At 68.0% G+C, this 227,929-nt stretch carries 206 protein-coding genes, 1 tRNA gene, 1 pseudogene and 1 riboswitch (2 of these 209 cut by a window edge); of the genes and pseudogenes, 135 read left to right on the forward strand and 73 right to left on the reverse strand.

Features of this window, described 5'->3' with window-relative positions; genetic code table 11:
- The 3 genes from QQA13_RS03180 to QQA13_RS03190 form a co-directional block, all read left to right on the forward strand.
- Positions 1–782: the 3' portion of a DUF4197 domain-containing protein gene (locus QQA13_RS03180; RefSeq protein ID WP_108472689.1), read on the forward strand. The gene continues 28 nt to the left of window position 1, outside the view; the window shows 782 of its 810 coding nt (coding positions 29–810); its start codon lies off the left edge, out of view; the stop codon is at positions 780–782.
- A gap of 71 nt (positions 783–853) precedes the next feature.
- Positions 854–1,408 (forward strand): peptide deformylase, encoded by a 555-nt coding sequence (gene def / locus QQA13_RS03185; RefSeq protein WP_108472690.1) that lies wholly within the window; start codon positions 854–856, stop codon positions 1,406–1,408.
- Between the two features lie 4 nt (positions 1,409–1,412).
- Positions 1,413–1,670 (forward strand): DUF427 domain-containing protein, encoded by a 258-nt coding sequence (locus QQA13_RS03190; RefSeq protein ID WP_234411380.1) that lies wholly within the window; start codon positions 1,413–1,415, stop codon positions 1,668–1,670.
- Between the two features lie 95 nt (positions 1,671–1,765).
- Here the strand turns inward: QQA13_RS03190 and QQA13_RS03195 are convergent, their stop codons facing one another.
- Positions 1,766–2,497: a hypothetical protein gene (locus tag QQA13_RS03195; protein ID WP_108472692.1), complete on the reverse strand. Its 732-nt coding sequence runs from the start codon at positions 2,495–2,497 to the stop codon at positions 1,766–1,768.
- A gap of 207 nt (positions 2,498–2,704) precedes the next feature.
- On the opposite strand from QQA13_RS03195, the gene QQA13_RS03200 reads away from it, so the two are divergent.
- Positions 2,705–2,938 carry a hypothetical protein gene (locus tag QQA13_RS03200; RefSeq protein WP_108472693.1) on the forward strand — a complete coding sequence of 78 codons (234 nt, stop codon included), beginning with the start codon at positions 2,705–2,707 and terminating at the stop codon, positions 2,936–2,938.
- A 24-nt stretch (positions 2,939–2,962) separates the two neighbouring features.
- Here QQA13_RS03200 and pyrF read toward each other — a convergent pair whose 3' ends face one another.
- Positions 2,963–3,781, reverse strand: a complete 819-nt coding sequence (pyrF, locus tag QQA13_RS03205) for an orotidine-5'-phosphate decarboxylase (protein WP_108472807.1) — start codon at positions 3,779–3,781, stop codon at positions 2,963–2,965.
- Positions 3,782–3,937: 156 nt separating this feature from the next.
- Complete coding sequence (ettA, locus tag QQA13_RS03210) at positions 3,938–5,605, reverse strand: energy-dependent translational throttle protein EttA (protein ID WP_108472694.1); 1,668 nt, start codon at positions 5,603–5,605, stop codon at positions 3,938–3,940.
- Positions 5,606–5,793: 188 nt separating this feature from the next.
- Here ettA and glyA point away from each other — a divergent pair, with 188 nt between their 5' ends.
- The 12 genes from glyA (at position 5,794) to QQA13_RS03270 (ending at position 16,270) form a co-directional block, all read left to right on the forward strand.
- Positions 5,794–7,047: a serine hydroxymethyltransferase gene (glyA, locus tag QQA13_RS03215; protein ID WP_108472695.1), complete on the forward strand. Its 1,254-nt coding sequence runs from the start codon at positions 5,794–5,796 to the stop codon at positions 7,045–7,047.
- Between the two features lie 99 nt (positions 7,048–7,146).
- The gene (gene nrdR / locus QQA13_RS03220) at positions 7,147–7,659 is read left to right on the forward strand and encodes a transcriptional regulator NrdR (RefSeq protein WP_108472696.1); all 513 of its coding nucleotides are present in this window, start codon (positions 7,147–7,149) and stop codon (positions 7,657–7,659) included.
- A 55-nt stretch (positions 7,660–7,714) separates the two neighbouring features.
- Positions 7,715–8,776: a bifunctional diaminohydroxyphosphoribosylaminopyrimidine deaminase/5-amino-6-(5-phosphoribosylamino)uracil reductase RibD gene (ribD, locus tag QQA13_RS03225; protein ID WP_108472697.1), complete on the forward strand. Its 1,062-nt coding sequence runs from the start codon at positions 7,715–7,717 to the stop codon at positions 8,774–8,776.
- Positions 8,777–8,885: 109 nt separating this feature from the next.
- Positions 8,886–9,066: riboswitch (FMN riboswitch) on the forward strand.
- A gap of 128 nt (positions 9,067–9,194) precedes the next feature.
- Positions 9,195–9,836 (forward strand): riboflavin synthase, encoded by a 642-nt coding sequence (locus QQA13_RS03230; RefSeq protein WP_108472698.1) that lies wholly within the window; start codon positions 9,195–9,197, stop codon positions 9,834–9,836.
- A 138-nt stretch (positions 9,837–9,974) separates the two neighbouring features.
- Entirely contained in the window at positions 9,975–11,066 is a 1,092-nt protein-coding gene (gene ribBA / locus QQA13_RS03235) for a bifunctional 3,4-dihydroxy-2-butanone-4-phosphate synthase/GTP cyclohydrolase II (protein ID WP_108472699.1), read from the forward strand.
- Between the two features lie 155 nt (positions 11,067–11,221).
- A complete protein-coding gene (gene ldcA / locus QQA13_RS03240; protein WP_108472700.1) occupies positions 11,222–12,166 on the forward strand; it encodes a muramoyltetrapeptide carboxypeptidase in 945 nt (314 codons plus the stop codon).
- 106 nt (positions 12,167–12,272) lie between these two features.
- Positions 12,273–12,734, forward strand: a complete 462-nt coding sequence (ribH, locus tag QQA13_RS03245; protein WP_108472701.1) for a 6,7-dimethyl-8-ribityllumazine synthase — start codon at positions 12,273–12,275, stop codon at positions 12,732–12,734.
- Positions 12,734–13,180, forward strand: a complete 447-nt coding sequence (gene nusB, locus QQA13_RS03250; protein ID WP_108472702.1) for a transcription antitermination factor NusB — start codon at positions 12,734–12,736, stop codon at positions 13,178–13,180. Before ribH ends, nusB begins: the two co-directional genes overlap by 1 nt.
- Positions 13,180–13,716 carry a GNAT family N-acetyltransferase gene (locus QQA13_RS03255; RefSeq protein ID WP_108472703.1) on the forward strand — a complete coding sequence of 179 codons (537 nt, stop codon included), beginning with the start codon at positions 13,180–13,182 and terminating at the stop codon, positions 13,714–13,716. Before nusB ends, QQA13_RS03255 begins: the two co-directional genes overlap by 1 nt.
- A gap of 10 nt (positions 13,717–13,726) precedes the next feature.
- Positions 13,727–14,695 (forward strand): thiamine-phosphate kinase, encoded by a 969-nt coding sequence (gene thiL / locus QQA13_RS03260; RefSeq protein WP_108472704.1) that lies wholly within the window; start codon positions 13,727–13,729, stop codon positions 14,693–14,695.
- Positions 14,692–15,204, forward strand: a complete 513-nt coding sequence (locus QQA13_RS03265) for a phosphatidylglycerophosphatase A family protein (RefSeq protein ID WP_108472705.1) — start codon at positions 14,692–14,694, stop codon at positions 15,202–15,204. The genes thiL and QQA13_RS03265 overlap by 4 nt, the downstream gene beginning before the upstream one ends.
- 274 nt (positions 15,205–15,478) lie before the next feature.
- A complete protein-coding gene (locus tag QQA13_RS03270; protein WP_108472706.1) occupies positions 15,479–16,270 on the forward strand; it encodes a hypothetical protein in 792 nt (263 codons plus the stop codon).
- A gap of 248 nt (positions 16,271–16,518) precedes the next feature.
- On the opposite strand, the gene ahr is transcribed toward QQA13_RS03270, so the two are convergent.
- The gene (ahr, locus tag QQA13_RS03275) at positions 16,519–17,532 is read right to left on the reverse strand and encodes an NADPH-dependent aldehyde reductase Ahr (RefSeq protein WP_108472707.1); all 1,014 of its coding nucleotides are present in this window, start codon (positions 17,530–17,532) and stop codon (positions 16,519–16,521) included.
- Positions 17,533–17,630: 98 nt separating this feature from the next.
- On the opposite strand from ahr, the gene QQA13_RS03280 reads away from it, so the two are divergent.
- From QQA13_RS03280 to QQA13_RS03370, 19 genes are all read left to right on the forward strand, one after another.
- Positions 17,631–18,605 (forward strand): potassium channel beta subunit family protein, encoded by a 975-nt coding sequence (locus tag QQA13_RS03280; RefSeq protein ID WP_108472708.1) that lies wholly within the window; start codon positions 17,631–17,633, stop codon positions 18,603–18,605.
- 282 nt (positions 18,606–18,887) lie between these two features.
- Positions 18,888–20,159 carry an efflux RND transporter periplasmic adaptor subunit gene (locus tag QQA13_RS03285; RefSeq protein ID WP_108472709.1) on the forward strand — a complete coding sequence of 424 codons (1,272 nt, stop codon included), beginning with the start codon at positions 18,888–18,890 and terminating at the stop codon, positions 20,157–20,159.
- Positions 20,160–20,310: 151 nt separating this feature from the next.
- A complete protein-coding gene (locus tag QQA13_RS03290) occupies positions 20,311–21,033 on the forward strand; it encodes an ABC transporter ATP-binding protein (RefSeq protein ID WP_108472710.1) in 723 nt (240 codons plus the stop codon).
- A gap of 119 nt (positions 21,034–21,152) precedes the next feature.
- The gene (locus QQA13_RS03295) at positions 21,153–22,463 is read left to right on the forward strand and encodes an ABC transporter permease (RefSeq protein ID WP_108472711.1); all 1,311 of its coding nucleotides are present in this window, start codon (positions 21,153–21,155) and stop codon (positions 22,461–22,463) included.
- 10 nt (positions 22,464–22,473) lie between these two features.
- Positions 22,474–23,712: an ABC transporter permease gene (locus QQA13_RS03300; RefSeq protein WP_108472712.1), complete on the forward strand. Its 1,239-nt coding sequence runs from the start codon at positions 22,474–22,476 to the stop codon at positions 23,710–23,712.
- 155 nt (positions 23,713–23,867) lie between these two features.
- A complete protein-coding gene (locus QQA13_RS03305) occupies positions 23,868–25,184 on the forward strand; it encodes an ABC transporter permease (protein WP_108472713.1) in 1,317 nt (438 codons plus the stop codon).
- An 87-nt stretch (positions 25,185–25,271) separates the two neighbouring features.
- A complete protein-coding gene (locus QQA13_RS03310) occupies positions 25,272–26,525 on the forward strand; it encodes an ABC transporter permease (protein WP_108472714.1) in 1,254 nt (417 codons plus the stop codon).
- 159 nt (positions 26,526–26,684) lie between these two features.
- Positions 26,685–27,992: an ABC transporter permease gene (locus tag QQA13_RS03315; RefSeq protein ID WP_108472715.1), complete on the forward strand. Its 1,308-nt coding sequence runs from the start codon at positions 26,685–26,687 to the stop codon at positions 27,990–27,992.
- 86 nt (positions 27,993–28,078) lie between these two features.
- Positions 28,079–29,314, forward strand: coding sequence for an ABC transporter permease (locus tag QQA13_RS03320; RefSeq protein ID WP_108472716.1), 1,236 nt, complete (start codon positions 28,079–28,081; stop codon positions 29,312–29,314).
- 88 nt (positions 29,315–29,402) lie between these two features.
- Positions 29,403–30,725 carry an ABC transporter permease gene (locus QQA13_RS03325; protein WP_108472717.1) on the forward strand — a complete coding sequence of 441 codons (1,323 nt, stop codon included), beginning with the start codon at positions 29,403–29,405 and terminating at the stop codon, positions 30,723–30,725.
- Between the two features lie 66 nt (positions 30,726–30,791).
- Positions 30,792–32,006: an ABC transporter permease gene (locus QQA13_RS03330; protein WP_108472808.1), complete on the forward strand. Its 1,215-nt coding sequence runs from the start codon at positions 30,792–30,794 to the stop codon at positions 32,004–32,006.
- A 124-nt stretch (positions 32,007–32,130) separates the two neighbouring features.
- The gene (locus tag QQA13_RS03335; protein WP_108472718.1) at positions 32,131–33,432 is read left to right on the forward strand and encodes an ABC transporter permease; all 1,302 of its coding nucleotides are present in this window, start codon (positions 32,131–32,133) and stop codon (positions 33,430–33,432) included.
- A gap of 9 nt (positions 33,433–33,441) precedes the next feature.
- A complete protein-coding gene (locus QQA13_RS03340) occupies positions 33,442–34,650 on the forward strand; it encodes an ABC transporter permease (protein WP_108472719.1) in 1,209 nt (402 codons plus the stop codon).
- A gap of 85 nt (positions 34,651–34,735) precedes the next feature.
- On the forward strand, positions 34,736–36,082 hold the full coding sequence (locus tag QQA13_RS03345) for a sigma-54-dependent transcriptional regulator (RefSeq protein WP_108472720.1): 1,347 nt from the start codon (positions 34,736–34,738) through the stop codon (positions 36,080–36,082).
- A 78-nt stretch (positions 36,083–36,160) separates the two neighbouring features.
- Positions 36,161–36,487, forward strand: coding sequence for a hypothetical protein (locus tag QQA13_RS03350; RefSeq protein WP_199909872.1), 327 nt, complete (start codon positions 36,161–36,163; stop codon positions 36,485–36,487).
- A 31-nt stretch (positions 36,488–36,518) separates the two neighbouring features.
- Positions 36,519–37,898 carry a sensor histidine kinase gene (locus tag QQA13_RS03355; protein WP_108472721.1) on the forward strand — a complete coding sequence of 460 codons (1,380 nt, stop codon included), beginning with the start codon at positions 36,519–36,521 and terminating at the stop codon, positions 37,896–37,898.
- A gap of 49 nt (positions 37,899–37,947) precedes the next feature.
- Positions 37,948–38,892 carry an SPFH domain-containing protein gene (locus QQA13_RS03360; RefSeq protein WP_108472722.1) on the forward strand — a complete coding sequence of 315 codons (945 nt, stop codon included), beginning with the start codon at positions 37,948–37,950 and terminating at the stop codon, positions 38,890–38,892.
- Between the two features lie 10 nt (positions 38,893–38,902).
- Positions 38,903–39,349, forward strand: coding sequence for an NfeD family protein (locus QQA13_RS03365; RefSeq protein WP_108472723.1), 447 nt, complete (start codon positions 38,903–38,905; stop codon positions 39,347–39,349).
- Entirely contained in the window at positions 39,346–40,626 is a 1,281-nt protein-coding gene (locus tag QQA13_RS03370) for a threonine/serine ThrE exporter family protein (protein ID WP_108472724.1), read from the forward strand. Before QQA13_RS03365 ends, QQA13_RS03370 begins: the two co-directional genes overlap by 4 nt.
- Positions 40,627–40,899: 273 nt before the next feature.
- Here QQA13_RS03370 and QQA13_RS03375 read toward each other — a convergent pair whose 3' ends face one another.
- The 3 genes from QQA13_RS03375 to QQA13_RS03385 all read right to left on the reverse strand — a co-directional run bounded on the left by QQA13_RS03375 (position 40,900) and on the right by QQA13_RS03385 (position 43,698).
- Positions 40,900–41,223 carry an H-NS family nucleoid-associated regulatory protein gene (locus QQA13_RS03375; RefSeq protein WP_108472725.1) on the reverse strand — a complete coding sequence of 108 codons (324 nt, stop codon included), beginning with the start codon at positions 41,221–41,223 and terminating at the stop codon, positions 40,900–40,902.
- A gap of 267 nt (positions 41,224–41,490) precedes the next feature.
- Complete coding sequence (locus tag QQA13_RS03380; RefSeq protein ID WP_108472726.1) at positions 41,491–43,188, reverse strand: proline--tRNA ligase; 1,698 nt, start codon at positions 43,186–43,188, stop codon at positions 41,491–41,493.
- Between the two features lie 93 nt (positions 43,189–43,281).
- Entirely contained in the window at positions 43,282–43,698 is a 417-nt protein-coding gene (locus tag QQA13_RS03385) for a DUF4124 domain-containing protein (RefSeq protein WP_234411381.1), read from the reverse strand.
- A gap of 111 nt (positions 43,699–43,809) precedes the next feature.
- On the opposite strand from QQA13_RS03385, the gene QQA13_RS03390 reads away from it, so the two are divergent.
- From QQA13_RS03390 to rimI, 3 genes are read left to right on the forward strand one after another with little or no spacing between them, the layout of a single operon-like run.
- Positions 43,810–44,592, forward strand: coding sequence for a CDP-alcohol phosphatidyltransferase family protein (locus QQA13_RS03390; protein WP_108472728.1), 783 nt, complete (start codon positions 43,810–43,812; stop codon positions 44,590–44,592).
- Complete coding sequence (locus QQA13_RS03395) at positions 44,589–45,068, forward strand: hypothetical protein (protein WP_108472811.1); 480 nt, start codon at positions 44,589–44,591, stop codon at positions 45,066–45,068. The genes QQA13_RS03390 and QQA13_RS03395 overlap by 4 nt, the downstream gene beginning before the upstream one ends.
- A 5-nt stretch (positions 45,069–45,073) precedes the next feature.
- Entirely contained in the window at positions 45,074–45,556 is a 483-nt protein-coding gene (gene rimI, locus QQA13_RS03400) for a ribosomal protein S18-alanine N-acetyltransferase (RefSeq protein ID WP_108472810.1), read from the forward strand.
- Positions 45,557–45,641: 85 nt separating this feature from the next.
- On the opposite strand, the gene QQA13_RS03405 is transcribed toward rimI, so the two are convergent.
- The 6 genes from QQA13_RS03405 to QQA13_RS03430 all read right to left on the reverse strand — a co-directional run bounded on the left by QQA13_RS03405 (position 45,642) and on the right by QQA13_RS03430 (position 52,032).
- Complete coding sequence (locus QQA13_RS03405; protein WP_108472729.1) at positions 45,642–48,473, reverse strand: valine--tRNA ligase; 2,832 nt, start codon at positions 48,471–48,473, stop codon at positions 45,642–45,644.
- A 100-nt stretch (positions 48,474–48,573) separates the two neighbouring features.
- A complete protein-coding gene (locus tag QQA13_RS03410; RefSeq protein WP_108472730.1) occupies positions 48,574–48,927 on the reverse strand; it encodes a DUF3147 family protein in 354 nt (117 codons plus the stop codon).
- A gap of 16 nt (positions 48,928–48,943) precedes the next feature.
- The gene (gene hemE / locus QQA13_RS03415; RefSeq protein ID WP_108472731.1) at positions 48,944–50,014 is read right to left on the reverse strand and encodes a uroporphyrinogen decarboxylase; all 1,071 of its coding nucleotides are present in this window, start codon (positions 50,012–50,014) and stop codon (positions 48,944–48,946) included.
- A 5-nt stretch (positions 50,015–50,019) separates the two neighbouring features.
- Positions 50,020–50,280 (reverse strand): WGR domain-containing protein, encoded by a 261-nt coding sequence (locus tag QQA13_RS03420; protein ID WP_108472732.1) that lies wholly within the window; start codon positions 50,278–50,280, stop codon positions 50,020–50,022.
- Between the two features lie 109 nt (positions 50,281–50,389).
- Positions 50,390–51,481, reverse strand: coding sequence for a 3-dehydroquinate synthase (gene aroB, locus QQA13_RS03425; RefSeq protein WP_108472733.1), 1,092 nt, complete (start codon positions 51,479–51,481; stop codon positions 50,390–50,392).
- On the reverse strand, positions 51,478–52,032 hold the full coding sequence (locus tag QQA13_RS03430; protein ID WP_108472734.1) for a shikimate kinase: 555 nt from the start codon (positions 52,030–52,032) through the stop codon (positions 51,478–51,480). The genes aroB and QQA13_RS03430 overlap by 4 nt, the downstream gene beginning before the upstream one ends.
- A gap of 53 nt (positions 52,033–52,085) precedes the next feature.
- Here QQA13_RS03430 and QQA13_RS03435 point away from each other — a divergent pair, with 53 nt between their 5' ends.
- From QQA13_RS03435 to QQA13_RS03445, 3 genes are all read left to right on the forward strand, one after another.
- A complete protein-coding gene (locus QQA13_RS03435) occupies positions 52,086–52,919 on the forward strand; it encodes an SDR family oxidoreductase (protein ID WP_108472812.1) in 834 nt (277 codons plus the stop codon).
- Positions 52,920–52,943: 24 nt separating this feature from the next.
- A complete protein-coding gene (locus QQA13_RS03440) occupies positions 52,944–53,288 on the forward strand; it encodes a YbjQ family protein (protein WP_108472735.1) in 345 nt (114 codons plus the stop codon).
- A 110-nt stretch (positions 53,289–53,398) separates the two neighbouring features.
- Complete coding sequence (locus tag QQA13_RS03445) at positions 53,399–53,602, forward strand: dodecin family protein (RefSeq protein ID WP_108472736.1); 204 nt, start codon at positions 53,399–53,401, stop codon at positions 53,600–53,602.
- A 52-nt stretch (positions 53,603–53,654) separates the two neighbouring features.
- On the opposite strand, the gene QQA13_RS03450 is transcribed toward QQA13_RS03445, so the two are convergent.
- The gene (locus QQA13_RS03450; protein WP_108472737.1) at positions 53,655–54,485 is read right to left on the reverse strand and encodes a kinase; all 831 of its coding nucleotides are present in this window, start codon (positions 54,483–54,485) and stop codon (positions 53,655–53,657) included.
- 233 nt (positions 54,486–54,718) lie between these two features.
- Here QQA13_RS03450 and pdxH point away from each other — a divergent pair, with 233 nt between their 5' ends.
- Genes pdxH through QQA13_RS03465 form a run of 3 tightly spaced genes read left to right on the forward strand, consistent with a single transcriptional unit; the run spans position 54,719 to position 56,572 of the window.
- The gene (gene pdxH, locus QQA13_RS03455; protein WP_108472738.1) at positions 54,719–55,306 is read left to right on the forward strand and encodes a pyridoxamine 5'-phosphate oxidase; all 588 of its coding nucleotides are present in this window, start codon (positions 54,719–54,721) and stop codon (positions 55,304–55,306) included.
- Positions 55,303–55,743 carry a secondary thiamine-phosphate synthase enzyme YjbQ gene (locus tag QQA13_RS03460; RefSeq protein WP_108472739.1) on the forward strand — a complete coding sequence of 147 codons (441 nt, stop codon included), beginning with the start codon at positions 55,303–55,305 and terminating at the stop codon, positions 55,741–55,743. Before pdxH ends, QQA13_RS03460 begins: the two co-directional genes overlap by 4 nt.
- A gap of 4 nt (positions 55,744–55,747) precedes the next feature.
- Positions 55,748–56,572 carry an ABC transporter substrate-binding protein gene (locus QQA13_RS03465; protein ID WP_108472740.1) on the forward strand — a complete coding sequence of 275 codons (825 nt, stop codon included), beginning with the start codon at positions 55,748–55,750 and terminating at the stop codon, positions 56,570–56,572.
- A 126-nt stretch (positions 56,573–56,698) separates the two neighbouring features.
- Here QQA13_RS03465 and QQA13_RS03470 read toward each other — a convergent pair whose 3' ends face one another.
- Complete coding sequence (locus QQA13_RS03470) at positions 56,699–57,712, reverse strand: NADP-dependent oxidoreductase (RefSeq protein WP_108472741.1); 1,014 nt, start codon at positions 57,710–57,712, stop codon at positions 56,699–56,701.
- A 196-nt stretch (positions 57,713–57,908) separates the two neighbouring features.
- Here QQA13_RS03470 and QQA13_RS03475 point away from each other — a divergent pair, with 196 nt between their 5' ends.
- Entirely contained in the window at positions 57,909–62,072 is a 4,164-nt protein-coding gene (locus QQA13_RS03475; protein ID WP_108472742.1) for a hypothetical protein, read from the forward strand.
- Positions 62,065–62,889: a peptide chain release factor N(5)-glutamine methyltransferase gene (prmC, locus tag QQA13_RS03480; RefSeq protein ID WP_108472743.1), complete on the forward strand. Its 825-nt coding sequence runs from the start codon at positions 62,065–62,067 to the stop codon at positions 62,887–62,889. Before QQA13_RS03475 ends, prmC begins: the two co-directional genes overlap by 8 nt.
- A gap of 46 nt (positions 62,890–62,935) precedes the next feature.
- Here prmC and dxs read toward each other — a convergent pair whose 3' ends face one another.
- Positions 62,936–64,828, reverse strand: a complete 1,893-nt coding sequence (gene dxs, locus QQA13_RS03485) for a 1-deoxy-D-xylulose-5-phosphate synthase (RefSeq protein WP_108472744.1) — start codon at positions 64,826–64,828, stop codon at positions 62,936–62,938.
- A gap of 165 nt (positions 64,829–64,993) precedes the next feature.
- Complete coding sequence (locus QQA13_RS03490; RefSeq protein ID WP_108472745.1) at positions 64,994–65,611, reverse strand: HNH endonuclease; 618 nt, start codon at positions 65,609–65,611, stop codon at positions 64,994–64,996.
- Positions 65,612–65,852: 241 nt separating this feature from the next.
- Here QQA13_RS03490 and QQA13_RS03495 point away from each other — a divergent pair, with 241 nt between their 5' ends.
- The gene (locus tag QQA13_RS03495) at positions 65,853–66,635 is read left to right on the forward strand and encodes a SapC family protein (protein WP_234411382.1); all 783 of its coding nucleotides are present in this window, start codon (positions 65,853–65,855) and stop codon (positions 66,633–66,635) included.
- A 63-nt stretch (positions 66,636–66,698) separates the two neighbouring features.
- On the opposite strand, the gene QQA13_RS03500 is transcribed toward QQA13_RS03495, so the two are convergent.
- On the reverse strand, positions 66,699–67,175 hold the full coding sequence (locus QQA13_RS03500; protein WP_108472747.1) for a GNAT family N-acetyltransferase: 477 nt from the start codon (positions 67,173–67,175) through the stop codon (positions 66,699–66,701).
- Positions 67,176–67,335: 160 nt separating this feature from the next.
- Here QQA13_RS03500 and QQA13_RS03505 point away from each other — a divergent pair, with 160 nt between their 5' ends.
- The 3 genes from QQA13_RS03505 to QQA13_RS03515 all read left to right on the forward strand — a co-directional run bounded on the left by QQA13_RS03505 (position 67,336) and on the right by QQA13_RS03515 (position 70,561).
- Positions 67,336–68,775: an RNB domain-containing ribonuclease gene (locus QQA13_RS03505; protein ID WP_108472748.1), complete on the forward strand. Its 1,440-nt coding sequence runs from the start codon at positions 67,336–67,338 to the stop codon at positions 68,773–68,775.
- A 196-nt stretch (positions 68,776–68,971) separates the two neighbouring features.
- Positions 68,972–69,442: a hypothetical protein gene (locus tag QQA13_RS03510; protein ID WP_199909873.1), complete on the forward strand. Its 471-nt coding sequence runs from the start codon at positions 68,972–68,974 to the stop codon at positions 69,440–69,442.
- A gap of 84 nt (positions 69,443–69,526) precedes the next feature.
- Positions 69,527–70,561, forward strand: a complete 1,035-nt coding sequence (locus tag QQA13_RS03515; protein WP_159082215.1) for an alpha/beta fold hydrolase — start codon at positions 69,527–69,529, stop codon at positions 70,559–70,561.
- Between the two features lie 50 nt (positions 70,562–70,611).
- Here the strand turns inward: QQA13_RS03515 and QQA13_RS03520 are convergent, their stop codons facing one another.
- Entirely contained in the window at positions 70,612–72,573 is a 1,962-nt protein-coding gene (locus QQA13_RS03520; RefSeq protein WP_108472750.1) for a CocE/NonD family hydrolase, read from the reverse strand.
- A gap of 95 nt (positions 72,574–72,668) precedes the next feature.
- On the opposite strand from QQA13_RS03520, the gene QQA13_RS03525 reads away from it, so the two are divergent.
- The gene (locus tag QQA13_RS03525) at positions 72,669–72,893 is read left to right on the forward strand and encodes a hypothetical protein (RefSeq protein WP_108472751.1); all 225 of its coding nucleotides are present in this window, start codon (positions 72,669–72,671) and stop codon (positions 72,891–72,893) included.
- A gap of 332 nt (positions 72,894–73,225) precedes the next feature.
- Here the strand turns inward: QQA13_RS03525 and QQA13_RS03530 are convergent, their stop codons facing one another.
- Both QQA13_RS03530 and QQA13_RS03535 read right to left on the reverse strand, forming a co-directional pair.
- Positions 73,226–75,016, reverse strand: coding sequence for an acyl-CoA dehydrogenase C-terminal domain-containing protein (locus QQA13_RS03530; protein ID WP_108472752.1), 1,791 nt, complete (start codon positions 75,014–75,016; stop codon positions 73,226–73,228).
- A 25-nt stretch (positions 75,017–75,041) separates the two neighbouring features.
- Positions 75,042–75,518 carry a hypothetical protein gene (locus tag QQA13_RS03535; RefSeq protein ID WP_108472753.1) on the reverse strand — a complete coding sequence of 159 codons (477 nt, stop codon included), beginning with the start codon at positions 75,516–75,518 and terminating at the stop codon, positions 75,042–75,044.
- A 243-nt stretch (positions 75,519–75,761) separates the two neighbouring features.
- Here QQA13_RS03535 and QQA13_RS03540 point away from each other — a divergent pair, with 243 nt between their 5' ends.
- Positions 75,762–76,229: an SET domain-containing protein gene (locus tag QQA13_RS03540; RefSeq protein ID WP_108472754.1), complete on the forward strand. Its 468-nt coding sequence runs from the start codon at positions 75,762–75,764 to the stop codon at positions 76,227–76,229.
- 18 nt (positions 76,230–76,247) lie between these two features.
- Here the strand turns inward: QQA13_RS03540 and fusA are convergent, their stop codons facing one another.
- Positions 76,248–78,287, reverse strand: coding sequence for an elongation factor G (gene fusA, locus QQA13_RS03545; RefSeq protein ID WP_108472755.1), 2,040 nt, complete (start codon positions 78,285–78,287; stop codon positions 76,248–76,250).
- Between the two features lie 255 nt (positions 78,288–78,542).
- Here fusA and QQA13_RS03550 point away from each other — a divergent pair, with 255 nt between their 5' ends.
- The 3 genes from QQA13_RS03550 to QQA13_RS03560 all read left to right on the forward strand — a co-directional run bounded on the left by QQA13_RS03550 (position 78,543) and on the right by QQA13_RS03560 (position 84,109).
- Positions 78,543–79,598, forward strand: coding sequence for a hypothetical protein (locus QQA13_RS03550; protein ID WP_234411383.1), 1,056 nt, complete (start codon positions 78,543–78,545; stop codon positions 79,596–79,598).
- A gap of 41 nt (positions 79,599–79,639) precedes the next feature.
- Positions 79,640–81,604 carry a hypothetical protein gene (locus tag QQA13_RS03555; RefSeq protein WP_234411384.1) on the forward strand — a complete coding sequence of 655 codons (1,965 nt, stop codon included), beginning with the start codon at positions 79,640–79,642 and terminating at the stop codon, positions 81,602–81,604.
- A gap of 906 nt (positions 81,605–82,510) precedes the next feature.
- Complete coding sequence (locus tag QQA13_RS03560) at positions 82,511–84,109, forward strand: hypothetical protein (protein WP_108472758.1); 1,599 nt, start codon at positions 82,511–82,513, stop codon at positions 84,107–84,109.
- Between the two features lie 134 nt (positions 84,110–84,243).
- On the opposite strand, the gene QQA13_RS03565 is transcribed toward QQA13_RS03560, so the two are convergent.
- The 4 genes and pseudogenes from QQA13_RS03565 to QQA13_RS03580 all read right to left on the reverse strand — a co-directional run bounded on the left by QQA13_RS03565 (position 84,244) and on the right by QQA13_RS03580 (position 89,337).
- Positions 84,244–86,505: a xanthine dehydrogenase family protein molybdopterin-binding subunit gene (locus QQA13_RS03565; protein ID WP_108472814.1), complete on the reverse strand. Its 2,262-nt coding sequence runs from the start codon at positions 86,503–86,505 to the stop codon at positions 84,244–84,246.
- Positions 86,502–87,038 (reverse strand): (2Fe-2S)-binding protein, encoded by a 537-nt coding sequence (locus QQA13_RS03570; protein ID WP_108472759.1) that lies wholly within the window; start codon positions 87,036–87,038, stop codon positions 86,502–86,504. Before QQA13_RS03570 ends, QQA13_RS03565 begins: the two co-directional genes overlap by 4 nt.
- A 51-nt stretch (positions 87,039–87,089) precedes the next feature.
- Positions 87,090–88,392: pseudogene (locus tag QQA13_RS03575) on the reverse strand (APC family permease).
- A gap of 63 nt (positions 88,393–88,455) precedes the next feature.
- Entirely contained in the window at positions 88,456–89,337 is an 882-nt protein-coding gene (locus tag QQA13_RS03580; RefSeq protein WP_108472760.1) for a PhzF family phenazine biosynthesis protein, read from the reverse strand.
- 447 nt (positions 89,338–89,784) lie between these two features.
- Between QQA13_RS03580 and QQA13_RS03585 the strand changes: the two genes are divergently transcribed.
- From QQA13_RS03585 to QQA13_RS03605, 5 genes are all read left to right on the forward strand, one after another.
- Entirely contained in the window at positions 89,785–91,302 is a 1,518-nt protein-coding gene (locus tag QQA13_RS03585; RefSeq protein WP_108472761.1) for a fumarate hydratase, read from the forward strand.
- Between the two features lie 594 nt (positions 91,303–91,896).
- The gene (locus QQA13_RS03590) at positions 91,897–94,461 is read left to right on the forward strand and encodes a bifunctional aspartate kinase/diaminopimelate decarboxylase (protein ID WP_108472815.1); all 2,565 of its coding nucleotides are present in this window, start codon (positions 91,897–91,899) and stop codon (positions 94,459–94,461) included.
- 156 nt (positions 94,462–94,617) lie between these two features.
- Positions 94,618–95,988 carry a UDP-N-acetyl-alpha-D-muramoyl-L-alanyl-L-glutamate epimerase gene (murL, locus tag QQA13_RS03595; RefSeq protein WP_108472816.1) on the forward strand — a complete coding sequence of 457 codons (1,371 nt, stop codon included), beginning with the start codon at positions 94,618–94,620 and terminating at the stop codon, positions 95,986–95,988.
- Positions 95,988–97,361 (forward strand): UDP-N-acetylmuramoyl-L-alanine--D-glutamate ligase, encoded by a 1,374-nt coding sequence (murD, locus tag QQA13_RS03600; protein ID WP_108472762.1) that lies wholly within the window; start codon positions 95,988–95,990, stop codon positions 97,359–97,361. The genes murL and murD overlap by 1 nt, the downstream gene beginning before the upstream one ends.
- Positions 97,362–97,518: 157 nt before the next feature.
- Positions 97,519–98,457, forward strand: coding sequence for an alpha/beta hydrolase (locus QQA13_RS03605; RefSeq protein WP_108472763.1), 939 nt, complete (start codon positions 97,519–97,521; stop codon positions 98,455–98,457).
- Positions 98,458–98,494: 37 nt separating this feature from the next.
- Here the strand turns inward: QQA13_RS03605 and QQA13_RS03610 are convergent, their stop codons facing one another.
- Together QQA13_RS03610 and QQA13_RS03615 are read right to left on the reverse strand one after the other, a co-directional pair.
- Complete coding sequence (locus QQA13_RS03610; protein WP_108472817.1) at positions 98,495–98,923, reverse strand: type II toxin-antitoxin system death-on-curing family toxin; 429 nt, start codon at positions 98,921–98,923, stop codon at positions 98,495–98,497.
- A 10-nt stretch (positions 98,924–98,933) separates the two neighbouring features.
- Positions 98,934–99,155, reverse strand: coding sequence for an AbrB/MazE/SpoVT family DNA-binding domain-containing protein (locus tag QQA13_RS03615; RefSeq protein ID WP_027493385.1), 222 nt, complete (start codon positions 99,153–99,155; stop codon positions 98,934–98,936).
- A gap of 127 nt (positions 99,156–99,282) precedes the next feature.
- On the opposite strand from QQA13_RS03615, the gene QQA13_RS03620 reads away from it, so the two are divergent.
- Positions 99,283–99,714 carry a DUF1801 domain-containing protein gene (locus tag QQA13_RS03620; RefSeq protein WP_108472818.1) on the forward strand — a complete coding sequence of 144 codons (432 nt, stop codon included), beginning with the start codon at positions 99,283–99,285 and terminating at the stop codon, positions 99,712–99,714.
- Between the two features lie 114 nt (positions 99,715–99,828).
- Here the strand turns inward: QQA13_RS03620 and QQA13_RS03625 are convergent, their stop codons facing one another.
- From QQA13_RS03625 to QQA13_RS03645, 5 genes are all read right to left on the reverse strand, one after another.
- Positions 99,829–101,880 (reverse strand): M13 family metallopeptidase, encoded by a 2,052-nt coding sequence (locus QQA13_RS03625; RefSeq protein WP_108472764.1) that lies wholly within the window; start codon positions 101,878–101,880, stop codon positions 99,829–99,831.
- 102 nt (positions 101,881–101,982) lie between these two features.
- On the reverse strand, positions 101,983–105,732 hold the full coding sequence (locus QQA13_RS03630) for a translocation/assembly module TamB domain-containing protein (protein WP_108472819.1): 3,750 nt from the start codon (positions 105,730–105,732) through the stop codon (positions 101,983–101,985).
- A 144-nt stretch (positions 105,733–105,876) separates the two neighbouring features.
- Positions 105,877–107,646 carry an autotransporter assembly complex protein TamA gene (locus QQA13_RS03635; protein ID WP_108472765.1) on the reverse strand — a complete coding sequence of 590 codons (1,770 nt, stop codon included), beginning with the start codon at positions 107,644–107,646 and terminating at the stop codon, positions 105,877–105,879.
- A gap of 142 nt (positions 107,647–107,788) precedes the next feature.
- A complete protein-coding gene (locus tag QQA13_RS03640) occupies positions 107,789–110,389 on the reverse strand; it encodes a glycosyltransferase family 2 protein (protein WP_108472766.1) in 2,601 nt (866 codons plus the stop codon).
- A gap of 206 nt (positions 110,390–110,595) precedes the next feature.
- Positions 110,596–111,063 (reverse strand): Dps family protein, encoded by a 468-nt coding sequence (locus tag QQA13_RS03645; RefSeq protein WP_108472767.1) that lies wholly within the window; start codon positions 111,061–111,063, stop codon positions 110,596–110,598.
- Between the two features lie 135 nt (positions 111,064–111,198).
- On the opposite strand from QQA13_RS03645, the gene hrpA reads away from it, so the two are divergent.
- The gene (gene hrpA / locus QQA13_RS03650) at positions 111,199–115,290 is read left to right on the forward strand and encodes an ATP-dependent RNA helicase HrpA (protein WP_108472768.1); all 4,092 of its coding nucleotides are present in this window, start codon (positions 111,199–111,201) and stop codon (positions 115,288–115,290) included.
- Between the two features lie 9 nt (positions 115,291–115,299).
- Here the strand turns inward: hrpA and QQA13_RS03655 are convergent, their stop codons facing one another.
- Positions 115,300–115,779, reverse strand: coding sequence for a hypothetical protein (locus tag QQA13_RS03655; protein WP_108472769.1), 480 nt, complete (start codon positions 115,777–115,779; stop codon positions 115,300–115,302).
- Positions 115,780–115,929: 150 nt separating this feature from the next.
- Between QQA13_RS03655 and QQA13_RS03660 the strand changes: the two genes are divergently transcribed.
- The 5 genes from QQA13_RS03660 (at position 115,930) to QQA13_RS03680 (ending at position 123,663) form a co-directional block, all read left to right on the forward strand.
- Positions 115,930–118,062: a RelA/SpoT family protein gene (locus QQA13_RS03660; RefSeq protein WP_108472770.1), complete on the forward strand. Its 2,133-nt coding sequence runs from the start codon at positions 115,930–115,932 to the stop codon at positions 118,060–118,062.
- 86 nt (positions 118,063–118,148) lie between these two features.
- The gene (locus tag QQA13_RS03665; RefSeq protein WP_108472771.1) at positions 118,149–119,831 is read left to right on the forward strand and encodes a tetratricopeptide repeat protein; all 1,683 of its coding nucleotides are present in this window, start codon (positions 118,149–118,151) and stop codon (positions 119,829–119,831) included.
- A 7-nt stretch (positions 119,832–119,838) separates the two neighbouring features.
- Positions 119,839–120,678: an SDR family oxidoreductase gene (locus QQA13_RS03670; RefSeq protein WP_108472772.1), complete on the forward strand. Its 840-nt coding sequence runs from the start codon at positions 119,839–119,841 to the stop codon at positions 120,676–120,678.
- A 109-nt stretch (positions 120,679–120,787) separates the two neighbouring features.
- Positions 120,788–123,124 (forward strand): penicillin-binding protein 1B, encoded by a 2,337-nt coding sequence (mrcB, locus tag QQA13_RS03675; protein ID WP_108472773.1) that lies wholly within the window; start codon positions 120,788–120,790, stop codon positions 123,122–123,124.
- A 2-nt stretch (positions 123,125–123,126) separates the two neighbouring features.
- Positions 123,127–123,663: a tetratricopeptide repeat protein gene (locus QQA13_RS03680; protein WP_108472774.1), complete on the forward strand. Its 537-nt coding sequence runs from the start codon at positions 123,127–123,129 to the stop codon at positions 123,661–123,663.
- A 60-nt stretch (positions 123,664–123,723) separates the two neighbouring features.
- Here the strand turns inward: QQA13_RS03680 and QQA13_RS03685 are convergent, their stop codons facing one another.
- Together QQA13_RS03685 and QQA13_RS03690 are read right to left on the reverse strand one after the other, a co-directional pair.
- Positions 123,724–124,113, reverse strand: coding sequence for an MAPEG family protein (locus QQA13_RS03685; protein ID WP_108472775.1), 390 nt, complete (start codon positions 124,111–124,113; stop codon positions 123,724–123,726).
- Positions 124,114–124,186: 73 nt separating this feature from the next.
- Entirely contained in the window at positions 124,187–124,735 is a 549-nt protein-coding gene (locus QQA13_RS03690; RefSeq protein ID WP_108472776.1) for a redoxin domain-containing protein, read from the reverse strand.
- Between the two features lie 111 nt (positions 124,736–124,846).
- On the opposite strand from QQA13_RS03690, the gene QQA13_RS03695 reads away from it, so the two are divergent.
- The 3 genes from QQA13_RS03695 to QQA13_RS03705 all read left to right on the forward strand — a co-directional run bounded on the left by QQA13_RS03695 (position 124,847) and on the right by QQA13_RS03705 (position 128,534).
- Positions 124,847–126,784, forward strand: coding sequence for an ATP-dependent DNA helicase (locus QQA13_RS03695; protein ID WP_108472777.1), 1,938 nt, complete (start codon positions 124,847–124,849; stop codon positions 126,782–126,784).
- Between the two features lie 130 nt (positions 126,785–126,914).
- Complete coding sequence (locus tag QQA13_RS03700) at positions 126,915–127,331, forward strand: hypothetical protein (RefSeq protein ID WP_199909874.1); 417 nt, start codon at positions 126,915–126,917, stop codon at positions 127,329–127,331.
- Positions 127,332–127,415: 84 nt separating this feature from the next.
- Entirely contained in the window at positions 127,416–128,534 is a 1,119-nt protein-coding gene (locus tag QQA13_RS03705; RefSeq protein ID WP_108472820.1) for an alpha/beta hydrolase family protein, read from the forward strand.
- 242 nt (positions 128,535–128,776) lie between these two features.
- On the opposite strand, the gene dmeF is transcribed toward QQA13_RS03705, so the two are convergent.
- Positions 128,777–129,724, reverse strand: a complete 948-nt coding sequence (gene dmeF / locus QQA13_RS03710) for a CDF family Co(II)/Ni(II) efflux transporter DmeF (protein WP_108472778.1) — start codon at positions 129,722–129,724, stop codon at positions 128,777–128,779.
- 55 nt (positions 129,725–129,779) lie between these two features.
- Here dmeF and QQA13_RS03715 point away from each other — a divergent pair, with 55 nt between their 5' ends.
- The 3 genes from QQA13_RS03715 to QQA13_RS03725 all read left to right on the forward strand — a co-directional run bounded on the left by QQA13_RS03715 (position 129,780) and on the right by QQA13_RS03725 (position 132,943).
- Positions 129,780–130,049, forward strand: coding sequence for a metal/formaldehyde-sensitive transcriptional repressor (locus QQA13_RS03715; protein WP_108472779.1), 270 nt, complete (start codon positions 129,780–129,782; stop codon positions 130,047–130,049).
- Between the two features lie 361 nt (positions 130,050–130,410).
- A complete protein-coding gene (locus QQA13_RS03720; protein WP_325051472.1) occupies positions 130,411–131,682 on the forward strand; it encodes an ABC transporter permease in 1,272 nt (423 codons plus the stop codon).
- A gap of 31 nt (positions 131,683–131,713) precedes the next feature.
- Entirely contained in the window at positions 131,714–132,943 is a 1,230-nt protein-coding gene (locus tag QQA13_RS03725; protein ID WP_108472781.1) for an ABC transporter permease, read from the forward strand.
- A gap of 102 nt (positions 132,944–133,045) precedes the next feature.
- Here the strand turns inward: QQA13_RS03725 and QQA13_RS03730 are convergent, their stop codons facing one another.
- Positions 133,046–133,954, reverse strand: a complete 909-nt coding sequence (locus QQA13_RS03730) for a LysR family transcriptional regulator (RefSeq protein ID WP_108472782.1) — start codon at positions 133,952–133,954, stop codon at positions 133,046–133,048.
- Positions 133,955–134,080: 126 nt separating this feature from the next.
- On the opposite strand from QQA13_RS03730, the gene QQA13_RS03735 reads away from it, so the two are divergent.
- The 6 genes from QQA13_RS03735 to tsaB all read left to right on the forward strand — a co-directional run bounded on the left by QQA13_RS03735 (position 134,081) and on the right by tsaB (position 138,924).
- The gene (locus tag QQA13_RS03735; protein WP_108472783.1) at positions 134,081–134,713 is read left to right on the forward strand and encodes an NADPH-dependent F420 reductase; all 633 of its coding nucleotides are present in this window, start codon (positions 134,081–134,083) and stop codon (positions 134,711–134,713) included.
- 42 nt (positions 134,714–134,755) lie between these two features.
- Positions 134,756–135,145 (forward strand): DoxX family protein, encoded by a 390-nt coding sequence (locus QQA13_RS03740; RefSeq protein WP_108472784.1) that lies wholly within the window; start codon positions 134,756–134,758, stop codon positions 135,143–135,145.
- A 63-nt stretch (positions 135,146–135,208) separates the two neighbouring features.
- Positions 135,209–136,033, forward strand: coding sequence for a dioxygenase family protein (locus QQA13_RS03745; protein WP_108472785.1), 825 nt, complete (start codon positions 135,209–135,211; stop codon positions 136,031–136,033).
- Complete coding sequence (locus QQA13_RS03750; protein WP_108472786.1) at positions 136,030–136,710, forward strand: alpha/beta hydrolase; 681 nt, start codon at positions 136,030–136,032, stop codon at positions 136,708–136,710. The genes QQA13_RS03745 and QQA13_RS03750 overlap by 4 nt, the downstream gene beginning before the upstream one ends.
- Before the next feature lie 175 nt (positions 136,711–136,885).
- Positions 136,886–138,235 carry a cell envelope integrity protein CreD gene (gene creD, locus QQA13_RS03755; RefSeq protein WP_108472787.1) on the forward strand — a complete coding sequence of 450 codons (1,350 nt, stop codon included), beginning with the start codon at positions 136,886–136,888 and terminating at the stop codon, positions 138,233–138,235.
- The gene (gene tsaB / locus QQA13_RS03760) at positions 138,232–138,924 is read left to right on the forward strand and encodes a tRNA (adenosine(37)-N6)-threonylcarbamoyltransferase complex dimerization subunit type 1 TsaB (RefSeq protein WP_108472788.1); all 693 of its coding nucleotides are present in this window, start codon (positions 138,232–138,234) and stop codon (positions 138,922–138,924) included. Before creD ends, tsaB begins: the two co-directional genes overlap by 4 nt.
- 105 nt (positions 138,925–139,029) lie before the next feature.
- Here tsaB and QQA13_RS03765 read toward each other — a convergent pair whose 3' ends face one another.
- Complete coding sequence (locus QQA13_RS03765; protein ID WP_108472789.1) at positions 139,030–140,070, reverse strand: YeiH family protein; 1,041 nt, start codon at positions 140,068–140,070, stop codon at positions 139,030–139,032.
- 100 nt (positions 140,071–140,170) lie between these two features.
- On the opposite strand from QQA13_RS03765, the gene QQA13_RS03770 reads away from it, so the two are divergent.
- Positions 140,171–141,067: a LysR family transcriptional regulator gene (locus QQA13_RS03770; RefSeq protein ID WP_108472790.1), complete on the forward strand. Its 897-nt coding sequence runs from the start codon at positions 140,171–140,173 to the stop codon at positions 141,065–141,067.
- Positions 141,068–141,115: 48 nt separating this feature from the next.
- Here the strand turns inward: QQA13_RS03770 and ptsP are convergent, their stop codons facing one another.
- From ptsP to QQA13_RS03830, 12 genes are all read right to left on the reverse strand, one after another.
- Positions 141,116–142,861, reverse strand: coding sequence for a phosphoenolpyruvate--protein phosphotransferase (gene ptsP / locus QQA13_RS03775; protein WP_108472791.1), 1,746 nt, complete (start codon positions 142,859–142,861; stop codon positions 141,116–141,118).
- 132 nt (positions 142,862–142,993) lie between these two features.
- Positions 142,994–143,263, reverse strand: coding sequence for an HPr family phosphocarrier protein (locus QQA13_RS03780; RefSeq protein ID WP_108472792.1), 270 nt, complete (start codon positions 143,261–143,263; stop codon positions 142,994–142,996).
- Positions 143,256–143,648 carry a PTS sugar transporter subunit IIA gene (locus QQA13_RS03785; protein WP_108472793.1) on the reverse strand — a complete coding sequence of 131 codons (393 nt, stop codon included), beginning with the start codon at positions 143,646–143,648 and terminating at the stop codon, positions 143,256–143,258. The genes QQA13_RS03780 and QQA13_RS03785 overlap by 8 nt, the downstream gene beginning before the upstream one ends.
- Before the next feature lie 43 nt (positions 143,649–143,691).
- Complete coding sequence (gene rapZ, locus QQA13_RS03790; RefSeq protein WP_108472794.1) at positions 143,692–144,597, reverse strand: RNase adapter RapZ; 906 nt, start codon at positions 144,595–144,597, stop codon at positions 143,692–143,694.
- Between the two features lie 4 nt (positions 144,598–144,601).
- Positions 144,602–145,519: an HPr(Ser) kinase/phosphatase gene (gene hprK, locus QQA13_RS03795; RefSeq protein WP_234411385.1), complete on the reverse strand. Its 918-nt coding sequence runs from the start codon at positions 145,517–145,519 to the stop codon at positions 144,602–144,604.
- 196 nt (positions 145,520–145,715) lie between these two features.
- Positions 145,716–146,039 (reverse strand): ribosome hibernation-promoting factor, HPF/YfiA family, encoded by a 324-nt coding sequence (hpf, locus tag QQA13_RS03800; protein WP_108472796.1) that lies wholly within the window; start codon positions 146,037–146,039, stop codon positions 145,716–145,718.
- A gap of 150 nt (positions 146,040–146,189) precedes the next feature.
- Positions 146,190–147,647, reverse strand: a complete 1,458-nt coding sequence (locus QQA13_RS03805; RefSeq protein ID WP_108472797.1) for an RNA polymerase factor sigma-54 — start codon at positions 147,645–147,647, stop codon at positions 146,190–146,192.
- A 97-nt stretch (positions 147,648–147,744) separates the two neighbouring features.
- Positions 147,745–148,464 (reverse strand): LPS export ABC transporter ATP-binding protein, encoded by a 720-nt coding sequence (gene lptB, locus QQA13_RS03810; protein ID WP_108472798.1) that lies wholly within the window; start codon positions 148,462–148,464, stop codon positions 147,745–147,747.
- 3 nt (positions 148,465–148,467) lie between these two features.
- On the reverse strand, positions 148,468–149,028 hold the full coding sequence (gene lptA / locus QQA13_RS03815) for a lipopolysaccharide transport periplasmic protein LptA (protein ID WP_108472799.1): 561 nt from the start codon (positions 149,026–149,028) through the stop codon (positions 148,468–148,470).
- Positions 148,991–149,587, reverse strand: a complete 597-nt coding sequence (gene lptC / locus QQA13_RS03820) for an LPS export ABC transporter periplasmic protein LptC (protein ID WP_108472800.1) — start codon at positions 149,585–149,587, stop codon at positions 148,991–148,993. The genes lptA and lptC overlap by 38 nt, the downstream gene beginning before the upstream one ends.
- Positions 149,584–150,132, reverse strand: coding sequence for a KdsC family phosphatase (locus QQA13_RS03825; protein WP_108472801.1), 549 nt, complete (start codon positions 150,130–150,132; stop codon positions 149,584–149,586). The genes lptC and QQA13_RS03825 overlap by 4 nt, the downstream gene beginning before the upstream one ends.
- Positions 150,133–150,198: 66 nt before the next feature.
- A complete protein-coding gene (locus QQA13_RS03830) occupies positions 150,199–151,209 on the reverse strand; it encodes a KpsF/GutQ family sugar-phosphate isomerase (RefSeq protein ID WP_108472802.1) in 1,011 nt (336 codons plus the stop codon).
- A 207-nt stretch (positions 151,210–151,416) separates the two neighbouring features.
- On the opposite strand from QQA13_RS03830, the gene QQA13_RS03835 reads away from it, so the two are divergent.
- A complete protein-coding gene (locus QQA13_RS03835; RefSeq protein WP_108472803.1) occupies positions 151,417–151,656 on the forward strand; it encodes a BolA family protein in 240 nt (79 codons plus the stop codon).
- A gap of 80 nt (positions 151,657–151,736) precedes the next feature.
- Positions 151,737–152,996 carry a UDP-N-acetylglucosamine 1-carboxyvinyltransferase gene (gene murA / locus QQA13_RS03840; RefSeq protein WP_108472804.1) on the forward strand — a complete coding sequence of 420 codons (1,260 nt, stop codon included), beginning with the start codon at positions 151,737–151,739 and terminating at the stop codon, positions 152,994–152,996.
- Between the two features lie 154 nt (positions 152,997–153,150).
- Here the strand turns inward: murA and QQA13_RS03845 are convergent, their stop codons facing one another.
- From QQA13_RS03845 to purM, 3 genes are read right to left on the reverse strand one after another with little or no spacing between them, the layout of a single operon-like run.
- Entirely contained in the window at positions 153,151–153,858 is a 708-nt protein-coding gene (locus QQA13_RS03845; RefSeq protein ID WP_108470980.1) for a DUF3108 domain-containing protein, read from the reverse strand.
- A gap of 34 nt (positions 153,859–153,892) precedes the next feature.
- On the reverse strand, positions 153,893–154,555 hold the full coding sequence (gene purN, locus QQA13_RS03850) for a phosphoribosylglycinamide formyltransferase (protein ID WP_108470981.1): 663 nt from the start codon (positions 154,553–154,555) through the stop codon (positions 153,893–153,895).
- Between the two features lie 8 nt (positions 154,556–154,563).
- Positions 154,564–155,598 carry a phosphoribosylformylglycinamidine cyclo-ligase gene (gene purM, locus QQA13_RS03855; protein WP_108470982.1) on the reverse strand — a complete coding sequence of 345 codons (1,035 nt, stop codon included), beginning with the start codon at positions 155,596–155,598 and terminating at the stop codon, positions 154,564–154,566.
- 152 nt (positions 155,599–155,750) lie between these two features.
- On the opposite strand from purM, the gene QQA13_RS03860 reads away from it, so the two are divergent.
- From QQA13_RS03860 to hda, 3 genes are read left to right on the forward strand one after another with little or no spacing between them, the layout of a single operon-like run.
- Positions 155,751–156,731 (forward strand): DUF2066 domain-containing protein, encoded by a 981-nt coding sequence (locus tag QQA13_RS03860; RefSeq protein ID WP_108470983.1) that lies wholly within the window; start codon positions 155,751–155,753, stop codon positions 156,729–156,731.
- Between the two features lie 4 nt (positions 156,732–156,735).
- The gene (locus tag QQA13_RS03865; RefSeq protein WP_108470984.1) at positions 156,736–157,911 is read left to right on the forward strand and encodes an AI-2E family transporter; all 1,176 of its coding nucleotides are present in this window, start codon (positions 156,736–156,738) and stop codon (positions 157,909–157,911) included.
- Positions 157,908–158,606, forward strand: coding sequence for a DnaA regulatory inactivator Hda (gene hda, locus QQA13_RS03870; protein WP_108470985.1), 699 nt, complete (start codon positions 157,908–157,910; stop codon positions 158,604–158,606). Before QQA13_RS03865 ends, hda begins: the two co-directional genes overlap by 4 nt.
- A gap of 51 nt (positions 158,607–158,657) precedes the next feature.
- Here the strand turns inward: hda and QQA13_RS03875 are convergent, their stop codons facing one another.
- The gene (locus tag QQA13_RS03875; RefSeq protein ID WP_108470986.1) at positions 158,658–159,461 is read right to left on the reverse strand and encodes an inositol monophosphatase family protein; all 804 of its coding nucleotides are present in this window, start codon (positions 159,459–159,461) and stop codon (positions 158,658–158,660) included.
- A gap of 182 nt (positions 159,462–159,643) precedes the next feature.
- On the opposite strand from QQA13_RS03875, the gene QQA13_RS03880 reads away from it, so the two are divergent.
- Positions 159,644–160,201, forward strand: coding sequence for a hypothetical protein (locus tag QQA13_RS03880; protein WP_108470987.1), 558 nt, complete (start codon positions 159,644–159,646; stop codon positions 160,199–160,201).
- An 85-nt stretch (positions 160,202–160,286) separates the two neighbouring features.
- A complete protein-coding gene (locus QQA13_RS03885; protein ID WP_108470988.1) occupies positions 160,287–161,045 on the forward strand; it encodes an RNA methyltransferase in 759 nt (252 codons plus the stop codon).
- Between the two features lie 102 nt (positions 161,046–161,147).
- Here the strand turns inward: QQA13_RS03885 and QQA13_RS03890 are convergent, their stop codons facing one another.
- On the reverse strand, positions 161,148–162,470 hold the full coding sequence (locus QQA13_RS03890) for a hemolysin family protein (RefSeq protein WP_108470989.1): 1,323 nt from the start codon (positions 162,468–162,470) through the stop codon (positions 161,148–161,150).
- Between the two features lie 146 nt (positions 162,471–162,616).
- Here QQA13_RS03890 and QQA13_RS03895 point away from each other — a divergent pair, with 146 nt between their 5' ends.
- Both QQA13_RS03895 and QQA13_RS03900 read left to right on the forward strand, forming a co-directional pair.
- Positions 162,617–163,246: a DUF47 domain-containing protein gene (locus tag QQA13_RS03895; protein WP_108471173.1), complete on the forward strand. Its 630-nt coding sequence runs from the start codon at positions 162,617–162,619 to the stop codon at positions 163,244–163,246.
- Between the two features lie 84 nt (positions 163,247–163,330).
- On the forward strand, positions 163,331–164,443 hold the full coding sequence (locus QQA13_RS03900) for an inorganic phosphate transporter (protein WP_108470990.1): 1,113 nt from the start codon (positions 163,331–163,333) through the stop codon (positions 164,441–164,443).
- Positions 164,444–164,458: 15 nt separating this feature from the next.
- Here QQA13_RS03900 and QQA13_RS03905 read toward each other — a convergent pair whose 3' ends face one another.
- Positions 164,459–164,863, reverse strand: coding sequence for a hypothetical protein (locus tag QQA13_RS03905; protein ID WP_108470991.1), 405 nt, complete (start codon positions 164,861–164,863; stop codon positions 164,459–164,461).
- 68 nt (positions 164,864–164,931) lie between these two features.
- Here QQA13_RS03905 and QQA13_RS03910 point away from each other — a divergent pair, with 68 nt between their 5' ends.
- From QQA13_RS03910 to QQA13_RS03920, 3 genes are all read left to right on the forward strand, one after another.
- Entirely contained in the window at positions 164,932–165,273 is a 342-nt protein-coding gene (locus tag QQA13_RS03910) for an MGMT family protein (RefSeq protein WP_108470992.1), read from the forward strand.
- 74 nt (positions 165,274–165,347) lie between these two features.
- On the forward strand, positions 165,348–167,165 hold the full coding sequence (recQ, locus tag QQA13_RS03915) for a DNA helicase RecQ (protein WP_108470993.1): 1,818 nt from the start codon (positions 165,348–165,350) through the stop codon (positions 167,163–167,165).
- Positions 167,166–167,279: 114 nt separating this feature from the next.
- A complete protein-coding gene (locus tag QQA13_RS03920; protein WP_108470994.1) occupies positions 167,280–168,704 on the forward strand; it encodes a sugar porter family MFS transporter in 1,425 nt (474 codons plus the stop codon).
- A gap of 70 nt (positions 168,705–168,774) precedes the next feature.
- Here QQA13_RS03920 and QQA13_RS03925 read toward each other — a convergent pair whose 3' ends face one another.
- The 3 genes from QQA13_RS03925 to QQA13_RS03935 form a co-directional block, all read right to left on the reverse strand.
- Entirely contained in the window at positions 168,775–169,614 is an 840-nt protein-coding gene (locus QQA13_RS03925; protein WP_108470995.1) for an HlyC/CorC family transporter, read from the reverse strand.
- A 126-nt stretch (positions 169,615–169,740) separates the two neighbouring features.
- A complete protein-coding gene (gene ybeY, locus QQA13_RS03930) occupies positions 169,741–170,202 on the reverse strand; it encodes an rRNA maturation RNase YbeY (protein ID WP_108470996.1) in 462 nt (153 codons plus the stop codon).
- On the reverse strand, positions 170,199–171,179 hold the full coding sequence (locus QQA13_RS03935) for a PhoH family protein (RefSeq protein ID WP_108470997.1): 981 nt from the start codon (positions 171,177–171,179) through the stop codon (positions 170,199–170,201). The genes ybeY and QQA13_RS03935 overlap by 4 nt, the downstream gene beginning before the upstream one ends.
- 100 nt (positions 171,180–171,279) lie before the next feature.
- On the opposite strand from QQA13_RS03935, the gene QQA13_RS03940 reads away from it, so the two are divergent.
- From QQA13_RS03940 to QQA13_RS03955, 4 genes are read left to right on the forward strand one after another with little or no spacing between them, the layout of a single operon-like run.
- Positions 171,280–171,954, forward strand: a complete 675-nt coding sequence (locus QQA13_RS03940) for a TetR/AcrR family transcriptional regulator (RefSeq protein WP_108470998.1) — start codon at positions 171,280–171,282, stop codon at positions 171,952–171,954.
- Positions 171,951–172,919 (forward strand): HlyD family secretion protein, encoded by a 969-nt coding sequence (locus tag QQA13_RS03945; RefSeq protein WP_108470999.1) that lies wholly within the window; start codon positions 171,951–171,953, stop codon positions 172,917–172,919. Before QQA13_RS03940 ends, QQA13_RS03945 begins: the two co-directional genes overlap by 4 nt.
- Positions 172,916–173,860, forward strand: coding sequence for an ABC transporter ATP-binding protein (locus QQA13_RS03950; RefSeq protein ID WP_108471000.1), 945 nt, complete (start codon positions 172,916–172,918; stop codon positions 173,858–173,860). The genes QQA13_RS03945 and QQA13_RS03950 overlap by 4 nt, the downstream gene beginning before the upstream one ends.
- Positions 173,857–174,966, forward strand: a complete 1,110-nt coding sequence (locus tag QQA13_RS03955) for an ABC transporter permease (RefSeq protein ID WP_108471001.1) — start codon at positions 173,857–173,859, stop codon at positions 174,964–174,966. The genes QQA13_RS03950 and QQA13_RS03955 overlap by 4 nt, the downstream gene beginning before the upstream one ends.
- A 97-nt stretch (positions 174,967–175,063) precedes the next feature.
- On the opposite strand, the gene miaB is transcribed toward QQA13_RS03955, so the two are convergent.
- A complete protein-coding gene (miaB, locus tag QQA13_RS03960) occupies positions 175,064–176,407 on the reverse strand; it encodes a tRNA (N6-isopentenyl adenosine(37)-C2)-methylthiotransferase MiaB (protein WP_108471002.1) in 1,344 nt (447 codons plus the stop codon).
- A 237-nt stretch (positions 176,408–176,644) separates the two neighbouring features.
- Here miaB and QQA13_RS03965 point away from each other — a divergent pair, with 237 nt between their 5' ends.
- Positions 176,645–177,781, forward strand: coding sequence for a lytic transglycosylase domain-containing protein (locus QQA13_RS03965; RefSeq protein ID WP_108471003.1), 1,137 nt, complete (start codon positions 176,645–176,647; stop codon positions 177,779–177,781).
- A 4-nt stretch (positions 177,782–177,785) separates the two neighbouring features.
- Here the strand turns inward: QQA13_RS03965 and QQA13_RS03970 are convergent, their stop codons facing one another.
- Positions 177,786–178,967, reverse strand: coding sequence for a S1C family serine protease (locus tag QQA13_RS03970; protein ID WP_108471004.1), 1,182 nt, complete (start codon positions 178,965–178,967; stop codon positions 177,786–177,788).
- Between the two features lie 161 nt (positions 178,968–179,128).
- On the opposite strand from QQA13_RS03970, the gene petA reads away from it, so the two are divergent.
- The 5 genes from petA (at position 179,129) to QQA13_RS03995 (ending at position 182,937) form a co-directional block, all read left to right on the forward strand.
- On the forward strand, positions 179,129–179,734 hold the full coding sequence (gene petA / locus QQA13_RS03975) for a ubiquinol-cytochrome c reductase iron-sulfur subunit (RefSeq protein WP_108471005.1): 606 nt from the start codon (positions 179,129–179,131) through the stop codon (positions 179,732–179,734).
- Positions 179,734–181,035, forward strand: coding sequence for a cytochrome b (locus QQA13_RS03980; RefSeq protein ID WP_108471006.1), 1,302 nt, complete (start codon positions 179,734–179,736; stop codon positions 181,033–181,035). Before petA ends, QQA13_RS03980 begins: the two co-directional genes overlap by 1 nt.
- A 13-nt stretch (positions 181,036–181,048) precedes the next feature.
- Positions 181,049–181,789: a cytochrome c1 gene (locus tag QQA13_RS03985; protein ID WP_108471007.1), complete on the forward strand. Its 741-nt coding sequence runs from the start codon at positions 181,049–181,051 to the stop codon at positions 181,787–181,789.
- Positions 181,790–181,862: 73 nt separating this feature from the next.
- Complete coding sequence (locus QQA13_RS03990) at positions 181,863–182,501, forward strand: glutathione S-transferase N-terminal domain-containing protein (RefSeq protein WP_108471008.1); 639 nt, start codon at positions 181,863–181,865, stop codon at positions 182,499–182,501.
- Positions 182,502–182,511: 10 nt separating this feature from the next.
- Entirely contained in the window at positions 182,512–182,937 is a 426-nt protein-coding gene (locus QQA13_RS03995; protein WP_428992321.1) for a ClpXP protease specificity-enhancing factor, read from the forward strand.
- Between the two features lie 45 nt (positions 182,938–182,982).
- Here QQA13_RS03995 and QQA13_RS04000 read toward each other — a convergent pair whose 3' ends face one another.
- From QQA13_RS04000 to QQA13_RS04015, 4 genes are all read right to left on the reverse strand, one after another.
- Entirely contained in the window at positions 182,983–183,390 is a 408-nt protein-coding gene (locus QQA13_RS04000) for a DUF3301 domain-containing protein (RefSeq protein ID WP_108471010.1), read from the reverse strand.
- Positions 183,391–183,433: 43 nt separating this feature from the next.
- The gene (nadC, locus tag QQA13_RS04005; protein ID WP_108471011.1) at positions 183,434–184,291 is read right to left on the reverse strand and encodes a carboxylating nicotinate-nucleotide diphosphorylase; all 858 of its coding nucleotides are present in this window, start codon (positions 184,289–184,291) and stop codon (positions 183,434–183,436) included.
- Complete coding sequence (locus QQA13_RS04010) at positions 184,288–186,543, reverse strand: DUF1631 domain-containing protein (RefSeq protein ID WP_108471012.1); 2,256 nt, start codon at positions 186,541–186,543, stop codon at positions 184,288–184,290. Before QQA13_RS04010 ends, nadC begins: the two co-directional genes overlap by 4 nt.
- Before the next feature lie 125 nt (positions 186,544–186,668).
- Positions 186,669–186,938, reverse strand: a complete 270-nt coding sequence (locus QQA13_RS04015; protein WP_108471013.1) for a Trm112 family protein — start codon at positions 186,936–186,938, stop codon at positions 186,669–186,671.
- 67 nt (positions 186,939–187,005) lie between these two features.
- Here QQA13_RS04015 and purE point away from each other — a divergent pair, with 67 nt between their 5' ends.
- On the forward strand, positions 187,006–187,509 hold the full coding sequence (gene purE / locus QQA13_RS04020) for a 5-(carboxyamino)imidazole ribonucleotide mutase (protein ID WP_108471014.1): 504 nt from the start codon (positions 187,006–187,008) through the stop codon (positions 187,507–187,509).
- On the forward strand, positions 187,506–188,660 hold the full coding sequence (locus tag QQA13_RS04025; RefSeq protein ID WP_108471015.1) for a 5-(carboxyamino)imidazole ribonucleotide synthase: 1,155 nt from the start codon (positions 187,506–187,508) through the stop codon (positions 188,658–188,660). The genes purE and QQA13_RS04025 overlap by 4 nt, the downstream gene beginning before the upstream one ends.
- Positions 188,661–188,730: 70 nt before the next feature.
- Here QQA13_RS04025 and QQA13_RS04030 read toward each other — a convergent pair whose 3' ends face one another.
- A complete protein-coding gene (locus tag QQA13_RS04030; protein ID WP_108471016.1) occupies positions 188,731–189,309 on the reverse strand; it encodes a superoxide dismutase in 579 nt (192 codons plus the stop codon).
- 113 nt (positions 189,310–189,422) lie between these two features.
- Between QQA13_RS04030 and grxD the strand changes: the two genes are divergently transcribed.
- From grxD to QQA13_RS04145, 23 genes are all read left to right on the forward strand, one after another.
- On the forward strand, positions 189,423–189,746 hold the full coding sequence (gene grxD, locus QQA13_RS04035) for a Grx4 family monothiol glutaredoxin (protein ID WP_108471017.1): 324 nt from the start codon (positions 189,423–189,425) through the stop codon (positions 189,744–189,746).
- Positions 189,743–190,513, forward strand: a complete 771-nt coding sequence (locus QQA13_RS04040; RefSeq protein ID WP_108471018.1) for an SDR family NAD(P)-dependent oxidoreductase — start codon at positions 189,743–189,745, stop codon at positions 190,511–190,513. Before grxD ends, QQA13_RS04040 begins: the two co-directional genes overlap by 4 nt.
- A 62-nt stretch (positions 190,514–190,575) precedes the next feature.
- Positions 190,576–191,175, forward strand: coding sequence for a YhgN family NAAT transporter (locus QQA13_RS04045; protein WP_108471174.1), 600 nt, complete (start codon positions 190,576–190,578; stop codon positions 191,173–191,175).
- Between the two features lie 98 nt (positions 191,176–191,273).
- Positions 191,274–192,986: a lysophospholipid acyltransferase family protein gene (locus QQA13_RS04050; protein WP_108471019.1), complete on the forward strand. Its 1,713-nt coding sequence runs from the start codon at positions 191,274–191,276 to the stop codon at positions 192,984–192,986.
- A 362-nt stretch (positions 192,987–193,348) separates the two neighbouring features.
- Complete coding sequence (locus tag QQA13_RS04055) at positions 193,349–196,663, forward strand: TonB-dependent receptor (protein ID WP_108471020.1); 3,315 nt, start codon at positions 193,349–193,351, stop codon at positions 196,661–196,663.
- Positions 196,664–196,814: 151 nt separating this feature from the next.
- On the forward strand, positions 196,815–198,215 hold the full coding sequence (ppnN, locus tag QQA13_RS04060) for a nucleotide 5'-monophosphate nucleosidase PpnN (protein WP_108471021.1): 1,401 nt from the start codon (positions 196,815–196,817) through the stop codon (positions 198,213–198,215).
- Between the two features lie 70 nt (positions 198,216–198,285).
- Positions 198,286–198,362 (forward strand) — tRNA-Asn (locus tag QQA13_RS04065).
- Positions 198,363–198,582: 220 nt separating this feature from the next.
- Positions 198,583–199,344, forward strand: coding sequence for a helix-turn-helix domain-containing protein (locus QQA13_RS04070; RefSeq protein WP_108471022.1), 762 nt, complete (start codon positions 198,583–198,585; stop codon positions 199,342–199,344).
- Between the two features lie 126 nt (positions 199,345–199,470).
- On the forward strand, positions 199,471–200,988 hold the full coding sequence (gene nirK / locus QQA13_RS04075) for a copper-containing nitrite reductase (RefSeq protein ID WP_108471023.1): 1,518 nt from the start codon (positions 199,471–199,473) through the stop codon (positions 200,986–200,988).
- Positions 200,989–201,206: 218 nt separating this feature from the next.
- A complete protein-coding gene (locus QQA13_RS04080; RefSeq protein ID WP_108471024.1) occupies positions 201,207–202,463 on the forward strand; it encodes an alginate export family protein in 1,257 nt (418 codons plus the stop codon).
- 74 nt (positions 202,464–202,537) lie between these two features.
- The gene (locus QQA13_RS04085; RefSeq protein WP_108471025.1) at positions 202,538–202,819 is read left to right on the forward strand and encodes a DUF2249 domain-containing protein; all 282 of its coding nucleotides are present in this window, start codon (positions 202,538–202,540) and stop codon (positions 202,817–202,819) included.
- Positions 202,800–204,053, forward strand: a complete 1,254-nt coding sequence (locus QQA13_RS04090; RefSeq protein WP_108471026.1) for a hypothetical protein — start codon at positions 202,800–202,802, stop codon at positions 204,051–204,053. The genes QQA13_RS04085 and QQA13_RS04090 overlap by 20 nt, the downstream gene beginning before the upstream one ends.
- Complete coding sequence (locus QQA13_RS04095; RefSeq protein WP_108471027.1) at positions 204,050–204,433, forward strand: putative zinc-binding protein; 384 nt, start codon at positions 204,050–204,052, stop codon at positions 204,431–204,433. Before QQA13_RS04090 ends, QQA13_RS04095 begins: the two co-directional genes overlap by 4 nt.
- 198 nt (positions 204,434–204,631) lie before the next feature.
- Entirely contained in the window at positions 204,632–205,657 is a 1,026-nt protein-coding gene (nadA, locus tag QQA13_RS04100) for a quinolinate synthase NadA (RefSeq protein WP_108471028.1), read from the forward strand.
- Complete coding sequence (locus QQA13_RS04105) at positions 205,654–207,102, forward strand: L-aspartate oxidase (protein ID WP_108471029.1); 1,449 nt, start codon at positions 205,654–205,656, stop codon at positions 207,100–207,102. The genes nadA and QQA13_RS04105 overlap by 4 nt, the downstream gene beginning before the upstream one ends.
- Positions 207,103–207,229: 127 nt before the next feature.
- On the forward strand, positions 207,230–207,745 hold the full coding sequence (gene fabA / locus QQA13_RS04110; protein ID WP_008439404.1) for a 3-hydroxyacyl-[acyl-carrier-protein] dehydratase FabA: 516 nt from the start codon (positions 207,230–207,232) through the stop codon (positions 207,743–207,745).
- A 1-nt stretch (position 207,746) separates the two neighbouring features.
- Positions 207,747–208,955, forward strand: a complete 1,209-nt coding sequence (gene fabB / locus QQA13_RS04115; protein ID WP_108471030.1) for a beta-ketoacyl-ACP synthase I — start codon at positions 207,747–207,749, stop codon at positions 208,953–208,955.
- A gap of 35 nt (positions 208,956–208,990) precedes the next feature.
- Complete coding sequence (gene trhA / locus QQA13_RS04120; RefSeq protein WP_108471031.1) at positions 208,991–209,650, forward strand: PAQR family membrane homeostasis protein TrhA; 660 nt, start codon at positions 208,991–208,993, stop codon at positions 209,648–209,650.
- 76 nt (positions 209,651–209,726) lie between these two features.
- Positions 209,727–210,470 (forward strand): deoxyribose-phosphate aldolase, encoded by a 744-nt coding sequence (gene deoC, locus QQA13_RS04125; protein ID WP_108471032.1) that lies wholly within the window; start codon positions 209,727–209,729, stop codon positions 210,468–210,470.
- Positions 210,467–211,801, forward strand: coding sequence for a thymidine phosphorylase (locus QQA13_RS04130; RefSeq protein WP_108471175.1), 1,335 nt, complete (start codon positions 210,467–210,469; stop codon positions 211,799–211,801). The genes deoC and QQA13_RS04130 overlap by 4 nt, the downstream gene beginning before the upstream one ends.
- Positions 211,798–213,006, forward strand: a complete 1,209-nt coding sequence (locus tag QQA13_RS04135; RefSeq protein ID WP_108471033.1) for a phosphopentomutase — start codon at positions 211,798–211,800, stop codon at positions 213,004–213,006. The genes QQA13_RS04130 and QQA13_RS04135 overlap by 4 nt, the downstream gene beginning before the upstream one ends.
- A gap of 10 nt (positions 213,007–213,016) precedes the next feature.
- Complete coding sequence (deoD, locus tag QQA13_RS04140; protein WP_108471034.1) at positions 213,017–213,733, forward strand: purine-nucleoside phosphorylase; 717 nt, start codon at positions 213,017–213,019, stop codon at positions 213,731–213,733.
- 283 nt (positions 213,734–214,016) lie between these two features.
- Positions 214,017–214,628, forward strand: a complete 612-nt coding sequence (locus tag QQA13_RS04145) for an HD-GYP domain-containing protein (RefSeq protein ID WP_199909810.1) — start codon at positions 214,017–214,019, stop codon at positions 214,626–214,628.
- A 264-nt stretch (positions 214,629–214,892) separates the two neighbouring features.
- On the opposite strand, the gene QQA13_RS04150 is transcribed toward QQA13_RS04145, so the two are convergent.
- The gene (locus QQA13_RS04150; protein WP_108471177.1) at positions 214,893–215,246 is read right to left on the reverse strand and encodes an ArsR/SmtB family transcription factor; all 354 of its coding nucleotides are present in this window, start codon (positions 215,244–215,246) and stop codon (positions 214,893–214,895) included.
- Positions 215,247–215,444: 198 nt separating this feature from the next.
- On the opposite strand from QQA13_RS04150, the gene QQA13_RS04155 reads away from it, so the two are divergent.
- The 8 genes from QQA13_RS04155 to QQA13_RS04190 all read left to right on the forward strand — a co-directional run bounded on the left by QQA13_RS04155 (position 215,445) and on the right by QQA13_RS04190 (position 223,357).
- Positions 215,445–215,651: a YgaP family membrane protein gene (locus QQA13_RS04155; protein WP_108471035.1), complete on the forward strand. Its 207-nt coding sequence runs from the start codon at positions 215,445–215,447 to the stop codon at positions 215,649–215,651.
- 28 nt (positions 215,652–215,679) lie between these two features.
- Positions 215,680–216,063, forward strand: coding sequence for a DUF302 domain-containing protein (locus tag QQA13_RS04160; protein WP_108471036.1), 384 nt, complete (start codon positions 215,680–215,682; stop codon positions 216,061–216,063).
- Positions 216,064–216,209: 146 nt separating this feature from the next.
- Positions 216,210–217,505, forward strand: a complete 1,296-nt coding sequence (locus QQA13_RS04165; RefSeq protein ID WP_108471037.1) for an NAD(P)/FAD-dependent oxidoreductase — start codon at positions 216,210–216,212, stop codon at positions 217,503–217,505.
- A gap of 106 nt (positions 217,506–217,611) precedes the next feature.
- On the forward strand, positions 217,612–218,703 hold the full coding sequence (locus QQA13_RS04170; protein WP_108471038.1) for an efflux RND transporter periplasmic adaptor subunit: 1,092 nt from the start codon (positions 217,612–217,614) through the stop codon (positions 218,701–218,703).
- Positions 218,700–221,957 (forward strand): efflux RND transporter permease subunit, encoded by a 3,258-nt coding sequence (locus tag QQA13_RS04175; RefSeq protein ID WP_108471039.1) that lies wholly within the window; start codon positions 218,700–218,702, stop codon positions 221,955–221,957. The genes QQA13_RS04170 and QQA13_RS04175 overlap by 4 nt, the downstream gene beginning before the upstream one ends.
- 2 nt (positions 221,958–221,959) lie before the next feature.
- Positions 221,960–222,427 (forward strand): OsmC family protein, encoded by a 468-nt coding sequence (locus QQA13_RS04180; protein ID WP_108471040.1) that lies wholly within the window; start codon positions 221,960–221,962, stop codon positions 222,425–222,427.
- Between the two features lie 112 nt (positions 222,428–222,539).
- Positions 222,540–223,037, forward strand: coding sequence for a DnrO protein (locus QQA13_RS04185; protein ID WP_108471041.1), 498 nt, complete (start codon positions 222,540–222,542; stop codon positions 223,035–223,037).
- 14 nt (positions 223,038–223,051) lie between these two features.
- Positions 223,052–223,357, forward strand: a complete 306-nt coding sequence (locus QQA13_RS04190) for a hypothetical protein (protein WP_108471042.1) — start codon at positions 223,052–223,054, stop codon at positions 223,355–223,357.
- 34 nt (positions 223,358–223,391) lie between these two features.
- Here QQA13_RS04190 and QQA13_RS04195 read toward each other — a convergent pair whose 3' ends face one another.
- The 5 genes from QQA13_RS04195 to QQA13_RS04215 all read right to left on the reverse strand — a co-directional run.
- A complete protein-coding gene (locus QQA13_RS04195) occupies positions 223,392–224,198 on the reverse strand; it encodes a prephenate dehydrogenase/arogenate dehydrogenase family protein (RefSeq protein ID WP_108471178.1) in 807 nt (268 codons plus the stop codon).
- Positions 224,195–225,301, reverse strand: a complete 1,107-nt coding sequence (locus QQA13_RS04200; protein ID WP_108471179.1) for a PLP-dependent cysteine synthase family protein — start codon at positions 225,299–225,301, stop codon at positions 224,195–224,197. The genes QQA13_RS04195 and QQA13_RS04200 overlap by 4 nt, the downstream gene beginning before the upstream one ends.
- A 14-nt stretch (positions 225,302–225,315) precedes the next feature.
- Complete coding sequence (locus QQA13_RS04205) at positions 225,316–227,271, reverse strand: pyridoxal phosphate-dependent decarboxylase family protein (protein ID WP_108471043.1); 1,956 nt, start codon at positions 227,269–227,271, stop codon at positions 225,316–225,318.
- Positions 227,268–227,672, reverse strand: a complete 405-nt coding sequence (locus QQA13_RS04210) for a SirB2 family protein (RefSeq protein ID WP_108471044.1) — start codon at positions 227,670–227,672, stop codon at positions 227,268–227,270. Before QQA13_RS04210 ends, QQA13_RS04205 begins: the two co-directional genes overlap by 4 nt.
- Positions 227,673–227,757: 85 nt before the next feature.
- Positions 227,758–227,929, reverse strand: partial view of a nitric-oxide reductase large subunit gene (locus QQA13_RS04215; protein ID WP_108471045.1) — the end only. It continues 2,111 nt past the right edge of the window; 172 of the gene's 2,283 nt are visible here — the last part of the coding sequence; the start codon falls outside the window, past its right edge; its stop codon occupies positions 227,758–227,760.

Raw genomic sequence — 227,929 nt, forward strand, 5'->3', positions numbered from 1 at the left:
TGAGCCTCGCCCTCACGGTCGCCGCGCTGCCGCTGACGGCCACCGGTTCCGGTCAGTTCAAGGACCTGCTGAACAAGGTCAAGCAGTCGACGCATGCGTCCAGTTCATCTCAGCTCGGCAGCAACCTGCCGACCAGCGACATCGCCGCCGGCCTCAAGGAGGCACTGGCCAAGGGCACCACCAACGCGATCAACAGCCTCGGTCGCGACGGCGGCTTCTGGAACAACAGCAAGGTACGCATCCCGCTGCCGGGCAAGCTCGAACAGGCCGGCAAGCTGGCGCGTGAGCTGGGCCAGGGCGCCAGGGTCGATGCGTTCGAGCTGAGCATGAACCGCGCGGCCGAGAAGGCGGTGCCGCAGGTGGCCGAGATCTTCGGCGACGCGATCCGCAAGATGACCCTGGATGACGCGCGCGGCATCCTCACCGGCGGCGACCACGCGGCCACCGACTTCTTCCGCCGCGTCGCCGGCGACGCACTGACCGCGCGCATCCATCCGATCGTGGCCAGGGCCACCGACAGCGTCGGCGTCACCCAGAAGTACAAGGCGTTCACCTCCGGCAGCGGCGGCGGTGTTCTGGGCGGTGCCTTGGGCTCGCTGAGTGCGCTGGGTGGAAAATCCGCCAGCAAGACGTCGGGCAGCCCGTTGAACCTGGACGACTACGTGACGGCGAAGACCCTGGACGGCCTGTTCACCACCATTGGCGAGCAGGAACAGTCGATCCGCCACAACCCGGGCGCGCGCACCACCGACCTGCTGAAGAAGGTGTTCGGCAGCCGCTGAGCGGGCGGCCGGCGTTCACGCAGGAGCGGGCACCATCGCAGGCCGTGACCTTCCCGACGACGAGGCAGCGCATGATCCGTGAAATCCTCAAGATGGGCGATCCGCGTCTGCTGCGCATCGCGCCGCTGGTGCCCACCGCGATGTTGGGCAGCGCCGAGCTCGACGCGCTGATCGCCGACATGTTCGAGACCATGCAGGCCGCCGGCGGCGTCGGCCTGGCCGCGCCGCAGATCGGCGTCGACCTGCAACTGGTGATCTTCGGCTTCGAGCATTCCGAACGCTACCCCGACGCCCCCGAAGTGCCGCGCACGATCCTGCTCAACCCGGTGATCACGCCGCTGTCGCAGGACATGGAGGAAGGCTGGGAAGGCTGCCTGTCCGTGCCCGGCCTGCGCGGCGCGGTGAACCGCTACACGCTGATTCGCTACGAAGGCGTCGACCCGAAGGGAGCGCGCATCGAACGTACCGCCGAAGGCTTCCACGCCCGCGTGGTGCAGCACGAGTGCGACCACCTGATTGGTCGGCTGTACCCGTCGCGCATCACCGATTTCAGCAAGTTTGGCTACACCGAGGTGCTGTTTCCGGGCCAAAACATGGAGACGGCTGATGCGCGCAACGTGGAATGACGCCGTGCTCGCAGAGAGCAACGATACGGTGGTGGTCGAGGGCAATCACTATTTCCCTGCCGACTCGCTCCGACGCGAGTATTTCCGCGACAGCAATCATCACAGTGTCTGTCCATGGAAGGGCACGGCGAGTTACTACGACCTGGTTGTCGGCGATGCGGTCAATCCGCAAGCGGCCTGGTACTACCCGCAACCGAAAGATGCCGCCGCGCAGATCAAGGGTCGCGTGGCGTTCTGGCATGGTGTTGAGGTGGTGGGCTGACCACCCCGGTTGCCGCCGGGCCACGCTTGCCGGTGCGCATCGTGGCCGACTGATGCCCTTGTGCAGCCGCTGGCTGCGCAAGGGCATTGTTGTCGTCAGTGCTTTTGATCCTGTGCGGCCTTGGCTGCCGATTCCGCGTCGTCGAACCGCCACGCCGGCTTGTTCGTCCCGTCGAGGTCCAGTTGCGCGCGCGGGAGGCCGTCCTTGCCGTTGAGCTTGATGTGGGCGCTGTTGGTATCGGTGCCCAATTCGATGCCGGTGTCCTTCGCCTTGGGATCGCCGTAGTTGATGATCATCCCGGCAAAGCCTTCCTTGTCGTCGACCATCATGCCGATCGCATCGTAGGGTGGAGTGGCCCGGTCCAGTCCGAACACGGCACGGCCCATGCCCATGTAGCCCATGCCGCCGCGCTCATTGCCCTTCGTGTCGTACAGCGTCAAGCCGTAGTTGTCACCATCACCGATGCGCTTGTAGCTCTTGCCACCAATGAAGGGTGCGGGCATTTGCCCGAGGGCGAAGCGGTCCGCACCGGTTGCGCCGAGGAAGATGATGCCGTCGGAGGCATCGTCCTTGCGCAGGCGATCCTTGCTGGCCGGTACCGGTGCGCCGATCAGGATGCGGTCGTGCCCCTGCGCATCGGTGATCACCAGGCCCTGTGCCCGGAGAATCGGGTCCGCCCTGGTCGGTGTGTCTGGTTTGCGCAGCCATGACATGGCAGCCAGTGCGATCACCGCCAGCAGGGCGATGATCACCAGGATGCGCAAACGCGCTACTTCCCGCTGCAAGCGGTTCCAGTCTTCCACGCGGACGTCGGTCTGTTCGGACATGCGTTGTCTTCCTTGCCGGGTTGGGGAAGCTGCGCCGGGCAGTCGCGACGCGACCTGCCGTGGATGCGCGCAGCTCGCACAGCTTACCGCGGCTGTGCGGGCTGCTGATGCACGCGGAAACACCCCCTGAACTTGCGGTGGCGTAAGCTGCTTGAGGGCGGATGTCTGCCCGGGAGAAATTCGGTGAAGAAAGAAGATGAAACGCACATGCAGATCGTCTCGGCGGACATCAGCTCGGAAGCGCTGACTGGCATGGTGATCTTCCGGCCGCATTGCGTGTCCCGTGCGGGGCGCAAGCTGGACGAGGCCGGCAAGAGCGGCAATTGGTATGCCTTGCGTCCCGCCGAGGTGCGCAGCTTCGCGCGGGCGCTGCTGGATGCGGCCGACACGCTGGATCTGAAAACGAAGACGCTGCAGGCGGCGAAGACGGCGGCGGGCTGACCGCGGTGCCGGTGCGAGACTCGCTCAGCCGCGCCGGCAGCGATTGATGGTGTCGCGCAATTCACGGGCGGCGGCGCGCGCGGTCGCCGCGAAATCCTCGTCGCGGCCGGCATAGAGGATCGCGCGGGACGAACTGATCAGCAGGCCGTTGCCGTCCGCCGTGCGACCGTGTTTGAGCACCGCTTCCACGTCACCGCCCTGCGCGCCGATGCCGGGTACCAGCAGCGGCATGTCGCCGACCAGTGCGCGCACCTTGCCCAGTTCCTGCGGCCAGGTGGCGCCGGTGACCAGCGCGCAGTTGCCATGGCCGTTCCACTCGCGTGCAACCGTCTCGGCCACACGCAGATAGAGCGGCATGCCACCGCAATCCAGCGCCTGGAAATCCGCGCCGCCAGGGTTGGAGGTACGGCAGAGCAGGATCACGCCCTTGTCGGCGCGGTCGAGAAAGGGCTGGATCGAGTCGCGGCCGAGGTAGGGGTTCAGCGTCACCGCATCGGCTCGGTAGCGCTCGAATGCCTCGCTGGCGTAGTGCTGCGCGGTGGAGCCGATGTCGCCGCGCTTGGCGTCGAGGATCACCGGCACGCCGGGATGCTTCGCGTGGATGTGCGCGATCAGCCGCTCCAGCGTGTCCTCGGCGCGCAGCGCGGCGAAATGCGCGATCTGCGGCTTGAACGCACAGACGAGGTCCGCCGTGGCGTCGACGATGGCGGCGCAGAACGCGAACACCGCGTCGGGTGTGTCGCGCAGGTGCGCGGGGAATTTCGCCGGTTCCGGATCGAGGCCGACGCAGACCAGTGAGTCGTTGCGGGCCCAGGCCTGCTGGAGTGATTGCATGAAGTGCATCGAGGTCTCCGTGATCTTCTCCTCCCCCTGCATCGCAGGGGGAGGTCGGGAGGGGGTGAGGCTCTTGATCTTGTATGACGGAGAGCGACCCCACCCTCCACAAGGGATTCCCTTCGGTCACAACCCTCCCTGCAAGCAGGGAAGGGAGCAGGGGCGTCAGGCCAGCTTCTTGTACTTCACGCGGTGCGGCCGCGCACCCTCGTCGCCGAGACGTCGCTTCTTGTCGGCCTCGTACTCGTTGTAGTTGCCGGGGAAGAACTCGACGTGCGAGTCGCCTTCGAAGGCGATGATGTGGGTGGCGATGCGGTCGAGGAACCAGCGGTCATGCGAGATCACGATCGCCGAGCCGGGGAATTCCAGCAACGCGTCTTCCAGCGCGCGCAGGGTTTCCACGTCCAGATCGTTGGACGGTTCGTCGAGCAGCAGCACGTTGCCGCCCTGCAGCAGGGTCTTGGCCATGTGCAGGCGGCCGCGTTCGCCGCCGGACAGGCTGCCGACGATCTTCTGCTGGTCGGTGCCCTTGAAGTTGAAGCGGCCGATGTAGGCGCGCGACTGGATCTCGAAGTTGCCGATGGTGAGGATGTCCGAGCCGCCGGAGACTTCCTGCCACACGTTGTTCTTCGGGTCGAGCGCGTCGCGCGACTGGTCGACATAAGCCAGCTTGGTGGTGTGGCCCAGCTTTACCTCGCCGGTGTCCGGCTGCTCCTTGCCCATGATCATCTTCATCAGGGTGGACTTGCCCGCGCCGTTCGGGCCGATCACGCCGATGATCGCGCCCGGCGGCACCTTGAACGACAGGTCTTCGATCAGCACGCGATCGCCGAACGACTTGGTCACGTTCTTGAACTCGATCACCTCCTGGCCCAGCCGCTCGCCCGGCGGGATGAAGATTTCATTGGTCTCGTTGCGGCGCTGGTAGTCGACCGAGTTCAGCTCCTCAAAGCGGGCCAGGCGGGCCTTGCCCTTGGACTGGCGGCCCTTGGCGGCTGAACGCACCCACTCCAGCTCCTTCGCGATGGCCTTCTGGCGCGACTTCTCGGTGTTGGCTTCCTGCTTCAGGCGAGCGTCCTTCTGCTCCAGCCATTCGGTGTAGTTGCCCTTCCACGGGATGCCGCGGCCGCGGTCGAGTTCGAGGATCCACTCGGCGGCGTTGTCGAGGAAGTAGCGGTCATGGGTGACTGCCACCACGGTGCCCGGATAGTCGTGCAGGAACTGCTCCAGCCAGTCCACCGACTCGGCGTCCAGATGGTTGGTTGGCTCGTCCAGCAGCAGCATGTCCGGCTTGGACAGCAGCAGGCGGCATAACGCGACGCGGCGTTTCTCGCCGCCGGACAGTGGGCCGATGATCGCGTCCCAGGCCGGCAGGCGCAGCGCGTCGGCGGCCACTTCCAGCTGGCGCTCCAGCGCATGGGCGTCGTTGGCGGCGAGCAGGTTTTCCAGTTGCTCCTGTTCCTTGGCCAGCTTGTCGAAATCCGCGCCGTCCTCGGCGTAGGCGGCGTAGACTTCTTCCAGCCGCTTCTGCGCGTCGAGGATCACCGAGACGCCTTCCTCAACCACTTCGCGCACGGTCTTTGCCGGATTCAGGTCCGGCTCCTGCGCCAGGTAGCCGATCTTGGTGCCCGGTTGTGCGCGCGCCTCGCCCTGGAAGTCGGTATCCACGCCGGCCATGATCTTCAGCACGGTGGACTTGCCCGCGCCGTTGACGCCAAGCAGGCCGATCTTGGCGCCGGGGAAGAAGCTGAGCGAGATGTCCTTGATGATCTGTCGCTTCGGCGGGACGATCTTGCTGACCCCGTTCATGGTGTAGATGTACTGCGAGCTCATGCAACCTCCGAAGGCGTGCGCCGCACCGCCTGCTTGGGTCGGCACGGAAAGGGAATTCGTCAAACCGCGCATTATAGCGGCTTGTGGCCCTGCGCCGATGCCGCCGCCCGGGTCCGCCCGGCGGTGGCCGCAAACGCCCGGCAGCGCTACACTTTCCGGCTAATCCCCCATCACCTGCCGAGGCCAGAATGTTCCCCAAGGACTGCACGATTGCCGGTTACGACGACGAACTGGCCAAGGCCATCGCCGACGAGGGCCAGCGCCAGGAAGATCACGTCGAGCTGATCGCCTCGGAGAACTACGCCAGCCCGCGGGTGATGGAAGCACAGGGCTCCAAGCTCACCAACAAGTACGCCGAGGGTTACCCGGGCAAGCGCTACTACGGCGGCTGCGAGTACGTGGACGTCGCCGAGAAGCTGGCGATCGAGCGGCTGAAGCAGCTGTTCGACTGCGACTACGCCAACGTGCAGCCGCACTCCGGCTCGCAGGCGAACCAGGCGGTGTACTTCGCGCTGCTGCAGCCGGGCGACAAGATTCTCGGCATGAGCCTGGCCCACGGTGGGCATCTCACCCACGGCGCCAAGGTGAATCTCTCCGGCAAGATCCTCGACGCGGTGCAGTACGGCGTCGACGAGAACGGCCTGGTCGACTACGACGAGGTCGAGCGCCTCGCCGTCGAGCACCAGCCGAAGATGATCGTGGCCGGGTTCTCCGCCTATTCGCAGGTGATGGACTGGGCGCGTTTCCGCGCCATCGCCGACAAGGTCGGCGCGTATCTGTTCGTGGACATGGCGCACGTCGCCGGCCTGGTCGCCGCGGGTGTTTACCCCAGCCCGCTGCCGCATGCGCACGTGGTCACCTCGACCACCCACAAGACCCTGCGCGGCCCGCGCGGCGGCATCATCGTGGCCAAGGGTGCCGGCGAGGAGATCGAGAAGAAGCTGCAATCGATCGTGTTCCCCGGCATCCAGGGCGGCCCGCTGATGCACGTGATCGCGGCCAAGGCGGTGGCGTTCAAGGAGGCGCTGGAGCCTGCGTTCAAGACCTATCAGGCCCAGGTGGTGAAGAACGCCAAGGCGATGGCGAAGACCTTCATCGCACGCGGCTACAAGATCGTCTCCGGCGGCACCGAGAACCACCTGATGCTGGTCGACCTGATCGGTCGCGAGGTCACCGGCAAGGCCGCTGAGGAAGCGCTGGGCAAGGCGCACATCACGGTCAACAAGAATGCGGTGCCGAACGACCCGCGCAAGCCCTTCGTCACTTCCGGCCTGCGCGTCGGCACCCCGGCCGTCACCACCCGCGGCTACATGGAAGCGGACGTGACCGAACTGGCGAACTGGATCTGCGATGTGCTGGACGCGCCGAACGACGAGGCGGTGATCGCCCGCGTGCGCGAGGCGGTGACGGCGCAGTGCCGGAAGTTTCCGGTGTATGGCTGAGGTGCAGGGATTGGGGAGTCGGGATTCGGAAGAGTCCCGGGTTCCGTGAGCTTGTGCTTTTTCCGAAACCCCAAATTCCCATCCCGAATTCCGTAAAAAATGCATTGCCCCTTCTGCCAGCACGAAGACACCCGCGTCATCGACTCCCGGCTGACCGAGGACGGCAGCAGTGTGCGTCGTCGTCGTGAGTGCGAGCAATGTGGTGAACGCTTCAACACGTTCGAGACGGCCGAGCTGAAGCTGCCGACGGTCGTGAAGAGCGGCGAGCGGCGCGAGACGTTCGACGAGCGCAAGCTGCGGGTGAGTTTCGAGCGCGCGCTGCAGAAACGGCCGGTGACCAGCGACGCGGTGGACGCGGCGGTACGCGCCATCGTCAACGACCTGCGCCGCAGCGGCGAGCGCGAGGTGCCGTCGCGCCAGGTGGGCGAACTGGTGATGCGCGAGCTGAAGAACCTCGACCAGGTCGCCTACGTGCGTTTCGCCTCGGTCTACCGCAAGTTCGAGGACGTGCACGCGTTCCGCGAGGAGATCGAGCGCCTGGAGCGCGACCTTCCCGGGCTGGCCGAACTGCAGTTGCCGTTGCTGGGCGGCGGCAAACGCGAAGGCAAGTGACAGCCAGGGGCGCGGCATCGTGACCGACTCTTTTTCGGCGGTAGACCACGCCCACATGGCGCACGCCTTGCGCCTGGCCAGACGCGGCCTGTTCACCACCCAGCCCAACCCGCGCGTGGGCTGCGTGATCGCACGCGGCGACGAGGTGGTCGGCACCGGCTTTCACCAGCGCGCCGGCGAGCCGCATGCCGAGGTATACGCGCTGCGCGAAGCGGGCGGGCGCGCGCGCGGCGCTACTGCCTACGTGACGCTGGAGCCATGTGCGCACCATGGACGCACGCCGCCGTGCGCCGATGCTCTGGTGGCCGCCGGCGTGTCACGGGTAGTGATCGCGGCGGAGGATCCGTTCCCGCAGGTCGACGGCCGCGGCATCGGCAAGCTGCGCGCCGCCGGCATCGCCGTCGAATCCGGCCTGATGCGCGAAGTGGCGCGCGAGCTGAACTGCGGCTTCTTCAGCCGGATCGAGCGCGGCCGTCCGTTCGTGCGGCTGAAGCTGGCGATGAGCCTGGACGGGCGCACCGCGCTGGCCAGCGGCGAATCGAAATGGATCACCGGTGCGGCTGCGCGCGCCGACGTGCAGCGCTGGCGCGCGCGCAGCTCGGCGATCCTCACCGGCAGCGGCACCGTGCTGGCTGACGACCCGCGGCTCACCGTGCGCTGGCCCGACGCCGCGACGTTCATGCCGCCGCTGCGCGTCGTGCTGGACCGCCAGCTGCGCACGCCGGCCGGCAGCCACGTGCTGGACGGTTCGGCGCCAACCCTGCTGCTGCACGGGGCGGCGGCCTCCTGCAACGATGGGCGCTTCACGCAGGTCGAGCGGATGGTGCTGGCCACGCAGGACGATGTGCTCGACCTGCGCGCGGTGTTGGCCCTGCTGGCCGGGCGCGGCTGCAACGAGGTCCACGTGGAGGCCGGGCCGATCCTGTGCGGCGCGCTGCTCGCCGCCGGCCTGGTCGACGAGCTGCTGCTCTACATCGCCCCGCTGCTGCTGGGTGACAGCGCCCGCCCGCTGCTGCAGCTGCCCACGCTCGACGAGATGGCGCGGCGCTGGCAGTTGCAGGTGGTCGACCAGCGCATGCTCGGTGCCGACTGGCGGCTGCAGCTGCGCCCGGCGTGAGCCATTCGGGTGTGCGCCCCGGCGAACGCTGCATCCGCCACGGTGGCACGCGAGCCGGCGTGACGGCGGTGCTAGACTGCGTCGGCCGGCCTTGCCGGCAAACACTACATAGCGTCTTCAGGGCGGGGTGAAATTCCCCACCGGCGGTAGGCCCCGGTTTTTACGGTTTGGGGCGAGCCCGTGAGCGCTTCCGGTCATGCCGGAAGGTCAGCAGATCCGGTCGGATTCCGGAGCCGACGGTTGGAAGCGGACGACCGCTTCCTCACAGTCCGGATAAAGAGAAGACGGCACGGCGGGCGCTTCACGGCGCGTGCCAGGCCTCATGCCTTGAGGCGTACTCGCTCACAACATGCGGGATACGTTTCATGAAAGCCATCGCCATCATGCAGTCCATCACCCTCCGGTCGGAGGTGCGCTGATGTTCACCGGCATCATCCAGTCCGTGGGCCGCGTCGCACGGCTCGAACCGCGCGGCGGCGACGTGCGGCTGGCCGTCGATACCGCCGACCTCGATCTTGCCGACGTGCAGCTGGGCGATTCGATCGCCGTGTCCGGTGTGTGCCTCACCGCGATCACGCTGGAGCCGCGCGGCTTCAGCGCGGACGTCTCCAACGAGACCTTGTCGCTGACCTCGCTGGGCCAGCTGAAGGCCGGCGATCCGGTGAACCTGGAGAAGGCGCTGCGCCTGGCCGACCGGCTAGGCGGGCACCTGGTCTCCGGTCACGTCGACGGCCTCGGCAAGGTAGTTTCGATCACGCCCGATGGCCGCTCGCAGCGCTGGACCTTCGAAGTGCCGGCGGCGCTGTCGCGCTACATCGCGGCGAAAGGCTCGGTCTGCATCGACGGCACCAGCCTCACCGTCAACGAGGTCGCCGGGTCGCGCTTCGGCGTCAACCTGATCCCGCACACGGTCGAGCACACCGCATTCCATGCGCGCCGCGTGGGCGATGCGGTGAACATCGAAGTCGACGTGGTGGCGCGTTACATCGAGCGGCTGCTGTCCAGCGGCGAGACGCCGAGGCTGGACGAGGCGTTCCTCAAGCAGCACGGCTTTGCCTGATCTCCCGGCTCCTCCCCCTGCGAAGCAGGGGGAGGTTGGGAGGGGGTAGGGCTTTTGATTTCAGGATCAAGAGCGAACCCCTCCCCAACCCTCCCCCGCAAGCAGGGGAGGGGGAACATCTTCCTCAAAGGAATACCCATGGCTTTCAACTCCATCCCCGACATCCTCGACGACCTCCGCGCCGGCCGCATGGTCGTCATCCTCGACGACGAGGACCGCGAGAACGAGGGCGACCTGATCATGGCTGCGCAGATGGTGCGGCCGGAGGACGTCAACTTCATGGTGCGCGAGGCGCGCGGCCTGCTCTGTCTCACCCTCACCGAGCAGCGCACGCGCCAGCTCGGCCTGCGCCCGATGGTCAGCGACAACACCTCGGCCTACCACACCAACTTCACCGTCTCGATCGAGGCGGCCGAGGGCGTCACCACCGGGATCTCGGCGCACGACCGCGCACGCACGATCCAGGTGGCGGTGAAGTCGGACGCGAAGCCGCAGGACCTGTCGCAGCCGGGCCACATCTTCCCGCTCACCGCGCAACCCGGTGGCGTGCTGACCCGCGCCGGACACACCGAGGCCGGCTGCGACCTGGCCGCGCTGGCCGGACTGGAGCCGTCGGCGGTGCTGATCGAGATCCTGCACGAGGACGGCTCGATGGCGCGCAGGCCGGAACTGGAGATCTTCGCGCAGAAGCACGGTCTGAAGATCGGCACCATCGCCGACCTGATCCGCTATCGCCTGGAGACCGAGAAGACCGTGCAGCGCGTGCATGAGGAAGACGTGGACACCGAGTTCGGCTCGTTCCGCCTGGTCGCCTACCGCGACGCGATCCGCCGTGGCCTGCACTACGCGCTGGTACGCGGCAAGGTCAACGACGGTGCGCCGGTGCTGACCCGCGTGCATGTGCGCAATACGCTGTCTGACGTGCTGCACCTGAAACGCGACGACCTCGGCCTCACCGTCACCTCGGCCTTGCGACGCATCGCCGACGAGGATCGCGGCGTGCTGCTGGTGCTGTCCGGCGAGGACACCCCCGAGGCGCTGCTGGCCCGGCTCAACCGCCAGCCCGGCACGCAGGCGCCGGAAGAAGCGCAGCAGCAGGAATGGCGCCAGCTCGGTCTCGGCGCGCAGATTTTGGTCGACCTCGGCGTGCGCCGCCTGCGCGTGCTGGGCACGCCGCGCAAGATGGTCGGGCTGGGCGGTTTCGGGCTGGAAGTGGTCGAATACGTGTGAAACCTCTCCTGCTGCGCAGGGTGGGCACTCCCCGCCGGCCTTTGCATTTGTCTTGTGCTTGACGCAGGGCGGGGGCGGTGACTGCCCTGCGAAGCGGCTCCGATTCGCCATGACGCCGCCCTGCAACCATTGCTTCGGCACCGTATGATCGACTCATGCCTGAAACCCGCATCCGCCTGATCGCTCCCTCCGGTTACCCGCACGATCGCGCCGCGATGACGCGCGGCGTGACGCGTTTGCGCGAGGCCGGTTGCGTATTGAGCAGCCTGGAGGTGCTCGATCGCAGCGAGCAGCGCTACGCCGGCAGCGACGCGCAGCGGGCCGGCGACCTCAATGCGCTGGCCACGCTGGACGAACTGCCGGATATCGCGCTGGCGATCCGCGGCGGCTACGGCGCCACCCGCCTGCTGGCGCAGCTGCATTACGACGCCTTGCGCGAACGGCTCGGCGGCGGCAACACCTTGCTGGTCGGCCACAGCGATTTCACCGCCCTGCAGCTGGCACTGCATGCAAAGAGCGGCCTGTGCACCTTCAGCGGCCCGATGCTCGGCGCCGATTTCGGCGCCGAGACGCTCAGCGAATTCACCTGGCGGCATTTCTGGGACACCGTGCGCGCACCGGCAACGCAGGTCGAGTGGACTACCGCATCCGACGCCGACCTCGACGTGGAGGGCCCGCTGTGGGGTGGCAACCTGGCTGTGCTGTGCAGCCTGCTCGGCACGCCGTACTTCCCCGGCATCGATGGCCGCGGGATCGACGGCGGCATCCTGTTCGTCGAGGACATCGGCGAGCCGCCGTTCCGGATCGAGCGGATGCTGTATCAGCTGCACCTGTCCGGCGTGCTGGGGCGCCAGCGTGCGCTGCTGCTGGGCCATTTCAGCCAGTGCCGGCCCAGCAGCTACGACAACGGCTACGACCTGGCCGACAGCTTCGCGCAGATCCGCCGCGCCAGCGCGATGCCGGTGATCGACGGCCTGCCGATCGGCCACGAGCCGGACAAGTTCACCCTGCCGTTCGGCGCGCCGGCACGGCTGCGGGTCGCTGGCGGCAAGGCGCAGCTGGATTTCAGCGGTTATCCGCACTTGCCACCTCAGTCCTGACGCCCTGGCTCCCGCTGCCGGAGGGAGCCTGCGCGAGCAGTCCGGCGGACAAACCCGTAAAATGGCCGATCTGCATGGGCCGCGCGCCCCATCAAGGAAATCCGCAATGAAGACCATCGAAGGCGATTTCGCCACCCCGAAAGGCCGTTTCGCCATCGTCGCCGGCCGTTTCAACGGCTTCGTCGTGGAACCGCTGGTGGCTGGCGCACGCGACGCGCTGGTGCGCCACGGCGTGAAGGACGACGCGATCGAGCTGGTCCGCGTGCCGGGTGCGTGGGAGATCGCGCTGGTCGCGCACAAGTTGGCGAACTCCGGCAAGTACGCCGCGGTGATCGCGCTGGGTGCGGTGATCCGCGGTTCCACGCCGCATTTCGACTACGTCGCCGGCGAATGCGCCAAGGGCCTGGCCCAGGCCGCCTACAGCTCCGGCGTGCCGGTGGCGTTCGGCGTGCTGACCACCGACAGCATCGAGCAGGCGATCGAGCGCGCGGGCACCAAGGCCGGCAACAAGGGCGCCGACGCCGCGATCGCCGCGCTCGAGATGGTCAACCTGTACGGCAAGCTGTGATGCACACGCGTCCCGAAGGCATCGACCTGGCCGCGCGCTCGCGCGCCCGCCGCCGTGCGCTGCAGGCGCTGTATGCGTGGCAGTTGAGCGGCAGCCACATGAATGCGGTGATCGACCAGTTCCGCCATGAGCAGGACATGGAAGTGGCCGACCTCGACTACTTCGAGGACCTGCTGCACGGCGTGGAGAACAACGTCGACGCTCTGGATGAAGCCCTGCGCCCGCACCTCGACCGCGAGGTGGCGCAGGTCGATCCGATCGAGCGCGCCGCGCTGCGGCTGGCCGCGTACGAGCTGAAGTTCCGTCCGGACGTGCCGTACCGGGTGATCATCAACGAGGCGATCGAGGTCACCAAGCGCTTCGGCGCCGACCATGGCCACAGCTACGTCAACGGCGTGCTGGACAAGCTGGCCGGCGAGTTGCGCGCGGTCGAGAAGCGCGGCTGATGAGCGGCGCGGAGCCGCCGTTCCTCGTTCCTGTTCTCGACACCGAGCGCCTGCGGTTGCGAGCGCATCGTGTCGATGATCACGCCGAACGCGTCGCGATCTGGTCCGATCCAGAGGTGACCCGCTTCATCGGTGGCCGGCCGTTGACCGCGGAAGAAGTCTGGCGTCGATTCCTGCAGTTCATGGGTCTGTGGAGCGTGCTGGGCTACGGCTACTGGGCCGTGGAAGAGAAGTCCACCGGGCGCTATATCGGCGACATCGGGTTCGCCGACTTCAGGCGCAACCTGCAACCGTCGCTGGACGGCATGCTGGAGTTCGGCTGGGTCTTGGCGTCGCACGCGCACGGCAAGGGCTATGCGAGCGAAGCCGTGGCCGCCGCGATCGGCTGGGCGGAGCAGCACCGGCCGACCTTGCGCGCGGTCTGCATCATCGCGCCGGACAACCGCGCCTCGATCCGCGTGGCGGAGAAGGCCGGCTTCCGGCTGTGGCAGTCGTCGAGCTATCACGACAGCCCCACCCTGGTGTTTACCCGCTAGCCGCGCCGCCATGGAATTCCGCCTGATCGAGTGCCTCCGCGAACTTACCGCGCAGCCGCGTGACGACGTGCGCATCGGCATCGGCGACGACGCCGCGGTGCTGGCGCCACCATCGGGGAAGGAGCTCGCGGTGGCGATCGACACCCTGGTCGAGGGCGTGCATTTCCCTCGCGGCACGGCGCCGGCCGACATCGGCTGGAAGGCGCTGGCAGTAAATTTGTCCGACCTGGCCGCGATGGGGGCGAGCCCGGCCTGGGCGCTGCTGGCGCTGACCTTGCCCAGCGCGGACGCGGCCTTCGTCGAGGGTTTCGCCGAAGGCTTCGCGCAGCTGGCGCAGCCGCACCGCCTGGCCCTGGTCGGTGGCGACACCACTCGCGGGCCGTTGACGATCAGTGTGGCCGTGCACGGCTTCGTGCCGCCGGGCCAGGCGCTCACCCGCGCCGGCGCACGGGTGGGCGATACCGTGCTGGTGACCGGCACGCTGGGCGACGCGGCCGCCGGCCTGCATGCCCTGCAGTACCCGCCGCGCGACGACGACGGTCGTGCCGGGCTGCGCGGCTTCCTGATCGAGCGGCTGAACCGGCCGACGCCGCGATTGGCGGTCGGCACGGCGTTGCGTGGGCAGGCTACGGCTTGCGTCGACGTCTCCGACGGCCTGCTCGCCGACCTGGGCCACATCTGCACTGCCAGCGGCGTCGCGGCGGAGATCGAGGCCGCCTTGCTGCCGCGTTCGTCGGCGCTGCTGGAGTTGTACGACGACGCCACCGCGCTGCACTTCGCGCTGAGTGGCGGCGACGACTACGAATTGTGCTTCACCGTGCCGGCCGCCCGCGTGGCCGAGCTGCAGGCCGGCCTGGCCCGGCTCGGCTGCGGCGCCACGAAGATCGGCCGCATCGTGGAAGGCGAAGGTGTGCGTGTGCGTGCCACCGATGGCTCGTGGCTGGCGATGGACCGAGCGGGCTGGGAGCATTTCGCGTGAGCGCAAAGAAGCACCTCAGCGCGGACCAGCGGCGCGCCCTGCTGGCCACGCCGGCGGGCTGGCTGGCTTGCGGCTTTGGTTCGGGCCTGGCGCCGGTAGCGCAGGGTACGTTCGGTTCGCTGGTCGCGCTGCTGCCGTGGCTGCTGCTGCGTGAACTGCCGTTGCCGATCTACCTGGTTGTGCTGCTGGCCGGTTTTGCCGTTGGCGTGTGGGCCTGCAACGTGGCCGGCCGTGCGCTCGGCGTCGATGACCACCGCAGCCTGGTATGGGATGAATTCATCGGCCAGTGGATCGCGCTGTTGCCGCTGCTGGTGCTGCCCGCACCGTGGTGGGCGATCGCATGCGGCTTCGTGCTGTTCCGCCTGTTCGACGTGTGGAAACCGTGGCCGATTCGCTGGCTGGACCGGCGCGTGAAGGGCGGCATGGGCGTGATGGCGGATGACGTCGTGGCCGGGGTTTTTGCTGCGGCGGTACTGTACCTGTCGTTCAAACTCGAATACGGCGCATGAAGCTGCAAGCCGGAAACGTCGAGTAGCGAATCGATTTTCAACGCGGCGTCGCAAATAAATACGAAACATCGATCGGATTTTCAGCCGGTCGTAGCTTTCGGTATGCGATTTATTTGCAATGATCTTGCACGGTTCGCAGAGCGTCGTGCATGATGATCGGACCGGTTTTTGTGTCCCATTCCGGTGCAAGGGGAGTGGAGGTCCGCAACCAGGCCTCTGCAGCTGGCTTCGTTCCGGATGGCCAGGAATGCAAGTTGAAAATCAGGGGAAAAGGATGGATTTCGTCGCAAGGAATATTTTTACGGCTTTGGTCGTGGTACTGCCCATGTCGACGGCTTTTGCGCAAGGCATGGGAGTTCCTGCTCAAGACCCGACCAACTCGGTCGCCGTTGCACTGCATGACAAGGATGCTTACCTCCATCATCAGTATTCGCCTGATACGCTGCCGAAGAACGTTTTCGACGCCATAACGCAGCACGGCGCGAAGTCGGTCGGCTTCAAGCGCATAAGCATCGAATCCAAGGTCGTGGTCGACAAGATGGGTGTGGCAGTGCCGGTTTCATCCGAGTCGGAGAGCATTTACGAGAATGCCGGCAATGGTTTTGTCAGGCAGGTGGGCGTGACGAAATTGAATGGTTTTGAGCAGAGTTATTTCTTCGCGCTGAACTATAGAGGTGTCATGGCGCTGCGCGCCCAAGGCATTTCGGTGAATGCCACGACCATGCCGCCCATTGCTGACATGATCAGCGTCAGCCACATTGATGGCTCGGTCGAGGGTTCGCATTTTTCCTATGCGGCGACCGAGACCACCAACATGCCTGGTTCGGCAACGATCGAGGTCCGCTACGACTGTTCGGCTGGCAAATCCTATCCGGCCTCGCAGATAAATCCGATGATTCAAGGCTCGGCGCACGACGTGGAATGTCATTCCTTGAACGTCAATGGCGTCGTGATAGGCATCGCGCGCTATGGCTATCTTGAGAAGTATGGCGTTGCCATCCTCATTCATTCCAAAAACCCCAGCCTCGAAACAAGCAAGACGGTAACCAGTTTCAAGGAAGAGTAAGCCCGGGCCCGGAATGCCGGCATCAGCGCGCCGGTTTTGTGTCGTGTCCTGATTCGACACGAAGCCCGTCGCGCTGCGTCGGGTGCCCGCATCCGGAGCGCCCCCAGGGTAAGAAGCGGCGCTACGCGTTGGATTGCGATACTCGGGCGGTAATGCATGGGAAGCGCCGGAAGGGGCCGCGCCAGCGCCTGCGGTACGAACACCCGGCGCAGGCATCGAGCGCCTGCGCCGGGTGGTGCAGCAGGCGCTCAACTGGCCGCTTCCAGCACGATGCGGTAACGAGCCTTGCCTGCTTCCAGATGGGCAAGGGCGTCATTGACCTTCGCCATCGGGAACATTTCCACCTGTGGGCGGATGTCGTGGCGGGCGGCGAAGTCCAGCATGCGGGCGATGTCGACCGGCGAGCCGGTGGGCGAGCCGGACACCTCGCGCTGCTTGCCGATCAGGCTGAACGCCGGTACCGGAATCGGCTCCAGCACCGCGCCGACCACGTGCATGCGGCCCTTCGGGGCGAGTGTGCCGAGCAGCGCGTTCCAGTCCATCGCCACGTTGACAGTGATCAGCAGCAGGTCGAGCGAGCCGGCGATCGCCTTGATCGCGGCGCTGTCGCGGCTGGCGACCACGTGGTGCGCGCCGAAGCCGCGCGCCTCGTCGGCCTTGGCCAGGGTGGAGGTGAACGCGGTGACCTCGCAGCCCCACGCTGCGGCGAACTTCACCGCCATGTGGCCCAGCCCGCCGATGCCGACCACGCCGACCCGCGCGGTAGGCTTGATGTCGTAGGCGAGGAACGGCTTCAGCACCGTGATGCCGCCACACAGCAGCGGGCCGGCGCTGGCCAGGTCGATGCCTTCGGGCAGCGGGATCGTCCACGCCCAGTGTGCGCGCAGCTTGTCGGCGAAGCCGCCGTGGTGGCCGCCGATGGTCGCCACCGATTGCGCGCACAGGTTCTGGTCGCCGGACAGGCACTGGCGGCAATGCATGCAGCTCTCGGCGGTCCAGCCGATGCCGACGCGCTGGCCGATCGACAAACCCTTCGCCTGCGCGCCCAGCGCGACGACCCGGCCGACCACTTCATGCCCCGGAATGAATGGATAGCGCGAACCACCCCATTCGTTGTGGATCATCGACAGGTCGGAATGGCAGATGCCGCAGTAGTCGACGGCAACCTCCACTTCCTCGGCGCCCAGTTCGCCCACGTCGAACGTGGCCAGTTTCAGCGCTTGGCCAGCCGCGCTGGCGGCCCAGCCGGTGATCGAGGACATGGCGAACTCCTGTAGCGGGGAAAACACAAGATTACGCCGTTGTGTCGCGCCCGTGGATTGGACATGCTGTCGGTCTTTCCCGTCACAGGAGCATCCCCATGCTTTACCGCCGCCTCGGTACCTCCGGCCTGCAACTTTCCGCGCTGTCGTTCGGCGCCTGGGTCACCTTCGGCAAGCAGGTGGGGCGCGCGCAGGCACGCGAGCTGCTGGCGCTGGCGCACGAGCGCGGAGTGAACTACTTCGACAACGCCGAGACCTACAACAACGGCGTGGCCGAGCAGGTGATGGGCGACGTGCTGGCCGACCTGCGCTTCCCGCGCGATAGCTGGTGCGTCTCCAGCAAGGTGTTCTTCGGTGCGGTCGACAAGCCGCTGCCGACCCAGCGCGGGCTGTCGCGCAAGCACGTGATCGAGGCCTGCCACCAGGCGCTGCAGCGCCTGCGCGTGGACTATCTGGACCTGTACTTCTGCCATCGCCCCGATCCGGACACGCCGATCACGGAAACGGTGGCCGCGATGGACACGCTGATTCGCCAGGGCAAGGTGCTGTACTGGGGCACCAGCGAATGGCCGGCCGAGGCGATCCACGAGGCGCACCGGGTCGCCCGCGAAAACCATCTCTACGCGCCGGTGATGGAGCAGCCGCAGTACAACCTGCTGCACCGCGAGCGGGTCGAAGTGGAATACGCGCCGCTGTACGAGGCCTACGGCATGGGCACCACGATCTGGTCGCCGCTGGCGTCCGGCCTGTTGAGCGGCAAGTACAACGACGGCGTGCCGGCCGACTCGCGGCTGGCCCAGCCCGGCTACGAGTGGCTGCGCGAGAGCGTGCTGGGCCACGGCGACGAGCGCCTGGGCAAGGTGCGTGCCTTGCAGCCGATCGCCGCCGAACTGGGCACCAGCCTGGCGCAGCTGGCGATTGCCTGGTGCCTGCTCAACCCGCACGTCTCCACGGTGATGCTGGGCGCCAGCAAGCGCGAGCAGCTGGAGCAAAACCTGGACGCGCTGGAACTGCTGCCACGGCTGGATGCGACGGTGGCGCAGCGGATCCGGCGTATCGTCGAGGCGGGCTGAACGGGGCGGCCGAAGGGCGGGCATGCGAAACCCGCTCCCGCCGGGGATCCCGATGCCCATCCCTACGCTCATCGTCGGCGTTGCGATCGACGCCGGGGCTGTGCCGCGGCCGTCCGGCGGCGGATCGCCGGGCGTCCGGGCAGTGTCCGCGGACACCGCGCGGATGGCGCGGTCACCATCCAAGCGCATGAGAAACAAGTAATTATCCAGTCGTTTCCGAATGGCACACGGATTGCAGAAGACCGTATGCAACCGCGCTGCACGCGGTCAGGAACGGCATAGATGATCCGCGACACTTCCGCACAAGACCGACTGGTCGAGGTCAAACCCAACCGCAAGCGCCAGCTGATCCTGCTGGGCGCCGGCGTACTCGTGCTGGCGCTGCTGGCCTGGCTGGCGCCGGGCATCGGCCGGCTGTTCTCGGCGTCCGCCTCGGTCAGCAGTTCGCGGCTTGCCTTCGCCACCGTCGAGCGCGGCCCGTTCGTGCGCGACATCGCCGCCGAGGGCAAGGTGGTGGCGGCGGTCAGCCCGACCCTGTACGCCAACTCCGGCGGCGCGGTGACGCTGCAGGTGCATGCCGGCGACACGGTGAAGATCGGCCAGGTGCTGGCCACCATCGTCAGCCCGGAACTGACCAACAAGCTGGCGCAGGAACAGAGCAACGCCGACGCGATGGAAGTGGAGTACCGGCGCGCGCAGATCGACGCGCGCAAGCAGCGTTCCGCGCTGCAGGAAACCTACGACAACGCGGTCATCGACCAGACCACCGCCGAGCGCAACCTCGATCGTTACCAGAAGGCGTATGCCAAGGGCGCGGTGTCCAACATGGACGTGGACAAGGCCAAGGACGCGGTGGACAAGTCGAAAATCGCTACGGCGCACGCCAAGGCCAACCTCGGCCTCGACAACGACAGCCTCAGCTTCGACATCCAGTCCAAGAAGCTCGCGCACGAGCGCCAGCTGCTGCTGGTGAAGGACCTGCAGCGCCAGGTCGACGACCTCAACGTGAAGTCGCCGGTGGACGGCCAGGTCGGCCAGTTGTTCATCGCCGAGCGCGCCACCGTGGCCAAGGACGCGCAGCTGCTCAGCGTGATCGACCTGTCCGCGCTGCAGGTGGAGATGCAGGTGCCGGAAAGCTTCGCCCGCGATCTCGGCATCGGCATGGCCGGCGAGATCAGCGGCAACGGCCACACCTGGAAGGGCCTGGTCAGCGCGATCTCGCCGGAAGTGGTCAACGGCCAGGTCGCCGCGCGGCTGCGCTTCGAGGGCGACACGCCGAAGCAGCTGCGGCAGAACCAGCGCCTGTCGGTGCGCGTGCTGCTGGACAAGCGCGACAACGTGCTGACCGTGCAGCGCGGCTCGTTCGTCGACGAATCCGGCGGCAGCTATGCCTACCTGGTGCGCGACGGCATCGCCAAGAAAACCCCGATCCGCGTCGGCGCTTCCAGCATCGACAAGGTGGAGATCCTCGATGGCCTGAAGGAAGGCGACCGCATCGTGATCTCCGGTACCGACAGCTTCAAGGGCGCGGCCACGGTCGCGATCAGCAACTGACGCAGATTCACTCCCTCCCCTACATGCAGGGGAGGGCTGGGGTGGGGTAGCTATTCGTCACACAAGATCAAAAGCGTCACCCCCTCCCGACCTCCCCCTGCGCAGCAGGGGGAGGGGCAGAACACCATCACCACCACCAAAGGACGCAACCATGCTGAAGATGACCCACCTGTCCAAGGTCTACCGCACCGAAGTGGTGGAGACCTATGCGCTGCGCGATTTCAACATCGACGTGAAAGAGGGCGAGTTCGTCGCCGTCACCGGCCCGTCCGGCTCCGGCAAGACCACCTTTCTGACCATCGCCGGACTGCTGGAAACCTTCTCGGGTGGCGAGTACCACCTGGACGGCATCGAGGTGAGCAACCTCAACGACAACGCCCGCTCGAAGATCCGCAACGAGAAGATCGGCTTCATCTTCCAGGCGTTCAACCTGATCCCCGACCTCAACGTGTTCGACAACATCGAGGTGCCGCTGCGCTACCGCGGCATGAAAGCGGCCGAGCGCAAGCAGCGCATCATGGAGTCGCTGGAGCGTGTCGGCCTGGCCTCGCGCGCCAAGCACTATCCGGCCGAACTTTCCGGCGGCCAGCAGCAGCGCGTGGCGATCGCCCGCGCGCTGGCCGGCTCGCCGCGCCTGCTGCTGGCGGACGAACCGACCGGCAACCTGGACACCCAGATGGCGCGCGGCGTGCTCGAGCTGCTGGAGGACATCCATCGCGAAGGCGCCACCATCGTGATGGTCACGCACGACCCGGAACTGGCCGCCCGCGCCCAGCGCAACGTGCACATCATCGACGGCCAGGTGGTGGACCTGTCGGAGGACCCGCGTTTCCACACCATGCACGCGGTCGAGGCCGACGAGGCGCATGGCTGATTGGGCGGGAATAGAGAGCAGGGAATAGGGAATGGCAAAAGCGTGCACGGACGTGGCGTCGTGGCAACTCCCTATCCCGATTCTCCATTTCCCACCCACTTCTCCGGCAGAGATTCCTGATGCTTGCCTACTACCTCCAACTCGGCCTGCGCAGCCTGCGGCGCAACCCCGCGCTCACCACCTTGATGGTGATGGCGATCGGCTTCGGCGTGGCCGCGTCGATGATCACCTGGTCGGTGTTCCGCGCGGTGTCGGGCAACCCGATCCCGGGCAAGTCCTCGCAGCTGTTCACGCCGCAGGTGGACGGCTGGGGGCCGCAGCAGAACCTGAAGGGCGAGCCGGCGGAAGCGCTGGGTTACGTCGACGCGATGGCGCTGCTGCGTGCGCTTCAGGCAAAGCGCCAGACCCTGCTGTATCCGGTGCAGCTGTCGGTGATGCCGGGAGGCAACCGCGAGCTTCCGCTGAACGCCAACGGCTACGCCGTCACCGCCGATTTCTTCGGCATGTTCGAGGTGCCGTTTCGCTACGGCAGGGGCTGGGCCGCGCAGGACGACGACGCGCGGGCCAGCGACGTGGTCATCAGCAGCGAGCTCAACCAGAAGCTGTTCGGCGGCGCCGACAGCGTGGGGCGCACGCTCGGGCTGGGCGGCCATGACTTCCGCATCGTGGGCGTCGCCAGCCACTGGAACCCGCGCCCGCGCTTCTACGACCTGTTCAGCACCAGCGGCTTCGCCGACGAGCCGGACATCTACATGGTGTTCAATCGCGCGCTGGACCTGCAGATGCGCACGGGCGGGCGCAACAGTTGCCGCGGTTCGATCAGCTACACCAGCTGGCAGGGCTACCTGCAGAGCAACTGCGTGTGGCTCACGCCGTGGGTGGAACTGGACAGCCCCGCCGAAGTCACCCGCTACCGTGCTTTCCTGGAGAACTACGCCGCCGACCAGCAGCGCGCGGGCCGCTTCGGCTGGGCCGCCAACGTGCGCCTGCGCGACGTGACGCAGTGGCTCGACTACGAGCATGTGGTGCCGCCGGAAAGCCGCATCGCGCTGGTGGTGGCACTGGGCTTCTTCCTGATCTGCCTGGTCAACACCATCGGCCTGCTGCTGGCCAAGTTCATGCGCCGCGCCGGCGAGATCGGCGTGCGCCGCGCGCTGGGCGCAACGCGCGGCGAGATCTACACGCAATACCTGGTCGAGGCCGGCACGGTGGGCCTCGCCGGCGGCGTGCTCGGCCTGCTGTTCACCGCGGTGGGCGTGTCCGGCGTGGGCATCCTGTTCCAGCCGGAGATCGCCAGGCTGGCGCGGCTCGACCTCTCGCTGGTGGGCCTGACCTTCGTGGTGGCGATCCTCGCCACCGTGGCGGCAGCGTTCTACCCGGCGTGGCGCGCAGCACACGTGCAGCCCGCCTGGCAACTGAAGTCGAGCTGAGGAGAGCGCCATGCATATCCAGATCAGGCCCATCCTCACCGCGCTGCGCCGGCACAAGGCGGGCACCCTGCTGATCGCGCTGCAGATCGCGCTGACGCTGGCCATCGTGTGCAATGCGTTGTTCATCATCCACCAGCGGCTGGCCAACCTGTCAGCGGCGAGTGGCGTGGACGAGGCGAACGTGTTCGTCATCCAGAACCAGTGGGCCGCCGACCGCTCGACGGAACAGGTCGATGCGCAGGTGCGCGCCGACCTGCTCGCGCTTCGGCAGCTGCCGGCCGTGCGCAACGCCACGCCGGCCAGCGGCTATCCGCTCAGGGGCGGCGGCTGGGACAACTTCGTCACCATGACGCCCGAGCAGGTCAAGCCGACCACGGATGCGGCGGTGTACACCGGCGACGAGCATTTCATCGACACGCTGGGCCTGAAGCTCGTCGCCGGGCGCAATTTCCGCCCTGACGAGGTGATGGTGATGGGCACCCAGCAGGCCATCACGCCGCCGACGGCGATCGTGAGCAAGGCGCTGGCCGACCGTTTGTTCCCCGACGGCAAGGCGCTGGGCAAAAGCTTCTACGCGATGGGCACCGAGCCGAGCACCATCGTCGGCATCGTCGACCCGCTGCACCGGCAGGGCGTGGACCAGTGGAGCAACGGCTATGCCGGGCAGGCGCTGATCTGGCCGATGCGGGCGGATGACGCGCGCGGGATCTACTACATCGTGCGCGCCAAACCCGGCCAGCTCGCCGACGCCATGCGCGAGGCGCCCAAGGCGTTGTACGCGCAAAGCCGCCTGCGCATCATCGAGCCGAAGGACGGCATCCAGGACTACGCCGCCATCCGTCACAAGGTCTACGATCGCGACCGCGGCATGGCGATCCTGATGGGCATCATCAGCGTGGTGCTGCTGGCGATCACCGCCGCGGGCATCGTCGGCCTCACCAGCTTCTGGGTCGGCCAGCGGCGCAAGCAGATCGGCGTGCGCCGCGCGCTGGGCGCCAGGCAGCGCGACATTCTCGCCTACTTCCTCACCGAGAACTTCCTGATCAGCGCGACGGGCGTGGTGCTGGGCGCCGTGCTGGCGGTCGCCTTCAACCTGTGGACGGTGACCCGTTTCGAGATGAGCCACATGTCGATGGCCTACGTGGGCATTGGCATGGTGGCGCTGCTCCTGCTCGGCCAGGGCGCGGTGCTTGCGCCGGCGTTGCGTGCTTCGCGCGTGTCGCCGGTGGAGGCGACGCGCTCGGTGTGATTTCTCCCTCCCCTGTGACCGAAGGGAATCCATCTTCGGGACAAGCAGGGGAGGGCTGGGGTGGGGTGCTCTTGCTCTTTGCCTCAAAAGCTTCACCCCCTCCCGACCTCCCCCTGCCAAGGCAGGGGGAGGAGACCAACAACGGAGTGACCGCAATGTTTTCCTACTACCTCGAACTGGCGTTGCGCAGCCTGAAACGCAGCCCCGGCCTCACCGCACTGATGGTGCTGGCGATCGGCTTCGGCGTGGCCGCGTCGATGACCACCTGGTCGGTGTTCCGCGCCGTGTCGGGCGATCCGATCCCGTGGAAGTCCGCGCAGTTGTTCGTGCCGCAGATCGACAACTGGGGGCCGAACGGACGCGGCAGCGACGGCGAGCCGCCGGACGCGATGTCCTACAACGAGGCGATCACCCTGATGCGCGATCACCGCGCCAAGCTGCAGTCGGCGATGTATCAGATTTCCCCGTCGATCGTGCCGGCGGATGCCAGCAAGCATCCGATCAACGTCAGCGGCCATGCGGTCTACAGCGAATTTTTCCCGATGCTGGACGTGCCGTTCCTGTTCGGCAGCGGCTGGAGCGCCACCGACGACGCGCAACGCGCCGCCGTGGTGGTGATCAGCAGCAAGCTCAACCAGAAGCTGTTCGGTGGCAGCAACAGCGTGGGCAGGACGGTCAACGTCGAGGGCAAGGACTATCGCGTGGTTGGCGTGCTGAACGACTGGAATCCGCAGCCGCGTTTCTTCGACGTGGTCAACAGCGGCGGCTTCTCCACCGGTGTCGAGGATGTGTTTGTGCCGTTCCAGCGCGCCATCGCGGTTGGCATGCCGAACGACGGCAATACCAATTGCAACGCGGTGCCGGCCGAATCGGGATTCGTCGGCCTGCAGCACTCCGCTTGCGTGTGGATTGCCTACATGGCCGAACTGGACGACGCGGCTGCGGTGACGGCTTACAAGCAGTATCTCGACGGTTATGCGCGCGACATGCAGCAGTCCGGCCGCTTTGGCTGGGCGCCGAACAACCGCCTGCGCGACCTGCCGTCATGGCTGGACAACCAGCATGTCGTGCCCAGCGATACCAAGGTATCGCTGCTGGTGGCGCTGGGCCTGCTGCTGGCATGCCTGGTCAACACGACCGGCCTGCTGCTGGCGAAGTTCCTGCGTCGCAGCGGCGAGATCGGCGTACGCCGCGCACTGGGTGCGCCGCGCCTGGCGATCTATGCGCAGTTCCTGGTCGAGGCCGGCATTGTCGGACTGAGCGGGGGCTTGCTTGGCTTGCTGCTGACCGGTGTCGGGGTGGCCAGCGTGGGCTGGGTGTTGCCGAAGGACATCGCCGCACTGGCGCGGGTCGACTTCTCGCTGCTCGTGCTCACGCTGCTGGTGGCCGTCATCGCGACCATGCTGGCCGGGCTCTATCCCACTTTCCGCGCCTCGCGCGTGCAGCCGGCGTGGCAGCTCAAGTCCAATTAGCGTGCTGTCCCCATGCACGAAAGCAGCCATCCATGGCCGCACTCCTCAATAAAGCCGGCTTCATAGGGTAGTAAAAGGAAAATCATCATGACCCTGCATCCCATTCTTGCGGCATTGCGCAAACACAAGGCCGGCGTCGTGCTCATTTCGCTGCAGATCGCGCTGACTCTGGCGATCGTCTGCAATGCGGTGTTCATCATCGGCCAGCGTGTCGAACGGGTGAACCGGCCCACCGGCCTCGACGAGAACGATCTGTTCCTGGTCTCCCAGCAATGGGTGGGTGCGCCGAGCGGGGATGATCCGGCCGGCGTGGAAAAACTCGACGTGATGCAGCGGGAGGACCTGGCGGCGCTGCGCAACCTGCCCGACGTGGCCTCGGTGGCGCCGAGCAATTCGATACCGCTGCTCAATTCCTCGTGGACGGGTGCGTTGTCGCTCAAGCCCGATCAGAAATTTGAAAAAGGCATCACGCGTACGGCGTACTACTTCACCGACGAGCATGCCCTGGCCACGCTGGGGCTGCGCCTGGTTTCCGGCCGCGCCTTCACTGCCGCTGACGTGCAGCATCAGGGTGCCCGCGACCAGCGCAATCGTCCGATCGTGATCGTGACCCAGGCGCTGGCCGACAAGCTGTTCCCGCAAGGCGGTGCGGTAGGCAAGGTGGTCTATACCGACGGCAGCAGTGCACCGAGCACCGTCATCGGTGTGGTTGCGCGCCTGCAGACACCCAGCACCGGCAGCTTCGGCAACGATTTCGCCTGGAACTCGACCCTGGTGCCGGCCCGGCTGGATGCGAACTTTGCGCGCTATGTGGTGCGGGCCAAACCGGGCCGGCGCGATGCGGCGATGCACGCCGTGCCCGCGGCGCTGTATGCAGTGAACCCGATGCGCGTGCTCGACGACGACAGCGTCAAGTCATTCACCGATATCCGCGCCAGCGCCTACCGCGCCGACGTCGGCATGGCGATCCTGATGGGCGTGGTCTGCCTGATCCTGCTCTGCGTCACCGCCGCCGGCATCGTCGGCCTGACCAGTTTCTGGGTCGGCCAGCGGCATCGGCAGATCGGCGTGCGCCGCGCGCTGGGCGCGCGCAAGGTCGACATCCTGCACTACTTCCAGATCGAGAACCTGCTGATCGCCGGCACCGGCGTGGTAATTGGCGTGCTGCTGGCGGTGGGCCTGAACATGTGGCTGATGAGCCATTACGAGATGACCCGCATCCCGCTGTCGTACGTGCTGGCCGGCGTGCTGGCGATGCTGGCGATCGGCCAGGCCGCGGTGTTCGTGCCGGCCAGGCGTGCGTCCAACGTGCCGCCGGTGGAGGCGACGCGGGCGGCGTGATGACTTTCGCTCCCTCCCCTGCGCTCGCAGGGGAGGGCTGGGGAGGGTAAGGCTTTTGACCTTGAAGCCAAAAGCACCCCCTCCCGACCTCCCCCTGCGACCGAAGGAAGTCCCTTGGGGCTTGCAGGGGGAGGGGTCAAGAACAATGGAGCACATGGAATGTTCGGCTACTACTTCGACCTCGCCCTGCACAGCCTCAGGCGCAACAAGGCGCTCACCGCGCTGATGGTGCTGGCGATAGCGCTGGGCATCGGCGCCAGCATGACCACGCTCACCGTGCTGCACGTGCTGTCGGGCGATCCGCTGCCGGGGCGCAGCGGCACGCTGTACTACCCGCAGGTCGATCCGCGCGACAACAGCGGCATCATGCCGGGCCAGGAGCCGCCGCAGCAGCTCACGGAGATCGACGGTTTCAACCTGCTGCATGCGGGGCGGGCGGATCGGCAGGCGCTGATGACGGGCGGCGCGGTGCCGATCCAGCCGGACTCCGCCGCGATCGATCCGTTCTACGTGGAGGCGCGCTACACCACGGCGGATTTCTTCGCGATGTTCGGGGCGCCGTTCCGCTACGGTCGCGGCTGGAGCGCGGCCGACGACGAGGCGAAGGCGCGCGATGTGGTGATCAGCAGCGAGTTGAACGAGCGCCTGTTCGGCGGCAGCAACAGCGTGGGCCGCACCTTGCTCGTGGCTGGCAGCCTGTTGCGCATCGTGGGCGTGCTCGACGACTGGACGCCCAGCCCGCACTTCTACGACCTCAATACCGGCTCCTACGGTTATGCCGAGCAAGTGTTCATGCCGCTGCAGACCGCGCTGGACCTGCACGTGGACCACAACGGTTCCACCGACTGCTGGGGCAACGGCACCGGCGGCGTGGGAACCATCTATCCCGCGTCGAGCTGCGTCTGGATGCAGTTCTGGGTGCAGCTGGACACGCCGGCCAAGGCCGCCGACTACAAGGAGTTCCTGGTCCATTACTCCGAGCAGCAGAAGGCACTCGGGCGTTTCGTGAAGGCACCGAACGTGCGCCTGCGCAACCTGATGCAGTGGCTGGCCTATCAACAAGTGGTACCCGACGACGTGCGCCTGCAGGCCGGGCTGGCCTTCGGCTTCCTGCTGGTCTGCCTGGTGAACACGGTGGGCCTGATGCTGGCGAAGTTCCTGCGTCGCACCGGCGAGCTGAGCGTGCGGCGCGCGCTGGGCGCCTCGCGGCGTGCGCTGTTCGCGCAGCTGTTGATCGAGTCGGGGGTGGTGGGGCTGGTGGGCGGCGTGGGCGGCCTGCTGCTGGCGCTGTTCGGCCTGTGGGTGGTGCGGCACCGGCCTTCCGACTATGCCGCGCTGGCGCACCTCGATCCCGCCATGCTGCTGACCACCTTCCTGCTGGCGCTGGGCGCAAGCCTGCTGGCCGGCCTGCTGCCGGCCTGGCGCGCCTGCCAGGTGGCACCCGCGCTCCAGCTGAAAAGTAATTAGTGCGCTTTCCCTGCGCGTGGAAGCGGCCATCCATGGCCGCACTACTCAAGAAAAGCCGCTCCGATCAGGGGCATGGGACAAGACTCATGGAACTGCGACCGATACTTTCCACGCTGCGACGGCACAAGATCACCGCGTGGCTGCTGATCCTGGAGATCGCGCTGACCTGCGCGATCGTGTGCAACGCGGTGTTCATGATCGGCCACCGGCTGCAGCACATGCACATGTCCAGCGGCATCGACGAGCATGCGCTGGTGCAGATCCAGCTGGCCCAGATCGCACCCACGCCGGACATCTTCGCCCGGGCGAGGGAAGATCTTGCCGTGTTGCGACAGGTGCCGGGCGTGCAGGCGGCGGCGCTGACCAACCAGTTGCCGATGCAGGGTTCCTCGTCGAACGCCAGCCTCAAGCTGGATCCGGCGCAGCGCGAGCCCACGCTCAGCGCCGGCACCTACTTCGGCGAGGACATTCCGCAGACCATGGGCGCGCGGCTGGTGGCCGGGCGCAACCTGCAGCCGGACGAGATCGTCAATGCGGATGTGGTGGTCAAGGCACTGGCCAGCGGCAACACCAAGGCCCTGCCTGCTGCGGTCACGGTGATCACCCAGGCGCTGGCCGACCGCCTGTGGCCGGGGCAGAACCCGCTGGGCAAGACGATCTACCTCACCGACCAGGTGAGCGTGCGGGTGGTCGGCGTGCTGGCCGACCTGGCGCGTGCCAACGCCTACAACGACGCCACCGCGCATTACTCGGTCGTCCTGCCGCTGTTCATGGGCGCGGGCAAGAACCAGAGCTATGTCATCCGCACCCGGCCGCAGGATCGCGAGACGGTGCTCAAGGCCGCCGTGGCCGCGCTGAAGAAGGCCGACCCGCAACGGGTGGTGACCCAGCAGCGCACCTACGACGAACTGCGCGGGAAGTTCTTCGCCAACGACCGCGCGATGGCCGGCATCCTGGTCGGCGTGATCGTGGCGCTGCTGGTGGTTACCGCGCTGGGCATCGTCGGTCTGGCCAGCTTCTGGGTGGCGCAGCGCCGCCGCACCATCGGCGTGCGCCGTGCGTTGGGCGCCACCCGCGGCGACATCCTGCGCTACTTCCTGACCGAGAACTTCCTGCTCGCCGGCTTCGGCATCGTGTTGGGCATGCTGCTGGCCTACGGCATCAACCTGTTCCTGATGCTGCATTACGAATTGCCAAGGCTCCCGGCCATCTATTTCCCGGTGGGCGCCATCGTGTTGTGGCTGATCGGGCAAGTGGCGGTGCTGGGGCCGGCGCTGCGCGCCGCGGCGGTGCCACCGGTGGTGGCGACGCGGTCGGTGTGACGCTTTTTATTTCCTCCACTGTGACTGAAGGGAATCCCTCTTCGGGGCAAACAGGGGGAGGGGACATGACCAGAGATGGAGTGATGCAATGTTCGGCTACTACCTCGACCTCGCGCTGCGCAGCCTGAAGCGCAACAAGGTACTGACCGTGCTGATGGTGATCGCGATTGCCGTCGGCATCGGCGCCAGCATGACCACGCTGACGGTGATGCACCTGCTGTCCGGTGACCCGGTGCCGACCCGCAGCGGCACGCTGTTCTATCCGCAGGTCGACCCGGATCCCAGTCCGGCCGCCAACCATCAGCCCTACGACATGATGGATTACCGCTCCGCACTGGATCTGTGGAGCGCGCACCGCGCCGACCGCCAGGCAATGGTGACCAGCAGCCAGCTGCGGCTGACCGCGCCGCAGGTGAACCTGCCGCCGCTGATGGCGCAGATGCTGTCGACCACCAGCGATTTCTTCCCGATGTTCGATGTGCCGTTCCGCTATGGCGGCGGGTGGACGGCACAGGACGACCAGAGCCGGGCACGGGTCGCGGTGATCTCGTCGGATCTCAACAACAAGTTGTTCAACGGTGCCGACAGTGTGGGTCGCACGCTGCGGCTGAAAGATTCGGATGTGCGCATCATCGGTGTGTTGGCACCGTGGCGGCCGTCGCCGCAGTTCTACGACGTGGCAGGCGGACGCTTCTCCAACGGCAATACGGCGGGTTTCTACAGCCGGCCTGAGGATGTCTTTATGCCGTTCCAGAGTTCGCTGGAAATCAATGCCGGCGGCTTCCAGCCGTTCACCTGCTGGAGCTTGCCAGGCGATCCGGTGCACCTGCAGAACTCGCCCTGTGTGTGGGTGGCGTTGTGGGTGCAGCTGGACAGCGCGGCCAAGGTCGCTGGCTACCGGCGGTTCGTGGCCGATTACGCGACCCAGCAAAAGGCGTTGGGGCGATTCGTGCATGCCGACAACACGCAGTTGCGCAGCTTGATGGCGTGGCTCGACTTCAACCAGGTGGTGCCCAGCGATGTACGCCTGCAGACGTGGCTGGCATTTGCCTTCCTGCTGATCTGCCTGTTCAACACGGTGGGCCTGTTGCTGGCGAAGTTCCTGCGCCGCGCGGGCGAGATCGGCGTGCGCCGCGCACTGGGAGCGAGCCGGGCAGCGGTATTTGCGCAATGCCTGGTCGAAGCCGGCCTGATCGGTCTGCTCGGCGGCGCAGGTGGCCTGCTGCTGACCTTGTTCGGCCTGTGGCTGGTCCGCCGCCAGCCGGTCGAGTATGCCGATCTGGTGCATCTGGATGCGGCGATGTTCCTGGCCACGTTCGCTCTCGCCCTCGCCGCCAGCCTGCTGGCCGGCGTGTTGCCGGCGCTACGTGCCAGCCGCATGGCGCCCAGCCTGCAACTGAAGACGCTTTAGTGCGCCATCCCTGCGCGTGAAAGCGGCCATCCACGGCCGCACTCCTCGAAAAGAGCAATGAAAACCATGCAGATCCAGCCCATCCTTGCCGCCCTCCGTCGCCATCGGCTGGCAAGCATCCTGATCGCACTGGAAATCGCGCTGGCCTGCGCGGTGCTGTGCAATGCCTGCTTCCTGATCGTCAACCGCGTGCAGCAGACGCGGGTGATCAGCGGCGTCGACGAGAGTGCCCTGGCTGCCATCAAGCTGACCGGCTATGACCCGGCGAGGGGCATCGACCTCAATGCACGCGTGCTCAGCGGCCTTGCCAAGCTTCCCGGCGTGCAGTCGGTGAGCGCGATCAACCAGGTGCCATTCGGCGACCACGCCGGCACCGCCGGCATCACCACCGATCCGGAGGGCAAACGCTTCGGTGGCGTGGTGGATTTTTATGTCGGTGGCCCGGGCAGCTTCAAGGCGCTCGGCGTGCAGCTGGTCGCTGGTCGCGTGCCGCAGCCCGGCGATTACCAGCCGGTCGATTTCTTCGTGCCGGATGACTCCGCCGTATGGGTGACCCGCGCGCTGGCCGAGCACCTGTGGCCGGGCGTCGACCCGCTGGGCAAGGAATTCTGGACCGGGAAATTCCACTTCCGGGTGGCCGGCGTGCTGGCACACCTGGCGCGTCCCTACGGTGGCGAGGGCGGCCCGAGCACGATCGAATGGTCGGTATACGTGCCGGCGCAGCCGGGTGTACAGCTTGCAGCCGTCTACCTGCTGCGCGCCGATCCCGTCCAATTGCCGCGGGTGCTGCGCGACGCGCGGGCCGCGATGGCCACCATCGCCCCCGACGCGGTGCTCGACAGCAAGGCAAGCCAGACCATCGGCAGCCTGCGCGAGAACTATTTCCGGCAGGACCGCGTCATGGCCGGCATCCTTGTCGGCGTGATCGCCGCCCTGCTGCTGGTCACCGCGCTCGGCATCGTCGGCCTGGCCAGCTTCTGGGTGCAGCAGCGCCGCCGCCAGATTGGGGTGCGCCGCGCGCTGGGCGCCACCCGCGGCGACATCCTGCGCTACTTCCAGACCGAGAACTTCCTGATCGTCACGGGCGGCATCGCGCTGGGCATGCTGCTCGCCTTCGCGCTGAACCTGGTGCTGATGCAGCACTACGAGTTGCCGCGATTGCCGCTGTATTACCTGCCGATCGGCGCGCTGCTGCTGTGGGGGTTGGGGCAGCTGGCGGTGCTCGGTCCGGCGCTGCGCGCCGCGGCGGTACCGCCGGTGGTGGCGACGCGGTCGGTGTGACGCTTTTTACTCCCTCTCCTGCTTTGCAGGGGAGGGTTGGGGAGGGGTGCTTTTGCCTGTGGGAAAGAGCACCCCCTCCCTCCCCTTGTGAGCAGGGGGAGGAGATGGTCCATGGAGTGATGACATGTTTGCCTACTACCTCGACCTGGCGCTGCGCAGCCTGAAGCGCAACAAGGTGCTCACCGCGCTGATGGTGCTGGCGATCGGGCTGGGCATCGGCGCCAGCATGACCACGCTGACCGTGATGCACCTGCTGTCGGGCGACCCATTGCCGGAGCGCAGCGGCAGGCTGTTCCATCCGCAGGTGGATCCGAAGCCCGCGGATCCACACGAGCTGCCCGGGCAGATGACGTACATCGACGCGATGAACCTGTGGCATTCCGGTCGTGCCGATCGCCAGGCCATCCTGGTGGGCTCGAACGTGAAGGTGAAAGCGGCGCAGGCCGGCGCGAAGCCGATGGGGCTGCATACCCTGGCGACGACGGCAGATTTCTTCCCGATGTTTGGCGTGTCGTTCATCCATGGCGGTCCGTGGACGGCGGCCGATGACACCGGCAAGGCCCGGGTCGCCGTGCTTTCGCGCAGTGCCTACGAGCGGCTTTTCCACGGCCGCGACGGCGTCGGTCAGCCGATCCGCATAGGGCAGTGGGATTTCCGCGTCGTCGGGGTGATCGAGGACTGGCGGCCCGCGCCGCATTTCTACGACCTGGATCGCGATGCCTATGGCCAGGGCGACGACGTGTTCATCCCGTTCCTGACCTCGCGCGATCTGGCCGAGCTCGGCATCACCGGCTACAGCCTGGATTGCTATGGCACGACCACCGACGACCTCCATCTGGAAAACCAGCCCTGCCTGTGGCTGAAGTTCTGGGTCGAGCTGGACAGCCCGGCCAGGGTCCATGCGTATCGCCGGTTCCTGGACAACTATTCGCGCGAGCAGCAGGCGCAGGGTCGCTTCATTTATGCCGGGGCGCCACGCACGGCCTTGCCCGACGTGATGCAGTGGCTGGACCAGAACGGGGTGGTGCCGGCGGACGTCCGCCTCAAGGCGTGGATCGCGTTCGGCTTCCTGCTGGTTTGCCTGATGAACACGACGGGATTGCTGCTGGCCAAGTTCCTGCAGCGCGGCGCCGAGATCAGCGTGCGCCGCGCGCTCGGCGCGTCGCGCCGGCAGGTGTTTTTCCAGTGCCTGGTGGAGGCGGCCATCGTAGGCGCTGCCGGCGGCGTGCTCGGCCTGCTGCTGGCCTGGGCGGGCCTGTGGGGCATTCGCCAGACGCCGGCGGACTACGCCGACCTGGCGCGTCTCGACGTGTCGATGTTCGCGATGACCTTCGCGCTGTCGATCGCGGCCAGCCTGCTCGCCGGTTTGTTGCCGGCCTGGCGTGCCTGCCATATCGCTCCCGCCCTCCAGCTCAAGACCCTCTGAGGCATACACATGCAGCTACGCCATGTCCTTGCCGCATTGCCCCGACACAAGCTGGTCTGCCTGCTGGTGGCGGTCGAGATCGCGGTGGCCTTCGCGATCCTGTGCAACGCGATCTTCATCATCCGCGGACGCGTGCAGCAGATGCAGATCACCACCGGCATTGCCGAGGACGGCTTGATCTACATCCACAACGACGGCGTCGGCGATGACGCCAATGCGCCGCTGGTCGCCCGCAACCTGGCGGCGCTGCGCGGCCTGGGCGGCGTGCAGTCCGCGGTGGCGATGTTCCCGTTGCCGCTGGAGAACATGTCGATCAATTTCCGGCCGTGGCTGACCCCGGACATGAAGCTGCGCGGCCCGGCTGTCGGCATGTTCGTCGGCACACCGGGTTACCTGGACACGCTGGGGTTGAAGATCGTGCAGGGCCGCGATTTCAACGACGCGGAATACGACGGCATGGTTCAGACCTGGAAGACGCTGTCGCCAGCGGCGATCGTCACCCGCGACCTTGCCGACAAGCTGTGGCCCGGACAGAACCCGATCGGCAAGACATTCTGGCGCAGCCCGAGCCGCGGCTACACCGTGGTCGGCGTGGTCGAGCGGCTGGTGCGCGGCTACCTGCGCAAGGACTTCGTGCCGGAATACTCGGCGATGTTCCCGGTCAGGCCGGTGTCTTTCGTGTCGTCGCTCTACGTGATGCGGGTGGCGCCGTCCGATCGCGACCGGCTGCTGCGCGAGTCCTCGGACCTGCTGCTGAAACTCAACCCGGACATGCTGATCGACGCCAGCGGCAGCTATGCCGACATGCGTGCGGATTATTTCCGCCAGGACGCGTCGCTGGTGTGGCTGCTGGCCCTGGTCTGCGTGGCAATGCTGCTGGTGACCGCACTGGGCATCGCCGGGCTGGCCAATTTCTGGGTGCAGCAGCGTGGCCGCAGCATCGGCATACGGCGGGCCATCGGTGCCACCCGTGGCGACATCCTGCGCTACTTCCAGGCCGAGAATTTCCTGATCGTCGGTTTCGGCATCGCGCTGGGCGTGCTGCTGGCCTTCGTGCTCAACCTGCTGCTGATGACGCACTACGAACTGCCGCGCCTGCCGCTGTCCTACCTGCCGGTCGGCGCGCTGGTGCTGTGGGGGCTGGGGCAACTGGCGGTGCTCGGCCCGGCGTTACGCGCGGCGGCGGTGCCGCCGGTGGTGGCGACGCGGTCGACATGAGCAGCAAGCCGGGTATACGCGTGACCATAGTCATGGCAACCTTTCGGACCGGAGCGGCATCCATAGCCGCATGTGCAGAAAAAAGATGCGAACCGTACTGATCATCGACGACAACCCGGCCGTGGGCGAGGCGCTTTCGCTGGCCTTGTCGCTGCACGAGATCCGCCCGCTCGCCGCGCTGACGCCCGACGAAGGCCTGCTCGCGCTGGAGCGCGAGGCGGTCGACGTGGTGATCCAGGACATGAACTTCACCGCCGACACCACCTCGGGCGAGGAGGGCGTGGCGCTGTTCCGCGCGATCCGCGAGCGCCATCCGGACCTGCCGGTGATCCTGCTGACCGCGTGGACGCACCTGGAGACCGCGGTGGAGCTGGTCAAGGCCGGCGCCGCCGATTACCTGGCCAAGCCGTGGGACGACAACAAGCTGCTGGCCACGGTGGAGAACCTGCTGGAGCTGTCCGAGTCGACCCGCGAGGTGGCGCGCAGCCGGCTTGAGCGCCGCCAGCGGCGTGAGCACCTGCGCAGCAAGTTCGACCTCGATGGCCTGGTGTTCGCCTCCGAGGCGATGGGGCGCACGCTCAACCTGGCCTGCCAGGTGGCCCGTTCCGACGTGCCGGTGCTGATCACCGGTCCCAACGGCACCGGCAAGGAGCGCATCGCGGCGATCGTGCATGCGAACTCAGCGGTGAAGCGCGGCCCGTTCGTGGCGGTGAACTGCGGCGCGCTGCCCGGCGAACTGATCGAGGCGGAGCTGTTCGGCGCCGAGGCCGGCGCGTACACCGGTGCCAACAAGGCGCGCGAAGGGCGTTTCGAGCTGGCCGACGGCGGCACGCTGTTCCTGGACGAGATCGGCAACCTGCCGCTGCCCGGCCAGATGAAGCTGCTGCGCGTGCTGGAGACCGGTCAGTTCGAGCGGCTCGGTTCCGGCAAGACGCGGCAGGCCAAGGTGCGCGTGTTGAGCGCGACCAACGCCGACCTCAAGGCAATGATCCAGGCCGGCACCTTCCGCGAGGACCTGTACTACCGGCTCAACGTGATCGAGGTGAACCTGCCGCCGCTGAGCGAGCGCAACGACGACATCCTGCCGCTGGCCGAATTTTTCCTGGACGGTCGCGCCGAGCTCGGCGACGCCGCGCGCGAGGCCATGCTGGCCTACCCGTGGCCGGGCAATGTGCGCGAGCTGAAGAACGCGATCGAGCGCGCATCGCTGCTGGCCGGGGGCCAGCCGATCACCCCCGAGCTGCTGAACCTGCCGCAGTACGTGGCGATGGCCCCGGCGGCACGAAATCTGGACGAGCCCAGCCGCGAGGCGGTGGAAAGCGCACTGCACAAGGCCGATGGCGTGGTCAGCCGCGCGGCACAGAGCCTGGGCCTCTCGCGCCAGGCGCTGTATCGGCGGATGGAGCGCTACGGCCTGGCAACCACGGCTTGAGTGATCTGTGACGACGATGCTTGCCCCGACCCCGAAGGCGTAGAAAGATGAGTGCATGCATCCAGCAGGGGAGGCGTCATGCGATATCGCCGGATCATGCTTGTTGCCGCCTGGCTGACCGCCGGCGTGGCCATGGCGCAGGTGCCGTCAGTCTCCCGCGAGGCGTGGGCATGGCAGCCGGTCGCCGCCGCTGCGGTCGAGTACCGACTCGGCTCGCCGATGGTGCTGGCGGACGCCGGGAGCAGCCCGTTCCGCTTCAGCGATGGCCGCGAGCGCGACCTGGTGAACAAGCCGCCGCCACGTCCGATGGACCGGGCTGCCGTGCTCGGCACCGAGCGTGGCTGGGTGGGCGGGCGACCACCGCTCGATTGCGCGATGACACCGATCGACGCCAGGTGCCACTGAGCCGGCTTTTTCCCGCCGGGGAGAACAGCCAATGTGGCGTCGCCTGAATTCGCTGCAGGGGCGCCTGACCTTTTTGCTGGCGGTGGCCGGCCTGGCCGGCGCGCTGGTCTATGCCGGCGTCACCCAGTGGCCGCTGCCGCAGTTGCTGCTGTGGCTGCACAAGGACCTGTCGCTGTCGATCCGCGCGCCGATGCAGCTGGGCATCTACGGCGGCCTGCTGGCCAGCGTGGTGGTGCTGCTGCCACTGTCGTTCTGGCTGGCCGGTCGGGTGATGGCGCCGGTGAGTCGGCTGCTGCGCGCGCTGGAAGGCGCGGTGGCCAGCTACCGCGACGGTGATTTCAGCTTCTCGATCGCGGTGAACCGGCGCGACGAGCTGGGTGAGCTGATCCGCATGCACAACGCGCTGGGCCAGACCCTGCGCGAGCAGCGCCAGCACCTGGTGCAGCGTGAGCTGCTGCTCGACACGGTGGTGCAGAACACCCCGGTGGCGCTGGTGCTGACCGATGCGATCGGCAAGGTGGCCTACGCCAACATCGCCTCGCGGCACCTGTTCAACGAAGGCCGCAGCCTGGTCGGGCTGGACTTCGCCGAACTGCTGGCCGAGGCGCCCGAGGCGCTGCGCAAGGCGGTGGAGAGCGGCGAGGATGCCCTGCTCAGCGTGGAGATGGACGGCAGCGAGGAAACCTTCCACCTGTCGCAGCGCGCGTTCCGGCTGCAGGGCCGGCCGCACCGACTGCACCTGTTCCGGCGCATGACGCGCGAGCTGTCGCGGCAGGAAGTGGCGACCTGGAAGCGGGTGATCCGGGTGATCAGCCACGAGCTCAACAACTCGCTGGCGCCGATCACCTCGCTGGCGCACTCCGGCGCGGAGCTGGCCCGCCGCGGCCAGCTCGAGCGGTTGCCCGGCGTGTTCGCCACCATCGGCGAGCGCGCGCTGCACCTGCACCGCTTCATCGCCGGCTACGCCAGCTTCGCCAAGCTGCCCACGCCACAGCCGGTGGACATCGCGTGGAAGCCGTTTCTGGATGGGCTGGCGTTGCATTGCCAGTACCGCCTGGCAACACCGGCGCCGCAACGACCGGGGCATTTCGATGCAGTGCAGGTCGAGCAGGTGCTGATCAACCTGATCAAGAACGCGCACGAGTCGGGTGGGCCGGCGGACGAGGTCACGCTGTCGATCCAGGATGTCGGCAACGAGTTGCGCATCGAGGTGGCCGACCGCGGCCCCGGCATGAGCGAGACGGTGCTGGCGCAGGCATTGCTGCCGTTCTATTCGACCAAGCGTTCCGGCACCGGCCTGGGCCTGGCGCTGGCACGCGAGATCACCGAGGCGCACGGCGGCCGTGTGCTGCTGGCCAACCGCGAGGGCGGCGGCCTGCGGGTGAGCCTGCGCCTGCCGCAGTCGCGCTAGCCGTCGGCTCGCCTATACTCAAGCCTTCTTCAAGGAATGGGGGTAGGCAATGGGACAGCTTCTCGCGTTGGTCATCGTGGCCGTCGTCGTCATCGGCGTGGCCAAGCTGGTGCGCATCGTGCCGCAGGGTTTCGAGTGGACGGTGGAGACATTCGGCAAGTACACCCGCACGCTCAGCCCCGGGCTGCATTTCCTGATCCCGATCTACCAGGCGGTCGGGCGCAAGATCAACATGATGGAACAGGTGCTGGATGTGCCCAGCCAGGACGTCATCACCAAGGACAATGCCGTCGTGCGCGTCGACGGCGTGGTGTTCTACCAGGTGCTCGACGCCTCCAAGGCCGCCTACGAGGTGTCCAACCTGGAGCAGGCGTCGCTGGCGCTGATCATGACCAATATCCGCACCGTGCTCGGCTCGATGGACCTGGACGAGTCGCTGAGCCAGCGTGATGCAATCAACGCGAAGCTGCTCAAGGTGGTGGACGAGGCGACCCACCCGTGGGGCGTCAAGGTCAACCGCATCGAGATCAAGGATATCGCGCCGCCGCGCGACCTGGTCGATGCGATGGCGCGGCAGATGAAGGCCGAGCGCGAGAAGCGCGCGAACATCCTCGATGCCGAGGGCTTCCGCCAGGCGGCGATCCTCAAGGCCGAGGGCGAGAAGCAGTCGGTGATCCTGGCCGCCGAGGGCGAGAAGGAAGCGGCGTTCCGTGCCGCCGAGGCGCGCGAGCGTTCGGCCGAGGCCGAGGCGAAGGCGACCACGATGGTGTCCGACGCGATTGCCAACGGCAATGTCAACGCGCTGAACTACTTCGTCGCCAACAACTACGTCGAGGCGCTGAAGGCGATGGCCGCCTCGCCGAACCAGAAGATGCTGCTGCTGCCGATCGAGGCCACCGGCGTGATCGGCGCACTGGCCGGCATCGGCGAGCTGGCGAAGGAATCGCTCGGCCAGCAGCAGAAGACCGCGGCGATCCAGCCGCCGCTGCGCTGAGGGCACGCCGATGTGGGAGCTATCGACGCATTATCTGTGGTGGATCCTGGCGCTGCTGCTGATCGCCGGCGAGTTGCTGCTGCCCGGTTACTTCCTGCTGTGGATCGGACTGGCTGCTGCCGCGATGGGCGTGGTGCTGTGGATCGATCCGACGCTGGGCCTGCTGGTGCAGGCGGTGCTGTTCGGCCTGCTCGCGTTTGCCGCGTGCGTGGGTTATGCCCGCTGGCTGCGGCCGCGGCTTGAACGCCGCGCGCCCGGTGGCGAGCGCCTGAACCGCCGCGCCGAGCAGTTGATCGGTCAGCGCTACCAGCTGATCGAGCCGATCGTCAACGGCCGTGGCAAGGCCCGCGTGGGCGACGGCCAGTGGCTGGTCAGCGGGCCGGACCTGCCGCTGGGCGCCACGGTGGAGGTGGTTGCGGTGGAAGGCACCACGCTGCAGGTGCGCGCTGCGGCATGAGCGCGGGCGACGCCATCAGTCCACAGCAGTTCGCCACCACCGCGCCGGCCACGCGCATTGCATTCGTGCTGGAACTGGCGCGGCGGCTGCACCAGTACGGCACCTCGGCGCCGCGGCTGGAAATGGCGATCGCCGGCGCGGCGCAGCGGCTGGGACTGTCCGCCGACGTCTGGTCCAGCCCCACCGCAATCATCATCTCGTTCGCCGATCTGGCCCAGGGTGAGGAAGGCGTGGCGCAGACCACTCAGGTGATGCGGCTGGCACCCGGCGAGGTGAACCTGGAGCGGCTGTGCCAGGCCGACGACATCGCCGACCGCGCGATCGCCGGCGAGCTGGGCTTGCGCGAGGGCTTCCGCCTGCTGCGCGAGCTGGGCCGGCCCGACACGCGGCGCGAGAAGATCGGCTCGATCGCCAGCTACGGGCTGTCCGCGGCCAGCATCGCGGCGCTGTTCCTGCACAGTTCCTGGGTGGACCTGGTGGTGGCCGGTGTGATCGGTGCGGGCATCGGCGGGATCACCCTGCTGGCCGGTAGCCGGCCGCGGCTGGCGGTGGCCAGTGATGCGATCTGCGCGCTGGTGGCGACCACGGTGGCGATCGTGGTGAGTGCACTGGTGGTGCCGCTGGCGATCAGGTCGGTGGTGCTGGCCAGCCTGATCATCCTGGTGCCGGGCATGTCGCTGACCAACGCGGTGCGCGAGATCTCCAGCGGGCACCTGGTGTCCGGCATGGCGCGCATGGGCGGCGCCATGTCGACCCTGCTCAAGCTCACCTTCGGCACCATCGCGGCGACCCAGCTGTGCGCCGCGGTGGGCATCACGGCACGTGACTTCGCGCTGCCGGCACTGCCGGCCTGGACTGATTACCCGGCGCTGCTGGTCGCGGCGATCGCGTTCGCCATCCTGTTCCGCGCCGCCCGGCGCGACTGGCCGGTGGTGATCGTGGCGGTGGTAGTGGGCTATCTGGCCACGCGCTGGGGCGGAGCGATCTCCGGCTCGCTGCCGGGCGCACCGGTGGGGGTGTTCCTGGGCGGGTTGCTGCTGGGCGCGCTGGCGAACGTCTACGCGCGCTTCGCGCACCGCCCGGGTGCGGTCATCCGCGAGCCGGGCATCCTGTTGCTGGTGCCGGGCAGCGTGGGCTTTCGCAGCGTGTCGTTTCTGCTCGAACGCGATACCACGCTGAGCGTGGATACCGGCCTGCTGCTGGTGACCCTGCTGGTGTCGCTGGTGGCGGGGCTGATGTTCGGCGACCTGCTGGTTTCGCCCCGGAGATCTCTTTAAATCAAAAGTGGCCGAAGACGCGGACGATGTCGTTTGCCCTGCACGTCAGGACAACGAGACTGCACGGCACGCTGGCCTCCTCCCCTGCAACGCAGGGGAGGATTGAGGAGGGGTTGCTCTTGGTTTGGACAAGATCAAAAGCTACCTCCCCCTGCCTTGCAGGAGGAGGAACCGGTATGTGCCGGCTCGCACCAAATGGATGCGGCATTGCCTCGAACCAACAAAAAACGCCGGCACAAAGCCGGCGTTTTCATTGCAGCAGTGGAGCGGCAGTCAGATCGCCAGATCCTTTTCCTTCTTGCCGGCCTTCAATGCGTCGTTGAACCAGTGCGGACGCTTGCCGCGGCCGGACCAGGTCTGCGCGGGATTGGCCGGGTTGCGGTATTTCGGCGCCACCGTGCCGGTGCTGCGCTTGGCCTTGCCGCGCGCGCTGCCGAAGATGTCTTCGAAGGTATAACCCTCGGCTTTGATCAGCGCATGCACTTTCTCGCGCAGCTTGACGACTTTTTCCTTGCGCAGTTCATTCTGGCGAACCTGCGCCTTGCTGATCAGGTCGTTGAGCTGGTTGTGATTGAGGTTCTTGATGTCGACGGCCATGATGGACTCCCGGGTAAGTATCGGCAATTAAATGGTCTGGCCATTATGAGGAACGAAGCCTGACGCATTGGAAGCTGGTGCAGTCGCGATTCTCGCTGATCTGCGGAATCCTTGTAAAGTGCGATGCAATCCGTGAAGGGGATTTCACATTAAGAATGATTAATAATGTGACCGGTTTTGAATTAGTCGCGCCCATTGATTTCCTCACGGAAAATGCAGAAACGGCCGCACTGGGCGGCCGTTTCGGTTAATGCGGATATGGCGGGCTCAGCCGAGCAAGGCAATCAATTCATCCTCGTTCAAAGAGCGGCTTTCGCTGTCCCCGCGGCCGCGATATTCCAGGGTGCCCGCGGCCAGCCCGCGCTCGCTGACCACCACGCGGTGCGGGATGCCGATCAGCTCCATGTCGGCGAACATGCTGCCGGCGCGCACGCCGCGATCGTCCAGCACCGCCTCGATGCCGCGCTGGCCCAGGGCCTGGTACAGCGACTCGGCGGCTGCGCTGACGGCGGGTGAGTTCTTCGGGTTGATCACGCACACCGCTACCCGCCATGGCGCCATCGCCTCCGGCCAGAGGATGCCGGCTTCGTCGTGGCGCTGCTCGATCGCGGCGGCGACGATGCGGCTGACGCCGATGCCGTAGCAGCCCATGGTCATCACCTGCGGCTTGCCGGTTTCGTCCACCACGGTGGCGCCGAGCGCCTCGGCGTACTTCGTGCCCAGCTGGAACACGTGGCCGACCTCGATGCCACGGGCGATATGCAGCACGCCCTTGCCATCGGGCGACAGGTCGCCCTCGATCACGTTGCGCAGGTCGGCGATGCGGGTCACGCGTGCGTCGCGCTCCCAGTTCGCCCCGGTGCAGTGCGTGCGGTCGGCATTGCCGCCGCAGACGAAGTCGGCAAGTACCGCGGCATCACGGTCGACGATCACCGGGATCGACGCCGGCAGCCCGACCGGGCCGATGAAGCCGGGGCGGGTGCCGGTGGCGGCGAGGATTTCTTCCTCGCTGGCAAGCACCGACTCGTCCGGCAGTTCGACGAGCTTGCCGGCCTTCACTTCATTGATCTGATGGTCGCCGCGCAGGCACAGCGCCACCAGGCCGTCGCGGCCGCGCACCAGCAGCGTCTTCACGCATTGCTGCGGGCTGACCTTGAGGAAGGCGGCAACGTCCTCGATGGTCTTCTGGGTGGGCGTATCGACCCGCACCAACGCGGCCGCGGGAGCAGGGCGCGCCGCACTCGGCGCCAGCGCCTCGGCCTTTTCGAGGTTCGCGGCGTAATCGGAGCCGTCGGAAAACGCTATGGCATCCTCGCCGGAATCGGCCAGCACCTGGAATTCGTGGCTGGCATTGCCGCCGATGGCGCCGGTATCGGCCTGCACCGCGCGGAAGGTCAACCCCAGGCGGGTGAAAATGCGCACATAAGCCTGGTACATCGCGGCGTAGGTCTCGGCCAGCGATTCCTGGGTCAGGTGAAACGAATAGGCATCCTTCATCAGGAATTCGCGTGCGCGCATCACGCCGAAACGCGGGCGGATCTCGTCGCGGAACTTGGTCTGGATCTGGTAGAAGTTGACCGGCAGCTGCTTGTAGCTTTTCAGCTCGTTGCGGGCAAAGTCGGTAACCACTTCCTCGTGGGTCGGGCCGTAGCAGAATTCCTGGCCCTTGCGATCCTTGATTTTCAGCAACTGGCCGCCGAATTTCTCCCAGCGGCCGGTTTCTTCCCACAGTTCCCGCGGCTGCACCGACGGCATCAGCATTTCGATCGCGCCAGCGCGGTCCATTTCCTCGCGCACGATGTTTTCCACCTTGCGCAGCACGCGCAGGCCCAGCGGGCTCCAGGTATACAGGCCGGAGGCGAGCTTGCGGATCATGCCGGCGCGCAGCATCAGCCGGTGGCTGGCGATTTCGGCGTCGGCGGGGACTTCCTTGACGGTGGCCAGGTGGAATTGGCTGAGGCGCATGCGGGTGGTTCCGGCGGATTGAAGACGCCTATTGTAGCGGCCTGCCGTCGCCGGCACCGGCCCGGCCGCCGCCGCGCCATGGCGTGAGGGCGATCAGTTCCTGCAGTACTGGTCGTATTGCGCCTGGGTCGAAACGGTCTTTTGCTTGCGCTCGTCGCCGCCCAGGGCCACGGATTTGCCATCCTGCTGCATCACCACCGGGCCGCCGCCCTGCAGCGCGGCGAGGTTGGCTTTCAGCGAGGCACACAGCTTGCTGCGGTTTTCCGGCGTGTCGGCCGCTGGCTTGGCGGGTTCGGCCGCGGATTCACTGCGGCTGGCCGTGGTGCTGGGGGCCGGGGCAGCCAGCGGCTCGGCCGTGCCGGTGGTGGTCACCTTCACGAACTTGGTGCCCTGTGCCGGTGGCGCTTCCGAGTAGTGCACGGTGCCGCTGGCATCCGTCCACTTGTAGACCTGGGCGGCGGCCAGTGGGGCCAGCAACAGCAGCGCCACGGCAATCAGCGAACGATGCATGGTGTTCTCCATTTTGCAGGGGAATGACGGTTCACCTTGTTATCACTCCGGCGGGCCGGACTCAAGCAGTCGATGGTTTACACTGCGCGCATCCTGTCACGGTCTTGATTCATGAGTGAGCCATTGCCCGCCCGCCCACCCCGTCACCGGGGTATTTACCTGCTGCCGAACCTGTTCACCACGGGAGCGATGTTCGCGGGTTTCTACGCGATCATCGCCAGCATCGGCGGCCGTTACACCGAGGCGGCGGTGGCGGTGTTCATTGCCGCGCTGCTGGACGGCATGGACGGGCGCGTGGCGCGGATGACCGGCACCCAGACCGAGTTCGGCGTGCAATACGACTCGTTGTCCGATCTGGTCAGCTTCGGCCTGGCACCGGCGCTGGTGATGTATACGTGGTCGCTGTCGGCACTGCGCGATTTCGGCCCGCTGTGGGGCAAGCTGGGCTGGGCCGCCGCGTTCATCTACGCCGCCTGCGCCGCGTTGCGGCTGGCACGCTTCAATACCCAGGTCGGCGTGGCCGACAAGCGCTATTTCCAGGGGCTGGCCAGCCCGGCGGCGGCGGCGGTGTGCATGTCGTTCGTGTGGAGCGTGGACAAGTTCGGCCTGGCCGGCAGCGATTTCTGTTTCGTCACGCCGGTGATCGCGATCGTGGTCGGCCTGCTGATGGTCAGCCGCTTCCGCTATTTCAGTTTCAAATCGTTGCCGACGGGCGATCGCCAGCGCGTGCCGTTCGTGTGGATGGTGGTCGCGGTGCTGCTGCTGGCCTTGCTGATCCTGGATACGCCGCGCGTGCTGTTCGTCGGCTTCACGCTCTATCTGTTGTCCGGCCCGGTGTGGACGATCTGGAGCCTGGCCACGCACCGGCGCCGGTCGCGGCGCAGCGCGGCATGAGCGCCCCGGCACGCCAGCATGCCGACGCCGGTCATCGCGCCCGCGTGTTGCGCGCGCTGGGCGTGACGCCGTGGCAACTACGGGTGGCGGCGCCGGAATACGCGGCTTCCGCCGCCCCTGACATGGCGGCGGGCGTGGCCTGCGTGGTGGTGTTGCCGCCGGGCTGCAGCGCGCGCGAGCTTGACCTGATCGGACGCGCCCTGAATGCGTGCGGCGCTGCACTGGCGCGTGCCGCGCGGGTCACGGCGAGCGACGGCCAGCTGGCCGCGGGCGTGCCCGAGGCGCAGGCCTACCTGGTGTTCGGCGAAGCGCAGGCGCATGCGCTGGGTCGCGCGCTGCCGGCGGCAGTGATGCACCAGGCGCAGATCGTGCTGGCCGACGAACCGGCGCTGGTGCTGGGCAGTGCCGGCGCCAAGCGTCGGCTGTGGAACGCGCTGCGCAGCGTGCGCCGCGCACTGGCCGCTGCGGCCGGCTGAGCGCCATGGTCGCGGTGATCAAGCCGGTGATCCAGGTGCGCGGCATGCGGGCCGAAGACCTGGATACGGTCAGCGCGCTGGAAAATGCCTCCTACGAATTCCCGTGGTCGGCGGGCATCTTCAGCGATTGCGTGAAGGCCGGGCACCCGTGCTGGGTGCTGTGCGTGGACGCGGTGGTCGCCGGCTACGGCATCCTGTCGACGGGGGCCGGCGAGGCGCACGTGCTGAATCTGTGCATCGGGCCGGACTGGCGCGGCCGCGGCCTGGGCCGCCACCTGCTGGGGCGCCTGCTGGACATCGCACGCTGGAACGGCGCCGAGCGGGTATTCCTCGAAGTGCGGCCGTCGAATCCGCTGGCGAAGGCGTTGTACGAGTCGGTGGGTTTTCGCGAGATCGGCCGCCGGCCGCGCTATTACCCGGCGCGCCATGGTCGCGAGGACGCGATCGTCATGGTGCTTGATATCGCCGCAGGCGATATCAAGAAATAGGCAAGAGCGTTCTTGCTTGATGTGTTGAGGGGCAAAAGCACTCCCCCTCAGCCCTTCTCCCGCTTCGCGGGAAGGGCGAGAAAGATCAGCCAGCCAGCTTCGCGGCCTGCTCGCGCAGCGCGCCCAGCGTGTTGTTCCAGTCGGCGATGCGCTGACGTTCCTGGGTGACCACTTCGGCCGGCGCGTTGGCAACGAAGCTGGCGTTGCCCAGCTTGCCTTCGCACTTTTTGATCTCGACTTCGATGCGGGCGATTTCCTTGGCCAGGCGCGTCTTTTCAGCACCGAGGTCGATCAGTCCGGCGAGGGGAATCAGCACGCGCAGCGTGCCGACCACGGCGGCCGCGGCGGCTGGTTCGTCGGCACCGGCTTCGATCCACTGCGGCGCTTCCGTGCGGGCGAGGAAGGCGATCTGCGTGGCGAACTTTGCTACCCGCGTACGGTCGCCGCTGTCACCGTCGGCGAGCAGCAGTGGGATCGTCTTGCCGGGTGAAATATTCATTTCCGAGCGAATCCGGCGGATGCCGGAGAGCACGTTCTTGAACCACTCGATTTCGGACATCGCTGCAATATCGGCAACGATTTCATCCGGGCGGGGCCACGGCCGCTGCATCAGACTGCTTTCGCTGAAGGCCAGCTTCGGTGCCACCGACTGCCAGATTTCTTCGGTGATGAACGGAATCACCGGGTGCAGTGCACGCAGCACGCTTTCCAGCACCACGAGCAGGGTATGGCGGGTCGATGCAGCGGCATTCGCGTCGTCGCCGCTCAAGGCCGGCTTGGCCAGCTCCAGGAACCAGTCGCAGTACTCGTTCCAGACGAACTCGTACAGCGCTTGCGCGAGCTGGTCGAAGCGGTAACTGGTGAAGTGCTGATCGACATGTTCGAGAGTGTGCTTGAGGCGGGTGATGATCCAGCGCTCGGCCTCGGTCACCGGCGCGCCGACCGGTGCAGCAATCTCGCCTTCCGGCAGGTTCATCAGCACGAACCGCGCCGCGTTCCACAGCTTGTTGCAGAACGCCTTGTAGCCTTCGGCGCGCTTGATGTCGAAGTTGATGGTGCGGCTGTAGCTGGCCAGCGCGGCGAAGGTGAAGCGCAGCGCGTCGGTGCCGATCGCCGGAATGCCGTCGGGGTAGTCCTTGCGGATGCGTTTCTCGACCTTGGTGCGTACCTGCGGGATCAGCAGCGACCTGGTGGACTTTTCCACCAGCGGTTCCAGCGCGATGCCGTCGATCAGGTCCAGCGGGTCCAGCGTGTTGCCCTTGGACTTGGACATCTTCTGGCCTTCCGCATCGCGCACGATGGCGTTGATGTAGACCTCGCGGAACGGGATCCGGCCGGTGAAGTATTTGGTCGCCATCACCATGCGGGCGACCCAGAAAAAGATGATGTCGAAGCCGGTGACCAGCACGGCGCTGGGCAGGAAGATCTTGTCCTGCTCCCAGTTGGCGACCACGTCGCCGCGCTCGTTCTTCACCGGGCCATCGGCCGGCCAGCCCAGCGTGGAGAACGGCCACAGTGCCGAGGAGAACCAGGTGTCCAGCACGTCGTCGTCCTGGCGCAGCGCGCCGATCGGCGCGGTGGTGGCGCTGGCTCGCGCGTCGGCCTCGTCCTCGCCCACGAAGATGTTGCCGGCCTCGTCGTACCACGCCGGGATGCGGTGGCCCCACCACAGCTGGCGGCTGATGCACCAGTCCTGGATGTTGTCCAGCCATTGTGTATACGTCGTGCTCCAGTTCTCCGGCACGAACTTGATCTCACCCGAGCGTACGGCGTCCAGCGCCGGCTCGGTGATCGCCTTGCGGCCGCCCGGACGTCCATCTGTCTGGACATCCGAGGTGAGGTCGACGAACCACTGGTCGGTCAGCATCGGCTCGATCACCGCGTCCGAGCGCTGGCTTACCGGCACCTGCAACTTGTGCGGCTTCGTCTCGACCAGCAGGCCGGCGGCTTCGAGATCGGCCAGCATGGCCTTGCGCGCATCGTAGCGATCGAGTCCGCGATACTTCTCCGGCGCGTTGTCGTTGACCTTGGCGTCCAGCGTGAAGATGGTGATCGGCGCCAACTTGTGCCGCTGGCCGATCGCGTAGTCGTTGAAATCGTGCGCGGGGGTGATCTTCACGCAGCCGGTGCCGAAATCCTTGTCCACATAGTCGTCGGCGATCACCGGAATCTCGCGATCGGTCAGCGGCAGCTTCAGCGTCCTGCCGACCAGGTGCGCGTAGCGCTCGTCCTCCGGATGCACGGCCACGGCCACGTCGCCGAGCATGGTTTCCGGTCGCGTGGTCGCAACGACCAGCGAAGCGGCGCCGTCGGTCGTCATGTAGCGGATAGACCACATGTGGCCGTCGCGCTCGACGTTGTTCACTTCCAGATCGGACACCGCGGTGCCCAGTACCGGGTCCCAGTTCACCAGCCGGTTGCCGCGATAGATCAGGCCGGCGCGATACCAGTCGATGAACACCTTGCGCACCGCGGCAGACAAGCCTTCATCCATGGTGAAGCGCTCGCGCGACCAGTCCGCGGCGGCGCCGATGCGGCGCATCTGGTTGGTGATGGTGGAGCCGGATTCCTCCTTCCACTGCCACACCCGCTCGACGAAGGCATCGCGGCCCAGGTCGTGCCGGGTCTTCTCCTCGACCGCCAGCTGGTTCTCCACGATCTTCTGGGTGGCGATGCCGGCATGGTCGGTGCCGACCTGCCACAGCGTGTTGAAACCGCGCATGCGGTGGTAGCGCACCAGCATGTCCATCACCGTCTGCTGGAACGCATGGCCCATGTGCAGCGTGCCGGTGACGTTCGGCGGCGGCAGCAGGATGCAATACGGCTCGCCCTGGCCCGACGGCCTGAACGCACCGCTGGCTTCCCAGCGCGCGTACCACGTCGACTCGATCTGGGCGGGTTCGAAACTCTTGTCCATCAGGGGACTCGCAATGGCGCGCCGTGGCCGGCGCGTGGGGGTAGAAGCAAAGAAAGCAATTGTACGGGGCGGGCGGCTGGCTGCCAAAAGCCCAGTTCGCTCAGGGCAGCAACTCGATGCCGAAGCGGCGCACCAGCAGGGCGAAGAGGCCGAAGCAGATCACGGTGATCAGCACGCAGACGAGCAGGGTGGGCCAGAAGCCGAGACGCGGCAGCAGTGCCGGGAAGGCCAGGAACATCGGCAGCGTGGGCACCACGTACCAGAACGTGTACCAGGCGTGGTTGGCGATCTTCGCCGGCGACTGGTGCTCGAGCTGCAGCCAGATCAGGGCCAGCACGGTGACCAGCGGCAACGCGGCGATCAGGCCGCCGAGGCGGTCGCTGCGCTTGGCCACCTCCGAGACGATCACCACCACGGCGGCGGTGATCAGGTACTTGCTGACGAGCCAGGCCATGCCGCCGCTCCTCCGCTCAGCCGCCGCGCAACGCGCGGCCGTAAGCGTGCACCTCGTCGACCAGCACCTTCACATGTTCCGGATCGACTTCCGGCGTGATGCCGTGGCCGAGGTTGAACACGTGGCCGGGGTGGTTGCCGTAGCTGTCCAGCACGGTACGAGCCTCGCGGCGGATCACTTCCGGGCTGGCGCGCATCACGGCGGGGTCGAGGTTGCCCTGCAGGGCAACCTTGCCGGCGACGGCGCGGCGGGCGTCGGCTAGGTCCATCGTCCAGTCGACGCCGAGCGCGGCGCAGCCGCTGTCGGCCATCTCGGCCAGGTGCATGCCGGCGCCCTTGGAGAACAGGATCACCGGCAATTCGCGCGCATGGGCATCGGCCTTCAGCGCGGCCACGATTTGCGTCATGTAGCGCAGCGAGAACTCGCGGAACGGCGCCGGGCCGAGCAGGCCACCCCAGGTGTCGAAGATCATCAGCGCCTGCGCGCCGGCAGCAGCCTGGGCGACCAGGTAGGCGGCGACGGCGCGGGCCAGCGTGTCGAGCAGCTGGTGGGCGAGTTTCGGTTCGTTCCAGCACATCGCCTTCAGCGTGGCGAAGTCGCGCGAGCCGTGGCCTTCGACCATGTAGCAGGCCAGCGTCCACGGGCTGCCGGAAAAGCCGATCAACGGCACGCGGCCATGCAGTTCCTGGCGAATCAGGCGCACCGCGTCCATCACGTAGCGCAGCTCGCCGTCCATGTCGGGCACGGCAAGTTGCGCGATGTCGGCGGCGTTGCGCACGGGACGCGCGAACTGCGGGCCTTCGCCGTGGGCAAACGACAGGCCCAGGCCCATCGCGTCGGGAATGGTGAGGATGTCGGAGAACAGGATCGCGGCATCCAGCTCGAAGCGTTCCAGCGGCTGCAGGGTCACTTCGCAGGCGTATTCGGGATGCTGCGCCAGGGCCATGAAGCTGCCGGCACGCTCGCGGGTGGCGCGGTATTCGGGCAGGTAGCGGCCGGCCTGGCGCATCACCCAGATCGGCGTGGTGTCGGTGGGTTCGCGGCGCAGTGCGCGCAGGAAGCGGTCGTTCTTCAACACGTCAGTCATTTCAATCAGCGTCCGTACGGGCCTTCCAGCCCCTGGGCAAACATCAGGCGAAAGCCGCGCTTGAGCTGGGCGTCGCGGGCCTTCTCGAAGGCGGTGACCGCCTCGTCGCGCTCCAGGAACTGCTCGCGCTTCATGGTGGCGCGGCCGCCCTGGATGCCGGATTCGCGGTACAGCGTCCAGCCGCCGAGCAGGTCCTGCTCCAGCGTGATCTGGACGTAGCGGGGTGCGTCGGTACTGCCGGGCACGGTTTGCAGATAGAGGCGCATGGGTTCCAGGGATGCCGCACGAACAGGCGCGTAGCCGGACGGCACAGTTTATAGGATTTGCGCGGGCAGACTCGTGGCCGGGTCGGGCCATGTCGTCACACCCGGCGGTTCATCCCGCGGCTTGCAGCACGGCCAGCACGTCGGCCTCGTTCACGCCGCCGACGATCTCGGCCCGGCCGATGCCGCGCCACAGGATCAGCCGCAGCGTGCCGGCGGTGTTCTTCTTGTCCAGCCGCATCAGCGCCAGCAGTTGCTGCGCGTCCATCCCGGGCGGGATCGCCACCGGCAGGCCGAGGGTTTCCAGCAGGCGCTGCAGGCGGGCGGTGGCGGCCGGTTCGCTCATGCCCAGCTGCTCGGACAGCCGGGCGGCCAGCAGCATGCCCACCGCCACGCCCTCGCCGTGCAGCAGGGTGGTGTAGCGGCCGGCAGTTTCCAGCGCATGGCCGAAAGTGTGGCCGAAGTTGAGCAGGGCGCGTTCGCCCTGCTCGGTCTCGTCGCGGGCGACCACGCCGGCCTTGTACCGAACCTTCCGCGCGATCGCTTCCATCACGATGGCGGGATCGCGCGCGGCGAGCGCGGCGGCATGCTGTTCCAGCCAGGCGAAGAACGGCTCGTCGCCGATCGCCGCACCCTTGATCACCTCGGCCAGGCCGGCGCGGTATTCGCGATCGGGCAGTGTCGCCAGGGTGTCGATGTCGGCGATCACGGCGCGCGGCTGGTGGAACGCGCCGGCGAGGTTTTTGCCGACCGGCAGGTTGACGCCGGTCTTGCCGCCGACCGAGGAATCGACCATCGCCAGCAGGGTGGTCGGCATCTGGATGAAGTCGATGCCGCGCATCCAGCACGCCGCGCTGAAGCCGGCCAGGTCGCCGACCACGCCGCCGCCCAGCGCGATCACGCAGGCGTCGCGGGTGGCGCCGAGTTCGCCCAGCGCCTCCAGCGCGCGGCCGACGTTGGCGAAGCTCTTGTGCATCTCGCCGTCGTCGAGCAGGAACGTCGACCGGTGCAACCCGTCCAGTCCCGCTTCGATGCGCGGCAGGTACAGCGGCGCCACCGTGGTGTTGCTGACCACCAGCGCATGCCGGCCGCGCAGCACGGCGCGCCAGCGCGCGTGATCGGCGAGCAGGCCGGCGCCGATCCACACCGGATAGCTGCGCTGGCCGAGGGCGACGGTGATGGTGTGGAATGCGTGGTCGTTCATGCCGTCTGCCTGGGTGCTGCGCCGGGGCGCTGCCAATGGTGGTCGATCAGCGCGATGCAGCGCTCGCTGGCGGCGGCAACGCTGCCGTGTTCGCCGGGCACCGCGAGGTCGGCCAGTTCGCGGTAGAGCGGCTCGCGCTCCTGCGCCATCGCCTGCAGCCGTGCGTGGCGGTCGGGCACCGCCAGCAGCGGGCGGCGGTGGTCGCGCTCCAGCCGTTCCAGTTGCTGTTCGATCGTGGTCTGCAGCCACACCACGTAGCCGCGCTCGCGCAGATGCCGGCGGTTGTGTGGCGCGAGCACCACGCCGGCACCGGTGGCCAGCAGCACGCCGGGACGGCGGCTGCACTCGTCCAGCAGCGTGCTTTCGCGCTGGCGGAAACCAGCCTCGCCCTCGATCGCGAACACCGTGTTCACGTCCACCCCGCAATGATGTTCGATCTCCTGGTCGAGATCGACGAAGCTCAGGCCATAATGCGCGGCAAGTCGTCGCCCGATCGAGGTCTTGCCGGCGCCGGTCGGGCCGATGATGAAAAGGTTGGGCGACGGATTCATGGGCAAATGCTAACAGGGCGGATCGGCCCGGATGGCGTGACGGGAGGTTGATGGTGAGTGAACGTATCCTGCTGGCCGGATGCGGCGACCTGGGCGAACGCGTGGCGCAGCGCCTGCGCGCGCGCGGCGACGAGGTCTGGGCGCTACGGCGCCAGCCGCCGGCGCGCGGCGGGCACGGCATCCACTGGCTGCGCGGCGACCTGACCGATCCGGCCAGCCTGCGCGAACTGCCGGCCGGGATCACCCGGCTGGCCTACCTGCCGGCGCCGGCGACGCGCGACAAGGCGGCGTACCGCGCGATCTTCGTGGACGGCCTGCGCCACCTGCTGGACGCACTCGATCGCCGCAAGCTGGCACGCGTGCTGTTCGTCTCGTCCAGCGCCGTCTACGGCGAACACGACGGCGACTGGGTCGACGAGGCCACCCCGACCGACCCACCCGGGTTCAACGGTGCAGTGCTGCTGGAGGCCGAGCAATGGCTGGCGGAGCAATCGCTGCCGTCGACCGTGCTGCGGCTGGCCGGGCTATACGGGCCGGGACGGCTGCAGCTGATTGAGCGCCTGCGCGCGGGGCAGCTGCGGGTGCCGCGCGAGGCGCCGCACTGGGCCAACCGGATCCATGTCGACGATGCCGCTGCCGCGATCGTGCACTTGCTGGGATTGAAATCGCCGCAGCCGCTGTATCTCGGCGTGGACGACACGCCGATGCCGCTCGACGAGCTGTACGACTTCCTCGCGGCCCTGATCGATGCACCGTTGCCCGCCGAGGGTGCGGCGCCGGCCGGCGTGGGCAGCAAGCGGCTGCGCAATGCGCGGCTGCGCGCCAGCGGCTGGGCGCCGCAATGGCCGGACGCGCGCGAAGGCTATGCCGCGCTGCTCGACGGCTGAACCATCCACCACAGGAGAACTGCCATGGCCAACGCGGTCCCGCATCACCAGGTCAGCACCGCCAACGACATTCCCGGCTGCCGCATCGTGCGTTCGCTGGGCATCGTGCGCGGCATCACCGTGCGTTCGCGCAGCGTGGTCGGCAATCTCGGCGCGGCGCTGCAGACCATCGTCGGCGGCAACATCTCGATCTACACCGAACTGTGCGAGAAGGCGCGCGAGGAAGCGTACGAGCTGATGCTGCAGCACGCCGCCGCGATGGGCGCGAATGGCGTGGTGGCAATGCGCTACGACGCGAACGAGGTAGCGCAGGGTGTCACCGAGGTGCTGGCCTACGGCACCGCGGTGCAGGTCGAGGCGTCAACGTGAGGTGATTTTGCAGTGCGGCTTGCCCCCGCCGATGGCGGCGGCACAGACTCGGACTTCGGGCGGGGGGAGCGCTGCGTGCCGCTTGCACGATTCCACGGGAGATTGACGCCATGTCGGTAGCCAAGGTCATCGAAATCAACGCTTCGTCCAGCAAGGGCTTCGAGCACGCCGTGCAGCATGGCCTGAGCAAGGCCGCCGAGTCGGTGAAGAACATCAAGGGCGCATGGGTCAACGAGATCAAGGTGGTGACCAAGGACGACGGCACGGTGACCGAGTGGCGCGTCAACATGAAGGTGAACTTCGTGGTCGATTGATCGCCGCGGGAATCGGGATTGGCGCCGTGCGATGCTTTCCCGATTCCCGGCTTCAGCCGTGGCTGAGCCCGGTCACGTGGCGGTCGTCGTCGTATTCCACGCAGGTATCGGCCAGTGCCGGCAGGGTGGCCAGCGCGTGCCGGCTGAGCCGCTCGAAGTGCGCCAGGAACCGTTCCATCGCGGCGGCGTCCATCGCCAGCGGTGCGTGCCGGGCCAGCAGCTCCTGTTCCTGCTCGCCGCGCCAGCGGCGCACGATCTCCCAGCTTGGCGCCTGCAGCACGATCAGCGCGTCGAACTTGCGCCACAGCGGCTGGTAGCCGCGCAGCTGCTTGTTGACCCAGTGCCGCCAGCTGCCGTCGGGGTCCTCGGTACGCTCCAGTTCGTTGACCGGCCTGGCCAGCGCGGCTTGCAGCTGCGGGCGGATGCCCAGCGCCCAGCCTTCCACGATCACCAGCCGCGGCGGCCGCGTGGTGCGCGGCCAGCGCGACGGCGGGAAGCGGGTGTCGCGGCCCTTGTCGAAGCGCGGGTGCGACACCGGCAGCTTGTCCGAGGCATGCGGCAGGGCAGCCAGCACCGACATCAGCAGCTCGATCTCGTGCGTGCCCGGCACGCCGCGGCTGCGCAGCAGCGGGTGCACGTCGCGCGCCAGCCCCTCGCGGTCACTGCGGGCGTAATAGAAGTCGTCCAGCGCGAGCACCTCGGTGGCCCAGCCGCGGGCTTCGGCCTGGGCCTTCATCACCCGCGCCAGGGTGCTCTTGCCGCTGCCCTGCAGGCCGGACAGGCCGAGGATGTACGGGCGGCGCGAACGGGCGATGCGCCCGGCGTACTGGTCGAGCAGGTGGCCGGCGAGGGCCTCGTTCTGCATGTCGGCGTGGGACGTCATCCGCGAGGTACCGTGGTTCCGGGGGGAATTTCCGCCACCGGCAGGCCGCGGCGGCGAAGCATCGCGCCAGCGGGCATATCGCTGCCGCCTTCACATGTCGTGGCGGAAGATGGCGCCGTCATCCGGGCCAGGCTGGTACGGGATGGATGGGGCATTGCACTATTATCAGTCGGATTCATCCGCACCATGATGGCGCGTGTCGGCCACGATGCAAAAGGAAAGTTTCAGACACCATGCTCAAATCCGAGATTCTAGACACCTTCCAGCACCTGCTGGACGAAGCCAAGGCCAGTGGCGACCGCGAGCCGACGGCGATGAACCTGGCCACCGTGGACGGTTCCGGCCGGGTCGCCTCGCGCATCGTGCTGCTCAAGGGAGTCGACGAGCGCGGCTTCCGCTTCTACACCAACTACGACAGCGACAAGGGCAGCCAGCTCGAGGCGCATCCGCAGGTGGCGTTGTGCTTCCACTGGAAGCAGCTGCGCGAAGGCGTGCAGGTGCGTGTGGAAGGCGTGGTACGCAAGCTGCAGGCGGAAGAGTCGGACGCCTACTTCGCCAGCCGGCCGCGCGGCAGCCAGATCGGCGCATGGGCCTCGCTGCAATCGCAGACGCTGCCTGATCGCGACAGCTTCGAGCAGCGGGTGGCGCGCTACGAACAGCAGTTCGAGGGCCATGAGGTGACCCGCCCGCCGCACTGGGGCGGCTTCGTGGTGGAGCCGGACATGCTGGAATTCTGGTACGGCGCCGAGTTCCGCCTGCACGAGCGGGTGCGCTGGGATCGCCACGGCCAGACCTGGACCAGCCGGATGCTGTACCCGTGACCCGCGCGCTGCCCGCAGAGCATGTGGCGCAGGGCAGCTTCACCGTGCACACGCGCGGGCGCGGTTTCAGCGAAATCACCACGCAGGTCGGCGACGCGGTGGCGGCCAGCCACGTACAGACCGGCATCGCGCAGGTGTTCACCGCGCATACCAGCTGTTCGCTTTTGATCAGCGAGAATGCGGACCCCGCCGTGTGCAACGACCTGGAGCGCTGGTTCGCCCGCGCCGTGCCGGACGGTGATCCGCTCTTCCAGCATGACGCGGAAGGCCCGGACGACATGCCGGCCCACGTCCGCTCGACCCTCACCGGGGTCAGCCTCACCGTGCCGGTGCACGGCGGCAAGCTGATGCTGGGTACCTGGCAGGGCATCTACCTGTGGGAACACCGCCTCGACCCGCACCAGCGCAAGGTCGTGGTGACCGTGTTGGGGAATTGAACGCATGCATCACGCCGCACCGGATGCCGGCTTGCCGGACCACTACCCGCAGCGCATCGTCTGCCTCACCGAGGAGCCCACCGAGGTGCTGTACGCGCTCGGCGAGGAGCGCCGCATCGTCGGCATCTCCGGCTTCACCGTGCGGCCGCCGCGCGCGCGCAGGGAGAAGCCGAAGGTCTCCGCCTTCACCAGCGCGAAGATCGGCGAGATCCTGAAACTGGAACCGGACCTGGCGATCGGTTTCTCCGACATCCAGGCCGACATCGCGCGCGAGCTGGTCAAAGCCGGCGTCGAGGTGTGGATCAGCAACCACCGCAGCGTCGACGGCATCCTGGCCTACATCCGCCGGCTCGGCGCGATGGTCGGCTCACACGAGAAAGCCGAGGCCTACGCGCAGCGAGCCGAGCGGCACATCGCCGAGATCCGCGCCGCCGCCGCACGACTGCCGCGGCGGCCCAGGGTGTACTTCGAGGAATGGGACGAGCCGATCATCACCGGCATCCGCTGGGTCGCCGAGATCATCGGCCTCGCCGGCGGCGACGACTGCTTTCCCGAACTCGCGCGCGAACCGCTGGCGAAGCAGCGCATCCTGCCAAACGGCGACGAGGTGGTACGGCGCGCGCCGGACATCATCCTCGGCTCCTGGTGCGGCAAGCGTTTTCGTCCCGAGAAAGTCGCGGCGCGGCCAGGCTGGGACACGACCCCCGCGGTGCGCCACGGCGAGCTGCACGAGATCAAGTCGCCGATCATCCTGCAGCCGGGCCCGGCGGCGCTGTTCGACGGGCTGGACGAGATCCATCGGATCATCGCCGCATGGGCGCTGCGCTGAGAGCTTGATTCCCTGGCTGTCGCGCAAGCGGTTTCGGCCGCGGCTTCAGGATCGTGTCCAGCATCGAATCAGCCATGTCGGCCGCAAGGTCCTGGCTGAAAGAAGGCATGAAAAGGCACCGGTCGATTACGCCTGGGGGACTACCCGCAACACCAGCTTTCCCCGATGGCTTCCATCAAACAGCCGGTTCAATACCTCCGGTGCGTTCTCCAGGCCATCGGCAATCGTCTCCTCCGCCTTCAACCGCCCGTCGCGAATCCACCCGGCAAGTGCCTGCACCGCCTCGCGCGTCCTGGTGTAGTCGAGCACCAGAAACCCGCGCATGCTCAGCCGCTTCATCACGAACACACCGTAATCGTCGCGCGGCCGCTCGTCGCTGTTGTAGCCAGAGATCAGGCCGCACAACGCCACGCGTCCGCCGATCACCATGCGTGAGAGCACCGCCCGCATCACCTCGCCGCCCACGTTCTCGAAGTTGACGTGCACGCCGTCGGGAGTGGCGGCCTTGAGTTGCTGCTTGAAGTCGGCGGCCTTGTAGTCGACGGCGGCATCGAAGCCGAGTTCGTCGGTGAGGTAGCGGCACTTGTCGCTGCCGCCGGCGATGCCGACCACGCGGGCGCCCATGATCTTGCCGATCTGGCCGGCGACGGAGCCGACCGAGCCGGCGGCGGCGGAGACCACCAGGGTTTCGCCGGCCTGCACGGGAGCGATATCGGTGAGGCCGTAGTAGGCGGTGACGCCACTCATGCCGGCTGCGCCAAGCAGGGTGGGCAGCGGGATGCCGGGGTCGGCGGGCAGGCGCACGTAACCCCTGGCGCTTTCGTGCAGCACCAGGTAGTCCTGCCAGCCGGTGACGCCCTGCACCAGGTCGCCTTCGCGGTACTGCGCCGAACGCGACTGCACCACGCGGCCCAGGCCGAGCGCACGCATTACCTCACCGATCGCCACCGGCGGCAGGTACTGCGGGATGTCGCGCATCCACACGCGGTTGGTCGGGTCCATCGAGATATACAGCACGCGCACGAGTACCTCGCCGTCCTTCAGCGCGGGCACGGGCTGTTCGACCAGGTCGAAATCCTCGCGCCGGACCAGGCCTTCGGGGCGGGTCCGGAGGCGCAGCTGGCGATTGAGTCGGGTCATGCGGTTCACCGTGACGGGAAAGCCCGTCCCACTATACGGCGGCGTCGTTGCCGGCACGTAACCCCGTTGTGTCGCCGGCAGCGTTGAATCAGTGGCGAGGTCGTTTCGTGCCGGAGCGGCAACCGGGGCGACATCGCTTGTGCCTGTCGTGTTCCACTTACACTGTGCCGGCTGCGCGGCACACAGGGAGAAACGCATGCTTGCTCGAACGCTCGGACTGCTGGGCTTGTGGCTGTTGCTGGCGGCGCCATTGCCGGCGCAGGACGTACCGCCGCCGCTGCGCGACTGGCAGGGCTGGGTGCTGCATGACGTGCCGCAGCACGACTGTCCATTCCTCGCCACCCAGACGCCGAATGCCGGCAGTCATGAGTGCGCCTGGCCCGGTCGACTGGTGCTTGCGGCGGACAAGGACGGTGGCCGCTTCAGCCTGGATGTGCACGTGGATGCGTCGAGCTGGGTGGTGCTGCCCGGCGACGCGCGGAGCTGGCCGCAGCAGGTCAGCGCGAACAACCAGCCGGCCACCGTGCTGCAGCGGGGCGACCAGCCGATGTTGTGGCTGGTGCCCGGTGACTATCAGCTGCGTGGCGTACTGCCGTGGATGGCGCGCCCGGCGCGCCTGCGCGTGCCTTCGACGATCGGGCTGGTGGTGCTGAGCGTCGACGGCGCGGCGGTTACGCGCATCGAACGCAACGGCGAACAGCTCACCCTGGGCGAGGCCGCCGCCGCACAGCGCGCCGCCGACGCGCTGGCGCTGCGCGTGTATCGGCGCCTGGTCGACGGCCTGCCGGCCACGCTGGAGACGCAGCTGCAGTTCAACGTCGCCGGCAGCGCGCGCGAGCAGTCGCTCGGCCCGGTGCTGCCGGAGGGTTTCGTGGCCACCGCCTTGTCCGGCGACCTGCCCGCACGGCTGGACAACGACGGCCAGCTGCGCGTGCAACTGCGCCCGGGCCAGTGGGCGGTCACGCTGGCCGCACGCAGCGTCGCCCCGCTGGGCAAGGTGGCGCTGAAGCTGCCGGCGGCACCGTGGCCGCGGCAGGAGATCTGGAGTTACGACGATGCGCCCGCCCTGCGCAACACCCGGGTGGAAGGCAACGCCACCGATGCCGCGCAAGCCGGTGTGCCGGGCGAGTGGCGCGAGCTGCCGGCCTTCGTGCTGAACGACGGCGCGGGCCTGGCGATCGAGCAGGGCACGCGCGGCGACGAGGGCGGCAAGGGCGACCAACTGCACCTGCAGCGCCAGCTGTGGCTGGACTTCGACGGCGGCGGCCTCAGCGTGGCCGACCGGCTCAGCAGCGAGCTGCGTCATCACCAGCGCCTCGACGTGGCGGCGCCGTGGCAGTTGCAGCGGGCCAGCCAGGACGGTGAGCCGCTGCTGGTCAGCAAGGGTGGGGACGGCCGCAGTGGCGTCGAACTGCGCGAGCAGCAGCTCGATCTGGATGCCGGCCTGCGCCTGCCGACACATCACGGCGCGATTCCCAGCGCCGGCTGGCAGCTGCCGCTGGAAAGCATCGACGCCACCTTGCACCTGCCGCACGGCTACCGCCTGCTCGGCGTGACCGGCGTGGACCGCTCGCCCGATTCGTGGGTTGCCCAGTGGAGCCTGCTCGACCTGTTCGTGGTGGCCTTGATCGCACTGCTGGCCGGCCGTCTGCTGGGCTGGCCGTGGGCGCTGCTGGCGGCCGGCTATTTGGCGCTGGCGCAGCACGAGAGCGCTGCGCCGCTGTGGACGCTGGCGGTGACGCTGGCACTCGCGCTGCTGCTGCGCGCGTTGCCGGAAGGGCGTTTGCGCTCGGTGGCGCGCGCCGGCGCGGTGGCGATCTTCGCATTGGCGGTGTTGTGGACGCTGCCGTTCGCCGCAGCGCAGTTGCAGTACGCGCTGCATCCGCAACTGGAAGGTGGAAGCCAGAGCCGGATTGTTTCGGTGGGTTATGCCGAGCAGGCAGCACAGGAAGAGGTTCATGCGAAGGCACGGATGACGCAGTCGGCGCCGGCGCCTGCACCCATGGCGCCGCCATCGGTCGCCGAAGTTTCCGCCGACGCGACGATGCCGCCGCCACCGCCGCTGCCACCACCGGCGCCCGCGATGGCTATGCAAAACGGTTCGAACTTGTCGCTGCAAGCCGTCTCCGTCACCGGGTCAGCCGTGCGGAACCTGAGCGGCGTACCGACCCTTGCCGGCAACGCCGTCGACAGCCGCAGCGTGACCCAGGCTGGCGCCGGTACGCCGCACTGGGACCAGGGCAACAACTACCGGCTCGGCTGGTCCGGCCCGGTGACCGCGCAGCAGAGTACGCACCTGGTGATCGCGCCGGCCTGGCTGGTGCGGTTGCTGCGGGTGCTCATGGTGGGCCTGCTGGCGCTGCTGCTGGCGAAGCTGGTGCCGCTGCTGCTGACGCCGCTGCGCGGCCGCTGGCGTGATTGGCGCGGCGGTGGCGTGGCGAGCGCGGCCTTGCTGGCCATCGCCTTGTTGCCGGCCGGCGTGCATGCGCAAAGTCTTCCCGACCAGCAGTTGCTGAACCAGTTGCGCAGCCGGCTGACCGAAGCGCCGAAGTGTGCGCCGGCCTGCGCCGTCGTGGCGCAGGCGCAAGTGCAGGCGAGCGGCGATACGCTGGGCGTGGAACTGGAAGCGCACATCGGCGCGGTCGTCGCACTGCCGTTACCGCAGGCCGATGACGCGCTGCAGTTGCTCGATGTCGGTGTGGACGGCCATGCGAATGCACCGCTGAGCCGTCGCGGCGACCAGCTGCTGCTGCGGCTGGAGCGTGGCGTACACCGGGTCAGCCTGCGCTACCGCATCGGCGTGACGGACAACGCCAGCCTGCGTTTTGTGCTGCGCCCGCAGCGCATGGCGTTCAACGGCCAGGGCTGGTCGCTGGCTGGCGTCGACGACGGTCGCCTGCTGGGCGACAGCATTGCCTTGCAGCGCGTGCACACGGCCACCGATGGCAAGGACCTGCCGCCCGCACAGAGTTTTCCGCCGTACGTGCGGCTTACCCGCCGCCTGCAGCTGGGCGTGGACTGGACGGTCGAGAACACGGTCGAGCGGATCGCCCCACAGGACGGTGGTTTCAGTGTCACGTTGCCGCTGCTGCCCGGTGAGCATCCGCTGGGCGACGGCGTGCTGGTGAAGGATGGCCGCATCGGCATCACCTTCAACGCGAACAGCCGTGAGGTGCGCTGGACCAGTCGTCTCGACCACGCGGCGACGCTGGCACTCGAGGCGCCGGCGCTGGGCGAGCGCGCCGAGGTGTGGGAAGTCCACGCCGCGCCGATGTGGCACGTGGACGCGAAGGGCGTACCGACCAGCGCCAGCGACGAGGGGCTGCTGTACCAGCCGCTGCCTGGCGAGAGCCTGCAGCTGGCCTTCAGCCAGCCGATGGCGATCGCCGGCGACAGCCTGGCGTTCGATGGCGTGCAGGTAACCAGCCGCGCCGGGGAGCGTGCTACCGAAACCACGCTGGACCTGCGCGCGCGCAGCACCCGCGGCGGCGAACACGCGATCGGTCTGCCTGCCGGCGCCGAGCTGCTGGACGCGAACCGCGATGGCCAACCGGTCAACCTGGCCGTGCGCGACGGCACGCTCAGCCTACCGCTGCTGCCCGGCGAACACGGCTACACGTTGCGCCTGCGCGAGCCGCACGGCGTGGCCACACGCACGCACGCGCCGGTGTTCGCCTTGCATGCGCCGGTGGCGAACATCGACCTCGCGCTGCAGCTGCCGCAGGATCGCTGGGTACTGTGGACGTGGGGGCCGACTACCGGCCCGGCGGTGCTGTACTGGTCGCAGCTGGTTGTGCTGTTGTTCGCCGCCTGGCTGCTCGCGCGTTACGCGCCAACGCCGCTACGCTTCCGGCACTGGTTGCTGCTCGGGCTGGGCTTCTCCGCGTTTGCCTGGAGCGCCTACGCGCTGGTGGTGGTGTGGCTGATCCTGTTGGGCCTGCGTGCGCGCAGCACGCCGTCGGAACGGCTGGACAGCACGACGTTCAACCTGATGCAGCTGGGCCTCGCGCTGCTCACCGTGCTGGCGCTGGTGGTGCTGGTCGGCGCGGTGCCCAAGGGCCTGCTTGGCCTGCCGGACATGCACGTGGCCGGCAACACCTCCAATGCGTGGAGCCTGCGCTGGTTCGCCGACCAGAGCGCCAATGCGCTGCCCGGTGCCGGTGTGTTCAGCGTCCCGCTGTGGGTGTACAAGCTGGCCATGCTGGCGTGGGCGCTGTGGCTGGCGTGGTCGCTGATCGACTGGCTGCGCTGGGCGTTCGGCGCGTGGACGCGCGGCGGCTACTGGCGCAAGCGCGCGCCGAAGCCGGGCGTGACGCCGCCGCAGCTGTCGCCCTCGGCGACGGAGCCGCCGCATGCCTGATGTCCGCAACATGCTGGCTGCCGCGACCGCTCGGCTCGGCGAGCGCGTCGACGCCGAGCTGTTGCTGCTGCATGTGCTGCGGCAGCCGCGCAGCTGGCTGTTCGCCCACGCCGACGACGTGCCGGATATGGACGTCCAGACGGCTTATGCCGCCCTGGTCGAACGCCGCGCCGCGGGCGAGCCAGTGGCCTATCTCACCGGCCGGCGCGGCTTCTGGTCGCTGGATCTGGAAGTGACCCCGGCCACGCTGATCCCGCGCCCGGAAACCGAACTGCTGGTGGAGCTGGCGCTGCAGCGCCTGCCGCCAATCGCCGCCTGCAGCGTAGCCGACCTCGGCACCGGCAGCGGGGCGATCGCGCTGGCGATTGCGCGCGAGCGGCCACGCGCCCGGGTGGTCGCCACCGACGCCAGCGCTGCCGCACTCGCCGTGGCCCAGCGCAATGCGCAAAGCCATGCCCTCGGCAACGTCGCCTTCGTGCATGGCGACTGGCTGGCGCCGCTGGCCGGCCAGCACTTCGACCTGATCGTCTCCAACCCCCCGTACATCGAAGCCGCCGACCCACACCTGGCGCAGGGCGATTTGCGCCATGAACCCGCCAGTGCGCTGGCCTCCGGCCCCGACGGTCTCGACGACATCCGCCGCATCGTGCGCGACGCCCGTGCCCACCTGCATGCCGATGCCTGGCTGCTGTTCGAACACGGCTGGAACCAGGGCACCGCCGCCCGCGCCCTGCTCATCGAGGCCGGCTATGCCGAGGTATTCACGGCGCAGGATCTGGAGTCGCGCGATCGGGTCAGCGGCGGGCGTCTCGGGTAGGTCGTCGCGCACCGACCCGCCTGCCGGCGCGGCGGGACGGCGGATCTCAGCCCGCGCTGGCGATGCTGGCGGCGGCAAGCTGCGGGAAGCGCGCGCGGATCGCGTGGCGGATGCCGGGCAGGTCGAGGCCGGCCATGCTCAGCACTTCCTCGCGGCTGCCGTGTTCCAGATAGACGTCTGGAAGGCCGAGATGCAGGATCGGCAGGGTGATGCCGTGTGCGGCCAGGCATTCGGCCACGGCGGAGCCGGCACCGCCGGCGACCGCGTTGTCTTCCAGGGTGACGAAGGCGTCGTGGGTCTGCGCCAGTTCCACGAGCAGCGCCTCGTCCAGCGGTTTCACGAAGCGCATGTTGACCAGGGTGGCGTCGAGCTCGGCGGCGATCGTGGCGGCGGGTGCCAGCATCGTGCCGAAGCTGAGCAGGGCCAGGCCGTGGCCGCGCCGGCGCAGCTCGGCCTTGCCGAGCGGCAGCGTGTCGAGTTGCTGGTGGATCGCGGCGCCGGGGCCGGTGCCGCGCGGATAGCGGATGGCGGCGGGGCCGTGGTGGTGGAAGCCGGTGCTCAGCATCATGCGGCACTCGTTCTCGTCGGCCGGCGCCATGATGACCATGTTCGGCAGGCAGCGCAGGTAGGTCAGGTCGAAGCTGCCCGAGTGGGTGGCGCCGTCCGGGCCGACCACGCCGGCGCGGTCGATGGCGAAAGTGACGTCGAGGTTCTGCAGCGCCACGTCGTGGATGGCCTGGTCGTAGGCGCGCTGCAGGAAGGTGGAGTAGATCGCCACCACCGGCTTGGCGCCCTCGCAGGCCATGCCGGCGGCCAGCGTCACCGCGTGCTGTTCGGCGATCGCCACGTCGAAGTAGCGCTCGGGGTATTCCTTCGAGAAACGCACCAGGCCGGAACCCTCGCGCATCGCCGGGGTAATGCCGAGCAGGCGCTCGTCGGCGGCGGCCTGGTCGCACAGCCAGTCGCCGAAGACGTCGGTATAGGCAGGCCGGGCCGGCGCCGCCTTCTTGACCAGGCCCGCCTGCGGATCGAACGGACCCACCGCGTGGTACTTGATCTGTTCCTGCTCGGCCGGGGCGTAGCCCTTGCCCTTGGTGGTGATCACGTGCAGCAGCTGCGGGCCGGGCAGGTTCTTCACCGTGCGCAGCGCCTGCAGCAGCTTCGGGATGTTGTGGCCGTCGATCGGACCGGTGTAATGGAAGCCCAGCTCCTCGAACAGCGTCGAGGGCACGAACATGCCCTTGGCGTGCTCTTCCCAGCGCTTGAAGAAGCGGCCCATGAAGGACTGCTTCGGGATTGCCCGCTTGGCCCGTTCGCGCAGCTGGTTGAGGCGGCGGCTGGCCATGGCGCGGGCCATCATCTTGGTCATCGCGCCCACGTTCTCGCTGATCGACATGCCGTTGTCGTTGAACACCACCAGCAGGTTCGGCTCGACGTCGCCGCCGTGGTTGAGCGCCTCGAACGCCATGCCGGCGGTCATCGCGCCGTCGCCGATCACCGCGACGACCTTGCGCTGGTCGCCCTTGTGCTGCGCGGCGATCGCCATGCCCAGCGCGGCCGAGATCGAGGTGGACGAATGGCCGACGCCGAAGGTGTCGTATTCGCTTTCCTCGCGGCGCGGGAATGGCGCCAGGCCGTCCTTCTTCTTGATCGTGGTGATGCGGTCGCGGCGGCCGGTGAGGATCTTGTGCGGGTAGCACTGGTGGCCGACGTCCCACACCAGGCGGTCGTGCGGCGTGTCGAATTCGTGGTGCAACGCCACGGTCAGTTCCACCACGCCCAGGCCCGCGCCGAAATGGCCGCCGGAGCTGGCCACCGCCTCGATCAGGTACTGGCGCAGCTCGTCGGCGACGGCGGGAAGCTCGTCGTCGGGCACGCGGCGCAGATCGGCCGGCGTCTCGATCGGCGCCAGGTGGGGGTAGTGGGAAAGGTCGTTCATCCGCGTATTGTTGGTCCAGCGGCGGGGCGGGGCAAGGGCAGACATGTGAACAGGCGCTGGCGGGGCGCCGCAGGAGGTGCCCGCGTGGCGCGCGGGTTCACGTGGCGCCGTCGTCGGGACCGTGGCGCGCACAACGACAAATCGGGACGACCCGATCGATCGGGCTCAGGCGGCCACGGGCGCGGGCATGGACATCGAGCGCCGGTCGCGCGGCAGCCGGCTGACCAGGAATTCCATCTGGTCGGCCAGGATGTTGCGGTTGGACAGGATCAGGTGCTCCACCCAGCTCGGCCGGTACGGCACCGCCAGCAGCGGCATGTTGGCTTCCTGCGGGGTGCGGTTGCTCTTCTTCAGGTTGCACGCGAGGCAGGCGCTGACCACGTTCTCCCACTCGTCCTTGCCGCGCTTGGAGATCGGCAGCACGTGGTCGCGGGTGAGTTCGGCGCGGACGAAATGCTCGCCGCAATACAGGCAGATGTGGCGGTCGCGGGCGAACAGGGCGGTGTTGGTCAATGCCGGCGCCGGGTCGATCGCATGCTCGCGGCAGTGGCCGGTGCTGGCGATGATCGGGTGCAGCTGCAGCAGGCTCTGCGCGCCAAGCAGGCGGTTGTGGCCGCCGTGCACGGTGAGGCAGGGGTCGCCCAGGGTCCAGGCGACCGCGTCACGGACGTACAGGCAAACCGCCTCCTGCCAGCTGATCCAGTCGAGGATGCGGCCGGCGGCGTCCAGTGACAACACGCGGGTCGCGTTGAAGTCGGCCCGACTTGGCACTTCCATCAGCATGTAAATCGTCCTTCAGCCAGGGGCGTCGAAAGAGCGTTCAGGCAATGCGGGGTGCTTGTCTGCGGCCAGCATAGAACAATTTCGTTGCAATCCGCATGCAAATGAGGCAGCGCCACCCCTGGCGGGCAGTCGCCGTTGCGGATAAGCACTGATATGATTGCCAGTCAACACAGACCCGACGCCGGGTTTGGTAGGGGCGCTTGGTGGTGACCCGGCACGGCGGTGGGCAGAGGTGGACAACGTGGCTGAAGTTCTTTTCTACGAGCATCCGGTACCGCTCAACCGTGTCGAGCACAAAGACCTGCGCATGAAGGCCGTGCCGAACGTGAAGTTCGCCATGAACGCGCATTCCGTGCCGCTGACCGGCGTCGAATTCGGCGTCGCCGCGCGCGACCTGCTGATCGTGTTCGCCGGCACCAGCACCGCCGATGCCGGCCCGATGGCCCTGCTGGGCCTGCGCCAGAACGAAAACCTGTACGTCGACGCCAACGGCCAGTGGGCGCCGGATACGTACGTTCCCGCCTTCGTGCGCCGCTACCCGTTCGTGCTGGCCGAGAAGCCGGTCGGGCAGGAAGGCGATGACTTCACCGTGTTCCTCGACGAGCGTTACGAGGGCTTCAACGCGGACGAAGGCCAGCGCCTGTTCCAGGAAGACGGTACCGACAGCGAACTGCTGGCCAATGCCGTGGGCTTCCTCGGCGATTTCCAGCAGAACGTGGCGCGCACCAAGTGGTTCGTGGAGCAGCTGAACAAGCACGACCTGCTGGAGCCGCGCAGCGTGCAGCTGCAGAAGGAAGGCAAGGACGGCCAGCAGGGCAAGTCGATCAACCTCAATGGCCTGTTCGTGGTCAACGAGGCCAAGCTGCGCGAGCTGGACGAGAAGACCGCCCAGGAATTCCTGCGCGAGGGCATCTTCGGCTGGATCTATGCGCACCTGCTGTCGCTGACCAACATCGACCGCCTGGCCCGCCGGCTGGACGTGCGTGAGCAGGCCGAAGCGGCTGCCGGCACGGTCGCGAACTGAGCGTTCCATTCCGCTGGTCGCAACAAGGAAGCCGCCCTCGGGCGGCTTCTTTCGTTGGCGCATTCAGCGGACCGGCTTGGCCAGCCGCAGCAGGTCGGGCGAATAGCCGGAAGTTTCGTACAGCGCCCGGGCGCGCTCGTTGCCGGGGAATACCGCCAGCGTCACCAGCTGGCACTGATGGTCGCGTGCCCAGGCCTCGGCGTGCGCCAGCAGCGCCTTGCCGACGCCGCGGTTCTCGTATTGTGGCGCCACCGCGATGTCGGAGATGTGGCAGTTGCTGCGCCCGGTGAAGAAATCCGCGGTGCGCTGCAGGTGGATGAAGCCGGCCCGTTCGCCGTCCGCATCTTCGGCCACGAACAGGTAGCTGTTCGCCGGCTGGTCTTCCAGGTGGCGCAACAGATCGCTGCGGATGCCCTCGATGCATTCGTGGCGCCGTCGCCACGGTGGCAGCGTGAAATCCACGAAACGCGGCACCTGCGCCAGGATGAATTCGTCGTCTTCTTCTTCGGCCAGGCGGATCAGCAGGGACATGTCGGTCATGAGGAGCGATCGGTGGCGGGGTGACGGTGCCGTTTCTACACCTTGCCTCGTGGCTGCGGTAGTCCCTGCCGGCACGTGTATATTCCACGAAGTGCGGCAAACGCGAGAGCGCTGCATCGACCCCGCGGCGCCGAACGGCATCCACGCAAGGAGATCGCCCATGTCGACCACCCGCCGCCTCCACATCCAGCCTGCCGGGGATCCGGTGCTCGCGCAGGGCATGCGCGACATCCACGCCGAGCTGAAATTGCCGTTGGCGTTCCCGCCCGAGGTCGAGGCCGCCGCGGCGCAGGCGGCGGCGAACCCGCGGCTGCCGGAACTGGATCGCAGCAACATCGCCCTGGTGACCATCGACCCGCCTGGCTCGATGGACCTGGACCAGGCGATGTACGTCGAGCACACCGCTGGTGGCTACCGGGTGTATTACGCGATCGCCGACGTCGCCGCCTTCGTCAGCGCCGGCGACCCGGTCGACCTGGAAGCGAACCGGCGCGGCGAGACGCTGTATGGCGCGGACGCGAAAATCCCGCTGCACCCGACGGTGTTGTCCGAAGGTGCCACCTCGTTGCTGCCCGATCAATTGCGTCCGGCGCTGCTGTGGACGATCGAGCTGGACGGGGCCGGCGAAAGCATCGCCGTCGACGTGCGGCGGGCGAAGGTTAGGAGTCGCGCCCGGCTCGACTACGCCGGCGTGCAGCAACGCATCGACGCGGGGACGGCCGAGCCGATGTGGGCGGTGCTGCGCGAGGTCGGCGAGTTGCGTCGGCAGCGCGAGTTCGCCCGCGGCGGCATCAGCCTGCCGCTGCCGGAGCAGGAGATCAGCGTGGTCGATGGCCGCTGGAAGCTGGCATTTCGCGCGCGCCTGCCGATCGAGGACTGGAACGAGCAGATCTCGCTGCTGATCGGGATGGCCGCGGCGGACCTGATGGTACAGGCGAAGGTGGGCGTGCTGCGCACCTTGCCGCCGCCCGATCCGCGCGCGATCGAGCGCCTGCACGTCACCGCGCGGGTGCTCGGCATCAGCTGGCCGCCCGCGCTGGACTACCCCGGCTTCATCCGTTCGCTGGACCCGTCGAACGACGTCCACGTGGCGATGCTGACCGCCTGCACCACGGTGCTGCGCGGAGCCGGCTACGCGGCGTTCGACGGCACCCTGCCGGCGCAGCCGATGCACTCGGCGCTGGCCGCGCAGTACACCCATGCCACCGCGCCGCTGCGCCGGCTGGTCGATCGTTATACCGGCGAGGTCTGCGTGGCGCTGTGCGCGAAGCAGCCGGTGCCGGGGTGGGCGCTGGCCGCGTTGCCGGGCCTGCCGGCCACGATGCAGGCCTCCGGCCATCGTGCGGGCCAGTACGAAAGTGCCGTGCTGAGCCTGGCCGAAGCCGCCGTGCTGGCGCCGCGGCTGGGCGAGGTCTTCAACGGCGCGATCGTCGAGGTTGCGCATGACGATCCGGCCAGAGGCATGGTGATCGTCCGCGATCCGGCGGTCGAGGCAGGCGTGTCGGGCAGCACGAATCTTCCGCTCGGCGCCGACGTCAGGGTAAGCCTGGTCGAAGCCGATCCGGTGCGGCGGGTGACCCGGTTCGAGCTGGCAGGGTGACACTGCGGTGGCGTCGGCGTGGCGGCTGCCATCGCCGTGCTGCTTGGGCGGATCAGCCGCGGCGTGCGCGAGAACCTGCAGAAGCAGGGCATCACCGTGCAGACCGCTACGTTGGTCAAGCGCACCGACGCCAGCGGCCTGTACGACGCCGAAGGCAAGCTGCTGCCGGCCGACGTGATGGTTGTGGGCCGCCGGCGTGCGCGCGCCCGTGTTCCTGCGCGAGATCGACGGGCTGGAAACCAGCCGCAACGACCAACTGGCCGTGCTGCCCACGCTGCAGGCCACGCGCGACCCGGCCATCTTCGCGTTCGGCGATTGCGCGGCATGCCCGCGTGGCGGTGGTGCCAGCGGCAACGTGCCCGCGCTGGCCCAGGTCGCGCCTCAGCAGGCGGCCCTGCTGGTCGGCAACCTGCGCCGCCGGCTCGACGGCAAGCCGCTGCAGGATTACCGCTACCAGGACCGCGGCACGCTGATTTCGCTGGCCTCCTACAACGACTTCGGCAAACTGTTCGGCAACCGCATCATCGAGGGGCGCCTCGCGCACTTCTTCTACGCCTCGCTCTACCGCATGCACCAGTCCGCCCTGTACGGCCCCTGGCGCACTTCGCGCAGGCTGCTCGGCGACGCGATCGCCCGCAATACCCGGCCATTGCTGAAGTTGCATTGAGGCATCGGCGCGCCGGTGGTTGCGGCGCCCGCAGCGGGCATGCCAGATTCGCGCTTCATCAGGACGCCTGGGGAATCCACAATCATGCGCAAATCTTTCGCCGTGGCGGCGAGCCTCGCCACTGGCATCGTGTTGTCCGCCTCGTGCCTGGGCCAGGACAGCAAACCCAGACCGCCCATCGTCACCGATCCGGTCTACACGAAGCCGCAACAACTGGTGGACATGGACCACGGACGCCGCATGAACCTGTACTGCCGCGGCTCGGGTTCGCCCACGGTGATCCTCGACGCCGGCATGGGCGATTCCTCGATTTCCTGGGCGCTGGTGCAACCGGCGCTGGCAAAACGCACCCGGACCTGCGCGTACGATCGCGCCGGCATGGGCTTCAGCGATGCGGCGACGCGCCCCAGCACGGCTGGCAACATCGCCGAGGACCTGCATGCCCTGTTGCGTGCGGCGCAGATCAGTCCCCCGTACGTACTGGTCGGGCATTCGATGTCCGGCCTGACGGTACGCGTGTTCGCCGACCGCTATCCGAACGACGTAGTGGGCATGGTGCTGGTCGAAGGCTCGCACGAGGACCAGTCCGTGCGCGGCTGGGCGATCGGCGAGCCCGGCCAGCAGGCGGAATGGGATGCCTATCTCAAGGACGCGCGTTCCTGCGTGGACGACGCCCGCAGGGGCATGGCCAAGGGCACGCCGGCGTTCGCGAAATGCGTCGGCGACGACGACCCCAGGTTCAGCCAGGCCATCAACGAGGCGCAGCAGAAGTACGCGGTCACGCCGAAATGGCAGGCGGCCGCGGCCTCGGAACGCGAAAGCGTGTTCTACGCGAGCGCGCAGCAGGCCCGCGCCACCCGCAAGGACTTCGGCGCGATGCCGATCATCGTGCTCACCCATGCGCCGTATCCGAAAGGCAAGGACGAGACGCAGGAGCAGCGCAATCAGCGCACCCTGCTATGGGAAGACCTGCACACCCAGGTGGCCGCCATGTCCACCCACGGCATCAACATCATCGTGCCGCGCAGCGGCCACTTCGTGCAGTACGACCGTCCGGAGATCGTGATCGACGCAGTGGACCAGGCGCTGGCGATTGCGAAGGAGCAACACGTGAACTGATTTTGGCCGTGCTCCCTCCTTGCCTGCAGGGAGGGAGCACGGCAGTCGCCTCAGCCGCCCACCACCGGCAGTGCGATGAAACTTGCCTGATCCGCCGCGTGGTACACGCGCTGGGTGGCCTTCCGGTAGTCCGCCGGTTTCGCCATGAGGATGTTCGGCACGAAGGTCTGCGGGTTGCGGTCGTACAGCGGGAACCAGCTCGACTGTACCTGCACCATGATGCGGTGGCCGGGCAGGAAGACGTGGTTCGCCGGGGGCAGCGCGAAGCGGTAGGCCAGCGGCTGGTTGGCGGCGACCGGTTTCGCCTCGGTGAAGCCTTCGCGGTAGCGGCCGCGGAAGATGTCCATCGCCACGGCGAGCTGGTAGCCGCCCATCTCGGGCTCGTAGGCGACCTGGTCGGGGTAGACGTCGATCAGCTTGACCACCCAGTCGCTGTCGGTGCCGCTGGTGGAGGCGACCAGGTGCACCTCCGGCACGCCGCTGATGGTCAGCGGCGCAGTGAGCACGTCGCTGACGTAGCTGAGCACGTCGGTGCGGCCTGACGCCTCGCGCTGGTCGTCGACCAGCCACTGCGGCCAGGTGAAGGTGTCGTAGCCGATCGGCTGGATCGGGCGGGCGCGGAACGGCACCGGGTGCGCGGGATCGGACACGTATTCGTCGTAGGCGTCGCCGGCGGTGGGCGCGCTGAAGCCGAGCTTGCTGCCGGGTTCCAGGTACAGCGGGCGGCTTTTCGTGCGGCAGCCGTCGGTGCAGGCCAGTGGCCAGCGATCCAGCCGCTGCCACTGGTTGCTGCCGGTCTGGTACGCGGTGACGGCGGCGGTGTCGGCTCTGGGCGCGCCGTCCTTGAGGTATTGCGCCAGGTACGGGCGCAGGATCTTCTCGCGGAAATACTTCGCGGTGTCGCTGCCGAAGCGGATCGCGCCCAGCGAACTGCCTTCCTTGATTTCCTGGCCGTGGTTCCACGGCCCCATCACCAGCTTGACCATGGTGCCGCTGGTGTCCTTCGGCTTGATCGCGCGGTACACGGCCAGTGCGCCGTAGATGTCTTCCTGGTCCCACAGGCTGTGCACCAGCATCACCGGCACTTTCAGCGGCTGCGCGGTGAGCAGTTTGTCGACCGCCTGGTCGCTCCAGAAACTGTCGTAGGCCGGGTGCGCCAGCAGCTTGTTCCAGAAGCCGAGCTGGCGCATGCCGTAGGCATCGGCCAGCGCGCCGGCGGAGCCGTAGTGCATGAACAGGTCGTAGTCGTCGTGGTAGTTCGTCCACCACTTGATCGAGTTGTCGCGGCTGGCGACCTGTTCGTAGATGTAGGCCAGGTTCTGCTGGCGGAACGCGCCATTGTGGAACCAGTCGTCGCCCATCCAGCCGTCGACCATCGGGTTCATCGGCACCGACACCTTCAGCGCCGGGTGTGGGTTGAACAACGCCATCAACGGCTCGAAGCCGTCATAGGAAATGCCCAGCGTGCCGACCTTGCCGTTCGACTCGGGAATGTTCTTCACCAGCCAGTCGATGCTGTCGTAGGTGTCGGTGGCGTCGTCCACCGGGGTGGGATTCTGCGGGCCGTGCAGCGGCCGGTTCATCACGTAGTCGCCTTCGGAGCCGTACTTGCCGCGCACGTCCTGCACCACGCGGATGTAGCCGTCCTCGACGATGATGTCGGCGACGTTGTCGTAGCCCTGCAGGGTCGGGCCGAGGTGGCCGCTCATGCTGAGCCGGGTCAGCGCGTTCGCGTCGTACGGCGTGCGGGTGAACAGGATGCCGGCGTGGTGGGCGCCCTTGGGGACCAAGATCACGGTGTGCAGCTTGACCCCGTCGCGCATCGGCACCATCACGTCGCGCCGCTCGTAGTCGAAGCTGGCGGTGGCCGGAACGAACTTCGCCGGCGTTTCGCTGGGGTAGTCCGGGTATTTCGCCGGCGTCGTCGCGGCGGCTTGCAACAGGCTGCTCATCGTCAGCAGCAAGGCAAACAAGGCAGGCTTCACGCCTGCAGCGAACCGACTCGACGTCATGGTGGCTCCCCCGGTTGGACAACGCCGTACAGGGTAACCGCAACCGCGGCCCGGCGAATGTGGCGTGTTGGCAAGCCTGTTGCTTGAGTGAGGGCATGAACGACATTGCCTACGACATCAGCTATCTGCTCGACAGTGAACCGGCCAGGGTGGAAGCGCCGGCGTTGCGCGTGGCCAGGACCCCGCCGCCCGCGGCGCCACCCGGCATGGTCGAGGTGCAGGCTGTCCTGGCGCAGGAGCTGCTGCAAGCTGCCGAAGTCCACGAGGAATGGATCAGGCAGTACCTGCGCATGCAGGGCAGCACCCAGATCAGTCGATGAGACGACTGTCGCGGCAGAGCAGAACCTGACCCGGTTGGACACATCCGGGCAGCCGTCGATCGGCATGGCAGCCCGGACGCCTGGGGCCGCCGGTTCCTGACGGCCGCGAAGCGGCCGGCTAGGCGCGCACCCCACGGCGTCACGTACCCGGGCTGGCAGGTTGGGCAGGCGCAGCGAGCCCGACACGTTGGCGATGCCGCTCCGTCGGGGCCGGGGCGTTCATTGCATGTCCGGTGCCGTGATCGATATGCGTGGCGGCAGGGTTTTCGACGATGCCGACAAAAAAGCCCGGGGCCAGCCCGGGCTTTTTTGCTTGCGGTGGGGCGGGCGCGTCAGGCGATCGCGGGCAGCGTGTCCACGCCGGCTTCGATCGCCGCCTTGTGCATCCGCGTGCGCGGCAGGATGCGGGCGAAGTAGAACGCGGCGGTGTCGCGCTTGGCCTGCTTGAACGCGGTGGACTGGTTGCCGGCTTCGGCGGCCGCCACGCTGCGCGCCCACAGGTAGGCGAGGGTGACGTAGCCGGAGTAGTACAGGTAATCGGTCGCCGCGGCGCCGAGTTCCTCCGGGTTGGCCGCCACGCGCTGGGCCAGGCTCACGGTGAGGTCGCTCCACTCCTTGGTGGCGACGGCCAGCGGGCCGATCAGGTTGCGCAGCGCGGCATCGGCGCTGTGCTGCTGGCAGAACGCGCTGATCTCCTGCAGGAAGTGCTTCGCGCCCACGCCCTGCAGCTGGAGGATCTTGCGGCCCAGCAGGTCGGCCGCCTGGATGCCGGTGGTGCCTTCGTACAGGGTGATGATGCGGGCGTCGCGGACGAACTGCTCCATGCCGTTCTCGGCGATGTAGCCGTGGCCGCCGTAGATCTGCAGCGCTTCCTTGGTGCACTCCTGCGCCAGCTCGGTGGTCATGCCCTTGGCGATCGGGATCAGGAAGGCGACCAGTTCACCGGCCTTCTGTCGTGCCGCTTCGTCGGTGGCGCGATGCTCGATGTCGGTCTGCAGCGCGGTGTACAGCACCAGCGCGCGCGAGCCCTCGACGAAGGCGCGCTGGGTCAGCAGCATGCGGCGCACGTCCGGCTGCACCAGCAGGTTGTCGGCCGGCTTGTCGGGGAATTTCGCACCGGACAGCGAGCGCGACTGCAGGCGCTCGCGGGCGTAGTTGAGGCTGTTCTGCAGCGCACGCTCGGCCAGCGCCAAACCCTGCACGCCGACCGACAGCCGCGCCGCATTCATCATGGTGAACATCGCGGCCAGCCCCTTGTGCGGCTTGCCGATCAGGTAGCCCTCGGCGCCGTCGAAGTTCATCACGCAGGTGGAGCAGGCATGGATACCCATCTTGTGCTCGATCGCGCCCGCGGCGACCGTGTTGCGCTCACCCGGCGAGCCGTCCGCGTTGAGCTTGAACTTGGGCACGATGAACATCGAGATGCCGCGGCTGCCTTCCGGTGCGTCGGGCAGGCGCGCCAGCACCAGGTGCACGATGTTCTCGGTGAGGTCGTGCTCGCCGGCGCTGATGAAGATCTTGGTGCCGCTGATCTTGTAGACGGCGTGGCCGTCCGCGTCCGCCGCGGCCGGTTCGGCGCGGGTCTTCAGCAGGCCCAGGTCGGAGCCGGCCTGCGGCTCGGTCAGGCACATGGTGCCGGTCCAGCGGCCCGCCACGATCGGCCTCATGAAGCGCTCGCGCTGCCATTCCTCGCCGTGCATTTCCATCGCGTGGGTGGCGCCCTCGGACAGCAGCGGGTACAGGCTCCAGGCCAGGTTGCCGGACTGGAAGATCTCGGTGGTGGCGGTGCCGAGCACGCCGGGCAGGGCCTGGCCGCCGTAGGTTTCCGGATTGGTCAGGCCGGTCCAGCCACCTTCGGCGAACGCCTTGAACGCTTCCTTGAACGACTTCGGCGTGGTCACCGTCTGGGTGGCCTTGTCATAGTGGCAGCCCTCGGCGTCGGCCGGGCCGTTGGTCGGCGCCAGCAGCTGTTCGCTGAGGCGGCCGGCTTCCTCCAGCACCGCGTCGAGCAGGTCGCGGCTGTGCGCCTCGCCGCCTTGCAGCGAGGTCAGGGTCGACTCGGCGCCCAGTACATCGAACAGGGCGAAACGCAGGTCGTCGAGGGGAGCCTTGTAAGCGGTCATGGTGATTCCTTCGTTGAATGGGTGATCAGCGATACGTGTTGGCGATGCCCGGCACCGCCGAGATCCAGTCGCTGCCGTTGAAGTCGAACGAGCGCGGCTTGTCTTCCTGCTCGGGTTTGGCGCGGGTGCTGCCGCTGACGCGGTAGGCCAGCGCGCCGGCGCTGCCCTTGGCGGCGATCGCCTGCAGTGCCCGGGTCATCGCTGCGGTGGGCAGCACGTTGAGCTGGATCACGTCGCCGGCAAGCTCGGGAATGTCGCGGTCGAAGGTGGCGTGCAGTCGCACCGGCACCAGCTCGGCCAGCTGCAGCTGGCCGTCCAGCGACTTGAAGTCCATGCCGCCGTAGCTGTTGTTCTGGATGCGCACGGTCAGCTGCCACTGCCCGTCCGGCAGCACCACCAGTTGCTGGATGCTCAGGGTCGGCGGGAACACGCTCTTCTTCGCCGGGCCGCAGGCGGCCAGGCCCAGCAGCAGGACGGGGATGATCCAGCGGAGCAGACGCATCGCGATTTCTCCAAACGATCGTTTGAATACCGATTCTAACCGCGATCGAGGGGGTTGGCGCCAGTGGCGGCGAATGGTCGCCGGCGGGCAGTGGCGCGGAGCCGCCATGAAGCTCTCGACCGGTGCCCGCGGGTCGCGGCAGGTGCGCGCCGGATTTTCGCGCGGCGCGCCTGGCGAAGGTTTCGCGGTCATGCGCAAACGGGCATCATCGGCGTTCATCTTTCATCCGCAGGGTTCCACCGCATGTCACGACGCTTTGTTGCACGCCGCTCGCCGATCCACGGCAACGGCGTGTTCGCCACCGCCCCAATCGCCAGGGGCGAGGAGATCATCGAGTACAAGGGCAAGTTGATGAGTCACGCGCAGGCGGACGATCTGTACGGCGACGGCGGCGAGACCGGCCACACGTTTTTGTTCACACTCAACGACGACTACATCATCGACGCCAACCAGGGCGGCAACAGCGCGCGCTGGATCAACCACAGCTGCGCGCCGAACTGCCGCGCGCTGGTCGAGGAAAGCGCCAGCGGCGACCCGCGCCGGGACCGCGTGGTGATCGAGGCGATCCGCAACATCAAGCCAGGCGAGGAGCTCACCTACGACTACGGCATCGTGCTCGACGTGCCGCACACCGCGCGCCTGAAGAAGCTGTGGGTATGCCTGTGCGGCTCGCCGAAGTGCAGCGGCACGCTGCTCAAGCCCAAGCGTTGAAGCCTGCCGCCGAAGGGCTCAGTCCTCTTCCACGTGCGGCTTCCACGCCTCGCTGAGCTGCTTCTGCACGGCCGGCGGCACCGCCTCGTAGTGGCTGAGATCGAGGCTGTAGCGGCCGCGGCCGCCAGTCATCGACTTCAGTTCGGTGGGGTAGTCGGTCAGCTCGGCCAGCGGCGCCTGCGCCTTGATCACCAGCTCGCCGCCGCGCTGGGCGTCGGTGCCCATGATGCGCGCGCGCTTGCCGGCCAGGCCGCCGGTGACATCGCCCACGCTGTGCTCGGGGATCGCCACCTCGACGTTGACGATCGGTTCCAGCACGATCGGCTGTGCCTTGCCGATGGCGTCGAGGAACGCCTTCTTGCCGGCGCTGACGAAGGCGACCTCCTTCGAGTCGACCGGGTGGTACTTGCCGTCGTACACGGTCACGCGCAGGTCCTGCAGCGGATAGCCGGCCACCGCGCCGTGCTCCATCGCCTGGCGCACGCCCTTCTCGATCGCCGGCAGGAACTGGCCGGGGATCACGCCGCCCTTGACCGCGTCGACGAACTCGAAGCCGGCACCGCGTTCCAGCGGTTCCACACGCAGGAACACCTCGCCGAACTGGCCGGCGCCGCCGGTCTGCTTCTTGTGCCGGTGGTGGCCCTCGGCGTGGGCGGCAATGGTTTCGCGATAGGCGATCCGCGGCGGCTGCGCCTCCACCTCGACGCCGTAACGCTCGCGCATGCGTTCCAGCATCACCTTCAGGTGCAGCTCGGACAGCCCGCGCACCACCGTCTCGTTGAGTTCCTTGTGGTGCTCGACGCGGAAACACGGATCTTCCTCGGCCAGCCGCGCCAGCGCGTTGGAGAGCTTCTGCTCCTGGCCCTTGTGCCGCGGCACCAGCGCCAGGCCGAACATCGGCGCGGGGAAGCTCGGCGGTGCCAGCGTGATGCGGTCCTCGTCGTGCGAGTCGTGCAGCACCGCGTCGAAGTGGATCTCCTCGACCTTCGCCACCGCGGCGATGTCGCCGGGGATCGCCGCCTCGATCTCCACGTGGCCCTTGCCCTGCGGGCGCAGCAGGTGGCCGACCTTGAACGGCTTGCGGCCGTCGTCGACCAGCAGCTGGCTGTCGCGGCGCACCGTGCCCTGCCACACGCGGAACACACCCAGCTTGCCCACGAATGGATCGTTGACGATCTTGAACACGTCGGCGATCACGTGGGCCGCGGGATCACCGCTGACTTTCAGCGGCGTGCCATCGCCGCGCGTGAACGGTGGCGGGTTGCCCTCGGCCGGGTTCGGCAGCAGCCGCGCCGCCACGTCCAGCAGCTCGGGCACGCCCACGCCGGTACGCGCGCTGACGAAGCAGATCGGCACCAAGTGGCCCTCGCGCAGGCATTGCTCGAACGCGTCGTGCAGCTGCTGCGATGTCAGCGCGCCTTCGCCGGCATCCAGGTAACGATCCATCACGGTTTCGTCGACTTCGACCACCTGGTCCAGGATGCGCTGGTGTGCCTCGGTCAGCGAGGAAAAATCGGTGGCGCCGTCGGCGTGGAAGAAGCAGTCCAGCACCCGGCTGCCGCGGTTGGCGGGCAGGTTCACCGGCAGGCACTCGTTGCCGAATTCCTCGCGCAGCGCGTCGACGAGTGCGGGCAGTTTGGCGCCGTCGTAGTCGATCTTGTTGATCACCAGCATGCGGGCCAGGCCGCGCTGCTTCGCGTGCATCATCATGCGGCGGGTGCCGTGCTCGATGCCGTTGATGGCATTCACCACGATCGCCACGGTTTCCACTGCCGACAACGCGGCCAGCGTGGCCCCGCGGAAATCGGCGTAGCCGGCGGTGTCGATCAGGTTGAGGTGGCAGTTGCCGCGATCGAGTTGCGCGATGCAGCTGTCGATGGAGTGCACGCGCGCCCTTTCCTGGCTGTCGCTGTCCGACACCGTGTTGCCGCGCTCGACCGTGCCTGCCGCCTGGATCGCGCCACCGGCCAGCAGCAGCGCTTCGAACAGCGTGGTCTTGCCCACGCCGGCGTGCCCGGCGAGCGCGATGTTGCGGATGCTTTCCGTGGAATACGTCACGATGCGACCCTCCCATGCAGGGCGTGGCCTCGTGGCATGAGCGGCGCCGCACGAGGCCGCGCGTTGGCGGCTGACGATGGCGGGCCGTCATGGTCGTCTCGCAGGAGTGCAGGGCGTGACGTGCACCGGGCAAGCGCGGTCATGGCGGAGAGACGGCGCGTGGCGCCGTCCGGCTAGCCTTGAGCGAACCGGCGGTGCGGTCAAGCTGCAGTGCGGGGAACTGGCGCCGCGTTGCGGTGGTCTCAATCGAACGTCGTGGCTGCGCCCGCCATCGCCGGCCCCGGTGGCCCGGTGCTCGGCGCAGGTTCAAGCGCCATCGGCCATCCTGTCTGCCGCCATCTCCCGCGAGGCACCGTCATCGTCCGTCCGCAGCAGCTTGCCCGGCACCCGCCACCGGACCCGGAACCCGGCCAGCCGGCGGGTCGCGGCCTGAGTCCGCTGGATGGCGTGGCGCGGGCATGGCTGCGGCAACGGCGCTGGCGCGAGCCGCGGCACGAGCGCCGTCAGCACTGGCTGGCGCTGGTGGTGGCCGGCCTGCTGCATGCACTGTTCGTGCTGGTGATCTGGCAGCAGATGCGGCCGCCGATGATCCAGGCCACACACATGCAACCGGACGAGGTGCTGCAGGTGCGCTTCATCACGCGCGTACCGGCCGCCGCGACCGCACCGCCGCCGCCGGCCACGCCAGCGCCGCCGCGGCCCCGCGTGCCGCTCCGTCCGCACGAGCCGGCGGCGAAGCACGCGATGACCCTGCAACTGCCCACGCCGGCGCCGGCCGCGCCGCGCCTGTATGACGAAAACGGCCAGCCGCTGCTGCCCGCGGCCGCCGCCAGCACGCCAGCGCCCGACTACGTGCAGCAGCTGCCGCAGGGCGACGCGCGGATCATGCAGCACCGCAGTCCGGTCACCTATCAGGCCACGCGTTTCGAAAAAGACTGGAACAGCAACAGCAATGCGATCGACAGCGCGCTGCAGAAGCTGGTGGACAAGACCACGCTGAAGAAGACCATCCACTTGCCTGGCGGCGTGCGCATCCACTGCGGCGTTTCCCTTGCCATGCTGGCCGGCGGCTGCGGCGGCGAGCCGCCGCCACCGCCTTCGGCCAAGGATGGCGACGAGCGCCTCAGCATGGCGCCGGCGAAATCGCTGGCCGGTGACGCGTATGCGCCGTCGAAGCCCGACGAGGCGGCGTGCATCGCGATGTACCGCGCCGGCAAACCGCTGGCGTGGGGCTGCCCGGTCGACACGCCGAACCGTGCGGTCGACGCCGAACTGCGTGAACGCGCTGCGGCAGCTGCCAGGCGGCATTGAGCGTCATGCGGAAGCGCGGGCGTGCCCGTTACACTCGCTGCATGCCCCTGCCGCCCCCGGACCCGCCAGCCGCCAGCCGCCCCGCCAATCCGGCGCGGGCGATGCTGAATTCGCCGCTGGCGGCGGCCACGCGGGCCCGGGTCTATCACCAGCGTACCCGTCCGCGCCCGCGCGAACGCGGCCTGCGCATCCTCGCCATGGCGGGCGCGCTGCTGGTGCATCTGATCTTCCTGTTTGGCTTCGTGCTCGGCCCGGCGTACGAAGTGATGCCGCCGCCGGAATCGCGGCAACAGTTGCTGCAGGTACGTTTGATCGAACCACCCGAACCGCCGCCACCGCCACCGGTGCGCGGCACGCCGCCCAAGGAGCGTGGCCCGCGCCACCAGGGCCGCAGCAGCCGACCCGCACCGAGCAGCGAGCGCAGCGCGAACATCGAGGCCGTGAGCGCACCGAAGCCGGCTGCAGCGGCGGCGACGCTGGTGATCGCGAAAGTCGCGAAGCCGCGCGCACCGCAGCCAAAGCCGGCCGCCGCGCCGCCGGCGCCGGTGAGCCTGCCGCAACCGGCGCCGACGCCGGTACTGCAACCGATCCCGCTGGCTGGCGAACCGCCGGTGGTGACCTTGCCGACGCCTGTCGTGCAAGCGCCGGTGCCGCCGAAGTTCCAGCCCGAGTCGGTACGCCGGCCGCAACGGGAAGGCAACCGCCCGATGCCGCCACCGCCGTCGCTGGCGCTGCCCGAACTGCCGCCGCAGGCCGCGCCGCCGATCACCGTGTCGAGCATCGCGCTGAATACCGAAGTGCCCAGGTCCAGCGCGCCGGCCAGCGTGACACCGGTCCGCGCCGAGCTTCCTGCCGCGCCGCCGGTGCCCGAGTTGCAGCCCATCCTGCTGCCCGCACAGCCCGCGCCGAACGTCAACGTGCAGGCGCCATTGAGCGTACCGACGCCGAGCGTACCGATCGAAAAACCGCAGGTGCAGGCACCGGCGGTCGAGGTGGCCGAGGCGGAACTCGAAGCGGTGCCGCTGGCGCCGACGGCACCTGCGCAGGTCGAGCCGCAGGCGCCGAGCACGAAGATCGAAGTTGCCGCCGCGGCGCAGAAAACAGCCGTCCAGCCGTCCATCGAGCGGCCGCAGTTGAGCGCGCCGCCGGCCATCGCTGCGGCCGCCACTGCCACACCCGCTCAGCCCGCAACAAGCCCGCCGACCGAGTCGTCGTCGCCTGCGGCCACCGAGCCGGCCCCGCCCAGCCCGGCAGACGCCAGCGGCGGGCGCGATGTCAGCCGCGCCCCCGATGCCTCGCCGCAAGGCAGCGATTTCGCCACGCCCGGCGAGCCCAACGCCACCGCTGCCGCAGCGCCGGTCAACAGCCGTACGGGTGTCGCTGCCGCGTCGTCGGTGACGAAACCGGGCAGCGGCAAACAGCAAGGCGTGGGTCAGCCCGGTGGCAACCAGCCCGGCGCGGAACAGGGCGAACGGCAGGGTGAACTGGGCAGCTACGTGCAGCTGAAGCCGCGCGGCGACACCGAGGTCATGCGCCACGGCACGCCGAACATCGGCTACAAGCCCACCCGTTTCGAACAGGACTGGGCCCCCGAGGGCGAAAGCTCGATCGACACCGCACTGCGTCGAGCGGTGGAGAAGACCAAGGTCAGCCACACCTTCCACCTGCCACGCGGCATTCGCGTGGAATGCACGGTGATGCCGCTGCTGCCGGTGGCCCTGCTCGGTTGCAACAATCCCGATCCCCCCGCGAAGCCGGTCGACGACAAAGTCTACGAGCGCCTGCACCTGGCGCCGGCCAATCCCGTGGCGACACCTGCGCCGGCGGCCAGCAGCGCCACCCCGGCGCCGATGGTCAGGTTCGACAACAGCGCCGAATGCGCCGCCGCCCGCGTCGCCGGCAGCCCACCGCCACCCGGCTGCGCAGGCATCGTGCTGCCGGTCAAGCCGGCCGCCCCCGCGCCGTCATCCAGTTCGTGGGTACCAGCGAGCGACCAGTTCCACTGATTACTCGTTCAAGGCGGACGGCTACGCCGCCGCTTAACTCCAGCGTTAGGCCAATAGATGATGGGCACTCATAGTTCTGCTTTGATCCTCGCAGGGGCGGCTACCGCGGCGGCCGCCCTGGCGCACCTAGGCTGCATCGTCGGTGGTCCCGCCTGGTATCGCGTCATGGGCGCCGGACCGCGCATGATCCGGGCTGCCGAGCGGAGTCGATGGCAGGCCACTGCGATTACTCTCGGCATCACACTCGTACTCGCTCTTTGGGCAACCTGCGCCTGGTCAGTCGCAGGGCTTCTGCCTCGGCTTCCTTTTGCGCAGTTCGTGTTGCCGCTCGTCGCGGTCGTCTTCTTGGCGCGGGGTTTACTATTTCCTCTGCTAAAGCCCTATTTTCCGGGCAACAGTGCAGCGTTTTGGTATTGGAGTTCGGGCCTGTGTCTGGCTCTTGGGCTGCTTTACCTTGTAGGGACATGGCAGGCGTGGTCACGCATCGGCGCGGCCTAACAAATTATTCAAGCCAGATTATCTTGTTGAGTAGATGTCGCCAGTCATGACGGACGAACCACGTTTGGACGTCCGAATGATTTGTCGGGTTATCGCTCCAGGGACTCGACGCCCCCATCATTTCACTTCGCCACCGGCCATGACGCAGGCGCCTCGTTGTTCTGTGACTGTCATCATCTTGCGCGGTGCGCCCTGTCTGTTCGCAAGTAATTACGGTCGATTGAAAGGTTGCTGCAAGTTACACGGCGCCATATGCCGGGACTTCTTCGCGGGGGCGCGGCATCACATGCTGCGATGCGGAGAGGCGTCACCGGTATGGGCTTGCGGCCAAGCTGCGACAGGATTCGGCCCGCCGTCTGCGCATCCGGTTCAGAGAAAACCAACGCTGTTTTCTGGAGGGAGAAGCCTATGTCATTGTCCAAGCCCGGCAGCCTCAGCCTCGTGCTGTGTGCTGCCGTCAGTCTTGCCATCACCGGAAGTGCCCACGCCGCCACCACCACGGGGCCCGAGGTCACGCCGGCGGTGCAGCACGACACCTTGCATTCGCTGCGCGGCGTGATGCCGCGTCCGGATGATTTCACCAAGAACTCGCACGCACATCCGGCCCACCGGCTGCCGTTCATCGACGGCCCGGGCACCCAGACCGACGGCGCCGTGCAGAGCAGCCCCACCGGCAGCTTCGCGCCCGCGCTCGGCGCCGGTTTCGACGGCGTGGGCCAGGGTTTCAGCGGCCCGCAGGGTACGTTCACCGTCAACAGCGCGCCGCCGGATACCAACGGTGCGGTCGGTGCCACCCAGTACGTGCAGATCGTCAACAGCGCGTTCGCGGTGTTCGACAAGTCGACCAAGGCGGTGACCTACGGCCCGGTGACGACCAATACGTTGTGGGCCGGTTTCGGTGGTCCGTGCGAAACCGACAACGATGGCGATGCCACCGTGGTTTACGACAAGGCGGCCGGCCGTTGGGTGATCTCGCAGTTCGCGGTGACTGCTGCGCCGTACTACCAGTGCGTGGCGGTATCGGCGACCAGCGATGCCACCGGTGCCTACTATCGCTACGCGTTCCCTTACGGCAGCACATTCCCCGACTATCCGAAGATGGGTGTGTGGCCGGATGCCTATTACGAAACGTTCAACATGTTCAACGGCAACACGTTCGCCGGTGCGAAGCTCTGCGCCTACAACCGCAACGCGATGCTGAGCGGCGCCGCGGCCACGCAGCAGTGCTTCCAGTTGTCCACCAGCTACGGCGGCGTGCTGCCGGCCGACCTCGACGGTGCTACCGCGCCGCCGGCCGGTTCGCCGAACTACCTGATGAACTTCGGCTCCAGCAAGCTGAACCTGTGGAAGTTCCACGTGGACTGGGCAAATACGGCCAACACCACGTTGACCGGACCGGTCAGCATTCCGGTGGCCTCGTTCGCCGCGGCCTGCGGTGGCGGTACCTGCATCCCGCAGGCCAGCACCTCCCAGAAGCTCGACTCGCTGGCCGACCGGCTGATGTTCCGCCTGGCCTACCGCAACTTCGGCGACCACGAGTCGCTGGTGGTGAGCCATTCGGTGCAGGTCGGCACCACGCACAAGAACCCCTACACCGGCGTGCGCTGGTATGAGGTCCGCAACCCGGGCACTACGCCGGTGGTCTACCAGCAGTCCACCTTCTCGCCGGACACCAGCTATCGCTGGATGGGTTCGGTGGCGATGGACAAGGTGGGCGACATGGCGCTGGGCTACAGCGTGTCGAGCAGCGCACTGCACCCGGCGGTCCGCTACACCGGTCGCCTGGGCACCGATGCGCTGAGCACCATGCAGGCCGAGAACAGCATCATCGAGGGCCTGGGTTCGCAGAGCGGCAACAACCTGGCGCGCTGGGGCGACTACAGCGCGATGACGGTCGACCCGGTCGACGACTGCACCTTCTGGTACACCACCGAGTACCTGAAGAGCACCGGCTCGTTCAACTGGAACACGCGCATCGCGTCGTTCAAGTTCCCGGGCTGCCTGTAACCGATGCACCGTCCGGCCGTGTCGGCCGGACGGTCTCGGCGAGGCTTTTGAAACGGGGCCGCCATGGGGCGGTCCCGCTTTTTTTTATGGAACCTTCCGATCGCTGATGCCGGATTTCCCGGATCCCGCCGCGCCTACAGCAGCCGCAGCAGTTCCTTCATCAGCGGCAGGCGGCGCACGCGTACGGCGCTGGCGCGGAATACCGCGTTGGCCAGCGCAGGGGCGGCGGTGGGCATGGCGAGGAAGCTGGCGCCGGCCGGCGCGCGTTCGTCGGCGACGGTGATCACTTCGACGTCGTTTGGCAGCTGCGCCATGCTGGCCAGTGGGTAATCCTTGTAGCTGTGCTGCTGCACCTGGCCGCCCTTGACGGTGATGGCCGCGTTCAGCGCGATGGACAGCGCGTCCAGCGTGGCGCCGGCGACCTGGCCCTGCAGGCCCAGCGGGTTGATCACGCGGCCGACGTCGACGGCACAGACGACGCGCTCGATGACCAGTCTCTCGCCCTGCATCGATGCCTCGATCGCATGCGCGACGTAGGCGCCGTCGACGTGCCAGCAGGCGATGCCGAGGCCGTTGACGGTGCGCAGCCAGTTCTTCCACTCGATGCGGTCGGCGACCAGCTTGAGCACATTGGCCAGGCGGCCGGTGTCCAGCGTGCCGCCGCTGCTCAACGGCAACGCGCGCGGTTCGCCGAGGATGCGCAGGCGCGTCTTCAGCGGGTCCTCGCGCAACTGGTGCGCGATCTCGTCGATGAAGCTTTCCACCGCGAATGCGTTGCTGAGGTGCGGCATGCCGCGCATCGGGCCGCGCGGCGTCGCCGACTCCTGCGCGTACCAGTCGCTGCGGTAGTTCGGCACCAGCGCGGCGGGCAGCTGGTCGGCCTGCAGTTCGGAGGTCCACAGGCGGTCGGCCGGCACGCCGCGACGGACCAGCGCGGAGGCGCTGGCCATGCGCTGGTGCCAGGTCAGCAGCTGGCGCTTGCGGTCGATGGTCGCGCTGATCCGGTGCACGCTGCCGGCGCGGTAGTAGTCGTGGCTGAAGTCCTGGCCGCGCGTCCACAGCAGGCGCACCGGCTTGTTGACGACCTTGGCCAGCATCACTGCCTCGGCGACGTAGTCGTGGTCGAGCCGGCGGCCGTAGCCGCCGCCGACGCGCGGCACGCGGATGTCGATGCGGTCGGGGGCCAGGCCGGTCAGGCGTTGCACCACGGCCCAGGCTTGCTGCGGCGCCTGGGTCGGCACGACCAGGCTGGCGCGGTCCTTGTCCAGCCGCACCAGGCAGTTCATCGGTTCGGCGGTGGCGTGTGCCAGCCACGGTTGCACGTAGGTGGCGTCGAGGCGACGCGCGGCTTTTCTGGCGGCGGTATCGACGTCGCCGTCGTTGCGCACGCGGCTGGTGGGAATGCTGTCATCGGCGAGCAGGGCGGTGGCCTGCTGCTCCAGCGCGGCGCTGTTCTCGCCGCCGCTGACGCCGGGCTTCCATTCGAGCTTGAGTTTGTCGCGGCCTTGCAGCGCGGCCCAGGTGTCCTCAGCCAGCACCGCCACGGCCGGGGCGATCACCGTGCTGCCCGGCGGCTGGCCGGGCTCGGGCTTCAGCTGCACCACTTTCAGTACACCCGGCACGGCGAGCGTGTCGGTGGTGTCGATGTGGGCCAGGGTGCCGTCCGGCCACGGGCAGTGCACCAGCACGGCGAGCAGTGCGTCACCGTAGTGGTGGTCGATCGCGTAGCGGGCCTGGCCGGTGACGATCGCGCGCGCGTCGACGTCGCCGGCGCCGGCGCTCTGGCCGATCAGCTTGTAGTCCGCCGCGTTCTTCAGCGGCGGCACGCTGGGCGGCAACGCGATCTTGCTGGCGTCCGCGGCCAGGCTGCCGTAGCCGAAGCGACGGCCGTCTGGCGCGATCACCGTGCCGGCGTCGCAGCGCAGGCGGCTGGCCGGCACGCCGAGCCGGCGCGCCGCTGCCTGCAACAGCAGCCAGCGCGCCACCGCGCCGACCTGGCGCAGCTCGTTCCACGCGGCCGGAATCGAGCCGCCGACGCCGCCGAGCTGGCGCCCGTAGGTCCAGCGTGGCTTGCCGTTGTCGTTGTCCACGCCGAGGCCGAGCGCCACCACGCTGACGCGGTTCCAGTCGGCGTCGAGCTCCTCGGCGATGATCCGCGGCAGCGCGGTGGCCACGCCGGTGCCGGTGTCGGGATCGCGCGCGCCGATCAGCACGTTGCCGTCGGCGTCGATGCGCACGTAGGCGCCGAGGTTGTAGAGGTTGTCGCCGAGCATCGCCGGCGGCAGTGGTGCGTCGGCGGCGTCGGCGAGCCGGATGCCGACCACCAGCGCGCCGGCGCTGCCGGCCAGCACCTGCAGGAAACGGCGGCGCGAGAGCCGGATGCCGTGGTCGCTCATGGCCGGCCCGCCTTGCCGGCGGCGGCGCGCTTGATTGCGCGGCGCACGCGGCTCTGGCAGCCGCAGCGGCACAGGTTCGGCAACTGGTCGATGTCGTCGTCGGAAGGGTGCGGCTTGCGCCGCAGCAGGTCGACCCCGGCGATCAGCCAGCCCGGCGTGCAGTAGCCGCAGCCAATCGCGTCCTCGTCGATGAAGGCCTGTTGCAGCGGGTGCAGGCTGCCGTCGTTCGCGGCCAGGCCTTCCACCGTGGTCACCGCCTTGCCGGCCAGTCTGGCCAGCGGCTGGGTGATCGCGGAGACCGCCTTGCCGTCGAGCAGCACCAGGTCGGCGCCGTTCTCGCCATGCTCGCCGCCGTACTTGGTGCCGGTCAGCTGCAGCACGTCGCGCAGGTACCACAGCAGCGGCAGCTGCGGATCGCCGGTGTGGCGGAAGTGCTCGCCGTTGACCTCGAGGTCGACGCCGTCACGCACCTTCTCGGGCACGATGGTGCTTTCCTGGCTGGTCGGCAGGACCTGGGCTTGCACGGGCGCCATCCATCATCTCCCTGAAGTCGATCCGTGCATTGTGGCATTGCTGCCGCCCGCTTAGGGCAGCGTGCGGCTGAACAGGCGGCGCCAGACCATGTAGACGGGCACGCCGGCGGCCATGATCAGCAGGCCGATGCCGGTGTTGCGCGGGTTGTCGCGCAACGACAGCACCATTACCACCGTCACCGCGGCGATGAACAGCAGCGGCAGCCACGGGTAGCCGGGCACGCGGAAGCCGCCGGAGGCGCGGTCGTGGCGGCGATACCAGAACAGCGTGGCCACGCCGATGGCGCAGGCCAGCCAGTCGCCGAAGGTGGCGTAGTCCAGCAACTGGCCGTAGCTGCCCGACAGCGCCAGCACGATGGCCCAGCCGGACAGCAGCAGCAAGGCGGTGTTCGGCGTGCGCCAGCGCGGATGCAGCCGCGCCACCGCGCGGAAGAACAGCCCGTCCTCGCCCATCACCTGCAGCACCCGCGCACCGGCGACCAGGGTGATGTTGCAGAAGCCCAGGGTGGAGATCGCCACGCCCAGCGCGATCACCTTCGCGCCGACCGGGCCGGCCACCTGCTGCATCACGTCCGCCGCCGGCGCGGTGCTGGCGGCGAGTCCGGCGTGGCCGAGCACGGCGAGGTAGGCCACGTTGACCAGCGCGTAGGCGCCGATCACCAGCAGCATGCCCAGGGTCAGCGCGCGCGGCAGCGTGCGTTGCGGGTCGCGCACTTCGCCGGCGAGGTTGTTGAGGTAAGTGAAGCCGGAATACGCGAACAGCACCGGCAGCGCCGCGCCCATGAAGCCGACGCCGCTGCGCGCCGGATCGGCCGCCAGCACCTGGCCGTGCCCGGCGCCGGCGAGGAACAGGCCGCACACCACCAGCACCGCCACCGCCAGCAGCTTGAGCAGGGCGAACAGGTTCTGGATCTGCGCGCCGAGGCGGATGCCGAACAGGTTGATGCCGCTGACGAAGACCAGCGCGCCGACCGTCAGCGGCAGCGCCCACGCCGGCGGCAGCCCGAACAGCGCCGTGGCATAGCTGGCGAAGATCGTCGCCACCGCCGCGGTGGAGCCGGAGTAGATCACCAGCAGCATGGTCCAGCCGAACAGGAAGCCGGCCAGCGGCCCGAACGCCTCGCGCAGATAGACGTAGGTGCCGCCCGCCGAGCTCGGCGTAGCACAGCGCGCCGATCAGGGTGAGCAGGCCGGCGGCCACCCACATCAGCAGCAGCGCCAGCCCCGACTCGGTGCGCTGCGCCACGATGCCGGGGTTGAGGAAGATGCCGCCGCCGATGACGCCGCCGACCACGATCAGGGCGGCGTCCCACGGGCGCAGGCTGCGCACGTAGCCAGGAGTGGTGTCGTTCATGCGGCGGAGGTCACTGGCAAAGGGAGCCGCAGCATGGCGGCCGTCGCGCGGGCGGGCAAGTATTCAGTCCAGCTGAAGCTCACCACGGATGCTCACGGCGCAGGCACCGCCGACGCTGATGCTGCCGTCCGTCGCGTCGCGTACCACCTCGACGCAGCCGTCGCGGCCCACTTCGCGCCCCTGGCTGGCGCCGTAGTGCAGGCCATAACCCGCCGGGTCGCCGATCTCGGCGAGGAAGGCCATGATCGCGGCGTTGGCGCTGCCGGTGACCGGGTCCTCGGGAATGCCGTCGGCCGGGCAGAACGCGCGCACCGCCATGCTCGCCTCGCCCGTCCGCTGCCGGCCGAACACGCTGACACCGACGGCGCCGGCGGCCTGGCAGAGCGCGCCGATCGCGGCCAGGTCGGGCTGCAGCTGCCGCACCGCGGCCTCCTCGTGCAGGTCGCAGACGAACCACCGCGGCCCGTTGTCGATCAGGCGCAGCTGGCTTTCCGCCAGTTCGGCATGCACGGCCCAGCCGAGCCGGGCCCGCTGCTGTGCTGCCACGACCCGCAACGTGGCTGGCGGCGCCTGCACGTGGATGATCCGCCCGCTGCCGCTGCCCTCGACGCGCACCGGCAGCAGCCCGGCCGCGCACTCCTGCAGCAGTTGCCGCTTATCCGGCGGCACCAGCCCGGACTCGATCGCGGCATACGCGCTGCCCACGCTGGGATGGCCGGCGAACGGCAGTTCCTGGCGCGGGGTGAAGATGCGCACGCGGTAGTCTGCCGCGGCGCTGGTCGGCGGCAGCAGGAAGGTGGTTTCGGAAAGGTTGGTCCAGCGCGCGAACGCCTGCATCGTGGCGTCGTCCAGGCCGTCGCCGTCGACCACCACGGCCAGCGGGTTGCCCAGCAGCGGCCTGGCGGAGAACACGTCGAGCTGGATGAAGCGGCGGTTGCGAGGCATGGTGGTTTCCGGTCGGGCAACCGCCCGACGATGGTGCCGGCGGGCGCAGCCGACAAGTGGCAGGCGGCAGCGCCGGCGCCCGGTGCGCCGTCGTTCTTGCCGGCATGGAACTCGTAGTCGAAACGTCGGGCCCATTGCGGCTGTGGCAGTTCGCCGGCAGCTTGCAATCGAGTCCACCCCACACCCCCGTCGCGGCCCCTGAAGACCATCCGCGCTGGCCGCGCGAGTGTGGACCTGCGTGTCTGATCATGGAAGTGTCCGATTACCCGGAATTTCTTGCGGCATGTACCCGCGCGTCGGATGCGCGGAAGCATGATGCCGGGGCATGTGGCAGTGGGCCGCTTACGGGCGGCAGGCCGATTTGCGGCACAATAAGAGGGTTATGCGCCGTGAACAGCCGTTCGCCGGCGCCTGAATTCCCGAATCGAAGCTGCCTGTTCAGACCCCATGACCACCATAAAGCAAGAAGACCTGATCCAGTCCGTCGCCGACGCGCTGCAATACATCAGCTACTACCACCCGGTCGACTACATCAAGAGCCTCGCCGCCGCGTACGAGCGAGAGGAAAGCCCCGCCGCGAAGGACGCGATGGCGCAGATCCTGATCAACTCGCGCATGGCCGCCGAAGGCCACCGGCCGTTGTGCCAGGACACCGGCATCGTCACCGTGTTCCTCAAGGTGGGCATGAACGTGCGCTGGGACGACGCCAGCATGTCGCTGGAGGACATGGCCAACGAAGGCGTGCGCCGTGCGTACATGGACCCGGACAACAAGCTGCGCGCCAGCGTGCTGGCCGACCCGGCCGGCAAGCGCATCAACACGAAGGACAACACGCCGTCGGTGGTCAACATGTCGATCGTGCCGGGCGATACCGTCGAGGTGATCGTGGCGGCCAAGGGCGGCGGCTCCGAGGCGAAGTCGAAGTTCGCCATGCTCAACCCGTCCGACTCGATCGTCGACTGGGTGCTGAAGACCGTACCCACCATGGGCGCCGGCTGGTGCCCACCGGGCATGCTCGGCATCGGCATCGGCGGCACCGCCGAGAAGGCGATGCTGATGGCGAAGGAGGCGCTGATGGAGTCGATCGACATCCAGGAATTGATCGCGCGCGGCCCGGCCAACCGCGCCGAGGAGCTGCGCATCGAGCTGTTCGACAAGGTCAATGCGCTCGGCATCGGCGCGCAGGGCCTGGGCGGCCTCACCACCGTGCTCGACGTGAAGGTGAAGGATTTCCCGACCCACGCGGCGAACCTGCCGGTGGCGATGATCCCGAACTGCGCCGCCACCCGCCACGCGCACTTCGTGCTGGACGGTTCCGGCCCGGTGATGCTTGATCCGCCGTCGCTGGAAGACTGGCCGAAGCTCACCTACGACGCGTCCAAGGGCCGCCGGGTGAACCTCGACACGGTGACCCGGGACGACGTCGCCAGCTGGAAGCCGGGCGAAACCCTGCTGCTCAACGGCAAGCTGCTCACCGGCCGCGACGCCGCGCACAAGCGCATGGTCGAGATGCTCGACAAGGGCGAACCGCTGCCGGTGGATTTCAACGGCCGCTTCATCTACTACGTCGGCCCGGTCGACCCGGTGCGCGAGGAAGTGGTCGGTCCGGCCGGCCCCACCACAGCGACGCGCATGGACAAGTTCACCGAACAGGTGCTGGCGCAGACCGGTCTGCTCGGCATGGTCGGCAAGGCCGAGCGCGGCCCGGCCGCGATCGAGGCGATCAGGAAGCACCGCTCGGTGTACCTGATGGCCGTGGGTGGCGCGGCGTATCTCGTCTCCAAGGCGATCAAGGCCTCGCACGTGGTCGGCTTCGCCGACCTCGGCATGGAGGCGATCTACGAGTTCACCGTCGAGGACATGCCCGTCACCGTGGCGGTCGATTCGGGCGGCAGCTCGGTGCACCAGACCGGCCCGCGCGAATGGCAGGCCCGCATCGGCAAGATCCCCGTCTTTGTTCAATAAAGAAGTGCGCGTAGCGCACGCGTTCACCTCCTCCCCTTTTAGGGGAGGATTGAGGAGGGGTAGCCCAGGGTTGCCGCAAAGCCCAAAAGCGCCACGCAAACACTCGACACACAAGGCAATCTCGACCGTCACGATCAAAAGCCAAGAGCACCCCACCCCAGCCCTCCCCTGCAAGCAGGGGAGGGAGCAGGGCGCGAGGCCCGGGTGGCGTTCGCCTCCTCTCCTTCAGCGACCGAAGGAAGTCCCCTTGCGGGAGGGAGGATTGAGGAGGGGTAGCACACGGTCACCCGAAAGCCCCAAAGTGCCACTCGAAAGCCTTCCGGTCGATGCAGCCTTTGGCGTCGTCACCGAAAGCCCGGAGAACCCCACTTCGACCCTCACCTGCGACCGAAGAAATCCCTTGGAGCAGGCAGGGGAGGGATCAGAAAACCATTCAGACGTCCATACGTCCAAACGCTCCATAAGCCGCTACCCATTGCATTTGCGATGACGCAGCGCAACACTGACCCGATTCCAAATCCCAACCACCGAAAGCGAACCCTCGTGACCCCGCCCAACCCCGCGCCGCTCTCCGCCGACGCCCCCTGGATCGTGATGAAGTTCGGCGGCACCAGTGTCGCCACGCTTCCCCGCTGGCAGAACATCCGCGAACTGGTCGCCAGCCGCCGTGCCGAAGGCGCGCGCGTGCTGGTCGTCGTTTCCGCGCTGACCGGTATCACCGACGCGCTGAAACAGCTGTGCGGCGAGGGCGGGCAGGACAAACGCAAGGCGGCGGCCGGCGCGATTGCGCAACGTCACTACGACCTGCTGGAGCACATGCAACTGGCGTTGCCGGACACGCTCGGCGAGCGGCTGGGCGAACTGGCGCGGCTGGCCGAAGACGGCCCCGCGGCGCGCGGCGAGCTGGCCTGGCAGGCGCAGGTGCAGGCGCACGGCGAACTGATGTCCAGCGCACTCGGCGCGGCGTTCCTCAGCCACAGCGGCCTGCCCACGCAGTGGCTGGACGCGCGCGAGTGCCTGGCGGCGGTCGCGTTGCCGAGCCAGAACGAGCGCACCCGGCTGCTGTCGGCAATGGTCGAGGCGAAGCCGGACCCGGCTTTGAATGCGCGACTCGCCGCGCTGGGCGAGGTGTTCATCACCCAGGGCTTCATCGCACGCGAACAGCATGGCCGCACCGTGCTGCTCGGCCGCGGCGGCTCGGACACCTCGGCCGCGTACTTCGGTGCGCTGCTGAAGGCGCAGCGGGTGGAGATCTGGACCGACGTGGCGGGCATGTTCACCGCCAACCCGCGCCAGGTGCCGGGCGCGCGCCTGTTGCAGCGGCTGGATTACGAGGAGGCGCAGGAAATCGCCTCCACCGGCGCCAAGGTGCTGCACCCGCGTTGCCTGTCGCCGCTGCGCGAACCGCGCGTGCCGCTGTTGATCAAGGACACCAACCGCCCCGAGCTCGAGGGCACGGTGATCGGTCCCGAGGTGCGCGCGCACGCACCCAGCGTGAAGGCGATCAGCGCGCGCAAGGGCATCACCCTGGTCTCGATGGAGTCGGTGGGGATGTGGCAGCAGGTCGGCTTCCTCGCCGACGTGTTCGCCCAGTTCAAGAAGCATGGCCTGTCGGTGGACCTGATCGGTTCGGCCGAGACCAACGTCACCGTGTCGCTCGACCCCACCGAGAACCTGCTCGATTCCGACGCGATCGCTGCGCTCGCCAGTGACTTGGCCAAGGTGTGCCGGGTCAAGGTGATCGCGCCGTGCGCGGCAATCACCCTGGTCGGCCGCGGCATGCGCTCGCTGCTGCACACCTTGTCCGGCGTGCTGGCCGAGTTCGGCCAGTTGCGCGTGCACATGATTTCGCAGTCGTCGAACAACCTGAACCTCACTTTCGTGGTGGACGAGGAAGTGGTCGATGCGCTGCTGCCGCACCTGCACGACCTGCTGATCGGCGCCGGCGCGCTGCGAACCGACGACAGCGCGTTGTTCGGCCCCAGCTGGCAGATGCTGTATGGCGGCGGCGAAGTCGTTCCAGCGGTGCCGGCGTGGTGGCGCGAGGCGCAGCGGTCGCGCCTGCTGCAGCTGGCCGCCGAAGCCACGCCGCGCTACGTCTACCACCTGCCCACGGTGCGCCAGCAGGCGCGCGAGCTGAAGTCGCTGGCGGCGGTGGACCGTTTCCACTACGCGGTAAAGGCGAACACCCATCCGGCGATCCTGCGCGCGCTGGCCGAGGAGGGCTTCGCGTTCGAATGCGTCTCGCCCGGCGAGCTGGTCGCGGTGGGCGCGATCGTGCCGGAAGTGGCGCCGCCGCTGTTCACGCCGAACTTCGCCCCGCGCGAGGACTACGTGCTGGCCCTGGGCATCGGCGCCACCGTCACGCTCGATGCGCTGCACCCGTTGCAGCACTGGGGCGAATTGTTCCGCGGCCGCGAGATCGTGCTGCGGATCGACCTGGGCCGCGGTCTGGGCCATCACGAAAAGGTGCGTACCGGCGGCAGTGGCAGCAAGTTCGGCCTGCCGCTGGATCAGCTCCCGTTGTTCCTGCAGCTGGCCGAGACGCATGGCGTCAGCGTGCGCGGCCTGCATGCACACCTGGGTTCGGGCGTGCTCGATGCCGCGCATTGGGGCGAGGTGTACGCGCAGCTGGCCAGCCTGGCCGAGCGCATCGGCAGCGTGGTGTTCCTCAATATCGGCGGCGGGCTCGGCGTGCCGGCGCATCCGGGTGAGGCGCCGCTGGACATCGCCGCGCTCGACCGTGCGCTGCGCGAGGTCAAGGCGGTCTATCCGCAATATCAGCTGTGGATCGAGCCGGGCCGCTACCTGGTGGCCGACGCCGGCGTGCTGCTGACGCGGGTGACCCAGCAGAAGGACAAGGGCGGCTTCCGCTACCTCGGCGTCGACACCGGCATGAACAGCCTGATCCGCCCCGCGCTTTACGACGCCTGGCACAAGATCGTCAACCTGAGCCGGCTGGGCGAACCGGCCACGGCGCTGTACCAGGTGGTCGGTCCGATCTGCGAGTCGGGCGACGTGCTGGGCACCGACCGCCGCCTGCAGGAGGCACAGGAGGGCGACGTGATCCTGATCGCGCAGGCCGGCGCCTATGGCAAGGTGATGTCCTCGCACTACAACCTGCGCGACGAGGCCGACGAAGTGGTGATCGAAGCCTGACCCGGGGTTCGCCTGGTTTGCCTGTCCATGGGGGTGGGCGAAAGTCGCAGGATCGTCGTTTGTCCCGCCCTTTGCCTGCCGAAAGCCATCGGACCGGTACCGCTCGAAGCTAGAATCAGCCTGTTCGCTCCGGTGATGCGGGCGATGGAGAAAGATGTGAGCCACACGATCCAGCCGCGCCTGACCCAGGTATTCCGCTTCGTGCGCTGCAGCTACGCCGACGGCGTGGCCGAGTTGGCGTATGCGTTCGACGATGGCGAGGAACTGGTCGAGCGCATCCGTTTCCCGCAGGCGCCGGCGCTGCCGGCCGCGCGTGCGGCGGCGTTCGACGCCGCCTTGAAGCTGCTGCACCTGATCGCCGGCGTCAGCTACTACAAGGCCGGCGTGCCGCCGCAGATCGAGCTGGCCGATGGCCCGCTCGACGATGCCACCGCCGAGCTGCTGGACCAACTGTATCTGCACGGCCTGGCCGAGTTTGCCTATCGCAACGGGTTGGATCTGCGTGGTCGGATCGCCTTTCCGCGCCTTGGCGTGGAAAGATCGGCAAGTTCGCGTGGTGGCAGTGCGCCCTCGGTCGGCGCGCTCGATCTGCCCAGGCGTACCCTGGTGCCGATCGGCGGCGGCAAGGATTCGCTGGTGGCGGTGGAGGCGATCAAGGCCATCGGCCGCGAGGCGACCGCGGTGTGGGTCGGCAATTCCGCGCTGATCGCGGCCTGCGCCGAACGCACCGGGCTGCCCACGCTGAACATCCAGCGCGAGCTGGCGCCGGGCCTATTCGAGCTGAACCGGCTGGGCGCGTGGAACGGGCATATCCCGGTGACCGCGGTGAACTCGGCGATCCTCGCCGTGGCGGCGATCCTGTACGGCTACGATTCGATCGCCTTTGCCAACGAACGCTCCGCCTCGGCAGCCACGCTGGAATACGACGGCCAGCAGGTGAATCACCAGTGGAGCAAGAGCCTCGCGTTCGAGCGCCTTCTGGGCGACTGGCTGCACAGCCACGTCGCCGCCGATCTCGACTACTGCTCGCTGCTGCGACCGTATTCGGAGCTGGCGATCACCCGCGCGTTCGCGAAACTGACGCCGTACTTCGACGTGTTCTCCAGCTGCAACCGCAACTTCAAGCTGCTCGGCCCGAAGCCGGTCGACCGCTGGTGCGGGCAGTGCCCGAAATGCCACTTCGTGTTCCTGGCGCTGGCGCCGTTCCTGCCCAAGCCGCGGCTGCTGGCGATCTTCGGTCGCAACCTGCTCGACGATGAAACGCAGGCCGCCGGTTTCGACGCGCTGCTGGAATACCAGGACCACAAGCCGTTCGAATGCGTGGGCGAGGGCGCCGAGGCGCGCGCCGCGATGTACGCACTGAGCCAGCGGCCGGAATGGCAGGAAGACGCACTGGTCGAACGTTTCCGCAGCGAGATCCTGCCGCAGCTCGATGTCGCACAGTTGGCACTGGAGCCGTGGCTGGAACCGTCGCCGGAGCATCGCGTGCCGGTCCGACTGCAGGCGGCACTGGCGGCGATCGGTTGATGCGCATCGCTGACCTGGCCGATCGCCGGGTGGCGATCTGGGGTTTTGGGCGCGAAGGTCACGCGGTCATCAAGGCCCTGCGCGTGCGGTTGCCGGGGCAGCCGTTGACCTTGTTCTGCAGCGCCGCCGAAGTCGACGCCGCGCGCGCGTTCGATGCCGCGCTCGAGGTTGTCGCCGGCGAACCGGATGCAGCGACGCTGGGCCAGTTCGACGTGGTGGTGAAATCGCCCGGCATCTCGGCCTACAAACCGGCGTTGCTCGCGGCGCGGGCGCAGGGCACGCAGTTCACTTCCGGCACTGCGCTGTGGTTCGGCGAGAACCCGGATGCGCGCGTGATCGCGGTTACCGGCACCAAGGGCAAGAGCACCACCAGCGCGCTGATCGCGCATCTGGCACGCGCGCTTGGCGTGCGCACCGCGCTGGCGGGCAATATCGGCCTGCCGTTGCTGGAGCTGCTCGATCAGCGTGCGGACCTGTGGGTGATCGAACTGTCCAGCTTCCAGACCGGCGAAGCCGGCCCGCTGGAACTGGGCGTGATTACCAGCCTGTACGAGGAACACCTGGACTGGCACGGCTCGCGCGAGCGCTACGTGGCGGACAAGTTGAAGCTGGCTGACGTGTCGCGCCATCTGCTGGTGAACGCCTTGCAGCCGAATCTGCTGGCCCTCACCGGCTCACATCCGCAGCGCCTGCTGTTCGGCCAGGCCGAAGGCTGGCACGTTGCAGGCGAGGTCATCTGCCGCGGCACGCAACAGGTATTCCCCGTGGCGCAACTGGCCGCGCCCGGCCTGCACAACGCCTTGAACGCCTGCGCCGCGCTGGCTGCGCTGGAGGTGATCGGCATGGATGCGCTGGCCGCCGCGCCGTCACTGGCAAGCTTCCGCCCGCTGCCGCACCGCCTGCAGCCGCTGGGCGAACACGACGGCTGGCATTGGGTCAACGACTCGATCAGCACCACGCCGCTGGCCACGCTGGCCGCGCTGGAAAGCCTGCACGGTCGCACGGTAACCGTGCTGGTCGGCGGCCACGACCGCGGGCTGGACTGGACGCCGTTCGTCGAGGCGATGCGCAACGCCCCGGCGCACGCGATCGTCTGCATGGGCAGCAACGGCGCGCGCATCGCCGAAGCCTTGCGCGCAGCAGGCGTCGCCTGTCCGTTGACCCTGGTCGACAACCTGGCAGCGGCGGTCGCCGAGGCCAGGGCCTGCACCCCCGCTGCGGGCGTGATCCTGCTTTCGCCAGGAGCGCCCAGCTTCGATCAGTTCAAGGACTATGCGGAGCGGGGGCGGCGGTTCAGTGCCTTGGCCGGTTTCGATTCGGCCGGGATCGCCAGCATCGACGGGCTGGGTATCGAGGGAGCGCAGGGCGGCTGAATCCCTGCGCAGGCTGCTGTCGGCGACGCATCCCGGGAAAGCCACAAAACCTGCCGCTGCCGGGCCGATACCTCACGCAAGATAGGCACGCTGCGCTCCCGCTGATTTCCCGTCCCATACATGCCGCCTGGCCACGCACCAGCAAGGATGAGTCGCCATGAAATTTTGCATCGCTGCGCTTGGACTGCTGGCGCTGTGCACCAGCGTGCAGGCGAAGACCCCGGTCTGGCAGCCTGCTGCCGGGCACACGCAGGTATCGATATGGCCGGGTGCGGCGCCGGATCTGCAGCCGGTGCCCGGGCCGGAAACGGCGACGGTGAGCGAGAAGCTGCTGGCGGGCAAACCGGTGACGGCGGTGACCAATGTCACGCGGCCCACCATGACGGTGTATGCGCCCACAGGGAAGAATACGGGCACGGCGGTTGTCGTGATTCCCGGCGGCGGTTTCCAGATCCTTGCCATCGACCTGGAAGGCACCGAGACCTGCGACTGGCTGAACTCGCGTGGCATCACCTGCGTGCTGCTGAAGTATCGCGTACCGAGCCTGCCTTACGACTGGAAGTGCGATTGCCGTCCGCACAACTTCGCCTTGTCGGTGTCCTCGTTGCAGGATGTGCAGCGGACGATGCGGCTGGTGCGTTCGCAAGCCGCCGCGCTGCACGTCGATCCGCACAGGATCGGCGTCCTGGGCTACTCGGCCGGTGGTTTCCTGGTGGCGGAGATCAGCACGAACTTCGATCGCCACCTGTATGCGCCGGTGGATGCGGCCGACCGGGAAAGCGCACGACCGGATTTCGCCATGCCGATTTATCCGGGGCATCTCGCCACGGATGATGACAAGTTGAATCCCAACGTGCCGGTCTCCAGCAAAATGCCACCGACGTTTCTGGTTCAGGCGGAAGACGATTACGTGGATGGCGTGAATCAGTCGCTGGTCTACTACACGGCACTGGCGAAGGCGAAGGTGCCGGCGGAAATGCACCTGTATGCGCATGGTGGCCATGCCTTCGGTTTGCGTCCCACCGCGAACCCGATCACCGGCTGGTCGAAGCTGGCCGAAGCGTGGCTGCACACGATCGGCATGGTGCAGGACTGAGCATGGTCGGGCGCGCATGTCCTGTGGGTAGGCGGATTCAGCGCGCGTAGCGTACCGGTGGCTCGTTGACGCTTGAACCGGTGTCGAGCCTGATGTGCTGGCGCAGCCATGCGGCGAATTCGGCTTCAGTCAGGCTGCCTTCGGCGAGGGCGAGATACTGCGGATACAGCTCTAGGTCATCGGCAGCCAGGACACCCCCGTTGAGCATGATGAAGGTTTCGCAAGCCACGGCCGCCGTGCGCTTGTTGCCGTCGACGAAGGGGTGATTGCGGGCCAGGCCGAAGGCGAGACTGGCGGCCAGGTCGGCAAGATCAGGCGGCGGATCGCCATAGGCATGCGCTTGCTGCGGGCGGGCTAGCGCCGAGTCCAGCAGGTGTTCATCGCGCACGCCGATGCCGCCGCCATGTTCGGCCAACTGGCGTTCGTGGATCGCGATGGCGAGTGGTCGTTCGATCCAGATGATCATGTTCATCTGCCTATTGCGCCAGCTTGTGCAGCAAGGTGCGCCGCTTGCGCATCACTTCCTCGGCCACTTCCATCTGCCTGGCCAGGGTGGGGTCGTAGGTGGTGAGGCGGATGCCGTCGGGGGTTTCCAGGGCGAACAGTTCGTCGCCTTTTTCCAGGCGCAGGCGGGCCAGCAGTTCGCGCGGCAGGATGACGCCGGCGGAGTTGCCGATGGTGGTGATCTTCAGCTTCATGGCGGTCTCCATGGTTTGTTATAACGCATGTTATACATTAGGCCATGGCCTGGGCGCAACGCCCGCGACATGGCGGGTTATGCTCCTTCCCCCGCCTGCGCAGGCCCGAAACGGGAAGGGAGAAAACATGGAGCCGACAGAGCATCCGGATGGCGAGACCGCGGCAGAGAAGATCACCCGGCGGATTCAGGAGCTGGGGGATTGGCGGGGCGAGATGCTCGCGCGTGTCCGCCAGCTCATCCACGAAGCCGACCCCGGGATCCTAGAGGAATGGAAATGGGCCAAGCCGACGTCAGGGGGAACGCCGGTGTGGTCGCATGACGGCATTGTCTGCACCGGGGAGTCGTACAAGCAGTATGTGAAGCTGACCTTCGCCCGCGGTGCCGCCATCAGCGACCCGAAGAAGCTTTTCAACGCCAGTCTGGAAGGGAACGCGCGGCGTGCGATCGACTTGCGCGAAGGCGAGCAGGTCAACGCCACTGCCTTCAGGCAACTCATCCGCGCCGCGGTGGCGGCCAATGGCGCAGCGCTTGCCCAGCGGGCAGCCAGGAAGAAGTAGGTCCTGGTTGCCGGCCGGTTTTCTGGCGGAGTCGCCTGTGGCCACAACCGCTCGAGCACCACGCAAAAGGGCCGCAGTTGCATGCGGCCCTTAGTTTTCAGCGGTGGCAAACGCCTACCAGATCTTTACCCGATCCTTCGGCGCCAGGTACAGCTTCTCGCCCGGCTTCACGTCGAAGGCGGGATACCACTGGTCAAGGTTGCGCACGGTTTCGGCGCGGAAGTCGCCGGGCGCGTGCACGTCGGTGGCCAGGCGCTGGCGCAGGGCGGCGTCGCGGATCTTGCCGCGCCAGGTCTGGCCGAAGGCGAGGAAGAAGCGCTGGTCGCCGGTCAGGCCGTCGATCACCGGGGCTGGCTTGCCGCCGAACGACTTGTGGTACGCGAGGTAGGCGATGGTGAGGCCGGAGACGTCGGCGATGTTCTCGCCCAGGGTCTGCTCGCCGTTGACGTGCAGGCCGGGCAGCGCTTCGTACTGGTCGAACTGTTTCGCCAGTTGCTGGCCGGCGGCCTTGAAGTGGGCCAGGTCTTCCGGCGTCCACCAGTTCGCCAGGCGGCCTTCGGCGTCGAACTCCGCGCCCATGTTGTCGAAGCTGTGGCTGATCTCGTGGCCGATCACCGAACCGATCGCGCCGTAGTTGGCGGCGGCATCGGCATGCGGGTCGAAGAACGGCGGCTGCAGGATCGCGGCGGGGAAGTTCAGCGCGTTCTGCAGCGGCAGGTTCAGCGCGTTGACGGTTTGCGGGGTCATCCACCATTCGCCCTTGTCGACACGCTGGCCGAGCTTGGCGCGCTGGTGTTCGTACTCGAACTTGTCGGCGCGCAGGTGGTTGCCGAGTGCGTCGTCGGCACGGATCTGCAATGAGCTGTAGTCGCGCCAGCTGTCCGGGTAGCCCACGCCGACGCGCAGGGTGGCGAGCTTGGCCTTGGCTTTTTCGCGCGTGGCCGGGGTCATCCAGCTCAGGGTGTCGATGCGGTCGTTGAAGGCAGCGATCAGGTTCTTCACCAACTGCTCGATTTCCGCCTTCGACGACGCCGGGAAGTAATGCTTGACGTAGAGCTGGCCCACCGCGTCACCAAGGTCGCCGCTGGTGGCGCCGACCGCGCGCTTCCAGCGCGGCTGCTGCTGCGGCGTGCCCTGCAGGGTGCGGCCGTAGAAGTCGAAGCTGAGGTCGGCATAGGCCTTCGGCAGCAGGCCGGCGCTCTGGTTGATGGTGTGGAAGAGCAGCAGGTCCTTCCACGCCTGCAGCGGCTCACTGGCGGTCAGCGCCGACAAGCCGGTCACTGCATTCGGCTGCCAGGTGTCGATCTGCTGCTGGCCGTCCAGGCCGGCGGCCTTGAAGTAGCCGGCCCAGTCGAGGCCCGGCGCCTTCCGCGCGAAGTCGGCCATGCGCCAGAGGTTGTTGGCCTTGTGGATGTCCTGGCTGTCGAGCAGGTCCGTCTGCGCCTTCGCGATCTTGGTCTCCAGGTCGAGGACGGTTCTTGCCTTGGCCGCTGCGTCGGCGATGCCGGCCTGCTTCAGCAGGACGCCGATGTAGGTCAGGTACTTGCCGCGCGTTGCCAGCATGTGCGGGTCGCTGGACAGGTAGTAGTCGCGGCTGGGCATGCCCAGGCCGCCCTGCAGCAGATAAGCGATGTTGTGCGAGGGATCTTCCAGCCCCTGCGTCACGAACAGGCCGAACAGGTTCTGGGTGTGAAAGTGGGTGGCGTTGATCGGGTCGACGTCGGCGCGCAGGCGGCTGCCCAGCACGCGGGCGAGGTCCTCGCGCGAGCTGATCGCGTCGATCTGCGCCAGCTCCGGCTTGAGCGGGGCCAGGCCGTGCTGCTCGATGGTGGCGGTGTCCATCCACGCGGCGTAGTAGTCGGCGATCCTGCGCGCGTTGCTGCCGGCGGGCGGGTGGCTGGCACTGGCGTTGCGGATCAGCTCGGCGGTGTCTTTCTCGGCCCGTTCGAACACCTTGAGGAAGGTGCCGGTGCTGGAACGGTCGGCGGGAATCTGCGCGGTCTTCAGCCACTGGCCGTTGGCGTAGCGGAAGAAATCGTCGCCCGGCTTCACGCCATGGTCGATGCCGGCCAGGTCGATGCCGGAAGGCGGGCTGGCCGGTGTCGCCGCCCATGCCGCAGGGCTGCACAGGATCGCCGTCGCCAGTACCCATCGGATGCGTTGCATGCTGGTTCCTCGGTCTTTGGAAACGTCCACGATAGTCCGCTGCGGCGGCCTTGTGGGCATGACCTATGGACTACGCCGGCAGGTCAGCATTGCTCGCGACGGCTATTTCTCGATGCGGTAGTTGAGGCTGGCGCGGCTGAACTCGGTGGCCTGCTGCGCCTCGAAGTTCCAGCGCTTGCTGAGGCGGTAGCGCAGGGTGATCACCTCGCCCGGCTCGAACAGGCCCACGCCGTAGCTGAGGTACAGCCGCGGCGACAGGTACTTGCCCACGGTGAACGCCGAGCTGCCGCCGAGCGCCGCGTTGTTGGCCACGCCGACATCGTCCACGCCCAGCTTCGCGCCGATGCTTTTGGCCAGCAGGTTGCCGGCGGCCGAGCCGAGCGCCTGCGCGGCCGCGCCCACCATGTCGCCTTCGCCGCCCTTCACCTGCGACAGCGGCTTGCCGGTGACCAGGTAGGACAGCGCGTCGGACTGCTCCATCAGCGGGTTGGAGAACACGGTGAGGATCGGTCGCTGCGCGGTGCCGGAGACCAGCAGGCCCACTTCCTGGCCTTCGTCGATGGTGGCGTTCGGGTTGAGCTTGCGCACCGCGCGGATGTTCAGGCCCGGGTTGTCAATCGGCGTGCTGGCGAACAGCAGCTGGCCGCGCTGGATCTGCAGGTTCTGGCCGTAGGCCTTGTAGGTACCGTTGACGGTGAGCTGGCCTTGCCCGATGGTGGCGCGGCCAGGGCGTTCGATCACGGTCAGCGTGCCGCCGACGCGGCCGTCCAGGCCCATGCCGACGACATGCGTCTTGCGGCCGAGATCGACCTTGACCACGGCGCTCAGTGGCAGCTTGCTGGCGGCTTCCTGCTGCTGTTTCGCATCGACCACCACCACGTCGGGCGAAGCCCGGGTGGCGTCGGTGCCGTGCAGTTTGTCCGCGTTGATGTCGGCGCTGTCGATGCCGAGCGCGCCGCCGATGTCGATGCCGTTGGCGTCCTGCTTCACGGTGAGGTCGGGCGAGATCACCACCTTGGCGGCGGGGATGTCGGCGGCGGTGAACTGGCTGCCCTTGAGTGTCAGATGCGTTTGTGCGCCGGTGCCGAGGCCGGCACTGCCGTCGATGGCCAGCGCGCCGGCACCCGATGTCAGCTGGCCGTGGATCAGGAACTGCCGCGCATCGGCGGTGCTGATCGTGAGCTGGCCCTGGCTCAGCTTGAGTCCGGCTGAAGGCAGCTCGGCGGCAAGACCGCTTACGTCAGCCTGGCCGCTGATCGCCGGCTGCTTGAGCGTGCCGGCGAAACGGAAGTTGCCGTCGATGCCGCCCTTGACGTTGGCTACCTCGCTGCTGAACAGCTCGATGAAGGCGAGCTTGTTCAGGCGCAGGTCGAGCTGGCCGCCCAGTGCCTGCCGCGCGCCGGTGAGCGTGACCTGACCGTCGATGCGACCGCCGTCGTCGAGACCGCCATGCACCTCGATGCGCTGGCTGGCGGGTGCGAGGTCGGCGGTCAGGCGCAACTGGTCGTAGCGCAGCAGGGGCTCGTCGGCACGGTCGATGTAGCTGATGCTGCCCTGTGTCGAGCTGATCGACGCGTTTCCGCTGAGCGCACCGGCGGCGCTGCGATGGATCCTGCCGCTGCCTTCGATGCTGCCGTCGGCCCGTATCGGCAGGTCGGCGTTGCCGCTGGCGTTCAGCAGCAGCGCCAGCGGCAGCGCCTGCAGCCGGTAGCTGGCGTCGAGGTTGCCGCGTTTGTCCCGTTGTGCAGTCACGCACAGCTGCGGGTCGCCGGCGCTCAGGCACAGTTCGGACAGGCTCATCGCCCCGGCGTTGTAACTGAGCCGGGCGGGTTGCCGCAGGTGCCAGCCGGGCATGCCCTGCGGTTCCAGATCGAGCGTGGAGAGCGTGCCGTTCCAGGCCGCTCCCTTCAGTGCACCGTGCAGGGCGAGCGAGCCGGAGAGCTGGCTGCCACGGGCCTCGACATCAAGCCGATGGTCGCCCTGGCTGCCTTCGGCGAGCAGGTGGAGCTGCTGGAACTGCAGGCCCTGCAGGTACGCGCCGCGGGTTTGCAGATCCAGCTTGCCGGCCGGACGGCTGATGTCGGGGATGCCGACGATCAACTGCAGCGCGTCCACTTTCTGTTGCTGCCAGGCCAGCGACTGGCCGTGCAGCTGGCCGTTGAGGCTGAGCCCGGGCTGCCTGCCACGGATGTTAAAATGGCCGTCCAGACGTCCGCCAGCATCCGGAAGCCAGTCGCCCAGCGAGGCGATCGCCAGCTGCAGGTCGGCGTCGTTGCTGGTGCCGGGACGGGCTGCCAGCTTCACCGTGCTGCCGCCGGAGGCGAGCTCGAGCTGGCCGTCGATCACCTCGCCGGGCGACAGGTGCAGTTTGCCGTGGCCGCCGATCGCGCGCTCGCGCAGCTTGCCCGTCAGCTGGCGGATCTCCAGCGTGGCATCGGCGCCATTCTTCGGCAGGCTGCCGCTGCTGGCGATGTCGAAATCCAGCGCGCCGTTCCAGCCGGCGAACAGCTGGCCGGGGTCGAACTGGTCGGCGGTGGCCGCGGCCCGCCATGCCAACACTGGCTGCAGGGTCAGCGTGCCGTATGCCTGCAGGTCGCCTTGCGCCTGTTTCAGTTGCAGCGTGTGCAGGGTGACCTGTTGCGGCGTGCCGTCGAGGTTCAATGCCAGCTTCGCGGGTTTGCCTGGCGGGCCAATCTCGACGTCGCCCTCGGCGTGGTATCGGTCGGCGTTGCCGCTGGCCTTGAGCGCGCCGCGGCTGGCCAGCGCCTGGCCGGCCAGGTCCGCCGGTAGCAGCAGGTCGTTCCAGCGGATGTCGAGTTGCGCGCTGAGCGGGCTGGCGGCGAGCTGCACAGTGCCACTGGCTTCCACGTTGCCCTTGATCTGCGGCGAGCCCAGCTTGAGCTGCTGCAGGTCGAGCGTGTCGTAGTCGTGGCTGAACTGCGCGCGCAGCGGCTGCAGCAGCAACCGGTAGTCGTTGAGATCGAGCCGGCCGTCGAGCGTGCCGCCGTAGCGGTCGCCGCGCCCCTGCACGGCGATGGCCAAGGCCTTCAGCGAGCTGTTGCCGAGTAACGGTTTCGGGTCGAAGCGCGGCGCATCGAGCTGGCCGGTCCAGGCGTAGTCGCCGGACTGGATCAGGTCCACCCGCAGTCGGGCCACGGCCGGCGCCGTGAGCCGGAGGTCGAGTTGCGCCCGCTTGCCATCGCTGTGCGCATCGAGGTCGCCGGCGTAGTTGGTGTTGCCGATCTTCCAGGCGAAGGCGGCCTTGCCGTTGCCCTGGTAACGCGTGCCGATCGCCAGCTTGCCATCGAGGCTGGCGTGGCCGTCGGGCGCCTGCAGTACCAGCTGGCGCAGTTCAATGCCGCGATCGGTCCAACTGCCGGCCAGGTCGAGCCGGCTGGAGACGAACAGCGGCTGGCCGTCCCGCGTCAGCTTCACCGCGCCCACATGCGCGCGGTCGAGGATCAGTTCGATCGGTGGCTGCAACGAGAAACTGCCTGAGCTGGCGGTGTCGTGCGGCGCAGACTTGGGCAGGGCGATCTCGACGTCGTCGACATCCAGCGTGAGTACATGCAGACGCCTGACCAGCAAGGGCCAGAAGCGCAGATCCAGATGCGCCTTGGCCACGGTCACCACGGTGCCCTTGCCGTTGTCGTAGTGGATGCCAGCCAGGTCCAGCGGACCAAGCAGGCGGCCTTGCGCCTGTTGTACCTGCAGCGCGCCGTTGGTGGCGGCCTGGGTCCGCGCCAGCGCGAAGCGCAGGCCGGAACCGGTGCCGAGCAGCCACCACAGTGCCGCCGTCAGCACCAGCAGCAAGGTGGCGAACGCGATCGCTGTGCGCTTGAGCCACTTCATGCCGTCAGCCTGCTCCATCGTTGGTTTCTGCCAGGGAGAAGCCGGGAAGAGGGGATGCAGTATTGACGAAGAGCGCCCCCTCCCCGACCCTCCCCTGCGTTGCAGGGGAGGGAGGAAGACGGGAGCTGGCCGATGCCGTCTTCATCACAGATCCGGCCCGATCACCAGGTGCAAGCGGATGCCGTGTGCGCGATCGTCGTGGATCGGCGTGCCCAGGTCGAGGCGGATCATGCCTACCGGCGAGCGCCAGCGCAGGCCCAGGCCGGCGCCGATCTTCGGCCGGTAGTCGGTGCCGCTGAACGCGTTGCCGGCGTCGATGAAGGCGGCCATGCCCCAGTTGCGGGTGAAGTAGTGCTCAACCTCGGTGCTGGCGACCAGCAGGTGGTGGCCGCCGATGACGCGATCGGCGCTGTTGCGCGGGCCGATCGCCTGGTAGCCGTAGCCGCGCACCGAGCGGTCACCGCCGGCGAAGAAGCGCAGCTGCGGGGGCAGTGCGGCGAAGTCATCGGTCCAGGTGATGCCGGCGCTGCCGCGCAGGATCAGCCGGTTGCGCTGGCGCGTGCCGAATGCGCGGATCCATTTCGCGTCGGCGGTCAGTTCGCTGAAGCTGGCGTCGGACAGCAGGCTGCCGGCGGTACTGCGCGCGGCCACGCTGAGCAGCCAGCCGCGGCGCGTGAAGTCGGGATTGTCGGTCTGCTTGCGGGTCAGCGCGGCTTCGCCGAACACCAGCGTGCTGTGGCCGTGCTCGATGCCGGGTGTGTTGTCCGGTTCGTTGCCGCGCTTGCCCACGGTGAAGGTGCCGGACAGCACGTGCACGCCCAGGGTGCGGGTCCAGCCGTGCCACTGGCGGGTCTCGTTGCCGACCAGTTCCAGCGTGCGCGATTGCGAGGTGGCGGTGTTGGCGTCGCGGAAGTTCGCGCCGACGTTGTAGTTGCGCTGGTTGTCGCCGGGCAGCGGGATCGAGTACAGCGTGGACAGCGTCTTCAGCTTCTGCGCCACCACCAGTTCGTTCTTCCACTTGTGCCCGCGCCGGTTGACCCAGCGCCGCTCCATCCCGCCGCGCACGCCGAAGCCGGTGTCGGTGCCGATGAACGGGCCGCCGGTGTAGATCGTGCGCTTGGCCGGCGCCAGCTGCACGGTGATGTCGACCACGCCGTTCTTTGCCTGGTCCACGTCCGGCTGCACGTTGACCACCGCGAAATAGTCCGCGCCGTTCAGCGCCTGCTGCAGTTCCAGCAGCTGGTTCTGCGAAAAATAGTCGCCGGATTTGAACGGCACGTAGCGGTCGAGAAAGCCGTCCTTGAACTGCGAGCCGTCGAAGTGCACCTGGCCGTAGCGGTAACGCGGGCCTGCCTGCCACGCCAGCTTGATCGCCGCGCTGTGGTCGGCGCGGCTGACTTCGACCCGATGGGTGAGCAGGCGGGCGTCGAGGAAGCCGTTGGCGGTGAGCTGCGCGCTGAGCACGTCGCGCGCCGCGTCGTAGGCGCCGTGATTCAGAGGCTTGCCCTTGAGTCGTTCGATCGCGCGTTTCGCGCGGCGCAGCGGGGCGAGCTGCGCCGCCTCCTTGTCCAGTTGCACGTCGACCGAGGTGACCTTGACCGGCTCGCCCGGCTGCACGTGCAGGGTCACCCGCCAGTCCTTGCCGACCTGCTGCAGGTCGCCGGTGACGCTGGCGTCGTAGTAGCCGTACGGCTGCAGCGCGGACTGCAGCTGGCCGGGAGCGCGTTCGTACAGGCGCCGCAGCTGGGCCGCGCTGACATCGCGGGTGGCGTATTGCGACAGCTCCACGCCGGCGATCGCCGCCGACTTCAGTGGCTCGGCAATGCCATCCACCAGCAGCTGCACGCCGGCATGCGCTTGCGCTGCGGACAGCAGCAGAAGCAGCAGGCTCAGGCGTCGGGGAAGGCGGCGCATGCGTGGGGTTCCGTCCTCGGATCGTTTTCTGGTTCGAGGCAGAGCTTAACCAACCCGGTGTTGGCTCCGTATGAAGCCTGCTGGATCGGCAGGCAGCGGGACCAGCATCACGTGCGCGCCTCGCTGGTGCGGCCGTGCCGCATCAGCCGGTCTTGTCGCCGGACTTGTGCGCGATCCACGCACCGATCACCGCCGAGACGTACGGGATCGACTGCGCGGCAAGGATGAACATCCACAAGGTGCCTTCGATGTAGCGCGTGCCGTAGCCCAGCGCCATGCCGACGATGCACAGCATCAGCGCCACCGCCATCAGCCCTTCCTCGCGCACCGGGGCGAACGCGGCGAAACTGCTGCCGCCCATGCGCCGGCTCTTGGCGGTGACCACGAACGAGGTCTTCTGGCGGGTCAGCCCGTGCAGGATGCCGCGGGCGATGGCGTGGCTGAGGCCCATGCTGGCCAGCGAGGCCATCAGCGTGTCGTACCAGCTGCACGGCACGCGGGCGCGGTACAGCACGATGCCGAAGATCGCCTTGGCGAAGAAGAAGCCGATCACCGGGATCAGGAACAGCTGCATTGGCAGGCTGAAGTACTGCGGGAAGGCGATCATGCCCGCGGTCCAGAACAGCGCCATCAGGGTGAAGACCAGGTGCAGCGCGTCGGCGAACCAGCTGAACCAGCCGGTGAGGAAGTGGAAGCGCTGGCCGGCGGAAAGCGGCCCTCGCTGCGTCATCCAGTTCCAGCGGCCCTTGAGGATCTGCATGGCGCCGAACGCCCAGCGGTAGCGCTGGCTCTTGTACGCCTTGAAGTCGGCCGGGGTCAGCCCCTTGCCCATCAGCTCGTCGACGTAGACGAGCTCGTAGCCGGCGTGCATCAGGCGCAGGCCGAGCTCGGCGTCCTCGCAGATGGTCCACTCGGACCAGCCGCCGGTACCTTCCAGCGCGCTGCGCCGGACCATGGTCATGGTGCCGTGCTGGATGATCGCGTTGCGCTCGTTGCGGTGGTGCATGCCGATGCGGAAGAAACCGTCGAACTCCCACGCGGTCATGCGACGGAAGCGGTTGTGCTCGAAGTCGCGGTGCGCCTGCGGGCATTGCACCACCGCCACCTTCGGGTCGTGGAAATGACCGGTGAGGGTGGCCAGCCAGTCCGCCCGCACCACGTAGTCGGCGTCGATCACCGCCACCACGTCGGCCTCGGGCGCGGTTTCCTTCAGGCCGAAGTTCAGCGCGCCGGCCTTGAAGCCGGGCCACGGTTCCAGATGGAAGAAGCGGAAGCGCTTGCCCAGCTTCTCGCAGTACTCCTTCACCGGGCCCCACACCGCCGGGTCCTTGGTGTTGTTGTCGATCACCAGCACTTCGTAATTGGCGTAGTCGAGCTCCGCCAGCGAGTCCAGCGTGACCTGCACCATCTCCGGCGGCTCGTTGTAGCAGGCCAGGTGGATCGACACGAACGGCTGCTTTTCTGGCGGGTCGGGCCGCAGCATGCCGGCCTCGCGGATCCACTCGCGCCGCCACAGCACCTCGGTGAACTCGAAGCCGTTGATCAGCAGGATGGCGAGGATGGCGATCTGCGCCGGGAACAGCAGCACCAGCATCGTCCAGTCCACCCAGCTCAGGTAGAAGTTGAACGGCAGCGTGGCCGACCACACGATCAGGCCGCAGGCCAGCTGGATCAGCGCGGCGAAGAAGAACCGCCCCATCAGCTTGAAGCGGATGAAGCGGCGCGCGAAGAAGATCATCGGCAGCAGCGCCAGCAGGCTCGCCGCCAGCGCCTTCCATGGCCAGCCGGTGTCCTCGGTGACCGGGCCGGTCAGCGGAAATTTCAGCTGGCGGTCGGCATTGAACATGCCCCAGTACGCGCCGGTGCGGCCTTCGCCCAGCGCTTCCTTCCATGGCTGGTCGAAGGCTTCGAGCAGGAAGTAGTCGATGCGTTCGAGCTTGGCCGCGTTCATCCAGTCGCGGATGAAGATCGCCTCATTGGACACCGACGGGTCGGCGTATTCGTGACGGTCGCCGTTCGACGGCCAGCCGATCTCGCCGACCACCACCGGCTTGTCCGGGTAGCGCTGGCGGATCTGGTCGTAGGCACCCAGCGCGGCGGGCACGGCGTCCTTGCGCGCGATGCCGTTCCAGAACGGGAACAGGTGGATGGTGATGAAGTCCACGTGCTGCGCCAGTTCGGGGTACTTCAGCCAGATGTAGTCCGGCTCGGCGATCGACACCGGCTGGTGCACGGCGGCGCGCACGCGATCCAGGTAGGCCATCATCTGCTCGGGCGGCAGGTCGTTGCGGAACAACACCTCGTTGCCCACGATGACGCGGGTGATCGTGTCCGGATAGGCGCGCGCCTTGGCGATCAGCAAATCGATCTCGCGCTCGTTGTTGTCCAGCCGTTTGTCGATCTCGGCGCCGGCCAGCACCGTCAGGCCTTCCTTCTGCGCCAGCCGGTACAGCTGCGGATTCTGCTGCATCGTGTAGGTACGGACATGGTCCGTGTAGCGGTGCAGCAACTTGAGGTCGCCGGCGATCTCGTCGTCGCTGGGATAGTCCTGCTTGAACGGGCTCTGGTAGCGCTGGAACACCGACAGCGCGTAGCCGCCGACCTTGCCGTGCCAGTCCTCCGGGCCGCGCGGCAGGTTGCCGTACCACCACAGCCCGATGTTCATCGCGGCCACGATCAGGGCGAGCACGATCGCCGTGAGCAGCGGATACCGGGTGTTGTGGTTTGCTGCGGTGGCGCTCAAAAAAATCCCCGGAGGAAGCCTGCGCAACAGGCGGTACAGCTCGAGGAGCTTAACCAATCCATGGCACCGGGCTCAATAAAGATCGCTGGCCGCGGTCAGCGCAAGGTCAGGCGCGGTGCGGGCCGGATGGCAAGCGATGTGAGAACGGCAGCTTCCAGGGGAAGCTGCCGCCGGTTTCCACGCATGCGGACGAGGCGCCGGCCGGCCTACTTCAGCAGCGAGCGCAGCATCCACGCCGTCTTCTCGTGCTCCTTCAGGCGCCCGGTGGCCATGTCGGCGGTGCCGTCGTCGCCGGCGGCATTGGCGGCCTTGAGTGTGTCGCGGGCGGTGGCGGCGGCGACTTCGTGGCCTTCGACCAGCTGGCCCACCATCTCCTTCCACGCCGGCACGCCGGATTCCTCCTTGATCGAGCTGAGCTTGGCGAACTGGCTGTAGGAGCCGGGGGCGAACACGTCCAGCGTGCGGATGCGCTCGGCGACCTCGTCGGCGGCCAGCCACAGTGCGTTGTACTGGGCCTCGAACATGGTGTGCAGGCTGTTGAACTGCGGGCCGGTGACGTTCCAGTGGAAGCTGTGGGTCTTCAGGTACAGCGAATAGGTGTCGGCCAGCAGCCTGGACAGGTGCCTGGCGACCTGTTCGCGATCTTTCCGGGCGATACCGATGGAAATGGCCATGTGCTGCTCCTTCCGGTGAGTTGATGGAGCAACGATAGAGTGTCGGCGGTGACGGGTGAAATGAATCCTTCGAATGTAGTCGATAGCCAGCGACTATCGGGTGGCGGGTTGCCAGCAGCTATCATCTGCGGTCCGATGAACGACGCCCACCTGCCCACGCCCGATGCCACCGCCGATGCCGGCCTGCGCGAGTTGCGCCGGCAACTGGAGACGGTGTCCAGCCGCGACTTCGGCCGCCTGCTGGGGCGCTGGCGCAGCCTGTCACGCCGACCCGACGAGAACAAGCTGGCGGCACTGCGTGCGGATATCGAACGTTCCGCAGCCAGGCGCCGCGCCCGCGCCGCGGCCAAGCCCGCCATCCGGCTCGATGAATCGCTGCCGATCAGCGCCCGCGGCGAGGACATCGTCAAGCTGATCCGCGAGCACCAGGTGGTGGTGATCGCCGGCGAGACCGGCTCAGGCAAGACCACCCAGCTGCCCAAGCTGTGCCTGGCCGCCGGTCGCGGCGAGGCCGGCATGATTGGCTGCACCCAGCCGCGCCGGCTGGCCGCGCGCTCGGTGGCGCGCCGCGTGGCGGAGGAACTGGGCACGCCGCTGGGCGAGATCGTGGGTTTCCAGGTGCGCTTCAACGACCAGGTGTCCGAGCGCAGCCTGATCAAGTTCATGACCGACGGCATCCTGCTGGCCGAGACCCAGGGTGACCCGTGGCTCAGCGCCTACGACACCCTCATCATCGACGAGGCGCACGAGCGCAGCCTGAACATCGACTTCCTGCTCGGCTACCTGAAACGGCTGGCATCGAAGCGGCCGGAGCTGAAGATCATCGTCACCTCGGCCACGATCGATACCGCGCGCTTCGCCGAGCACTTCGACGGCGCGCCGGTGGTCGAAGTGGAAGGGCGCGCGTATCCGGTCGAAACGCGCTGGCGCTCGCTCGATGAAATAGTCGCGCGACAGGGGCGCAACAAGGACATGCAGCAGGGCAGCGCCGAACACATCGCCGCGGTGCTCGACGAGATCAGCCACGACGACCCACGCGGCGACGTGCTGGTGTTCCTGCCCGGCGAGCGCGAGATCCGCGACGCGCACCAGCTGCTGTCGCGCCGGCAGTACCGCGAGACCGAGATCATGCCGCTGTACGCGAGGCTGTCCGCCGGCGATCAGGACCGCGTGTTCAAGCCCGGCGTGAAGCGCCGCGTGGTGCTGGCTACCAACGTGGCCGAGACCTCGCTGACCGTGCCGCGCATCCGCTACGTGATCGACACCGGCACCGCGCGGGTGAAGCGCTACAGCCAGCGCAGCCAGCTCGAACGGCTGCATGTCGAACCGATCTCGCAGGCCGCCGCGGACCAGCGCAAGGGTCGCTGCGGCCGCGTCGGGCCGGGCATCTGCTATCGCCTGTACGACGAGGCGGATTTCGCCGGCCGCGCCGCGTTCACCGATCCGGAACTGCTGCGTTCGTCGCTGGCCAACGTGATCCTGCGCATGCTGGCGCTGAAGCTGGGGGAGGTGGATGAGTTCCCGTTCCTGGAGGCGCCCGACCCGCGCGTGGTTGCCGACGGCTTCCGCCGGCTCACCGAGATTTCCGCGATCGACGAGGCACGCAAGCTCACCGCGATCGGCCGCACCCTGGCTCGCCTGCCGATCGACGTGCAGCTGGCGCGCATGCTGGTCGAGGGCGAGCAGCTGCACGCGCTACGCGAGTTGCTCACCATCGTCGCCTTCCTCAGCATCCAGGACCCGCGCGAACGCCCGGGCGATGCAAGGCAACAGGCCGATACGGCGCATGCCGTGTTCGCCGATCCGAAATCCGACTTCGCCAGCGTGCTGAACCTGTGGCGCGCCTACCACGACGCGCACGAGGAACTGACCCAGTCGAAGCTGCGCGACTGGTGCTCGCGGCACTTCCTCAGCTTCATGCGGATGCGCGAGTGGCGCGAGCTGCATCGGCAGTTGTTGCTGGTGGTGGGGGAGTTGGGGTGGGGGATGGATGGACAGCCGCAAGCTGCACGCTCTGCTCCTCCCCCTGCGCGCAGGGGGAGGTTGGGAGGGGGTGGCGCTCTTGATCTTGTTGCACAAAGTCAAAAGCGAACCCCACCCCAGCCCTCCCCTGCGAGCAGGGGAGGGAGCGAGAGCGTCGACGTCGCCGAGCGGTTGTACGAATCCGTCCATCGCTCCCTGCTCGCTGGCCTGCCCACTCAGGTCGGTCGCAAGGATGAGAAGGGCATCTACCAGAGCACCCGCGAGCGCAAGTTCCAGGTCTTCCCCGGTTCGGCCTTGTCGAAGGCACCGCCGAACTGGATCTTCTCCGCGCAGATCCTCGACGTGGGTGGGCGCGTGTGGGGCATGGCCAACGCGCGGGTCGAGCCGCTGTGGATCGAGCAGCAGGCGGCGCACCTGTTGCGCACGCATTGCCGCGATGCGCACTGGTCGAAGAAGCGTGGCTGCGTGGTGGCTTACGAACAGGTCAGCCTGTTCGGCCTGGTGCTGGTGGAGAAGCGGCCAGTCACCTTCCAGCGGCAGGATCCGGCGCTGGCGCATGCGATCTTCCTGCGCGAGGCACTGGTGCGTGGCGACATCGACAGCGCCGGCCATGGAAGGCCAAGTGCTACGGGCGCAGGACGCGCAGGAGCAGCGGCGGATTTCGTGCGCGCCAACCAGCGCGTGCTTGAGGAAGCGTTGGGCATCGAGGCGAAGCAGCGTCGCGAAGGGCTGATCCGCCACGAGGACGAACTGGTCGCGTTCTTCGAGGGCAAGCTGCCGCAAGACATCGCCAGCAGTCGTGCGCTGGACGCGTGGTATCGCAAGGCCCGTCCGGCCGAGCAGGCGGCGCTGCGCTGGTCGCTGGACGAGGTGATGGCCGGTGGTGCGGGGCTGGATGCGAGGGCGTTCCCCGCGGTGCTGGAGATTCCGCCGCAGAGGTACAAACTCGAATACCGCTTCGTCCCCGGCGACGAGGCCGACGGTGTCACCCTGCAGCTGCCGCTGGCGATGTTGAACGCACTGCCGCCCGCTCGCTGCGAATGGCTGGTGCCCGGCCTGCTGGCCGACAAGGTGGCCGAGTTGATCCGCGGCCTGCCGAAAGCCTTGCGCCGCAACTTCGTGCCCGCACCGGATTTCGCGCGCGCCTTCGTCGAAGCCGAGTCGCCGCGTGACGAGCCGCTGGCGAAGGCGCTGGCTGCGTTCCTGAAGCGCACCACCGGCGTCGATATCACTGCCGGCGAATTCGCCGGCGTCGAACTGTCTCCACACTTCCTGATGCGTTATCGCCTGCACGACGAGCGTGGCAAGACGCTGGCCGGCGGCCGCGACCTGGCCGCCTTGCGCGGCCAGTGGGAAGGCCAGGCGCGCGAGGCGTTCTCGCGCAAGACCGACATCGAACTGACCCGCGAAGACGTGGCTCACTGGGATTTCGAGGCGATCCCTGCACAGGTGCGTTCGGACGGCGGCCTCGCCGCGTTCCCGGCGCTGGTCGACCTCGGCGAGACGGTGGCGCTGCGCGTGTTCGAGCGCAGCGACGAGGCGCGCGCGGCGCATGCCGGCGGCGTGGTGCGCCTGCTGCGCAACGCGCTGGCCAGCGAGGCGAAGCAGGCGCGCCGGCGATTGCCGATCGGCAACGCGCTGGCGCTGAAGTACGCACCGCTCGGCAGCGTGGACAGTCTGCGCGAGGACCTGCTCGAAGGCGGTTTCGCCGACCTGCTGGCGCGCCACGAGCTGGACGTGCGCAGCGCCGGCACGTTCGAGGCGCTGCGCACACAGTGCGCGCGCGAACTGTTCGGCGCCGGCGTCGAGCGGCTGAAACTGGCCGAGCCGATCATCGAGGCGCAGGCCGACCTCAAGCCGTGGCTGCAGCCGCCGCTGCTGGGCTTCGCCCGCGCCAGCTACGACGACCTGCGCGAGCAGTTCGACGCGCTGCTGGTGCCCGGTTTCCTGCGCGAGCTGCCGCCATCACGGCTGGCGCACTATCCGCGCTACCTCAAGGCGATGCGCCTGCGCGGCGAACGGCTGCGCCAGGACCCGGCGAAGGACCAGCAGCGCCTGCTGCAGGTGCTGCCGTACTGGCGCGCGTACCTGCAGCAGCGCGCCGCCGGCGCCGATCCCGTCGCGCTGGCCGAGCTGCGCTGGCTGATCGAGGAGTGGCGCGTGTCGCTGTTCGCGCAGGAGCTGAAGACCGCCGAACCGGTCTCGGCCAAGCGGCTGGCGAAGGCGCTGGCGCTGCTGGATTGAGCCGGTCGCTCAGCGCGTCCGCCGCACGTGCACGCTGCCGTTGCAGCCGTCCACGTACATCAGCCAGCTGTCGAACAGCGACGGCTTGACCTTGACCGCCGGGTTGTCGGCGCTCATGCAGTCGGGCGCGTCCGAGCCGATCTGCTTCCACGACTGGCCATTGTCCAGGGTGAATTCGTCGTGGCCGTGCCAGCCGCTGAAGTGCCCGACCAGGCGGGCGTTGAACTTGCTGCGCTTCTGCTTCGGCTCGTAGAACACCGGCTGGCCGCTGGTGTCGACCATCTTGGTGGTGGTCTTGCCGTGCTTGCTCAGCCAGTCGTCGAGATTCTGCAACTCCTGCGCCGACAGCTTGTCCAGTCCGGCAGCCTTGAATTCGGCATCGCTCATGCGTTGTTGCAGGCCGTTGGCCTGCTGCGCCTGCACGGACAGGCAGCCCAGCGACAGTGCCAGCAGCAGCGGCAAGGTCAGGTGGCGGGGACGGATCGGCATGGGTGCATCCTCGGGGCAACGGAACGGAAGCGTCGATTCTGCGCGGCAGGCCGGCCTGCCGCCAAGGGGTACGCGGCGATTCGCGCGCAGCGCGGCCGGCACGACCCCGCAGCGGCTACCATGGCCGGGCAAGACCCGAGTTGACTGTCCATGGCCCCGATCATCGAACCATCCGCCCTGTCCCGTTGGCGCGAACGCGCCGGCGCGCTGCCGCCGCTGCTGGCCGACGCGCTGGAGGCTTGCGCCACGCGCGCGATAGACCAGGCCGAGTGCACCGACGTGCTGGACCTGCTCGGCATGCTCGGCTGCGATGCGCAGACCCAGGCGGCGGCGCTGTGGTTCGAGCTGGCGCGGGTCGATCCTGCGCTGTGGGCGCAGCGGCGTGCGACGTTGCCGGGCGAGCTGCAGCGGCTGGTCGACGGCCAGCAGGCGGCCGAGCAGGTATGGGCGCTGCATGCGCAGCGGCCGCCGCAGGGCGCGGCCGAGGGTCTGCGCCGGCTGTTGCTGGCGATCGTGCGCGACCTGCGCGTGGTGTTCGTGCTGCTGGCGCGGCAGCTGGCGCGGATGCGCGCGGTGGCGGCAGCGCCGGAGGGCGAGCGCCAGGCGCTGGCGCGGCTGACCCGCGACATCCATGCGCCGCTGGCGAACCGGCTCGGTATCTGGCAGCTGAAGTGGGAGCTGGAGGACCTGGCGTTCCGCTACCTGCAGCCGGACACCTACCGCCGCATCGCCAACCTGCTCGACGAGCGCCGCGCCGATCGCGAGGCGTTCATCCGCGACTCGCTGGCCGAGCTGCAGCGCGCGCTGGCCGTGGCCGGCATCCAGGCCGAGCTGGCCGGGCGGCCGAAGCACATCTACTCGATCTGGAAGAAGATGCAGCGCAAGGCGCTGGACTTCTCCGACCTGTACGACATCCGCGCGGTGCGCGTGCTGGTCGACAACATCACCGACTGCTACGCCGCGCTGGGCGTGGTGCACTCGCTGTGGCCGCATCTGCCGGGCGAGTTCGACGACTACATCGCGCGGCCCAAGGCGAACGGCTACCAGTCGCTGCATACCGCGGTGATCGGGCCGCAGGGCAAGACGCTGGAAGTACAGATCCGCACCCACGACATGCACCGCGCCAACGAACTGGGCGTGGCCGCGCACTGGCGCTACAAGGAAGGCGGCAGCGCCGACGCCGAGTTCGAGGCGAAGATCGCCTGGATGCGCAAGCTGCTGGAGCCGCGCGGCGAGGACGACAGCACGCTGGCCGCCGAGCTGCAGACCGAGCTGCTGGAAGACCGCGTCTACCTGCTGACCCCGAAGGGCGAGGTGTTCGACCTGGCACGCGGCGCCACCGTGCTGGACTTCGCCTACCTGGTGCATACCGAGGTGGGCCATCGCTGCCGCGGCGCCAAGGTCAACGGCCGCATCGTGCCGCTGACCTTCCAGCCGCAAAGCGGCGACCGGGTGGAGATCCTCACCGGCAAGGTGGCCGATCCCAGCCGCGACTGGCTGTCGCCGCATCATGGCTACCTCAATACCTCGCGGGCGAAGGACAAGTTGCGCGCGTGGTTCCGCCGGATCGCCCACGATGCCAACCTCGCGGCCGGTCGCGGCATGTTCGAGCGCGAACTGAAGCGGCTGGCGCTGTCGAATGCGGACGTGGGCAAGCTGCCGGCGCACTTCCACCTGAAAAGCCAGGACGAGCTGCTGATCGCGCTGGCGCTAGGCGAGATCACTCCCGGGCAGATCGCCCGCGTGCTGCAGGAGGCGGCGCAACCGCCGGAGCCCGAGGTCACCCAGTCGAGCGCGCCGGTGGCTTCGCGCCACGCCACGCTCGACCACAGCGCCTTGCGCATCGAAGGCATCGGCAACCTGCTGACCACACTGGCGCGCTGCTGCCAGCCGCTGCCTGGCGATCCGGTGCGCGGTTTCATCACCAAGGGCCGCGGTGTCTCGGTGCATCGCGCCGACTGCGGCAGCCTGGCGCGGCTCACCGCGCGCGATCCGGACCGGGTGATCGAAGTGAGCTGGGGCAGCGCCGCGGCGCAAGCCTATGAGGTCGACATCGAGCTGCGTGGCTACGACCGCAGGGGCCTGCAGAAGGACGTCACCGGCGTGGTCAGCAACGCCGGCACGCACATCATCGCCTCGTCCAGCCGGCTGTTCGTGCACACCGGCGAGGTGGAGATGCGCTTCACCCTGCGCGTGCGCGACTTCGAGCAGCTGTCGACCCTGCTCGGCAAGCTGCAGGCGCTGCCGAACGTGCTCGACGTGCGCCGGGTCGGCACCGGCTGAATGACCACGCAATGCCGGCGTGTGGACGGAACGGCGGCTGGCGGCCCGATGTTAAGCTGCATCGACAGCCTTCACAGCCATGAACCATGAGCGGACGCCGCGACCAGCACGACGAACATCCACCGATACGCACCGAGCCCACCCTGGGTGATCTCGATCGGCTGGATGCCCCGCCCGCGCCGGTCGCGGACGACCTGCCGCAGGTTCCAGTCGAACCGCGCCGACCCTACGGCAGGGCGACCGCGCCACGGCGGCACAGGCAGCGTCGTGGCCGGGGCGCGTTGCTGTTGCTGCTGGTGGCGCTGGTGGCCGTCGGCGCGCTCTGGTTCAACCAGAACCGCCTGCGCGGGATGCTGCCGCGCACCGACTTCAACACGGTACTGACGCAGGCACAGCAGGCCTTGCAGGATGGCCGTCTGGACGGCCAGGACGGCACCAGCGCGCGCGAGCTGTTCCAGACCGCGGCGGCGCTGGAGCCGGACAACGACCGCGCCCGCGACGGCCTACGCCGGGTCGGCCAGGCCATGCTGGCGCAGGCCGATGTCGCGCTGCAGTCGGGCCAGCTGGCCCAGGCCGCGCAACAGGCGACGGTGGCTCGCGAGCTGCTCGGTGGCGGCAGCGACATCGATCGCCTCGACCGCGCGATCGCCGCTGCCCGTGCCGCGCAGGTGCACACTGTGGACCTGGTCGACCAGGCGCAGCAGGCGCTGGCCGCCGGCAAGCTGGACGGCCCCGAGGGCGCCGGTGCGCTGTACCAGCGCGTGCTGCGCGCCACCCCCGACAATGCGGTGGCCGCGCATGGGCTCGACCAGGTCGGCTACGCGCTGGCGGTGCAGGCCCGCGCGGCGCTGGACGCAAAGGACAGCGCGACCGCCGACGCGCGTATCGAGCAACTGGCCGCACTGCAGCCGAACAACGGCGCGTTGCCGGCGCTGCGCGCGCTGCAGGCGCAGACGCGCAAGCAGGACAACGGCGCGCTGGACGCGGCGCTCAAGGCCGGTCAGGAAGCGCTGCGCGCCGGCCGCATCGTCGGCAGTGGCGACGACACCGCGCTGGCCCACTTCCAGGCCGCGCTGAAGCTCGATCCGGACAACGCTCAGGCACACGTCGGCCTCGGCCAGGTAGCGCAGGCGCTGACCGTGCAGGCGAATGCCGCGCTCGACGATGGCGACACGACGCAGGCGCGGAAGCTGCTCGACCAGGCGGCGGAACTGGCGCCGAAATCGGCCGACCTGGCCGCGGCGCGCGCACGGCTGGACAAGGTGTCGGCGACACCCGCGGCGGCAGGCGAAGCACCGATGCCGGTCGCCCCGACCGCGGTGTCGCCGCAGCAGAGCGCGGCGGTGGCGCGACTGGTGCAGCGTGCACAGGTAGCCACCAACAACGGCGACATCATGATGCCGCCCGGCGACAGTGCGTACGACCTGTACCGCAGCGCGCTGGCGATCGACGGCAACAGCGAGGCGGCGCTGCACGGCCTGCAGGCCTTGCCCGGCCAGGTCGAGCAGCAATTCAACCAGGCGCTTGCCGCCGGCAACCTGGGCAAGGCCGGCGACATGCTGGCGAACCTGGCCGAGCTGGCGCCGGGCGATGCCGCGCAAGGCGCACTGGGCAACCGGCTGGCCGGCGCGTGGCTGGACCAGGCCGAGCAGCAACTGGGCCGCGGTGACCGCATCGGCGCCAGCCAGTCGCTGGAGCGTGCGCGCAAGCTGGCCCCCGCCAACCCGCGCGTGCTCGACCTGGGTGCCCGCCTGCAGGGCGGTGGGTGAGCGCTGCATGACGGTACTGGTGTTCGGCGGCAGCAGCCAGATCGGCCACTTCCTGTTGCCGCGCCTGCTCGCCAGCGGTGAGGCGGTGCTCGCCCTGAGCCGGCAACCGCGGCCCGCGCAAGCCGGCGTGGCATGGCTGCAGGGAACCTTGCCCGACCGCGTGCCGGCGCTGCCGCCGCTGTCGGCAATCATCAGCTTTGGTCCGCTGCAGGGGCTGGCCGACTGGCTGGCGCAGGCCAGCTTGGCCGACGCGCCGCGGGTGATCGCCACCAGCTCGATGAGCGCTGAAACCAAACGCGATTCCGGCGTGCCGGCCGAGCGCGCCCTGGCGCGCCAACTGCGCGACGGCGAAGCGGCGCTGGCCACCGCCTGCGAGCGCCACGGTTGCGCCTGGACCGTGCTGCGGCCCACCCTGGTCTACGGTGCCGGCCTGGACAAGAGCCTCACCCCGATCGCCCGCCGCGCGATGCGGCTGCGGCTGTTCCCGCTGCCGTCCGGTCGCGGCCTGCGCCAGCCGGTGCACGCGGACGACATCGCGCAGGCGGTGCTGGCCGCGCTGGAATGCCCGGCGACGGCCGGGCGGATCCTGCCGATCGGCGGTGGCGAGCGGCTGCGTTCCGGCGAGATGTTCGCGCGGGTGCGCCGCAGCCTCTCGTGCAGCACCGTGCCGTTGCCGCTGCCGGCCTGGCTGCTGCGGCTGGGTCAGCGCATGCTGCCACCGCTGCGCGGCCCGCTGAGCCGGCTGGACAGCGACCTGGTTGCCGACAACGGCGAACTGCAGCACCTGCTCGGCATTCGCCCGCGCCCGTTCCGCCCCGACCCCGCGATGTGGCAACCGCCGCGCTGATCGCGCGCCACATTGCCCGCGTTCGGTCACGAAACCGCCCGCTGCGTTCATATGCCCGCCGGGTAGCAGGCCCTATGATCGAACCACTCGACAACAGGATTTCCCCACGTTGGCCTTCTTGACCCGTATTCGCGAGCTTGCGCGCCGCTGCTGGCCCTGGTTGCGCATCCCGTTCTGGATCGGCATGGGCCTGCTGGTCGGCTTCGTGCTGCCGTACACGCTGGTGCTGAACAAGCGGGTGCAGGACCGCTTCAACGACCTGGTATTCGCCGTGCCCACCAGGGTCTACGCGCGGCCGCTGCCGCTGGCGGCCGACACGCCGATGACGAGCGCGGCGCTGGAGCTGGAGCTGACCTTCGCCGGCTACAGCAACGATGGCAAGGGCCAGATTGCCGGCAGCTGGGTGAGGCAGGGCGCGCGCTACACGATTTCCTCGCGCGGCTATGCCGGCCCGGACGGCGGCGAGCTGCCCAAGCGCATCCGCGTCACGCTGGGCCGGGGCGTGGTGCAGTCGGTGCAGGACGCGGCCAGCGGCAAGCCGATCGAGCTGGCCCACCTGGACCCGGCGCGCATCGCCACGTTGTACGGCGCCAGCCAGGAAGAGCGCCGCTTCGTGCACCTGGCCGACGTGCCGCCGCTGCTGGTCAGCGGCCTGCAGGCGGTCGAGGATCGCGACTTCAACCACCACATCGGCATCGACCTGAGCGCGATCGCGCGCGCCGCGTTCGCCAACCTGCGTGCCGGGCATACCGTGCAGGGCGGCTCCACGCTGACCCAGCAGCTGGTGCGCAACCTGTTCCTCAGCCGCGACCAGAACCTCACGCGCAAGATCAACGAGGCGCTGATGTCGCTGCTGCTGGAGGCGCATTACAGCAAGGGGCGCATCCTCGAGGCCTACGTCAACGACGTGTTCCTCGGCCAGCAGGGCGGCCAGGCGGTGCACGGTTTCGCGGCGGCGTCGGAGTTTTACTTCGGGCGCCGGCTGGAAGACCTGCGGCCGCAGGAGATCGCACTGCTGGTGGGCATGGTGAAGGGGCCGAGCTATTACGACCCGCGCCGCTCGCCGCAGCGCGCGCTGGCCCGGCGCAACCTGGTGCTGCAGGAATTCTTCGCAACCAACCTGATCAGCGCGGGGCAGCTCAATGCCGCGCAGGCGGCGCCACTGGACATCGTCGAGAACGGCCAGCTGCCGCACAATCGCTTCCCCGCCTTCATGGACCTGGTGCGCAAGCAGATCACCGCCGACTTCGACGAAGAGGCGCTGCGCGAGGGCAACCTGTCGATCTTCACCACGCTCGATCCGGCCGCGCAGCTGTACACCGAGCAGGCGATCAGCAGCACGCTGAAAGGCCTCGGCAAGCGCGGCGACGGCGTGCAGGCGGCGGCAGTGGTGACCAACGCACAGACCGGCAGCGTGCTGGCCGTGGTCGGCAGCAAGACACCGGGCGAGCAGGGCTTCAACCGTGCGCTCGATGCGCGCCGGCCGATCGGCTCGACGATCAAGCCGTTTGTCTACCTGGTGGCGCTGACCCAGCCCGAGCGCTGGAACCTGGCCAGCATGATGGACGACGGTCCGGTCAGCTTGCGCCAGCCCGACGGCAGCTACTGGACGCCGCAGAACGACGACCACCGCAGCCACGATCCGCTGATCATGGTCGACGCGCTGGCGCATTCGTGGAACCTGGCGACCATCCACCTCGGGCTGCAGGTGGGCCTGCCGCGGATCCAGGCGTTCCTGAAATCGTTCGGCATCGGTGACATCAACCCCAGCCCGTCGCTGCTGATCGGCGCGCTCGACCTGGCGCCGCTGCAGCTGACCCAGCTGTACCAGTACCTCGCCGCCGACGGGCATGCGCTGCCGCTGGTGGCGGTGCGTGGCGTGCTCGACGGCAACGGCCGCACGATCAAGCGTTACCAGGTGCAGGCTGGCAAGGGCGAATACCAGGAAGCGGTGCGCCTGATCACCTGGGCGATGCAACAGGTGGCCGAGTACGGCACCGCCAGCGCGCTGGGCAACTCCGCGCTGGCCTCGTTGCACGCTGCCGGCAAGACCGGCACCAGCAACGACATGCGCGACAGCTGGTTCGCCGGCTTCACCGGCGAGCACCTGGCGGTGTTCTGGATGGGCCGCGACGACAACAAGCCGACCACCCTGTTCGGCGCTAGTGGCGGCCTGCGCGCCTGGCGCGACCTGTTCGCCAAGCTGCCGAGCCGGCCGTTGTCGGCTGCGCCTGGCGAGGGACTGGAGATGGCCTGGATCAACCCCTCCAGCGGCAAGCGCACCGAGCCGCAATGCGCAGGCGCGCAGCAAGTGCCGGTGATCGCCGGCACCTTGTCGGCCGATACTGAAGGCTGTTTCTGGCAAAGCCTGTTCGGCGGCACCAACAATCCACCTTCCACGGGCACGACCTCCCTCGCGCCCGTCGTACCAAGCGGAAACCACTGAGCATGTCGTACCTGAGCAAACGTTCTTCCCTGCCGTCGCTGCTGCTGGCCACCAGTCTGCTGGCCGGCTGCAGCATGTTCGCCACCACGCCGGCGCCGGTCGACTCGCGGCCGCCCGTGCCGACCTATGACCAGGTGGCGGCGATTCGCGCCGCCGGCGATCGCGAGAAATCCATCATCGACGTGAACCCGCTGCGCGATCCCGGCGTCACCGCCTTGCAGGATGTGGCCAGGCGTGACGAGCAGACCGGCAAGTACGCGGACGCCGCGGCCAAGCTCGACCAGGCGCTCAAGCTCAACCCGGATTCGCCTGACCTGCTGCAGGAGCGCGCCGAGCTGGCGGTGCGCCTGAAGGATTTCTCCGAGGCCGAAACACTGGCCCACAAGTCGTGGTCGCTCGGCCCCCGGCTGGGCCCGCTGTGCGCGCGCAACTGGCAGACCGTGGTGGAGATGCGCCTGCAGGCGCGCGATGCGGCTGGCGCCGCGACCGCACGCAAGTGGTTGGCGCAGTGCCACAAGGCGGGGATTCCGCGCTACTGAGCGGACCGTCTGGTGTTGGCGGTCCCCGCCGTTTTGTCGGCTCCGGACCGACGCGCCGGTTCAGAACAACGCCGTCAGCACCAGCACGATGCCGACGATGCTCACCGCCCAGATCAGCGTGCGCAGGTAGGGAATACCGGCGGCGTACGCCGGCACGTAGGCCAGCCGGGCCCAGAAGTAGAGCTGGGCGCCGAGCACGGTCATGTGGTCGTGGCGCTGCAGCAGGTGTGCGGCCAGCACCACGGCGACGAACAGCGGAAAGGTTTCCAGGAAATTCGCGCGGGCGCGGTCCAGCCGGCCGCCGATGCCGCCGAGCGGCGGTTTGATCTCGTCGCGCGGGCTGGCGGTCCAGCCCAGTCCGCGCTGGCCGACTGTGCAAGTTGCGGCAAGCGCAACCTGCACCAGTCCCAGCACGACGCTCCACACCAGCATGCACAATTCGGTCGTCATGATGCGTTTCCCCCGTGGCGGTGCCGGCATGGTGAACCATTGCCGGCGCTGCTGCTAGTAGCCGCGATGGACGCTACGCCGCGCGTCTGGCTCGGGGGCGGGCGAGGAACTGTTCGACCCGCTCCAGCGGGATGCGGTCGCCGGCATCGCGGCCGTAGTACGCCTCCACGATGTGGCCGTGCTCGTCGATCAGGAAGTCGGCCGGCATCAGGTTGCTGGTGTTGAGGCCGGCCAGGCCGACCAGGCGCATGCCCTTGAGCAGGGTCGGCACGCGCGTGGCGATCGCCTTCAGCTTGCGCCACAGCGAGCGCTCGATGCCGTAGAGCTCGTGCGCGCCCGACGTGGGGTCGGCGGCAAGCTGGAACGGGCGCGGCCGGTGTCCGGCGAAGCGCAGCACGTCCGCCCGCGAGGCGCTGAACACGGCGACGATGTCCAGTCCGCGCTCGGCCAGTTCCGCGTGCCGGCCGGTCAGCTCGTAGATGCGGAAATTGCAGAACGGGCAGGCGGCGTCGCGGAAGAACGACAGCAGGGTGAGGCGGCCGCGGCTGCTGGTCATGATCGGCTGGCCGTGGATGTCGACCAGGTCGAGATCGGGTGCCAGCTCGGGTGCGAACAGTCTCACGTCGGTGCTCCTTCGGTAGGCGGACACATGGCTGCCAAGTGGATGCGCCGGCGTCGGTCGGGGTTCCCGCTGCTGCTTTGTCGCGCGCTGCCGCTCCGCCATACTTGGCGGATGAACAACCTCGATGACGCCGAGTCCGACGACATCGGCGCCTTGCTCGGTGCCGACGGCCCGTTCGCCCGCGAGCTGCCGAATTTCGCGCCGCGGCTCGCCCAGCAGGTGATGGCGCGGGCCGTGCAGCAGGCCATCGCCGGACGCGACACGCTGGTCGCCGAGGCCGGCACCGGCACCGGCAAGACCTACGCCTACCTGGTGCCGGCGCTGCTGTCGGGTGAGCGGGTGATCATCTCCACCGGCACCAAGGCGCTGCAGGACCAGCTGTATTTCCGCGACCTGCCGAAGGTGCGTTCAGTGCTCGGCGCGCGGCTGAAAACGGCGCTGCTGAAAGGCCGCGCGAACTACCTGTGCCTGTACCGGTTCGAGCAGACCGTGCGCGACGGCGGCGGTCTCGCCCCGGCGCAGGCGGCGCAGCTGGCCACGATCCGCGCGTGGTCCGCGCGCACCCGCCGCGGCGACCGCATGGAACTGGCCGAGGTGCCGGAGGAATCGCCGCTGTGGCCGCGGGTCACCTCCACCGCGGAGAACTGCCTCGGCGTGGAGTGTCCGTTCTACGAGGACTGCCACGTATTCAAGGCGCGCCGCGAAGCGATGGAGGCCGACGTGGTGGTGGTCAATCATCACTTGCTGTTCGCCGATCTCGCCTTGAAGCAGGAAGGCTTCGGCGAAATCCTGCCCGGCGCTGCCGCCTTCATCCTTGACGAGGCGCACCAGATCCCCGAGCTGGCCGGCCAGTTCTTTTCGCAGAGCCTCAGCGCGCGCCAGCTGACCGACCTGGCGCAGGACGCCTTGGCCGAATGCAGCGGCATCACCGGCGCGATCGGCCTGCTGCTGGAGCCGATCGAAGCGCTGCAGGACGCGCTGCGCAAGCTGCGCCTGGCGCTGGAGTCGCTGCCCTTGCGCGGTGCCTTCGCGCTGCTGGAAGATCGCGCCGAGGTGCGCGCGGCGCTACACGACCTGGGCGAACTGCTGGCCACGCTGGCCGAACTGCTCGCCTCGCAGGCTGAGCGCTCGCGTGGCTTCGCCAACCTGCATGAGCGCGCCGGGCTGTTCGCCGAACGGCTGCAGCGCATCGTCGAAACGCACGGCGACCAGGACGTGCGCTGGTACGAAACCTTCCCGCGCGGCTTCGCGCTGTACGCCACACCGCTGGATCTGGCCGCACCGATGCGTGGCTTGCGAGAGCGCACCCAGGCGGCCTGGATCCACACCTCGGCCACGCTGTCGGTGGCCGGCAACTTCGACCACTTCGCGCGCCAGCTCGGCCTGGATGAGCCGCAGACGCTGAGCCTGGAAAGCCCGTTCGATTACGCCCGCCAGGCGCTGTGCTACCTGCCGTCGGGCCTCCCCGAACCGAACGCGCGCGACTACACCGAGCAGGTGATTGACGCCGTGCTGCCGGTGCTGCAGGCCTCCAGCGGCCGCGCCTTCCTGCTGTTCACCTCGCATCGCGCCCTGCGCCGCGCCGCCGAGCTGCTGCAGGACAAGGTGCCGTGGCCGCTGTTCGTGCAGGGCACGGCACCGCGTCCAAGACTGCTGGAAGAGTTCCGCGCCAGCGGCCACGGCGTGCTGCTTGGCGCAGCCAGTTTCTGGGAAGGCGTTGACGTGGTCGGCGAGGCGCTCAGCGTGGTGGTGATCGACAAGCTGCCGTTCGCCGCGCCCGACGATCCGGTGCTGATGGCGCGCCTCGCGGCGTTGGAACAATCCGGCATCAACCCGTTCATGGGCTGGCAGGTGCCCAGCGCGGTGATCGCGCTGAAGCAGGGCGCCGGCCGCCTGATCCGCAGCGTGCACGACCGCGGTGTGCTGGTGCTGTGCGACCCGCGCCTCACCAGCAAGGGTTACGGCAAACTGTTCCTCGCCAGCCTGCCGCCGATGCCGCGCACCCGCGAACTGGTCGATGTGCAGGTGTTCTTCAGCGTTGACCCATAGGCCGCACCCTTCACCACTAACCGTTCGCCCTGAGCGTGGCGCAGCGAAGTCGAAACGCTGTGGTCGCCGTTCGCGGCCGACACCGACTGCTTCGGGCCCGGTCCGCAAGCATGCAGGATCAACTTCCGCGTTGACGACCTCGACGCGCTGCTGGCGCAACTGCACGATGCCGGCGTCGCGGTGGACGAGCGCATCGAGCAAAGCGAGTTCGGCCGCTTCGGCTGGATCACGGACCCCGAGGACACGCGCGTCGAGCCGTGGCAATCGCCCCGATAACCATTCGTTTTCTGTCGCAGCGGAGCCATGCCATGAGCGCTACAGCGGCGCCCACGTTCTCGACGTCCTCGAACACCGCATTCCCGATCCCGCCGAACACGACTGGATAACCCGCGACTTCCATGGCCGCGAGCTCGGCACCGATACCTGCCTGCTCACCTGCACCCTGGAACAGGGCGAACGCGTGAGCCGCCGCAGCACGATCTGGCGGCGTCGGGCGGATGATTGGGTGATCCTGTTTCACCAGGGGACGCTGGTGGCCGTATCCTGAACTGGCAACCCGTACCTGTCCGCGAACGCGAAGCCAGTCTTCGGTCGCCCCACGTTTCCTGTCCAAGCGAAGGAGTTGCTGTCGATGATCTGCAAGCCTCACGTTGCATGGCTGTTCCTGACGGTCCTCGCCCTGGGTCCGGGGATGGCGTCCGCGCACGATGCCGACCCCGAGAGCAAGGCGACCTCCACCGCCACGGTGGACACCGGCGTGCTGGACGGTGCGCCGTACCGGGTGGACATCCCCGCGCACTGGAATGGCGAACTGGTCATGCAGTTGCACGGCTTCGAGCCGATCGGCACGCCACGCCCCACGCCAAAGCCGCTGGGCGACGAGGCGTCACCGTTTCTCGCGGCCGGCTACGCGCTGGCGCAGAGCAGCTATGCCACGCAGGGCTGGGCGGTGGATGACGCGCTGCGCGACAACGAACGCCTGCGTGCATGGTTCGTACAGAGGCACGGCCAGCCCCGGCATACCTACGTCGTGGGTTTCTCGATGGGCGGCTATGTCGTGCTGACCAGCCTGGAGCATCACGGCCAGCACTACGACGGCGGGCTGTCGCTGTGTGGTGCCAACGTGCCCGGCACGCGCGTGTTCGACGACGTGCTGACCTCCGTCGTCGCGTTCGACTACTTCTTTCCCCACGCGACCGGATTGCCGCCGGGTGGCCTCGCCGATCCTGCCGCACCCGCGCTGGGCCAGGTGGAGGTGATGCACGCGGTGGATGCTGTGCTGAAGACCAACGAACACGCCGCGCAGCTCCTGGCCGCGCACCTGCATGTATCGCGCGCACGCCTGGCCGGTGCCATCGGCGTGCATTACCTGGTGCTGCACCAGATGCAGCAACGCGCCAAGGGCATGCCGGTCGATAATCGCACGACGGTGTATGCCGGCTTCGGTGACGATGCGGCATTCAATCGCGGCGTGCACCGCTACGCCGGCGACCCGCAGGCCATGCGCTACCTGGCAACGGCCACCTCGCTCAGCGGCAAGATCCACAAGCCACTGGTGCTGCAGTACAACCACGATGACTTTCTCATCCCCGTGCGCTACCAGTCGGTGTATCCGGCCATGGTGCAGTCCGCGCACGGCCGCGCGCCGACCGTGCTGCCGTCGGTCGGCGAAGGCCATTGCGGATTTGCCCCGGAGCAGATCATGCAGGCATTCCAGGTTCTGACCCGCGAGGTCAATGGCGGACACTGACCCACTGGATGAAGACGACCTCGCGCGAGTGGGCGGAGTCGGCAAGTTGGGAACGGGGGCCGCCATGGGTTGCGGCTGGGGCGGGAGCGCTGGCCCTGCAGCGCCCCGGCCACACGCTGTGGTCACCGTTTGCGGCCGACACCGACTGCTTCGGCCCTGGCCCGCAATCGTACATGGTCAACTTCCGCGTCGACGACCTCGTGGTGGCTTGCTCCCGCCTCCGGGCCCCGTTCTGGCGGGGCTCAAGCCACCGCGATCTCGACCGTCACGTGCACCAGCTCTTCGTGGATGGCCAGTTGCCGGCGGACTTCCTCGGCGCTGATGGCGGTCGTGGCCACCAGCCCGAGGATGCAGGCGTAGCTGTCGCGGCCGACGCGCCAGACATGCAGGTCGCTGACGGCTGCCGCCGAAAAATGCTCTTTCACCACGTCGCGGATTTCCTCGACCACCGGCTGGTCCATCTCGGCGTCCAGCAGGATCTTGCCGGACTCGCGCAACAGGCCGATGGCCCAGCGCGCCACCAGGATCGAACCCACGATGCCCATCACCGGATCGAGCCAGGCGGCGCCGTAAAGCTTGCCGCCGACCAGCGCGACGATGGCAAGCACCGAGGTGGCCGCGTCCGCGATGACGTGCAGGTAGGCTGCGCGCAGGTTCACGTCGTGGTGATGATGGTGGCCGTCATGCGCGTGGTGGTCATGCCCATGGTCGTGTCCATGCGCGTGCCCGTGATGGTGTTCTCCCTTCAGCAGCCACGCGCACAGCAGGTTGACGCCCAGGCCGAGCACCGCGATCAGGATCGCATCGTCGTAATGGATCGCGGCGGGCACGAACAGCCGTTCCAGCGATTGCACCATCATCAGTGCGGCAACCACGGCCAGCAGCAGGGCGCTGCTGTAGCCGCCGAGTATCTCGATCTTCCACGTGCCGAAGGCGAAGCGACCATCCTTCGCATAGCGCCGGGCCAGCACGTAGGCCATCACGGACAGCCCCATCGCCAGCGCGTGCGAACTCATGTGCCAGCCGTCGGCCAGCAGGGCCATCGAGTTCAGCCAGTAACCGCCGGTGATCTCCACCACCATCATCGCCGCCGTGATGAACACCACGTGCCGGGTGTTGCGCTCCGCCTTCGCGTCGACGTGGTTGAACTGGTGGCTGTGCGTGAATGCGGAGACGTCGGGGGCGGGCATGGTTCGTTCTCTGGCGATATACTCCCCCATAGTATACGAGCGAAGGACGATCGCCATGTCCCACATCCAGGAAGACCGCAAGAAACTGGTCGCCCGGGTCCGCCGCATCGGCGGCCAGGTGGCTTCGCTCGAACGCGCCATCGCAGGCGACGGGGAGTGCGGTGCGGTACTGCAGCAGCTGGCCGCCGTGCGCGGCGCAGTGAACGGGCTGATCTTGCAGGTGATGGAGGGACACCTGCGTTCCCATGTGGCCGGTAGCGGAAACGCCAAGCAGCAGGACGAATTGTTGCCGGTGCTGGCGGTGCTGCGCAGCTACCTCAAGTAGCGAAGAACGGGCTCCTGGGGGAGTTTTGACGCCATCCTGGAAAAGTTCACACAGTCTCCTGTCTTGAGTGAGTGATCGTGTTCCATCAGGGGGCGCTGTGGGGAGCCGCGAGGCTGCACCTGACTAGCCGTTCGATGTCTGCTTCGGCTCCGGAGTTGACGAAGGTTCATCGGCAGCGCGTCACGGTGGGGTTGGATCGAGCGATTGAGGTCGCCAATAACGACGTAACGATCTTGTCCATCCAGTATTCTGCAGATCGACAAGTCGGGCATCCGCCAACAGCCGGGTGGCGTCACAGGGGAGCGTTATGTGGGGGTATTACATTGCGTTGGCGGTGCGAAGCAGTGCGCGAAGCAAGGCTTTGACGGCACTGGTGGTCGTGCTGCTGGCTTTTGGCGTGTCGGCCTGCATGGTGTCCTACGCCGTGTTCCGGGCGACCACGAGCGACCCCATTCCCGCCAAATCTTCCCGGCTTTTCGTGCCTCAGATCGACAATGTGGGCCCGTCCTACAACTGGGGAGGCGATCCGCGTGTGGGACTCAGCTACATCGATGCGATGGCGTTGTGGAAGGCACATGAAGCGAAGCGCCAGACGATCCTCTTTGCCTCGACCTGGCAGATGAACCCGGCTGATCGCTCCACGCAGGCCATGTCGCTGGACGGCGACGCGGTGACCGCCGATTTCTTCCCGATGTTCGATGTGCCTTTTCGCTATGGCAGCGGCTGGACGGCGGATGACGATGCGCGGGACGCCACCGTTGCCGTGATCAGCCAGGGCCTGAACGAAACGCTGTTTGGCGGACAGAACAGTGTGGGGCAAGAGATGCGGCTGGATGGCCAACTCTTCCGGATCACCGGTGTGCTGCAGGATTGGAACCCGCGGCCGCGGTTCTTTGACATCGGCAGTCACGGAACCGTCTACAACTTCGATGACGCAGGGGATATCTACATCCCGTTCACTCGCGCCACCGAGATGAAGAAGGACAGCAAGTTCGTGTTCTGTCCGACGGCATCATGGCGATCGGACACTGCACACTGGGATGCCTACCTGCGCAGCGAATGCGACCGGATCGACGCCTGGGTGCAGCTCGATACCCCTGCCGAGGTCGCTCACTACCGTGAGTTCCTGCACAACTACGCTGCCGAGCAGCAACGCCTCGGGCGCTTCGCATGGGCGCCCAACGTCCGCCTGCACAACCTGACGGACTGGCTGGCGGACCAGTTGGGCACGCCCAGGGTATCGAGCCTGTCGATACTGGTTTCCGGCAGCTTCCTGCTGATCGTGCTGGTCAACGTGGTCGGGCTGATGTTGGCCAGGTTCATGCGGAGGGCGCCGGAAATTGGCGTGCGTCGTGCCCTCGGCGCTTCGCGGGCCGCCATCTACCGGCAGTTCCTGACCGAGGCGGTGACGGTGGGACTGTTCGGCGGCCTGCTCGGCGCGGCACTGACCCTGCTGGGCGTATGGGGCGCCGGAGGCCTTTTCGAGCCGAACATTGCTCGCCTCGTACATGCGGATACCTCGCTGGTAGCGCTGACCGTGCTGCTCGCCATGGCTGCCACGGTGATTTCGGCGCTGTACCCGATCTGGCGCGCGGCGCAAACCCAGCCCGCCTGGCAAATCAAGATCAATTGAGGTTTCCGTCATGGCACCAGCGAGGACATTCATGCAGCTAGGTCCCATCGTTGCCGCATTGGGTCGACACAAGGTTGCCACCCTGCTTATCGTCCTGCAGGTGGCGCTTACGCTGGCGGTGGTGTCCAACGCCATGTTTATCGTGGCATCGCGCATCGTCCACCTGTCCCGCCCCACCAGCACGGACGAAGCCCACCTCTTCGTTATCCGCAACGGCTGGACGATGGGCCAGAATGCGACCCAGCTCGATGCGAATATTCGTGCCGACCTGGATGCCTTGCGTCACGTGGCAGGCGTGCGTGACGCGTTTTCCAGCCAGGGGTTTCCGCTGGCGGGATACAACGTCAATATCGTCACGCATCTCAAGCTCGACCCGGAGCAGACGACCGACGCGCAGTTGGTCACGTTCTTTGCTTCGGACGAGCACACCATCGACACGCTGGGAATATCGCTGGTGGCCGGGCGCAATTTCCGTCCCGATGAAATCGCCGCGATCGGCCCCAACGACAAGATGGACCCGCCAGGCATCATCGTCACCCGCAGCCTTGCCGACAAGCTGTTTTCCGATGGTTCCGCCCTGGGCAAGACGGTCTACCTGCCGGATGGGCCTGCCGCCATCATCGGTATCGTTGCCAGCCTGCAGGGACCGCTCAAGAATTCGAGAACCATGGATGGATTTACGGTGCTGGTCCCGATGCACTTTGTCGATCCCGCGGGCGTCATCTACATGGTGCGCACTGAATCCACGGACATGAAGCCGGTGATCGCGGCTTCGCTGAAGGCACTCCAGGCGCGCGGCGGCATCCGCATCATCGCCCCGAAAGGAGGCGTCGTGACCATGGCTGAGGTACGTGAGCGTGCGTATGCGGACGACCACAGCGTGGCGATGCTGATGAGCATCGTCTGCGGATTGCTGCTGTTGGCCACAGCGGGCGGCATTGTCGGGCTGAGCAGTTTCTGGGTCAGCCAGCGACGCAGGCAGATCGGTATCCGCCGTTCGCTCGGCGCGACGGCGGGTGACATCCTGCGCTACTTCCATGCCGAGAATTTCCTGATCGTCAGCGGCGGCGTCGTGCTCGGAGCGTTGCTTGCGTTCCTGGCGAATCTCGGTTTGATGAATGTCTATGAATTGCCACGCATGCCGCTTTACCTGCCACTGCTTGGTGCACTGCTGTTGTGGCTGCTCGGTCAGGTAGCCGTATGGGGGCCGGCGCGATATGCGGCCAGGGTGCCGCCCGTGGTGGCGATTCGCTCGGAGTGAAAAACCGCCGATGCGGATGGTCGGCTACATCGAGCCGGTCGGCCACCGACAGACACTCGCCCGGTGGCATCCAGCCTCAACCTGCCTTGCAGTCGCCATCACTCAGTGCGGCACATGCCACCCCGGCACCGCCAACGCCTCCACCAGAAAATCCACCAGCCGTCGCGTCTTGATCGGCAGATGCTTGCGCGACGGATACACCGCGTGGATGCCGAGCGTCATCGCGCGGTACGTGGGCAGCAGTTCGACCAGGTCGCCGCGGCGCAGGTCGTCGGCGACCAGGAAGTCCGGTTGCAGGATGATCCCCTGGTGCTCCAGCGCCGCCGCGCGGCAGGTGTCGCCGTTGTTGGCGTGGATGCGGGCATGGGTGCGCACGACGACCAGGCTGTCGTCGGGGGCGATGAAGGTCCACTCGTCCCCGGCGGCGAAGTAGCTGTAGGAAATGACCTCGTGCTGCGCCAGTTCGCCCGGGTGCACGGGCGTGCCGTGCTGCGCCAGATAAGCCGGTGACGCGCACGCCACCATGCGCGTCGTCGCCAGCTGCCGGCTGACCAGTTGCGAGTTGGGCAGGTTGGTGATGCGCACGGCCAGGTCGTAACCCTCTTCGACCAGGTCGACGACGCGGTCGCTCAGTTCGATGTCCAGCGACACTTTCGGGTACAGCTGTGCGAAGCGTCCCCACAACGGGGCCAGGTGCAGCACGCCGAAAGTGAGCGGCGCATTGATGCGCAGCCGTCCGCCGGGTTCGCCGCTGCGCGAGCTGATTTCCGATTCCGCCTCGTCGACCGCGGCCAGCATCTCCTTCGCGCGGGCGAAGAACAGCTGGCCGTCGTCGGTCAGCGACAGCCGCCGCGTGGTCCGGTGCAGCAGGCGCGTACCCAGGCGCTGTTCGAGCTCGGCGACGTGGCGCGACACCGCCGCCTTGGACAGGCCGCTCGCGTCGGCGGCGCCGACGAAGCTGCCGGCCTCGACCACGGCGACGAAGCTGGCCATTTCCTGGAATTTGTCCATGGATCCCTCCTTTTGTTCCGAAATAAGAGACAGTTAGTCAACTCAAAAGGAGTTTATCTGCATTTAATTGGTCAATAGAGTACTCCTCATGCCCCGGATACCCCGGGCAACGGACGGAGACTACTGATGAACATCACCCTGATTGGCACCGGCAACATGGGCTCGGCGCTCGCCACGCAACTCACCCGCGCCGGCCACGTCGTGCGCATCACCGCACGCGACCTGGCCAAGGCGCAGGCGCTGGCTGCCGCCAACCCCGGCGCAGTGGCCGCGGCTCCCGCCGAGGCGCTGGCCGGTTCGGATGTCGTCATCGTCGCCACCGGTTACGCCGACGCAGTGCCGGCGCTGCGCTCGCTGGGTTCGCTGGCGGGCAAGGTGGTCATCGACATCACCAATCCGCTGACCGCCGACTACATGGGCCTGACGCTTGGTTACGACACCTCGGCCGCCGAGGAGATCGCCAAGGCCTTGCCCGAAGCCGAGGTGGTCAAGGCGTTCAATACGCTGTTCGCCCAGGTGCTGGCCGACGGCCCGCAGTTTGCCGATGGCCAGATCGCACCGGCGTTCTTCGCCGGCGACAGCGAACGGGCGAAGCAGACCGCGAAGGCGCTGATCGAAAGCCTCGGCTTCACGGCGGTCGACGCCGGTCCGCTGAAGAACGCGCGCTATCTCGAACCGCTGGCCGCGCTGAACATCTATCTCGGCTACGGCGCCGGCCTCGGCACGTCGATTGCGCCGACCTGGATCCACAAGGCCTGACGCATCCCGCGTGCAACCACTCATCACTTCCAAGGAATCCGCATGAACGCTTCACTGACATTGTTCGGCCGCGTCGGCCTCTCGCTCATCTTCATCATTTCCGGCTGGGGCAAGATCGCCGCTTACGCCGGCACCCAGCAATACATGGCATCCGCCGGTGTGCCGGGCAGCCTGCTGCCGCTGGTGATCGCGCTGGAACTCGGCGGCGGCCTGGCCATTCTGACCGGGGCGTTCACCCGCTGGATCGCGCTGGCGCTGGCGGTGTTCTCGCTCGCCACCGCCGCGCTGTTCCACGCCCACCTCGGCGACGCGGCGCAGGCGATCAACTTCTGGAAGAACGTGGCGATGGCCGGTGGCTTCCTGATGCTCGCCGCCAACGGCGCCGGCACGCTCAGCCTCGACCATCTGTGGAACAAGCGTCGCACCGCCTGACTTCCAACATGCCGTTCAACGCAACGGGCGCAGCAGCGCCCGCTGCCCTTTTCAGGAATCGCCATGACCGTTCCCTCGATTTTCATCTCCCACGGCTCGCCGATGTTCGCGCTGGAACCGGGCGTGCTCGGCCCGAACCTGCGCGCCATCGGCCAGTCGCTGCGCGGCATCGCCGCGGTGCTGGTGGTATCGCCGCACTGGCAGACGCGGGCCGTGCGCGTCGGCAGCAGCGCCGCGCCGGAGACGATCCACGACTTCGGCGGCTTCCCGCCGCCGCTGTATCAACTGCAATACCCCGCGCCGGGTGCGCCGGAGCTGGCACAGGACGTTGCGCAGCTGCTCGCGCAGGCGGGCTTCGAAGTAACGCTCGACGAACGCCGCGGCCTCGACCACGGCGCGTGGGTGCCGTTGCGCTACCTGTTCCCGGACGCCGATGTGCCGGTGTTCCAGGTGTCGCTGCCGCAGAGCATCGATGCCGCCGGTGCGTTGCGACTGGGCCAGGCGCTGGCGCCACTGCGCGAGCGTGGCGTGCTGGTGGTCGGCTCCGGCAGCCTCACCCACAACCTGTATGAATTCCGCCAAGCCATCCGCAACCCGGAGTACGCGCAGGAATTCGTCGACTGGGTTCGTGATGCGGTGGCCGCGCGCGATATTGAAGCACTGGTCGACTACCGCCGTCGCGCGCCGCATGCGCAGCGCGCGCATCCGACCGAGGAACATTACCTGCCGCTGCTGGTGGCCATGGGCGCAAGCTCCCATACCGACGTCGCCAGCGTGGTCGAAGGCGGCATGACCTACGGCGTGCTGTCGATGGATTCCTTCGCGTTCGGCCTGCCGGACGCGGCCCATGTTTCACTGGATCACACCATGCAGGAGCAGGTCGCATGAAAACCTTGTCATCGTTGTTCGTCGATCCGGCCTTCGCGCTGGCGTTCCGTACGCTGCAGCCGCCGCCGGAAAAGCCGACGTCGCTGCTGGTGCTGCTGCACGGCGTGGGCGGCAACGAGGGCAACCTCGCCGCGCTCGGTGCCGAAGCGGGCAGCGACACGCTGGTGGTGCTGCCGCGTGGCCCGATCGCGCTGGGGCCGCAGGCGTTCGGCTGGTTCCGCGTCGCCTTCAGCGGCAACGGTCCGCAGATCGTGGCGAGCGAAGCCGACGCCAGCCGCCGCATGCTGATCGACTTCATCGGGCAACTGCAGCAGGCGTACGGCATCGACGCGGCGCATACCGTCGTTGCCGGCTTCAGCCAGGGAGGCATCCTCAGCGCCAGCGTGGCGTTGACCGCGCCCGAACGCGTCGCCGCGTTCGCCGTGCTGGCCGGCCGCATCCTGCCGGAACTCGAACCGCAGCTGGCCGACGCGCAGCGTCTGTCCACGCTGCGCGGCTACATCGCGCATGGCATGTACGACGACAAGCTCCCGCCGAGCTGGGCGCGGCGGGCGGATGACTGGCTCACTCGCCTCGGCGTCGCGCACGAGACGAAGCTCTATCCGACCGGGCACGAACTGGGTACGGCGATGCGCGCCGATTTCCTCGCCTGGCTGGCCCGGCACGACCCGCGCTGAAACCGCCCTGATGCGGGCGTGGCAGGAACGCCCGCCATCCCGCGTGGTCGGCCGCATGCACGGCAGGCGGACAGACCATGGTCGCCCGACTGCCCGCGTTTCGCCCCCGTCTGCCCGCTGCCGCGCCGCTGGCGCTGTTGTGATCGGCACTCCGGATCAAGGGAGTGTTGGGGATATGGGCAAGTGGACACAGACGGTGATGGCGAAGGTGCTGGGCATCGGCGTGCTGGCGTTGCTGATGACAATACCGTTGCTGCAGGTGAACGGACTGGTCAGTGAGCGCCAGCAGTTGCGCGAGACGGCGGTTGTGCAGATCGCGCAGGGGTGGGGTGGCCGGCAGGTGCTGGGCGGCCCGGTGCTGGTGGTGCCGACCGTGCGCCCGATGCCAGCGGAAGGCATGACGACAGTGCCGTGGCAGGCCGGCAGCGAGAGCGTGCTGGCAGATGCGCTGCGGCTCGATGTGGCGATGGATGTGCAGATGCGTGGCTACGGGATCTATACCGCGCCGGTATTCGTCGCCACGGTGAAGCTCGATGCGCAGTTCCGTGCGCAGGACCTGGCCCAATATCGCCAGGGCAGCAGTGCCCGGTGGCAGGGCGGCAAGGCCGAGCTGCGGCTGCCGGTCGGCGACTTGCGCGGCCTGCAGGAGGTCACCGGGCTGCGCGTCAACGGCCAGCCGGCGCGCTTCGAATCATCGGCCGAGCGGCTCGGCCTGTGGCCGACCGTGGTGGTGCCGATCGACCTGGATGCGCTGGGCGGGCAACCGATCGACGTGCAGATCGGCCTGAAGCTGGCCGGTACCGAGGCGCTGCAGCTGTTGCCGCTGGCGCGCAGCACCGAGGTGACCATGCGCGCGCCGTGGCGCGACCCCAGCTTTGTCGGTGCGGCGCTGCCGCTGGAACACGCCATCGACACCCGCGGCTTCAACGCGCGCTGGCACCTGCTCGATCTCAACCGCAGCTATGGCCAGCACTGGGTCGACAGCGATGCCGCGATGATCCCGGCGCTGGAGGCTTCCACCTTCGGCGTGCAGTTGTACCAGCCGGTCGACGTGTACCAGCGCAACGTGCGTGCGGGGAAATACGGGCTGCTGTTCATCGCGATGACTTTCGTCGCGTTCTTCCTGTTCGAGGTGCTCAAGCGGCTGCGCGTGCACCCGGTGCAATACCTGCTGGTCGGCGCGGCGCTGGCCACGTTCTACGTGGTGCTGCTGGCGTTGTCCGAGCAGATCGGCTTCGGCCCGGCGTATGCGCTGGCGGCGGTCGCGGTAGTCGTGCTGGTGGGCGGCTACGCGATGGCGGTGCTGCGCGCGCGGCGCGCCGGCCTGTTGCTGGGCGGTGTGCTGGGGCTGATCTACGCGGTGTTGTACGGGCTGATCGCGGCCGAGCAGTACGCACTGCTGATCGGCGCGCTGGTGCTGCTGGCGATGGTCGGCCTGATGATGTACCTGACCCGCCGCATCGACTGGTATGCCTACGTACCCACGTCGACCGAGCCCTCAGCCGCTATCATGGACAAACCATGAATCTGCTCGCGATCGAAACCGCCACCGAAGCCTGCTCCGTCGCCCTGATCCACGGCGACGAACTGATCGCGCGCAGCGAGATCGCCCCGCGCCGGCACACCGAACTGGTGCTGCCGATGGCCGACGAGCTGCTGGCCGAAGCCGGCATCGGTCGCCACGCGCTGGACGCGATCGCGGTAGGCCGCGGCCCCGGTGCGTTCACCGGCGTGCGCCTGGGCGTATCGCTGGCGCAGGGCATGGCGCTGGCGCTGGACCTGCCGGTGATCACCGTCTCCTCGCTGGCTGCACTGGCGCTGGAAGCGCCGGAGGAAGATGGCACCGCGATTCTCGCCGTGATCGACGCGCGCATGGGCGAAATCTACGCCGCCTGCTACCGCCGCGACGACGATGGCGGCCTGCTCGCGCTGGACGACGAGCGCATCTGCACCGCCGAGACGCTGGTGCTGCCCGAGGCTGGCGCATGGCAGGTCGTCGGCAGCGGCTGGGCCACCTACGCCGCCGTGTTGTCGCAACGCCTCACCGGCACCCTGCATTCCGCCGATGGCCTGCGCTATCCGCAGGCTGCACACGTTGCCGAGCTGGCGCTGCGCGAGTTCAAGACCGGCCACGCGCAGGCGCCGGAACTGGCGCTGCCGGTGTACCTGCGCGACAAGGTGGCGTTGACGCTGGTGGAGCAGGGCAAGGCCTGAAGCCGTAGCGCAGGGACCAGGATGATGCCTTCCCCTGCCTGCAGGGGAAGGTGCCGAAGGCGGATGGGGTGCTCTTGCTGGCGCTGCTTCCCCCGATTCCAGCACTTACAGCCGCCCGATCACCAGCTGCACCAGCAAGCTGCTCACCGCCACCGCAATCCACACGCCCAACCCCAGCAGGATCGGTCGCGCGCCGCTGGAAACCATCTTGCGCAGGTTCGCGGACAGGCCGATCGCGGTGAGCGCCACAATGATCAGGAATTCGGCGAGCAGGTGAATGGACGGCTGGACGGCCAGCGGGACCAGGCCGGCGGTGCGCACCGCCGAGGCGACCAGGAACCACAGGATGAACCACGGGAAGATGCTGGCGAGGCTGAACTGGCCGACGCTGCCGGCTTCGGCGTGCTTGCGCTTCTCACGCGCGGCGACCGCGAAGGCCAGCACCAGGCACACCGGGATGATCAGCGTGGCGCGGGTCAGCTTGACGATGGTGGCGTAGTCGCCGGCGGCGTGGCTGTAGCTGTAGCCCGCGGCGACCACCGAGGAGGTGTCGTTGATCGCGGTGCCGGCCCACAGGCCGAAGCCGAGGTCGCTCATGTGCATCAGGTGGCCGAGCAGCGGGAACAGCAGCACGGCGATCACGTTGAAAAGGAAGATGGTGGAGATCGCGAAGGCGGTGTCGTGGTCGTCCGGACGGATGATCGGGGTGACCGCGGCGATCGCCGAGCCGCCGCAGATCGCGGTGCCGACGCCGATCAGAATCTTCAGCTTGTCGTGCACGCCGAGCCAGCGGCCGAGCAGCCAGGCGGCGAGGAAGGCCACGCTCATCGTCACCAGGGTCACCGACAGCGATTCGAGGCCGGTCTTCGCCACCTGGTCCAGGCTGAGCCCGAAGCCCAGCGCGATGATCGACCACTGCAGCACCTTCTTGCCGGTGAACGCGATGCCGGGGGTGTAGCGCTCGCCCGGCGACAGCAGGTTGCGCACCAGGATGCCCAGCACGATGCCGATCACCGGGCCGCCGATCAGCGGCAGCCAGCGCCCCAGCAGCAGCGCCAGCAGGCCGATCGCCACCGCCAGCAGCAGGCCGGGCGCGCGTTGCCGCAGCAGGTTGGGGAGGGTGGCGGGGATGGATGATGCGTTCATGCCTGGGCTCCAGTGATGGCGTCATTGTCCGCTTGCTCATCAATCAGGAAAATTTTGAAAATATGATCGGATGTATCAGGCGAGCTGATAGGATCGGCTGGTGATCAACATCAGCCCGCGCCAGCTGGACGTGTTCGTGCAGATCGCGCTGCACGGCAGCGTGCGTGCCGCTGCCGAATGCCTGCACCTGACCCAGCCGGCGGCCAGCATGGCGCTGGCGGAGATGGAGCGGCAGCTGGATGCGCCGCTGTTCGACCGCGAACGCGGTCGCCTGCGCCTGAACGCGCGCGGGCGCGAACTGCTGCCGCTGGCGCAGGAACTGCTGGAGCGGCACGCCGAGTTCGGCCGCCGCGGGCGCGAGGAGGGTGCGGCGCTGGGTGGCGAACTGCGCATCGGCGCCAGCAATACGGTGGGCAACTACCTGGTCGGCGAGCTGCTCGGTGGGTTCGTGCGCGCGCATCCGCAGGTGGCGATCCGCCTGCGCGTGGCGAACACCGAGACGATCGCCGCGGCGATGCTCGAACACAGCCTGGACATCGGCTGCGTCGAAGGCCCGGTGGCGCACCCGCTGCTGGAAGTACGGCCGTGGCGCGACGACCGGCTGGTGGTGTGCGCGCCGCCCGAGCATCCGCTGGCGCGCAAGCGCGGCCTGAAGCCGGCGGATTTCGCCGGCGCGCGCTGGGTGCTGCGCGAACCCGGCTCGGCCACCCGCGCCACCAGCGAGCGCGTGCTGGCGCAACTGCCGCCCGGCGAAACCGTGCTGGAACTGGACCAGATCGAGGCGATCAAGCAGGCCGTGGTGGCCGGCCTGGGCATTGCCTGCCTGCCCGCGGTGGCGGTTACCGATGCACTGGCGACCGGGCGGCTGAAGGCATTGAAGACGCCGTTCCTGGACCTGCGCCGCAAGCTGTCGCTGCTGCTGCACCGGCAGAAGTACCGCGGCGCGCTGCTGGATGCATTCATCGAGGGGATCGAGCTCGATCGCCCGAATCGCTGACCATGCCCCGGGCATGTCGAACAGGGATGAGCCGCCGGAAGTGGGCGCTCAGTCCGGGGCGCTTGCGCCCACGATTTCGTTCAACATCGCCTCGGCCTGCTCGTGGGTATGCGCACGCAGCAGTTGGGGGAGGTGGCGGCGCAGGTTGGCCTGGTCGAGCGTGGCGAGACGGTCGCGCACCTGCAGGATCTGCGCCGGGTGCATGCTGAACTCGTGGAGGCCGAGCAGAAGCAGCAGCGCGGTGAAGTTCACGTCGCCGGCGATCTCGCCGCACAGGCTGACCGGTTTCTTCGCGCGGCGGCCGGCGCCGAGCACGTGCGAGATCAGCCGCAGCAGCGCCGGCTGCAGCGGGTTGTAGATGTTCTCCAGCGCGTCGTTGCCGCGGTCGGCGGCCAGCACATACTGGGCAAGGTCGTTGGTGCCGATGGCCAGGAAGTCGGCGTGTTCCAGCAGGGCGCGCACGTTGATCGCCGCTGCCGGCACCTCGATCATCGCGCCCAGCGGCAGTTTCTCGGGCAGGTCGATGTTCTCGCGCTTCAGGTCCTGCCGCGCCAGCTTGAACAGCGTGCGCACCGCGATCAGTTCGTCGGGCTGGGTCACCATCGGCACCAGCACGCGCACCGGCCCGTAGCAGGCGGCGCGCAGGATCGCGCGGATCTGCGTGGTGAACACCGCCGGGTAGCGCAGCGACAGGCGCACGCCGCGCACGCCGAGCGCGGGGTTGTCCTCGCCGCGCAGGGCGAGCCCGGCGGCGTCGGCCTTGTCGGCGCCCAGGTCCAGCGTGCGGATGGTCACCGGCAGGCCGCCCATGCCCATCACCAGGTCGCGGTAGGCGATGAACTGTTCGTCTTCCGACGGCAGCCCCTTGTGCTTGAGGAACAGGAACTCGGTGCGGTACAGGCCCACGCCGTCGGCGCCGCGGGCGCGCGCCATCGCCACGTCGGCCGGCGTTTCGGCGTTCGCCAGCAGGGCGATCTCGACGCCGTCGCGGGTGCGCGTGGGTGCGTTCGCCAGCTTGGCCAGCCGGCGCCCCTCGATCGCCGCCTCGCGCTGCCAGGCGCGGTAGCGCGACAGGTCCTGCGCGGCCGGATGCACGATCGCCTCGCCGTGCTCGGCGTCGAGCAGGATCAGGTCGTCGTCGTGGATGTTCGACAGCGCGTCGCGGGTGCCCACCAGCATCGGCAGGCCGAGGCTGCGCGCGAGGATCGCGCTGTGCGAGTACGCGCTGCCGGAACTGGCGACCACGCCGAGCAGGCCGTTGCCGGCCAGCTGCGCCATGTCGGCCGGTGCGATGGAGTCGGCGATCAAAATTTCGCCCACGCGCGCGGCCAGCTTGCGCTCCTCCGGACTGGTCTGCCGCTGCAGCGCGGAGATCACCCGGTTGATCACCTGCTCGACGTCTTCCTTGCGGCTGCGCAGGTAAGGGTCGTCCATCGCCTCGAACACGGCGGACAGCCGGTCGCGCTGTTTCTTCAGCGCGGCGCCGGGACGGTAGTGGCCGATCCGCACCAGGTCGTCCAGCCCGCGCAGCAGCTCGGCGTCGTCCAGCAGCAGGCTGTGCGCGTCGATGAACTCGTTGACCTCGCGCGCCAGCGCGCCGTGCAGCTTGCCGCGCAACTCGCGCAGTTCCTGCCGCGCGGTGTCCAGTGCCTGGTGCAGCTTCGCCAGTTCGCCTTCGATCTCTTCCTCGGCCAGCGGCCGGGTATCGACCGCGTAGCGGCTGGGCTGCACCAGCCGCGCACGGCCAAGCGCCATGCCGTGCGCGGCGATGGTGCCGGCGAGCAGGTGCCTCACGCCTGGCTCCCGCGGGGGCCAGGCACGGGAATCGGAAATAGGGAATGGGGAATGGGCAAGGTGCACAGCACGGCGCTTGCGCGCGCTCCGCTTCTCCCGACTCCCGATGCCCGATTTTCGATTCCCTGCATCTCAAGCTCCCTCGTCGAACTTGCGCTCGAACAGCTCGACCACCGCGGCCAGCGCGGCTTCCTCATCGGGGCCGTCGGCGCGGACGGTCAGCGGGCTGCCGAGGCCGGCGGCCAGCATCATCACGCCCATGATGCTTTGTGCATTCACTTCGCGGCCCTTGCTGACCAGGTGCACGGTGGATTTGAAGCCCTGCACCAGTTGTACCAGCTTGGCCGAGGCGCGGGCGTGCAGGCCCAGCCGGTTGGTGATGACGATCTCCTTTTCAAGCATGGTCGATGAAGATCCCCCCGCGGCCACCGCTGGCCGCGATCTCGGCCAGCTCGTCCAGTGGTTTTTCCGCATAGTTGAGTACGCGCAGCAGCATCGGCAGGTTGAGGCCGGAGACGCAGCGAAGATGCACGCCGAGCGCGCCAAGTGACAGGCCGATGTTGCACGGCGTGGCGCCGTACAGGTCGGCCAGCACCAGGACGCCGGCACCGGTGTCGAGTTCGCGCGCGTGGCGCGCGGTGAGCTGGCGCATCACGTCCGGATCCGACTCGGGCGGGATTTCCACCGCCGCCACCTGCAACGGCAGCCGCGGCATCACGTGGTGCGCGGCGGAGATCAGCGCGTGGCCGACCGCCTCGTGGGTCATCAGCAGCACGCCGACGCTCATGCCCGGCGGCCCGTGTGGATCGTGGTCGTGGACGACATGGCCATCACTCGAGCTCGCGGTGGAAGGTGAGCACGCCTTCGCGATGGCCGCGATAGTGGGCGGCGAGCTTCTCGACCAGGTAGACCGAGCGGTGGCGGCCGCCGGTGCAGCCGATCGAGATGGTCACGTAGCTGCGGTCGTCCTGCTCGAAGCGCGGCAGCCAGGCGTCCAGCCAGCGCGCGGTGTCGGTGAAGTATTCGCCGACCAGCGGTTCTGCATCGAGGAATTCGCGCACCGCTGCGTCCTTGCCCGACAGCGGGCGCAGGCGCGGGTGCCAATGCGGGTTCGGCAGGCAGCGCGCATCGAACACGAAGTCCGCGTCCAGTGGCAGCCCACGCTTGAACGCGAACGACTGGAACATCAGGGTCAGCCCCTCGGTGGCCTGCGCGTAGCCGGTGGCGACCAGCCGGCGCAGCTGGTGCACGTTGAGTTCGCTGGAGTCGATCACCTTCTCGGCGATCGCCATCAGCGGGCGCAGCAGTCGGCGCTCCTCGACGATCGCGTCGGCCAGCGACACGCCGCGGGTGGCCAGCGGATGGCGGCGGCGGGTTTCCGAATAGCGCTTGATCAGCACGTCGTCGCGGCAGTCCAGGAAGATCAGGTGCACCTGCACGCCGGCGCCGGCCAGCTCCGACAGCACGGTCGGCATGTGCGCGAAGTCGGTGCCGCGGTTGCGCACGTCCACGCCCACCGCGATGCGCCGCGGCCGGCCGCGGCGGTCGCCGCTGGTGGCGGCGTTGACCAGTTGCGGCAGCAGCACCGACGGCAGGTTGTCGACGCAGTAGAACTCCAGGTCCTCCAGCGCGCGCAGCGCCACCGTCTTGCCGCCGCCGGACATGCCGGTCAGCACGATCAGGTGGATCTCGTGCGGGTCGACCAGCGTGCTGGGTGGGTAGGTGTCGTCGCTCATGCTTTCACCATGGAGGCAGTCGGCGCAGCTGATGCGCCTGGCGGTCGATGAAGGTCTGCGCCGGGTCGATGCCCTTGCTCTTCAGAGCGTGGCTGCGCACGGCGGCCTCGACCAACACCGACAGGTTGCGGCCGGAGGCCACCGGGATGGTGATCATCGGCACCTGCACGTCGAACACCTCGCGGTGGCCGATGTCACCGGTGAGCCGGGTCAGCGTGTCGCCGCTGTCGCCGAGATTGACCTCGCCGTCGCGCAGCGGCTTGAGGTGCACCACCAGGCGCAGGTACTTGGACGGCTTGACCGACATGTGGCCGAACATCTCGCGCACGTTGAGCACGCCCAGTCCGCGCACTTCCAGCAGGTCCTGCAGCAGCTCGGGACAGGTGCCGTCGATCACGTCCGGCGCGATCAGGGTGAATTCGGTGGCATCGTCGGCGACCAGCCGGTGGCCGCGGCTGATCAGTTCCAGCGCCAGCTCGCTCTTGCCGGAGCCGGCCTCGCCGGTGATCAGCACGCCGATCGAGAACACCTCCAGGAACACGCCGTGCAGGGTGATCTTCGCCGCCAGCATGCGCGCCAGGTGGTACTGCAGGTAAGTCAGCAGCTCGTGGCCGCGCTTGGGGCTGATCCACAGCGGCGTGCTGGTTTCCTCGGCGACCTCGCGCAGGTCGGCCGGCACGGTCTGGTCCTTGGTCACGATCAGCGCCACCGGCTGGTAGGCGGCGATCTTGTGCATCACTTCCCAACGCTGGCGCGAGTCCAGTCCGTCGAGGTAGTTCAGCTCTTCCGAGCCGATGATCTGGATCTTGTTCGGGTAGATGACGTTGAGGTAGCCGATCAGCGACGGCCGCCGCGCCTGCGCCACGCCCGGCTCGAGCGCGCGTGACTCCCCGCGCATGCCGGACACCCAGCGCAGGGCCATGCGTTCGTGGACGCCGTCGTAGAGTTGTCGTGCGCTGATCCGGTCCAAGCCTTGGGTCCTTTGCGCCGCATGCCGGAGCCCGGCGGGCTTTTGCGACGGCATCGCCATTGTGCCAGCTTGGGCGGGCAGGCGTGTTCAGGAAAAGGAACGGCCCGCGCGTGGCGGGCCGTGTCGGGTCGTGGTGGAGTCGGCCGGTTCAGCCGTACTGGCGCTCGTCGCGCGCCTCGCGCTGGTGCTTGTCGGCGACCTTTTCGCGGTACTTGCGCAACTGGGCGACCAGCTTGTCGAACAGCACGTCGATCGAGGCATACATGTCGGCCTCGGTGGCCTCGGCATGCAGGGTGGCGCCGACCACGTTCAGGGTGCCGTCGGCGCGCTGCTGCAGCTTGTCGACCGACAGCACGATGGCGAGGCTCTTCAATTTGTCGTCGAGGCGGGTGAGGCGGTCGAGCTTGGCGGTGGCGTGGTCGCGCAGGGCCGGGGTGACTTCGATCTGCTGGCCGCTGAGTTGGAATTGCATGGTGCGCCTCCTCTGGTAGTGCCGTGCCGCGTTTCGCGGCGGGGTGGACGTGCCGGGTCGGGGTGGCCACGGCGCATCGTCAATCATCCTGTAGCAGGTATGGGAGCGATTTTTCGTTAACCAAGTTCCCCTGGATAGCCCCTGCGACAATCAGCCCGCGCGCTGGCGCTCGCTGGAGGTGGGGATGCGCAATCCCTCGCGGTATTTGGCCACGGTGCGACGGGCGACCTGGATGCCCTTGCGCTGCAGTTCCTCGGCGATCGCCAGGTCGGACAACGGCTTGCGCACGTCCTCGGCCTCGATCAGCTTGCGCAGCATGGCCTGGATCGCGGTGGCCGAGGCGCTGCCGCCGTCCTCGGTGGATACCCCGCTGGAAAAGAAGTACTTCAGCTCGAACGTGCCGCGCGGGGTGTGCAGGTATTTGCGGGTGGTGACACGCGAAATGGTGGATTCGTGCATGCCCACTTCCTCGGCCACCTCGCGCAGTACCAGCGGGTGCATCGCCTCGGGGCCGTAGTCGAGGAACGCGCTCTGCCGCCGCACGATCGCCTCGGCGACCTTGAGCAGGGTCTCGGCGCGCGATTCCAGGCTCTTGATCAGCCAGCGCGCCTCCTGCAGCTGGCCGCGCATCCAGCTGGCGTCCTCGCCGCGGGCCTGGGCGATCAGGCCGCAATAGTGCTGGTTGAGGCCCAGCCGCGGCTGGGCGTCCGGGTTCAGGCTGACCCGCCAGCGACTGCCGTCGCGCAGCGCATAGACGTCCGGTGCCACGTATTCGACCGGGGTGGCGTCCAGTGCCGCGCCGGGGCGCGGGTCGAGGCTGCGGATCAGCACCGCGGCCGCGCTCACGTCGTCCGCGTCGGCGCGCAGCCGCCGCGCCAGCCGCACGATGTCGTTGCGCGCGAGCAGGTCGAGTTCGTCGTCGACGATGCGCAGCGCCAGCTCGCGCTGCGGGGTGTCCGTGGGGAATTGTTCCAGTTGCACGCGCAGGCAGTCGCGCAGGTCCAGGCTGCCCACGCCAGCGGGGTCGAAGCCCTGCAGCCGGCGACGCACTTCCTCGATTTCCGCGATGCTGGCGTCGAAGTTGGCAGGCAGCGCGGCGAGGATGGCCTCCAGCCCTTCGGCCAGGTAGCCGGCGGGATTCAGCGCGTCGATCAGCACGGTGGCGATCAGGTGCTGGCGCGGGTTGAACGAGGCCAGGTTGAGCTGCCACAGCAGGTGTTGCTGCAGAGTTTCCGGCGCGGCGTTCTGCGGCTCGAAATCCTCGTCGCCGCGCGATCCGCTGCCGCTGTTGCCGACGCTGCTGCTGGAGAAGTCGATCGGCGTTTCGGCTGCGCCGCCGCCGTCCGACCAGTCAGCGGCCTCGCCGTCATCGTTGCTGCTGCCAGCGACCGCCTCGGCGCTGGGGTATTCGCCCTCGGCCTCGACGCCCTCGGTCGCCTCGTCGTCCTCGATCTCCTCGGCGAATTCCAGCAGCGGGTTGCTCTCGGCGATCTGCCGCAGTTCGGCTTCCAGCTCCAGCTGCGATAGCTGCAACAGGCGGATCGCCTGCTGCAGTTGCGGCGTCAGGGTCAGCTGCTGGTGGAGGCGAAACTGCAGCGCGGGTTTCATGCCAGCCGGATCGAAGGAAGTCGCGGCCATCGTAACGCGTGCCCGCAGGTGCGGCCATAGCCGCGGGCCGCGGCAATAGCGAACCGTGACAGGTATTTCAGAGCCGAAATTCGCGGCCCAGGTAGACCTCGCGCACCTTTTCGTCGGCGAGGATGTGTGCCGGGGTGCCGCGCGACAGCACCTCGCCCTCGTTCAGGATGTACGCGCGGTCGCAGATGCCCAGGGTTTCGCGCACATTGTGGTCGGTGATCAGCACGCCGATGCCGCGTTCCTTCAGGTGGCGCACGATGCGCTGGATCTCGCCGACCGAGATCGGGTCGACCCCGGCGAACGGTTCGTCCAGCAGCATGTAGCGGGGGTTGGCGGCCAGTGCGCGGGCGATCTCTACCCGGCGCCGCTCGCCGCCGGACAGGCTGATGCCCTTCTGGGCGGCGATGTGCGCGATCTTCAGCTCGTCCAGCAGGTTTTCCAGCTCGGCGTCGCGCTGCGACGCGGTCAGCCCGTCGCGCAGTTCCAGCACGGCCAGGATGTTGTCGGACACGCTGAGCCGGCGGAACACCGACGCCTCCTGCGGCAGGTAGCCGATGCCCAGCTTTGCGCGCGCATGCATCGGCAGGCCGGTGATGTCCAGCTTGTCCAGCTTGATCGTGCCGCCGTCGGCCTCGATCAGGCCGACCACCATGTAGAAGCAGGTGGTCTTGCCGGCACCGTTGGGGCCGAGCAGGCCGACCACTTCGCCTTCACGGATCGAGAAGCCGAAATCCTTGACGACCTGGCGCGACTTGAAACTCTTCTGCAGACCTTCGGCGGAGAGCATCGGTTATGGCTGTCCCTGCGGGGCCGGGCTGCCCGCGGCCGGCTGCGGCTTGGGCTTGAAGGTCATGTGGACCAGGCCGTCGCCGGCGCTCTCGCCGGTCATCTGGCTGGTCTCGGTGTTGTAGGTGAGCCGGTCGCCGCGCGCGTCGCCGCGGCCCTTCTGGGTGACCGAGGCATTGCCGCTGAGCACCGCGATGCCCTTGAGGTTGTCGTAGTCGAGCGTGGCGGCGTCGCCCAGCATCAGGTTGCCGCTGTCGTCCAGCTGCTCGAGATGGGCCGGACTGCCGGTGATGACGACCCGGCTGATCTGGGTGTTGGCGTCGAAGTACACCTTGGCCTGCGCACCGGTGGCCTTCAGCGTGCCCTGGGTGATCACCACGTTGCCGGTCAGCGTGCTGACGCTGTTCGGCTTCTGGAAGCCGTCGAAGTTCTTCGCGGCGACCTGCATTTCCTGTTGGCGATCGCTTTTCCTGGCCAGTGCCGGCTGGGCCGCGAACAGGCCGAGGGCTGCGACGGCCAGCGCGAACCTAGCGCTGGCGCGGCGGGAAGGTGGCATGAACGTCATCGAGCAGCTCCAGGTGTTTGTCGTTGAGGTCGGCACGCATACCGATACCGCTGATTCTAGTGCCGCCTTGCACCATCTGCGCCGGCGCCGCGGTTTCCAGGCGGTTCTGCTTCGGCCAGGCGGTGACATCGGCGGTCTGAATGTTGGCTGCCGGCGCATCGCCGAACGCTTCCCGGTGCATCTCCACCGGGCCCTGCAGCTTGAGCAGGCTGCCATCCTTGTTGACCCAGCCATACAGCGACTGGCCCTTCCAGTCCGGTATGCCGGCCTGGTGGGCCGGCAACTGGAAGGTGGGCGAGTTGAGGTAGAGCGAATCGTCGCCCTCGCGGCGCTCCAGGTGCGGCGACTGCAGGTGGAAGCTGGGTTGGCCCGCGGCGTTGAATTCGGTCATCCGCGCGTTGGTGAGGGTGTAGCTGGAGCGCGGCGGGCCGACGAAATCGCTGGTCTTCGGCGCCGGCCCGAACCACCACAGCAGCAGCTGGGCCACGCCCGCGGCGAGCGCGATGGCGAGGGTCGCGGCGGGCAGGCGCCGGTCGCGCAGCCAGCGGCGAAGCTTCACTGCCAGCGCTCCCGCTCGGCCGCGCTCTTGCCCTGGGCGTGCAGGATCAGGTCGCACACCTCGCGCGCGGCGCCCATGCCGCCGCTGCGGGTGGTCTGCCAGTGTGCCGCCTCGGCGACCCAGGGGTGGGCGTTCGCTACCGCCACCGCCAGCCCGGCGATGCGCATCGGCGGCAGGTCGGGCAGGTCGTCGCCGACGAAGGCGGTCTGTTCGGGCGTCAGCTGCAGTGCATCGAGCAATTCCCGCAGGCAGGCGCGCTTGTCGCCCTGGCCCTGGTAGACGTGGGCGATGTCCAGTTCCTCGGCACGCAGCGCGACCGGGTGGCTGATCCGCGCGGTGATGATCGCCACCTGCACGCCGTTCGCCTGCAGCCGCTTCAGGCCGAGCCCGTCATGCACGTGGAACACCTTGGTCTCGCGGCCGTCCTCGCCGTACCACAGGCGCCCGTCGGTCAGCGTGCCGTCCACGTCGAACACCGCCAGGCGGATCTTCGCGGCGCGGTTCAGGAGATCGGCGGGGAGGTTGGCGAGGTAGTCAGTGGGCACGGGCGGGATTCTGGGAGAGCAGGATCAAGAGCGGCGTGTTTGATTGGTCTGATTCGTCGAGACGAATCAGACCACACGCGCACGGAGCAGATCATGAATGTTCAGTGCGCCGACCACGCGCTGCTCGCCGTCGACGACCAGCAGCGCGTGGATCTGGTACTTCTCCATCAGCTGCGCCGCTTCCGCCGCCAGCTTGTCGGCGCCGATCGTCTTCGGGCCGCGCGTCATCAGTTCGGCCACGGTGGCGCCGCGCAGGTCCACGCCGTCGTCGTCCAGCGCGCGGCGCAGGTCGCCGTCGGTGAAAACCCCCAGCAGGCGTTGTTCGGCGTCGACCACGGCGGTCATGCCCAGGTGCTTGCGGGTCATCTCGACCAGGGCAGTGGTGAGGCTGGCGTCGGGCGAGACCCGCGGCACCTCGTCGCCGACATGCATCACGTCGCTGATGTGCAGCAGCAGGCGCCGGCCCAGCGCGCCGGCCGGGTGCGAGCGGGCGAAGTCGTCGGAAGTGAAGCCACGCGCCTCCAGCAACGCGATCGCCAGCGCGTCGCCCAGCACCAGCGCCACCGTGGTGCTGGTGGTCGGCGCCAGGCCGAGCGGGCAGGCCTCGCTGGAGATGCTGCCGTCCAGGTGCACGTCGGCCTGGGTCGCCAGCGAGGAAGTGGTGCGACCGGTGATGGCGATCAGCGGGATGCCCTGGCGCTTGATCACCGGCAGGATGAACAGCAGCTCGTCGGTCTCGCCGGAGTAGGAGATCGCCAACACCACGTCCTGCGGCAGGATCATGCCGAGGTCGCCGTGGCTGGCCTCGCCCGGGTGCACGAAGAACGCCGGCGTGCCGGTGGAGGCCAGCGTGGCGGCGATCTTGCGCCCGATATGGCCGGACTTGCCCATGCCGCTGACCACCACGCGGCCCCGACAACCCAGGATCAGCCGGCAGGCCTCGACGAACTCCGGCCCGATCCGCGGCTCCAGCGCCAGCGCGGCAGCCGCTTCGGTGGCAATCACCGTGCGTGCGCTGCGGGTGATCACGTCCGGGTTCAGGTCGATCGGGGCGGAGGGGGCAATGCGTGCGTTCATGGGGGCTCGATGAAGGGGCGGAGGGTGCCCGGGTGGCCATGGCGCGCGGCCTGTCCGGGCCGGTCTGGAGCCGCTGTCATTTCTGCGCCAGCGGATTTCCATTACCATGGCATGTTCGCATTTTAACGTCATAAGCCTGCGCAATGGGTTCCGCTCGCCGCGGAAGCCGTCGCCAGCTGCCCAGACTCCTGCATGGAACCCCTCCCGATGGACCCAGCCCGCATCCAGGCGATGATCGAAAATGGCCTGCCCGGCGCCCAGGTGGAGGTGAGCGGCGCCGACGGCGTGCATTTCGAGGCTACCGTGGTCGCCAGCCAGTTCGCCGGCAAGCTGCCGCTGGCGCGGCACCGGTTGGTGTACGCCACGCTGGGTGAGCTGATGGGCGGCGCGATCCATGCGCTGGCGCTGAAGACACTGACTCCGGAGGAGGCCGGGAACAGGGCCTAGGGAATGGTCAAAAGCCGTTCCATCCCTCACCTGCCACTGCTCTTCCGATTCCCAATTCCCGATTTTCGATTTCCTGACTTATGGCCAAAATTCTGATCAGCGGCGGCACGCCGCTCCATGGCGAGGTCGCCATTTCCGGCGCCAAGAACGCCGTGCTGCCGATCCTCGCCGGCTGCCTGCTGGCCGACGGGCCGGTCAGCATCGGCAACGTGCCGCACCTGCACGACGTCACCACCTTCATCGAGCTGCTCGGCCAGATGGGCGTGCAGCTGGTGCTGGACGACCGCATGAAGATGCACGTCGACCCGCGCACCACCAGTACCTGCGTGGCACCGTACGACCTGGTGCGCACCATGCGCGCCTCGATCCTGGTGCTCGGCCCGCTGGTGGCCCGCTTCGGCCAGGCCGAGGTGTCGCTGCCGGGCGGCTGCGCGATCGGCTCGCGCCCGGTCGACCAGCACATCCGCGGCCTGCAGGCGCTGGGCGCCGAGATCACGGTCGAGAACGGCTACATCAAGGCGAAGGCGGGCCGGCTGAAGGGCGCGCGCATCGTGATGGACATGGTCACCGTCACCGGTACCGAGAACATCATGATGGCGGCCACCCTGGCCCAGGGCACCACGGTGATCGAGAACGCGGCGCAGGAACCGGAAGTGGTCGACCTGGCGCACTGCCTGATCGCGATGGGCGCGCAGATCGAGGGCGTCGGCACCTCGACCATGGTGATCCACGGTGTCGAGCGCCTGCACGGTGCCGAGCATGACGTGCTGCCCGACCGCATCGAGACCGGCACCTATCTGGTCGGCGCGGCGATGACCGGCGGCAAGGTGCGTGCACGGCATGCCCGTGCCAACACGCTGGACGCAGTGCTGGCCAAGCTGGAGGAGGCCGGCGCGCAGATTTCCACCGGCGACGACTGGATCGAGCTGGACATGGGCGGGCGCCGGCCGAAGGCGGTCAACATCAGCACCGCGCCGTACCCGGCGTTCCCGACCGACATGCAGGCGCAGTTCACCGCGCTGAACTGCGTCGCCGAAGGCACCGGCGTGGTCACCGAGACGGTGTTCGAGAACCGTTTCATGCATGCGCACGAACTGCAGCGGCTCGGCGCGGACATTCGCCTCGAAGGCAATACCGCGGTGGTGCAGGGCGTGGCGCAGATGAGCGGCGCGCCGATCATGGCCACCGACCTGCGTGCCTCGGCCTGCCTGGTGCTGGCCGGCCTGGTGGCCAAGGGCGACACCACCGTCGATCGCGTCTACCACATCGACCGCGGTTACGAGAACATCGAGGAAAAACTCGGTGTGCTCGGCGCGAAGATCCGCCGCCTGCCGAACTGAGCTCCGCTTTGCTCCCTCCCCTGCGCAGCAGGGGAGGGCCGGGGTGGGGTTCGCTCTTGATCTTCCGGCGAGTCCGGCGCTACCCCCCCCCCCCCCCGCCTGCAAGGGGAGGCATCAAGCTGCCGTTGCTGCGCCGAGGCTGGCCAAGGCCACTTCAGTCGTTGCGATAGCTCACCAGCTCCATCGTCAGGTCGCCACCGTCGTGCTGCGACAGTTTCACCGGCAACGGGTAGCGGTCGGGCGCGTACCACGCGCTGAAGCCGCGGTCGGCGTCGGTGCGGTCGATCCGTTCGGCGTCGAAGCTGCCGGCCGGTACCTTGACGGTTTCCCTGCCGGTCACCTTGAAGTGCTGCAACTGTACTTCCTGGCGCACCGCGACCGGCAGCGCGACCTGCTGCTTGCCGTCGCGCAGGGCCAGACCCAGCGCCAGCGCCAGCGTGTTGCGCTCGACCATGCCGGGGCTGGCCGGGTAGCTCTGCGGACCCTTGCCCTCATCCACGGTCACCCGGTTTTTCGGCCAGTCGACCACCAGGTGGCGCTGTTTCTGCTTGACCGCCGTCTGCATACGGTAGTCGTAGCTGATCGCCTCGGGCACATCGCCCTTCCAGCGGAAGCGCGAGCTTTCCGTGACGCTGGCGCCGAGCAGGGCGGCCAGTCCGCCGGTGCCCTTGGTGTCCTTGCCGTAGATCCACTCGCCGTTGCCGGCCGCGCGCAGGGTCACCGTGGCGACACCCATCGGCTGGCCGCCCTGCGACACGTTGTAGGTGGCGGTAAGTGCGCCGGGCGTGGTGGCGGGAGCGGTCCGGGCGCCGAGCAGCAGGCCGAGGCCGAGCAGGGGAGCGAGCAGGGATCGGATAGTCATGCCCCGAGTCTGCCGAGGCCGGGCTGAACCGGCTTTAAGGCTGCAGGCCGTGCTCGCCCAGCCGCAATGGTGCCGCCAGCGGCCGGTCGTCGAAGCGTGGCGAACCGTCCCACCGCAGGCGCCCGCTGGCCAGCAGGCCAAGCACGGCGGGCAGCAGCCGGTGTTCCAGCGGCAGCAGCCGTTGCGCCAGCGACTGCTCGTCGTCACCGGCCTCGATCGGCAGGTACGCCTGCGCGATCACCGGGCCGCCATCCAGTTCGGCGGTGACGAAATGCACGCTGGCGCCATGCTCGCGGTCGCCCGCTTCCAGTGCGCGGCGATGCGTGTGCAGGCCGCGGTATTTCGGCAGCAGCGAGGGGTGGATGTTGATGATGCGACCCACCCACGGCCTGAGCGCCTCGCCGTCGAGGATGCGCATGAAGCCGGCCAGCACCAGCCAGTCGGCGCCGCTGGCGGCGATGCGCCGGAACAGGTCGAGGTCGAACGCGCGGCGGTCCGGATAGCTGCGCGGATCCAGCGCCAGGGTGGGGATGTTCGCCGCCTCGGCCAGGCGCAGCGCGCCGGCGCCGGCCTTGTCGCTGCCGACCAGCACGAACTCGACCGGCAAATCGTCGCGCTCGCGTGCATCGAGCAGCGCGGCGAGGTTGCTGCCGCGCCCGGAGGCGAGCACGGCGACTTTGGCAGGTGCGGCTGTCACGGAGCGGTTCAGCCGATATGCACGCGTTCGTCGCCCTGCGCAGGCACGATCTCGCCGATCACCGAGCTGGCCAGACCATGCTTCGCCAGCAGCGCGGAGGCGCCGGCCACCGCGTCGCGCGGCAGGATCACGGTGAAGCCGACGCCGCAGTTGAACGTGCGCCACATTTCCTCGCGCGCCACGTTGCCTTCGCGCATCAGCCAGTCGAATACCGGCGGCAGCACGATGGCGGACGCATCCAGCGCGATGCCGAGGCCGTCCGGTACCACACGGATGATGTTTTCCTTGAGGCCGCCGCCGGTGATGTGGGCCATGCCGTGGATCTGCTCCGGCTGCGCGCGGAGCAGATCCAGCATCGGCTTCACGTAGATCGTGGTCGGTGCCATCAGCGCGTCGACCAGCTTCACGCCGCCGAGGTCGAGGTCGAACGGGTTGCCGGCGCGATCGAGGATCTTGCGCACCAGCGAGTAGCCGTTCGAGTGCGGGCCGCTGGAGGCCACGCCGAGCACCACGTCGCCGGCCACGATCGCCGCGCCGGTCAGCATCCGCGATTTCTCCACCGCGCCCACGGTGAAGCCGGCCAGGTCGTATTCGCCCGGCGGGTACATGTCCGGCATCTCGGCGGTCTCGCCGCCGATCAGCGCGCAGCCGGCCAGTTCGCAGCCGGTGGCGATGCCGCCGACCACGGCCGCGGCGGTGTCCACGTCCAGCTTGCCGGTGGCAAAGTAGTCGAGGAAGAACAGCGGCTCGGCGCCCTGCACCAGCACGTCGTTGACGCACATGCCGACCAGGTCGATGCCGATCGTGTCGTGGCGGTTCAGGATCTGCGCCAGCTTCAGCTTGGTGCCCACGCCGTCGGTGCCGGACACCAGTACCGGCTCCTTGTAGCGGCCGGAGAGGTCGAACAGGCCACCGAAGCCGCCCAGCCCGCCCATCACTTCGGGGCGGAGCGTGCGCTTGACCAGCGGCTTGATGCGTTCGACCAGCGCATTGCCGGCGTCGATGTCGACGCCGGCGGCGCGGTAGGTGAGGGCGTCAGACATGGCAGAAACCGGCGTGGGTGAAACGCGCAAGTTTACCAGCTTGTGGCGCTGTTGCCGGTCGGGCATGGCGGATAGGGTGACGGCTGCGATGGACGCTGGGGGCGCGATTGGGCAGACTTCCAGCGAGCTTCCCCCAGAAGATACCCACACCCATGCGCCTGTTCCGTCTATTGATCGTTGCCCTGCTGCTGGTCTTTGCCGCGTTGCCTGCGTCGCACGCGCAGGTTGCCGGCTCGCCGTATTCGGTGGTCGTGCCGGTGGCCGACACCAGCGACGCCCAGCGCGACCAGGCGTTCGCCACCGCACTCGGCCAGGTGCTGACGCGCGTCGCCGGCGGGCAGGACCTGCGCAGCAACGCCGGTTATGCCGACGCGCTGGGCAACGCGGCCTCGATGGTGCAGAAGTTCCAGTACCAGCGTGCCGCGACCGGGCTGGTGTTGAACGTGGAGTTCGAGCCGGGCTCGGTGCGCCGGCTGGTGGCGAAGCTGGGCGTGCAGAGCGCCGGCATCAAGCCGCCGGTGCTGCTGCTGGTGCAGGGAGGCGACGGCCACCTGCTCGACCAGTCGGCGCTGGCCAGCCTGGCCGCGACCGCCGGCGCGCGCGGCACCGGCGTGGTCTACCCCGACGGCAATCCACCCGATCCGGCCAGGGTGGCTGCTGCCGACCCGGCCGCGCTGGCGGCGGTCAACCGGCAATACCACACCGGCCTGGTGCTGCTCGGCAAGTTGCGCGACGGCGGCGCGGACTGGACGCTGATCTCCGGCGGCCAGGCGCAGCGCTGGAGCAGCCAGGGCGCGAGCGCCGATGCACTGCTTGGCGATGCCGGCAACGGCCTGGTCGAGCGCCTCGGCAAGCAGCTCAACGTGATCGGCGCGGGCCCCAGCGAGGGCAAGCTGTGGGTCAGCGGGCTGGCTTCGGCGATGGATTACGCGAGCCTGGTGGCGACCCTGCAGGACGATCCTTCGGTCAAGCAGGTGCAGACCCTGGGTGCGCAGAACGACGGCGTGCTGCTGTACATCAAGGCTTCCGTGCCGATCAGCGCGCTGGCCGCGAACCTTGCCGCCGGCGGCCACCTGCTGCTGCAGGGCGAGCCGCACCCGGGCGCGGATGCGAACCTGCGCTGGCTGAGGTGACTGGATGAATCAGGACAAGGACATCTCGCGCCGCTGGCAGCTGTTCGCCATCACCGCGGTCATCGTCTATCTGCTCTGGCTGCTGGCGCCGGTGCTGATGCCGTTCGCGGTGGCGGCGATGCTGGCCTACCTGGGCGATCCGCTGGCTGACCGGCTGGAACGGCTGGGGCTGAACCGGATGTGGGCGGCCACCATCGTCTTCGTGGTGATCATGGTCGTGGTGGTCGGTGTGCTGCTGTTGCTGATTCCCCTGATCGCGCGCCAGGTCGAGAATCTGGTCAGCAACCTGCCGCGCTACGGCGACTGGGCGCAGAACACCTTGTGGCCGTGGCTGCAGGCGCGCCTGCACCTGGACCCGCACACCTTCGACAGCGACCGCCTGCTGGCTGCGATCAAGGCACACATCGGCTCGATCGGCGGCGTCGCCACGGCGGTGCTGGGCAAGGTGTCGCGCTCCGGGCTGGGCGTCGTGGCGTGGCTGGCCAACCTGGTGCTGATCCCGGTGGTGGCGTTCTACCTGCTGCGCGACTGGGACCGGATGGTGGCGAAGGTCGATGGCATGCTGCCGCGCTCGATCCAGCCCACCATTGCCTACCTGGCCAGCGAAGCGGACAAGATCCTGGGCGCGTTCGTGCGTGGCCAGCTGCTGGTGATGCTGGCGCTGGGCGTGTTCTACGGCGCGGGCCTAGGCGTGGTCGGGCTGACCGTGGGCCCGCTGATCGGCATGGTCGCCGGCCTGCTCAGCTTCGTGCCGTACCTGGGCTTCATCGTCGGCTTCGTCGCGGCGATCGTGGCCGTGCTGGTGCAATACGGCGACTGGGCGCACGTGCTGCTGGTATGCGGCGTGTTCGCGGTCGGCCAGTTGCTGGAAGGCTATGTGCTGGTACCCAAGCTGGTCGGCGACAAGATCGGCCTGCACCCGGTGGCGGTGATGTTCGCGGTACTGGCCGGCGGCTACCTGTTCGGCTTCCTCGGCGTGCTGCTGGCGCTGCCGGCGGCCTCGGTGATCATGGTGCTGCTGCGCTACCTGGTCGAGCGTTACCGCATGAGCGAGCTGTACAACGAGGCGGGGCCGGAGGATCCGGTGATCGCCGAGATGGGCGTCGCCGTGCATCACGATGGCGCGGTCGAGGCCGCGGTCGTCGGCACGCCACCGCCGGGTGATTCTTCCGCAGCATGATTCCGCAGTTGCCGCTCGCGCTGCGCTGGCCGCGCCGGCAGCGTTTCGAACATTTCCACGCTGGCGCGAATGCGCCGGCGCTGGCTGCGGTGCAGGCGCTGGCACTGCAGCCCGGTGTGCCGTGGGTTTACCTGCATGGCGCCAGCGGCAGCGGCCGCAGCCATCTGCTGATGGCCGCATGCCAGGCGGCCAGCGCGGCCGAACGGCGTGTGCAGTATCTGCCGTTGGCGACGATCGCCGACCACGCCGCAGCCTTGCGCGGTGTCGCCGGCAGCGAACTGCTGGCGCTGGACGATCTGGGCGCCATCGCTGGCAACCGCGACGCCGAACACGCGCTGTTCGACCTCTACAACCGCGCCCGCGCCGAAGGCAGCGCCCTGCTGTTCGCGGCGGATGCCACGCCCACCCAGCTCGGCATCGGACTGCCCGACCTGCGCTCGCGCCTCGGTGCCTGCGCCCATTTCGCACTGAAGCCGCTCGACGACGACGAGCGCCGCGCCGTGCTGAAGGCGCAGGCCGCGTCGCGCGGCATCGAGCTGGACGACAGCGTGCTGGACTGGCTGTTCACCCGCTACGCGCGTGATCTCGGCGCGCTGCTCGACCTGCTCGACAAGCTGGACGTGGCCTCGCTGGCGGCGCAACGACGGATCACCATCCCGTTCCTGCGTGGGTTCCTGCGTGAAGCGGCACCCTGAAACGACGAAGGCACCCATGGGCGCCTTCGTCGTTTCAAGCGGGCGAACCACTCAAGCCTTGAGCAACCCCGGCGTTGCCTGCTGCCCGATTGCGTCGACCATCGCCTTGGCCACGTTGAGGTTGCCCGCGACGATGTTGCCGCTGGCCGGGATGCCGTCGCGGCCGGCGAAGTCGCAGTAGCGGCCGCCCGCTTCGTGCACCAGCAGCACGCCGGCGGCCATGTCCCATGGCTTCAGGCCGATCTCGAAGTAGCCGTCGTAGCGGCCAGCGGCGACATAGGCCAGGTCCAGCGCGGCGGAGCCGGAGCGGCGGATGTCCTCGGCCTGGCCGAGGATGGCGCGGGTCATGTCGAGCTGCGCGGCGAGGTGCTCGCGCTGGCGGAACGGGAAGCCGGTGGCGATCATCGCGCCGCCCAGGTTCTCGCGCTTGCTGACGCGCATGCGGCGGTCGTTGAGGTAGGCGCCGTCGCCCTTGCTGGCGGTGTACAGCTCGTCGCGCAGCGGGTCGAACACCACGGCGTGGATCGGCACGCCCTTTTCCAGCAGCGCGATGGACACGCTGAAGTGCGGGATGCCGCGCAGGTAATTGTGGGTGCCGTCCAGCGGGTCGATCACCCAGGTCAGCGGGCCCTTGCCGGTCGCGCCGCTTTCCTCGGCGAGGATGGCGTGGTCGGGGTAGGCGCGGCGCAGTTCCTTGATGATTTCCGCCTCGGCCAGCTTGTCGACTTCGGAGACGAAATCCATCTGCTGCTTCTCGACGATGTTGAGGCCGTCGATGCGGTTCATGTAGCGCAGGATCACATTGCCTGCAGAACGCGCGGCGCGCGCCGCGATCGTGACGTGTGGTCGGGCCATGGGTATCGACTTTGGAAGAGAGCGGGGCTGCGGCCGGCGATTCTAGCAGACACGGCCATTCGGAGCAGGCGATGGCTGGTTACTGGTATGGCACGCGCTGTTTTTTTGGGGTGTATATGGGGGGACGATGTTTCATACTTGACGCGTCGGGCTCCCGCAGGGAGCCATTCAAGGGAACCTGCATGACAGTTCGTCAGTTGATCGGCATCGGTTTGCGTCTGCTTGCAATGTGGCTTTGTCTGAACGCTTTTGTCGGGTACGGACTAGTTCTTGCCTCTGCGAACAATAGAGTTGACCACGGCTCATTTTCGCCAGCCGTTGTTGAGTTCATGGTGGTTATCGCCTTCGAACTGATGGCACTGGTCCTGTGGTTTTTCAGCAATCACATAGCCGGCGCGTTGTTGTCCGGGTTTTCAAAAGATGTGGAAATTCGAATAAGGCCTTCCGATCTGGTCGTTGTCGGCTGCGTGCTGATGGGCCTCTGGTGGCTGAAGGACGCTACGCTGCCACTGCTCTCGCTGTGGCTCAGATCCATCTTTCTTTCTTCCACGACGACAGATCAGTCAACGCTGGAGATGATGAGTACGTCGATCCGGATCAACTGCGGTCTCTATCTGCTCCAGATAACCGTCGCGTTGGTCCTGATATACCGTTCGCGCCGGATCGCCAATTGGCTGTTGCAATATCCCAGGTTGTCTAGTGGCGAGACATACGAAGACAAAGAGCTGGGGGGGCCGTGAGCGGGATTTTTACGAGTTGGCTTGAGCTGCCATGTTCCTGGGGGCGGATTACCCCTGTTGTCCTGTTCGACCTCACTTCAAGCATATGACCGATCTCCACGACCTCGCCGCCCGCATCCGCTACGTGCTGGTGCGCACCTCGCATCCGGGCAATATCGGCAGCGCGGCGCGGGCGATCCGCACGATGGGTTTCACCCGGCTGGAGCTGGTCGCGCCGCACCGCTTTCCCGACCCGGAGGCGAATGCGCTGGCCGCCGGCGCGGACACCGTGCTGGCCGACGCGGGCATCCATGCCGAGCTGGTCGACGGCCTGGCCGGCAGCAGCCTGGCGCTGGGCCTGTCGGCGCGCCGGCGCGGCGTGAACCTGCCGGAGCTGTCCCCGCGCGAGGCGGCGCAGCAGGTGCTGGCCGCCGCCGCCCGCGGCGAGCAGGTGGCGCTGGTGTTCGGCAACGAGCGCACCGGGCTGGAGAACGAAGAGTTGGCGCGCTGCCACGCGATGGTGCGCATTCCCAGCGCGGACGATTTCAGCTCGCTCAACCTGTCGCAGGCGGTACAGGTGATGGCCTACGAGCTGCGCGTGGCGATGCTCGGCGACGCGCCGCCGGCGCCGCCGCCGGAACACGACGAGCCACCCGCCGACGCGGCGCAGATGGAGCAGTTCTATCGCCACCTGGCGCAGACGCTGGACGACATCGACTTCCACAAGGGCCGCGAGCCGACCACGATCATGCTGCGCCTGCGCAAGCTGTTCCAGCGCGCGCAGCCGGACGAGCGCGAGCTGCGCGTGCTGCACGGCATCCTCGCCGATGCGCAGCGCATGGCAGGGCTGGCCAACGGCAAATAGCCGATTTCGGTAGGGCGGGCTGCTGCCCGCCGCCCAGGGTTCCAGCAACGGCGGGCACTGCCGCCCTACGAAGCTGCCAGGCAGGGGGAGGAGTTATGACTTCTACTGCTCGTCGTCAGAAAGTTCCAGCGACGGCGCCGGCGTGACCAGCAGCTTGTCGATGCGCGCGCCGTCCAGGTCGACCACCTCGAAGCGGATGCCGTGCCAGGCGAACACTTCGCCGGTTTGCGGGATGTGGCCCAGGGCGGTCATCACCATGCCGGCGGCGGTGCGGTAGTCGTGCTCCTCCTCGCCGGGCAGTTCGCCGATCTGCAGCAGTTCGCGCAGGTCGTCGGTGGACAGGCTGCCGTCGATCAGCCAGCTGCCGTCGGCGCGCTGCATGATCGGGCTGTCCTCGTTGCTGCCGGCGTGGCCGATCTGGCTGGCGCCGACCACCGCTGCCAGCAGGTCGTTGACGGTGACCACGCCTTCGATGTCGCCGTACTCGTCGACCACCAGCGCCAGCGGCGTCTCGGCGTCGCGGAATTCTTCCAGCAGGTCCAGCGCGCGCGCGGTGGCCGGCACGAACAGCGGCTTGGCCAAGTGGCCGAACAGCTCCGGCGTGCCTTCGGCGAAGCTGCGCAGCAGGCGCTTGACCTCGACCACGCCGACCACGTCGCTCTCGTTGCCGCGATACACCGGGTAGCACGAATACGGGGTCTCGCGCAGCACCTCGAAGTTCTCCTCGCGGGTTGCCGCGATGTCCAGCCAGGCGATGCGCATGCGTGGGGTCATCACGCTGTCCACCGTGCGGTCGCCCAGGCGCAGTACGCGGTTGACCATGTTGTGTTCGTCCGGGTCGAGCACGCCCTGTTCGGCGCTCTCGGCGACCAGCAGGCGGATTTCCTCCTCGGTGACCACGCCGCTGCCTTGCCCATCCACCCGCAGCAGGCGCAGCAGCTGGTTGCTCGACGCGTTCAGCAGCCACACGAACGGCGCGGTCAGCCGCGACAGCAGCAGCATCGGGATCGCCACGTACGACGACACCTTTTCCGGCGCCGCCAGCGCCAGCCGCTTGGGCACCAGTTCGCCGACCACGATCTGGATGAACGAGATCAGCGCGAAACCGAGCACGATGCCGATGATCCGCGCATACGGCAGCAGCCACGCCAGGTGCCCGCCTTGCAGGGCATTGGCAATATGGGCGCCCAGCGCATCGCCGGCCACTGCGCCGGTGATCAGCATCACCAAGGTGATGCCGACCTGCACGGTGGACAGGAAGTGCTCCGGCGCCTCGGCGTGCCGCAGGGCCGTGGCGGCCTTGCGGCTGTTCCGCGCCATCTGCTTGAGGCGGCTCTTGCGCGAGGCCACCAGCGCCATCTCCGACAGCGCGAAGAAGCCGTTGCACAGGGCCAGCACGAGCACGAGCGCGATTTCGGTCAGCATCGCGGCGATGATGGGGGAGGGCGCATGGGCACAGTGTAAGGGCTGCGGGGCTTTCGCATCACCCCGGCAGGGCCGGGCATTGATGCAGGGCAGCACGACAGTCCTGTAACATTCCGGTCATCCCGATCCCCTCAGGCATGGCCCGCATGTTTTCACTGCAGACGATTTTCGGCAAAGGCGACAAGTTCTACGGCCTGCTCGAACAGAGCGCCGCCACCGTCAGCGAAAGCGCCAGGGCCCTGCACGAACTGCTGACCCAGCCCGACCGCGGCCCGGTGATGGCGGCATTCACCGCCACGCGCGCGCGCGAGAAGGCGCTGGCCGCGCAGATCAGCGAGGGGCTGGTGAACACCTTCGTCACCGCGCTCGACCGCGAGGACATCGAGGCGCTGAATTCGGCGCTGTACAAGATTCCCAAGACCATCGAGAAGTTCGCCGAGCGTTACGAGATCGTGGCCGATCGCCTGGCCGGGGTGGAATTCGCCCAGCGCACGCTGGTGCTGCAGCGTTCCAGCGAGGTGGTCGCCGAAATGATCGGCGAGCTGCGCCGCGGCCTGCGCATCGACCCGGTGAAGAAGCTGCAGGACCGCTTGCAGGCGCTGGAATCGGAAGGCGACCGCATGCTGCTGGCGCCGTACCGCACGCTGTACATGGAGGGCGGCGATGCGATGCGGGCGATGCTGGCGAAAGACCTGTTCGAGCTGATCGAAAAGGCCATCGACAAGTGCCGCGACGTCGGCAACATCGTCTATTCGATCGTGCTGAAGAACTCCTGAGGCCACGCCCGTGACCCTGCGCATTCCGCACTGCCCGGCGGCGCCGGCACCGAGCGTCCGCCCGTCCCTGGCCGGGGGCCGCGCATGAGCATCGTCATCGCGGTGGTGGTGATCGCGCTGGTCTTCACCTACATCAACGGTTTCCACGACACCGCCAACTCGATCGCCACGGTGGTGGCAACCAAGGTGCTCACCCCGGGCCAGGCGGTGCTGCTGGCGGCGGGCACCAACCTGGCCGGTGCGTTCATGGGCACCGCGGTGGCGGCCACCATCGCTTCCGGGCTGATCAACGCCGGGGTGATCGAGATGAGCTCGCAGCTGCTGATCTGCGCACTGCTGGCGGCGATCGTGTGGAACCTGATCACCTGGTGGCTGGGCCTGCCGTCCAGCTCCAGCCACGCACTGGTCGGTTCGCTGGTGGGCGCGGCGCTGGCCGCCGCGGACAACAACTTCGCCTCGGTGATCTGGGTCGAGGGCAGCTGGCTGAAGGGCCACGGCGTGATCCCGAAAGTGATCATCCCGATGGTGCTGTCGCCGCTGGCCGGCTTCATCATCGGCTTCGCGCTGATGGGGGCGCTGTACGCGCTGCTGGCATGGTTCGCCAACCGGCGGGGTTGGTCGCGGCGGTTCGGGCGCACCCCGTTCGTCAACGCGTTCTTCGGCAAGGCGCAGATCGTCTCGGCCAGCGCGATGGGCGTGGCGCACGGCATGAACGACGCGCAGAAGAGCATGGGCATCATCGCGCTGGCGCTGGCTGGCGCCACTGCGGCGCACCAGTTCGACCACCTGCCGGTATGGCTGGGTTTCCTGCGCGTCGAAGGCAATCCCGCCGGCGGTTTCGAGATTCCGGTGTGGGTGAAGGTGGTTTCCGCGCTGACCATGGCTGCCGGTACCGCCGGTGGCGGCTGGCGCATCATCAAGACGCTCGGCCACAAGATGGTCAAGCTGCATCCGATCAATGGCTTCGCCGCTGAAACCAGCTCCGCCGCCGTGATCCTGGTGGCATCGGTGTTCGGCATTCCCGTGTCGACCACCCACAACGTGTCCGCCTCGATCATGGGTGTGGGCGCGGCCAAGCGCTTCAACGCGATCCGCTGGTCGGTGGTCGAGCGCATGGTGTGGGCTTGGATCCTGACCCTGCCGGTCACCGCGCTGCTGGCTTATGGCTTGGTGGTGGCGTTCCGTCTGCTGTTCTGACGGGGCGGGACGCGGCTACAGCGAATCGTGGCCGGTGGCGATGAGCTGCTCCAGCTGGTCGCCGAGCACGCCCAGTTCGCGCACCACGCGCTGCAGCTCGGCGCGATCGAGGAATTCGTAGGGGCGGTTTTCGCACAGGTGCAGGTACGGCGAGCCATCCAGGTCGGCCACCGCGAGGAAGCCGGTGCGCTGCTGCCAGTTGAAGCGCAGGCAACGGACGGGATTGGTGCCGGCGAGCGGGCCGATCGGGGTGGAAACGCGCAGGTAGCGCAGTCCCGCCTCGTCCTCCAGCTCGGCCAGGTAGATCCCCTGATAGCGATCCGGCGCCAGTTTCAGGTCGAAGCTGATCAGGTAGGGATCGTTCTGGCGCAGCTCGTGCAGGCTGCCGATGTGGGAACGCACGGCTTCGAAATGGCGCATGCGGCGGCTTCCGTCGGCGAGGGTCGGAAGCTACTCTGCCACGTGTACCTGCTAGCGTTGCGTGAACCATGAATGAGGCCGCTGCCCGCATCTATGCCGCCATCGCCGCGATTCCGCGCGGCCGCGTCGCCAGCTACGGCGCGATCGCCGCGCGTGCGGGGTTGCCGGGACGGGCGCGGCTGGTCGGCCGGTTGCTCGGCGAGGTGCCCGACGGCATGGAGTTGCCTTGGTACCGCGTGCTGCGCTCCAGCGGACACATCGCGATGCCGGTTGGCAGCCGCGGTTTCCGCGAGCAGTCCCGACGCCTGCGTGGCGAAGGCGTCGAGGTGAAGAACGGCCGCGTGCCGTTGTCGCGGTTCGGCCTGGATGGCGATCTCGACCACGCGCTGTGGGGCATGCCGGACGCCTGAGCGGCGGTGCTGCCGACGCGTCGTCGCAGCCATCTCCGGCGGCCGGACCAGGCCGGTTTGTTACCATGCAGCCGATGAAAGCTTCCGCCCTCGACCTGCTGCAAAGCGTTTTCGGCTATCCCAGTTTCCGCGGCCAGCAACAGGCCGTCGTCGAGCATCTCGCCGAGGGCGGCGACGCGCTGGTGCTGATGCCCACCGGCGGCGGCAAGTCGCTGTGCTACCAGATCCCCGCGCTCATCCGGCAGGGCACCGGCATCGTGGTGTCGCCGCTGATCGCGCTGATGCAGGACCAGGTCGATGCGCTGCGCGAAGCGGGCGTGGCGGCGGCCTATCTCAACTCCAGCCTCGGCGCGGAAGCGCAGCGCGAGGTCGAACGCCAGCTGCAGGCCGGTGAGCTGAACCTGCTCTACGTGGCGCCGGAACGCCTGCTGACCCAGCGTTTCCTCGGCCAGCTCGAACGCACCGAGGTGGCGCTGTTCGCGATCGACGAGGCGCACTGCGTGTCGCAGTGGGGCCACGACTTCCGCCCCGAGTACCGCGAGCTGGCGATCCTGCACCAGCGTTTCCCGGACGTGCCGCGCATCGCGCTCACCGCCACCGCCGACCCGCGCACGCGCGAGGAGATCGTCGAGCGGCTTTCGCTGCAGAACGCGCGGCAGTTCGTGTCCAGTTTCGATCGCCCCAACATCGGCTACCGGGTCGGCCTGCGCCAGAACGCCAAGCGCCAGCTCACCGAATTCCTGCAGGGCCACCAGGGTGAATCCGGCATCGTGTACTGCCTCAGCCGGCGCAAGGTGGACGACACCGCCGAGTGGCTGGCCGAACTCGGTGTCGAGGCGCTGCCGTACCACGCCGGGCTGGATGCGACGACCCGCGCGAAGAACCAGCAGCGTTTCCTGCGCGAGGACGGCGTGGTGATGGTCGCCACGGTGGCGTTCGGCATGGGCATCGACAAGCCCGACGTGCGCTTCGTGGCGCACCTGGACCTGCCGCGCAGCATCGAGGGCTATTACCAGGAAACCGGCCGCGCCGGCCGCGACGGGCTGCCGGCCGAGGCGTGGATGATCTACGGCCTGTCCGACGTGGTCACCATGAGCCAGATGATCGCGCAGTCCGAATCGGCCGACGAGCGCAAACGCGTGGAACGACAGAAGCTGGAGTCGCTGCTGGCCTATGCCGAGGCCACCGGTTGCCGTCGCCAGCTGTTGCTCGGCGCGTTCGGCGAGACTCATCCCGGCTCCTGCGGCCATTGCGACAACTGCCTCGCGCCGCCGAAGACCTGGGATGCCACGATGCCGGCGCAGAAGGCGCTGTCGGCGGTGTATCGCACCGGGCAGCGCTTCGGTTCCGGCCACGTGATCGATGTGCTGCGCGGCGAGGAGACCGAGCGCGTGCTCGGCCTCGACCATCACCGGCTCAGCACCTTCGGCATCGGCGCGGAGATGGACGAGAAGCAATGGCGCTCGGTGTTCCGCCAGTTGCTCGCTGCCGGCCTGCTCGAAGCCGACGCCGAAGGCTACGGCACCCTGCGTCTCACCGCCGCCAGCCGCAGCGTGCTCAACGGCGGCCGCCAGGTGAAGCTGCGCGAGGACGCCCGCCCCGAACGTGCCAGCCGGCGCCGCCGCGACAGCAAGCTGGTCACCGGCGGCGGCAGCCTCGGCATCGAGGCCTACGAGCAATCCACCTGGGATGCGTTGCGCGCGCTGCGCACGCAACTGGCGAAGCAGCAGGGCGTGCCGCCGTACGTGGTGTTCCACGACGCCACCTTGCTGGCGATGCTGCGCGCGATGCCGGCCAACGAGGACGAGCTGGCCACCATCAGCGGCGTCGGCGAAGCCAAGCTCAAGCGCTACGGCCGCGATTTCCTGGCGGTGATCAACGCGCCGGCATAGGCTCGGCGCCATCGGCTTGCCCGCAGGCGACTGCATACGTATTCAACCGGACACGGCCGGGATCCGCAGTGCAGACTCGGGCGCATCTTGATGCCATGACGTTGGGGAGACGCGATGAGCACGATGGACATGACGGGTGACGGGCTGGGCCAACGCGCCACCGCGCGGGTGGTGCTGATCTCGGCGGCGGCGGCGCTGGGCGGCTTCCTGTTCGGTTTCGACACGGCGGTGATCAACGGTGCGGTCGACGCGATCCGCGGCGGCTTTACCCTGGACGCGGCGCAGACCGGTTTCGCGGTGTCCTGCGCCTTGCTCGGATCGGCGCTGGGTGCCTGGTATGCCGGCATGCTGGCGAACCGCTTCGGCCGCGTGCGCACCATGCAGGTCGCCGCGGTATTGCTGGTCGCTGCAGCGCTCGGCTCGGGCCTGGCCAGTGCCGTGTGGGACCTGATCCTGTGGCGGCTGGTCGGCGGCATCGGTGTGGGTGTGGCCTCGGTGATCGCACCGACCTACATTGCCGAGGTGTCGCCCGCGCATATCCGCGGCCGGCTCGGTTCGATGCAGCAGCTGGCGATCGTGCTGGGCATCTTCGCCGCGCTGCTGAGTGATGCGTGGCTGGCCGGGGTATCCGGCGGCGCAGCGGCACCGTTGTGGTTCGGGCTGGCCGCGTGGCGCTGGATGTTCCTGGTGGCGACGCTGCCGGCGCTGGTCTACGGCACCCTGGTGCTGGGCGTGCCGGAATCACCGCGGCACCTGGTCGCCAAGGGCCGTATCGACGAGGCGCGGGCGGTGCTGCGCAGCGTGCTGAACATGCACAGCGAGGCTGCACTGGAAAGCAAGCTGCATGACATCGAGGACAGCCTGCGCTCGGAGCACAAGCCGCGCCTGCGCGACCTGTGCGGCAAGACCGCCGGGCTGCTGCCGGTGGTGTGGATCGGCATCCTGCTGTCGGTGTTCCAGCAGTTCGTGGGCATCAACGTGATCTTCTACTACTCGTCCACCTTGTGGCATTCGGTCGGTTTCAGCGAGGCTGATTCGTTCACCATCACCGTGGTTACCTCGATCGTCAACGTGCTGGTGACCCTGGTGGCGATCGCGCTGGTCGACAAGGTCGGCCGCAAGCCCTTGCTGGTGGTTGGCTCGGCCGGCATGGCGATCACCCTGGGGCTGATGGCGTGGTGCTTCTCGCAGGCCACCGGCAGCGGCGCCACGCTGAGCCTGCCCGGTGCCACCGGCATGGTGGCGCTGGTCGCGGCGAACGCCTACGTGGTGTTCTTCGGGGTGAGCTGGGGCCCGGTGGTATGGGTGCTGCTGGGCGAGATGTTCCCCAACCGGATCCGCGCCACCGCGCTGGCGGTGGCCGCGGCGGCGCAGTGGCTGGCGAACTTCGCGATCACCAGCACGTTCCCGGCGCTGGCCGAGCTGGGCCTGACCTTCGCCTACGGCCTGTACGCCGGCTTCGCGCTGCTGTCGCTGCTGTTCGTGCTGGCTAGCGTGCGCGAGACCAAGGGCATCGAGCTGGAGGACATGCGCGCATGAGTACGCCAGCGAAGCCCTCGCTGGCGTAAGGGCGGGTATAGCCCACCCTGCGCTGCGAGTGCGGCAGGGTCTATTGCCGTATCACGCGGAATGCCTGCACGCGGCGGTCGTCGGCTTCGGTGACGTGGAACAGGTAGTCGCCGATGGCGACTTCCTCGCCGACTTCGGGCAGGTGGCCGAACTCGGCCGTGACCATGCCGCCGACGGTGTCGTATTCCTCGTCGGGAAAGTCGGCGCCGGTCTGCTCGTTGAAGTCCTCGATCGGGGTCAGCGCGCTGACCAGCCAGTCGCCGCCGGGCTGCTCGTGCATCAGCTCGGGTGCTTCCTCGTCGTCGTGCTCGTCGTCGATCTCGCCGACGATCTGCTCCAGCACGTCCTCGATGGTCACCAGGCCGGCGACGCCGCCGTATTCGTTGACCACCAGCGCCATGTGGTTGCGGGTCAGGCGGAACTCTTCCAGCAGCACGTTCAACCGCATCGACTCGGGGATCAGCACGGCCGGGCGCATGATCGCGCGGATGTCGAAGTGTTCGACGGCACCGAAGTACTTCAACAGGTCCTTGGCCAGCAGGATGCCGAGGATCTCGTCCTTGTCTTCGCCATGCACGGGGAAGCGCGAGTGGCCGGATTCGACCACGGCGGCGAGGATGTCGGGCAGTGGCGAGTCAGCCGGCAGCATCACGATCTGCGCGCGCGGCACCATCACGTCGTCCACGCTCAGTTCGGTGACCTTGATCGCACCCTCGACCATGGTGAGGGTGTCGACGGACAGCAGTCCGTTGGTCTGGGCGGAGCGCAGTTCCTCGATCAATTCATCGCGGTTGCGCGGTTCGCCGGAAAACATGTGGCCCAGTCGATCCCACCAGGTTCGGTGGGCCGGGCCGCTGGTACTGCCGGGGTCGTCGCTCATTACTCGTTGGGATTCTGCCCGAAACCGGGCGGAAGACCGATTCTAGCGGAAAAAACGTGACGGTTCAGGGCACAAGCGTGGTGGCTTTGCTCCTCTCCCTGCGCGCAGGGGAGGGGGCAAAGCATGTCAGGCGTAAGGATCGGCGATGCCGAGCCCGGCCAGGATGCGCGTTTCCAATGCCTCCATCTGCTCGGCCTCAGCGTCCTCGACATGGTCGTGGCCAAGCAGGTGCAGCACGCCGTGGATGGTGAGGTGGGCCCAGTGGTCGCGCGCGGACTTGCCCTGTTCGGCCGCTTCGCGCAGGACCACCGGCGCGCAGATCGCCAGGTCGCCGATCAGCGGCAATGCCACTCCGGGTGGCAGTTCGACCGGGAACGACAGCACGTTGGTGGCGTAGTCCTTGCCGCGGTAGTTGCGATTGAGCGCGCGGCCCTCGTCGGCGTCGACGATGCGTATGGCCAGTTCGGTGCTCTTGCGCCGTTTCGCGCCATGCAGGGCGGCTTCAACCCAGCGGCGGAAGCTGGCCGGGGCGGGCAGGCCGGCGCGCGACACGGCGTAGCCGACGGCGAGCGTCACCGGCGCGCTCATTCGCCGTCCTCGGCCTTCTGCTCGAACGCCTCGTACGCCCGCACGATCTTCGCCACCAGCGGGTGGCGCACCACGTCGCGCGAGGTGAAGAAGGTGAAGCTGATGCCGCCCACGCCGCGCAGGACCTCGACCGCCTGGCGCAGGCCCGAACGGGTGCTGCGTGGCAGGTCGACCTGGGTGACGTCGCCGGTGATCACCGCCACCGTGCCGAAACCAATCCGGGTGAGGAACATCTTCATCTGCTCGACCGTGGTGTTCTGCGCCTCGTCGAGGATCACGTAGGAATCGTTGAGCGTGCGTCCGCGCATGTAGGCCAGCGGCGCGATCTCGATCACGTTGCGCTCGATCAGCTTGGCCACCTTCTCGAAGCCGAGCATCTCGTACAGCGCGTCGTACAGCGGGCGCAGGTAGGGGTCGACCTTCTGCGACAGGTCGCCGGGCAGGAAGCCCAGCTTCTCGCCGGCTTCGACCGCGGGGCGCACCAGGATCAGCCGCTGTACCCGGTTCGCCTCCAGCGCCTCGACCGCGCTGGCCACGGCGAGATAAGTCTTGCCGGTGCCGGCCGGGCCCACGCCGAAGTTGATGTCGTGGCTGGCGATCGCGTGCAAGTAGCGCGCCTGGTTCGGGCCGCGGCCCTTGATCACGCCGCGCTTGACCTTGATGACGACTTCCTGGGCTTCCCCGGCATCCGCCTCGGCGATCGCGTCGACGCCCGATTCGGCCAGCTGCAGGTTGATCTTGGCGCCGGTCAGTGCCTCGTCGGCGGTGTTGGCGTACAGCGCACGCAGCACTTTCTCGGCGGCCCTGGCGGGATCGTTCTCGCCGATCACCTGGAAGATGCTGCCGCGGTGGTTGATCTCCACGCCCAGGCGCAGCTCAACCTGGCGCAGGTGCTCGTCGAATGGCCCGCACAGGTTGGCGAGGCGGGCATTGTCGTCGGGATCGAGGGTGAAGTCGCGCTGGTTGAGTTCGCTCATAGGGGCGCGAGAGTAGCGCGGCGGCGCTGGAAGGGCCATGCCGGGGGCCGCTGCCAGCGATCGGCTTGCAAATAATTAAATGATGAATTAATTTCAATGCATGACTACCTCAGGCAAACGCGCAAAACCGGCGCGCCGGGCCGGACGCCCCCGCGGCGACGAACAGGACCTGCGCCGGCGTCTGCTGGATGCGGCGCTCGCGCAGTTCGCGTGCACGGGCATCGCCGCCACCCCGTTGCGGGCGATCGCCACCGAAGCGGGCGTCACCCCGGCGATGCTGCATTACTACTTCGGCGACAAGGCGCGGCTGCTGCATGCCGTGATCGACGAGCGCTTGCTGCCGGCGCTGGCGCCGCTGCGCGCGCAGCTGGAGCATGCCGACAGTGACCCGGTCGCACTGACCGAAGCCTTCGTGCGCGGCATCAGCGAGATCGTGGCCGGCCATCCCTGGCTGCCGCCGCTGTGGGTGCGTGAAGTGCTGTGCGAGGGCGGCGCGCTGCGCGAGGTGCTGTTCGACCGGGCCGTGCCGGGTGTGCCGCAGTTGCTGGCGCAACGCTTCGCCGCGGCGCAGGCAAATGGACGGCTGAACGCGGCGCTGGACCCTCGCCTGCTGGTCGTTTCGCTGGTCGGCCTGACCCTGTTCCCTGCCGCCGGCGCGCCGATCTGGCGACGCGCGTTCGAGGCCGAGGCACTGGGGCCCGGGATCATGCTCGAACACACGCTGGCCTTGCTGGGGCAGGGCGTTGGCACGACGAAACGTGGAGAACCCGCATGAAATTCACGACCGTGATCTGCCAGTCGCTGGCGGCGCTGGTGCTCGCCGCTCCCGCCGGTTGCAGCAAGCAGGTGCCGCAGGCGCTGGGCACGCTCGAGTTCGATCGCATCACGTTGCCGGCGCCAGCTGCCGAGCGCATCGTGACGGTCGACGTGCGCGAGGGCGAGCAGGTCAAGGTCGGTCAGCCGCTGCTGCAACTGGACCCCGCGCATACCCGCGCCCAGCTCGCGGCGGTCGAAGCCCAACTACAACAGCAACGCGAGCTGTTGGCCGAGCTGGAAACCGGGCCGCGCCGCGAGGACATCGCCAAGGCCCGCGCGAACCTGGCGGCGGCCCAGGCGCAGGCGCGCGAGGCGCGGGCTTATTACGCGCGGCTGGCGCCGCTGAAGGGCAACGGTTACGTGGCCGCGGCCGATCTCGATCGCGCCCGCGCCGCGGCGGGCAATGCGGATGGCCAGGTGGCGGCGGCACAGGCGGCGCTGGACGAACTGCTGCACGGCACCCGCCCGGAGCAGCTCGCGCAGGCGCAGGCCGCCGTTGCGGCGGCGCAGGCGCAAGTCGATGCGCAGCAGGTGCTGCTGGGCAAGCTGTCGCTTGTGGCGCCGCGCGCCGGCCGCATCGACAGTCTGCCGTACCGGCTGGGTGACCAGGCGCCGGTCGGCGCGCCACTGGCGATCCTGCTGGCCGGCGACGCGCCGTATGCGCGCATCTACGTGCCGGTGCAGCAGCGCGCCGGCATGCATGTCGGCGACGCCATCGACGTGTTCGTGGCCGGCCGCGAAAAACCCTATGCCGGCAAGCTGCGCATGATCCGCAGCGAGCCGGACTTCACCCCGTACTACGCACTGATCGGCGACGACGCGGCGCGGCTGAGCTATCTGGCCGAAGTCGCGCTGGGCGCGGACGCGGCGGAACTGCCCGCCGGCCTGCCGGTGCGCGTCGAGTTTCGCGGGCCGGCGAAATGAAGGCCGACGCCGACGGCGTGGCGATCCGCGCGCGTGGCCTGACCCGGCGCTTCGGCAAACTGGTGGCGGTCGATCACGTCGATCTCGACGTGCCATCGCGGCGCGTCTACGGCTTCCTCGGCCCGAACGGCTCGGGCAAGTCCACCACCATCCGCATGCTGTGCGGGCTGCTGACGCCGAGCGAGGGCGAGATCGAGGTGCTCGGCCTGAAGATTCCGGCGCAGGCCGACGAACTGCGCTCGCGCATCGGCTACATGACGCAGAAGTTCTCGCTGTTCGAGGACCTCGGCGTGCGCGAGAACCTGGAGTTCCTCGCCGCGATCCAGGGCGTGCCGAAGGCGAAGACGAAATGCCGCGTCGACGAGCTGATCGAGCAATACCACTTCGGCGATCGCCAGCGGCAACTGGCCGGCACCATGAGCGGCGGCCAGAAGCAGCGCCTGGCGCTGGCCTGTGCGGTGCTGCACGAGCCGCAGCTGCTGTTCCTCGACGAACCGACCAGCGCGGTCGACCCGGAATCGCGCCGCGACTTCTGGGAAAAGCTCTTCGAGCTGGCCGATGCCGGCACCACGCTGCTGGTCTCCACCCACCTGATGGACGAGGCCGAGCGCTGCCACCGGCTGGCCATCCTCGACCGCGGCACGCTGGTCGCCGACGGCACGCCGCGCGAACTGACCGCGCAACTGGAAGGGCGCACCTTCACCGTCGAAACGGACGACCCGCGCGGTGCCCAGCGCGCGCTCGCCGGCGTGGCGGGCGTGCTCGGGGTGGCCCAGGTCGGCAACATCCTGCGCGTGCTGACCGGCGCCGACGGCGCCACGCCGGAGATGGACAAGGCGCTGGCGACGACGGGGCACAAGGCCGCGCTGACGGCGGCGCCGCCGAATCTCGAAGACGTGTTCGTTGCTGCCACGCGCCGCGACGCGGAGCACGCCGCATGAACGGGCGGCGGCTGTGGGCGATCGTGGTCAAGGAGCTGCGCCAGCTGCGCCGCGACCGCATCACGCTGGCGATGGTGGTGGGCATCCCGGTGATCCAGCTGGTGCTGTTCGGCTACGCGATCAACACCAACCTGCGTGGGCTCGACGCCGGCATCGTCGACCAGGCCAACACCGCCGGTTCGCGCGCGCTGGTGATGGACATGCTGGCCACCGGCGTGGTGGCGCCGGTGGCGCGGGCGGACACGCCGCAGGAGCTGATGGCGATGATCCGCCGCGGGCAGGTCGGCATCGGCATCGTGGTGCCGCCGGATTTCGAGCGCCGCCGCATCGACGGCCGTGCGGTGGCGCAGATCCTGGTCGACGGCAGCGACACGTCGGTGCAGGCCGCCGCCGCGCAATTGATGCAGGTACCGATCGACAGCGCCGCACCCGACACCCGCGCACCGCTGACCAGCACGCCGGCCAGCGGGCGGATCAGCGTGGTCGCCTTCTACAACCCGCAGCGGCGCTCGGCGGTCAACATCGTGCCCGGCCTGATCGGGGTGATCATGACCATGACGATGGTGCTGTTCACCGCCATCGCTATCGTGCGCGAACGCGAGCGCGGCAACATGGAGCTGCTGATCGCCACGCCGCTGACCAGCTCGGAGCTGATGATCGGCAAGGTGCTGCCGTACGTGGCGATCGGCCTGGTGCAGACCAGCGTGATCCTGGTGCTCGGCAGGTGGCTGTTCGCGGTGCCGATCCTCGGCAGCGTGCTCGACGTGTATCTGGCCTCGGGCCTGCTGATCCTCGCCAACCTTGCATTGGGTCTGCTGATTTCCACGCGCGCGCAGTCACAATTCCAGGCGATGCAGATGACCTTCTTCGTGTTCCTGCCGTCGATCCTGCTGTCGGGCTTCATGTTCCCGTTCGCCGGCATGCCGAAGCTGGTGCAATGGCTCGCCGAGGTGTTGCCGCTGACCCATTTCCTGCGCCTGATCCGTGGCGTGATGCTGCGCGGCGCGGGCTTGTGGGAAATGTGGCTCGACGTGCTGGCGCTGGTGGTGTTCACGCTGGCGATGATGGCGCTGGCGATCTTGCGCTTCCGCAAGCGGCTGGATTGAGCGAAGGGCGACCCCGCCCCAACTTTCCCTGCACGCAGGGAGCACAGCGGGGCGCGCGTTTATCCTCCCCCTGCAACCGGGGAGGAAGTTGCCACCATCAGGCAGCGACTTCGTCAGCCAGCTTCGTCCGCCCGCGCAAGGAATTGGCCATTGCGTCGGTGATCACCACGTCGACGAACTGGCCGATCAGGCGGGCGTCGCCGGCGAAGTTCACGTAGCGCATGTTCTCGGTACGGCCGCTGAGTTCGTTCGGGTTGCGCGTGCTGGGCTTTTCCACCAGCACGCGCTGCACGGAGCCGACCATCGCTTCGTTGATCTTTTTCGCGTTCGCGTTGATGGCGGCCTGCAGGCGCGCGAGGCGCTCGTGCTTCACCGCCATCGGCGTGTCGTCGGCGAGGTTCGCCGCCGGCGTGCCGGGGCGCGAGGAGAAGATGAAGGTGAAGCTCTGGTCGAAGCCGACATCGTCGACCAGCTTCATGGTTTTCTCGAAGTCTTGGTCGGTCTCGCCGGGGAAGCCCACGATGATGTCGGTCGACACGCAGATGTCCGGCCGCACCGCGCGCAGCTTGCGGATCTTCTGCTTGAACTCCAGCGAGGTGTAGCCGCGCTTCATCGCGGAAAGGATGCGGTCGGAACCGGCCTGCACCGGCAGGTGCAGGTAGTTGGCCAGCTGCGGCACGCTGGCGTAGGCCTCGATCAGCGAATCAGAAAATTCCAGCGGATGCGAGGTGGTGAAGCGGATGCGGCCGATGCCGTCGATCTGCGCGATGGCGTGGATCAACACGGCGAGGTCGGCGACGCCGCCATCGAAGGTGGGGCCGCGGTAGGCGTTGACGTTCTGGCCCAGCAGGTTGACCTCGCGCACGCCCTGCGCGGCGAGCTTGGCCACCTCCACCAGCACGTCATCGAACGGGCGGCTGATCTCGGTGCCGCGGGTGTACGGCACCACGCAGTAGCTGCAGTATTTCGAGCAGCCTTCCATGATCGAGACGAAGGCGGTCGGGCCTTCCGCGCGTGGCTCCGGCAGGCAGTCGAACTTCTCGATCTCGGGGAAGCTGATGTCCACCTGCGGCTTGCCGGTGGCGCGCTGGGCCTCGATCAGCTCGGGCAGGCGGTGCAGGGTTTGCGGGCCGAATACCAGGTCGACGTAGGGCGCGCGCTTGACGATCGCCGCGCCTTCCTGCGAGGCCACGCAGCCGCCGACACCGATCAGCACCGGCTTGCCGTCCTGCTTGTGCTGCTTCCAGCGGCCGAGCTGGCTGAACACCTTCTCCTGCGCCTTCTCGCGGATCGAGCAGGTGTTGATCAGAATCACGTCCGCCTCGGACTCGTCCTGGGTCAGCTCCAGGCCGTGCGAGGCCTTCAGCACGTCGGCCATCTTGGCCGAGTCGTACTCGTTCATCTGGCAGCCGTGGGTCTTGATGAAAAGCTTGCCGCTCATGCGCGTGGGTACCGTGGTTTCGTGAGGCAGAACGGGTGATTCGCCGAACCGCGCAGTTTACCCTCGTGCGGGTGCTCCTGCCAGATCAAGCACTTGCAGGCTTTGCCGGGCGGGCGCCGCCCGCCACCCTCGACTGGCCGTGTCGCACGAACCGGCGGGCAGCGCCCGCTCTGCCAAGGCCATGGAATGAGAAGTGCGCACTTGGCGTTGACGGCGCATGGCGGCACACTGCGCCCCATGTTCGGCGTCGCAAGCCAAGGGGGAAGCGCCGATCGGCCTGCCGGGGGCTTCCCACTACGCTCGATCCTTTGTGGGGTCGCGTTCGGCTGCGCCCTGCTGTGGTGGCCGGCGGCACGGGCCGGCGTGCTGTACCAGTGCACTGGCGCCAGCGGCGAGGCGGTATTCAGCAGCAGCAAGGCCGGCTATCACAGCTGCAAGGCGATCAGCAGCTATGCCGCACCCTCGCCGCGGCGTCGGGCGCCGCCCCGGGCGTCGCTGGGCAGGGTGGACGGCTCGGCTGCAACCACAGCGCGCCGCCTGGTGGCGGACGGTACCGAAGCGATCTCGCTGACCGGCGTGCGCGGCACGGTCGAGACCAGCGCGCGGCGCATCGGCGAGGTCCAGGCGGAGCAGACCTCGCTGGCGGCGGTGCAGGGCTCGGCCGTGACCAGCGCGAAGCTGCCTTCGGCGGCCTCCGGCAAGCTGGGCCAGTGGAACTATCGCGAATCGCCGGCAGTTGCCGCAGCCGCACCGGCGGCGGACAACCCGGCAGACCGGATCCTGCGTGGCGCGGTGTACCGCATCGTGCGCGCGGACGGCAGCGTGGAGTACACCAACCTGGCGCCGGCCGGCGGCAAGGGACGCGCGGTGACCATGCTGTTCACCTATATCGCCACTTGCGCCGCATGCAACCTGCATTCGACGATCCGCTGGGGCAGCGTGTCGCTCAACCTCACTGCGTATGCGGACGCGATTCGCGCCGCCAGTGTGGAGTACGGCGTCGACGAGGCGTTCCTGCGCGCGATCATCCACGCCGAAAGCGCGTTCAATCCACGGGCGCTGTCACTCAAGGGCGCGCAGGGGCTGATGCAGCTGATGCCGGGCACGGCCAGCGACATGGGTGTACTGGACGCGTTCAATTCGGACCAGAACATCCGTGGCGGGGCGCGCTACCTGGGCCTGCTGCTGCGCGACTTCGACGGCAATGAACGGCTGGCCGCCGCCGCCTACAACGCCGGCCCCGGTGCGGTGCAACGTTACAAGGGCGTGCCGCCGTATGCCGAGACCCAGGTCTACGTGGAGCGGGTGGATACCTTGCGCAAGCGCTACGGTGCGGCGATCCATCCGCCGCTGGCGTCGCGCGGACCGGGCTGAGCCGTCAGCTGTCCGGCATGCTGCCGGCGCTCATGGCCGGGCGCTGAACGAGCGTGACTTCGAGGTGGAACGGGGTGCCGTTGCGCAGGCCGGAAACCGTCACCGTGCTGCCGGGCTTGATCGCCGCCTCGCGCCGGCGCAGGTCGGCCGGGTCAAGGATGTCGTCGGTGCCGATGCGCAGCAGGATGTCGCGCGGGCGGATGCCGGCCAGCGCGGCCGGGCTGCCGGGATAGACCGCCGTCACCTGGGCGCCGCGCGCCGCCGCGGGCAGGCCGCTGTTGGCGGCCACCGGCACGAACGCGTAGTCGGCGCCGAGCCAGCCGCGCACCACGTGGCCGGTGGCGATGATCTGGTCCAGCACCTTCTTGGCCGTGGTCACCGGGATCGCGAAGCCGATGCCCTCGGCACCGGCGGCCTTGCCGATCAGCAAGGTGTTGATGCCGACCAGTTCGCCCTCCGCGTTGACCAGTGCGCCGCCGGAATTGCCCAGGTTGATGGCTGCGTCGGTCTGGATGAAATCCTCCGCGCTGGAACTGTTCAACTGGCGGCCGATCGCGCTGACGATGCCCATCGTCACGGTCTGGTTGAGGCCGAGTGGGTTGCCGATCGCCAGCACCACGTCGCCGGGCCGCAGCGGCTGCCCGGCGATGCGGATCACCGGCAGGTTGCTGGCGTCGATCTTCAGCACCGCCAGGTCGGATTCCTCGTCCGCGCCGACCAGGCTGGCCTTGGCGATGCGGCCGTCGTACAGCAGCACCTGGATGTCGGCGGCGTGTGCGATCACGTGGTTGTTGGTCAGCACGTAGCCCTGGCCCTGCGCGCTGACGATGACGCCGGAGCCAAGGGTCTGCTCGCGGTGCTGGAAGGTGGTGGGCTGGCCGCCGAACAATTGCTGCAGCACCGGGTTGTCGTACATTCGCACGGCCTGCTCGGTGACGATCTTGTTGGCGTAGATGTTGACCACCGACGGCGCCGCGGCGGCCACGGCGTCGGCGTACGAGACTGGCCCACTGCCTGGATGGGACGGGTTGGCCGGGGCGGCGGACGGCGCCGGCGCGCCCAGGCCGAAGCGTTCGCGCAGATGTTCGCCGCTGCCGGGCCAGAACAGGCCGACCACGAAGGCCACGGCCAGGCCGAGGATGGCGAAGCGTGCAATGAAGAGGAGCGTGCCGGCGGCATGTTTCATGTCGAAAGGAAAGGTCCCGGCGATCGTGGCGAGTGTTGCGGCGGCTGGACTTCGCCGCGATGCGGTTTATTGTACGGGGCGGGGCCTGACGCTACACTAACGCGATTTTTGCGGGGTCCCAAACCCCACCTGGCATGACATTGCAAGTACCGGAGAGCCTGATGGCGAACGAAGTCGTCGATCATGGCCGCCGCCGTTTTCTGACAGCAACCACCGCGGTGGTTGGTGGCATCGGAATCGTGTCGGCGGCTGTGCCCTTCATCAAGTCGTGGGAACCCAGCGCGCGCGCCAAGGCCGCTGGCGCTCCGGTCACCCAGTCGCTGGCCAAGATCGAGGCGGGGCAGATGCTCACCGTGTCGTGGCGCAGCCTGCCGGTGTTCGTGCTCAACCGCACCAAGGCACAGCTTGATACGTTGCCGATGGTCGACTCGCGCCTGGTGGACCCCAAGTCCGATGGTGCCTCCGCCAGCCAGCAGCCGAAATACGCACAGAACGAGGCCCGCTCGATCAAGCCGGAATGGCTGGTGATCGTGGGCATCTGCACGCACCTTGGCTGCGTGCCCGACTTCGTGCCGGAGATCAAGCCCGAGCCGTTCGACCCGGACTGGAAGGGTGGCTTCTACTGCCCCTGCCACAAGTCGCGCTACGACCTGGCCGGTCGCGTGTTCCAGGGCGTTCCGGCGCCGAAGAACCTGCCGGTGCCGCCGTACCACTTCATCGACGACAGCACCATCCAGATTGGCGTGGATCCGAAGGAGGCTGGCTAATGGCCAACGTATTCACGAGCATCGGCGACTGGGTCAACGAACGTGCGCCCGGCATGATGCCGATGTACCGCGCGCACATGACCGAGTACTACGCGCCGAAGAACTTCAACCTCTGGTACTACTTCGGTTCGCTGGCGCTGCTGGTGCTGGTCAACCAGATCGTCACCGGCATCTTCCTCACCATGAACTACAACCCGAGCGCGGCGGGAGCCTTCGCCTCGGTCGAATACATCATGCGTGACGTGGAGTGGGGCTGGCTGATCCGCTACATGCACTCCACCGGCGCCTCGCTGTTCTTCGTGGTGGTGTTCCTGCACATGTTCCGCGGCATCATGTACGGCTCGTACAAGAAGCCGCGCGAGCTGGTGTGGCTGCTCGGCATGCTGATCTTCCTGGCGCTGATGGCCGAGGCCTTCATGGGCTACGTGCTGCCGTGGGGCAACATGTCGTTCTGGGGCGCCAAGGTGATCATCTCGCTGTTCGGCACCATTCCCTACATCGGCAGCACGCTGGTGGAGTGGATCATGGGCGACTTCCTGCCCGCCGACGCCACGCTGAACCGCTTCTTCGCGCTGCACGTGATCGCGCTGCCGCTCGTGCTGCTGCTGCTGGTGGTGCTGCACATCGCTGCGCTGCACGAGGTGGGCTCGAACAACCCGGACGGCGTGGAGATCAAGAAGGGTCCCAAGGGCAACCGCTGGGATGCGCTGAAGCCGGCCGACGGCATCCCGTTCCACCCGTACTACACGGTGAAGGATCTGGTCGGTGTGGGCTTCTTCCTGCTGATCGCGGCCTTCATCATCTTCTTCGCGCCGACCTTCGGCGGCTGGTTCCTGGAGCATGACAACTTCATCCCGGCGAACAATCTGGCCACGCCGTCGCACATCAAGCCGGTATGGTACTTCACCCCGTTCTACGCGATCGTGCGCATGATCCCGTCGTTCCTCGGCTCGGCCGTGTGGGGCGTGATCGCGATGTTCGGCTCGATCGGCGTGCTGTTCGCGATGCCGTGGCTGGATCGTGGCAAGGTCAAGTCGATCCGTTATCGCGGCACCGGTTTCAAGGTAGGACTGGGCCTGTTCGTGCTGTCGTTCTTCATGCTCGGTGCGGTGGGCGCGGGCATCACCGCCGAGGTGATGCCGGTCTGGTTTGGCAACATCGACGTGACGTTCTGGGAGAACCTGTTCGGCCGCGTGATGACGGCGATCTACTTCGGGTTCTTCGCATTCCTTTGGGCCTACACATACTTCGGCTGGGAAAAGACCAAGCCGGTTCCGGAACGGGTGACGACGCATGACTAAGCGGCAGCGGCTAATGAAGCGATACATCTTCCCGGTAGCGCTGGCGTTCGGCCTGATCGTCGGCAGCGTGCCGGCGCAGGCGGCGGAAGGCGGCGGGTTGCCGCATGCCGGCACCAACGTGCAGGACCAGGCTTCGCTGCAGCGCGGCGCCAAGCTGTTCTTCAACTACTGCGTCGGCTGCCATTCGCTCAAGTACATGCGTTACGAGCGGATTGCCACGGACCTGGGCCTGTCCGAGCAGGACGTGATGCAGAACCTCAACTTCACCGGCGCCAAGTTCGGTGAGACCGTGGTTTCGCACATGCCGGAGGCCGACGCCGCCAAGTGGTTCGGCAAGGCTCCGCCGGACCTGTCGCTGGAAGTGCGCGCCAAGGGTGCCGACTGGGTCTACGCCTACCTCAACTCGTTCTACCTGGACCCGAGCCGTCCGGTGGGCTGGAACAACACGGTGTTCCCGAACGCGTCGATGCCGTTCCCGCTGTGGGAACTGCAGGGCCTGCAGACCGCGGAGATGAAGCCGGCGAAGGCCGGCGAGGATCCGGCGGTGGAGAAGCTGGTGCTGACGCAACCGGGCAAGCTGACCCCGGCGCAGTTCCAGCAGGCGACCCGCGACCTGACGACCTTCCTGGAATACGCATCCGAGCCGGCTGCCCTGCAGCGCCATCATTACGGCATCTGGGTGCTGCTGTTCCTGGCGTTCTTCACCTTGCTGGCCGCCATGCTGAAGAAGGAATACTGGAAGGACGTCCACTGAGCAGCCTGGATGGCATTATCCGACTGCGGCGGCCACGAGCCGCCGCAGTCGTCTCACCGAGGGGGAATGGCGCATGGTCCCAAGCGCTCGCTCGCGAACCGTATTGACGCTCTACACCACCGCCGATGACGTGCAATGCCATCGTGCACGACTGGTGCTGGCCGCCAAGGGCGTCAGCTACGAACGTGTCCTGGTGGATCCGGCCAGGCCGCCGGAGGACCTGATCGACCTCAATCCCTATGCCAGCACGCCGACGCTGGTGGATCGCGACCTGACCCTGTTCGACACCTCGGTGGTTTGCGAATACCTCGACGAGCGTTATCCGCATCCGCCGCTGATGCCGATCGATCCGCAGTCACGGGCGCGCCTGCGGGTGGCCGGAGTGCGCATCGAGAAGGACTGGCTGACCGAAGTGGACACCATCCGCGCCGGCGGCCGGCCGGCGGACGCGGCGCGCAAACGCCTGCGCGAGCACTTGTTGTCTTCGGTGCCGCTGTTCAAGGCGGCCAAATTCTTCCTCAACCCCGAAATGAGCCTGGCTGACTGCCTGGTGGCGCCGGTGATCTGGCGGCTGCCGTGGCTGGGCGTGGAGCTGGGGCGCGAAGGCAAGCCGATCATCGATTACGGCGAGCGGTTGTTCCACAGTCAGGGTTTTGCGCGCAGCATGACCGATCAGGAAAAGGCGATGCGGCAAGCCCATGAGCAAGAATGAAATTGTACCAATGAGTTCCAATCGGCCGTACCTGTTGCGGGCGATCTACGACTGGATCAGCGACAACCACCTGACCCCGTACATCCTGGTCGATGCCGGTTTCGCCGGCGTGCGGGTGCCGCCGCAGGTGGTCAAGAACGGCCAGGTGGTGCTCAACCTGGCCATGCGTGCAGTGGCGAACCTCGACCTGGGCAACGAATGGATCAGCTTCCAGGCGCGCTTTTCCGGGGTCAGCCAGACCATCCAGATTCCGGTGCAGGCGGTACTGGCGCTGTATGCGCAGGAAAACGGCCAGGGCATGATGTTTCCGGCCGAAGAGGAGGGGGGTGATACGCCGCCGTCCGCTCCCGGGCCCGACGACACCACGCCGGTGTCGGGGGACGATGGCGGCGACAAGCCGAAGCGCAGCGCGCCGCACCTGCGGGTGGTCAAGTAGGTAGCTGGCGCGCACTGCGAGAGTGTGGCGCGCGTCCCCCGGGTTTCAGTTCAGCCGGTCGTCCGTGCGCGGGCGAGGACGCAAGGGCACGACGTTGCCGGTTGGCGCGGGCAGGGCTCGTGCAGCGGCTTCCTCGTGCGGCAGCAACTCGATGGTGGGCAGGCTCAGGCTCGTCAGCGCGTTGCCGATCATCCACAGCCGGCCCGGCTCGCGGTCGTGGCCGTCGATGCTGACCTCGAAGCCGTAGCAGCGTTCGATCATGCGCAGGCCGTTGACGCGGCGCAGGCGCACGCCGCGCAGGCCGACGGTTTCGTCGAGCAGTTGCAGGCCGTGCTGCTGGCATTGCTGGCGTGCTTCCTGCACGGCGCGCTCGCGCGCCACGCTGAGCTTCAGCCACAGCCCCACGATGGCACCCAGCGCCAGCAGCAGCAACAGATTGGAAAGGTCGCTCATCCCTGCAGTGTGTGGGCGCAGGCGACCGGGTGCAAGCTGGCGCTCAGTCCAGTTGCAGGCGCAGCGACAGGTCGACGGCGCGCACGTGCTTGGTCAATGCGCCGACCGAGATGAAGTCGACGCCGGTGTGCGCATAGTCGCCGATCGTGCGCAGGTCGACGTTGCCGGACACCTCCAGCGGCACGCGGCCGGCGGTGTGCTGCACCGCCTGGCGCATCTGCGCCAGCTCGAAATTGTCGAGCATGATCCGGTCCACACCGGCTTGCAGCGCCTGCTCCAGTTCGTCCAGGTTCTCGACCTCGACTTCGAGCAGCAGGTCCGGGTGCAGCCGACGCGCCGCCTGCACGGCAGCGGCGATGCTGCCGGCGGCGATGATGTGGTTTTCCTTGATCAGGATCGCGTCGTACAGGCCCATGCGCTGGTTGTGGCCGCCGCCGCAGCGCACTGCGTACTTCTGCGCCAGGCGCAAGCCGGGAATGGTCTTGCGGGTATCCAGCACACGCACCGCGGTGCCGGCGACGGCGGCGACGTACTCGGCAGTCGCCGTGGCGGTGGCGGACAGCAGCTGCAGGAAGTTCAGCGCCGAGCGCTCCGCGGTGACCAGCGAACGGGCATGTCCGGACAACCGGCAGATCACCGAACCGGGGGTGACCCGGTCGCCGTCGCGGGCCTGCCAGTCGATCCGCACGGCGGGATCGAGCCGGCGGAAGCAGGCGTCGAACCACGGCGTGCCGGCGATCACCGCTGCATCGCGACAGGTCAGCTCGGCATGGGCCCTGGCGTCGATCGGCAGCAGCCCCGCGGTGGCATCGCCCGGGCCGAGGTCCTCGGCGAAGGCGCGTTCGATGTCGATGGCGATCTGCGCGGCGTCCGGCACCGCGAAAGGCGAAGCCTCGCTCATTCGGCCGCCGTACCCGTGGCTGGCGCAGCGTCGGGATGGCTCAGCTTGTCGACGATGGCGCTCATCGCGCGGTCGAACAGTGCGTTGGCGGCGAGCAGGCGGGCCCGGCCGTCGGTGAGCAGCACGGTCAGTTCCTGCGGCGAGTAGTCGGCCACCTTCAGGCCGCGCCGGTTGACGAACAGGTAGCGTCCGCTCATCGGGCTGATCCACGACAGCTTGGCGCGGGTCATCGCTTCGTCGGGCAGGCAGAACTCCAGCCAGGTACCCGGTTGCAGTGCCTGCACCTGGTGCCACTCCGGGCTGTCCAGCGGTGCTTCGACAGTCTCTTCCTCGACGGGGTGTTGCGGCGTGGTGTCATGGTCGATGACCGGCTGGATGTTGTCGGGGATTGCCAGCATCGCGGCATCCTCCTCGACGGTGACCACCTCGGCAGCGCCCAGCGCCTCGCCGAGCTGCTGCCGGTAATAGGTGTGCAGCTGGCCCAGCAGGCGCTCGATGTCCTGTTCCTGGAATGCCACGTTGGCGAGGCCCTGGCGCAGAGCGCGCTCGATCCCGGGCAGCATCTGCCGCAGGGCCTGCCGGCTTTCCGGGGTGGTCGCCGGCTTGGTGCTGGCGATGAAGTCGTCGACGAAGTGCAGCGCGCTCCTGAGCTCGGGCGAGGCCTCGCCCTGACGCAGCAGGGTCAGCACGAGGTGGTTGGCCCAGGCGCGGGCCAGCACGCCGTGCACCAGCGGCGGCAGCTTGTGTTCGCCGATGCGATCGAGGATCTCGCGGGCGGCGCGGCGGCGCGCCTGTTCGAGTTTCTCGCGGCCGCGGGTGGATTCGGCCACCCGTTGCTCGGCCAGCTCGGAACGGCGCTTGTTGAGATCCTGGAACTGCTGCAGGTCGAGCAGAAGTCGCTCGAAGATGCCCATGTCGTCGTCGAAATCGTGCAGCAGCTGGTCGACGGTCGACTTCACCTTGTCATGCAGGCGGCGGTCGCGGTCGGACTCTTCCGACCAGCCCTTGGCCTGCTCGGCCAGGCAGTCCAGCAGCCGCCGCGCCGGATGCTGGCGGTGCGCGAACAGCTTGCGGTCGAGGATCGCCGCCTTGAGGTAGGGGATCTGCAGCCGCGCCAGCATCACCTGCATCGCGACTGGCAGGTTGCGGTCTTCCAGGATGAATTCGAACAGCATGCCGACCAGGTCGATGGTGTCTTCATCGATGGTGGCGACGTGGCTGGGTCGCTCGCCGCGCAGCGCGCCAAGCTGGGTGAGCAGCTGGCCCTTCAGCTGCAGCACCTCGCGGCTGAGCGCAATGGCGTCGTCCGGCTGCGCGTACGGCAAGGGACCGGCACTGGCGATCTGGCTCTGCAGCACGCTGAGCGCGCCCAGCAATTCGTTCGCCGACGGCAGCGGGCCGCTCGGCAACGCATGCATGCCGGCGTCGCCGACAGCAGGGCCGCGGCGCGCGCTGAACAGCGCATGCAAGGTCTGCAGCAGATCGCTGGGGATCTCGCCGGCCGCCTCGTCCGTTGCTCCGGCGGCCGCCTGGCCGGCGGCTTTCGCGTCGCCGCGCTGCACTTCATGGCGCAGTTGCGGCAGCACGCCGGCGCGCATCAGCTCGGTGTTGATTTCCAGGTAGAGCTCTTCCAGCGACGACAGCACGTAGCGGTCGAACAGCTTGTAGATGATCAGCTTGACCCGCATGTCGGCGTTGAGCTCATGCAGCGCCTGGCGGAACGCCTGCGCCAGGATCGACGGCGCCATCGGGTTGCTGGAGTCCTCGATCTTGCGGCCGCCGCAGATCACCGACAGCCGCTGGTTGACCGCGAACAGGTCGCGCGACAGCCGCGCCTCGTTCTTGCTGATCATGCTGGTGATGGCCAGCGATTCTTCCAGTTCGTTGTCGGCCACCAGCGTCAGCTCGGCCGTGCCGAACGGCGCCGTCGGGTTCGCCGACTGCTGGGGGTGGGTCAGTTCGCCGATGCTGCGGTTGATCGCGCCCAGGAAGCTGCGTTCAACCGCCGGCCGGCGCTTGCGGACTTCGCGCATGCCGTCGAAGTAGTGCATCTGGGCGGCGTTGTTTTCGCCCTTTTCGGCCAGGTCGAAAAGGGCGTCGTCGACGTGCTCGAAGGCATTGCCGACCCATTGCTGCAAGCGCTTGCCGGCGATATTGCGCACCGCACCCAGCAGTTCGCCGACGCGCTCGCTGGCCGGGGCCAGGCGCTGGTTCAGATCGACGACTCGGGATGGATCACTGGCTTCGTTCATCGCCAAACCCCTGAAACATTGCGATGCGCAGTCCCGTCCGGCTAGGGCCGCGCAGGTGTTGACGATAAGGCAAAGCGGGTGTCCGTGTCATGCGCGGGGCGCCGCCGGAAGCCGCCGGTGCGACTTCAGGCCGCGGGGAAGCCGGTCAGCTGGGCGGTACCGATGCCTTCCTCGGGCAACATCACCGGGATGCCGTCCTCGACCCGGTAGATCACCTTGTGGTCGGTGGTGATCAGGCCCTCGGCGATCCGTTCGCGCACGGCGGCACCGGCCACCGTGTCGACCTTGCCTGCACCGATGGCCTCGTTCAGCGCATCGAGCTGGTGCTTGCCCAGCGGGCGCAGGGGCATTTTGCTGACCGGGCAGCACAGGATGTCGAGCAGGCGCTTGTCCATGGTGGATCGCTTGAGTGTGCCGGGCTGGGGAAAGCCCGTACAATAGCCGTTTTTGGACGGCCCGGCCATGACAGGAACAAGCAGAACGCCACGCGTCGGCGTCGTGATGGGCTCGCGTTCGGACTGGGAAACCATGCAGCACGCGGCGAACGTGCTGACCGAGCTGGGCGTGGCACACGAGGTGCAGGTGGTGTCCGCCCATCGCACCCCGGACCTGCTGTTCGACTACGCCGAACAGGCACCGGCGCGCGGGATCCAGGTGATCATCGCCGGCGCCGGCGGTGCGGCCCACCTGCCCGGCATGCTGGCGGCGAAGACCCGTCTGCCGGTGTTCGGCGTGCCGGTGCAGTCGAAGGCGCTGAACGGGATGGACTCGCTGCTGTCGATCGTGCAGATGCCGGCCGGCATCCCGGTCGGCACGCTGGCGATCGGCCGTGCCGGCGCGGTGAACGCCGGCCTGCTGGCTGCCGCCGTGCTGGCGCTGCACGATCCGGCACTGGCTGCAGCGCTGGATCACTGGCGCGCACGCCAGACCCAGGCCGTGCTCGAACAACCGGACCCACGGCAATGAGCGAGCGGCGGCAGCCCGTGCTGGGCGTACTCGGTGGTGGCCAGCTGGCGCGCATGCTGGCGCTGGCGGCGGCGCCGCTGGGTGTGAAAACGCTGGCGGTGGACAATGCCGCCGACGCCTGTGCGGGGCAGGTCGCGCCGCTGGTGGTGGCCGACTGGACCGACTACACCGCGCTGGAAGCGTTTGCCGCCCGGGTCGACGTGGTCACCTTCGATTTCGAGAACGTGCCGGCCGAGACCGCGCGCTGGCTGGCCGAACGGGTGGCGGTGTTCCCCTCGCCGCAGGCGCTGGCGGTGGCGCAGGACCGGCTGGCCGAGAAAACCCTGTTCCGTGAATGCGGCCTGCCCACCCCGGACTTCATGACGGTGGACACGCGCGAGCAACTGGACCAGGCGCTGGCCGCGGTCGGTGCGCCGGCAATCCTGAAGACACGCCGGCTCGGCTACGACGGCAAGGGCCAGTTCCGGCTGCACGAACCGGCTGATGCCGATGCGGCGTGGGCCGCGCTTGGCGCGCAGGCGGCGAAGCATGGCCTGATCCTGGAGGCGTTCGTGCCGTTCGAGCGCGAGCTGTCAGTGCTTGCCGTGCGCGGACGCGACGGCGATTTCCGCACCTGGCCGCTGACCCGCAACTGGCATGTCGACGGCGTGCTGTCGATGAGCTTGGCGCCGGCGCCGGACATCGAGCTGCTGCAGCCACGCGCTACCGCACTGGCCCGCACGCTGGCCGAGCGGCTGGGTTACGTCGGCGTGTTCGCGCTGGAGCTGTTCGTCAAGGACGGCGAGTTGCTCGGCAACGAGATGGCGCCGCGCGTGCACAACTCCGGCCACTGGACCATCGAGGGCGCGCGCACCAGCCAGTTCGAGAACCACGTGCGCGCGGTTCTGGGCCTGCCGCTGGGCGACACCGGTGCACGCGGCATGTCGGCGATGTTCAACTGGATCGGCGAGCTGCCCGATGCCTCGGCGGTACTGCAGGCGGTCGATGCGCACTGGCACGACTACGGCAAGCAGGCCCGGCCGGGCCGCAAGGTGGGCCATGCCACGGTGTGCGCGCCGGATGCCCGCCAGCTGGCGGCACGATTGGGCGGGATTGCCGCTGCGCTCGGGCGCGAGGCGCAAGTGGCGCCGGTGCTGCCGGAGCTGGGTTGAGCCAGACGCGGGCAGGGGCACAAAAAAACGGAGCCGCGAGGGCTCCGTTCTTGTTTCAGCCCGCAGCCGGTCAGGCCAGGTTGCCGGCCGCGAATTCCCAGTTCACCAGGTTCCAGAACGCTTCCACGTACTTCGGGCGGGCGTTGCGGTAGTCGATGTAGTAGGCGTGTTCCCACACGTCGGTGGTGAACAGCGGCTTGTCGCTGCCGGTGATCGGGGTGGCCGCGTTCGAGGTGTTGACGATGCCGAGCGAGCCATCCGGGCGCTGCACCAGCCAGGTCCAGCCGGAGCCGAAGTTGCCGGCGGCGGACTTGCTGAACTCTTCCTTGAACTTGTCGAACGAGCCGAACGCCTTGTTGATCGCGTCGGCCAGCTTGCCGCTCGGCGCGCCGCCGCCTTTCGGGCTCATCGAGTTCCAGTAGAAGGTGTGGTTCCAGATCTGCGCGGCATTGTTGAACACACCGCCGGACGACTTCCTGATGATTTCCTCGAGTGGCGCGTTCGCGAACTCGGTGCCTTCGATCAGCTTGTTGAGGTTGGTCACGTAGGCCTGGTGGTGCTTGCCGTAGTGATACTCCAGCGTTTCGGCGGAAATATGCGGTTCCAGTGCGTTCTTTTCGTACGGCAGCGGAGGAAGTTCGATCGCCATGATGAGGCTCCTTAGCGGTGGCTGGGGGAGATGTGTCGACGCAGCGGACGGCAGCCGACGGGTGACTGATACAATATCGGTCTGCCTGCATTGTAAAGATGAAACACCGAGCTATGGACATCAACGAGCAAATCAAGGCGATGCTGGCCGCGCATCCCATCGTGCTTTTCATGAAAGGCACGCCCGAATTTCCGATGTGCGGCTTTTCCAGTCGTGCGGCCAAGGCACTGACCGACGCCGGCGCCGTGTTCCATGCGGTGAACGTGCTGGCCGACCCGCAGATCCGCGCGGCGCTGCCGCATTTCTCGAACTGGCCGACCTTTCCGCAGCTGTTCATTCAGGGCGAGCTGATCGGCGGCTGCGACATCATCGAGGACCTGAACGCTGCCGGCGAGTTGTCCCGCATGGCGAGCGACGTGGCCGGGGTGGCGCCTTGACGACGCTGCCCGTTTCACGATGGCCCGCAGCCTGGCAGCCGGCCGCCGATACCCTTGCCGAGCGCGTGGTGCTGGTCACCGGCGCCTACGGCGGGCTCGGCGGCGCGGTGGCGCGTGCGGTGTCGCGCGCTGGCGCCACGGTGGTGATCACCGGCAAGCGCAAGCGCCAGCTGGAACAGCTGTACGACGCGATGCTGGCCGAAGGCCTGGCCGAGCCGGTGATCCATCCGCTGGACATGGAGCTGGCCACGCCGCGCGAATACGACGCGCTGGCCGAAGGGCTGGAGCGCGACTTCGGTCGGCTCGACGGCATCGTGCATGCGGCCGTCAGTTTCGGTGGCCTGACCCCGATCACGATGCACAAGCCCGACGCGTGGCTGCGCGCGATGCACGTCAACGTGAACGCGCCGTTCGCGCTGACCCAGGCCTGCCTGCCGCTGCTGACCCAGGCCAGCGACAGCGCCGTGGTGTTCGTGCTGGACGATCCGGAATTGCTGCAGCGTGCACACTGGGGTGCTTACGGCGCATCGAAGGCAGCACTGGAACGGTTCGTGGCGATCCTGCACGAGGAAACCGATGGCGGCCCGTTGCGCACCCATGCGATGCTGCCCGGGCCGATGCGCACGGCGCTGCGGCAGCTGGCCTATTTCGGCGAAGACATCCTGCAGCGGCCATTGCCGGATGCGGCGGCCGCGGCGGCGGTCTACCTGCTCAGTGCGCAGGGCGCGCCAGCGCGTGGCGCGGTACTGGACCTGCGGGCAGATTGATGGTTTATCCGGCGGCGCCACAGCGTGCCGCCAGCCAGAAGGGAGTCGAGATGGAATCGCAGATGACCACATTGTCGGCGGGCATCCTGCTGTTCCTGATCATGGACCCGCTGGGCAATATCCCGCTGTTCCTGAGCCTGTTGAAGAACGTGCCGCCGAAGCGGCGGCGCCATGTCATGGTGCGCGAGTTGCTGATCGCACTGGGCGTGCTGCTGGCATTCCTGTTCGGTGGCCAGTTCATCCTCAAGCTGCTGCAGCTGAAGCAGGAGTCGATCAGCATCGCCGGTGGCATCGTGCTGTTCCTGATCGGCATCCGCATGGTGTTTCCGCCGGCCGACGGCAGCGGCATCTTCGGCAAGTCCGGCGGCGGCGAACCGTTCATCGTGCCGATGGCGATCCCCGGCGTGGCCGGGCCTTCGGCCATGGCCGCGTTGCTGCTGCTGACCAACACCCAGCCCGGCCGCACCGCCGACTGGACTATCGCGCTGCTGCTGGCGTGGCTGGCCAGCTCGCTGATCCTGCTCAGCGCCACCTATCTGTTCCGCTGGCTGGGCGAAAGTGTGCTGACGGCGCTGGAGCGCGTGATGGGCATGCTGCTGATCGCACTGTCGGTGCAGATGTTCATGGCCGGCGTGGCGGCGTTCCTGCACATGAACGTTTGAAACGGTGACCTTGCCCTGTTGTCGCAGGGCAGGGTTCGCATGATCGTGCGGCTGTCATAATCGGGCGGCAGGATGGTGGGGAACCCGAGGAGGCAGACATGCTGAGCATCGAACAGTCTCTTGTCGACCGAGTGCCCTGGTTGGCGCAGTACCCGCGTCTGCGCCGGCCGATGGCGGGCATGCTCGGGCGGCTGGCCGACGAAGACGGCTTCAACCGCGTACTGGGCCGGGTTGGAGCCGCCGAAGGCTTCGATTTCGTCGATCGCGTGCTGGACGTGCTCGGCACCACCCATCACGTCAATCCCGGCGACCTCGAGAATATTCCGGTCGACGGCCCGCTGCTGGTGGTGGCCAACCATCCGCTGGGCATGCAGGATGCGCTGGCACTGCTGCAACTGATCGGCTCGGTACGCCGCGACGTGCGTTTTCTGGGCAACGACTGGCTGGCGACGGTACCGCAACTGGGCCAGCTGCTGCTGCCGGTGGACGTGTTCGGCAAGGGCGCCGCCTCGCGCCTGCGCGGCATCTACCGCGCGCTGGAGAACGGCGAGGCGCTGATCGTGTTTCCTGCCGGCGAAGTGTCACGCGTGCGCGCCGGCGGCGTGCGCGACGGCCGCTGGTCGGACGGCTTCGCGCGGCTGTCGTTGCGCAGCAAGGCGCCGGTGTTGCCGGTGCACGTCTCGGCGCGCAACTCGGCGATGTTCTACGGCCTGTCGATGCTGGCCAAGCCGCTGAGCACGGCGATGCTGCCGCGCGAGGCGGTGGCGCCGGGCAAGCGGCGGATCGGCTTCAGCATCGGCGCCCTGGTCAGCGCCGAGGAGCTCGCGCAGCGCAGCGACAGCTCGCCGAAGCAGGCAGCGAAACTGATGCGCCGGCACGTCTACCGGGTCGGCCAGCATCGCGGCCTGGTCTTCGGCGGGCAGGCACCACTGGCGTTGCCCGAACCGAGCGATCGGGTCGCGGCGGAACTGGCGCACAGCGAGAAACTGGCTGACCTCGGTGACGGCAAGCAGGCGTGGCTGTTCAGGGGCAGCCTTGACAGCGCGGTGATGCACGAGATCGGCCGGCTGCGCGAGCTGACCTTCCGCAAGGTCGGCGAAGGTACCGGCGCCCGGCGCGACCTGGATGCCTACGATGCGCACTACGAGCATCTGGTGTTGTGGGACCCGCAGGCGCTACGCATCGTCGGTGCCTACCGCTTCGGCCATGGCGGCCGGCTGATCGCCGAACGCGGCATGGCCGGCTTGTACACCTCCAGCCTGTTCTCCTATTCGCCGGCGCTGGAATCGCGGCTGGCGCAGGGGATGGAGCTGGGGCGCAGCTTCATCGCGCCGGCGTACTGGCGTTCGCGCGCGCTGGACCAGCTGTGGCAGGGCATCGGCCTGTACCTGCAGCGGCATCCGGAGCTGCGTTACCTGTTCGGTCCGGTCAGCATGTCGGTGAGTCTGCCGCGCGAGGCGCGCGAGTGGATCGCCGCGGCGCACCAGCACTATTTCGGTGCGCCGGGACTGGCCGCTGCACGTCAGCCTTTCGTGGTCTCGCCCGAAGTGGTGCAGGGCGTGCGCGCGGCGCTGGAGGGGCTCGATGCCGCCGCCGGCCTGGGCCAGCTGAAACACCATCTGGATGCGCTCGGCGTCAGCATGCCGGTGCTGTACCGCCAGTATGTCGACCTGGTCGAGCCTGCCGGCGTGCAGTTCCTCGACTTCGGCGAGGATCCGGATTTTTCCGGCTGCGTGGACGGCCTGGTGATGCTCGACCTGGCGAACCTGAAGCCGGCGAAACGTGCACGCTATCTCGGCAAGCGAGACTGATCCGGCTCACACAGCGTGGCGGATCGTGATGCGGCGGGGGAAATGCCGGGGCAGCGTGGCGTGAATCCGTCAGGTTGATTCAAAAGGTTCTGAGGCCGGCCAGGGGCGGGTGGCGGCAACTGCAGGCGTGCAAGATGTTACGAAAGTGTCATACAATGCCGTTAAAATCGCTTAACAATCGCCGCTGGCGGGAAGGTCCGGCGAGCTGAAACCTGGCGCTCCATGTTTGATGGAGTCGCGGTAATACCACAACCGGGGTCACGCATCGCGTCGATGCTGCGCCTGGCATGCGCCGGGCCGGGTCGGGCTTTTTGGCCTCAATTCAAGAGTTTTTTCGTTGCGAGCCTGAGGGTCGATCAAGAATGAACAGCCGAATTCGCGCCAAACTCCTGCCGTTTGCCATTGCCTCATTGCTGGCGGCGTCGGTGCCTGCCATCGCGCAGGACACCTCCTCCTCGATCAGCGGCCGCGTGCTCGACGCGAACGGCCAGCCGGTCGCCGGCGCCACCGTGCAGATCGTGCACGAGCCGTCGGGCACCACCAAGATGGTTACCACCGACAGCAACGGCCGCTATGCCGCGCAGGGTCTGCGCGTGGGTGGCCCGTTCGACGTGAAGGCCAGCAAGGACGGCGTGCAGGCCGACCACGACAACGTTTACCTGCAATTGGCCCAGGAATCGGCCATCAACATCACGCTGGCCGGTGCCAGTACGCAGCAGGCCGCCGAGCTGAGCGGCGTGACGGTCTCGGCCAGCACCCTGGCGCAGACCTTCAGCCCCGACAACAAGGGCATCTCGACCAACGTTTCCCGGCGCGAAATCGAAGCCATGCCGGCGCCGGACCGTTCGATCCAGAACATCGTCCGCCTCGATCCGCGCATCGTGGTCACCGACCGTGAACGCGGCGAGTTCTCGGCCATCGGCCAGAACAGCCGCTACAACAACATCACGGTGGACTCGGTCAGCGCGAACGATCCATTCGGCCTGAACGCGAACGGCCTGCCGACCCTGGCTACACCGATCTCGCAGGACACGATCGAGGAATACAACATCTCCACGGCGAACTACGACACGTCCATCCGCCGCGGCGTGGGCGCCAACGTGAATGCCGTCACCAAGAGCGGCACCAACGATTTCCATGGTTCGGTCTACTACGTATTCCAGAACCAGAACATGATCGGCAAGAACGAGAACGACGCGAAGTACACCGCGTTCGATCGCCAGTGGACGGGTGGCGCGACGGTAGGTGGCCCGATCGTCAAGGACAAGCTGTTCTTCTTCCTCTCCGCCGAAAAGAGCGTGAAGGTGGGGGCGGGCAGCCCCTATGGCCCGGAGGATTCCAATGCCTCCTCGCCGATCATCGGGCTGACCTCGTCGCAGGTGCAGCAGGTGCTCGCAGCCGCCAAGTCGCTGGGCCTGGCTGACCCGGGCAGCTACGGCGGCGGCAACACCAACCTGCAGGACAAGCGCTACCTCGGCAAGATCGACTGGAACATCAGCGACAACCACCGCGCCAGCTTCACCTACAGCCAGACCAAGGAAACCAAGCCGGTCATCACCGGCAGCAACACCAACCTGGTGCTGTCCAGCGGCTGGTACACCACCAACGTGGACAGCAAGAGCTACGCGCTGCACTTCTACGACGACTGGTCGCCGAGCTTCTCCACCGACACCACGGTGTCTTATGCGAAGTTCGACCAGCTGCGCGGCCCCTACAACGGCGTTGCGAGCCCCGACGTACGGGTGTACCCGACCACGTTCAACGACGGCACCTCTGTGGAGTTTGGTACCGAGTACTCCAGCCAGGCCAACGTGCTCAAGACCAAGACCCTGAACTTCGCCTGGGCCGGCACCTATTACGCCGGTGACCACACGATCAAGGGCGGCTTCGACTACGAGCACAACGACGTCTACAACCTGTTCCTGCAGAACGCCTTCGGCAGCTACACCTTCGAGGACGGCAACGGCAAGACTGGCCTGGAGAACTTCCTGGCGGGCAACTACTACCAGTACCGCTACAACCGTCCGGCGGATGGCCTGAGCGAGGCCGACGTCGCCGCTGCCTTCAAGATGAAGCAGTGGGGCGTGTTCCTGCAGGATACCTGGCAGGTGAACAGCAACTTGTCGGTGCAGTACGGCGTGCGCGTGGACATTCCGCTGGTCAGCGACCAGCCGATCTACAACGCTAAGTTTGCCGCGGCTCCGGTGGCCGGCAGCTACAACCCGGTCACCCGCACCGGCACGCCAGCCACGGGCGGCTTCGGCCGCACCAACCAGACCACCATCAACGGCAACCGCGTGATCCAGCCGCGCCTGTCGTTCAACTACGCGTTCGATACCGAGCGGATGACCCAGCTGCGTGGTGGCGCAGGCCTGTTCATCTCCAATCCGCCCACCGTCTGGCTCGGCAACATCTACTCCAACTCGGGCGTCACCCAGACCCAGTTCAATTGCGGCCCGACCCAGTCCGGTTGCAAGACCAACCTGCCGGCGTTCAGTGCCGATCCGTACCACCAGAACGACGGCACGCCGGGTACCGGTGCCCAGACCGTCAACACCATCGAGCCGGGCTTCCGCCTGCCGAGCGTGTGGAAGTTCTCGCTGGGCTTCGACAAGGAACTGCCGTGGTGGGGTCTGATCGCCACCGCCGACTACGAGCACATCAAGGTGCGCGACGCGATCTGGTACCAGAACTACAACACCGGCGCGCCGACCGCCGTGCTGCCGGACGGCCGCTTCAGCTACTACAAGGACATTGCGCTGGATCCGCGCAACAAGGCACAGTCGAACCGCTACCTGGCCAACAAGTCGTTCACCGACGGCACCATCAACCTGGCTGACACCAGCCGCGGCAAGGCGGACAGCCTGGCGCTGTCGTTGAAGAAGCCGTTCTCGGAAGACTGGTCGGGCATGATCGGCTTCACCTGGAGCCGTGCGACCGAGGTGAACCCGGGTACGTCCAGCGTGGCCCGCTCGAACTACGTCAACAGCTACATCACCAACCCGGGCGAGAACAAGGCGAGCCCGTCGAACTACTCGATCCCGCGCCGCGTGATGGCCAGCCTGAACTGGCAGCATCGCTTCTTCGGCGACTACGCCACCAGCGCCAGCATCTTCTACGACGGCCACAACGCCGCGCCGTACAGCTGGGCCTTCGGCAACGATGCCAACGGCGACGGCGTGACCAACGACCTGGTCTACATTCCGAAGGCGGGCGAGGTGGAGTTCCGCTCCAACGTCAGCCAGCAGAAGATCGACCAGTTCTACGCCTACATCCAGAAGAACGACTACCTGAAGAACCACGAGGGCGGCATCGCCGGTCGCAACGGTGACCGCGCGGGCTGGATCAACCAGATCGACCTGAGCTTCAGCCAGGAGATCCCAGGCATCTTCAAGGGCAACAAGGGCATCATCAAGCTCGACGTCTACAACTTCACGAACCTGCTGAACAAGAAGTGGGGCATCGAGAAGCGGGTGGGCTTCCCGGGCGGCCGCGCCCTCGCCGACTACTATGGCGTGGACACGGCCACCGGCAAGTACATCTACGACATCAGCGGCGCCAACTACACCGACGGGAACGGCAACTACGCGCCGCGGGCCATTCCGACCTACGTGAACTTCGGCGACGATCTCGCCCAGCGCTGGTCGGTATTGCTGACGGTCAAGTACACGTTCTGATTGCCCGTCACCAGCTTGGCCTACGACCGGCGCCCGCGAGGGCGCCGGTTTTTTCTTGTCTTGACCCATGCCCACCTGGCAAGGGAAGCTAAGCGGTCCGCCATGGCACTGCATGAGGCAGCCACGCCGTCAGCGGCAGGAGAATGACTGGATGAACGATTTTCAGGCTGGCGGCGCCGGCAAACCCGGCACCGTCAGCGCACGCATCTCGCCGATCGGCGGCCTGGACGTCCTTTCCCGCAACGAGGTGGCGCGCCTGCGCGGCGCCAGTGGTTCGGGCCTGCACGCACTGCTGCGGCGCTGCGCGCTGGCAGTGCTGACCTCCGGCAACATCAGCGATGACCCGCGCGCGATTCTGGAGCAATACCCGGATTTCGACATCCAGGTGCTGCAGCAGGATCGCGGCATGAAGATCGAGCTGTCCAACGCGCCGTCGCAGGCGTTCGTGGACGGCCAGATCATCCGCGGCATCAACGAGCTGCTGGTCGCGGTGGTGCGCGACATCGTGTACGTATCGACCCAGCTGGAACAGATCGGCTTCGACCTGGATGCTTCCGCCGCGCTGACCCAGAGCGTGTTCGAGATCCTGCGCAACGCGCGCATCCTCAAGCCGCAGGTCGATCCGAACCTGGTGGTGTGCTGGGGCGGCCATTCGATCTCGCGCGAGGAGTACGACTACACCAAGCTGGTCGGCTACCAGCTCGGCCTGCGCGGGCTGGACATCTGCACCGGCTGCGGCCCGGGCGCGATGAAGGGGCCGATGAAGGGCGCCACCATCTCGCACGCCAAGCAGCGGCGCCGGCACAACCGCTACATCGGCATCACCGAGCCGGGCATCATCGCCGCCGAGTCGCCTAACCCGATCGTCAACCACCTGGTGATCATGCCGGACATCGAGAAGCGGCTGGAGGCGTTCGTGCGCCTGGGCCACGGCATCATCGTGTTCCCCGGCGGCGTCGGCACGGCCGAGGAGATCCTCTACCTGCTCGGCATCCTGCTGCACCCGGACAACGCCAGCACGCCGTTCCCGCTGATCTTCACCGGGCCGCGCCAGTCGGCCGCCTATTTCGAGCAGATCGACCGCTTCCTGCGGCTCAGTCTGGGCGACGAGGTGGCCAGGCACTACCAGATCATCGTGGACGATCCGGAGACGGTGGCGCGCACGATGATCAAGGGCCTCGAAAAGGTGCGCCACAACCGCCTGGACACCAAGGACGCGTTCTTCTTCAACTGGGCGCTGCAGATCCCGCTGGAGTTCCAGCAGCCGTTCCGCCCCACTCACGAGGCGATGCGCGCACTGCAGCTCCATCACGACCGTCCGCGGCACGAGCTGGCGGCCGACCTGCGCCGGGCATTTTCCGGCATCGTCGCCGGCAACGTGAAAGAAGAGGGCGTGCAGGCGATCGAGCGGGATGGCCCGTTCGTCATCGATGGCGACGCGGACATCATGCGCGCGCTGGACAAGCTGCTGCAGGCGTTCGTCGACCAGCATCGCATGAAGCTTCCCGGCGGCACCGCATACGAGCCGTGCTACCGGGTGCTGAACGCCTGAAAAAAAGTGTGGCGGCCGCTCCGCGGCAACTTGACAGTTCGCCGCACGCTCAGCAAACTACGCAGCTCACGCCCGAATAGCTCAGCTGGTTAGAGCACTTGACTGTTAATCAGGGGGTCGTTGGTTCGAGTCCAACTTCGGGCGCCAAATGCAGACAAGGGCCGGCAGCGATGCCGGCCCTTGTTCTTTTCGTGCCGGGCAAAAACGGGCACGAATGCGCCGGTGCGGCGTCATGGCATACCGACCGTCCCACGGCAATCGCCACCATTGCGTATCATCGCGATATATTTCGCCGTACGTTGGCGTACCGACTACGGCCTGGCGCCATCAGGCCTGATCCGATCCGCGCGATTCCCACAGGTTCCCCATGCGTCACGACAATCCGGCAGGCCGCCTGCCCGAGCCACCCAATCCGATCGCCGACGACGGCGACGAGACGCATTTCTGCCGCACCTGTGCATTCTCCGGGGCGTGCATCGCGGAGGGTTACGGCAAGCCGGAGCTGGTCGAGCTGCATTGCCTGGTCGAGCACGTCGGACCATTCCATGCCGGCGAGCACATCTTCCGCACCGGCGATCCGTTCCGCTCGATCTTCGCGGTGCGCGCCGGCACGGTGAAGACCAGCATGGTCGATTCCGCCGGACGCGAGCAGGTGCTCGGTTTCTACCTGCCCGGCGAAGTGATCGGCCTCAACGCGATCTACCCGGATCAGTTTCCGTGCGATGCGGTGGCACTGGACACGGCCTACTTCTGTCGCTTCTCGTTCCCCGCGATGAGTGCGCTGGCCACGCGCATGCCGGCGGTGCAGCAGCGGCTGTTCCGGCTGATCAGCAAGGAGCTGGGCATGGCCACCCTGCTCGCTGGCGACCACAACGCCGACGTGCGCATGGCGGCCTTTCTCACCGACCTCGCCGCACGCTATGAGGAGCGCGGCTTCTCCGGTACGCGCTTCCACCTCAGCATGTCGCGTGGCGACATCGCCAACTACCTGCGGCTGGCGGCCGAGACGGTGAGCCGGGTGCTCAGCCGTTTCCGCCAGCAGGGTCTGATCGAACTGGAGGGGCGCGAAATGCTGTTGCGCGACCCCGAAAGGCTGCGCGAGATCGGCAAGAATCTGCTGGCGCACTGAGCGCCTTCGCGGCAGCTGTGGCGGCTTGACGCAGCAGCCGTTTTCCATCGGCAGAGATGACATACGTCAAGCGCGATTTGCGACGTCTCCCTAGGCTCTGCACGCAGAAACCACAGGGAGATACCCATGTCACGTTCGTTGTTCCTCGTTCTTGCCGCGGCAGGCGCACTGGCGCTTGCCGGATGCTCCGGCAAGCCGTCCGCGATATCGCCGGTGGGGGAGGCTGACGCCAGCCCTGCCGCGATCGCCGCGACCCACGGCGACTTCGGCCCGCCGCAGGGCGAGCCGATCCACGCGGTGCTGACCAGCCCGCCGCACGTGCCGCCGCCGGTCAACCGCAACTACCCGGCGAAAGTGATCGTCGAGCTGGAGGTGATCGAGAAGGAGATGCCGATCTCCGAAGGCGTCAGCTACACGTTCTGGACCTTCGGCGGCACGGTGCCGGGCAGCTTCATCCGGGTGCGCCAGGGCGACACGGTGGAGTTCCACCTGAAGAACGCGCCAGACAGCAAGATGCCGCACAACATCGACCTGCACGGGGTGACCGGGCCGGGCGGCGGCGCGGCGTCCAGCTTCACCGCGCCGGGGCATGAATCGCGGTTCACCTTCAAGGCGCTGAACCAGGGCATCTACGTGTACCACTGCGCCACTGCGCCGGTGGGCATGCACATTGCCAACGGCATGTACGGGCTGATCCTGGTCGAGCCGCCGGAAGGGTTGCCGAAGGTCGACCACGAGTACTACGTGATGCAGGGCGACTTCTACACCACCGGCAAGTACCGGCAGAAGGGCCACCAGCCGTTCGACATGGAGAAGGCGATCGACGAGCACCCGACCTATGTGCTGTTCAACGGCAAGGAAGGCGCGCTGACCGGTGACAACGCACTGACCGCGAAGACCAACCAGACGGTGCGGCTGTTCGTGGGCAACGGCGGACCGAACCTGGTGTCGAGCTTCCATGTGATCGGCGAGATCTTCGACAAGGTGCAGCCCGAAGGCGGCACGGTGGCACAGCACAACGTGCAGACCACGCTGATCCCGTCCGGTGGCGCGGCGATGGTGGAGTTCCACACCGACGTGCCGGGCAGCTACGTGCTGGTCGACCACTCGATCTTCCGCGCGTTCAACAAGGGCGCGCTGGGCATCCTGAAGGTGGACGGCCCGGAAGACAAGACGATCTACTCGGGCAAGGAAGTGGACTCGGTGTACCTGGGCGATCGCTCGGAGCCGAACCTGAAGGCGGTAACCACGGCGGCGACGGCGCATGCGGCCGGCACGCTGACCAAGGCAGAACAGATCGCGGCGGGCAAGCAGCTGTTCACCGGCACCTGCTCGGTGTGCCACCAGGCGAACGGCGAAGGCCTGCCGAACGTGTTCCCGCCGCTGGCCAAGTCGGACTTCCTGGCCGCCGACCCGAAGCGGGCGATGACGATCGTGACGCATGGCCTGACCGGCAAGGTCACGGTGAACGGCCACGAGTACGACTCGGTGATGCCGCCGATGAGCCAGCTCAATGACGACGAGGTGGCGAACATCCTGACCTACGTGCTGAACAGCTGGGGCAACCCGGGTGGCCAGATCAGCAAGGAAGAGGTGGCCAAGGCACGCGCCGAGGCACCCGCAGTCGCGGCGCCAGCGCACTGACCGGGATGATCGCGCCAATATTTTGGCGGTAAAAACGTCCAAAACGATAAACAGGAATACGCAACGCCGGCCCTCATGGCCGGCGTTGTCGTCTGGTCGCACCGCGCGGCCGCGGCGCGTTGTCACAGCCGCAGCCGACACCAGTGGCGATTGACCGAAATCAACTTGGTCGCGCGTGCACATCCCGAGACTGCCGCGGACCTCAAGGGAGCCACACCATGAAACATGCACGCAATCATCTTTCGGCCGCCTGCTTGCTCGCGATCCTGGCCGCCCCGGCCTGGGCGGCCGGCACAACCGCCGACGCCGGCGGCCCGGCGGCATCCGCACCATCGTGGCAACTGGAGTGGGATGCCCGCCTACGCCACGAACAGGTCGACGACGACGCGTTCGCGCGCGACGCCCGGGCCGACACCTTGCGCCTGCGCCTCGGTCTGCATGGCGAGTTCGGGCATGGCTGGAGCGGCCTGGTCGAAGGCGCCGGTGTGGCCAGTGCCGGCGACCGTTACAACAGCGGCGCCAATGGCCGCACCTTGTACCCGGCGGTGACCGACCCGCGCGGCGGCGAGTTCAACCAGTACTGGCTGCGCTGGCAGGGCGACCGGTTCGGTGCCAGCGCCGGTCGCCAGCGGCTGCTGCTGGATAACCAGCGCTGGGTCGGCAGCGTGGGCTGGCGCCAGCACGAACAGACCTTCGATGCGGTCGAACTGCGCTGGCAGCCGCTGGCCGCGTTGACAGTGCGCTACGACTGGCTCGATCGCGTGCACCGGGTGGCCGGCCGCGATGCGCTGAACCCGCTCGCGCGCGAGCGCAAGTTGAACACCCATTTGCTCAATCTGGGGTGGACTCAGGACGCGCAGCAGTGGACGGGTTATGCCTACCTGCACGAGGACCGCGATGTGGCCAGCGCTTCCAGCGCCACCTACGGCGTGCGCTGGAGCGGCAAGGCGTTGCGCCAGGGCAATGGCCTCGGCTGGACGCTGGAAGGAGCGCGGCAATATGACTACGCCAACAACCCGCAGCATTTCGCGCACGGCTACTGGCTGCTGGAACCGAGCTGGACGCAGTCCGGGATCACCGCGAAGCTGGGCTGGGAACACTTGGGCGGCAACGGTCGGCATGCGCTGCAGACACCGCTGGCCACGCTGCACGCGTTCAACGGCTGGGACGACCAGTTCGGCGTGACTCCGGCCGGCGGCCTGGAGGATCGCTACGCCGGCGTCAACGGCAACTTCGGTCGCCATGGTGTAGCCAGCAAGCTGGGCTGGGCGGTGGCCTACCACGACTACCGCGCCGATCGCGGCGGTCGCTACGGCAGCGAGTGGGATGCCTCGCTGGCGTTTGCGCTGGCGCAGGGTCTCAGCGGTCTGCTGAAGGTGGCGAACTATCGTGCCGATGGCTTCGGCCGCGACAGCGCGAAGCTGTGGCTGCAACTGGAGTGGCGTGGCCAGCGGGCGCTGGCCGGCGCGCGTTGAACGAAGCGGTAACGCCGGCGGGCGCGTTGATCCAGGTCAGCGCGCTCGTGCCGCCGCTGCGTTGAGATGGCGCCATGCAAGCGAAGCCCTCACCCCGACACCGCGTCGACGACGCGGTATTCCCCGAACTCGACCTGCGCTGGTTGCCGTCGCCGGAGCCGATGCTGCGTGCGCTGGCAGCGGCCGACGCCTTGCTGCCGGGACAGGCGGTGCAGGTGCTCACCCCGCTGATGCCCACGCCGCTGCTCGACGCGCTGGCATCGCGCGGCCTGCAGGCGACAGCGTTTGCCTTGCCGACCGGCGGTGCGCGCGTGCTGATCCGCTGCCCGGACGGCGATGACGCAGCTGCGGCTTGAGCAGGCACCGGCACCCTCGCTGCCGCGGCGCTTCCTGCTCGGCGCGCCGTGCTGGGGCGTGCTGGCCGGCGCGTTGCTGATCGTCGACGGCGACGCGGCGCTGCGCATGCGCTGGAACCCTGCCACGCTGGCCCTCGTACATGTGTTCACGCTGGGCGTGCTGGGCAACGCGATGCTCGGCAGCGTGTTGCAGTTCCTGCCAGCCGCCGCCGGCGTGCGGGTGCGCGGCAGCGCGGCGCTGGGGCCGTGGCTGCATGGCCTGTTCAACCTCGGTGTGTTGCTGCTGGTGGCGGGTTTGCACCAGCGCTGGCGCATCGCCCTGATCGCTGCGGCGCTGCTGCTGCCGCTGGCCTTCGTGTTGCTGGCGGCGATGACCGTGCCCGGCTTGCTGACCGCGGCTGGGCAGCGCCTGTTGCGCGCGGGCTTCGGCGTGGCGATCGGATTCGCCGTGCTTACCGCACTGCTCGGCGGCCTGCTGGCGCTGGGCCTTGCCGGCTATCTGGCCCTGCCGCTGGCAGCGCTCGCCGACGTGCATGCGAGTTGGGGCGTGCTGGGTTGGGTGGTGGTGCTGATGGCCAGCGTGGCACGAGTGGTGATGCCGATGTTCCAGGGCACCGGCACGCTGCGCGAGCCGGTGCAGGCGGCGTGGCTGGGCAGCGCGCTGCTGATGCTGCTCGGTGCGGCGATCTGGCGGCTGGCCGATGGCAGTGGCGCCTGGCTGGTCGGCGCGGTGGCCGTGCTCACACTGGCGTTCGCCGTTGCCGGGTTGTGGCTGCAATGGCGTGCGCCGCGACTGCGCCGCGGGCCGTTGCTGTGGAGCTGGCGTGCCGGCCTGATGCTGCTGGTGCTGGCCGCGCTGGCGCTGCTCGCGGACGTGCGCGGCGGCATGCTGGCCGGTGCGCTGGGGCTGGGCGTCGCGCTGCCGTTGCTGGTCACCGGCATGATGCTGGAGATCGTGCCCTTCATCGGCTGGATCGAGCTGCACCGACGTATCGGCCGTGGCGTGCAGCTGCCCGGCGTGCAGCGGCTGCTGCCGGTGCCCGAGAAGACCCGCGCGCTGCTGGCGCAACTGCCGCTGCTGCTGTTGCCGGCTGCCGCGCTGTGGCCATCGGCGTGGCTGGCGCGTGTCGCCGGGCTGGCGCTGGTGCTGGCGTGGGGCGTCGCGTGGTGGACGCTGCGCGGCGTGCGCCGGCGCGCGAATCAATTCCTGTCGACCGTGGAGCCTCGCTCGTGAGTGCCAAGTTGCCGCTCGTCTATTCCTGTTCCGGTTGCTCCAGCGCGGCGCAGATGGCCAATCACCTGGCACTGCAACTCGATCGCGCCGGCGTCGCCGAGATGTCCTGCATCGCCGGCGTCGGCGGTGGCGTCACCGGGCTGGTACGCACCGCGCGGAGCGGGCGGCGCATCCTGGCGCTGGACGGCTGCGTGCTGAAGTGCGTCGCGGCCTGCCTCGCCAACGCGGGCGTGGTGGCCGATACCCATGTGGTGCTCTCCGAGCATGGCGTGAAGAAACGCCAGCACGCGGATTTCGATCCGGTCGAGGCGCAGCGGCTGTACGCCGCCGACGTGCTGCCGGCGGCGCAGGCGCTCGCCGCCACCGGGCAGGATGGTTGACGTGGGTCAAGGCGCGCGAGCGGTCGGGCCGGCCATGATGCCGCCCACCATGCCCGGCCCGATTTTCAGCGCGATCCTTCCACGGCCATTGCCGCGCCGTTTGCCGCGAGCGGCGGAGCCTCCGGGCCGGCACGCCGCATCCGTCTGCCGTGCCACCGCCTGAGCCCGTCCGTTTCCCTCCATCGAAAAGCGATCAGCATGACCGCCTCCGCAAACCTGCCCGTGCCGGTCTGGCGCGACGAACTGGAACACGAATACGCCGCGCTGGCCGAGCGGCTCGAACCGCTGGTGCCGTGCCTGGAGATCCCGCTGCACCTGCCGTGGATCGACGCGATCAACAAGCTGAAGAAGCAGCGCGGCGCGGTGATCATGGCGCACAGCTACCAGTCGCCGGAGATCTTCCACGGCGTGGCCGACATCACCGGCGATTCGCTCGGCCTGGCACAAGCTGCGGCCGAATGCGACGCCGAGCTGATCGTGCTGTGCGGCGTGCACTTCATGGCCGAGACCGCGAAGATCCTGGCGCCGGAAAAGACCGTGCTGCTGCCCGACCTGGAAGCCGGTTGCTCGCTGGCTTCCTCGATCACCGCCGCCGACGTGCGTGCGTTGCGCGCGCAGCATCCCGGCGCGCCAGTGGTGAGCTACGCCAACACCTCGGCCGCGGTGAAGGCGGAGTCTGACGCGATCTGCACCTCGGCGAACGCGGTGCAGGTGGTGGAGGCGATGGGCGCGCCGAAGGTGATCTTCCTGCCCGACGAGTTCCTCGGTCGCTACATCGCCAAGCAGACGCAGGTGGAAATCGTCCTGTGGCACGGCCGCTGCGAAGTGCATGAGCGCTTCACCGCGCAGGAAGTGCGGCACGTGCGCGAGCAGTTCGGCACCAGGGTGGTGGCGCATCCGGAATGTTCGCCCGAGGTGCTGGCCGAGGCCGACTTCGTCGGCTCCACCACCGCCATGGGCAAGTGGCTGGCGCGCGAGAAGCCGGCGCGGGTGGCGATGATCACCGAGTGCTCGATGGCCGACAACCTCAAGTCGCAGTTTCCGCAGACCGAGTTCATCAAGCCGTGCAACCTGTGTCCGCATATGCAGCGGATCACCTTGCAGAACATCTACGCCTGCCTGTGCGACATGCGCCACGCGATCGAGATTCCCGCCGACGTCAGTGTGCGTGCGCGCGCTGCGCTGGAGCGCATGCTGACTATCGGTCGGCGCGAAAGCGTGTGAGGCATGCGCACCTGCCAGTCGTGGTGGTGGGCGGCGGCGTGGCCGGGCTGGCGACGGCGCTGGCCATGGCACCGGCACCGGTGCGGCTGTTGTGCCGCGCCCACGATGGCTGCGGCAGCGCCAGTGCGCTGGCCCAAGGCGGCATCGCCGCGGCGCTCGATCCGCGCGACAGCGCCGCCGCGCATGCCGCCGACACGCTGGCCGCCGGAGCGCAGCACAACGACGCGGCGATGGTGCAGTGGCTGGCAGCCGAGGCGCCCGCGGCGATCGTCTGGCTGCAGGCACAGGGGGTGGCTTTCGACAGCGATGCGCAGGGTCATCTGCAGCTTGGTCGCGAAGGCGGCCACGGTGCGGCGCGCATCGTGCACGCCGGCGGCGATGCCAGCGGCGCCGCGCTGGTGCAGGCGCTGCGCGCCAGGGCGCAGGCGGCCATGCACGTGCAGTGGCGCGGCGGTGTCGATGTCGATGGCCTGCTGCTGCGCGAAGGGCGCGTGGTGGGCGTGCGCACCCGCGACGAGCGCGGCCGCCATGAGCAGGTCGAGGCGGCGGCCGTGGTGCTGGCCACCGGCGGCATCGGCGCCTCGTACGCGCGCACCAGCAACCCGCCGGGCGCCGATGGCGCCGGTCTCGCGCTGGGGTTGGCGGCGGGGGCCGCACCGCGCGACCTGGAGTTCGTGCAGTTCCATCCCACCGCGCTCGACGTGCCGGGCCATTGCCTGCCGCTGATCACCGAGGCGCTGCGCGGTGCCGGTGCCCGCCTGCACGATGCCGACGGCAACGCGCTGATGGCGGGGCTGCATCCGCTGGGCGACCTGGCGCCGCGCGACGTGGTGTCGCGGCGCGTGGCTGCAGAGCAGGCAGCGGGTGGGCGGGTCTGGCTCGACGCGACCGCAGTGGACGGCGCTTGGGAAAAGCGTTTTCCCACCGTGCTGGCTGCATGCCTGGCGCACGGCTTCGATCCGCGCCGGCAGGCGCTGCCGGTGACGCCGGCGGCGCATTTCCACATGGGCGGGCTGGCCACCGATGCGGACGGGCGCACCAGCGTGCCGGGCCTGTACGCGGTGGGCGAGGTGGCCTGCAATGGCGTGCACGGCGCCAATCGGCTGGCCAGCAATTCGCTGCTGGAGGGCGTGCTGTGCGGCCGTCGGCTGGGTCGGTTGCTGGCAGATGTGGCAACGCCGGCGTCCGGCAACGGCCCGCTCCGCGTGATCGAGCGCGGCGAAAGCCTGCCGTCAGCCCAGCTCGCCGCGCTGCGCGAACTGCTGTGGCGCTCGGCCGGCCCGGTGCGCGAGGCCGGTGCCCTGCGCGATGCATGGCGGGCCTGCGCGGTGCTGGCCGAACTCGGCTGGCAGGCGCGGCTGGCCAAGGCGCTGCTGCGCGCGATGCGCCTGCGCCGGCATGCGCTGGGCGCGCATTGGCGGGAGGATCGCGGCTGTCCGCGCTGAAGCGATCGGCATGCGCGATGGCGACCGGTTTCAATGCGCGCGCGTACGGGCTGGCATGGTTGATCGGCGTCAAGACAGGACGGCGCGCAGCTGGCACACTGGGCGTTCCTCACCCCGCGAGTATTTCATGACACGTCCTTCCTCCTTCGACTACGAACAGCTGCGTGCCTGCGGTCGCGGCGAGCTGTTCGGCGACGACAATGCCCGTCTGCCTTCGCCGCCGATGCTGATGTTCGATCGCATCACGCAGATTTCCGAGGAAGGTGGTGCCTACGGCAAGGGTCTGATCCATGCCGAAATGGACATCCATCCGAAGCTGTGGTTTTTCGACTGCCACTTCATCGGCGATCCGGTGATGCCCGGCTGCCTCGGCCTGGATGCGATGTGGCAGCTCAGCGGCTTCTTCCTGCCGTGGCTGGGCGAACCCGGTCGCGGCCGCGCGCTGGGCGTGGGCAACGTGAAGTTCTCCGGCCAGGTGATGCCGACGGCGAAGCTGGTGCGCTACGAGATCGACATCCGCCGCGTGATGCGCGGCAAGCTGCGGCTGGTGATCGCCGACGGCAAGACCTTCGTCGACGATCGCCTGATCTACGAGGCCAGCGACATGCGCGTCGGCCTGTTCCAGACCACCGAGGGTTTTTGAGATGCGGCGTGTCGTAGTGACGGGCATGGGCATCGTGTCGTGCCTGGGCAATCTTCCGGCCACGGTGGCGCGCGCGCTGCGCGACGGCCAGAGCGGCATCCGGGCGATCCCGGAATACATCGAGCGCGGCCTGCGCAGCCACGTGGCGGGCGTGCCGCAGATCGACCTGGACGCCGCGATCGACCGCAAGCTGAAGCGTTTCATGGGCGATGCCGCCGCCTACGCCTACGTGGCGATGCGTTCGGCGATCGCCGATGCAGGGCTGGCCATCGAGCACATCCGCCATCCGCGCAGCGGCGTGATCGCCGGTTCCGGCGGTGGCTCCGCACAGTGGCAGATCGAGACCGGCGACATCCTGCGCGAGAAGGGCGTGCGCAAGATCGGCCCGTACATGGTGCCGCGCACGATGTGCTCGACTGTGTCCGCTTCGCTGGCCACGGCCTTCGGCATCCTGGGGCTGAGCTATTCGATCTCCGCGGCCTGCGCCACCTCGGCGCACTGCATCGGTGCCGCCGCCGACCTGATCCGCCACGGCGCGCAGGACGTGATGTTTGCCGGCGGCGGCGAGGAAGAACACTGGGGCATGACCGCACAGTTCGACGCGATGGGTGCGCTCTCCAGCCACCACAACGACACGCCGGCTACCGCCTCGCGTCCCTATGACACCGGTCGCGATGGCTTCGTCATCGCCGGCGGTGGCGGCATGCTGGTGCTGGAGGAGTACGAGCACGCGAAGGCGCGCGGCGCGCACATCCACGCCGAGCTGGTCGGCTACGGCGTCACTTCCGACGGCGCCGAGATGGTGGCGCCGTCGGGCGAAGGCGCGGTGCGCTGCATGCAGATGGCGCTGGCCGGCGTGGACGCGCCGGTCGACTACCTCAATACCCATGGCACCGCCACGCCGCTGGGCGACATCGTCGAACTCAATGCGGTGCGCGAGGTGTTCGGCAATGCGGTGCCGCCGCTGTCCTCGACCAAGGCATTGACCGGCCATTCGCTCGGCGCTGCCAGCGTGCACGAGGCGATCTACAGCCTGCTGATGCTCAACGAGGGTTTCATGGCCGGTTCGGCGCACATTGACGAACTCGACCCGCGCGCCGAGGGTTTCCCGATCCTGCGCGAAAGCCGCCCGGCGAAACTGACCACGGTGATGTCGAACAGCTTCGGCTTCGGCGGCACCAACGGCACCCTGGTATTCGCCAGGGTGTGACAGCGCGCTCCGGCCGACACAGAGAAGCCACCGGCATGTCACCGACCCGCACCGCCACGATCGCCCGGCCGCAGAGCTGGCGCGAGGAGCTGGCCAACAGCCTCAGCCACGGGCTGGGCCTGCTGCTGGCTATCGCCGGCTTGCCGGTGCTGGTGGTGCGGGCCGACCACCTCGACAGCGGCTACGCGATGGCCGGCGCGCTCAGTTTCGGCGGCAGCGCGGTGCTGCTGTACCTGGCCTCGACGCTGTACCACGCGATGGCGCATCCGAAGGTCAAGGCGGTCCTGCGCGCGCTCGACCACGCGGCGATCTACCTGCTGATCGCCGGGACCTATACGCCGATCACGCTGGGCGTGTTGCGTGGCGGCTGGGGCTGGGGGCTGTTTGGCCTGGTCTGGGGCCTGGCCCTGGCCGGCATGCTGTTCAAGGCGCTGGGCGGGATGCGCTTCCCGCACGTTTCCACCGCGCTGTACCTGGCCATGGGCTGGGTGGGCGTGATCGCGATCCACCCGCTGTGGGTGCGCATGGAAGCCGGCGGGCTGGCGTGGCTGGCCGCCGGCGGGTTGGCCTACAGCCTGGGCGTGGTGTTCTTCGTGCTGGACGAGAAGCTGCGCTACAGCCATTTCATCTGGCACCTGTTCGTGCTGGCCGGCACCACCTGCCACTTCTTCGCCGTGCTGCTCTACGCGTTCTGATCGACTTGCCGCAGGTCAAGGAAGCTCCCGTCTGCGTGGCCTAGGCTGCATCGCCGACGATCCGTGGAGTAGCCCCGTGCCCGACGACATCCGCAGCCCGCGCGCTCTGGCGACGCGTCTGCTGTCCCTGCTTGACCTGACCAGCCTGGGCGAGAACGACACGCCGGCGCAGATCGACGCGCTGTGCGCAGCCGCGCTGGCCGCGCCGGTGCCGCCCGCGGCGCTGTGCGTCTACCCGGAGCACGTGGCCGGCGCACGGCGCCAACTGCAGGGCAGCGCGATCAGGCTGGCGACGGTGGTGAATTTCCCCGATGGCGGCGGCGACCCGGCGCGGGTCGAGCGCGAAACGCAGCGGGCGCTGGCGGCCGGTGCCGACGAGATCGACCTGGTGCTGCCGTACCGCGCGCTGCTGGCCGGCGACGTGGCCGTCGCCGGCGCGGTGGTGCGCGCCTGCCGCGCGGTGTGCAGCGACGGCATCGTGCTCAAGCTGATCGTCGAGAGCGGCGAGCTGGGCAGTGCCGAACGCATCCGCCAGGCGTGCGCGATCGGGCTCGAGGCCGGCGTGGATTTCCTCAAGACCTCCACCGGCAAGGTGTCGGTCAACGCGACCCTTGCGGCCGCGGCGGTGATGCTCGACGCGATCGCCGAAGCAGGCGGGCGCTGCGGCTTCAAGGCGGCCGGCGGCATCCGCACGCTGGCCGATGCGGCCGCCTATCTGGAACTGGCCGAGGCGCGGCTCGGCGCGGGCTGGGCCGACCCGGCGCATTTCCGCATCGGCGCCAGCGCGCTGTTCGGCGAACTGGTTGCGGCAGCGTGGTGAACTCGCAGCGTGCCGCCGGCCTGATCCGCTGCAAGCGCGACGGCGGTGAACTCGATGCCAGCGCGCTGCGTGCGGTGGCGCAGGGCATCGGCGACGGTTCCTGGAGCGAGGGCCAGGTCGCGGCGTTCGCGATGGCGGTGGCGTGGCGCGGCATGAGCACGCTGGAGTGTCGCCAGTTCACCCTGGCGCTGCGCGATTCCGGCCAGTGTCTGCGCTGGGATGATCTGCCCGGACCGACGCTGGACAAGCATTCCACCGGCGGCGTCGGCGATGGTGTGAGCCTGCTGCTGGCGCCGTTGCTGGCGGCGTGCGGCGGTTATGTGCCGATGATTTCCGGCCGTGGCCTGGGGCATACCGGCGGCACCCTGGACAAGCTGGAAAGCGTGGCCGGCTACGACGTTCATCCGGGCATGGCGCGCTTGCGCCAGGTCGTCGAAGGCGTGGGCTGCGCCATCGTCGGTCAGGGCGACGAGCTGGTGCCGGCCGACCGCCGGTTATATGCGGTGCGCGACGTCACCGCGACGGTGGACGTGGCCGAGTTGATGGTGGCCTCGATCCTGTCCAAGAAACTGGCCGGCGGCGCGCAGGCGCTGGTGCTCGACATCAAGATCGGCAATGGCGCGCAGTTGCCGGGTGTGGCGGCAGCGCGCGATCTGGCCGAACGCATGCTGGCGACGGCGCGGGGTACCAGCCTGGACGTGCGCGTGGTGTTCAGCGACATGGACCAGCTGCTTGGCCGCGAGGCAGGCAATGCGCTGGAGCTGCGCGCCGTGCTGGACCTGCTGCGCGATCGTGGCGACAACCCGCGGTTGCGTGCACTGACCCTCGAACTGGCTGCCGAGCTGTTGTGCATGGGCGGCCTGAGCCGTGACCGTGCCGGTGCCGGGCGGCGCGTGCGCGCCGCACTGTCCTCGGGCGCTGCCGCGGAGCGCTTTGCGCGGATGGTGTCCGCGCTGGGCGGTCCGGCCGATCTGCTGGAGCGGCCGGATGCGCATCTGGAGAGCGCACTGGTCCAGCGCGTGGTACCGGCATCTGCATCGGGCCATGTCGCCGCGGTCGACGTGCGGGCGCTGGGGCAGGTGGTGGTGGATCTGGGCGGTGGACGCACGCATCCGGGCCAGGCCATCGATCATGCCGTGGGCCTGGCCGAGGTGGTTGGGCGGGGCGACCTCGTCGATGCTGGCCAGCCGCTGGCGATCATCCACGCGCGCACGGCGCCTGCGGCGGACAAGGCCGAGGCGAGCGTGCGTCAGGCCTTCCGTATCGCGCCGGAAGCCCAGCCTTGCGCACCGCTGTGGCAATGGCACGCGCCGATGGAGCAGATGGCATGAACCGCGCGATCTGGCTGGTACTCGATTCGCTGGGCGTGGGCGCGGCGCCGGATGCCGCAGATTACGGCGATGCGGGTGCCGATACCTTCGGCCATATCGCCGCCGCCTGCGCCGCCGCACCACGCGGCCCGTTGCGCCTGCCAAATTTCACTACGCTGGGCCTGCCGCAAGCACATGCCGCGGCGCATGGGCAGCCGGCGCCGGGCTTCGGGAAATTACCCGCGCCCGCGGGCCTGTGGGGTTACGCGGTGGAGCGCGCCTGCGGCAAGGACACGCCGTCCGGCCACTGGGAAACCGCCGGCGTGGTGCTGAGCGAACCGTTCGGCGTGTTCGCGCAGGCCGAGCAGTCGTTTCCGCCCGCCTTGCTGCAGGCGCTGATGACGCAGGGCGGACTGCCCGGCGTGCTCGGCGATTGCCATGCCTCCGGCACCGAGATCATCCAGCGGCTCGGCGCGGAGCATCTGCGCAGTTGTCGTCCGATCGTCTACACCTCGGCCGATTCGGTGTTCCAGGTCGCCGCACACGAGCAGGCGTTCGGCCGCGATCGCCTGTACCGCCTGTGCGAGCTGGCGCGCCGGCTGCTCGCCGACTACAACATCGGCCGGGTGATCGCGCGGCCGTTCACCGGCACGGCCGAATCCGGTTTCAGTCGCAGCCCGCATCGACGCGACTACGCCCTGCCGCCACCGGCGCCGACGCTGTTCGACGCGCTGCTGGCCGCAGGTGGCGAGGTGGTCGCGATCGGCAAGATCGGCGACATCTTTGCCCACCGCGGCGTGTCGCGCTGCATTGAGGCGCACGGTCACGACGAGCTGTTCGACGCCACGTTGGCTGCCATGGCGCAGGCTGGCGAAAGCAGCCTGATCGCGACCAACTTCGTCGATTTCGACATGGTGTATGGCCACCGGCGCGACGTGTTCGGTTACGCCGCCGCGCTCGAGGCGCTGGATGCGCGGTTGCCGGAGCTGCTGCATGCGCTGCGCCCGGGCGACCTGCTGGCGATCAGCGCGGACCACGGCTGCGACCCGACCTGGCCGGGCAGCGACCACACTCGTGAATGCGTGCCGGCGCTGCTGTTCGGGCCGGGTCTGGCGCCGCAGGCGCTGGGCCGGCGCGACAGCTTCGCCGACATCGGCCAGAGTCTGGCCGTCCACCTGGGTCTGCCGCCGCTGGCGGCCGGCCGCAGCTTTCTTCCCTCTGCATGACCGCCATCGCATGAGCACACCCCATATTGATGCCGCCCCGGACATGATCGCCGACACCGTGTTGCTGCCTGGCGATCCGCTGCGCGCGCGGCACATGGCCCACGAATTTCTCGATGACGGGCGCGAAGTGAACACGCGCCGCAACATGCTCGGCTACACCGGCTTCTATCGCGGCATGCGCGTGTCGGTGATGGGCAGCGGCATGGGCATTCCCTCCTGCGCGATCTATGCGACCGAACTGACTCGCGTGTTCGGCGTGCGCCGGATCGTGCGGGTTGGCACCTGCGGCGGCGTGGGCGATATTGAACTGGGCGACTTGCTGCTGGCACAGGCGGCGTCGACCGATTCGAACTTCAACCGCCTGCACTTCGGTGGCCATGACCTGGCTGCCTGCGCCGATTTCGGCCTGATGCGCGCGGTGGTAGACACCGCTGCGGCACAGGCGATCGGCCTGCGCGTCGGCGGCGTGTTCAGCACCGACTGCTTCCATGGCGGCGACCCGGAGCTGGCCGCGCGGCTGCAGCAGCACCGCATCCACGGCATCGAGATGGAATCGGCCGGCCTCTACGGCGTGGCCATGCGCGAGGGCTTCCAGGCACTGTCGGTACTGACCGTCAGCGACCACGTGCAACGCGGCACACACATGCCGGCCATGCAGCGCGAGCAGGGCCTGTCGCGGATGACCGCGCTGGTACTCGACAGCCTGCTGTCGGCCCCGGCCGGGTGATCAGGGCAGGACGATCAGGGCAGGTTGATCAGAACAGGTTGATCAAAGCTGGTTAGTCAGAGCGGGTCGATCGGGTCACGCCGACCGGAGCCGCACGCTCCGGCCGCATGCCCGGCCCGTCGTGCTGGTAGCCGTTGCTTGCACCGACTACAGCTTGCAGCGGCGTCGGTACCAGCCGCTGGCCGGGTATGCCGCGGAGCGCTGGCGCGATAAGATTTCGGTGGACGCGTGCTGCCGGGCGGTGACTCGGCGGCATGGCACTGCGACAGCAGCGGAGGCCATCGTGAGCGACGAATACATGGAAGCGTGGTTTTCGCGCGTGGAGCCAGTGCTGGACGCTGCGCTGGAGCGGCGCGACATTCACACGTCGGCCCATTGCGGGCGAGTCGGTTGGCTGGCCCTGGCGCTCGCGAGGGATATTGGCCTGGCCGACGAAGAACTGCTGATTCTGGATGTGGCGGCCCGGTTTCACGATGTGGGGAAGATCGGTGTCCCTGATGCGATCCTGCACAAACGCGGGGCGCTGAACGACGCCGAGTGGGAAATCATGAAGGGCCATAGCCTTCACGGTGAGCACATCATACGGATGGATCCGGAGTTGCCCTTTGGTGACGAGATCGCGCTGGCTGTGCGCCACCATCATGAGCACTATGATGGCGCCGGTTACCCGGATGGCTTGCGCGGACGAGCCATTCCGCTGCCGTCGCGAGTGCTGTCTGTGACGGACAGCTACGACGCGATACGCAAGCGTCGCGCCTACCACGCACCCCAGTCGCACGAATCCACGGTGGCCATTCTGGCCAGCGAGCGGGGCACCAAGCACGATCCGCAGATCCTCGATGCGTTCCTGGCACACGACAGGAACTGGTTCGACCCGCCGGGCGTGCACGACTAGCACAGGCGAATCACGCGATTTTCAGTACCTGCATGCCCGGCTCGCCGTGCCGGTATTGGTCACGTCCAGGGTGCGCGGCGAAGCAACGCGCGGACCAGGCCAGCAGCAACCGACCGAACATGATCGCCTCAAGCTCGGGCATCCCATGCTGTTAGGCGTGCGTCGCCTCGCGCAGTTTGCCGTTGCTGGAGTTCTACCCGGGAAAGGCGCGGACGTCGGCCTGGTCGCGGAAGCCCGCGTCGACGGCACCGGCAGCGGTGGTTGTCAGCCGGTGCTGCGCGTGCGGGCGGGCGCCGGCTGCGCGCGCCGGCGCTTGGCGCCGCGCGAGTCGGCGTCGACTGCGCAGTAGATTCCGTACAGCGTGGCGATGATGGCGTGCGCGGGACCCGCGGGCAGGGTGTACCACACCGTCTGCGCCTCGCGCCGGGTGTTGACCAGGCCTTCGTCGCGCAGCCGGGCCAGGTGCTGGGACAGCGCCGACTGGCTGAGTTCGGGCAGTTGTTCGTTGATCTGCCCCACCGACATCTCGCCGTCCAGCAGCAGGCACAGCATGCGCAGGCGTTGCGCGTTGCCCAGGGTCTTGAGCAGCTGCGACGCTTCTTCGGCGCGCGACTGCATGAGGTCAAGATCCGCATCGGCAAGGATGTTCAACTTCGGATTCTTCCGGGAGGGTGCGGCTGTCTGTTTCATGGGGTTGACTTTACCACAAAGATCTAATTAAGATAAATCTAATTTAGATTAGATGAATTCTCAGTCTACCGCCCGGTCCATGCCGGCCGGTTGCACACAAGGTTCCACTCACTTCAGGAGTTCGCCATGAACGTCGATCGCATGGTTCTGGGTTTTGCCGGCACGGTCGTGCTGGTCGGTATCACGCTGGCGCATTTCGTGGCGCCCGGCTGGATCTGGCTGTCGGTGTTCGTGGGCGCCAATCTGCTGCAGTCCTCGTTCACCGGCTTCTGCCCGCTGGCGATGCTGCTGCGCAAGCTGGGTCTCAAGCCCGGCTGTGCGTTTCCATCCTGAATGCCGTCCCGTCCGATCGAGGTGAACCGTGTATTACATCGTTGAAACATCGAAGACACCGGAACAGGCCGCGGCCGACCTGGCCGAGTCCGTCGTGCGCCATGGCTTCGGCGTGCTGCATGTGCACGATCTGGGTGCCACCCTGCGCAGCAAGGGCGTCGCGTTCGGGCGCGAGTGCAAGGTGTTCGAAGTGTGCAATCCGCGCCAGGCGGCCAGCGTGCTGGCGGCGGACATGCGACTGAACATGGCGTTGCCGTGCCGCGTCTCGGTCTACACCGACGCCGGCAAGACCTGGATCGGCATGATCCGGCCGGTGCCGATGCTGGGCATGCTTTCGAGCGACCCCGCCCTGGTGGCGACGGCCAACGAGGTGGAGCAGGTGGTCACGCGGATCATCGACGAGGCCAGGTAATCGATGTCGGCGCAGCTCACCGATGATGTCTGTGCGACCCCGGCTTGCCGGCAATCAGCGATTTACTGCTGACTTGATCGAACTCAAGTCCGTTTCGTTCCTGGCAGCGCACGCTGTCAGCAACCCCTGAGCAGGAGGAGTCTGCCATGTGCGACGTCGTCATCATCGGTGCAGGTCTGGGCGGCATGAGCGCCGCCTACGAAATCAAGGCTGCGCTGGGCGCCGCTCACCGGGTCACGGTGGTCGGCGAGGGGCGTCAGTTCTCGTTCACGCCATCCAACCCCTGGGTCGGCATCGGCTGGCGCCAGCCGGCCGACGTGCAGATCGACGCCGCGTCGGCGTTGGGCCGGCACGATATCGCGTTCGTCGATTCGCCGGCCAGCGCGGTCCACCCGGCGGAAAACCGCGTGCTGCTGCAGGATGGCCGCGAGCTGAAGTACGACTATCTGGTCATCGCCACCGGTCCGCGGCTGGCCTTCGACGAGATCCCCGGGCTGGGGCCGCTCGACGGCTACACGCAATCGGTCTGCACCACGCCACATGCGACGACAGCCTGGCACGCGTACCAGGATTTCCTGAAAGCGCCCGGCCCGGTGGTGATCGGCGCCGCCCAGGGTGCGAGCTGTTTCGGCCCTGCCTATGAGTTCGCGATGATCCTGGACACCGACTTGCGCCGGCGCAAGCTGCGCGACCGCGTGCCGATGACTTTCGTGACGCCGGAGCCGTACATCGGCCACATGGGCCTGGGCGGCGTCGGCGATTCCAAGGGCTTGCTGGAGAAGGAGCTGCGCCAGCGCCATATCAAGTGGATCACCAACGCACGCATCGACCAGGTCGAGCCTGGCCTGATGCACGTCAGCGAACATGACACGCGCGGCCAGGTGCTGCAGACCCATGCGCTGCCGTTTGTCTACTCGATGGTGATCCCCGCGTTCACCGGCGTGGCCGCGGTACGGAGTGTCGAGGGCCTGGTCAATCCGCGCGGGTTCGTGCTGATCGACAAGCACCAGCGCAATCCGGCATTTCCGAACATCTTTTCCGCCGGCGTGTGCGTGGCGATCCCGCCGGTGGAAGCGACGGCAGTGCCGACCGGGGCGCCGAAAACCGGCTTCATGATCGAATCGATGGTCAGCGCGCTGACCGCCAACATCAAGGCCGCCATCGACGGCACCCCTGCCATCGCCGAGGCGACCTGGAACGCGGTGTGCCTGGCGGACATGGGCGACAGCGGCGCGGCGTTCGTGGCCATTCCGCAAATCCCGCCGCGCAACGTCACCTGGGCGAAGGAGGGCAAGTGGGTGCACCTGGCCAAGGTCGCGTTCGAGAAGTACTACATGCGCAAGATCCGCTCGGGCAACACCGAGCCGGTGTACGAGAAGTACGTGATGAAGGCCATCGGCATCGAGCGGCTCAAGCCCGGGACGCAGCCCGGCCGTCAATGATGCATGCCGCAGGGTCATTGCCCGGGCGGTCGCCCGGGCCTGCCGGGTCTGTCCGCCGGCAACCCGTTCGTGTCGTTTCCCGATCCACTGCCGAGAGTCCGTTGCCATGAAGTCTGTCCTGCGCCATGTCGCCATGTCGCTTGTTGTCGTTGCGCTGGCCGGTTGCGGCAACCGGAATCCGCCGGCCGCCACGCGGGGTGCGTCGCCGGCGTTGGCTGGCCTGGTCGTGCACGCGCAGGCGGCGCGTGACGAACAGGTCTGGGATGGCGTGGTGGAGGCGGTGAACCAGGCCACCATCACCGCACAGACCAATGCGCGGGTGATCGAGCTGCCGCATGACGTCAACGACGTCGTGGCCAGGGGCGACGTGCTGGTGCGCTTCACCGACGTCGAGCAGAAGTCGGCGCGCAGCGCGGCGCAGGCGCAGGTCGCCGCGGCCGAGGCGACCTACCGGGAAGCTGCCGCGACGTACGAGCGGATCAAGGCGGTCTACGCGAAGGGTTTCGTCTCCGCCACGCAGATGGATCAACAACGCGCCCAGCGCGACGCGGCGCAGGCGGCACTGGCGTCGGCCCGGGCCCAGTCCGAGCAGGTGGGCCAGGCGCTGGACTACACGGTGCTGCGCGCGCCCTATGCGGGCATCATCACCCGGCGCTATGTGCAGGTGGGCGAGGCGGTGCAGGCCGGTCCGCCGTCGCCGCAGCCGTTGATCGCGCTGCAGTCGCTGGACGAGCTGCGGGTCAGCGTGCAGGTGCCGCAGAGCGCGGTCGACGCCATCCGCCGTTTCCATGCGGCCGATGTGCTGCCCGGCGGCGACGGCGCGCGGCGAGTGGCCGCCAGCAGCGTCAAGGTGTTTCCGTATGCCGACCCGGACACGCACACCTTCACCGTGCGGCTGCAGTTGCCCGCGGGCGACAGCGGCCTGTACCCGGGCATGACGGTGAAGGTCGCCTTCGCCACCGGCGAGGCGAAGCGCCTGCTGCTGCCGGCCAGTGCGCTGGTGCAACGTGGCGAGCTGGTCGGCGTGTACGTGCTGGACGAGCACGGCGTGGCCCTGCGCCAGCTGCGCATCGGCCATCGTATCGCGGACAAGGTCGAGGTACTGGCCGGGCTCGATGACGGCGAGCGGATCGCCACCGACCCGGCCGCCGCCGCGCGCTGGCTGACGGCCGATCACCGTGCAGGAGCGGCGCCATGAGCGAATCACGGCTGGGCTTCTCCGGCGGCATCGCGCACGCCTTCCAGACTTCGCCGCTGACCCCGATCCTGGCGATCGCGGCGCTGCTGCTGGGCCTGGTCGCGGTGATGATCACGCCGCGCGAGGAAGAGCCGCAGATCGACGTGACCATGGCCAACGTGATGGTGCCGTTCCCCGGCGCCGACGTGCGCGACGTGGAGAACCTGGTGGCGTTTCCGCTGGAGCAGAAGCTGGCCGAGCTGGAGGGCGTCAAGCACGTCTACTCGGTGAGTCGGCCCGGCATGGCGGTGATGACGGTGGAGTTCCAGGTCGGCGTGCCGCGGCAGGCCGCGATCGTGCGGCTGTACAACCAGGTGTTCCAGAACCAGGGCTTCGTGCCGCCCAACCTGGGCGTGGGCCAGCCATTGGTGCGGCCGATGGGCATCGACGACGTGCCGGTGATGGCGCTCACGCTGTGGAGCGATGACCCGGCGCAGGGGCCGGTGCAACTGGCCGAGGTGGCGCACACGCTGGAGACCGAATTGAAGCGCGTGCCCGGCACGCGCGACGTCTACACCATCGGCGCGCCCGAGCGTGCGGTGGTGGTGGACCTGGATGCGGCGAAACTGGCTGCCTACGGCATGGCGGTCGGCGACCTGGCGAATGCCTTGCGCGCGGCCAACGTGGTCACCCAGGCCGGCGACCGCGTGACGGACAACCGCGAGGTGCCGGTGACCGCCGGACGCTTCCTCGCCGACGCAGCGGACGTGGCGCAGCTGGTGATCGGCCTGAAGAACGGCCAGCCGGTATTCCTCTCCGACGTGGCCACGGTCCGTCAGGGTGCCGACCTGCCCAGCCGCTATGTCTGGTTCGGCGCGCCCGCCGGCAAGGCCGGTCCCGCCAGCGGCAACGCCCCGGCGGTGACCCTTGCCGTGGCGAAGAAGCCTGGCACCAACGCGGCCGACATCACCGATGCGATCGCCACGCGCCTGCACGCGCTCGAAGGCGTGGCGATCCCTGCCGGGATGCACGTCGCGGTGACCCGCGACTATGGCCGGACCGCCACCGACAAGGCGGACAAGCTGATCCACAAGCTGATCTTCGCCACCTTCTCAGTGGTGCTGCTGGTGTTGCTGACGATGGGCTGGCGCGAGGCGATCGTGGTCGGCAGCGCGGTGATCATCACCCTGGCGCTGACCCTGTTCGCCTCGTGGGCGATGGGCTTCACCATCAACCGCGTCTCGCTGTTCGCGCTGATCTTCTCGATCGGCATCCTGGTCGACGACGCGATCGTGGTGGTGGAGAACATCCACCGGCACATGGCGCTGGGCGGACGCTCGCTGCGCGAGGCGATTCCCGCGGCGGTCAGCGAGGTCGGCGGGCCGACCATCCTGGCTACCTTCACGGTGATCGCCGCGCTGCTGCCGATGGCGTTCGTGTCCGGCCTGATGGGGCCGTACATGCGGCCGATCCCGATCAACGCCTCGGCCGGCATGCTGCTGTCGCTGGCGGTCGCGCTGGTGGTGACGCCGTGGCTGGCGCTGAAACTGCTTGGCCGCCACCGGCACGCCGATACCGCGCCGGCGGACCGCGGTACCGCAGAAGGCGACGCCGCGAACGGCAGCCGCCTGCACCGCGTCTTTCGTCGCCTGATGCTGCCGTTCCTCGACGGCGACCGCGCGCCGCGCCGGCGCCACCTGCTGTTTGCCGCGATGGGCGTGCTGGTGCTGGCCGCGGTGGGGCTGGTGGTGGTCAAGGCGGTGGTGCTGAAGATGCTGCCGTTCGACAACAAGTCCGAGTTCCAGATCGTGGTGGACATGCCCGAGGGCAGCACGCTGGAGCGCACCAACCGCCTGCTCGGCGAGCTGGCGCAGGCGGTAGCGAAGGTGCCCGAGGTGATGAACTGGCAGGGCTACGCCGGCACCGCCGCGCCGATCACCTTCAACGGCCTGGTGCGCCAGTATTACCTGCGCAGTGGCCCGATCGTGGGCGACCTGCAGGTGAACCTGGTCGACAAGCACGAGCGTTCGCGCCAGAGCCATGCCATTGCGCTGGCCGTGCGGCCGGCGCTGGCGAAGATCGGTGCGCGCTACGGCGCGTCGGTGAAAGTGGTTGAGGTGCCGCCCGGGCCGCCGGTGCTGGCGCCGATCGTGGCCGAGGTCTACGGTCCCGACTACGCCGGCGTGCGCCGCATGGCGCTGGAACTGGCACGGAAATTCAGGGCCAACCCTGACATCGTGGATGTCGACACCAGCGTGGAGGCGGACGCGCCACGCGAGGTGCTGGTGGTCGATCGCGCACGCGCCGCGCGGCTGGGGCTGGACCAGGCGGCCATCGCGCAGGTATTGCGCACGGCACTGTCCGGCGACGACGCCACCTACCTGATGGACGGCCACGCGAAATACGCGGTGCCGATCCGCCTGCGCCTGAATGCCGGCGACCAGGCAGCGATGGGGCAACTGCTGGCGCTGCGCGTGCGTGCACGCAGCGGTGTGCTGGTGCCGCTGTCCGAGGTGGTCGGCGTGCAGCCGGCAGATCGTGACAAGGCGATTTACCACAAGGATCTGCTGCCCTATGCCACGGTCACCGGCGACGATGCCGGCGCCACCGACAGCCCGCTGTACGGCATGTTCTCGCTGGTCGGCGAACTCGGCCACGAACGGCTGGACGGCCAGCTGCTGCAGCAGCATTTCACCGCGCAGCCCACCGACACCACCCGCGCCGCGGTGAAGTGGGACGGTGAGTGGCAGATCACCTTCGAGACGTTCCGCGACATGGGGCTGGCCTATTCGGTCGGCCTGCTGCTGATCTACCTGCTGGTGGTCGGCCAGTTCAGGAGCTACGTGGTGCCGCTGATCATCATGGCGCCGATTCCGCTGACCGTGATCGGCGTGATGCCAGGGCACGCCCTGCTCGGCGTGCAGTACACCGCCACCTCGATGATCGGCATGATCGCGCTGGCCGGCATCATCGTGCGCAACTCGATCCTGCTGATCGACTTCATCAACCACGCGCTGGCCGCCGGGCAGCCGCTGCGCGAGGCGGTGATCGACGCGGCGGCGGTGCGCGCCAAACCCATCGTGCTGACCGGCCTGGCGGCGATGATCGGCGGCTTCTTCATCATCGACGACCCGATCTTCCAGGGCCTGGCGGTGTCGTTGATCTTCGGCATCCTGGTCTCGACCGCGCTGACCCTGCTGGTGATCCCGCTGCTGTACTACGTGTGGCTGCAACGCCATCCGGCCGCTGGAACACCCGCCATCGAAGGAGCTTGAACATGAGCGACACCCAGGAATTCACGCTGACCCTGACCCAGGAGTCGGATTACGTCTTCCGCATCGAATTCGACGACACGGCGATACCAGCGCTGCACACCGACGAGTCGGCGCCGCTGGGTGGCGACACCGGCCCCAACCCGTCGCGCATGCTGGTCGCGGCGGTGGCCAACTGCCTCAGCGCCAGCCTGCTGTTCTCGCTGCGCAAGTACAAGAATACGCCGGGCCGCATCGTGAGCCGGGCGAAGGCAACACTGGAGCGCAACGAACAGAAGCGGCTTCGTGTCGCGCACATCGCGGTGGCGATCGAGCTGCCGGAGGCTGCCGCCAGCTACGCGCAGATCGAGCGCCTGCTGCAGCAGTTCGAGAACTTCTGCGTGGTGACCGAAAGCGTGCGGCAAGGTGTCGCGGTGGACGTCAGCGTCCGTGACGCAACGGGTGCCGTGCTGCATGTGTCCGGGCCTGGATGAATGCCGTTCAGGACGTCTGCCGCGATGTTGACGTGGGTCAGTCGCGTCCACGCGCCTGCGCGCTAACCTCCTTCCATCCGCGGCACCCATGCCGCCTGCTGGAGTATCCCGCATGAAATCCGTGAATACCGTTCTTGCGCTGGCATGTGGCCTTGGCCTGGCGGTGGCGGCGCAGGCATCGCCGCAGCACTCGCACAAAAGCCATGCTGCACCTGCCGCCACATCCGCCGCAGCGGCACCGGCACAGCGCTGGATACCCGACGCGCCGTTGAGCGATGGCATGCGCCGCGCGCATGCCGCGGTGGATGCGTTGCGCCACTATGAGATGGGCCACATGAGTGCGCCGATGGCGGTCGATCGCGCCACCGAGGTGGAATACGCCGTGACCTACATGTTCGCCAACTGCAAGCTGGCAGCCGAGCCCGATGCTGCCCTGCACGGTATCCTGGTGCCGCTGATGAGCGCGGCGCAGATGCTGAAGGCCGACCCGAAGAAGGTTTCGGCGGTGGCCGACATGCGCGCGGCGATCGCGCACTATCCGCAGTACTTCAACGACCCCGGCTGGGACCAGCCGGCCCCGGCCACGCACGAGATGCACGACGAACCCTGAACGGGCTCCGGTACGTGACTGACTGGATCCAGGCCTGGCAATGCATCGGCTGCGGCAAGATCGAGGCGCCGCAGCCGTGCATCGGCGTGTGCCGCGACCGCAGGATCCTGATGGTCGGCAAGGAGGCGCACGAACGCGCACTGGCGGAAATCACGGCGCTGCACGCACAGCTTGCGCAGGCCCGCGCAATGCTGCAGCGCTTTGCCCTGGCCACGCCGCATGAAGGTCAATGGGAGCGCTCGTGGCTGGCCTTGCAGGCCGAGCTGCGCGAAGCGCTGGCGGTGCTGGCGAGCGTGCCGGAATCGTCCGTGCACGAGTGAGGCAGCGCCCGGAAACCGCGCAGCTCGCGGAAGCTCATGCGGGTGGAGCGGGGATCGCCAGGCTGTCGCCATCCGAGTCGGCCAGCAGCTGCCGGTGCACTCGCTCAAGTTCGGCCAGCAGCTGTGCGCGCGCCTCGGCGGCGAACGGGTTCTCGCGCTGAATCGCGGCGAACAGGTGGCCGGCGTCGCCGCGTACCGCCGCCAGCATGTGCTGCATGCCCTGGAACGAGGGCGGCGCCAACGCCAGGCCATCGTCCACGCCGATGTCGAGCAATCCCTTGGCGACGAAGAACGCCAGCGCATGGGTCATCGCCATAGCGCGGTCGTGGGCCTCCGGATCCTGCTCGATGACTTCGCAGTCGAGTGCGCGGAACAGCGCGCCGACGTGCGCGGCGGCCTGCGGGTGACCCGCGGCGGGGCAGATCACCACGCGCCGCGGGCGTTCGTCGCGGGCCAGGCTGAGCGGGCCGAACAGCGGATGCGTGCCGACGTGCGGGATGGCCGCGCCAAGCAGTTCGTCCATCGTCGCGCAGGGATGCATCTTGACGCTGCCCACGTCGATCACGGTCTGCCCGGCGTGCAGCAGCGGGCGCAGTGCGAGCAGGGCCGCGCGCATGTGCGGCACCGGCATCGCCAACACGATCCACGCTGCGCCGTCGACCGCGGCCGGCATCGACGCGGCGGCCAGCGCAGCGGGGACATCCGCGTGCGGATCCCACACGCGCACGCGATGGCCTGCCTGCACCAGCAAGTCGGCGAAGGCCTGGCCGAAGCGGCCGTAGCCGAGTACGGCGAACGTCGTGGCGGGTGGCGCGGGTTCGCGCGGCTTGGCGGCGCTCATGCCGTGAGCGGTGAGCGGCCGCTGGCCAGGCTGGTGCGCAGCGCGGCCGTCCACGGCGCGAGGTCGATGTCGTGGGCGGCCAGCCAGTCGGGATCGAACAGCGTCTGCGCGTAGCGTTCGCCGCGATCGCACAGCAGGCTGACGATGCTGCCGCGCTCGCCGCGGGCGCGCATCGAGGCAGCCAGCTGCAGGCAGGCGACCAGGTTGGTGCCGGACGAGCCGCCGTAGCGATGGCCGATGAGTTCCTCCAGCAGCCAGGCGGCGGCGATCGAGGCGGCGTCGGGTACCTCGATCACCCGGTCGACCACGTCGAAGATGAAGCCCGGTTCGACCCGCGGCCGGCCGATGCCTTCGATCAGGGTGGGCTGGCTGGCGACCGCCTGCGTGTCGCGGCTGCGCCAGCCGTGCACGAAGCCGGTGCCGCTCGGCTCGGCCACGCACAGTTGTGTGTGCAGCCGGCGGTAGCGCAGGTAACGGCCGATGGTGGCCGAGGTGCCGCCGGTACCGGCGCCGCAGACGATCCAGGCCGGTTCGGGCTCGGCTTCCAGCGCGAGCTGGCCGATGATCGACTCGGCGATGTTGTTGTTGCCGCGCCAGTCGGTGGCGCGCTCGGCCAGGCCGAACTGGTCGAGGTGGCAGGCACCCCGGGCGGCGTGTTCGGCGGCACGCTCGTGTACCTGCGCGGGATCGTCGACCAGGTCGCACTCGCCGCCAAGCGCCTGCACGTCGCGGATCTTGCCCGGCGCGGTGCAGGCCGGCATCACCGCGATGAACGGCAGGCCGAGCAGGCGCGCGAACCACGCCTCGGAAATCGCCGTGCTGCCGGAGGAAGCGTCCACCACGGTCTGCCCGCCGCGCAGCCGGCCATTGCACAGTGTGTACAGGAACAGCGAACGGGCCAGGCGATGCTTCAGGCTGCCGCTGGGATGCGCGGCTTCGTCCTTGAAGTAGAAGTCGATGCCGTGGAAGCCGGGGAAATTCAGCTTCAGCAGGTGGGTGTCGGCCGAACGCGCCGCTTCCTGCGCCAGCTTCGCCAGCGCGGTGTGCACCCAGCGGCGGTCGCTTTCGCGTTGCGGGTTGACCAGTCGCAGGACGCTGTCCATCGGAGGCTCCGTGATCATGGGTGGGAATCGGCAGTGGCGTGCAGGGCGCGCACGCGCCGGCCGAGGAAGTCGAAGTAGCGGTCGATGTAGCTGATGCCGTTCTCGTGGTCGATCAGGTAGGGATTCATCAGCGTGTGGCGCAGGATCAGCAGGCGGTCGTCGCCAGCGTCGAAGCTGGCCGGGTCCAGGCCCAGCGTGCCGAAGATGCATGCGGTCTGCGCCGGGCCCAGCATCTCCGGGCGCAGGCTGGTCACCGAGCCGAAGAACTCCTTCAGCTGCAGCGGATGGTGTGGATCGCAACGCAGTTCGTCGTGCAGTGCACGCACGAACGCGTTCGCCGTCGCCACCGAGGCGTTGCCGTGCGGGTTGAGCGCGAGGCAAACCAGGTTGCTGTCCGGTGCGAACGGCACCAGTGCGTGGACGCAGCCGGCCAGTTCCAGCGCGAAACGCTGCGCGCGTGCGTGGAAGATCTCGGCCGCGCGCACGGTGGCGCGCGGCAGCCGGCCGAAGTGGGCGTGGTCCAGTGGCAGCACCTTGTGGGTGACGTAGACTGCCGCTGCCGCGGCACCGGACTTGGAGCCTTCCGGAATGAACTGGCCCAGACTGCGGTAGCGCGCCAGATAATCCTTCGGCGTGCCGCCATGGAAGACATAGTCGGCACGTTCGGCCAGCAAGGCCATCGCGCGATGGTCACGGCAGATGAAGGCGCCGCTGCCGTAGGGCAGGTAACCAAGCTTGTGCGGGTCGACGGTGACCGAATCGGTCGCGCCCACTGCTGCGAACGCGGCATGCACGGCTGGCGTGGGGAACTGCACGTAGTCGCCGGCGACCTCGTTGCGCGGGCGCAGCGAGCCATCCTCGTTGCGGAACAGGGTGGCCAGATAGCCGCCCCAGGCGGCGTCGACGTGTACCGCGAAATCCAGTCCGCGCCCGCGTGACGCCTCACGGGCGGCGAGCACCTGATCGATGGGGTCGATGGTCCCGTACTCGGTGCCGCCGAGCACGGCCACGCACATCAGCACTGGCTGGTGCTCGCGTGCGCAGCGTTCCAGCGTGATGCACAAGGCGGCGGGGTCCAGCCGCATGCCTTCGGTAGGCAACAGCTCCAGCTGGTCGCGGCCTAGGCCGAGCAGCTTCACACCCTTGCTCCACGAGTAGTGCGCCGTGATTGGTGCCAGCACCAGGGGCACCTTCAGGCTCGGGTGCGCAGCGAAGAAGCCGGCCAGGCCGCGCTGTTCGACGCGCTCGCGTTCGACGCGCTGCAGCCAGCGCGAACGCTCGGCCGGCGTCTGCGCCGCCAGCCAGGACTGCCACGCCGTCAGCAGGGCGATGCCGTCAGCCTGGGTCAGGTTGAATGCGCTCCAGTCGTCCGCCGGCAGGGCCAGTTCCGGCACCTGCGCCGCACGCAGCGCGACCGGGAACGCCTTCAGCGCCAGGGCCAGGCGCAGCGCCTGGTAGTTGGCCAGGGTGCCGCCGGAGGTGAGGTGGCCGAACGCGCAGGCGTCCTGCGCCGGGTCGTGCGGATAGCCGAGCATGCGCGCCAGCTGCAGGCCGGCCTGCACTTCCATGTCGACCGTGACCGGTGCGGCATCCTCGCTGACGTTGTTGGGGTTGTACGGCAGCGTGAGCATCTGCGCGGCCAGTCCCGGCAGCAGCAGGTCCGAGGCCATGTGGCCGATGTAGCGCGGGCTGTGGAACGGCACCGACTTCTTCAGTGCGGCGGAGAGCTGGTGCAGCTCGCGGCGCATGCGCGATTCGAAGGCGAGGTAGTCCGGATGATGCGCGGCGGCGGTGGCGATCGCCGGTGGATCCTCGGGGTGGAAGTTGCGCCGCCAGTACACGTGGTCGCGCAGGAACTCGACCATCATCTTTTCCAGTAGCGTGTCGTTCTCGCCGTAGGGGCCGAGGAAGCAGGCGTCCAGCGTGTGGTCGCGTGGCTCGCCGTTGTCGAAGGGGTGTGCGGCGCTCATGCCAGCCACCCGTACAGCCAGCCCAGTGGGTGATGCATGCGTGCCACTCCAAGCATGTAGAGATAGGTGACCAGCGCGGCGACGAAAAAGCCGGTTCGCGCACGCGGCGTGCGTGCCCGTTTCAGCGCCAGCGTGGCAAGCACCACGTAGAGCACCAGCAGCACCAGCTTGGTGGTGAGCCAGCCGTTGGCGAACAGCGCGCCGGGCAGGATGCTCAGCAGCATCAGCGCGGCGGTGAGCAGGGTGGTGTCGATCGCGTAGCTGAGCCAGCGCACCGGCATCCACTGCGCGGCGCCGGCATGACCGGCCTGCACCAGCAGGCCGCGCAGTGCGAACAGCGAACCGCTGGCCAGCACGCAGGCGATGTGTACCCACTTGATTTGGGGATAGAACTCGAACACCGGATTTCCGTAACGTTTTCGCGATGCTGCAAGCATCAGGGCGCGCCTTGCGGCGCGCCCTGACGTGGGTCATGTCAGCGGTTTGTCATGCACCCTCGGTTTGCCCCTGCGGCAGCGGCAGGTTGGCCGTACGGCGTTTCGGCGCCAGCCACAGCGCCGCGACGAACACCGCGATCAGCAGCGCGCCGATGGCGAACAGGGTGTCACCCGGCACGCGCATCCACACCAGCATGTGGATCAGCGGGCGGTCCATGAAC

Origin of the sequence: Rhodanobacter thiooxydans, from assembly GCF_030291135.1 — a bacterium.
Classification (GTDB): Bacteria; Pseudomonadota; Gammaproteobacteria; order Xanthomonadales; family Rhodanobacteraceae; genus Rhodanobacter; species Rhodanobacter thiooxydans_A.

Bases quoted from the DNA above. Each gene is read 5' to 3' on its own strand.
- QQA13_RS03375 (WP_108472725.1), bottom strand. From the start codon at position 41,223: ATGGCCGTCGACATCAAGAACCTCAATCACAACCAGCTCAACGACCTG.
- QQA13_RS03660 (WP_108472770.1), top strand. From the start codon at position 115,930: ATGGCCCCGATCATCGAACCATCCGCCCTGTCCCGTTGGCGCGAACGC.
- QQA13_RS03345 (WP_108472720.1), top strand. From the start codon at position 34,736: ATGCGAACCGTACTGATCATCGACGACAACCCGGCCGTGGGCGAGGCG.
- QQA13_RS03835 (WP_108472803.1), top strand. From the start codon at position 151,417: ATGGACCCAGCCCGCATCCAGGCGATGATCGAAAATGGCCTGCCCGGC.
- QQA13_RS03565 (WP_108472814.1), bottom strand. From the start codon at position 86,505: ATGAGCGACCACGGCATCCGGCTCTCGCGCCGCCGTTTCCTGCAGGTG.
- QQA13_RS04155 (WP_108471035.1), top strand. From the start codon at position 215,445: ATGAACGTCGATCGCATGGTTCTGGGTTTTGCCGGCACGGTCGTGCTG.
- nrdR (WP_108472696.1), top strand. From the start codon at position 7,147: ATGCATTGCCCCTTCTGCCAGCACGAAGACACCCGCGTCATCGACTCC.
- QQA13_RS03735 (WP_108472783.1), top strand. From the start codon at position 134,081: ATGAACATCACCCTGATTGGCACCGGCAACATGGGCTCGGCGCTCGCC.
- QQA13_RS03585 (WP_108472761.1), top strand. From the start codon at position 89,785: ATGACCACCATAAAGCAAGAAGACCTGATCCAGTCCGTCGCCGACGCG.
- QQA13_RS04085 (WP_108471025.1), top strand. From the start codon at position 202,538: ATGCAAGCGAAGCCCTCACCCCGACACCGCGTCGACGACGCGGTATTC.
- def (WP_108472690.1), top strand. From the start codon at position 854: ATGATCCGTGAAATCCTCAAGATGGGCGATCCGCGTCTGCTGCGCATC.
- QQA13_RS03505 (WP_108472748.1), top strand. From the start codon at position 67,336: ATGTCGACCACCCGCCGCCTCCACATCCAGCCTGCCGGGGATCCGGTG.
- nadA (WP_108471028.1), top strand. From the start codon at position 204,632: ATGACCGCCTCCGCAAACCTGCCCGTGCCGGTCTGGCGCGACGAACTG.
- QQA13_RS03440 (WP_108472735.1), top strand. From the start codon at position 52,944: ATGGCCAACGCGGTCCCGCATCACCAGGTCAGCACCGCCAACGACATT.
- QQA13_RS03745 (WP_108472785.1), top strand. From the start codon at position 135,209: ATGACCGTTCCCTCGATTTTCATCTCCCACGGCTCGCCGATGTTCGCG.
- QQA13_RS03450 (WP_108472737.1), bottom strand. From the start codon at position 54,485: ATGACGTCCCACGCCGACATGCAGAACGAGGCCCTCGCCGGCCACCTG.
- QQA13_RS03385 (WP_234411381.1), bottom strand. From the start codon at position 43,698: ATGCATCGTTCGCTGATTGCCGTGGCGCTGCTGTTGCTGGCCCCACTG.
- QQA13_RS03410 (WP_108472730.1), bottom strand. From the start codon at position 48,927: ATGGCCTGGCTCGTCAGCAAGTACCTGATCACCGCCGCCGTGGTGGTG.
- trhA (WP_108471031.1), top strand. From the start codon at position 208,991: ATGTCACCGACCCGCACCGCCACGATCGCCCGGCCGCAGAGCTGGCGC.
- QQA13_RS03685 (WP_108472775.1), bottom strand. From the start codon at position 124,113: ATGACGACCGAATTGTGCATGCTGGTGTGGAGCGTCGTGCTGGGACTG.
- QQA13_RS03560 (WP_108472758.1), top strand. From the start codon at position 82,511: ATGTCATTGTCCAAGCCCGGCAGCCTCAGCCTCGTGCTGTGTGCTGCC.
- QQA13_RS04150 (WP_108471177.1), bottom strand. From the start codon at position 215,246: ATGCAGTCGCGCGCCGAAGAAGCGTCGCAGCTGCTCAAGACCCTGGGC.
- ldcA (WP_108472700.1), top strand. From the start codon at position 11,222: ATGCCTGAAACCCGCATCCGCCTGATCGCTCCCTCCGGTTACCCGCAC.
- ribD (WP_108472697.1), top strand. From the start codon at position 7,715: ATGGCGCACGCCTTGCGCCTGGCCAGACGCGGCCTGTTCACCACCCAG.
- QQA13_RS04200 (WP_108471179.1), bottom strand. From the start codon at position 225,301: ATGGACAGCGTCCTGCGACTGGTCAACCCGCAACGCGAAAGCGACCGC.
- QQA13_RS03780 (WP_108472792.1), bottom strand. From the start codon at position 143,263: ATGCTTGAAAAGGAGATCGTCATCACCAACCGGCTGGGCCTGCACGCC.
- ppnN (WP_108471021.1), top strand. From the start codon at position 196,815: ATGAACGATTTTCAGGCTGGCGGCGCCGGCAAACCCGGCACCGTCAGC.
- QQA13_RS03200 (WP_108472693.1), top strand. From the start codon at position 2,705: ATGCAGATCGTCTCGGCGGACATCAGCTCGGAAGCGCTGACTGGCATG.
- QQA13_RS03395 (WP_108472811.1), top strand. From the start codon at position 44,589: ATGAGCGCCCCGGCACGCCAGCATGCCGACGCCGGTCATCGCGCCCGC.
- QQA13_RS03330 (WP_108472808.1), top strand. From the start codon at position 30,792: ATGCAGATCCAGCCCATCCTTGCCGCCCTCCGTCGCCATCGGCTGGCA.
- QQA13_RS03405 (WP_108472729.1), bottom strand. From the start codon at position 48,473: ATGGACAAGAGTTTCGAACCCGCCCAGATCGAGTCGACGTGGTACGCG.
- QQA13_RS03945 (WP_108470999.1), top strand. From the start codon at position 171,951: ATGAAATTCACGACCGTGATCTGCCAGTCGCTGGCGGCGCTGGTGCTC.
- QQA13_RS03580 (WP_108472760.1), bottom strand. From the start codon at position 89,337: ATGCCTCGCAACCGCCGCTTCATCCAGCTCGACGTGTTCTCCGCCAGG.
- QQA13_RS04180 (WP_108471040.1), top strand. From the start codon at position 221,960: ATGAGCGACACCCAGGAATTCACGCTGACCCTGACCCAGGAGTCGGAT.
- QQA13_RS03750 (WP_108472786.1), top strand. From the start codon at position 136,030: ATGAAAACCTTGTCATCGTTGTTCGTCGATCCGGCCTTCGCGCTGGCG.
- QQA13_RS03740 (WP_108472784.1), top strand. From the start codon at position 134,756: ATGAACGCTTCACTGACATTGTTCGGCCGCGTCGGCCTCTCGCTCATC.
- QQA13_RS03540 (WP_108472754.1), top strand. From the start codon at position 75,762: ATGTCACGACGCTTTGTTGCACGCCGCTCGCCGATCCACGGCAACGGC.
- hprK (WP_234411385.1), bottom strand. From the start codon at position 145,519: ATGGCCCTGCGCTGGGTGTCCGGCATGCGCGGGGAGTCACGCGCGCTC.
- QQA13_RS03955 (WP_108471001.1), top strand. From the start codon at position 173,857: ATGAACGGGCGGCGGCTGTGGGCGATCGTGGTCAAGGAGCTGCGCCAG.
- QQA13_RS04000 (WP_108471010.1), bottom strand. From the start codon at position 183,390: ATGAGCGACCTTTCCAATCTGTTGCTGCTGCTGGCGCTGGGTGCCATC.
- QQA13_RS03730 (WP_108472782.1), bottom strand. From the start codon at position 133,954: ATGGACAAATTCCAGGAAATGGCCAGCTTCGTCGCCGTGGTCGAGGCC.
- hemE (WP_108472731.1), bottom strand. From the start codon at position 50,014: ATGACTGACGTGTTGAAGAACGACCGCTTCCTGCGCGCACTGCGCCGC.
- QQA13_RS03845 (WP_108470980.1), bottom strand. From the start codon at position 153,858: ATGACTATCCGATCCCTGCTCGCTCCCCTGCTCGGCCTCGGCCTGCTG.
- QQA13_RS03570 (WP_108472759.1), bottom strand. From the start codon at position 87,038: ATGGCGCCCGTGCAAGCCCAGGTCCTGCCGACCAGCCAGGAAAGCACC.
- QQA13_RS04170 (WP_108471038.1), top strand. From the start codon at position 217,612: ATGAAGTCTGTCCTGCGCCATGTCGCCATGTCGCTTGTTGTCGTTGCG.
- QQA13_RS04185 (WP_108471041.1), top strand. From the start codon at position 222,540: ATGAAATCCGTGAATACCGTTCTTGCGCTGGCATGTGGCCTTGGCCTG.
- lptA (WP_108472799.1), bottom strand. From the start codon at position 149,028: ATGACGTTCATGCCACCTTCCCGCCGCGCCAGCGCTAGGTTCGCGCTG.
- QQA13_RS03695 (WP_108472777.1), top strand. From the start codon at position 124,847: ATGAACAACCTCGATGACGCCGAGTCCGACGACATCGGCGCCTTGCTC.
- purM (WP_108470982.1), bottom strand. From the start codon at position 155,598: ATGTCTGACGCCCTCACCTACCGCGCCGCCGGCGTCGACATCGACGCC.
- pyrF (WP_108472807.1), bottom strand. From the start codon at position 3,781: ATGCACTTCATGCAATCACTCCAGCAGGCCTGGGCCCGCAACGACTCA.
- QQA13_RS03530 (WP_108472752.1), bottom strand. From the start codon at position 75,016: ATGACCGCTTACAAGGCTCCCCTCGACGACCTGCGTTTCGCCCTGTTC.
- QQA13_RS03990 (WP_108471008.1), top strand. From the start codon at position 181,863: ATGGTCCCAAGCGCTCGCTCGCGAACCGTATTGACGCTCTACACCACC.
- rapZ (WP_108472794.1), bottom strand. From the start codon at position 144,597: ATGAGCGACGACACCTACCCACCCAGCACGCTGGTCGACCCGCACGAG.
- QQA13_RS04090 (WP_108471026.1), top strand. From the start codon at position 202,800: ATGACGCAGCTGCGGCTTGAGCAGGCACCGGCACCCTCGCTGCCGCGG.
- QQA13_RS03655 (WP_108472769.1), bottom strand. From the start codon at position 115,779: ATGCCGATCCGTCCCCGCCACCTGACCTTGCCGCTGCTGCTGGCACTG.
- QQA13_RS04080 (WP_108471024.1), top strand. From the start codon at position 201,207: ATGAAACATGCACGCAATCATCTTTCGGCCGCCTGCTTGCTCGCGATC.
- QQA13_RS04195 (WP_108471178.1), bottom strand. From the start codon at position 224,198: ATGAGCGCCGCCAAGCCGCGCGAACCCGCGCCACCCGCCACGACGTTC.
- ribH (WP_108472701.1), top strand. From the start codon at position 12,273: ATGAAGACCATCGAAGGCGATTTCGCCACCCCGAAAGGCCGTTTCGCC.
- QQA13_RS03625 (WP_108472764.1), bottom strand. From the start codon at position 101,880: ATGCAACGCATCCGATGGGTACTGGCGACGGCGATCCTGTGCAGCCCT.
- QQA13_RS03300 (WP_108472712.1), top strand. From the start codon at position 22,474: ATGCATATCCAGATCAGGCCCATCCTCACCGCGCTGCGCCGGCACAAG.
- QQA13_RS03525 (WP_108472751.1), top strand. From the start codon at position 72,669: ATGAACGACATTGCCTACGACATCAGCTATCTGCTCGACAGTGAACCG.
- QQA13_RS03445 (WP_108472736.1), top strand. From the start codon at position 53,399: ATGTCGGTAGCCAAGGTCATCGAAATCAACGCTTCGTCCAGCAAGGGC.
- aroB (WP_108472733.1), bottom strand. From the start codon at position 51,481: ATGAACGACCACGCATTCCACACCATCACCGTCGCCCTCGGCCAGCGC.
- QQA13_RS03890 (WP_108470989.1), bottom strand. From the start codon at position 162,470: ATGCTGACCGAAATCGCGCTCGTGCTCGTGCTGGCCCTGTGCAACGGC.
- QQA13_RS03635 (WP_108472765.1), bottom strand. From the start codon at position 107,646: ATGCGCCGCCTTCCCCGACGCCTGAGCCTGCTGCTTCTGCTGCTGTCC.
- ybeY (WP_108470996.1), bottom strand. From the start codon at position 170,202: ATGAGCGCGCCGGTGACGCTCGCCGTCGGCTACGCCGTGTCGCGCGCC.
- pdxH (WP_108472738.1), top strand. From the start codon at position 54,719: ATGCTCAAATCCGAGATTCTAGACACCTTCCAGCACCTGCTGGACGAA.
- QQA13_RS03535 (WP_108472753.1), bottom strand. From the start codon at position 75,518: ATGCGTCTGCTCCGCTGGATCATCCCCGTCCTGCTGCTGGGCCTGGCC.
- QQA13_RS03715 (WP_108472779.1), top strand. From the start codon at position 129,780: ATGTCCCACATCCAGGAAGACCGCAAGAAACTGGTCGCCCGGGTCCGC.
- ettA (WP_108472694.1), bottom strand. From the start codon at position 5,605: ATGAGCTCGCAGTACATCTACACCATGAACGGGGTCAGCAAGATCGTC.
- nirK (WP_108471023.1), top strand. From the start codon at position 199,471: ATGTCACGTTCGTTGTTCCTCGTTCTTGCCGCGGCAGGCGCACTGGCG.
- QQA13_RS03195 (WP_108472692.1), bottom strand. From the start codon at position 2,497: ATGTCCGAACAGACCGACGTCCGCGTGGAAGACTGGAACCGCTTGCAG.
- QQA13_RS03470 (WP_108472741.1), bottom strand. From the start codon at position 57,712: ATGACCCGACTCAATCGCCAGCTGCGCCTCCGGACCCGCCCCGAAGGC.
- QQA13_RS03255 (WP_108472703.1), top strand. From the start codon at position 13,180: ATGAGCGGCGCGGAGCCGCCGTTCCTCGTTCCTGTTCTCGACACCGAG.
- QQA13_RS03280 (WP_108472708.1), top strand. From the start codon at position 17,631: ATGCTTTACCGCCGCCTCGGTACCTCCGGCCTGCAACTTTCCGCGCTG.
- QQA13_RS03980 (WP_108471006.1), top strand. From the start codon at position 179,734: ATGGCCAACGTATTCACGAGCATCGGCGACTGGGTCAACGAACGTGCG.
- QQA13_RS03500 (WP_108472747.1), bottom strand. From the start codon at position 67,175: ATGACCGACATGTCCCTGCTGATCCGCCTGGCCGAAGAAGAAGACGAC.
- QQA13_RS03610 (WP_108472817.1), bottom strand. From the start codon at position 98,923: ATGATCATCTGGATCGAACGACCACTCGCCATCGCGATCCACGAACGC.
- QQA13_RS04070 (WP_108471022.1), top strand. From the start codon at position 198,583: ATGCGTCACGACAATCCGGCAGGCCGCCTGCCCGAGCCACCCAATCCG.
- hda (WP_108470985.1), top strand. From the start codon at position 157,908: ATGATTCCGCAGTTGCCGCTCGCGCTGCGCTGGCCGCGCCGGCAGCGT.
- QQA13_RS04010 (WP_108471012.1), bottom strand. From the start codon at position 186,543: ATGAACGAAGCCAGTGATCCATCCCGAGTCGTCGATCTGAACCAGCGC.
- QQA13_RS03865 (WP_108470984.1), top strand. From the start codon at position 156,736: ATGAATCAGGACAAGGACATCTCGCGCCGCTGGCAGCTGTTCGCCATC.
- glyA (WP_108472695.1), top strand. From the start codon at position 5,794: ATGTTCCCCAAGGACTGCACGATTGCCGGTTACGACGACGAACTGGCC.
- QQA13_RS03630 (WP_108472819.1), bottom strand. From the start codon at position 105,732: ATGAAGTGGCTCAAGCGCACAGCGATCGCGTTCGCCACCTTGCTGCTG.
- QQA13_RS03490 (WP_108472745.1), bottom strand. From the start codon at position 65,611: ATGCTGATGGAAGTGCCAAGTCGGGCCGACTTCAACGCGACCCGCGTG.
- QQA13_RS03880 (WP_108470987.1), top strand. From the start codon at position 159,644: ATGACAGTTCGTCAGTTGATCGGCATCGGTTTGCGTCTGCTTGCAATG.
- thiL (WP_108472704.1), top strand. From the start codon at position 13,727: ATGGAATTCCGCCTGATCGAGTGCCTCCGCGAACTTACCGCGCAGCCG.
- petA (WP_108471005.1), top strand. From the start codon at position 179,129: ATGGCGAACGAAGTCGTCGATCATGGCCGCCGCCGTTTTCTGACAGCA.
- QQA13_RS03355 (WP_108472721.1), top strand. From the start codon at position 36,519: ATGTGGCGTCGCCTGAATTCGCTGCAGGGGCGCCTGACCTTTTTGCTG.
- QQA13_RS03805 (WP_108472797.1), bottom strand. From the start codon at position 147,647: ATGAAACCCGCGCTGCAGTTTCGCCTCCACCAGCAGCTGACCCTGACG.
- QQA13_RS03305 (WP_108472713.1), top strand. From the start codon at position 23,868: ATGTTTTCCTACTACCTCGAACTGGCGTTGCGCAGCCTGAAACGCAGC.
- QQA13_RS03665 (WP_108472771.1), top strand. From the start codon at position 118,149: ATGAGCGGACGCCGCGACCAGCACGACGAACATCCACCGATACGCACC.
- QQA13_RS03895 (WP_108471173.1), top strand. From the start codon at position 162,617: ATGTTTTCACTGCAGACGATTTTCGGCAAAGGCGACAAGTTCTACGGC.
- murD (WP_108472762.1), top strand. From the start codon at position 95,988: ATGCGCATCGCTGACCTGGCCGATCGCCGGGTGGCGATCTGGGGTTTT.
- hpf (WP_108472796.1), bottom strand. From the start codon at position 146,039: ATGCAATTCCAACTCAGCGGCCAGCAGATCGAAGTCACCCCGGCCCTG.
- QQA13_RS03515 (WP_159082215.1), top strand. From the start codon at position 69,527: ATGCGCAAATCTTTCGCCGTGGCGGCGAGCCTCGCCACTGGCATCGTG.
- QQA13_RS03670 (WP_108472772.1), top strand. From the start codon at position 119,839: ATGACGGTACTGGTGTTCGGCGGCAGCAGCCAGATCGGCCACTTCCTG.
- QQA13_RS04045 (WP_108471174.1), top strand. From the start codon at position 190,576: ATGACCACATTGTCGGCGGGCATCCTGCTGTTCCTGATCATGGACCCG.
- deoD (WP_108471034.1), top strand. From the start codon at position 213,017: ATGAGCACACCCCATATTGATGCCGCCCCGGACATGATCGCCGACACC.
- ribBA (WP_108472699.1), top strand. From the start codon at position 9,975: ATGGCTTTCAACTCCATCCCCGACATCCTCGACGACCTCCGCGCCGGC.
- nusB (WP_108472702.1), top strand. From the start codon at position 12,734: ATGCACACGCGTCCCGAAGGCATCGACCTGGCCGCGCGCTCGCGCGCC.
- QQA13_RS03295 (WP_108472711.1), top strand. From the start codon at position 21,153: ATGCTTGCCTACTACCTCCAACTCGGCCTGCGCAGCCTGCGGCGCAAC.
- QQA13_RS03340 (WP_108472719.1), top strand. From the start codon at position 33,442: ATGCAGCTACGCCATGTCCTTGCCGCATTGCCCCGACACAAGCTGGTC.
- QQA13_RS03335 (WP_108472718.1), top strand. From the start codon at position 32,131: ATGTTTGCCTACTACCTCGACCTGGCGCTGCGCAGCCTGAAGCGCAAC.
- QQA13_RS04175 (WP_108471039.1), top strand. From the start codon at position 218,700: ATGAGCGAATCACGGCTGGGCTTCTCCGGCGGCATCGCGCACGCCTTC.
- QQA13_RS03910 (WP_108470992.1), top strand. From the start codon at position 164,932: ATGAATGAGGCCGCTGCCCGCATCTATGCCGCCATCGCCGCGATTCCG.
- QQA13_RS03285 (WP_108472709.1), top strand. From the start codon at position 18,888: ATGATCCGCGACACTTCCGCACAAGACCGACTGGTCGAGGTCAAACCC.
- QQA13_RS03785 (WP_108472793.1), bottom strand. From the start codon at position 143,648: ATGAGCGTCGGCGTGCTGCTGATGACCCACGAGGCGGTCGGCCACGCG.
- miaB (WP_108471002.1), bottom strand. From the start codon at position 176,407: ATGAGCGGCAAGCTTTTCATCAAGACCCACGGCTGCCAGATGAACGAG.
- QQA13_RS03970 (WP_108471004.1), bottom strand. From the start codon at position 178,967: ATGAAACATGCCGCCGGCACGCTCCTCTTCATTGCACGCTTCGCCATC.
- QQA13_RS03390 (WP_108472728.1), top strand. From the start codon at position 43,810: ATGAGTGAGCCATTGCCCGCCCGCCCACCCCGTCACCGGGGTATTTAC.
- dmeF (WP_108472778.1), bottom strand. From the start codon at position 129,724: ATGCCCGCCCCCGACGTCTCCGCATTCACGCACAGCCACCAGTTCAAC.
- QQA13_RS04025 (WP_108471015.1), top strand. From the start codon at position 187,506: ATGAGCGAGCGGCGGCAGCCCGTGCTGGGCGTACTCGGTGGTGGCCAG.
- QQA13_RS04205 (WP_108471043.1), bottom strand. From the start codon at position 227,271: ATGAGCGCCGCACACCCCTTCGACAACGGCGAGCCACGCGACCACACG.
- QQA13_RS04030 (WP_108471016.1), bottom strand. From the start codon at position 189,309: ATGGCGATCGAACTTCCTCCGCTGCCGTACGAAAAGAACGCACTGGAA.
- QQA13_RS04055 (WP_108471020.1), top strand. From the start codon at position 193,349: ATGAACAGCCGAATTCGCGCCAAACTCCTGCCGTTTGCCATTGCCTCA.
- QQA13_RS03270 (WP_108472706.1), top strand. From the start codon at position 15,479: ATGGATTTCGTCGCAAGGAATATTTTTACGGCTTTGGTCGTGGTACTG.
- rimI (WP_108472810.1), top strand. From the start codon at position 45,074: ATGGTCGCGGTGATCAAGCCGGTGATCCAGGTGCGCGGCATGCGGGCC.
- QQA13_RS03985 (WP_108471007.1), top strand. From the start codon at position 181,049: ATGAAGCGATACATCTTCCCGGTAGCGCTGGCGTTCGGCCTGATCGTC.
- lptB (WP_108472798.1), bottom strand. From the start codon at position 148,464: ATGCTCTCCGCCGAAGGTCTGCAGAAGAGTTTCAAGTCGCGCCAGGTC.
- QQA13_RS04015 (WP_108471013.1), bottom strand. From the start codon at position 186,938: ATGGACAAGCGCCTGCTCGACATCCTGTGCTGCCCGGTCAGCAAAATG.
- QQA13_RS03555 (WP_234411384.1), top strand. From the start codon at position 79,640: ATGCCCCTGCCGCCCCCGGACCCGCCAGCCGCCAGCCGCCCCGCCAAT.
- QQA13_RS03370 (WP_108472724.1), top strand. From the start codon at position 39,346: ATGAGCGCGGGCGACGCCATCAGTCCACAGCAGTTCGCCACCACCGCG.
- QQA13_RS03950 (WP_108471000.1), top strand. From the start codon at position 172,916: ATGAAGGCCGACGCCGACGGCGTGGCGATCCGCGCGCGTGGCCTGACC.
- QQA13_RS03350 (WP_199909872.1), top strand. From the start codon at position 36,161: ATGCGATATCGCCGGATCATGCTTGTTGCCGCCTGGCTGACCGCCGGC.
- QQA13_RS03680 (WP_108472774.1), top strand. From the start codon at position 123,127: ATGTCGTACCTGAGCAAACGTTCTTCCCTGCCGTCGCTGCTGCTGGCC.
- prmC (WP_108472743.1), top strand. From the start codon at position 62,065: ATGCCTGATGTCCGCAACATGCTGGCTGCCGCGACCGCTCGGCTCGGC.
- QQA13_RS03645 (WP_108472767.1), bottom strand. From the start codon at position 111,063: ATGGCCATTTCCATCGGTATCGCCCGGAAAGATCGCGAACAGGTCGCC.
- QQA13_RS03320 (WP_108472716.1), top strand. From the start codon at position 28,079: ATGGAACTGCGACCGATACTTTCCACGCTGCGACGGCACAAGATCACC.
- murA (WP_108472804.1), top strand. From the start codon at position 151,737: ATGGCCAAAATTCTGATCAGCGGCGGCACGCCGCTCCATGGCGAGGTC.
- QQA13_RS03475 (WP_108472742.1), top strand. From the start codon at position 57,909: ATGCTTGCTCGAACGCTCGGACTGCTGGGCTTGTGGCTGTTGCTGGCG.
- QQA13_RS03905 (WP_108470991.1), bottom strand. From the start codon at position 164,863: ATGCGCCATTTCGAAGCCGTGCGTTCCCACATCGGCAGCCTGCACGAG.
- tsaB (WP_108472788.1), top strand. From the start codon at position 138,232: ATGAATCTGCTCGCGATCGAAACCGCCACCGAAGCCTGCTCCGTCGCC.
- QQA13_RS03875 (WP_108470986.1), bottom strand. From the start codon at position 159,461: ATGGCCCGACCACACGTCACGATCGCGGCGCGCGCCGCGCGTTCTGCA.
- purE (WP_108471014.1), top strand. From the start codon at position 187,006: ATGACAGGAACAAGCAGAACGCCACGCGTCGGCGTCGTGATGGGCTCG.
- QQA13_RS03230 (WP_108472698.1), top strand. From the start codon at position 9,195: ATGTTCACCGGCATCATCCAGTCCGTGGGCCGCGTCGCACGGCTCGAA.
- grxD (WP_108471017.1), top strand. From the start codon at position 189,423: ATGGACATCAACGAGCAAATCAAGGCGATGCTGGCCGCGCATCCCATC.
- QQA13_RS03420 (WP_108472732.1), bottom strand. From the start codon at position 50,280: ATGCGCCTCTATCTGCAAACCGTGCCCGGCAGTACCGACGCACCCCGC.
- QQA13_RS03325 (WP_108472717.1), top strand. From the start codon at position 29,403: ATGTTCGGCTACTACCTCGACCTCGCGCTGCGCAGCCTGAAGCGCAAC.
- recQ (WP_108470993.1), top strand. From the start codon at position 165,348: ATGAAAGCTTCCGCCCTCGACCTGCTGCAAAGCGTTTTCGGCTATCCC.
- QQA13_RS03315 (WP_108472715.1), top strand. From the start codon at position 26,685: ATGTTCGGCTACTACTTCGACCTCGCCCTGCACAGCCTCAGGCGCAAC.
- QQA13_RS03465 (WP_108472740.1), top strand. From the start codon at position 55,748: ATGCATCACGCCGCACCGGATGCCGGCTTGCCGGACCACTACCCGCAG.
- hrpA (WP_108472768.1), top strand. From the start codon at position 111,199: ATGAACGACGCCCACCTGCCCACGCCCGATGCCACCGCCGATGCCGGC.
- QQA13_RS03765 (WP_108472789.1), bottom strand. From the start codon at position 140,070: ATGAACGCATCATCCATCCCCGCCACCCTCCCCAACCTGCTGCGGCAA.
- QQA13_RS03365 (WP_108472723.1), top strand. From the start codon at position 38,903: ATGTGGGAGCTATCGACGCATTATCTGTGGTGGATCCTGGCGCTGCTG.
- QQA13_RS03520 (WP_108472750.1), bottom strand. From the start codon at position 72,573: ATGACGTCGAGTCGGTTCGCTGCAGGCGTGAAGCCTGCCTTGTTTGCC.
- QQA13_RS04050 (WP_108471019.1), top strand. From the start codon at position 191,274: ATGCTGAGCATCGAACAGTCTCTTGTCGACCGAGTGCCCTGGTTGGCG.
- QQA13_RS03615 (WP_027493385.1), bottom strand. From the start codon at position 99,155: ATGAAGCTGAAGATCACCACCATCGGCAACTCCGCCGGCGTCATCCTG.
- QQA13_RS03605 (WP_108472763.1), top strand. From the start codon at position 97,519: ATGAAATTTTGCATCGCTGCGCTTGGACTGCTGGCGCTGTGCACCAGC.
- ahr (WP_108472707.1), bottom strand. From the start codon at position 17,532: ATGTCCTCGATCACCGGCTGGGCCGCCAGCGCGGCTGGCCAAGCGCTG.
- fabA (WP_008439404.1), top strand. From the start codon at position 207,230: ATGACACGTCCTTCCTCCTTCGACTACGAACAGCTGCGTGCCTGCGGT.
- QQA13_RS03900 (WP_108470990.1), top strand. From the start codon at position 163,331: ATGAGCATCGTCATCGCGGTGGTGGTGATCGCGCTGGTCTTCACCTAC.
- QQA13_RS03360 (WP_108472722.1), top strand. From the start codon at position 37,948: ATGGGACAGCTTCTCGCGTTGGTCATCGTGGCCGTCGTCGTCATCGGC.
- creD (WP_108472787.1), top strand. From the start codon at position 136,886: ATGGGCAAGTGGACACAGACGGTGATGGCGAAGGTGCTGGGCATCGGC.
- QQA13_RS03860 (WP_108470983.1), top strand. From the start codon at position 155,751: ATGCGCCTGTTCCGTCTATTGATCGTTGCCCTGCTGCTGGTCTTTGCC.
- QQA13_RS03830 (WP_108472802.1), bottom strand. From the start codon at position 151,209: ATGAACGCACGCATTGCCCCCTCCGCCCCGATCGACCTGAACCCGGAC.
- QQA13_RS03725 (WP_108472781.1), top strand. From the start codon at position 131,714: ATGCAGCTAGGTCCCATCGTTGCCGCATTGGGTCGACACAAGGTTGCC.
- QQA13_RS04135 (WP_108471033.1), top strand. From the start codon at position 211,798: ATGAACCGCGCGATCTGGCTGGTACTCGATTCGCTGGGCGTGGGCGCG.
- dxs (WP_108472744.1), bottom strand. From the start codon at position 64,828: ATGAACGACCTTTCCCACTACCCCCACCTGGCGCCGATCGAGACGCCG.
- QQA13_RS03965 (WP_108471003.1), top strand. From the start codon at position 176,645: ATGTTCGGCGTCGCAAGCCAAGGGGGAAGCGCCGATCGGCCTGCCGGG.
- QQA13_RS03935 (WP_108470997.1), bottom strand. From the start codon at position 171,179: ATGAGCGAACTCAACCAGCGCGACTTCACCCTCGATCCCGACGACAAT.
- QQA13_RS03590 (WP_108472815.1), top strand. From the start codon at position 91,897: ATGAAGTTCGGCGGCACCAGTGTCGCCACGCTTCCCCGCTGGCAGAAC.
- QQA13_RS03705 (WP_108472820.1), top strand. From the start codon at position 127,416: ATGATCTGCAAGCCTCACGTTGCATGGCTGTTCCTGACGGTCCTCGCC.
- QQA13_RS03925 (WP_108470995.1), bottom strand. From the start codon at position 169,614: ATGAGCGACGACCCCGGCAGTACCAGCGGCCCGGCCCACCGAACCTGG.
- QQA13_RS03920 (WP_108470994.1), top strand. From the start codon at position 167,280: ATGAGCACGATGGACATGACGGGTGACGGGCTGGGCCAACGCGCCACC.
- fabB (WP_108471030.1), top strand. From the start codon at position 207,747: ATGCGGCGTGTCGTAGTGACGGGCATGGGCATCGTGTCGTGCCTGGGC.
- QQA13_RS03885 (WP_108470988.1), top strand. From the start codon at position 160,287: ATGACCGATCTCCACGACCTCGCCGCCCGCATCCGCTACGTGCTGGTG.
- QQA13_RS03310 (WP_108472714.1), top strand. From the start codon at position 25,272: ATGACCCTGCATCCCATTCTTGCGGCATTGCGCAAACACAAGGCCGGC.
- QQA13_RS03380 (WP_108472726.1), bottom strand. From the start codon at position 43,188: ATGCGCCTCAGCCAATTCCACCTGGCCACCGTCAAGGAAGTCCCCGCC.
- QQA13_RS03620 (WP_108472818.1), top strand. From the start codon at position 99,283: ATGGAGCCGACAGAGCATCCGGATGGCGAGACCGCGGCAGAGAAGATC.
- nadC (WP_108471011.1), bottom strand. From the start codon at position 184,291: ATGAGCGAGGCTTCGCCTTTCGCGGTGCCGGACGCCGCGCAGATCGCC.
- QQA13_RS03430 (WP_108472734.1), bottom strand. From the start codon at position 52,032: ATGAATCCGTCGCCCAACCTTTTCATCATCGGCCCGACCGGCGCCGGC.
- QQA13_RS04165 (WP_108471037.1), top strand. From the start codon at position 216,210: ATGTGCGACGTCGTCATCATCGGTGCAGGTCTGGGCGGCATGAGCGCC.
- QQA13_RS03290 (WP_108472710.1), top strand. From the start codon at position 20,311: ATGCTGAAGATGACCCACCTGTCCAAGGTCTACCGCACCGAAGTGGTG.
- QQA13_RS03940 (WP_108470998.1), top strand. From the start codon at position 171,280: ATGACTACCTCAGGCAAACGCGCAAAACCGGCGCGCCGGGCCGGACGC.
- QQA13_RS03995 (WP_428992321.1), top strand. From the start codon at position 182,512: ATGAGTTCCAATCGGCCGTACCTGTTGCGGGCGATCTACGACTGGATC.